The sequence below is a fragment of the Modicisalibacter sp. 'Wilcox' genome, assembly GCF_010993675.1.
In the GTDB taxonomy this organism is placed as follows: Bacteria; Pseudomonadota; Gammaproteobacteria; order Pseudomonadales; family Halomonadaceae; genus Modicisalibacter; species Modicisalibacter tunisiensis.
Window position 1 is genome coordinate 1 of record NZ_WNXF01000005.1, and the last position, 224,524, is coordinate 224,524.

The 224,524-nt window shown below is 67.2% G+C and carries 214 protein-coding genes, 2 tRNA genes and 1 pseudogene; 100 read left to right on the plus strand and 117 right to left on the minus strand.

Annotation, left to right across the window (positions count from 1 at the left end; genetic code table 11):
- Positions 1-103: 103 nt before the first annotated feature.
- The gene (locus G7A98_RS05935) at positions 104-1,468 is read right to left on the minus strand and encodes a nicotinate phosphoribosyltransferase (RefSeq protein WP_163648576.1); all 1,365 of its coding nucleotides are present in this window, start codon (positions 1,466-1,468) and stop codon (positions 104-106) included.
- Positions 1,469-1,475: 7 nt separating this feature from the next.
- A complete protein-coding gene (locus G7A98_RS05940) occupies positions 1,476-2,021 on the minus strand; it encodes an isochorismatase family protein (RefSeq protein ID WP_163648577.1) in 546 nt (181 codons plus the stop codon).
- 134 nt (positions 2,022-2,155) lie between these two features.
- On the opposite strand from G7A98_RS05940, the gene lhgO reads away from it, so the two are divergent.
- Complete coding sequence (gene lhgO, locus G7A98_RS05945) at positions 2,156-3,349, plus strand: L-2-hydroxyglutarate oxidase (RefSeq protein WP_163648578.1); 1,194 nt, start codon at positions 2,156-2,158, stop codon at positions 3,347-3,349.
- 16 nt (positions 3,350-3,365) lie between these two features.
- Here lhgO and G7A98_RS05950 read toward each other — a convergent pair whose 3' ends face one another.
- Positions 3,366-4,076, minus strand: a complete 711-nt coding sequence (locus tag G7A98_RS05950; RefSeq protein ID WP_163648579.1) for an anti-sigma factor — start codon at positions 4,074-4,076, stop codon at positions 3,366-3,368.
- Positions 4,055-4,609, minus strand: a complete 555-nt coding sequence (locus tag G7A98_RS05955) for a sigma-70 family RNA polymerase sigma factor (protein WP_163648580.1) — start codon at positions 4,607-4,609, stop codon at positions 4,055-4,057. The genes G7A98_RS05950 and G7A98_RS05955 overlap by 22 nt, the downstream gene beginning before the upstream one ends.
- 249 nt (positions 4,610-4,858) lie before the next feature.
- Between G7A98_RS05955 and G7A98_RS05960 the strand changes: the two genes are divergently transcribed.
- From G7A98_RS05960 to G7A98_RS05990, 7 genes are all read left to right on the plus strand, one after another.
- A complete protein-coding gene (locus G7A98_RS05960; protein WP_163648581.1) occupies positions 4,859-5,572 on the plus strand; it encodes a response regulator in 714 nt (237 codons plus the stop codon).
- Positions 5,569-7,032, plus strand: coding sequence for an ATP-binding protein (locus G7A98_RS05965; protein WP_318010286.1), 1,464 nt, complete (start codon positions 5,569-5,571; stop codon positions 7,030-7,032). Before G7A98_RS05960 ends, G7A98_RS05965 begins: the two co-directional genes overlap by 4 nt.
- Before the next feature lie 117 nt (positions 7,033-7,149).
- On the plus strand, positions 7,150-8,349 hold the full coding sequence (locus G7A98_RS05970; protein ID WP_163648582.1) for an AGE family epimerase/isomerase: 1,200 nt from the start codon (positions 7,150-7,152) through the stop codon (positions 8,347-8,349).
- A 37-nt stretch (positions 8,350-8,386) separates the two neighbouring features.
- Complete coding sequence (locus G7A98_RS05975) at positions 8,387-9,640, plus strand: ABC transporter substrate-binding protein (protein ID WP_163648583.1); 1,254 nt, start codon at positions 8,387-8,389, stop codon at positions 9,638-9,640.
- A gap of 72 nt (positions 9,641-9,712) precedes the next feature.
- Positions 9,713-10,645, plus strand: a complete 933-nt coding sequence (locus tag G7A98_RS05980) for a sugar ABC transporter permease (RefSeq protein WP_205596227.1) — start codon at positions 9,713-9,715, stop codon at positions 10,643-10,645.
- Positions 10,638-11,516 carry a carbohydrate ABC transporter permease gene (locus G7A98_RS05985; protein ID WP_163648584.1) on the plus strand — a complete coding sequence of 293 codons (879 nt, stop codon included), beginning with the start codon at positions 10,638-10,640 and terminating at the stop codon, positions 11,514-11,516. The genes G7A98_RS05980 and G7A98_RS05985 overlap by 8 nt, the downstream gene beginning before the upstream one ends.
- 14 nt (positions 11,517-11,530) lie before the next feature.
- Positions 11,531-12,655, plus strand: a complete 1,125-nt coding sequence (locus G7A98_RS05990; protein WP_163648585.1) for an ABC transporter ATP-binding protein — start codon at positions 11,531-11,533, stop codon at positions 12,653-12,655.
- 39 nt (positions 12,656-12,694) lie between these two features.
- Here G7A98_RS05990 and sulP read toward each other — a convergent pair whose 3' ends face one another.
- Positions 12,695-14,434 (minus strand): sulfate permease, encoded by a 1,740-nt coding sequence (sulP, locus tag G7A98_RS05995; RefSeq protein WP_163648586.1) that lies wholly within the window; start codon positions 14,432-14,434, stop codon positions 12,695-12,697.
- Positions 14,435-14,729: 295 nt separating this feature from the next.
- On the opposite strand from sulP, the gene G7A98_RS06000 reads away from it, so the two are divergent.
- The 3 genes from G7A98_RS06000 (at position 14,730) to G7A98_RS06010 (ending at position 18,935) form a co-directional block, all read left to right on the plus strand.
- A complete protein-coding gene (locus tag G7A98_RS06000; protein ID WP_163648865.1) occupies positions 14,730-16,040 on the plus strand; it encodes an aspartate aminotransferase family protein in 1,311 nt (436 codons plus the stop codon).
- A gap of 102 nt (positions 16,041-16,142) precedes the next feature.
- Positions 16,143-17,735 (plus strand): methyl-accepting chemotaxis protein, encoded by a 1,593-nt coding sequence (locus G7A98_RS06005; RefSeq protein ID WP_163648587.1) that lies wholly within the window; start codon positions 16,143-16,145, stop codon positions 17,733-17,735.
- Between the two features lie 183 nt (positions 17,736-17,918).
- Positions 17,919-18,935, plus strand: a complete 1,017-nt coding sequence (locus tag G7A98_RS06010) for a hypothetical protein (protein ID WP_163648588.1) — start codon at positions 17,919-17,921, stop codon at positions 18,933-18,935.
- Between the two features lie 57 nt (positions 18,936-18,992).
- Here G7A98_RS06010 and rarD read toward each other — a convergent pair whose 3' ends face one another.
- Entirely contained in the window at positions 18,993-19,901 is a 909-nt protein-coding gene (rarD, locus tag G7A98_RS06015; protein WP_163648589.1) for an EamA family transporter RarD, read from the minus strand.
- A gap of 139 nt (positions 19,902-20,040) precedes the next feature.
- Here rarD and G7A98_RS06020 point away from each other — a divergent pair, with 139 nt between their 5' ends.
- Both G7A98_RS06020 and G7A98_RS06025 read left to right on the plus strand, forming a co-directional pair.
- Entirely contained in the window at positions 20,041-20,844 is an 804-nt protein-coding gene (locus tag G7A98_RS06020) for an amidohydrolase (protein ID WP_163648590.1), read from the plus strand.
- A complete protein-coding gene (locus G7A98_RS06025) occupies positions 20,844-21,551 on the plus strand; it encodes a pseudouridine synthase (RefSeq protein WP_163648591.1) in 708 nt (235 codons plus the stop codon). The genes G7A98_RS06020 and G7A98_RS06025 overlap by 1 nt, the downstream gene beginning before the upstream one ends.
- A 35-nt stretch (positions 21,552-21,586) precedes the next feature.
- On the opposite strand, the gene G7A98_RS06030 is transcribed toward G7A98_RS06025, so the two are convergent.
- The 6 genes from G7A98_RS06030 to gloB all read right to left on the minus strand — a co-directional run bounded on the left by G7A98_RS06030 (position 21,587) and on the right by gloB (position 29,451).
- The gene (locus G7A98_RS06030; RefSeq protein ID WP_163648592.1) at positions 21,587-23,164 is read right to left on the minus strand and encodes a dipeptide ABC transporter ATP-binding protein; all 1,578 of its coding nucleotides are present in this window, start codon (positions 23,162-23,164) and stop codon (positions 21,587-21,589) included.
- The gene (locus tag G7A98_RS06035) at positions 23,154-24,284 is read right to left on the minus strand and encodes an ABC transporter permease (RefSeq protein WP_163648593.1); all 1,131 of its coding nucleotides are present in this window, start codon (positions 24,282-24,284) and stop codon (positions 23,154-23,156) included. Before G7A98_RS06035 ends, G7A98_RS06030 begins: the two co-directional genes overlap by 11 nt.
- A complete protein-coding gene (locus G7A98_RS06040) occupies positions 24,284-25,363 on the minus strand; it encodes a microcin C ABC transporter permease YejB (protein ID WP_163648594.1) in 1,080 nt (359 codons plus the stop codon). The genes G7A98_RS06035 and G7A98_RS06040 overlap by 1 nt, the downstream gene beginning before the upstream one ends.
- 6 nt (positions 25,364-25,369) lie before the next feature.
- Positions 25,370-27,202 carry an extracellular solute-binding protein gene (locus tag G7A98_RS06045; protein ID WP_163648595.1) on the minus strand — a complete coding sequence of 611 codons (1,833 nt, stop codon included), beginning with the start codon at positions 27,200-27,202 and terminating at the stop codon, positions 25,370-25,372.
- A gap of 133 nt (positions 27,203-27,335) precedes the next feature.
- Positions 27,336-28,637, minus strand: coding sequence for a LysM peptidoglycan-binding domain-containing protein (locus G7A98_RS06050; RefSeq protein ID WP_163648596.1), 1,302 nt, complete (start codon positions 28,635-28,637; stop codon positions 27,336-27,338).
- 46 nt (positions 28,638-28,683) lie between these two features.
- Entirely contained in the window at positions 28,684-29,451 is a 768-nt protein-coding gene (gloB, locus tag G7A98_RS06055; protein WP_163648597.1) for a hydroxyacylglutathione hydrolase, read from the minus strand.
- A gap of 135 nt (positions 29,452-29,586) precedes the next feature.
- Here gloB and G7A98_RS06060 point away from each other — a divergent pair, with 135 nt between their 5' ends.
- The 6 genes from G7A98_RS06060 to G7A98_RS06085 all read left to right on the plus strand — a co-directional run bounded on the left by G7A98_RS06060 (position 29,587) and on the right by G7A98_RS06085 (position 34,067).
- On the plus strand, positions 29,587-30,381 hold the full coding sequence (locus G7A98_RS06060; protein WP_224414890.1) for a methyltransferase domain-containing protein: 795 nt from the start codon (positions 29,587-29,589) through the stop codon (positions 30,379-30,381).
- A complete protein-coding gene (gene rnhA / locus G7A98_RS06065; RefSeq protein ID WP_205596229.1) occupies positions 30,374-30,835 on the plus strand; it encodes a ribonuclease HI in 462 nt (153 codons plus the stop codon). Before G7A98_RS06060 ends, rnhA begins: the two co-directional genes overlap by 8 nt.
- A 46-nt stretch (positions 30,836-30,881) precedes the next feature.
- Positions 30,882-31,622 (plus strand): DNA polymerase III subunit epsilon, encoded by a 741-nt coding sequence (gene dnaQ, locus G7A98_RS06070; protein WP_163648600.1) that lies wholly within the window; start codon positions 30,882-30,884, stop codon positions 31,620-31,622.
- On the plus strand, positions 31,592-32,398 hold the full coding sequence (gene nudC / locus G7A98_RS06075) for an NAD(+) diphosphatase (protein ID WP_240464684.1): 807 nt from the start codon (positions 31,592-31,594) through the stop codon (positions 32,396-32,398). The genes dnaQ and nudC overlap by 31 nt, the downstream gene beginning before the upstream one ends.
- A gap of 151 nt (positions 32,399-32,549) precedes the next feature.
- A complete protein-coding gene (locus G7A98_RS06080; RefSeq protein WP_163648601.1) occupies positions 32,550-33,215 on the plus strand; it encodes a 7-cyano-7-deazaguanine/7-aminomethyl-7-deazaguanine transporter in 666 nt (221 codons plus the stop codon).
- 63 nt (positions 33,216-33,278) lie between these two features.
- A complete protein-coding gene (locus G7A98_RS06085; protein WP_163648602.1) occupies positions 33,279-34,067 on the plus strand; it encodes an alpha/beta fold hydrolase in 789 nt (262 codons plus the stop codon).
- Positions 34,068-34,142: 75 nt separating this feature from the next.
- On the opposite strand, the gene G7A98_RS06090 is transcribed toward G7A98_RS06085, so the two are convergent.
- Positions 34,143-35,291 (minus strand): ABC transporter substrate-binding protein, encoded by a 1,149-nt coding sequence (locus G7A98_RS06090; RefSeq protein ID WP_163648603.1) that lies wholly within the window; start codon positions 35,289-35,291, stop codon positions 34,143-34,145.
- Between the two features lie 151 nt (positions 35,292-35,442).
- Here G7A98_RS06090 and G7A98_RS06095 point away from each other — a divergent pair, with 151 nt between their 5' ends.
- Positions 35,443-37,149, plus strand: a complete 1,707-nt coding sequence (locus G7A98_RS06095) for a potassium/proton antiporter (protein ID WP_163648604.1) — start codon at positions 35,443-35,445, stop codon at positions 37,147-37,149.
- Positions 37,150-37,167: 18 nt separating this feature from the next.
- Here G7A98_RS06095 and G7A98_RS06100 read toward each other — a convergent pair whose 3' ends face one another.
- Positions 37,168-37,377 (minus strand): hypothetical protein, encoded by a 210-nt coding sequence (locus G7A98_RS06100; RefSeq protein WP_163648605.1) that lies wholly within the window; start codon positions 37,375-37,377, stop codon positions 37,168-37,170.
- An 83-nt stretch (positions 37,378-37,460) separates the two neighbouring features.
- Positions 37,461-37,730 (minus strand): hypothetical protein, encoded by a 270-nt coding sequence (locus G7A98_RS06105; RefSeq protein WP_163648606.1) that lies wholly within the window; start codon positions 37,728-37,730, stop codon positions 37,461-37,463.
- A 150-nt stretch (positions 37,731-37,880) separates the two neighbouring features.
- Here G7A98_RS06105 and hrpB point away from each other — a divergent pair, with 150 nt between their 5' ends.
- On the plus strand, positions 37,881-40,322 hold the full coding sequence (gene hrpB, locus G7A98_RS06110) for an ATP-dependent helicase HrpB (protein ID WP_163648607.1): 2,442 nt from the start codon (positions 37,881-37,883) through the stop codon (positions 40,320-40,322).
- A gap of 116 nt (positions 40,323-40,438) precedes the next feature.
- On the opposite strand, the gene G7A98_RS06115 is transcribed toward hrpB, so the two are convergent.
- From G7A98_RS06115 to G7A98_RS06125, 3 genes are all read right to left on the minus strand, one after another.
- Positions 40,439-40,582 (minus strand): hypothetical protein, encoded by a 144-nt coding sequence (locus G7A98_RS06115; protein ID WP_163648575.1) that lies wholly within the window; start codon positions 40,580-40,582, stop codon positions 40,439-40,441.
- The gene (locus G7A98_RS06120; protein ID WP_163648608.1) at positions 40,575-40,898 is read right to left on the minus strand and encodes a hypothetical protein; all 324 of its coding nucleotides are present in this window, start codon (positions 40,896-40,898) and stop codon (positions 40,575-40,577) included. Before G7A98_RS06120 ends, G7A98_RS06115 begins: the two co-directional genes overlap by 8 nt.
- A gap of 170 nt (positions 40,899-41,068) precedes the next feature.
- Positions 41,069-41,158: transfer RNA gene (locus G7A98_RS06125), tRNA-Ser, on the minus strand.
- A gap of 214 nt (positions 41,159-41,372) precedes the next feature.
- Between G7A98_RS06125 and G7A98_RS06130 the strand changes: the two genes are divergently transcribed.
- From G7A98_RS06130 to G7A98_RS06170, 9 genes are all read left to right on the plus strand, one after another.
- On the plus strand, positions 41,373-41,570 hold the full coding sequence (locus G7A98_RS06130) for a CsbD family protein (RefSeq protein ID WP_163648609.1): 198 nt from the start codon (positions 41,373-41,375) through the stop codon (positions 41,568-41,570).
- 27 nt (positions 41,571-41,597) lie between these two features.
- Positions 41,598-41,855 (plus strand): hypothetical protein, encoded by a 258-nt coding sequence (locus G7A98_RS06135; protein WP_163648610.1) that lies wholly within the window; start codon positions 41,598-41,600, stop codon positions 41,853-41,855.
- Positions 41,856-41,905: 50 nt separating this feature from the next.
- A complete protein-coding gene (locus G7A98_RS06140; RefSeq protein ID WP_163648611.1) occupies positions 41,906-42,181 on the plus strand; it encodes a hypothetical protein in 276 nt (91 codons plus the stop codon).
- A gap of 162 nt (positions 42,182-42,343) precedes the next feature.
- The gene (locus G7A98_RS06145) at positions 42,344-43,012 is read left to right on the plus strand and encodes a Bax inhibitor-1/YccA family protein (RefSeq protein WP_163648612.1); all 669 of its coding nucleotides are present in this window, start codon (positions 42,344-42,346) and stop codon (positions 43,010-43,012) included.
- A gap of 110 nt (positions 43,013-43,122) precedes the next feature.
- Positions 43,123-43,515, plus strand: a complete 393-nt coding sequence (gene tusD / locus G7A98_RS06150) for a sulfurtransferase complex subunit TusD (RefSeq protein ID WP_163648869.1) — start codon at positions 43,123-43,125, stop codon at positions 43,513-43,515.
- Between the two features lie 9 nt (positions 43,516-43,524).
- The gene (locus tag G7A98_RS06155; protein WP_163648613.1) at positions 43,525-43,899 is read left to right on the plus strand and encodes a DsrE family protein; all 375 of its coding nucleotides are present in this window, start codon (positions 43,525-43,527) and stop codon (positions 43,897-43,899) included.
- A gap of 20 nt (positions 43,900-43,919) precedes the next feature.
- Entirely contained in the window at positions 43,920-44,210 is a 291-nt protein-coding gene (gene tusB / locus G7A98_RS06160) for a sulfurtransferase complex subunit TusB (protein WP_163648614.1), read from the plus strand.
- Entirely contained in the window at positions 44,210-44,563 is a 354-nt protein-coding gene (locus G7A98_RS06165) for a TusE/DsrC/DsvC family sulfur relay protein (protein WP_163648615.1), read from the plus strand. The genes tusB and G7A98_RS06165 overlap by 1 nt, the downstream gene beginning before the upstream one ends.
- 9 nt (positions 44,564-44,572) lie before the next feature.
- On the plus strand, positions 44,573-45,121 hold the full coding sequence (locus G7A98_RS06170) for an ACP phosphodiesterase (RefSeq protein ID WP_163648616.1): 549 nt from the start codon (positions 44,573-44,575) through the stop codon (positions 45,119-45,121).
- Positions 45,122-45,156: 35 nt separating this feature from the next.
- On the opposite strand, the gene G7A98_RS06175 is transcribed toward G7A98_RS06170, so the two are convergent.
- Together G7A98_RS06175 and G7A98_RS06180 are read right to left on the minus strand one after the other, a co-directional pair.
- Entirely contained in the window at positions 45,157-45,786 is a 630-nt protein-coding gene (locus G7A98_RS06175; protein ID WP_163648617.1) for an XRE family transcriptional regulator, read from the minus strand.
- Positions 45,787-45,924: 138 nt separating this feature from the next.
- The gene (locus G7A98_RS06180) at positions 45,925-46,863 is read right to left on the minus strand and encodes a histone deacetylase family protein (RefSeq protein WP_163648618.1); all 939 of its coding nucleotides are present in this window, start codon (positions 46,861-46,863) and stop codon (positions 45,925-45,927) included.
- Between the two features lie 106 nt (positions 46,864-46,969).
- On the opposite strand from G7A98_RS06180, the gene G7A98_RS06185 reads away from it, so the two are divergent.
- The 4 genes from G7A98_RS06185 (at position 46,970) to G7A98_RS06200 (ending at position 52,976) form a co-directional block, all read left to right on the plus strand.
- On the plus strand, positions 46,970-49,717 hold the full coding sequence (locus G7A98_RS06185; RefSeq protein ID WP_163648619.1) for a bifunctional acetate--CoA ligase family protein/GNAT family N-acetyltransferase: 2,748 nt from the start codon (positions 46,970-46,972) through the stop codon (positions 49,715-49,717).
- 222 nt (positions 49,718-49,939) lie between these two features.
- Positions 49,940-51,142: a glycine betaine/L-proline ABC transporter ATP-binding protein gene (locus G7A98_RS06190; RefSeq protein ID WP_163648620.1), complete on the plus strand. Its 1,203-nt coding sequence runs from the start codon at positions 49,940-49,942 to the stop codon at positions 51,140-51,142.
- Positions 51,142-51,984 (plus strand): proline/glycine betaine ABC transporter permease, encoded by an 843-nt coding sequence (locus G7A98_RS06195; protein WP_163648621.1) that lies wholly within the window; start codon positions 51,142-51,144, stop codon positions 51,982-51,984. The genes G7A98_RS06190 and G7A98_RS06195 overlap by 1 nt, the downstream gene beginning before the upstream one ends.
- 95 nt (positions 51,985-52,079) lie before the next feature.
- The gene (locus G7A98_RS06200; protein WP_163648622.1) at positions 52,080-52,976 is read left to right on the plus strand and encodes a glycine betaine ABC transporter substrate-binding protein; all 897 of its coding nucleotides are present in this window, start codon (positions 52,080-52,082) and stop codon (positions 52,974-52,976) included.
- 123 nt (positions 52,977-53,099) lie between these two features.
- Here the strand turns inward: G7A98_RS06200 and pdxH are convergent, their stop codons facing one another.
- From pdxH to G7A98_RS06215, 3 genes are all read right to left on the minus strand, one after another.
- Positions 53,100-53,741, minus strand: a complete 642-nt coding sequence (gene pdxH / locus G7A98_RS06205; protein WP_163648623.1) for a pyridoxamine 5'-phosphate oxidase — start codon at positions 53,739-53,741, stop codon at positions 53,100-53,102.
- 129 nt (positions 53,742-53,870) lie between these two features.
- Positions 53,871-54,215, minus strand: coding sequence for an AzlD domain-containing protein (locus G7A98_RS06210; RefSeq protein ID WP_163648624.1), 345 nt, complete (start codon positions 54,213-54,215; stop codon positions 53,871-53,873).
- Positions 54,212-54,922 (minus strand): AzlC family ABC transporter permease, encoded by a 711-nt coding sequence (locus G7A98_RS06215; protein WP_240464685.1) that lies wholly within the window; start codon positions 54,920-54,922, stop codon positions 54,212-54,214. Before G7A98_RS06215 ends, G7A98_RS06210 begins: the two co-directional genes overlap by 4 nt.
- Before the next feature lie 103 nt (positions 54,923-55,025).
- On the opposite strand from G7A98_RS06215, the gene G7A98_RS06220 reads away from it, so the two are divergent.
- On the plus strand, positions 55,026-55,697 hold the full coding sequence (locus G7A98_RS06220) for a cytochrome b/b6 domain-containing protein (RefSeq protein WP_163648625.1): 672 nt from the start codon (positions 55,026-55,028) through the stop codon (positions 55,695-55,697).
- Between the two features lie 10 nt (positions 55,698-55,707).
- On the opposite strand, the gene G7A98_RS06225 is transcribed toward G7A98_RS06220, so the two are convergent.
- The 6 genes from G7A98_RS06225 to G7A98_RS06250 all read right to left on the minus strand — a co-directional run bounded on the left by G7A98_RS06225 (position 55,708) and on the right by G7A98_RS06250 (position 59,387).
- Positions 55,708-56,154, minus strand: a complete 447-nt coding sequence (locus tag G7A98_RS06225) for a cytochrome c (RefSeq protein ID WP_163648626.1) — start codon at positions 56,152-56,154, stop codon at positions 55,708-55,710.
- A 78-nt stretch (positions 56,155-56,232) separates the two neighbouring features.
- Positions 56,233-57,510: a hypothetical protein gene (locus G7A98_RS06230; RefSeq protein ID WP_240464686.1), complete on the minus strand. Its 1,278-nt coding sequence runs from the start codon at positions 57,508-57,510 to the stop codon at positions 56,233-56,235.
- Positions 57,498-57,875 carry a DUF2069 domain-containing protein gene (locus G7A98_RS06235; protein ID WP_224414914.1) on the minus strand — a complete coding sequence of 126 codons (378 nt, stop codon included), beginning with the start codon at positions 57,873-57,875 and terminating at the stop codon, positions 57,498-57,500. The genes G7A98_RS06230 and G7A98_RS06235 overlap by 13 nt, the downstream gene beginning before the upstream one ends.
- Positions 57,868-58,488: an NAD(P)H:quinone oxidoreductase gene (gene wrbA, locus G7A98_RS06240; RefSeq protein WP_163648628.1), complete on the minus strand. Its 621-nt coding sequence runs from the start codon at positions 58,486-58,488 to the stop codon at positions 57,868-57,870. Before wrbA ends, G7A98_RS06235 begins: the two co-directional genes overlap by 8 nt.
- Before the next feature lie 39 nt (positions 58,489-58,527).
- Positions 58,528-58,881, minus strand: a complete 354-nt coding sequence (arsC, locus tag G7A98_RS06245; protein ID WP_163648629.1) for an arsenate reductase (glutaredoxin) — start codon at positions 58,879-58,881, stop codon at positions 58,528-58,530.
- A 77-nt stretch (positions 58,882-58,958) separates the two neighbouring features.
- Positions 58,959-59,387, minus strand: a complete 429-nt coding sequence (locus G7A98_RS06250) for a gamma-glutamylcyclotransferase family protein (protein ID WP_224414915.1) — start codon at positions 59,385-59,387, stop codon at positions 58,959-58,961.
- Between the two features lie 128 nt (positions 59,388-59,515).
- Here G7A98_RS06250 and smrA point away from each other — a divergent pair, with 128 nt between their 5' ends.
- Positions 59,516-60,109, plus strand: a complete 594-nt coding sequence (smrA, locus tag G7A98_RS06255) for a DNA endonuclease SmrA (RefSeq protein WP_163648630.1) — start codon at positions 59,516-59,518, stop codon at positions 60,107-60,109.
- Between the two features lie 41 nt (positions 60,110-60,150).
- On the opposite strand, the gene G7A98_RS06260 is transcribed toward smrA, so the two are convergent.
- From G7A98_RS06260 to metH, 4 genes are all read right to left on the minus strand, one after another.
- Positions 60,151-60,681 (minus strand): DUF934 domain-containing protein, encoded by a 531-nt coding sequence (locus G7A98_RS06260; RefSeq protein WP_163648631.1) that lies wholly within the window; start codon positions 60,679-60,681, stop codon positions 60,151-60,153.
- Positions 60,674-62,326 (minus strand): nitrite/sulfite reductase, encoded by a 1,653-nt coding sequence (locus G7A98_RS06265; protein ID WP_163648632.1) that lies wholly within the window; start codon positions 62,324-62,326, stop codon positions 60,674-60,676. Before G7A98_RS06265 ends, G7A98_RS06260 begins: the two co-directional genes overlap by 8 nt.
- Positions 62,327-62,491: 165 nt before the next feature.
- Positions 62,492-63,814 (minus strand): MATE family efflux transporter, encoded by a 1,323-nt coding sequence (locus G7A98_RS06270; protein WP_163648633.1) that lies wholly within the window; start codon positions 63,812-63,814, stop codon positions 62,492-62,494.
- Positions 63,811-67,545: a methionine synthase gene (metH, locus tag G7A98_RS06275; RefSeq protein WP_163648634.1), complete on the minus strand. Its 3,735-nt coding sequence runs from the start codon at positions 67,543-67,545 to the stop codon at positions 63,811-63,813. Before metH ends, G7A98_RS06270 begins: the two co-directional genes overlap by 4 nt.
- Positions 67,546-67,786: 241 nt before the next feature.
- On the opposite strand from metH, the gene nfuA reads away from it, so the two are divergent.
- The gene (gene nfuA, locus G7A98_RS06280; RefSeq protein WP_163648635.1) at positions 67,787-68,377 is read left to right on the plus strand and encodes a Fe-S biogenesis protein NfuA; all 591 of its coding nucleotides are present in this window, start codon (positions 67,787-67,789) and stop codon (positions 68,375-68,377) included.
- A gap of 79 nt (positions 68,378-68,456) precedes the next feature.
- Here nfuA and G7A98_RS06285 read toward each other — a convergent pair whose 3' ends face one another.
- On the minus strand, positions 68,457-69,422 hold the full coding sequence (locus G7A98_RS06285; protein ID WP_163648636.1) for a DNA-binding protein: 966 nt from the start codon (positions 69,420-69,422) through the stop codon (positions 68,457-68,459).
- A gap of 219 nt (positions 69,423-69,641) precedes the next feature.
- Between G7A98_RS06285 and G7A98_RS06290 the strand changes: the two genes are divergently transcribed.
- Positions 69,642-70,808, plus strand: coding sequence for a site-specific integrase (locus G7A98_RS06290; RefSeq protein WP_163648637.1), 1,167 nt, complete (start codon positions 69,642-69,644; stop codon positions 70,806-70,808).
- 61 nt (positions 70,809-70,869) lie between these two features.
- A complete protein-coding gene (locus G7A98_RS06295) occupies positions 70,870-71,283 on the plus strand; it encodes a SufE family protein (protein ID WP_163648638.1) in 414 nt (137 codons plus the stop codon).
- Positions 71,284-71,286: 3 nt separating this feature from the next.
- On the opposite strand, the gene yidD is transcribed toward G7A98_RS06295, so the two are convergent.
- From yidD to gorA, 16 genes are all read right to left on the minus strand, one after another.
- Positions 71,287-71,646, minus strand: a complete 360-nt coding sequence (gene yidD, locus G7A98_RS06300; RefSeq protein WP_163648639.1) for a membrane protein insertion efficiency factor YidD — start codon at positions 71,644-71,646, stop codon at positions 71,287-71,289.
- The gene (hisI, locus tag G7A98_RS06305; RefSeq protein WP_163648640.1) at positions 71,630-72,073 is read right to left on the minus strand and encodes a phosphoribosyl-AMP cyclohydrolase; all 444 of its coding nucleotides are present in this window, start codon (positions 72,071-72,073) and stop codon (positions 71,630-71,632) included. The genes yidD and hisI overlap by 17 nt, the downstream gene beginning before the upstream one ends.
- Before the next feature lie 36 nt (positions 72,074-72,109).
- A complete protein-coding gene (locus G7A98_RS06310) occupies positions 72,110-72,562 on the minus strand; it encodes a transcriptional repressor (protein WP_163648641.1) in 453 nt (150 codons plus the stop codon).
- Between the two features lie 33 nt (positions 72,563-72,595).
- The gene (locus G7A98_RS06315; RefSeq protein WP_163648642.1) at positions 72,596-73,588 is read right to left on the minus strand and encodes an alpha-L-glutamate ligase-like protein; all 993 of its coding nucleotides are present in this window, start codon (positions 73,586-73,588) and stop codon (positions 72,596-72,598) included.
- 4 nt (positions 73,589-73,592) lie between these two features.
- Positions 73,593-75,101 (minus strand): inactive transglutaminase family protein, encoded by a 1,509-nt coding sequence (locus G7A98_RS06320; protein WP_163648643.1) that lies wholly within the window; start codon positions 75,099-75,101, stop codon positions 73,593-73,595.
- Between the two features lie 9 nt (positions 75,102-75,110).
- Positions 75,111-75,959, minus strand: a complete 849-nt coding sequence (locus G7A98_RS06325; protein WP_163648644.1) for an ATP-dependent zinc protease — start codon at positions 75,957-75,959, stop codon at positions 75,111-75,113.
- A 124-nt stretch (positions 75,960-76,083) separates the two neighbouring features.
- Positions 76,084-77,352 (minus strand): acyltransferase, encoded by a 1,269-nt coding sequence (locus G7A98_RS06330; RefSeq protein ID WP_163648645.1) that lies wholly within the window; start codon positions 77,350-77,352, stop codon positions 76,084-76,086.
- Between the two features lie 77 nt (positions 77,353-77,429).
- A complete protein-coding gene (locus G7A98_RS06335; RefSeq protein ID WP_163648646.1) occupies positions 77,430-78,938 on the minus strand; it encodes a glucan biosynthesis protein G in 1,509 nt (502 codons plus the stop codon).
- 356 nt (positions 78,939-79,294) lie between these two features.
- A complete protein-coding gene (lpdA, locus tag G7A98_RS06340) occupies positions 79,295-80,722 on the minus strand; it encodes a dihydrolipoyl dehydrogenase (RefSeq protein ID WP_163648647.1) in 1,428 nt (475 codons plus the stop codon).
- Between the two features lie 28 nt (positions 80,723-80,750).
- Positions 80,751-82,160, minus strand: a complete 1,410-nt coding sequence (locus tag G7A98_RS06345) for a dihydrolipoamide acetyltransferase family protein (protein WP_163648648.1) — start codon at positions 82,158-82,160, stop codon at positions 80,751-80,753.
- A 13-nt stretch (positions 82,161-82,173) separates the two neighbouring features.
- Positions 82,174-83,154 (minus strand): alpha-ketoacid dehydrogenase subunit beta, encoded by a 981-nt coding sequence (locus tag G7A98_RS16590; RefSeq protein ID WP_205596230.1) that lies wholly within the window; start codon positions 83,152-83,154, stop codon positions 82,174-82,176.
- Between the two features lie 3 nt (positions 83,155-83,157).
- The gene (pdhA, locus tag G7A98_RS16595; RefSeq protein ID WP_205596231.1) at positions 83,158-84,246 is read right to left on the minus strand and encodes a pyruvate dehydrogenase (acetyl-transferring) E1 component subunit alpha; all 1,089 of its coding nucleotides are present in this window, start codon (positions 84,244-84,246) and stop codon (positions 83,158-83,160) included.
- A gap of 216 nt (positions 84,247-84,462) precedes the next feature.
- The gene (locus G7A98_RS06355) at positions 84,463-84,858 is read right to left on the minus strand and encodes an ectoine synthase (protein WP_163648649.1); all 396 of its coding nucleotides are present in this window, start codon (positions 84,856-84,858) and stop codon (positions 84,463-84,465) included.
- A gap of 80 nt (positions 84,859-84,938) precedes the next feature.
- Complete coding sequence (gene ectB, locus G7A98_RS06360; RefSeq protein ID WP_163648650.1) at positions 84,939-86,204, minus strand: diaminobutyrate--2-oxoglutarate transaminase; 1,266 nt, start codon at positions 86,202-86,204, stop codon at positions 84,939-84,941.
- Between the two features lie 89 nt (positions 86,205-86,293).
- A complete protein-coding gene (gene ectA, locus G7A98_RS06365; RefSeq protein ID WP_163648651.1) occupies positions 86,294-86,872 on the minus strand; it encodes a diaminobutyrate acetyltransferase in 579 nt (192 codons plus the stop codon).
- A 298-nt stretch (positions 86,873-87,170) separates the two neighbouring features.
- Positions 87,171-88,532, minus strand: a complete 1,362-nt coding sequence (gorA, locus tag G7A98_RS06370; RefSeq protein ID WP_163648652.1) for a glutathione-disulfide reductase — start codon at positions 88,530-88,532, stop codon at positions 87,171-87,173.
- A 140-nt stretch (positions 88,533-88,672) separates the two neighbouring features.
- Between gorA and can the strand changes: the two genes are divergently transcribed.
- The 9 genes from can (at position 88,673) to G7A98_RS06415 (ending at position 98,810) form a co-directional block, all read left to right on the plus strand.
- Positions 88,673-89,329 carry a carbonate dehydratase gene (gene can, locus G7A98_RS06375; protein WP_163648653.1) on the plus strand — a complete coding sequence of 219 codons (657 nt, stop codon included), beginning with the start codon at positions 88,673-88,675 and terminating at the stop codon, positions 89,327-89,329.
- A gap of 237 nt (positions 89,330-89,566) precedes the next feature.
- Positions 89,567-91,156 (plus strand): ABC transporter substrate-binding protein, encoded by a 1,590-nt coding sequence (locus tag G7A98_RS06380; protein WP_163648654.1) that lies wholly within the window; start codon positions 89,567-89,569, stop codon positions 91,154-91,156.
- Positions 91,157-91,284: 128 nt separating this feature from the next.
- Positions 91,285-92,331, plus strand: a complete 1,047-nt coding sequence (locus tag G7A98_RS06385; protein WP_163648655.1) for an ABC transporter permease — start codon at positions 91,285-91,287, stop codon at positions 92,329-92,331.
- Positions 92,328-93,275: an ABC transporter permease gene (locus G7A98_RS06390; RefSeq protein ID WP_163648656.1), complete on the plus strand. Its 948-nt coding sequence runs from the start codon at positions 92,328-92,330 to the stop codon at positions 93,273-93,275. Before G7A98_RS06385 ends, G7A98_RS06390 begins: the two co-directional genes overlap by 4 nt.
- A gap of 4 nt (positions 93,276-93,279) precedes the next feature.
- Positions 93,280-94,314 carry an ABC transporter ATP-binding protein gene (locus G7A98_RS06395; RefSeq protein WP_163648657.1) on the plus strand — a complete coding sequence of 345 codons (1,035 nt, stop codon included), beginning with the start codon at positions 93,280-93,282 and terminating at the stop codon, positions 94,312-94,314.
- A complete protein-coding gene (locus tag G7A98_RS06400) occupies positions 94,311-95,366 on the plus strand; it encodes an oligopeptide/dipeptide ABC transporter ATP-binding protein (RefSeq protein ID WP_163648658.1) in 1,056 nt (351 codons plus the stop codon). Before G7A98_RS06395 ends, G7A98_RS06400 begins: the two co-directional genes overlap by 4 nt.
- A 127-nt stretch (positions 95,367-95,493) precedes the next feature.
- A complete protein-coding gene (locus G7A98_RS06405; RefSeq protein WP_163648659.1) occupies positions 95,494-96,423 on the plus strand; it encodes a LysR family transcriptional regulator in 930 nt (309 codons plus the stop codon).
- The gene (gene pepQ / locus G7A98_RS06410) at positions 96,401-97,711 is read left to right on the plus strand and encodes a Xaa-Pro dipeptidase (RefSeq protein WP_163648660.1); all 1,311 of its coding nucleotides are present in this window, start codon (positions 96,401-96,403) and stop codon (positions 97,709-97,711) included. Before G7A98_RS06405 ends, pepQ begins: the two co-directional genes overlap by 23 nt.
- 67 nt (positions 97,712-97,778) lie before the next feature.
- Complete coding sequence (locus tag G7A98_RS06415) at positions 97,779-98,810, plus strand: hydrolase (protein ID WP_163648661.1); 1,032 nt, start codon at positions 97,779-97,781, stop codon at positions 98,808-98,810.
- On the opposite strand, the gene msrA is transcribed toward G7A98_RS06415, so the two are convergent.
- Entirely contained in the window at positions 98,791-99,426 is a 636-nt protein-coding gene (msrA, locus tag G7A98_RS06420; protein ID WP_163648662.1) for a peptide-methionine (S)-S-oxide reductase MsrA, read from the minus strand. The two genes, G7A98_RS06415 and msrA, sit on opposite strands and share 20 nt — an antisense overlap.
- A 131-nt stretch (positions 99,427-99,557) precedes the next feature.
- Here msrA and G7A98_RS06425 point away from each other — a divergent pair, with 131 nt between their 5' ends.
- Positions 99,558-99,920 carry a YchJ family metal-binding protein gene (locus G7A98_RS06425; protein ID WP_240464687.1) on the plus strand — a complete coding sequence of 121 codons (363 nt, stop codon included), beginning with the start codon at positions 99,558-99,560 and terminating at the stop codon, positions 99,918-99,920.
- On the opposite strand, the gene G7A98_RS06430 is transcribed toward G7A98_RS06425, so the two are convergent.
- From G7A98_RS06430 to G7A98_RS06440, 3 genes are read right to left on the minus strand one after another with little or no spacing between them, the layout of a single operon-like run.
- Entirely contained in the window at positions 99,889-103,956 is a 4,068-nt protein-coding gene (locus G7A98_RS06430; RefSeq protein WP_240464688.1) for a translocation/assembly module TamB domain-containing protein, read from the minus strand. The genes G7A98_RS06425 and G7A98_RS06430 overlap by 32 nt on opposite strands.
- Positions 103,920-105,776, minus strand: coding sequence for an autotransporter assembly complex family protein (locus G7A98_RS06435; RefSeq protein ID WP_163648664.1), 1,857 nt, complete (start codon positions 105,774-105,776; stop codon positions 103,920-103,922). The genes G7A98_RS06430 and G7A98_RS06435 overlap by 37 nt, the downstream gene beginning before the upstream one ends.
- 56 nt (positions 105,777-105,832) lie before the next feature.
- Positions 105,833-106,627 carry a hypothetical protein gene (locus G7A98_RS06440; protein ID WP_163648665.1) on the minus strand — a complete coding sequence of 265 codons (795 nt, stop codon included), beginning with the start codon at positions 106,625-106,627 and terminating at the stop codon, positions 105,833-105,835.
- A 196-nt stretch (positions 106,628-106,823) separates the two neighbouring features.
- Here G7A98_RS06440 and G7A98_RS06445 point away from each other — a divergent pair, with 196 nt between their 5' ends.
- Positions 106,824-107,402, plus strand: coding sequence for a Fe-Mn family superoxide dismutase (locus G7A98_RS06445; protein WP_163648666.1), 579 nt, complete (start codon positions 106,824-106,826; stop codon positions 107,400-107,402).
- Between the two features lie 105 nt (positions 107,403-107,507).
- Here the strand turns inward: G7A98_RS06445 and G7A98_RS06450 are convergent, their stop codons facing one another.
- Complete coding sequence (locus tag G7A98_RS06450) at positions 107,508-108,794, minus strand: nucleotide sugar dehydrogenase (RefSeq protein ID WP_163648667.1); 1,287 nt, start codon at positions 108,792-108,794, stop codon at positions 107,508-107,510.
- A 3-nt stretch (positions 108,795-108,797) separates the two neighbouring features.
- Positions 108,798-109,685 (minus strand): UTP--glucose-1-phosphate uridylyltransferase GalU, encoded by an 888-nt coding sequence (gene galU, locus G7A98_RS06455; RefSeq protein ID WP_163648668.1) that lies wholly within the window; start codon positions 109,683-109,685, stop codon positions 108,798-108,800.
- A gap of 370 nt (positions 109,686-110,055) precedes the next feature.
- On the opposite strand from galU, the gene ubiG reads away from it, so the two are divergent.
- Positions 110,056-110,787 carry a bifunctional 2-polyprenyl-6-hydroxyphenol methylase/3-demethylubiquinol 3-O-methyltransferase UbiG gene (ubiG, locus tag G7A98_RS06460; protein ID WP_163648669.1) on the plus strand — a complete coding sequence of 244 codons (732 nt, stop codon included), beginning with the start codon at positions 110,056-110,058 and terminating at the stop codon, positions 110,785-110,787.
- Positions 110,784-111,455, plus strand: coding sequence for an HAD-IA family hydrolase (locus G7A98_RS06465; protein ID WP_163648670.1), 672 nt, complete (start codon positions 110,784-110,786; stop codon positions 111,453-111,455). Before ubiG ends, G7A98_RS06465 begins: the two co-directional genes overlap by 4 nt.
- Positions 111,456-111,477: 22 nt before the next feature.
- On the opposite strand, the gene G7A98_RS06470 is transcribed toward G7A98_RS06465, so the two are convergent.
- The 14 genes from G7A98_RS06470 to G7A98_RS06535 all read right to left on the minus strand — a co-directional run bounded on the left by G7A98_RS06470 (position 111,478) and on the right by G7A98_RS06535 (position 122,948).
- On the minus strand, positions 111,478-112,239 hold the full coding sequence (locus tag G7A98_RS06470; RefSeq protein ID WP_163648671.1) for a YciK family oxidoreductase: 762 nt from the start codon (positions 112,237-112,239) through the stop codon (positions 111,478-111,480).
- 31 nt (positions 112,240-112,270) lie between these two features.
- Positions 112,271-113,074: a tol-pal system protein YbgF gene (ybgF, locus tag G7A98_RS06475; RefSeq protein WP_163648672.1), complete on the minus strand. Its 804-nt coding sequence runs from the start codon at positions 113,072-113,074 to the stop codon at positions 112,271-112,273.
- A 61-nt stretch (positions 113,075-113,135) separates the two neighbouring features.
- The gene (gene pal, locus G7A98_RS06480; RefSeq protein ID WP_163648673.1) at positions 113,136-113,684 is read right to left on the minus strand and encodes a peptidoglycan-associated lipoprotein Pal; all 549 of its coding nucleotides are present in this window, start codon (positions 113,682-113,684) and stop codon (positions 113,136-113,138) included.
- 58 nt (positions 113,685-113,742) lie between these two features.
- A complete protein-coding gene (gene tolB, locus G7A98_RS06485; RefSeq protein WP_163648674.1) occupies positions 113,743-115,029 on the minus strand; it encodes a Tol-Pal system beta propeller repeat protein TolB in 1,287 nt (428 codons plus the stop codon).
- A complete protein-coding gene (gene tolA, locus G7A98_RS06490; RefSeq protein ID WP_163648675.1) occupies positions 115,029-116,108 on the minus strand; it encodes a cell envelope integrity protein TolA in 1,080 nt (359 codons plus the stop codon). Before tolA ends, tolB begins: the two co-directional genes overlap by 1 nt.
- Positions 116,109-116,117: 9 nt before the next feature.
- Positions 116,118-116,558, minus strand: a complete 441-nt coding sequence (gene tolR, locus G7A98_RS06495) for a protein TolR (protein ID WP_163648878.1) — start codon at positions 116,556-116,558, stop codon at positions 116,118-116,120.
- Between the two features lie 13 nt (positions 116,559-116,571).
- On the minus strand, positions 116,572-117,261 hold the full coding sequence (tolQ, locus tag G7A98_RS06500; RefSeq protein WP_163648676.1) for a protein TolQ: 690 nt from the start codon (positions 117,259-117,261) through the stop codon (positions 116,572-116,574).
- Complete coding sequence (gene ybgC, locus G7A98_RS06505; protein WP_263479148.1) at positions 117,258-117,677, minus strand: tol-pal system-associated acyl-CoA thioesterase; 420 nt, start codon at positions 117,675-117,677, stop codon at positions 117,258-117,260. The genes tolQ and ybgC overlap by 4 nt, the downstream gene beginning before the upstream one ends.
- Positions 117,674-118,711, minus strand: a complete 1,038-nt coding sequence (gene ruvB / locus G7A98_RS06510) for a Holliday junction branch migration DNA helicase RuvB (RefSeq protein ID WP_163648678.1) — start codon at positions 118,709-118,711, stop codon at positions 117,674-117,676. Before ruvB ends, ybgC begins: the two co-directional genes overlap by 4 nt.
- Positions 118,712-118,717: 6 nt before the next feature.
- Positions 118,718-119,323: a Holliday junction branch migration protein RuvA gene (gene ruvA, locus G7A98_RS06515; protein ID WP_163648680.1), complete on the minus strand. Its 606-nt coding sequence runs from the start codon at positions 119,321-119,323 to the stop codon at positions 118,718-118,720.
- A 73-nt stretch (positions 119,324-119,396) separates the two neighbouring features.
- Positions 119,397-119,936, minus strand: coding sequence for a crossover junction endodeoxyribonuclease RuvC (ruvC, locus tag G7A98_RS06520; protein ID WP_163648682.1), 540 nt, complete (start codon positions 119,934-119,936; stop codon positions 119,397-119,399).
- Between the two features lie 42 nt (positions 119,937-119,978).
- Positions 119,979-120,728, minus strand: coding sequence for a YebC/PmpR family DNA-binding transcriptional regulator (locus G7A98_RS06525; protein ID WP_163648684.1), 750 nt, complete (start codon positions 120,726-120,728; stop codon positions 119,979-119,981).
- A gap of 101 nt (positions 120,729-120,829) precedes the next feature.
- Positions 120,830-122,611, minus strand: coding sequence for an aspartate--tRNA ligase (aspS, locus tag G7A98_RS06530; protein ID WP_163648686.1), 1,782 nt, complete (start codon positions 122,609-122,611; stop codon positions 120,830-120,832).
- Between the two features lie 64 nt (positions 122,612-122,675).
- Positions 122,676-122,948 carry a zinc ribbon domain-containing protein gene (locus G7A98_RS06535; RefSeq protein WP_163648688.1) on the minus strand — a complete coding sequence of 91 codons (273 nt, stop codon included), beginning with the start codon at positions 122,946-122,948 and terminating at the stop codon, positions 122,676-122,678.
- A gap of 192 nt (positions 122,949-123,140) precedes the next feature.
- On the opposite strand from G7A98_RS06535, the gene G7A98_RS06540 reads away from it, so the two are divergent.
- From G7A98_RS06540 to G7A98_RS06550, 3 genes are all read left to right on the plus strand, one after another.
- Positions 123,141-124,091, plus strand: a complete 951-nt coding sequence (locus G7A98_RS06540) for a D-2-hydroxyacid dehydrogenase (RefSeq protein ID WP_163648690.1) — start codon at positions 123,141-123,143, stop codon at positions 124,089-124,091.
- 101 nt (positions 124,092-124,192) lie between these two features.
- On the plus strand, positions 124,193-125,113 hold the full coding sequence (locus tag G7A98_RS06545) for a ribokinase (RefSeq protein ID WP_163648692.1): 921 nt from the start codon (positions 124,193-124,195) through the stop codon (positions 125,111-125,113).
- A gap of 35 nt (positions 125,114-125,148) precedes the next feature.
- Positions 125,149-126,093, plus strand: coding sequence for a nucleoside hydrolase (locus G7A98_RS06550; protein WP_163648694.1), 945 nt, complete (start codon positions 125,149-125,151; stop codon positions 126,091-126,093).
- An 8-nt stretch (positions 126,094-126,101) separates the two neighbouring features.
- Here the strand turns inward: G7A98_RS06550 and yccX are convergent, their stop codons facing one another.
- Positions 126,102-126,374: an acylphosphatase gene (gene yccX / locus G7A98_RS06555; RefSeq protein WP_163648696.1), complete on the minus strand. Its 273-nt coding sequence runs from the start codon at positions 126,372-126,374 to the stop codon at positions 126,102-126,104.
- Between the two features lie 48 nt (positions 126,375-126,422).
- Positions 126,423-127,328, minus strand: a complete 906-nt coding sequence (locus G7A98_RS06560) for a YihY/virulence factor BrkB family protein (protein WP_240464689.1) — start codon at positions 127,326-127,328, stop codon at positions 126,423-126,425.
- Between the two features lie 133 nt (positions 127,329-127,461).
- On the opposite strand from G7A98_RS06560, the gene G7A98_RS06565 reads away from it, so the two are divergent.
- Positions 127,462-128,559 (plus strand): bifunctional nicotinamide-nucleotide adenylyltransferase/Nudix hydroxylase, encoded by a 1,098-nt coding sequence (locus tag G7A98_RS06565; protein ID WP_163648700.1) that lies wholly within the window; start codon positions 127,462-127,464, stop codon positions 128,557-128,559.
- Positions 128,560-128,587: 28 nt separating this feature from the next.
- Here G7A98_RS06565 and G7A98_RS06570 read toward each other — a convergent pair whose 3' ends face one another.
- The 3 genes from G7A98_RS06570 to G7A98_RS06580 form a co-directional block, all read right to left on the minus strand.
- Positions 128,588-129,505, minus strand: coding sequence for a LysR substrate-binding domain-containing protein (locus tag G7A98_RS06570; RefSeq protein ID WP_163648702.1), 918 nt, complete (start codon positions 129,503-129,505; stop codon positions 128,588-128,590).
- A gap of 154 nt (positions 129,506-129,659) precedes the next feature.
- The gene (gene cls, locus G7A98_RS06575; protein ID WP_163648704.1) at positions 129,660-131,078 is read right to left on the minus strand and encodes a cardiolipin synthase; all 1,419 of its coding nucleotides are present in this window, start codon (positions 131,076-131,078) and stop codon (positions 129,660-129,662) included.
- Positions 131,079-131,295: 217 nt separating this feature from the next.
- Positions 131,296-132,801 carry a fumarate hydratase gene (locus G7A98_RS06580; protein WP_163648705.1) on the minus strand — a complete coding sequence of 502 codons (1,506 nt, stop codon included), beginning with the start codon at positions 132,799-132,801 and terminating at the stop codon, positions 131,296-131,298.
- 247 nt (positions 132,802-133,048) lie between these two features.
- On the opposite strand from G7A98_RS06580, the gene G7A98_RS06585 reads away from it, so the two are divergent.
- Both G7A98_RS06585 and G7A98_RS06590 read left to right on the plus strand, forming a co-directional pair.
- The gene (locus G7A98_RS06585; RefSeq protein WP_163648707.1) at positions 133,049-134,626 is read left to right on the plus strand and encodes an FMN-binding glutamate synthase family protein; all 1,578 of its coding nucleotides are present in this window, start codon (positions 133,049-133,051) and stop codon (positions 134,624-134,626) included.
- Positions 134,627-134,674: 48 nt separating this feature from the next.
- Positions 134,675-136,471 carry a thiamine pyrophosphate-requiring protein gene (locus G7A98_RS06590; RefSeq protein WP_163648709.1) on the plus strand — a complete coding sequence of 599 codons (1,797 nt, stop codon included), beginning with the start codon at positions 134,675-134,677 and terminating at the stop codon, positions 136,469-136,471.
- 50 nt (positions 136,472-136,521) lie between these two features.
- Here G7A98_RS06590 and uvrB read toward each other — a convergent pair whose 3' ends face one another.
- The 3 genes from uvrB to G7A98_RS06605 are packed head-to-tail and all read right to left on the minus strand — an operon-like array spanning position 136,522 to position 139,207.
- A complete protein-coding gene (gene uvrB, locus G7A98_RS06595; protein WP_163648711.1) occupies positions 136,522-138,552 on the minus strand; it encodes an excinuclease ABC subunit UvrB in 2,031 nt (676 codons plus the stop codon).
- A gap of 31 nt (positions 138,553-138,583) precedes the next feature.
- A complete protein-coding gene (locus G7A98_RS06600; protein ID WP_163648713.1) occupies positions 138,584-139,000 on the minus strand; it encodes an OsmC family protein in 417 nt (138 codons plus the stop codon).
- Positions 139,001-139,012: 12 nt separating this feature from the next.
- Positions 139,013-139,207 carry a hypothetical protein gene (locus G7A98_RS06605; RefSeq protein ID WP_163648714.1) on the minus strand — a complete coding sequence of 65 codons (195 nt, stop codon included), beginning with the start codon at positions 139,205-139,207 and terminating at the stop codon, positions 139,013-139,015.
- Positions 139,208-139,344: 137 nt separating this feature from the next.
- Here G7A98_RS06605 and G7A98_RS06610 point away from each other — a divergent pair, with 137 nt between their 5' ends.
- On the plus strand, positions 139,345-140,394 hold the full coding sequence (locus G7A98_RS06610; RefSeq protein ID WP_163648716.1) for a folate-binding protein YgfZ: 1,050 nt from the start codon (positions 139,345-139,347) through the stop codon (positions 140,392-140,394).
- Between the two features lie 26 nt (positions 140,395-140,420).
- On the opposite strand, the gene G7A98_RS06615 is transcribed toward G7A98_RS06610, so the two are convergent.
- The 3 genes from G7A98_RS06615 to G7A98_RS06625 all read right to left on the minus strand — a co-directional run bounded on the left by G7A98_RS06615 (position 140,421) and on the right by G7A98_RS06625 (position 143,385).
- Positions 140,421-141,197 carry a TatD family hydrolase gene (locus G7A98_RS06615; protein ID WP_163648718.1) on the minus strand — a complete coding sequence of 259 codons (777 nt, stop codon included), beginning with the start codon at positions 141,195-141,197 and terminating at the stop codon, positions 140,421-140,423.
- A 38-nt stretch (positions 141,198-141,235) separates the two neighbouring features.
- Entirely contained in the window at positions 141,236-141,712 is a 477-nt protein-coding gene (gene mscL / locus G7A98_RS06620; RefSeq protein WP_163648720.1) for a large conductance mechanosensitive channel protein MscL, read from the minus strand.
- Positions 141,713-141,795: 83 nt separating this feature from the next.
- Entirely contained in the window at positions 141,796-143,385 is a 1,590-nt protein-coding gene (locus G7A98_RS06625; RefSeq protein WP_163648722.1) for a peptide chain release factor 3, read from the minus strand.
- A gap of 193 nt (positions 143,386-143,578) precedes the next feature.
- On the opposite strand from G7A98_RS06625, the gene G7A98_RS06630 reads away from it, so the two are divergent.
- The 7 genes from G7A98_RS06630 to G7A98_RS06660 all read left to right on the plus strand — a co-directional run bounded on the left by G7A98_RS06630 (position 143,579) and on the right by G7A98_RS06660 (position 149,831).
- Positions 143,579-144,850 (plus strand): ATP-binding protein, encoded by a 1,272-nt coding sequence (locus G7A98_RS06630; RefSeq protein ID WP_163648724.1) that lies wholly within the window; start codon positions 143,579-143,581, stop codon positions 144,848-144,850.
- Between the two features lie 33 nt (positions 144,851-144,883).
- On the plus strand, positions 144,884-145,420 hold the full coding sequence (locus G7A98_RS06635) for a response regulator transcription factor (protein WP_163648725.1): 537 nt from the start codon (positions 144,884-144,886) through the stop codon (positions 145,418-145,420).
- Between the two features lie 41 nt (positions 145,421-145,461).
- Positions 145,462-146,289 (plus strand): inositol monophosphatase family protein, encoded by an 828-nt coding sequence (locus G7A98_RS06640; RefSeq protein WP_163648726.1) that lies wholly within the window; start codon positions 145,462-145,464, stop codon positions 146,287-146,289.
- Positions 146,290-146,421: 132 nt separating this feature from the next.
- A complete protein-coding gene (locus tag G7A98_RS06645) occupies positions 146,422-146,697 on the plus strand; it encodes a GrxA family glutaredoxin (RefSeq protein ID WP_163648727.1) in 276 nt (91 codons plus the stop codon).
- A gap of 167 nt (positions 146,698-146,864) precedes the next feature.
- Positions 146,865-147,815 (plus strand): bifunctional enoyl-CoA hydratase/phosphate acetyltransferase, encoded by a 951-nt coding sequence (locus G7A98_RS06650; protein WP_163648728.1) that lies wholly within the window; start codon positions 146,865-146,867, stop codon positions 147,813-147,815.
- A complete protein-coding gene (locus G7A98_RS06655) occupies positions 147,812-148,990 on the plus strand; it encodes an acetate/propionate family kinase (RefSeq protein WP_163648729.1) in 1,179 nt (392 codons plus the stop codon). Before G7A98_RS06650 ends, G7A98_RS06655 begins: the two co-directional genes overlap by 4 nt.
- 73 nt (positions 148,991-149,063) lie before the next feature.
- Positions 149,064-149,831 (plus strand): DUF1338 family protein, encoded by a 768-nt coding sequence (locus G7A98_RS06660; protein ID WP_163648730.1) that lies wholly within the window; start codon positions 149,064-149,066, stop codon positions 149,829-149,831.
- A gap of 22 nt (positions 149,832-149,853) precedes the next feature.
- Here G7A98_RS06660 and G7A98_RS06665 read toward each other — a convergent pair whose 3' ends face one another.
- Positions 149,854-151,392, minus strand: coding sequence for an MFS transporter (locus tag G7A98_RS06665; protein ID WP_240464690.1), 1,539 nt, complete (start codon positions 151,390-151,392; stop codon positions 149,854-149,856).
- A 496-nt stretch (positions 151,393-151,888) separates the two neighbouring features.
- Between G7A98_RS06665 and G7A98_RS06670 the strand changes: the two genes are divergently transcribed.
- The 4 genes from G7A98_RS06670 to G7A98_RS06685 all read left to right on the plus strand — a co-directional run bounded on the left by G7A98_RS06670 (position 151,889) and on the right by G7A98_RS06685 (position 156,307).
- Complete coding sequence (locus G7A98_RS06670; RefSeq protein ID WP_163648731.1) at positions 151,889-153,838, plus strand: acetoacetate--CoA ligase; 1,950 nt, start codon at positions 151,889-151,891, stop codon at positions 153,836-153,838.
- A 96-nt stretch (positions 153,839-153,934) separates the two neighbouring features.
- Positions 153,935-154,834 carry an acyltransferase gene (locus tag G7A98_RS06675; RefSeq protein ID WP_163648733.1) on the plus strand — a complete coding sequence of 300 codons (900 nt, stop codon included), beginning with the start codon at positions 153,935-153,937 and terminating at the stop codon, positions 154,832-154,834.
- 41 nt (positions 154,835-154,875) lie between these two features.
- Positions 154,876-155,682, plus strand: a complete 807-nt coding sequence (locus tag G7A98_RS06680; protein WP_240464691.1) for a LysM peptidoglycan-binding domain-containing protein — start codon at positions 154,876-154,878, stop codon at positions 155,680-155,682.
- A 4-nt stretch (positions 155,683-155,686) separates the two neighbouring features.
- A complete protein-coding gene (locus G7A98_RS06685; RefSeq protein WP_163648737.1) occupies positions 155,687-156,307 on the plus strand; it encodes an alpha-ketoglutarate-dependent dioxygenase AlkB in 621 nt (206 codons plus the stop codon).
- A gap of 76 nt (positions 156,308-156,383) precedes the next feature.
- Here the strand turns inward: G7A98_RS06685 and gcvT are convergent, their stop codons facing one another.
- A complete protein-coding gene (gene gcvT, locus G7A98_RS06690; protein ID WP_163648738.1) occupies positions 156,384-157,496 on the minus strand; it encodes a glycine cleavage system aminomethyltransferase GcvT in 1,113 nt (370 codons plus the stop codon).
- Between the two features lie 37 nt (positions 157,497-157,533).
- Positions 157,534-158,913, minus strand: coding sequence for a sodium:alanine symporter family protein (locus tag G7A98_RS06695; RefSeq protein ID WP_163648740.1), 1,380 nt, complete (start codon positions 158,911-158,913; stop codon positions 157,534-157,536).
- A 559-nt stretch (positions 158,914-159,472) separates the two neighbouring features.
- Between G7A98_RS06695 and gcvH the strand changes: the two genes are divergently transcribed.
- Together gcvH and gcvP are read left to right on the plus strand one after the other, a co-directional pair.
- Complete coding sequence (gene gcvH / locus G7A98_RS06700; protein WP_163648742.1) at positions 159,473-159,865, plus strand: glycine cleavage system protein GcvH; 393 nt, start codon at positions 159,473-159,475, stop codon at positions 159,863-159,865.
- Positions 159,866-159,955: 90 nt separating this feature from the next.
- The gene (gene gcvP / locus G7A98_RS06705; RefSeq protein ID WP_163648744.1) at positions 159,956-162,850 is read left to right on the plus strand and encodes an aminomethyl-transferring glycine dehydrogenase; all 2,895 of its coding nucleotides are present in this window, start codon (positions 159,956-159,958) and stop codon (positions 162,848-162,850) included.
- Positions 162,851-162,965: 115 nt separating this feature from the next.
- On the opposite strand, the gene G7A98_RS06710 is transcribed toward gcvP, so the two are convergent.
- Positions 162,966-163,883 (minus strand): LysR family transcriptional regulator, encoded by a 918-nt coding sequence (locus tag G7A98_RS06710; protein WP_163648745.1) that lies wholly within the window; start codon positions 163,881-163,883, stop codon positions 162,966-162,968.
- A 311-nt stretch (positions 163,884-164,194) separates the two neighbouring features.
- On the opposite strand from G7A98_RS06710, the gene ppnN reads away from it, so the two are divergent.
- Positions 164,195-165,559 (plus strand): nucleotide 5'-monophosphate nucleosidase PpnN, encoded by a 1,365-nt coding sequence (gene ppnN, locus G7A98_RS06715; protein ID WP_263478954.1) that lies wholly within the window; start codon positions 164,195-164,197, stop codon positions 165,557-165,559.
- A gap of 80 nt (positions 165,560-165,639) precedes the next feature.
- Here the strand turns inward: ppnN and G7A98_RS06720 are convergent, their stop codons facing one another.
- Positions 165,640-166,014, minus strand: coding sequence for a hypothetical protein (locus tag G7A98_RS06720; RefSeq protein WP_224414991.1), 375 nt, complete (start codon positions 166,012-166,014; stop codon positions 165,640-165,642).
- A 10-nt stretch (positions 166,015-166,024) separates the two neighbouring features.
- Positions 166,025-166,489 carry a flavodoxin gene (locus G7A98_RS06725; RefSeq protein WP_163648747.1) on the minus strand — a complete coding sequence of 155 codons (465 nt, stop codon included), beginning with the start codon at positions 166,487-166,489 and terminating at the stop codon, positions 166,025-166,027.
- 121 nt (positions 166,490-166,610) lie between these two features.
- On the opposite strand from G7A98_RS06725, the gene G7A98_RS06730 reads away from it, so the two are divergent.
- Positions 166,611-166,817: a DUF2788 domain-containing protein gene (locus G7A98_RS06730; protein ID WP_163648748.1), complete on the plus strand. Its 207-nt coding sequence runs from the start codon at positions 166,611-166,613 to the stop codon at positions 166,815-166,817.
- A gap of 39 nt (positions 166,818-166,856) precedes the next feature.
- Here the strand turns inward: G7A98_RS06730 and G7A98_RS06735 are convergent, their stop codons facing one another.
- Entirely contained in the window at positions 166,857-168,830 is a 1,974-nt protein-coding gene (locus G7A98_RS06735; protein WP_276207481.1) for a propionyl-CoA synthetase, read from the minus strand.
- A gap of 389 nt (positions 168,831-169,219) precedes the next feature.
- Here G7A98_RS06735 and G7A98_RS06740 point away from each other — a divergent pair, with 389 nt between their 5' ends.
- Positions 169,220-169,540: a metalloregulator ArsR/SmtB family transcription factor gene (locus G7A98_RS06740; protein ID WP_163648752.1), complete on the plus strand. Its 321-nt coding sequence runs from the start codon at positions 169,220-169,222 to the stop codon at positions 169,538-169,540.
- A gap of 9 nt (positions 169,541-169,549) precedes the next feature.
- On the opposite strand, the gene sohB is transcribed toward G7A98_RS06740, so the two are convergent.
- Complete coding sequence (sohB, locus tag G7A98_RS06745; protein ID WP_163648754.1) at positions 169,550-170,581, minus strand: protease SohB; 1,032 nt, start codon at positions 170,579-170,581, stop codon at positions 169,550-169,552.
- A gap of 120 nt (positions 170,582-170,701) precedes the next feature.
- On the opposite strand from sohB, the gene G7A98_RS06750 reads away from it, so the two are divergent.
- Complete coding sequence (locus G7A98_RS06750; protein WP_163648756.1) at positions 170,702-171,013, plus strand: SCP2 sterol-binding domain-containing protein; 312 nt, start codon at positions 170,702-170,704, stop codon at positions 171,011-171,013.
- Positions 171,014-171,110: 97 nt separating this feature from the next.
- On the opposite strand, the gene ihfA is transcribed toward G7A98_RS06750, so the two are convergent.
- The 10 genes from ihfA to G7A98_RS06800 form a co-directional block, all read right to left on the minus strand.
- Positions 171,111-171,413, minus strand: coding sequence for an integration host factor subunit alpha (ihfA, locus tag G7A98_RS06755; RefSeq protein WP_163648758.1), 303 nt, complete (start codon positions 171,411-171,413; stop codon positions 171,111-171,113).
- Positions 171,414-171,441: 28 nt separating this feature from the next.
- On the minus strand, positions 171,442-173,826 hold the full coding sequence (gene pheT, locus G7A98_RS06760) for a phenylalanine--tRNA ligase subunit beta (RefSeq protein WP_163648760.1): 2,385 nt from the start codon (positions 173,824-173,826) through the stop codon (positions 171,442-171,444).
- Between the two features lie 26 nt (positions 173,827-173,852).
- On the minus strand, positions 173,853-174,872 hold the full coding sequence (pheS, locus tag G7A98_RS06765; RefSeq protein ID WP_163648762.1) for a phenylalanine--tRNA ligase subunit alpha: 1,020 nt from the start codon (positions 174,870-174,872) through the stop codon (positions 173,853-173,855).
- Between the two features lie 133 nt (positions 174,873-175,005).
- Positions 175,006-175,359, minus strand: a complete 354-nt coding sequence (gene rplT / locus G7A98_RS06770; RefSeq protein ID WP_129138398.1) for a 50S ribosomal protein L20 — start codon at positions 175,357-175,359, stop codon at positions 175,006-175,008.
- 36 nt (positions 175,360-175,395) lie between these two features.
- On the minus strand, positions 175,396-175,590 hold the full coding sequence (gene rpmI / locus G7A98_RS06775; RefSeq protein WP_163648764.1) for a 50S ribosomal protein L35: 195 nt from the start codon (positions 175,588-175,590) through the stop codon (positions 175,396-175,398).
- Between the two features lie 87 nt (positions 175,591-175,677).
- Positions 175,678-176,217, minus strand: a complete 540-nt coding sequence (infC, locus tag G7A98_RS06780) for a translation initiation factor IF-3 (protein WP_318010298.1) — start codon at positions 176,215-176,217, stop codon at positions 175,678-175,680.
- 31 nt (positions 176,218-176,248) lie between these two features.
- Positions 176,249-178,147: a threonine--tRNA ligase gene (gene thrS / locus G7A98_RS06785; RefSeq protein WP_163648768.1), complete on the minus strand. Its 1,899-nt coding sequence runs from the start codon at positions 178,145-178,147 to the stop codon at positions 176,249-176,251.
- Between the two features lie 308 nt (positions 178,148-178,455).
- On the minus strand, positions 178,456-179,343 hold the full coding sequence (locus tag G7A98_RS06790) for an OmpA family protein (RefSeq protein ID WP_163648770.1): 888 nt from the start codon (positions 179,341-179,343) through the stop codon (positions 178,456-178,458).
- 253 nt (positions 179,344-179,596) lie between these two features.
- Positions 179,597-180,742, minus strand: coding sequence for an amidohydrolase (locus tag G7A98_RS06795; RefSeq protein ID WP_163648772.1), 1,146 nt, complete (start codon positions 180,740-180,742; stop codon positions 179,597-179,599).
- Between the two features lie 26 nt (positions 180,743-180,768).
- Complete coding sequence (locus G7A98_RS06800) at positions 180,769-181,236, minus strand: DUF2489 domain-containing protein (RefSeq protein WP_163648774.1); 468 nt, start codon at positions 181,234-181,236, stop codon at positions 180,769-180,771.
- 236 nt (positions 181,237-181,472) lie between these two features.
- Here G7A98_RS06800 and G7A98_RS06805 point away from each other — a divergent pair, with 236 nt between their 5' ends.
- The gene (locus G7A98_RS06805; protein WP_163648776.1) at positions 181,473-181,835 is read left to right on the plus strand and encodes a hypothetical protein; all 363 of its coding nucleotides are present in this window, start codon (positions 181,473-181,475) and stop codon (positions 181,833-181,835) included.
- Positions 181,836-181,849: 14 nt separating this feature from the next.
- On the opposite strand, the gene G7A98_RS06810 is transcribed toward G7A98_RS06805, so the two are convergent.
- Complete coding sequence (locus tag G7A98_RS06810; RefSeq protein ID WP_163648778.1) at positions 181,850-182,578, minus strand: LrgB family protein; 729 nt, start codon at positions 182,576-182,578, stop codon at positions 181,850-181,852.
- Entirely contained in the window at positions 182,575-182,937 is a 363-nt protein-coding gene (locus G7A98_RS06815) for a CidA/LrgA family protein (RefSeq protein WP_163648780.1), read from the minus strand. Before G7A98_RS06815 ends, G7A98_RS06810 begins: the two co-directional genes overlap by 4 nt.
- A gap of 210 nt (positions 182,938-183,147) precedes the next feature.
- Here G7A98_RS06815 and G7A98_RS06820 point away from each other — a divergent pair.
- The 15 genes from G7A98_RS06820 to G7A98_RS06890 all read left to right on the plus strand — a co-directional run bounded on the left by G7A98_RS06820 (position 183,148) and on the right by G7A98_RS06890 (position 194,624).
- Positions 183,148-183,224, plus strand: a tRNA-Pro gene (locus tag G7A98_RS06820).
- A gap of 400 nt (positions 183,225-183,624) precedes the next feature.
- Positions 183,625-184,749 (plus strand): 4Fe-4S dicluster domain-containing protein, encoded by a 1,125-nt coding sequence (locus G7A98_RS06825; protein ID WP_163648781.1) that lies wholly within the window; start codon positions 183,625-183,627, stop codon positions 184,747-184,749.
- The gene (locus G7A98_RS06830) at positions 184,746-185,213 is read left to right on the plus strand and encodes a cyclic nucleotide-binding domain-containing protein (RefSeq protein WP_163648782.1); all 468 of its coding nucleotides are present in this window, start codon (positions 184,746-184,748) and stop codon (positions 185,211-185,213) included. The genes G7A98_RS06825 and G7A98_RS06830 overlap by 4 nt, the downstream gene beginning before the upstream one ends.
- On the plus strand, positions 185,197-186,042 hold the full coding sequence (locus G7A98_RS06835; RefSeq protein WP_163648784.1) for an FAD/NAD(P)-binding protein: 846 nt from the start codon (positions 185,197-185,199) through the stop codon (positions 186,040-186,042). The genes G7A98_RS06830 and G7A98_RS06835 overlap by 17 nt, the downstream gene beginning before the upstream one ends.
- 3 nt (positions 186,043-186,045) lie before the next feature.
- Positions 186,046-186,828 carry an oxidoreductase gene (locus G7A98_RS06840; RefSeq protein WP_163648786.1) on the plus strand — a complete coding sequence of 261 codons (783 nt, stop codon included), beginning with the start codon at positions 186,046-186,048 and terminating at the stop codon, positions 186,826-186,828.
- A complete protein-coding gene (locus G7A98_RS06845) occupies positions 186,818-188,110 on the plus strand; it encodes a Ni/Fe hydrogenase subunit alpha (protein WP_163648788.1) in 1,293 nt (430 codons plus the stop codon). The genes G7A98_RS06840 and G7A98_RS06845 overlap by 11 nt, the downstream gene beginning before the upstream one ends.
- A gap of 3 nt (positions 188,111-188,113) precedes the next feature.
- On the plus strand, positions 188,114-188,593 hold the full coding sequence (locus tag G7A98_RS06850) for a hydrogenase maturation protease (RefSeq protein ID WP_163648790.1): 480 nt from the start codon (positions 188,114-188,116) through the stop codon (positions 188,591-188,593).
- Entirely contained in the window at positions 188,586-188,849 is a 264-nt protein-coding gene (locus tag G7A98_RS06855; protein ID WP_163648791.1) for a hydrogenase maturation nickel metallochaperone HypA, read from the plus strand. The genes G7A98_RS06850 and G7A98_RS06855 overlap by 8 nt, the downstream gene beginning before the upstream one ends.
- A gap of 6 nt (positions 188,850-188,855) precedes the next feature.
- The gene (hypF, locus tag G7A98_RS06860) at positions 188,856-191,183 is read left to right on the plus strand and encodes a carbamoyltransferase HypF (protein WP_205596232.1); all 2,328 of its coding nucleotides are present in this window, start codon (positions 188,856-188,858) and stop codon (positions 191,181-191,183) included.
- The gene (locus tag G7A98_RS06865; protein ID WP_163648793.1) at positions 191,174-191,434 is read left to right on the plus strand and encodes a HypC/HybG/HupF family hydrogenase formation chaperone; all 261 of its coding nucleotides are present in this window, start codon (positions 191,174-191,176) and stop codon (positions 191,432-191,434) included. The genes hypF and G7A98_RS06865 overlap by 10 nt, the downstream gene beginning before the upstream one ends.
- The gene (gene hypD / locus G7A98_RS06870; protein WP_163648795.1) at positions 191,421-192,521 is read left to right on the plus strand and encodes a hydrogenase formation protein HypD; all 1,101 of its coding nucleotides are present in this window, start codon (positions 191,421-191,423) and stop codon (positions 192,519-192,521) included. Before G7A98_RS06865 ends, hypD begins: the two co-directional genes overlap by 14 nt.
- A complete protein-coding gene (gene hypE / locus G7A98_RS06875) occupies positions 192,518-193,570 on the plus strand; it encodes a hydrogenase expression/formation protein HypE (RefSeq protein WP_163648797.1) in 1,053 nt (350 codons plus the stop codon). Before hypD ends, hypE begins: the two co-directional genes overlap by 4 nt.
- Positions 193,571-193,648: 78 nt before the next feature.
- Complete coding sequence (locus tag G7A98_RS06880; protein ID WP_163648799.1) at positions 193,649-193,891, plus strand: hypothetical protein; 243 nt, start codon at positions 193,649-193,651, stop codon at positions 193,889-193,891.
- Between the two features lie 155 nt (positions 193,892-194,046).
- Positions 194,047-194,274 carry a hypothetical protein gene (locus G7A98_RS06885; protein WP_163648801.1) on the plus strand — a complete coding sequence of 76 codons (228 nt, stop codon included), beginning with the start codon at positions 194,047-194,049 and terminating at the stop codon, positions 194,272-194,274.
- A 113-nt stretch (positions 194,275-194,387) separates the two neighbouring features.
- The gene (locus G7A98_RS06890) at positions 194,388-194,624 is read left to right on the plus strand and encodes a hypothetical protein (RefSeq protein WP_163648803.1); all 237 of its coding nucleotides are present in this window, start codon (positions 194,388-194,390) and stop codon (positions 194,622-194,624) included.
- Between the two features lie 162 nt (positions 194,625-194,786).
- Here the strand turns inward: G7A98_RS06890 and G7A98_RS06895 are convergent, their stop codons facing one another.
- Positions 194,787-195,509, minus strand: a complete 723-nt coding sequence (locus tag G7A98_RS06895; RefSeq protein ID WP_163648805.1) for a GntR family transcriptional regulator — start codon at positions 195,507-195,509, stop codon at positions 194,787-194,789.
- Between the two features lie 346 nt (positions 195,510-195,855).
- On the opposite strand from G7A98_RS06895, the gene G7A98_RS06900 reads away from it, so the two are divergent.
- Entirely contained in the window at positions 195,856-196,602 is a 747-nt protein-coding gene (locus G7A98_RS06900) for an outer membrane protein OmpK (protein ID WP_163648807.1), read from the plus strand.
- Positions 196,603-196,621: 19 nt separating this feature from the next.
- Here G7A98_RS06900 and G7A98_RS06905 read toward each other — a convergent pair whose 3' ends face one another.
- Complete coding sequence (locus tag G7A98_RS06905) at positions 196,622-197,266, minus strand: TetR/AcrR family transcriptional regulator (RefSeq protein ID WP_163648809.1); 645 nt, start codon at positions 197,264-197,266, stop codon at positions 196,622-196,624.
- A gap of 179 nt (positions 197,267-197,445) precedes the next feature.
- On the opposite strand from G7A98_RS06905, the pseudogene xdhA reads away from it, so the two are divergent.
- From xdhA to guaD, 4 genes and pseudogenes are all read left to right on the plus strand, one after another.
- A pseudogene (xdhA, locus tag G7A98_RS06910) lies at positions 197,446-198,923 on the plus strand (xanthine dehydrogenase small subunit).
- Positions 198,907-201,387 (plus strand): xanthine dehydrogenase molybdopterin binding subunit, encoded by a 2,481-nt coding sequence (gene xdhB / locus G7A98_RS06915; RefSeq protein ID WP_163648811.1) that lies wholly within the window; start codon positions 198,907-198,909, stop codon positions 201,385-201,387. Before xdhA ends, xdhB begins: the two are co-directional and overlap by 17 nt.
- The gene (gene xdhC / locus G7A98_RS06920; RefSeq protein ID WP_163648813.1) at positions 201,374-202,249 is read left to right on the plus strand and encodes a xanthine dehydrogenase accessory protein XdhC; all 876 of its coding nucleotides are present in this window, start codon (positions 201,374-201,376) and stop codon (positions 202,247-202,249) included. Before xdhB ends, xdhC begins: the two co-directional genes overlap by 14 nt.
- Positions 202,246-203,601: a guanine deaminase gene (guaD, locus tag G7A98_RS06925; protein ID WP_163648814.1), complete on the plus strand. Its 1,356-nt coding sequence runs from the start codon at positions 202,246-202,248 to the stop codon at positions 203,599-203,601. The genes xdhC and guaD overlap by 4 nt, the downstream gene beginning before the upstream one ends.
- Positions 203,602-203,709: 108 nt before the next feature.
- On the opposite strand, the gene G7A98_RS06930 is transcribed toward guaD, so the two are convergent.
- The 6 genes from G7A98_RS06930 to G7A98_RS06955 all read right to left on the minus strand — a co-directional run bounded on the left by G7A98_RS06930 (position 203,710) and on the right by G7A98_RS06955 (position 211,874).
- The gene (locus G7A98_RS06930) at positions 203,710-204,702 is read right to left on the minus strand and encodes an adenosine deaminase (protein WP_163648887.1); all 993 of its coding nucleotides are present in this window, start codon (positions 204,700-204,702) and stop codon (positions 203,710-203,712) included.
- A gap of 62 nt (positions 204,703-204,764) precedes the next feature.
- Positions 204,765-206,486, minus strand: a complete 1,722-nt coding sequence (gene cydC / locus G7A98_RS06935; RefSeq protein ID WP_163648816.1) for a thiol reductant ABC exporter subunit CydC — start codon at positions 206,484-206,486, stop codon at positions 204,765-204,767.
- Positions 206,479-208,179: a thiol reductant ABC exporter subunit CydD gene (cydD, locus tag G7A98_RS06940; RefSeq protein ID WP_163648818.1), complete on the minus strand. Its 1,701-nt coding sequence runs from the start codon at positions 208,177-208,179 to the stop codon at positions 206,479-206,481. The genes cydC and cydD overlap by 8 nt, the downstream gene beginning before the upstream one ends.
- A 6-nt stretch (positions 208,180-208,185) precedes the next feature.
- The gene (gene cydB, locus G7A98_RS06945; RefSeq protein ID WP_163648820.1) at positions 208,186-209,187 is read right to left on the minus strand and encodes a cytochrome d ubiquinol oxidase subunit II; all 1,002 of its coding nucleotides are present in this window, start codon (positions 209,185-209,187) and stop codon (positions 208,186-208,188) included.
- Between the two features lie 3 nt (positions 209,188-209,190).
- Complete coding sequence (locus tag G7A98_RS06950) at positions 209,191-210,603, minus strand: cytochrome ubiquinol oxidase subunit I (RefSeq protein WP_163648822.1); 1,413 nt, start codon at positions 210,601-210,603, stop codon at positions 209,191-209,193.
- Between the two features lie 296 nt (positions 210,604-210,899).
- Entirely contained in the window at positions 210,900-211,874 is a 975-nt protein-coding gene (locus G7A98_RS06955; RefSeq protein ID WP_163648823.1) for a calcium/sodium antiporter, read from the minus strand.
- A gap of 171 nt (positions 211,875-212,045) precedes the next feature.
- Between G7A98_RS06955 and G7A98_RS06960 the strand changes: the two genes are divergently transcribed.
- From G7A98_RS06960 to G7A98_RS06970, 3 genes are read left to right on the plus strand one after another with little or no spacing between them, the layout of a single operon-like run.
- On the plus strand, positions 212,046-213,362 hold the full coding sequence (locus tag G7A98_RS06960) for a paraquat-inducible protein A (RefSeq protein WP_240464694.1): 1,317 nt from the start codon (positions 212,046-212,048) through the stop codon (positions 213,360-213,362).
- Positions 213,355-215,001, plus strand: coding sequence for an intermembrane transport protein PqiB (pqiB, locus tag G7A98_RS06965; RefSeq protein ID WP_163648827.1), 1,647 nt, complete (start codon positions 213,355-213,357; stop codon positions 214,999-215,001). The genes G7A98_RS06960 and pqiB overlap by 8 nt, the downstream gene beginning before the upstream one ends.
- Positions 215,002-215,022: 21 nt before the next feature.
- Positions 215,023-215,673, plus strand: a complete 651-nt coding sequence (locus G7A98_RS06970; protein ID WP_163648829.1) for an ABC-type transport auxiliary lipoprotein family protein — start codon at positions 215,023-215,025, stop codon at positions 215,671-215,673.
- Between the two features lie 48 nt (positions 215,674-215,721).
- On the opposite strand, the gene G7A98_RS06975 is transcribed toward G7A98_RS06970, so the two are convergent.
- From G7A98_RS06975 to cheY, 8 genes are all read right to left on the minus strand, one after another.
- Positions 215,722-216,438: an RNA polymerase sigma factor FliA gene (locus G7A98_RS06975; RefSeq protein WP_163648831.1), complete on the minus strand. Its 717-nt coding sequence runs from the start codon at positions 216,436-216,438 to the stop codon at positions 215,722-215,724.
- 109 nt (positions 216,439-216,547) lie between these two features.
- Positions 216,548-216,976: a flagellar protein FlhE gene (locus G7A98_RS06980; protein WP_205596233.1), complete on the minus strand. Its 429-nt coding sequence runs from the start codon at positions 216,974-216,976 to the stop codon at positions 216,548-216,550.
- Complete coding sequence (locus tag G7A98_RS06985) at positions 216,973-217,599, minus strand: hypothetical protein (protein WP_163648832.1); 627 nt, start codon at positions 217,597-217,599, stop codon at positions 216,973-216,975. The genes G7A98_RS06980 and G7A98_RS06985 overlap by 4 nt, the downstream gene beginning before the upstream one ends.
- The gene (flhF, locus tag G7A98_RS06990) at positions 217,596-219,980 is read right to left on the minus strand and encodes a flagellar biosynthesis protein FlhF (protein ID WP_163648834.1); all 2,385 of its coding nucleotides are present in this window, start codon (positions 219,978-219,980) and stop codon (positions 217,596-217,598) included. Before flhF ends, G7A98_RS06985 begins: the two co-directional genes overlap by 4 nt.
- On the minus strand, positions 219,980-222,061 hold the full coding sequence (flhA, locus tag G7A98_RS06995) for a flagellar biosynthesis protein FlhA (protein ID WP_163648835.1): 2,082 nt from the start codon (positions 222,059-222,061) through the stop codon (positions 219,980-219,982). Before flhA ends, flhF begins: the two co-directional genes overlap by 1 nt.
- Positions 222,058-223,218 (minus strand): flagellar biosynthesis protein FlhB, encoded by a 1,161-nt coding sequence (flhB, locus tag G7A98_RS07000; protein WP_163648837.1) that lies wholly within the window; start codon positions 223,216-223,218, stop codon positions 222,058-222,060. Before flhB ends, flhA begins: the two co-directional genes overlap by 4 nt.
- 161 nt (positions 223,219-223,379) lie before the next feature.
- Entirely contained in the window at positions 223,380-224,042 is a 663-nt protein-coding gene (gene cheZ / locus G7A98_RS07005) for a protein phosphatase CheZ (RefSeq protein WP_163648840.1), read from the minus strand.
- Between the two features lie 25 nt (positions 224,043-224,067).
- Entirely contained in the window at positions 224,068-224,457 is a 390-nt protein-coding gene (gene cheY / locus G7A98_RS07010; protein WP_163648842.1) for a chemotaxis response regulator CheY, read from the minus strand.
- Positions 224,458-224,524 lie beyond the last annotated feature (67 nt).

Consider the following 224,524-nt stretch of genomic DNA (forward strand, 5'->3'; position numbering starts at 1 on the left):
CGATCACGGCGATGAAGGAGTGGCAGGCCAAGCGACCTGAGTTATTTACCAAACGGGTGGTTAATCACACGGGACCCAACACATAAACAAGAGCATCGCCAGGTCACCCATCCGATGGCAGCCCCAGCCTGGCCTCGGCCTGACGACGATAGTCATGAATGCGCTCGCTGATATCAACCCGATAGGCGGCCCCCTGGTCGAGACGATGAAGCCCCTCGGGCAACCGGGCGACGGCATCCAGGCTGGCCTCACGGGCGGTATCGGGATCGGCCATCCGCTCGGCCTGAAACTCACCATCGATGATGATGGGTTGCAGCAGTGGCATGCCGGGGGCGGTTTCGTCACGAAGTGTCAGGGTGTCACGCCGGTAGAACCCCTCGGCATCGGATTCACGATAGACCTGCTTGCGTCCGGGCAGGGAATGCTTGCCGGGCGAGTGCTTGAGGCGTGGCTCGCCGGCATATTCGGTCAGCTTGTAGGCCAGTTCCAGGCAGGGCGCATCGCTGGCCGCGCCGAGGGCCGTACCCACGCCGAAACTGTCGATGGGCGCGTCATCGGCCAGCAGGTCCTGAATGCGATACTCATTGAGTCCGCCGCTGGCGGTGATCTTGATTTCCGGGTAGCCGCCGTGGTCCAGCAGGTGGCGGCAGGTCTTCGCCAACTCGCCGAGATCGCCGGAATCGAGGCGGATAGCGCTGATGTGCAGGTCGGGATTGGCATCCAGCCAGCCGATCAGGCGCTTGACGGCCTCCACGGTGTCGTAGGTGTCGACCAGCAGGGCCGTACCCGGAAACTCCCGGGCGAACGCCTGCAGGGCGACGTCTTCGCTGTCATGCGCCTGGATGAAGCTGTGCGCCATGGTGCCGCGGGCCGGGAGATCATGGCGGCTGGCGCCGAGCACGTTGCTGGTGGCGGAGATGCCGGCCATGCGATAGGCGCGCACCCCACGGACGGCGGCATCGATGCCGTGCATGCGCCGCATGCCGAAATCGACGACCGGGCGACCCTGGGCGGCATTGACGATGCGCGAGGCCTTGGAGGCGAGGACGGTCTCGAGATGGACGTAGTTCATGACCAGGCTCTCGAGAAACTGCGCCTCGCCGATCGGAGCCTCGACTTCCAGCAGGGGTTCGTGCGGGAAGACCGGTGTGCCCTCGGGCAGGGCATGCAGGGTACCGGTAAAACGAAAGTCGGCCAGCCAGTCAAGAAAGGCCGGCTTGAAGAGATCCAGGCGACGCAGGGCCGCGATCTGCTCCTCCCCGAAGCGCAACTGGGAGATGAGTCGGGCGACGTGCTGCTGGCCGCAGGCCAGCATGTAGTTGCGGTGCGGCGGTAGCTTGCGGAAGAACAGGCTGAAGGTCGCGGTCTCCTGCATGCCTTCGGCCCAGTAGGCCTGCAGCATGGTCAGTTCGTAGAGGTCGACCAGCAGGCTGAGATCCTCGTCGCGGGGCAGTTCCTGGGTGGGCATTCCTGAATCACTCCTTGATGGTGGCACCGGCCCGACGCAGGGCATCGAGGCAGTCGGCGGCATGTGTCGGATCGACGGCCCGGGTGGCCTCGGCGAGCAACTCGACCTCGAACCCCTGGCCGAGCGCCTCCTCGGCGGTGGCCTTGACGCAGACATCTAGGGCCAGTCCGGCCACAAGCAGGCGCTGAACGCCGTGCCGGCGCAAGTAGACGGCCAGCCCCGTGCCATCGAAGGCTGAATAGTTGTCGCGGTCGAAGGCACAGCCCTTGCTGACGCGTACCGCTTTGTCAGGTAGCTGCAGGCTGGTGGGGAAGGCGGCCCCCTGTGTGTCCTGGACGCAGTGAGCGGGCCAGGGGCCGCCTTGTCCAGTGAAGCTGCAGTGTTCCTGCGGATGCCAGTCGCGGCTGGCCACGATCGGCCAGCCCTGGCGCTGTGCCGCATCGATCCAGCGGTTGACGACGGGCAGAATCCGCTCGGCCTCGGGTACGGCCAGGGTACCGCCGGGGCAGAAGTCGTTCTGGATGTCGACCAGCAGCAGGGCGTGGGTAGCCATGGCGCTTGCTCCGTTGGGGAACCTGTTTCAGGTGTGGCTGCCTTTGCCCGGCTTTTCAAGGGCCATCCCCGGGTGGCGGATGAATCGGGTAGACTCGAGTGCTGGCATTGATCCCGGGACGACAAGAGGTAGACGTGTACGATTTCATCATCATCGGTGGCGGCATTCTCGGCCTGTCCACGGCCATGCAGCTTCAGGAGGCCTATCCGGACAAGCGCATGCTGGTCGTGGAAAAGGAGGCAGGGCCGGCCCGGCACCAGACCGGGCACAACAGTGGCGTGATTCATGCCGGCGTCTATTACACGCCCGGCAGTCACAAGGCACGCTTCTGTCTTGCCGGCAATCGCGCCACCAAGGCCTTCTGTGACGAACATGCGATTCCCTACGAGGTGTGCGGCAAGCTGCTGGTCGCCACCAATGCGCTCGAGATGCAACGCATGGAGGCCCTGTGGGAACGCACGGCGGCCAACGGCCTTGAGCGTGAATGGCTGTCGGCCGAGGCGTTGCATGAACGCGAACCCAACATCACGGGGCAGGGCGGGATCTTCGTGCCGTCCAGCGGCATCGTCGACTACGCCAGAGTGGCGGAGGCCATGGGCGAGGTGTTTCGTCGCCAAGGCGGCGAGATTCGTTACGACACCGAAGTGACGGGGCTCAGCGAGCGGCGTGAGGAGGTCGTGGTGGAGACCGGTCAGGGCAGCTTTACCTCGCGCTATCTCGTCTCTTGCGCCGGGCTGATGGCGGACCGGGTGGTCAGCATGCTGGGTGTGAAGCCGGGCTTCACCATCTGTCCGTTCCGGGGCGAGTACTACCGGCTGCCCGAACGCCATAACGGCATCGTCAACCACCTGATCTACCCGATTCCGGACCCCTCGATGCCGTTTCTCGGTGTGCACCTGACCCGCATGATCGATGGCAGTGTGACCGTCGGCCCCAATGCGGTGCTGGCCTTCAAGCGTGAGGGGTATCGCAAGCGCGACGTGTCCTTGACCGACAGTGCCGCGATGCTGACCAACCCGGGCATTCTCAAGGTGCTCAAGGCCAATCTGCGGCCGGGCCTGATTGAGATGAAGAATTCCCTGTTCAAGAAGGGGTATCTCGAGGAGGTGCGCAAGTACTGCCCGGAGCTGGCGCTCGAGGATCTGCAGCCCTATCCGGCCGGCGTGAGGGCCCAGGCGGTTTCCAGCGACGGCAAGCTGATCGATGACTTTCGCTTCGTCAATACCACGCGCACCGTCAATGTCTGCAATGCGCCGTCGCCGGCCGCCACGTCGGCGATTCCGATCGGCGCGCACATCGTCGAGAAGGTGCAGGCGCTGGTCGGATGACGGTATCTCCGGGGTCTCACAGCGACCAGTTATCGCCGCGCATCGGTACCAGCTTGCCCTGGTCGATGACGCGACCGGTGGGACGGCCCTGTGGCGCACCGCTGGCCGGCTCGATGCTGACCGCGAAGTCGGCATGGTGCATCATCGGCCGCAGAGACGCCGGCATGCGCATGCGCGCCTCGCCGCGGCCGGGCAGCATGCCCAGCGACACTGGCTGACCGTCCTTCATCATCCACAGTTCGCCGGCCATACCGTCGGGCATGTCAGTGGGCTGAACCGCCTGGGCCATCAGCTCGCCATCACTTTCCGCATAGATGATCCAGCCCGGCACCCGGTTGTCGTCGAGCACGACATAGACGGCGTCTCCTGGCATGCCGGACGGCGCCGGGCGAACGAGAAGCAGGGTGCCGAGGATCAGCGTGCTCAGGGCCAGGCCGGCGCTCAGGGAACGCCATACACTCAGGCGGCGCCACCAGGGGCGGGGTGTCAGGCCCAGCGTCCGAACGATGCGTGGCCACAGCGCGTCCGGCGGCGCCACCGGTTCGAGGGGGGTGTTGAAGACCTGCAGGTGTTCGCGCCAGTCAGCGACCTGGCGCTGGAGCTCCGGGCTGACCGCGAGCAGGGCTTCGAAATGCGCCTGCTGCCGGCTGTCCAGGGTACCCAGCACGTATTCGCCGGCCGCCAGGTCACGCTCGTCCGGGTCGCTCAAATCCCACGGGTCATGCATGTTCTCAACCTCTCGAGTCCACGCCGTATCCAGCTCTTGACGGTACCCAGCGGCTGGCTCAGGACTTCGGCCAGCTCACCATGGGTCAGCCCTTCGAAATAGGCCGTCTCCAGCGCCCGTCGCTGATCGGCCGACAGGGTCTCGAGGCAGGCGTGCAGTCGCGCGGTATGCTGGGCGAGCTCGCTGGTGGCTGTCAGGTCGGTGTCATCGGCCAATGTCTCGAGCGCCGCGTCGCCATCCTCGCTTCTCCGGCGGCTGCGCCTCAGCCAGTCGATGCCCACGTTACGGGTGATGGTGGACAGCCAGGTCATGGGGCGCGACAGGTTGGCGTCATAGCGCCCGGCTGTCTGCCAGACGCGCAGGTAGACCTGCTGCAGGCAATCCTGGGCGGCGCTTTCTTCCCTGACGATACGCAGCAGTTGCGCGTATAGATGCGCGCTGGTGGCGTGGTAGAGCCGTTCGAAGGCTCGAGCCTCGCCATTGGCGCAACCAGCCAGGATGTCGATGAGGGGATCCTGTTCGTACCGGGTCATGCCGCTCTCTGCCACGCTGGGTATCCGGTCATCATAGCGAGCCCGGCTGGGTTGCGATACGCAGGTCGTCAATGACATGCGCCACGCCGCTCTCCGCCATCCATCGCCACCCGGCAAGTCGAGCCTGCCACTTTGGTCGCCCGTGGCGGGGCGCGGCTTGATGGCTATGGCGGGAGGCCGCATCATCCGCACTGGTCCCATCAACACCGCCGTCTCGCCAGCCGGGATGGAACAGGAATCTTGCCGGTTATGACGATGCAGCCTTCGACAGTGGCCGTGGTCGATGACGATGCCGAAATTCGTGAACTGCTGAAGACCTATCTGGAGCGGCAGGGCTTCGCGGTCGCTCTCGCCGAGGATGGCGAGGCGCTCCGGGCCCTGATGCAGGAAGCCGTGCCGGATCTGGTGGTGCTCGACATCATGATGCCCGGTGAGGATGGCCTGTCGTTGTGTCGCGATCTGCGGCGCCATCATCAGGTCCCGATCATCATGCTGACCGCCAGTGCGGATGAAACCGACCGGATTCTGGGGCTGGAACTGGGCGCTGATGATTACCTGGCCAAGCCGTTCAATCCGCGCGAACTGCTGGCGCGCATCAAGGCGGTGCTGCGACGTGCGCGCCCGGTGAGTCCCGAGGCCGCCCGGGTGGTTCGCTTCGGCCACTGGCGACTGGATCGCATCACCCGCGAGCTGATCGACGCCGAGGGGCAGCGCAGTGCATTGTCAGGGGCCGACTATTTACTGCTCGGCGTGTTTCTCGAGCATCCCGAGCAGGTCCTCTCGCGTGAGCGGCTCTATGATCTCAGCCGCGGGCGCCGGGCGCCCCCGCTGGATCGTTCCATCGATGTGCATATGTGCCGACTGCGTCAACGCCTCGGCGAGGATGCCCAGCACTCGCAGTTGATACGCACGGTACGGGGCGCCGGCTATGTGCTGGCCACGACCGTGGACGCGGAGGTGTGAAAACCGCCTTGCGCCCGCGGACCTTGCGCGGCCGCTTCGTGCTGTTGATGCTGCTGGGGGTGCTGAGCGCCCAGGTGGCCAGCTATGGCTTGTGGAGCTGGCAGGAGAACCGCGAACGTTTCGCCCAACTCGATACCCTCTCGCGCAACCTGGCCGACAGCCTGGCCGCCACGGTGCGTTACTTTCGCTCGCTGCCTTACGAGTACCGGCATATCGTGCTCGAGCAGCTGCGTGACATGGGAGGGACGCGCTTTTTCGTCAGCGTCAACGACCACCGTATCCACCTGACGGGGTCGACTCCGGACCGGGCTCGGCAATTGGTGGCGCGCAACCTGCGCGAGGGGCTGCATCGTCAGCTGGGCAAGGTGGCGCTGACCATCGACTTCTCCCGCCCCGAGCATCTTCGGGTCTTCAACAACGAGGTGGCGCTGGATGCACTGCCGGCCCACTGGGCGCATCGCAGCCTGGCGATGGCGCCGCTGTCGACGCCGATCCTGGTGGTGCAGATGCCACTGGATGCGCACCAATGGCTGTTCGTGGCCACCAGCCTGCCGGTCGCGGGGTTGCTGGATGGGCCGAGCTGGCTGGCCGGCGACCGGCTGTTCGCGTTGCTGGCGGTGCTGGTCACGGTGATTGTGCTGTCGCTGATGGGGATTCGCTGGCTGACCCGGCCGCTATCGGTGATGGCGCGGGCGGCACGACGCCTGGGGGACGACCTGGAAACGCCGCCACTGGCCGAGCGGGGCCCGCGGGAACTGCGTGACACGGCGGTGGCGTTCAATCGCATGAGCGAGCGGATCCGTCAGCAGGTCGAGGAGCGCGAACGGCTGTTCTCGGCGATCTCGCATGATCTCAAGACCCCCATTACCCGGTTGCGGCTGCGTGCCGAACTGCTGGAGGAGGATGACCAGCGCCAGGCCTTCATCCGTACCCTCGATGAGATGGACCAGCTGGTGAAGGGGGCGCTGGCGTCGGTCAAGGGACTGGATCTGCACGAGCAGCTCCAGCCGGTGGCACTCGATGGCCTGCTGGTCGAGTTGCGTGATGAATTGGCCGTGCATGGCAAGCCGCTGCACCTCAGTGGTGAAGCCGGGTCGGTGATGGCCAAGCCGCTGGCGCTCAAGCGTTGCCTGACCAACCTGATCGAGAATGCCATCTTCTACGGCAGGCGCGTGGATGTGGCGGCCCGCCGTGAGGTCGACCGGGTGGACGTCTGGGTTCGCGACGACGGCCCGGGCATCCCCGAGGCGCAGCGTGAGCGTGTCTTCCAGCCCTTCGTGCGTCTCGAGCCCTCGCGCAGCCGCCACACCGGCGGCAGCGGGCTGGGGCTGGCCATCGCCCGGCATATTGCGCGGGCGCATGGGGGCGATATCCATCTGGGGCGAGCCAGTGCCGGCGGCCTCGAGGTAAGGCTGCAACTGCCGCTCGGCAGCGACACGTCGAGTGTTACCAACCTGTAATAATTCGGCAAGACTTTGCAGAATTCGGTAATCCCTACCTGCAACAACCTGCGCTATCGTGTCCCTGATGCCCTGGTCGGCACGCCCTATAACGACAATGATTGCAGGACCACGCCCATGCCTCTCGACGACCCACGCCAGCTTCGGTCGCATCTTGCGCGCACCATGGCCTTCTATCATCCGCGCTGCATCGATGCCGGCGGCGGCTTTCACCATTATCTCAAGGATGACGGCGAGGTTTACGACGCCCGCCATCGCCATCTGGTGTCGAGTGCCCGCTATGTCTTCACCTATGCCCGCCATGCAGCGTTCACCGGGCGTGAGGAATATCGCCATTGGGCGCGTCACGGACTCCGCTATCTCGAGCAGGCGCATTTTCAGACCCGCTACCAGGGCTATGCCTGGACACTGATCGACCATCAACCCGAGGACACCACCAATCATTGCTATGGCCTGGCCTTCGTGCTGCTGGCCTATGCCACGGCGCTGCGTTGCGGCATCGAGGAAGCCCGTGAAGGGCTCGAACGGGTGCATGCGCTGCAGACTCGGCGCTTCTGGGAGCCCGAGTGGCAGCTGTACGCCGACGAAGCGGATACCCGCTGGCGGGTAAGCGACTACCGCGGCCAGAACGCCAACATGCACAGCTGCGAGGCTCTGATCGCCGCCTTCGAGGCGACGCAGGACCCGGCCTATCTCGAACGCGCGCTCGCCGTCGCACGGGCGATCTGGCAGCGTCAGGCCCGGCAGACCGATGGCTGGATCTGGGAGCATTTCGATCGTCGCTGGCGCGTGGATCTGGAGTACAACCGCGATGATCCGCATCATCTGTTCCGCCCCTGGGGCTTCCAGATCGGCCATCAGACCGAGTGGGCAAAGCTTCTGACGATCCTTTCGCGCCACTGCCCCGACGAGGCCTGGCTGCTGCCGACGGCCGCACGACTGTTCATCGAGGCGGTCGAGGCGGGCTGGGATGCCGATCATGGCGGGCTGGTCTACGGGGTCGATCTCGAGCGGCACCACTGCGACGGCGACAAGTATTTCTGGGTCCAGGCGGAAAGCCTGGCGGCGGCGGCGATGCTGGCCGACGCCACCGGCGAGCTCCGCTTCTGGCGCTGGTACCGGCGCCTGGCGGATTTCAGCTGGCAATGGATGATCGATCATCGTCATGGAGGCTGGTACCGCATCCTGACGCCGGACAATCGCCGCTATTCCGACGAAAAGAGTCCGGCCGGCAAAGTGGACTACCACACCATGGGCGCCTGCCATGACATCCTGCCGATTCTCGAACGTCGCGAGGCGCACCTGCCTCGCGTCTGACCCTGCGTCACCACAATAACCAGAAGGGAGACACGTCATGAAACCGCTCTATACCCTGGCTGCCGGCGCCGCACTGGCGGCTGCCGTGACTCAGGCCAACGCCGCCGAGATCGAGGTGCTGCACTGGTGGACCTCCGGCGGTGAGGCCAAGGCCGCCAACCTGCTCAAGCAGAAGCTCGAGGCCAAGGGGCATACCTGGAAGGACTTCGCCGTGGCCGGTGGTGGCGGCGACAGCGCCATGACGGTGCTGAAGTCCCGTGCCATTTCGGGCAACCCTCCGGCGGTCGCCCAGATCAAGGGGCCGCTCATCCAGGAATGGGGAGAGATGGGCTTCCTCGGCAACATCGACAAGGTCGCCAGGGAAGAAAACTGGGACTCCTTCCTGCCGCCGGAGCTGTCGGCCTATGACAAGGTCGACGGCCACTATGCCGCGGTCCCCGTGAATATCCACCGTATCAACTGGCTGTGGGCCAACCCGGAGGTGCTCGAGAAATCCGGCATCGATTCGCTGCCCAAGACCTGGGACGAGTTCTTTGCGGACGCCAAGAAGATTCGCGACGCCGGCTTCGTTCCGCTGGCGCATGGCGGCCAGCCCTGGCAGGACGCCACCGTCTTCGAGGTGGTGCTGATGGGCGTCGGTGGAGCCGACTTCTACCGCAAGGCCTTTGTCGATCTCGATCCCGAGGCGCTGACCAGCGACACCATGGTCAAGGCACTCAAGACCTTCAAGAAGCTGCGCGGCGCCATGGACCCCGATATTGCCGGGCGTGACTGGAACATCGCCACCTCGATGGTCATCAGCGGCAAGGCCGCGATGCAGATCATGGGCGACTGGGCCAAGGGCGAGTTCACCGCCGCCGGCATGACGCCGAGTGAGGATTACCTGTGCGAAGCGGCGCCCATGACCGAGCACATGTTTTCCTACAACGTCGACAGCTTCGCCATGTTCAAGGTCGATGACAAGGGCAAGCAGCAGGCCCAGATGGACCTGGCGGGGCTGATCCTGTCCAAGGATTTCCAGACCACCTTCAACAAGGCCAAGGGATCGATTCCGGTGCGCATGGACGTACCGCTGGATGACTTCGATGCCTGCGCCAAGTCCTCGCGCGAGGCTTTCGATGCCGCACAGGCGCAGGGCGGTCTGGTGCCCAGCTTGGCCCACGGCATGGCGGTGTCGGCAAGCGTGCAGGGGGCCGTCTTCGACGTCATCACCAACTTCTTCAATGATCCCGACATGCCTGCCGAGAAGGCGGCCGAGCGTCTGGCCAGTGCGGTACGTGCCGCCGGCTGAATGATGCCATCGCCCCGGGGCCGGTAATGGCCGGCCCCGGTTTTCCCGACCATCCCGTCAGGTTCATGTTCCATGACTCCAACCGACTCCCTGTCGCGCGCTTCGTCGCGGCGGGCCGGCCGTCGCTCGCTGGCCGGTACCCTGGAACGGGTACTGCCGCGCCTGGTGGTGGCGCCGTCGCTCGCCGTGGCCCTGTTCTTCGTCTACGGCTACATGCTGTGGACGTTCATCCTGTCATTGACCGGTTCGCGCATGCTGCCGCAGTACAACTTCGTCGGCTTAGAGCAGTATGCGCGTCTGTTCGCCAACGAGCGCTGGCACGTGGCAGCCACCAATCTGGTGGTGTTCGGCGGCCTGTTCATCGCCATCTGCCTGGTGCTGGGGCTGGCGCTGGCCATCTTCCTCGACCAGCGTATCCGCCAGGAAGGGGCGCTGCGCACCATCTATCTCTACCCCATGGCCCTGTCGTTGATCGTGACGGGTGTGGTATGGCGCTGGCTGCTCAACCCTAGTCTGGGGATCGAGGCACTGGTGCAGAGCTGGGGCTTCGAGAACTTTCGCTTCGACTGGCTGGTGGATCCCGACATGGCGATCTATACCCTGGTGATCGCGGCCGTCTGGCAGGCCTCGGGCTTTGTGATGGCGCTGTTTCTGGCCGGTCTGCGTGGCATCGACGACAGCCTGTTCAAGGCGGCGGCGCTCGATGGAGCCAGTCTGCCGCGTGTCTACTGGCGCATCGTGCTGCCGTGCCTGCGTCCGGTGGTGTTCAGTGCGGTGATGATTCTCGCGCACATCGCCATCAAGAGCTTCGATCTGGTGATGGCGCTAACCGGCGGCGGCCCGGGCTACGCCACGGATCTGCCGGCCACCTTCATGTATGCCCACACCTTCACGCGGGGGCAGATCGGCCTGGGCTCGGCCAGTGCCATCATGATGCTCTGCGGGGTGCTGGCCATCCTGATCCCCTACCTGTATTCCGAACTGCGGGAGCGCAAGCATGGATAACGTGATACGTCGCCGGACGCCACGTGCCCGGCTGCTGCGGGCCGGCCTTTATGCATTGCTGATCGCGGCCGCGCTGGTCTATCTACTGCCGCTGGTGGTGATGGTGCTGACCTCGGTCAAGCCGATCGAGGAGATCCGCGCCGGAGCGCTGCTGTCGCTGCCGAGTCATTTCACCCTGGACCCCTGGATCAAGGCTTGGAGCAGTGCCTGTACCGGCATGCGCTGTGATGGCTTGTCGGGGTATTTCGTCAACTCGATCAAGATCGTGGTGCCGGCGGTGGCGATCTCGACGCTAGTCGGGGCAATCAATGGTTATGCGCTGACCAAATGGCGATTCCGGGGATCGGAGCTGGTCTTCGCGATGCTGCTGTTCGGGTGTTTCGTGCCGTTTCAGGTGGTGCTGATGCCGATGGCGCGGACCCTGGGCTGGCTGGGGCTGGCCAGTTCGGTCAGTGGCCTGGTGCTGGTGCACGTGGTCTATGGCATTGCCTTCACCACGCTGTTCTTCCGCAACTACTACGTGGCCGTCCCGGACGAGATGATCAATGCCGCCAAGCTGGATGGCGCCGGCTTCTTCCGCATCTTCTGGCGGATTCTGCTGCCGGTGTCGGGGCCGATCATCACCGTGTCGGTGATCTGGCAGTTCACGCAGATCTGGAACGACTTCCTGTTCGGCGTGGCCTTTGCCGGATTCGATTCGCAGCCGGTGACGGTGGCTCTGAACAACATGGTCAATACCTCGACCGGCGTGAAGGAGTACAACGTCGACATGGCGGCGGCGATGATCGCGGCGCTACCCACGCTGGTGGTCTATGTACTGGCCGGCAAGTATTTCGTCCGCGGGTTGACCGCGGGGTCCGTCAAGGGCTAGGGAGAACTGATTTCATGTCCGCATTGGAAATTCGCAACGTACGCAAGACCTTCGGTGACACTGAGGTGCTCAAGGAGATCTCGCTGGCCATCGACTCCGGGGAGTTCCTGATCCTGGTGGGCCCCTCGGGCTGTGGCAAGTCGACGCTGATGAACGCCATCGCCGGTCTCGAACCGGTCACGGCCGGCGAGATTCACATCGGGGGCGAGGACGTCACCTGGCGGACGCCCGCCGAGCGGGACATCGCCATGGTCTTCCAGTCCTATGCCCTGTATCCGAGCATGACGGTGCGCCAGAACATCGCTTTTGGTCTCGAGATGCGCAAGGTGCCGAAGGCTGAGCGCGACCAGGCGGTGGAGCGGGTCGCCGACCTGCTGCAGATATCCCAGCTGCTGGATCGCAAGCCGTCGCAGCTCTCCGGCGGCCAGCGCCAGCGCGTCGCCATGGGCCGGGCGCTGGCGCGGGAACCGCAGATCTACCTGTTCGACGAACCGCTGTCCAACCTGGACGCCAAGCTGCGCGTCGAGATGCGCACCGAGATCAAGAAGCTGCACCAGCGTCTCGGCACCACCATCGTCTACGTGACCCATGACCAGATCGAGGCGATGACGCTGGCCGACCGCATCGCGATCATGCGCGATGGGCACATCCTCCAGCTGGGGACGCCCGACGAGGTCTACAACGATCCAGCCGACATGTTCGTCGCCGGCTTCATGGGATCGCCGGCGATGAACTTTCTCTCGGCGTCCCTCGAGGGTGGGCCCGGCGAGTATCGGGTACGGGTGGAGACCGAGGGCGCGCAGGCACCGCTGGTGCTTCCCTGGCCCGTGGAGCGCGAGACGGAGGCCCTGGCGTCGCAGGTCGGCCGCCCGGTGACCCTGGGGCTGCGTCCCGAGCACTTCAGCGAGGAGGACGAACGGCTCGGGGATCAGGCGGAAGGCACGCGCTTCGAGGCCACCACCACGGTGGTCGAGCCCACCGGAGCGGACACGCTGCTGCAGGTCCGCCTGAGCGGTGTCGAGGCAACCGTGCGCCTGGGGCCCAAGAGCCGCATCAAGGCAGGGGATCGCATTGCGCTGCGTGTCGACATGAGCCGCGCGGTCCTGTTTTCGACCGAGGACGAGTCGCGCCTGGCTTGATGCTCATCGGCTCGCGCCTTCATGCGCGGGCCGGACGCTCTACTCAAGTGGCTGTATCGACGCCCGCGCCGCATGGCGCGGGCGTAGTTCGCTCCAGGCACCGTAGGTACTCAGGAACACCCGGCCGGTCAGGGTATCGAGGAAGTCGCTGTGCTTGAGCCGGTCCATGACCGGCCCCTTGACCTCGGCCAGATGGAGTGTGACGCCGGAGTCCCTGAGACGCGCGTTGATGGCTTCGAGGCTCTCCAGCGCGGAGGCGTCGATCAGGTTGACCGCCGAGCAGATCAGCACCACGTCGGTCAGCTCGGGCCGCTCGGCGACCAGCGCATAGAGCGTGTCTTCCAGGTAGCGGGCATTGGCGAAGTAGAGGCTTTCGTCGATGCGCAGCAGGGCTATCTGGGCATGGCTCTCGACATCGTGGCGAGCCACGTTGCGAAAGTGCTCGGTGCCCGGGACGCGTCCCACCAGGGCGCTGTGAGGGCGGCTGGTGCGATACAGGAACAGGCCGATCGACAGTGCCACCCCGGCAATGATGCCGGCCTCCACGCCTTCGAGCAGGGTCAGCAGCAGCGTCGCCAGCAGGGCCGCGAAGTCGCTGCGCGAGTAGCGCCAGGTACGCCGCATGGCGGGGATGTCCACCAGGGTCAGGATGGAGACCGTGATGGTTGCCGCCAGGGTGGCGATGGGCAGGAAGTGGATCAACGGCGTGAAGAACAGCGTCACCACACCGATGCCCAGTGCCGCGATCAGGCCGGCGGCCGGCGTTCGGGCGCCGGCATCGAAGTTGATCACCGTGCGCGACAGTCCGCCGGTGACCGGCATGCCACCGGTAAAGGCGGATGCCAGGTTGGCCGTGCCGAGCCCCAGCAGTTCCTGGTCCGGCAGGATGCGCTCGCGGCGCTTGGCGGCGAGCATCTGGCCCATGGACACCGACTCGACGAAGCCGACGATGCTGATCAGCAGGGCCGGCACCCAGAGCTGGCCCCACAGGGTTGGATCGAGGCCGGGCAGGGTCAAGGGCGGCAGACCGCCGGGGACATCGCCGACCACCGCCACGCCCGCACTTTCCCAATCGAACAGCCAGGTGGCCGCCGTGGTGAGCACCACGGCAAAGACGGGGCCGGCCTTGGCGATCAGGTCGGCGAGTTTGGCGGGCATGCCGATCCGTTTCAGGCTGCTGCGGCCATGGCGTCGCATCAGCAGCAGGAAGGCCAGGGTGAACACGCTGATGCCCAGGGTCAGCGGATGCAACTCGCTGAGGTGGGTGAACAGACCGCTCAGCAGGGTCGGCAGGGTATAGCCGGAGACGCCGATCCCCAGCAGGTGGGAGGCCTGACTGGTCGCGATCAGCAACCCCGAGGCGGACAGAAAGCCGGAGATGACCGGGTGGCTGAGGAAGTTGGCGAAAAAGCCCAGGCGCAGAAAGCCCATGATCGTCAGCATCAGTCCCGACAGCAGCGACAGCATCAGTGCGGCCTGCACATAGTCGGTGGAGCCGGGGGCAGCGATCGCCGACAGTGACGAGGCCGTCATCAGGGCGATGATCGCCACCGGGCCGACGGCCAGGGTGCGGCTGGAGCCGAAGACCATGTAGACGATGGCCGGCAGGATGCTGGCGTACAGGCCCATGACCGCCGGTAGACCGGCCAGCAGGGCGTAGGCCAGCGATTGAGGAATCACCATCACCGTGACGATCAGGCCGGCGATCAGGTCATGGCTGAATGTCTCGCGGCGGTAGTGGGGCAGCCAGCTGAGAATGGGCAGATAGCGCTTGAGCATGGGGCAGACATCGAGAAGGTAGCGGTAATGGGAGGCGCCCGGGACGAACCCCGTTCCATCCGGCGCTCTGCAACCGGTTCGGCGTCGTTTGGCCGAAATGATGAAGAGTTGCGCAGGGGGGTGCAAGCCGCCTGGCAGGTTGATGATGTTCGCGTGTTGCCCGACGGCCCTGTCTCCGGCCAAAGTGAGCAGAGCGAACTCGGCGTCCACTGAGTCCGTGAACAAGCAATAATCAGAAAAGGAGCGTGGCATGTCGCCATTCGAGGAGCGTGTCGGCCGGAGCGATTCGAGGCAGATGGCGGAGCGGCCGAGTCAGGCGTACTGGATGCCGTTTACCGCGAACCGGGACTTTCGCGATCACCCGCGCATGGTCACGGGAGCCGACGGGCGTTACCTGATCGACACGGCGGGACGCCGGGTGTTCGACTCCCTGTCCGGACTGTGGTGTTGCGGGGCGGGGCACAACCGGGAGGCGATTCGCCAGGCGGTGAATCGTCAGCTGGGGCGGCTGGACTATGCCCCGGGCTTCCAGATGGGACATCCGCTGGCCTTCGAGCTGGCCGAGCGTATCGCCGCGATCACCCCGGCGGGGCTGGATCATGTCTTCTTTACCAATTCCGGGTCGGAAAGCGCCGATACCGCGCTCAAGATGGCGCGCGCCTACTGGCGGCTCAAGGGCCGGCCCGAGAAGACCCGCTTGATCGGGCGTGCCAAGGGCTATCACGGCGTCAATGTCGGCGGTACCAGTGCCGGCGGGATCGTCGCCAACCGGCGGCATTACGGGCAGCTGCTCGACATGGGGCACCTGCCGCACACGCTGCAGGCCGGCCAGGCATTCACCCGGGGCCAGGCGAAAAGCGGCGCCGAGCTGGCCGACGCCCTGCTCGAACACATCGCACTCGACGATGCCGCGAACATCGCCGCGGTGATCGTCGAGCCGATGTCGGGATCCGCCGGCGTGATCGTGCCGCCCGAAGGCTACCTGCAGCGACTGCGCGCGATCTGCGATCGGCACGACATCCTGCTCATCTTCGATGAAGTGATTACCGCCTTCGGGCGTTGTGGCGCGGCGACCGGCGCCGAGGCCTTCGGGGTGACGCCGGACATCATGACCGTGGCCAAGCAGGTGACCAACGGTGTCGTGCCGATGGGGGCGGTGATCGCGTCGCAGGCGATCTTCGAGGCCTTCATGCAGGGCGGTGGGCCGCGACATGGCATCGAGTTCCCCCATGGTTATACCTACAGCGCGCATCCTGTAGCCTGTGCCGCCGGGCTGGCGGCTCTCGACCTGTTCGAGGCGGAGGACTTTCCGGCTCAGGTTCGTGCGATTGCCCCGGCCTTCGAGACCCGGCTGCATGCCCTCAAGGGCTCCCCGCATATCGTCGACATCCGCAACTACGGTCTGGCCGGGGCGATCCAGCTGGCGCCGCGTGACGGTGACCCCACGATCCGGCCGCGAGACGCGGCGCTTGCCCTGTGGGAAGCGGGATTCTATGTGCGTTATGGCGGGGATACGCTGCAGTTCGGCCCGCCGTTCGCGACCACGGAAGCCGAACTGGAATATCTCTTCGATGCCGTGGCCACAGCGCTGGCTGTGTTGACGTGAGTCATGTGTGACTGCCTTCATGCGAAAGTACCATGGGAGCTCACTTCACTTGGCTCGGGGTTTGGCGGTTAATGGGCATGAATTCTCCATGAGGAAAATGTCATGCAGCTTGCCCGTCGTTTGCTTTGCCTGGGGCTCGTGGTCCTCGCTTGTGGCTTGGCGCTGTGGTCCGGTGCAGGGTGGGGGGCGCCGCTTGCCACCCTGGGGCTCGGCATGCTTGCCGGCGGGCTTTACCCCAGGATGGAGCGCATCTATCGGGCCGATCCCGAGGCCCTGTCGACATTCTCCGCGCGAGGCATGAGCCGGGCAGCGCGCGACTACCTGTCACTCAGGCAGATGGGACAGCGTCTGGTCGGGCGGGCTTCCAGCACGGCCATCGCGTCCGCGGAAGTCTCTCATCATGCAGACCGGCTCGATCAACGCCTGGGCGAGCAGGAAACCATCGTCAAGGATGCGGTAACGCGCATGGCGGCGATTACCGATGCCATTCAGCGAGTGTCCGCCAGTGCAACCCAGGTGGCCGGGCAGGCGGCCAGCTCCCAGGAAGCCAATAGGCACAATCGCGAGTCTTTGGGCGGCGTCCTCGAGGAAATGTCGGCGCTTGCCGAGCGCTCGGGGCAGGCACTGACCTTGCTCGAGTCGCTGGCCGACAAGAGTCAGAGCGTGCGCAACGTGACCGACATGATCGAGGATATCGCCGAGCAGACCAACCTGCTGTCGCTCAATGCCTCCATCGAGGCGGCTAGAGCCGGGGAGCACGGCCGGGGATTCGCGGTTGTGGCCGGCGAAGTTCGTGAGCTGGCCCGGCGTACCCGGGATGCCACCCGGCAGGTCGAGTCCCTGATCGACGAGATCGGCGAGAGCAGTGAGCAGGTGGTCGAGACCATCGGCCATCTGATGCGTCATGTGGGTGATCGGGCCAAGGAGGTGGAGTCCGTCGGAGGCCACCTGGCGACCCTGTCGCGGGATTTCGATACTGTCGAGAGCGAGATCACCGATATCGCCGACGCCATGCGTCAGACGCGCGATCATGGCGAGCGGGTGGCCGAGGTGCTTGGCACGCTCGAGCATCATGTCGATGAGGGGCATCGGGACATGCATGATCTGGCCAAGCAGGCGCGTGACCTGATGGAAGCCGCGGAAGCCGTGGACGGTGAACTGGCCCAGCAGCGCCTCGGCGGGCGCCATCAGCAGGTCTATCGGCTGGCCCGGCAGACGGCGGATCGTATCGGCCTTCTATTCGAGAAGGCCATTCAGCGGGGGGAGTTGGCGGAAGCAACGCTCTTCAATTCTGATTATACCGTTATCTCAAAGACCCAACCAACCAAATATTCAACGGACTACGATCAGTTCACGGATAAAAACCTTCCAGATATTCAGGAGCCTTTGCTGAAATCATTGGGAGCCGCTTATGCGATTGCCTGTGACCAGAGAGGGTATGTGCCGACTCACAATACACATGTCAGCCGGCCGCCCACGGGAGACCCTGACGTCGATCTCAAGTTCAGTCGCAGCAAACGCATCTTTGACGACCCCACCGGACGGCGCTGCGGCGCTCATACATCACCGTTGCTGGTGCAGACCTACAAGCGGGATACCGGCGAAGTCATGCACGATCTTTCCGTGCCGGTGTTCGTGAAAGGGCGCCACTGGGGCGGGTTCCGAATCGGCTATCAGCCTGAAGCGGTGGCCTGAACCGACACCGCAAATGCAAGCAGGAACTCGACCGCAAGTAATGCCCTCATACCCTAAAGAAAATGAGCGATCTGCCGTTAATCATGACAAGAGCGCCTGAAATCAGCGCAAAAAAAGAAGCTGGCCTCAAGAGACCAGCCGGTACGCAGGAGTTCAATTATGTCAGAGGGCCTTCCCAGCCCCATGAGTCTGCTGCAGGAGTCGTTGCTAGGCACTGCAGCAGGCGATGTCCTGTCGGTGGATGCCTTGACGGAGGAACTGTCGACGGCCTGCCATGACCTGGCCGGACCATTGCGACGACTCTGTCTGGGCCACGAAACGGAGTCCATGGACGGACCGCACGCGCTGTCCGCCAGTGCGCTGGCCGTGCGCATGAGCGAAACGTTATGCGAACTGCAAGCCTGGGCGCTGGCCCAGCCGGAGGAAGAGGCTTCGGGGCTTGAGGCTGAGCGGCTCAGCGACTTGTGGCATCTCGTGGCCATGGCACATAGCCTGGGCAGCGTGGCCGGGCGCGGGCACCCTGCTCGATTGCTTCACATGATGGGGCTCGTGGCGTTGCGTCTACGCCTGGAAAAGCATGCGGGAATAACCAGTACACTACCGTTCTCGCTGCAGGAGACCGAGGAACGCGGGCTCAGCATCACCGAGATTGCCGCGCTTTGCGGGCTCAAGCTCTCCACGGTCCGTAATGCCCTGTCTCGCCGCGAAATGCCCTATGACCGCCGGGTTGGTGTGGCGCTCGATGATGCGCTCGACTGGATGGTTCAGCGTAGCGGCTTTCTCTATCCCCATATCAATGCGTCGACCGTCGATCGCCGCATCAACGGTCGCCTGGCCGCCAACTGGCTAGCCGACCGCGAGAATGTGGTCTTCGAGCGCTCGATCAGCCGCTTGCGCCTGTCGGTCTGGCGGTTGACTGACAGTGGCCGGCGTTTTGCACTCAATACGGAAGGGGTGCGCAGCTGTGTCCTGCTGCTGCCGCACATGCTGATCGATGAAATCATCGACCTGCCGCTGGACGAGTGGGAAGAGCGCGGCCAGGATCCTTCCGCGGCCATGCATCGCGAAGCGCTGGGTCTGGAGACGGGCGTGTCGCTGTTGCAATGCCAGGTCCCGACGTTGAGCTGCCTGGAGGCGGTCATTCTGCGACTGGGGCCGGCCGGCCGGCCGTGCCACTCTGCCCGAGCTGGCGCACGATGAAGCCATGTAGCCCCTGATGACGGCGCCCCGTTGCCCGGAGAAGCGGGACGCCAGCATTCAAGCGCCTCGCGACTGCGGGCGCCCCTGCCAGGCTGAGCAGGAGTAGACGGCCAGACCAATCCAGATCAACACAAATGTGGCAAGCTGGATCGGCGACAGGGGCTCATGGAAGACCAGCAGGGCAATGAAGAACTGCATGGTCGGGTTCAGATACATGAGAAAACCGAGCGTCGCCAGCCGCAGGCGGCGCGCGGCACCCGCGAAGGCCATCAACGGCAGGGCGGTGAAGACGCCGCTGGCGATCAGCAGCAGCGTGGTCCGAGGGTCGCCCTGCAGGAAATGCGAGGCGCCTTCGGCGCTCAGCCAGCCCAGTGCCAGCAGGGCAAGCGGAAGCAGCAGCAGGGTTTCGACGAACAAGCCCGAGAGTCCGTCCAGAGGCACCTGCTTGCGCAGCAGGCCATAGGTGCCGAAGGACAACGCCAGTGCCAGTGTGATCCAGGGCAGCTTGCCCAGCACAATCAGTTGAACGGCGATGGCTATTGCCGCCAGTCCCACCGCCAGTGCCTGCCAGCGTGACATGCGTTCCTTCAGTACCAGCATGCCCAATGCCACGTTGACCAGGGGGGTCAGGAAGTAGCCCAGGCTGGCCTGGAGAACGTGATGGGTTTCCACCGCGTAGATGTAAATTCCCCAGTTGAGTCCGATCAACAGAGCGCAGGCCAGTACGCGCCCCAGCCGTTGCGGGCGCGCCAGTGCCTCGATGACCGGTTGCCAGCGGCGTAGCAGAATGACGAGCCCCGCGAGAAAGACACAGGACCAGAGCACGCGGTGGATCAGGATTTCCCAGGCCGGCGTGTCCTTGAACAGCGCAAAGAACAGGGGAAAGCAGCCCCACATCAGATAGGCGCCAAGTCCAAAGAGAACGCCGTGGGTCGCATCCTTGTCGGAGGGCATGGCCGGTGTCATGGTGATCCTTGTCCTGTCGAGCGTGAAGTCAATGACTCGCCGGACGAATCCTCACGTCGGCGAGCGCTAATGTTAGCATGGCCGGATGCTTCGCGACGCGTTCACGGGCTTGACCCCCTGTTCTCAACAAGAGGTTTCCATGAGCAACCTTCGAACGACGCTGGTCCAGGCTGACCTCCGCTGGGAGGATCCAGAGGCGAATTGCCGCCTGCTCGATGAGCAACTCGGCAGTCTGGACGCCACGACGACCGATCTGATCGTGCTGCCGGAGATGTTTGCCACCGGGTTCACCATGAACTCGCGGGAGATGGCCGAACCCATGGCCAGCAGCCGGAGCGTTGCCTGGATGCGGGAACAGGCCCGGCGGCGTGGCTGCGTGGTGACCGGCAGTGTGGCCGTCACCGAAGCCGGCGACTACTACAATCGCCTGATCTGGGCGACGCCGGACGGCGAGGTGGTGCACTACGACAAACGTCATCTGTTCCGCATGGCCGGCGAGCACGAGCGATACGGCATGGGCCTGAATCGTGCGGTCGTCGAGCTCAAGGGCTTTCGTATCCTGCTGACGGTCTGCTATGACCTGCGATTTCCGGTGTGGTTGCGTCAACAGCCTGCGCAGGACGAGCACTTCGAGTATGATGCGCTGCTTTGTGTGGCCAACTGGCCCGCTCCCCGGCGCGGCCCCTGGCGGACCCTGCTGCAGGCTCGAGCGATCGAGAATCTGTGCTATGTCATCGGGGTCAATCGCGTCGGTGAAGATGCCAAGGGGCTGGCCTACGCCGGCGACTCGATGCTGGTCGACTTCAAGGGCGACCCGCTGATCGACGAAGCGCGCGACCAGCCCTTCATTCGTACCGGCTCCCTGGAGCGGGAAGCGCTGTCACAGTTCCGTGACAAGTTTCCCGCCTGGATGGATGCCGATCGTTTTCAACTGGAGAGGTAATGCGTCTCGACAAGTTCCTGTGTGATACCACGGACCTCACGCGAAGTCTGGCCAAGAAAGCGCTGCACCGTGGCGAGGTGACGGTTGATGGGGTGGTGATCAAGAACCCGGCCACTCAGGTAGGGGAGGGGCACGACGTTCGCTGGCTGGACGAGTCGCTGGTCCTGAGTGGCAATCGTTACCTCATGCTCTACAAGCCGCTGGGGGTGGAGTGCACGACGCGCCCGGACCAGTATCCGACCGTGCTGGAGCTGATCGATCTGCCCAATGTCGGGCGCCTTCACCCAGTCGGCCGACTGGACGTCGACACGACCGGGATCCTGCTGCTGACCGACGATGGCAAGTGGTCTCACCGGGTGACATCTCCCCGCAAGGCCTGTCCGAAAGTCTATGAAGTGACGCTGGCTTCGCCCCTGCAAGCCAAGGACGCGGATGCCGCCCGGCGTCGCTTTGCCGAGGGCATCCAGCTGGATGGCGAGGAACGGCCGACCCAGCCGGCCGAGTTCGACTGGCTGTCGCCCATGCAGGCCAGGGTGACGCTGACCGAGGGACGGTATCACCAGGTCCGGCGCATGGTGGCCGCACTGGGCAATCGCGTGGCGGCCTTGCATCGGGAATCCATCGGGCCGCTGGTCCTGGATCCGGATCTGGCGCCGGGAGAGTGTCGCCACCTGAGCCCTGATGAAATCGCCATCTTTGCCGAGTAAGTCTTATACCGTTATCTTGGCTTGAAATCAAGAAGTTAAAGAAATGATGCCTTAAGCAAGGATTGTGTATAGGAAGCGGTTGGTGAGCGCAGTACTTTCTCACATTCTCCCTGTTCCATGATGATGCCATCCTTCATCACAATGATGCGGTGAGCCATGGCACGTACCACCGCCAGGTCATGGCTGATGAACAGATAGCTCAAGCCTCGTCGTTCCTGCAAGCCACGCAACAGACGAATCAACTGCTTCTGAACGGTACGATCGAGTGCCGACGTAGGCTCGTCAAGTACCAGCAGCTCGGGCTCCAGAATGATCGCCCGGGCCACGGCAATTCGCTGGCGTTGCCCGCCGGAGAACTCATGCGGGTAACGGGCAGCGACTTCCCGGGGAAGACCAACTTCACGCAGCGTCGACAGGACGCGTTCTCTCACTGTCTCCTTGTCCACCTCGGGATGGTGATAACGCAGTCCTTCGCTGATGATGTCGGCGACCGGCATGCGGGGGGACAACGCCCCGTAGGGGTCCTGAAAGACGATCTGGGCACGGCGCCGCTGACGACGCAGGTCCCCGCCGGTCAGCCGATCCAGCCGTGTCTCGCCGAGGGTGATGTGACCTTCACTCTCGACCAGCCGCAGCAGGGCCATCGCCAGAGTGGTCTTGCCGGAGCCGGACTCCCCGACGATGCCCAGGGTTTCGCCTCGGGCGAGCGACAGATCCAGCGGCTTGACGGCCGCGAAGCCCGGTGGGCGCCGGGCAAACAACCGCTTGGGCCGGCGGAAGGTGACCGAGAGTCGCTGTGCCTCGAGCAGGACTTCCGATGTCGGACGGGACACCGGCCGGCCCTCGGGTTCCGCGGCCAGCAGGGTTCGTGTATAGGCACTGCGGGGCGCGTCGAAGACCCGGGCGACGCTGCCGGTTTCCTGTTCGCGGCCTTGGTAGAGAACACAGACACGATCCGCATGACGTCGCACCAGGTTGAGATCGTGGGTGATGAACAGCATAGCCATGCCGTGCCGGGACTGTAATTCACCCAGCAACTGCAGGATTTCCTGCTGGACGGTCACGTCGAGTGCAGTGGTGGGTTCGTCGGCGATCAGCAGACGAGGCCGGTTGGCGATGGCCATGGCGATCATCACCCGCTGGCGTTGCCCGCCGGACAGTTGATGCGGCCAGGCATCGAGCAATTCCTCGACGCGCGGCAGGTGTACCTGGGCCAGCAACTCCCGCGCCCTGGCCCGGGCCTCTCGCCCCCGCAGTCCCTGGTGAAGCCGCAGTGTCTCGCCAATCTGCTTGCCGATGGTATGCAGCGGGTTGAGGGACGTCATCGGCTCCTGAAAGATGAAGCCGACCTGATTGCCCCTGAGACGCTGCCAATCGCGCGGGGTCAGGGATGCCAGCTCACGTCCCTCGAGCCGGCAATGCCCCTCGATCCGAGCATTGGCCGGCAGCAGGCCCATGGCGCCCAGGGCACTCACGGACTTTCCCGAGCCGGACTCGCCGACCAGTGCAAGGGTCTCGCCGGCGCCGACCTGCAGAGAGAGGCGATCGACCACGGTGGTCCTGTCGAAGGCGATGGAGACCTCGTCGAGCTGCAGTACCGGTTCAGCGTTCATCGGTGGGCTCCTGTGGCAGGGGTAGGGCGTCCGATTCGGCGGCTGGCTGAAGCGTGCCGGCAGGTTTGCCTGCCGGCTTCTGGATATGCCGGGGGTCGAAGGCATCGCGCAACCCCTCGCCGATGAAGACAAGCAACGACAGCATGAGACTGAGACTGACGAAGGCGGTGATGCCCAGCCAGGGCGCCTGCAGGTTGTTCTTGCCCTGGGCGACCAGCTCGCCCAGCGACGGCGATCCCGGCGGCAGGCCGAAGCCGAGAAAATCCAGTGCCGTGAGGGTCGTGATGGCCCCCGTGAACAGGAAGGGGATAAAGGTCAGGGTCGCGACCATGGCATTGGGCAGCACATGCCGCCACATGATCAGGTGAGCAGGCAGTCCCATGGCCCGGGCCGCGCGCACGTACTCCAGGTTGCGCGCACGCAGGAACTCGGCACGCACGATATCCACCAGGCCCAGCCAGGAAAAGAGCAGCATGATGCCCAGCAGCCACCAGATGTTGGGCTCGACCAGGCTGGCCAGGATGATCAGCAGGAACAGCACCGGCAGGCCGGACCAGATTTCCGACAGCCGCTGACCGATCAGGTCGACCTTGCCACCGAAATACCCCTGAATCCCGCCGAAGACCACTCCCAGCACCAGCGAGCCGATCGTCAGGGCCAGCGCGAACAGGACCGACAGACGGAAACCGTAGATCACCCGGGCCAGCACATCGCGCCCTTGGTCGTCGGTACCCAGCCAGTGGCGAGCGTCGGGCGGCGAGGGAGCGGGATGGTCAAGCGCCTGATCCAGGGTGTCGTAGCTGAAGGGAACGGGCGGCCAGAGCATCCAGCCGTGGGTCTCGATCTCCTCCTTCACGAAGGGATCACGATACTCCGCCGTGGTGGGCAGGAAGCCACCAAAGTCGGTTTCCGGGTAGTCGACCAGCAGCGGCACGTACCATTCGCCCTGGTAGCGCATGACGATCGGCTTGTCGTTGGCGATCAGCTCGGCGCCGAGGCTGAACACGAACAGAAACAGGAACAGCCAGAAGGACCACCAGGCACGACGATTGTCTCGAAAGGCCTGCAGGCGACGGCGTGTGATGGGCGAGAGCCGGGACGTGGAACCGTGCTGGGTCATCAGGCCTCCCGTGTCTCGAAATCGATACGCGGATCGACCCACATGTAGGTCAGGTCCGACACCAGCTTGAGAATCAGGCCGATCAGGGTATAGAGGTACAGCGTGCCGAAGATCACCGGGTAGTCGCGCTGCATGACGGCCTCGAAGCCGAGCAGCCCCAGGCCGTTGAGCGAGAAGATGACCTCGATCAGCAGCGATCCGGTAAAGAAGATGCCCACCAGGGCCGAGGGCAGGCCGGCAATGATCAGCAGCATGGCATTGCGGAAGACGTGCCCGTACAGGACCCGCCGCTCGCTGGCTCCCTTGGCCCGGGCCGTCAGCACGTACTGCTTGTGGATCTCGTCGAGGAAGCTGTTCTTGGTGAGCATGGTGAGCGTGGCGAAGCTGCCGATCGAGGCGGCGAGTACCGGCAGGGTGATGTGCCAGAGGTAATCGGTGACCTTGCCCCACAGCGACAGCTGATCGAAGTCCGGTGAGGTCAGCCCGCGCAGGGGGAAGAGGTCGTAGTAGCTGCCCCCGGCGAACAGCACGATCAGCAGGATGGCGAACAGGAAACCGGGGATGGCGTACCCGAGGATCACCAGCCCCGAGGACCACACGTCGAAGCGCGAGCCGTGGTGCAGCGCCTTGCGAATACCCAGCGGGATCGAGATGAAGTAGACCAGCAGCGTCGTCCACAGTCCCAGCGAGATCGAGACCGGCAGTCGCTCGAGCATCAGATCGAGCACCGGCCGGTCGCGAAAGAAGCTGTCGCCCAGGTCGAAGGTCGCGTAGTCCACGATCATGTCGAAGAAGCGCTGGTAGGCGGGTTCGTCGAAGCCGAACTGCTGCTCGAGCTGAGCGATGAAGCGCGGGTCCACGCCACGAGCGCCTCGCGAGGCGGCATCGCCGCCGGCCGAGGGATCACCGCCGCCGGCGTCCAGGCGGGTACTGGCGTTGCTGTCCATGCCCTGATAGCGGGCAATGATCTGGTCGATCGGTCCGCCCGGTGCTGCCTGGACGATCACGAAGTTGAGCAGCATGATCCCCAGCAGGGTGGGAATCATCAACAGCAGGCGCCTGACGATGTATGCAGCCACCGATGCCTACCCTCCGTGCTGACGGGCTTCGATACGCGGGCCTTCGTCGGGGTCGACCCACCAGGCATCGAAATCAAGGCCGTATTCAGGAGATGGCTGCGGGTGGCCGAACTTGTCCCACAGCGCGATGCGTGTCGCGCCGAGGTGGAACTGCGGAATCACGTAGAAGCCCCAGCGCAGCACACGATCCAGGGCCCTGGCGGCGGTATCCAGGGCCTGACGGGAGTCGGCCCGGATCAGGTCATCGACCAGAGCATCGATGGCGGGGTTCTTCAAGCCGATGAGGTTGCGGCTCTGGGGCTGGTCGGCATAGGCCGAGGTCCAGTACTCGCGCTGTTCGTTGCCGGGATTGATCGACTGCGGGAAGGTGGCGATGACCATGTCGTAGTCGAAGCTGCGCAACCGGTTCAGGTACTGGTTGACGTCGACGGTGCGAATCTTGCCCTGAATGCCGATGCGCTTGAGATTCTTGAGCAAAGGCTGGACGATGCGCTCGAACTGAGTGTCATACAGCAGGACTTCCAGCGTGAAGGGCTTGCCGGTCTCGCGATTCACCATCTGGCCGTTCTGTATCTCGTAGCCGGCATCGCGCATCAGGCCCAGCGCCTTGCGCAGCCGAGGGCGCAGGTCTTCCGGCTCCGCGATGGGCAGCGGCTTGTCGAAGACGGCATCGGGCAACTGATCGCGATAGGGCTCGAGCAGCGCCAGCTCACCCGGGCCGGGCTTGCCGCCGGCCGCCATCGGCGAGTTCTCGAAGTAACTGCGCGTGCGCTTGTAGGCCCCGTAGAAGAGGTTGTCGTTGAGCCAGGGGAAGTAGAACGCCAGGTTCAGGGCCTCCCGGACTCGCGGGTCCTGGAACTTCTCGCGCCGCAGGTTCATCACGTAGGCCTGCATGCCCGCCGGTTGCCCATCCGGCACCAGCAGCTTCTTGACGAAGCCCTGCTCGGCGGCCGGGAAGTCATAGGCCGTCGCCCAGTTGCTGGCACTGGATTCGATGCGCAGGTCGAGGTTGCCTGCCTTGAAGGCCTCGAGGGCCACGGTCTGATCCCGGTAATAGTCGAAGACCAGGCGGGCGATGTTGTGCCGCCCCCGGTTGACCGGCAGATCGCGTCCCCAGTAGTCGTCGACCCGGTCGTAGACGATACGCTGGCCGGGCTTGATGGCGGCGATGCGGTAGGGGCCGGAGCCCAGCGGCTTGTCGAGGGTGGGGCGGGTGAAGTCCCGGTTCGCCCAGTAGTGCTTGGGCAGGACGGGCAGCTGGCCGAGAATCAGTGGAAGCTCACGCGAGTTGGCCTTGGCGAAGTCGAAGCGCACGGTGTCGTCATCCAGCGCCTGTGCCGAGGTCACATCGGCATAATAGGCCGCGTAGAAGGGCTGGCCCTCGTCCCGCAGCAGGCGAAAGCTGAATACCACGTCCTCGGCGGTGACCGGCGTGCCGTCGTGAAAGCGTGCCCCGGGATTGATGTCGAACTCCATCCAGCGCCGGTCGGGATCGAGTCGTACCCCCGACGCCAGCAGGCCGTACATCGAGAAGGGCTCGTCGGGGTTGCTGGCCAGCAGGGTGTCATAGACCGCCATCAAGCCACTGGCCGGGGTTCCCTTGACGATGAAGGGATTGGTGGAGTCGAAGCTGCCGACCGACGCGCGTACCAGTTCGCCGCCCTGCGGTGCCTCGGGATTGACGTAGGGGAAATGGGTGAAGCCGGGTTTCAGGGCCGGCTGATCATACAGCGACAGCCCCGTCACCGTGGGTACCTCGGCAGCAGAGGCCGCAAACGAGAAGGAAGCAGGAGTCAACAGCGAAACGGCAAGCAACGCCGCCAGGGCGCTTCGTAGCATGGATGGTTTCCTTCTGGTCACGCGTTCACCCGCGATGCCCTCGCCACGCCGGACATCGACGTGCCGGGGCGTCTTCTCGACCCCGCCGGGAGATAGAGGTTCCCGGCGGCTCTCCGAGGCCGGTCCCGAGCGGTCAGTGCGAATACAGTGTCAGCCGCTGGCCGGGATGTAAATATGCCGCCGTGTCCAGGCCGTTCCAGCGGGCAATCTCCGCAGCGGTGACATCGTGTCGGGCGGCGATGCGGCTCAGGCTGTCGCCGGGGCGCACCTTGACCACGAGCCGTTCGTCCGGATCGGCCTGGGCCGTCATGCGACCGGCAGGCACTCTCAGGATCTGACCGATGCGAATCATGTTGCCTCGCAGGTCGTTCTCCCGCCGCAGCACGCCGATGGGCACGCCCTGGCGTGCGGCAATCGCGGAAAGCGTGTCGCCACGGCGCACTCGATAGCGTTGCCAGCGAGCCAGGGCGGCGTCGGGCTGGCGATCCAGCGCGGCCACGAAGGTGTCGCGCGCCGTCGCCGGGACCAGCAGGGCCGGCGACCGGGACGGCAGGGTCATGTTCTGCAGCAGCCCGGGGTTCAGGCGACGCAGCCGAACGGGGGCGATGCCGGCCAGCTTCGCGGCTCGTGACAGGTCGATCTGACCGGGAATCTCGACCCTGGCGAAGGCCGGGCGGTCGGGGATCGAGGGCAGCTGGACCCCGTACTGTTGGGGGGAGGCAATGATCCGCGACAGGGCCAGCAGCTTGGGCACATAGTTCATGGTCTGCCGCGGCAGATGCAGGCTCCAGTAGTCGCCGCTTCCGCCGCGTGCCTGCGCCTGGCGAATCGCCCGATTCACGGTGCCGGCGCCGGCATTGTAGGCGGCCAGGGCCAGTTCGAAGTCGCCGTCATACCACTGGTCGGCCTGTTGCTGCAGGTAATCGAGCGCCGCCTTGGTCGAGCGGATCACGTCGACACGGCCGTCATACCACCAGTCCCGCCGGACCCCCAGGGCATCGCTGGTACCCGGCATCAGCTGCCACAGGCCGGTGGCGCCGCCCGGATGCTTGGCGGTGGGCTTGTAGGCACTCTCGATGAACGGCAGCAGCGCGATCTCGGCGGGCATGTCGCGCTGTTCGACTTCCTGGGTGATCCAGTAGAGCCAGGGGCGCGCGCGCTCGGCGATTTCCGCCACCCCGCGGGGGTGACGCCGGTAGTAGTCGATCCAGTGCTTTACCCGAGGTTCGCGGGCATCGAAGGACCACGCAAAGCCCTGGCGGAGCTGCTCCCAGACATCCCGGGGCTGGGCATGTACCATCAGCGCATCCCAGAACGACCCGGATGACTCGGGTGGCATTGCCGCGGCATGCACGCCACCGGCCAGTGAGGTCAGTGTCAGAAGCAGACCGCCCGCCAGGTGTCGGCCTCGGCGGGACAAGGGTCGGTTGGTCATGTCGTTGAAGCCTCGTGGGCGCAGGAGTGAGCGTCCATGGGACGGATTAGAAGTGGTCTTTCCAGGCACGCAGGGTGGCGAAGGTCGCCAGCGACGAGCCGGCATCGCCCTGGGCGGAAGCGGCCTGACGCACCCCCGGTTCCGCAGCACGCAGAAACGGGTTGATCTGGCGCTCCCTGCCGATCGTGCTGGGCAGGGTGGGGCGATCGAGCGAACGCGCCTGCTGGCATTCCGCGAGGAAACGGTCGCGCAGCGCGTTGTCCGGCTCCGCGGCTTGGGCGAAGCGCAGGTTGGCCAGGGTGTACTCGTGGGCGGCAAAGACCAGAGTGTCTTCCGGCAGGGCCGCCAGGCGGGCCAGGGAATCGAACATCTGTTCGGGCGAGCCCTCGAAGAGCCGCCCGCAGCCGCCGGAAAACAGCGTGTCACCGCAGAAGAGCAGCGGCGGCGTGCCGGACGCGAAGAAGGCAATGTGATCCAGGGTGTGGCCCGGCACCGTGAGCACCTCGAAGCGCCGCCCGAGAATGCGGCAGGCATCGCCATCGCTCAACGGCTCGTCGATGCCGTCGATGCGGGAGCCGGCAGGGCCGACGACCCGGCAGCCATAGCGCTTGACCAGCTCGGCGACGCCCCCGGTATGGTCGGGGTGGTGATGCGTGACCAGGATGGTGTCGAGCGCCAGAGACTCGCGCTCGAGCGCTTCGATGACCGGGCTCGCATCGCCCGGGTCGACGACCGCGACGTCGGGAGTGGCGTCCTGGCGCAATAGCCAGATATAGTTATCCGAGAAGGCCGGAATCGGTGTCACGCTCATCATGGGGTATTTCACCTCAGCAAGGTTGTCGGCAGCCGGCGGCGTGTGGCATCGATGCCGGGGATGTCGTCACCCACAGGGGACCCCGCAGATGCTGGCTGCGTGAAATGGCATAAACCTTGGGGGGATCGAGCCGCCGTGTCAAATTCGGAGCCGTCGATTCAGCTGGCCCGGCTGGTGCGAGAAGGCCGACGCTACTGGTCGACACCCGCCGGGCAGTCGCACTGGCAGGCCGAGCGAGCCTGCCTGGGGCCGGTCTGCGAGCGGCTGTTCGGCCAGCACAGCCTGCAGGTCGGCATGGCTCCGCGCCTGACCGACATGTGCCCGATCCGCCACGCACTCAGCTGGGCCCCCACGCGGGAACTGGCCGAGGATGATCGGCATGTGGTCTGTCTGCCCGACCATTTCCCGCTGCCCGACGAAAGCCTGTCGCTGGTCGTCGTTCATCATCTGCTGGAAGTCATCCCGGAGCCACACCGGCTCCTGCAGGAACTCACGCGCCTGGTCGCCGACGATGGCCGGTTGATCCTCTTCGGCTGGTCGCCGATGGGCATCGAGGGGTGGCGCCGCCCCTGGCCGGGGCGACGCGAGTGGCTGCCGTGGCGAGGACACTGGCGTTCCCCCGGCCGTCTGCGCGACTGGCTGGCGTTTGTCGACTTCGAAATCCAGCGAGTAGACTACTGTGCCTTCCGGCTGCCCGGCGGTCAGCCCGGCAGCCCGGGGCTGGAGACCTTCGGGCGGCGCTACAACCTGCCACTGGGGGACAGCTACATGATCCAGGCCTGTCGTCGGGTACAGCGCGTGCAGGTGGTCAGGCCACGGCTGCCTGCCAGCGTTCCCGGCGGCCACCTGATCGGCCACGCGACGCGGGTCGCCCGTACGCCGGAGGAGCACGACGAATGCCAACACGAGAGGATTGCCGAGCTTGACTGATCACCCGTTACCCACCGTCACGATCCATACCGACGGGGCCTGTCGCGGCAATCCCGGGCCCGGAGGCTGGGGGGCACTGCTGGAATCGGGCCCCCACGAGAAGACGCTCAACGGCTTCGAGGCGGAAACCACCAACAACCGCATGGAACTCAAGGCGGCGCTGATGGCGCTGCGGGAACTCAAGCGCCCCTGTCGCGTCGCGCTCTACACCGACTCCGAATATCTGCGCAAGGGCATCACCGAGTGGATCCACGGCTGGCAGAAGCGCGGCTGGAAGACCGCCTCGCGGCAGCCGGTCAAGAATGCGCAGCTCTGGCGGGAACTGCTCGACGAGACCCGCCGCCATCAGATCGAGTGGCACTGGGTGAAGGGACACAGCGGCCATCCGGGCAACGAGCGCGCCGATGCCCTGGCCAACGAGGCCATCGACGCCGCCGTGGCCGCCACGGGCTGATCCACCCCTGTCACACTTTTCCTTGCTTTGCAGTCAGCGAGACACCATGCGCCAGATCATACTCGACACCGAAACCACCGGCATCGATCCCCGTGAGGGCCACCGCCTCATCGAGATCGGCGCCGTGGAAATGGTCAACCGCCGGTTGACCGGCCGTACCTACCACCAGTACATCAATCCCGAACGCACGATCGATGCCGAGGCCATTGAGGTGCACGGCATCACCAACGAGCAGGTCGCCGACGAACCGGTCTTCGCCGAGATCGCGGATGCCTTCTGGGACTTCATCCGGGGCGGCGAGCTGGTCATTCACAACGCTGCGTTCGACGTCGGCTTCATCGATCACGAGTTCTCGCGGCTCAACGCCCACCGGGGCGAGCCGAAGCTCGGCCCGGTCGCCGAGCATTGCGGCATCCTGGATACCCTGCAGCTGGCCCGCGACAAGCACCCCGGCCAGCGCAACAACCTCGACGCCCTCTGCAAGCGCTACGCGATCGACAACGGTCACCGCGTGCTGCACGGGGCGCTGCTGGATGCCGAGATTCTCGCCGATGTGTATCTGGCGATGACCGGCGGACAGACCGCCCTGTTGCTCGATGCCGACGGCAGCGAAGACGGAGGCGTCGCCAGCCCGGGCACTGCCCGTGTCCGGCGGCTGAGCGCGGACCGGCCGTCGCTCGCCGTGGTGCGTCCCAGCGAACAGGAGTGGGCCGCCCATGACGCCAAGCTGGCCGCCATTCGCGACAAGGCGGGGCAATGCCTCTGGGACGGCATGCCATCCTCATGACGTTTCGCCGCGAGCTCCCCGATGCCGAGACCTGCACCGGCGGCCTGTTGATCCGGGTGGACAGCGCCAACGGGATCGCCGCCGGACAGGATGACCAGCCCTTCACCAAGGTGGCCACCTGGCCGGCCGCGGCGCAGCCCCTGGGGTTCTGGGAAGAGCAGGCCATCGCCGTGCTCGCCGAGCCCGAGCCTCGGGACTGGCCCTCGGCGCGCCAGTGGCTGAACGGCTGGGACGAGTCGCGCTTCGCACTGCTGTCGACGGCCCTGCAGGTCGTCGCCTGGCAGCGCAACCACCGCTTCTGCGGGCGCTGCGGGCATTCCCCCCGGCGCATCAGCGGCGAATTCGCCATGCACTGCGACCACTGCGGGCATCGCAACTACCCCCGCATCTCGCCCTGCATCATTACCCTGGTGACCCATGGCGATGACCTGCTGCTGGCCCGCAGCCCGCGCTTTCCTCCGGGCCGCTACTCGACGCTGGCGGGCTTCATCGAGCCCGGTGAGGCGGCCGAGGAGGCCGTGCATCGCGAGGTGTTCGAGGAAGTGGGCGTGACGATCGGCCGACTGCGCTACTTCGGCAGCCAGTCGTGGCCATTTCCGCATTCCCTGATGCTGGGCTTCTTCGCCGAGGCCACCAGCCGGCGCATTCGCATCGATGGCGTGGAAATCGCCGACGCCGCCTGGTTCACGCCGCGCCGACTGCCGCCGCTGCCGCCGAGCTATTCGATCTCGCGTGCGCTGATCGATCGCTTTCTGGCCGACAGGCGCCCCCGCTGACGCTTGTCGGCCCCGGTTCGACAGGCACATGCCACGACGTCACGATCGATTTCGCGTATAATTCGCGCCCCTGAACTGCCGCGGGCCGGCAGGTCCGCACCCGAGGGTTCCCTCACCCCTCGTGCCATCACCCAAAAAGGATGCCTGTCGCATGCTGTCACTGAGTCCCGGCCAGTACCGTCGCTGTCTGACCGCTCTGGCCGCCTTTCACATCCTGGTCATCACCGCCAGCAATTACCTGGTGCAACTGCCGTTCACCATGGGCGGCCTGCACACCACCTGGGGCGCCTTCAGCTTCCCGTTCATCTTCCTGGCCACCGACCTGACCGTGCGTCTGTTCGGCAAGACCTCGGCACGCCGCATCATCGCGCGGGTCATGCTGCCGGCGCTGGTGATCTCCTATCTGCTCTCGGTACTGTTCGAGAAGGGGGAGTTCCGCAGCCTGGCCGCCCTGGGCACCTTCAACCTGTTCGTGGCGCGGATCGCCCTGGCCAGCTTCATGGCCTACGTGATCGGGCAGTTGCTGGACATCCAGGTCTTCGATCGCCTGCGGCGCAGTGCGCGCTGGTGGGTGGCTCCGGCGGTCTCGACGCTGTTCGGCAACCTGGCGGACACCTTCGCCTTCTTCGCGATTGCCTTCCATCATGGCCCGGACGCCTTCATGGCCAGTCACTGGGTCGAGATCGCCTGGGTGGACTACGCCGTCAAGCTGACCATCTCGCTGTTGCTGTTCCTGCCCATGTACGGCCTGCTGCTGGGTGTCCTGACTCGCCGGCTGCTGTCCTGGGGCGCACAGCCTGCACGAGAGGGCATCTGACTTGTCGTCGCCTCGCATCCGCGGGGCGGCCCATCATCCCGCGACCGCAAGGGGAGGACCTCCATGAGTGACACCGTCGAGCTTCATTATCAGGCGGATGGCCCGGAAGACACGCGCCCGCTGGTGATCCTGCACGGCCTGTTCGGCAGCGCCGACAACTGGCGCTCTCATGCCAAGCAGTGGCAGCGCCGGCGCCGGGTCGTGGCCGTCGACCTGCGCAACCACGGCCGTTCGCCTCACGTGGCGGGCATGAGCTATGCCGCCATGGCCGATGACGTGATCGCGCTGCTGGACCGGCTGCAGATCACGGACTGCGACCTGCTGGGACACTCGATGGGCGGCAAGGTCGCCATGAGCGTGGCACGCCTGGCGCCACGACGCGTCGCCTCGCTGATCGTGGCCGACATCGCGCCGATCGCCTATGAACATGGCCATGACAGCATCTTCGCCGCCATGCGCCGCGTCGAGCGTAGCCGACCCGCATCGCGCCAGGAGGCCGATGCCCTGATGGCCGAGGAGATCGACAGCTCGGCCACCCGGCTGTTCCTGGCCACCAATCTGGTGCGGGAGGACGGCGTCATGCGCTGGCGGGTCGGCCTCGACGAGATCGCCGCCGACTATGACGCCATCATCGACGTGCCCGCCGGCGACAGCCCCTACGAAGGACCGGCGCTGGAGATCCGCGGCGCCCAATCGCCCTATGTACCGGACAGCACCCTGCCGGCCCTGCGTGCCATCCTGCCGAATGTCGAGATCGTCACTCTCGAGGCCGGCCATTGGGTCCATGCCGAGGTGCCCAAGCCGTTCCGCGAGGCGGTGGATGCCTTCCTGGAGGCGGGCGAGTCACACTGATCCCCCGTCGGCTGGCGAGACACCGTCCGTGAGGGGCTTGTCACGGGCGGCGTGTCGGACGCCAGGTGGTCGAGTTCACGGCGTGTCCAGTTCGACCGCGAGATTCGACAACGGCGTGACCTCGTCCCGCAGCCCCCGCTTGTTCAGATAGCGCTCGAAGCCACGGTAGCGCTCCGGCTGGAGCAGGGCCGGACGCAGCGCGAAGTAGCGCACCACGTTCGGCCAGGCATCGGCATTGGCCGTCGTGTCCAGTGCCGGCTCGGCCTTGCGGATCAGGTTCCAGGCCGCGTCGGGGTGCTGGATGATCCACACGGTGGCCTGCTCCAGGGCCTTCAGGAAATGCGAGATATCGCGGCGGTGCTGAGCGAGCGTGTCGCGATTGGCCACGATGATCAGCGCATCGTACAGCGGCAGCCCGCTGTCCTCGGTGGTCAGTTCATGGGTCGCCACGCCCTGTCTGGCCAGGCCGTCACGCTCGGTCGGCCGCAGGGGGGCGATGATCGCGTCGACGTCCCCATCGGCCAGCGCCCGGCCCAGGGCGAAGTCGAGCGGCTTGAGCGTCACGTCATTGGCGGTCAGCGGCTGCTGCTCGAGCAGGGCATCGAGATAGACCTGGGCCACGCTCTCGGTGGCGTAGCCGATCGTCTTGCCCTTGAGCCGGGCCAGCGAGTCGATGCCGGCATCATCGCGCACCAGCAGACCGCTCAGGGGCAGCGGGATCAGGGTGGCGACCCTGACCAGCGGCATGCCCCTGGCCACCAGGTGATGCAGGGTCGGCTGCGATGTCAGCGCCAGCTCCGCCCGGTCGGCGGCTACCAGCTTGGCCGGCACGCTGGGGTCGGCCGGAGCCGTGAGGGTCACGTCGAGTCCCTCGCGGTCGAAGAGCCCGCGTTCCCGGGCCACGATCAGCGGCGCGTGATAGGGATTGATGTACCAGTCCAGCATCACGCGCAGGGTATGCGTCGGCGGCGGCGTGATCGGTTCCGGCTCGCTGCGGGTGAAATACGGCTCGTCCGGGGCGGCGAGAAAGGCCGCTTCGGTGCCCTCGGCCAGCTGCCGGAGCAGGGGGTTGTCATGAAGACGCACCGCCGGTGCCACGTCGCCGGCAGCGATCTGTCGTGCCGAGGAGGCGGCGCCGGCGTCGACCGTGGTCGCCGCCAGTACCGAGGGGCTGATCACCAGCCAGACACTCATCAGGAGTGTCGAAAGGCGTCGCTCCAGCATGAAGGATTCCTTGTAGATCGCGATGAGACGCCCGCCGAACGGGCGGCGAACCAGTCTATCCTTGCCGCTCGGGAGTGGCCAGAAGGCCAGTCATCTGCTCACGCTTCTACGACCATGGCATAATGGCGTTCTGTCTGGGCAAGGATCGGCCATGGATAGCGTCAATACCCTGTTTCTCTTCGGCGGCTCCCTGCTGGCCCTGAGCATTCTGGCCAGCCGACTCTCGTCCCTGTTCGGCGTGCCGCTGCTGCTGATCTTCCTCGCCCTGGGCATGCTGGTCGGCGAGGATGGCCTGCTGGGCATCGCGTTCGACAACTACCCGCTGGCCTTTCTGATCGGCAACCTGGCCCTGGCGCTGATCCTGCTCGACGGTGGCCTGCGCACCCGCCTCAAGACCTTCCGTGTGGGGTTCAAGCCGGCGCTGTCGCTGGCCACCCTCGGGGTCTTCCTGACCAGTGGCATCGTCGGCCTGTTTGCCATGTGGCTGCTGGACCTGTCTCTGGCGGAGGGGCTGCTGGTCGGCGCCATCGTCGGCTCGACCGATGCCGCGGCGGTGTTCTCGATGCTGAGTGGGCAGGGGGTCAACCTCAACGAGCGCGTGGGCGCGACCCTGGAGATCGAATCGGGCACCAACGATCCCATGGCGATCTTCCTGACACTGACCCTGGTTGCGCTGCTGACCGGCGAGATCGGCGGTCCGCTCGACACCCTGGGGATGTTCGTCAATCAGTTCGGGCTGGGGCTGGCGGTCGGCGTGGGGGCCGGCTGGCTGATCGCCCGGCTGCTGAGCTGGCTGGATCTGGCCCCCGGCCTCTATTCGCTGCTGACCCTGGGCCTGGGGCTGTGCGTGTTCGGCGTGACCAGCGCCTTCGGCGGCAGCGGCTTTCTGGCCATCTACCTGACCGGCCTGATGATCGGCAACCGCCCCGGTCGCCATCTCAACTTCATCCTGCCCGTGCATGACGGTTTCGCCTGGCTCAGCCAGATCGGCCTGTTCCTGGTGCTGGGGCTGCTGGTCAGCCCGCGGGAAATGCTCTCCTACGCGCTGCCCGGCGCGGCATTGTCATTCGTGCTGATCTTCCTGGCCCGTCCCCTGGCCGTGGTGCTGGCCATCAAGCCGTTCTTCCGCTTCCGGTGGCGCGAGGTGATCTTCATCGCCTGGGTCGGCCTGCGCGGCGCGGTGCCGATCGTGCTGGCGATCTTTCCGGTCATCGGCGGGGTCGAGAACGCGGCGGTCTACTTCAACATCGCCTTCTTCGCCGTGCTGATGTCACTGCTGGTCCAGGGCGGCACCCTGTCGCTGGTGGCGCGCTGGACCCGGGTCCAGATCCCGCCGCGGGTCACCCCCAACCGGCGCGGCCCCCTGGGGGTGCTGCCGGAAAACGACTACGAAATGTTCGTCTACCAGGTGGAAAACGACGCCCTCGAGGACGTGCCCATCCGCCTGCTGCGCTTCCCCTCCGGCGCCCTGATCTCGGCACTGTTTCGCCAGCGCACCATGCTCCATCCCAAGGGCAGCACTCGATTGCGCCTGGGCGACGTGCTCTGCGTGATCGGCCGCAGCGCCGATCTCCCGGCCCTCAACCGGCTGTTCAACGGCGACGCTCGGCTCAAGCAGGAACGCGCCTTCTTCGGCACCTTCACCCTCGATGGCCAGGCGCTGATGCGTGATGTCGCGGATGCCTACGGGTTGACGCTCAGCCCGGGGGAACAGGAAATGACGCTGGGCGAGTTCATGTCGCTGCGAGTCGGGGGGCATCCCGTGATCGGCGACGATGTCGACTGGCACGGGATTCACTGGGTGGTCAGCGAGATGCAGGGCAATCGGGTGACCCGGGTGGGGCTGCGCCTCTACTGAGGCGCCGCCGGGAGCGACTCAGCCGGTACCGGGATCCTCGTGACCGTCGGACGGGGCGAGCGTGGCACGGTTCGAGGCCTTCAGGCGAGCCATCTCGTCCTGAGCCGCGGCCTGGCTGGGGAAGGTACCCAGCGGCGTGCCGGTGTCGCTGTCATAGAGTTCGTAACGCGTGGCGGTGTCTTCCGACGAGCCGCGGAGCTCGCGGACGGACAGGGCTTGCTGCAACATGGGGCCTCCTGGCTGCATGCGGGAATGGCATTTCCAGGGTGGCACCATAGGCGCCACCCCCGGCGAGCGGTCCATAACCTGCGTCAACGTGCGCGTCTTTCCTCGGCATTCAGCCAGGCGCCGCAGCGCGTGCCGGCCCCCGCCCAGTCCTCGTCGACGCGCATCACGAAGACGGCATCCTCCTGATGGACCTGGCCCTTGAGCCGGTCGCGCAGGGCGCCGGCGTCACCCTCGGTCTCGAGCAGCCAGAAGCCATCCATGACACTAACGTGTGGCACGGACTCGAGGATATCGTAGAAGCCATCGTAGGCGTCGGGGCGCTGAAGATCATAGTTCACTGCGTACACGGGCATATCATCACCTGCAGGGCATTATGGAATGCGTTATTCGTGGGTGAACCGCCGACGATACAAAGCGTGACACACCGGGCGCAACCGCCACCGAGGGCGGCCAGTGTGTACCATGGTCGCACCCCGGCAGCATGACGACAGAGCGACGAGACCATGACAGTGCCGCAAGACCTTCCCATCGAGTCCCGCCTCGACGCCATTCAGCACGCGCTGGAAACGCATACCCGCGCGATCCTGATCGCCGAGCCCGGGGCCGGCAAGACCACGCGAGTCCCCCTGGCGTTGCTCCAGGCCGAGTGGTGCCGTGGCGGCAAGCTATTGCTGCTGGAGCCCCGGCGCGTCGCCGCCCGACTGGCCGCCCGCCACATGGCAGCGCAACTCGGTGAACCGGTAGGGCAGACGGTCGGCTACCGCATGCGCGGCGAAACCCGCACCAGCGAGGCAACGCGCCTGGAGGTAGTCACCCAGGGCGTGCTGACGCGCCTGCTCCAGGAGGACCCGCTGCTCGAGGGCATCGCCGGGCTGGTGTTCGATGAGTTTCACGAGCGCAGCCTGGAGACGGACCTGGGGCTGGCCCTGGCGCTGGATGCCCAGACCGGGCTGCGCGACGACCTGCGGCTGCTGGTCATGTCGGCCACTCTCGATGTTCAGGCCCTGCAGGCGGTGCTGGGCGAGGCGGCGCTCATCGAGTGTCCCGGGCGCCACTTCCCGGTGACGACGCATTATCGACCTCTCGACGCCCGTGACGTCGCGGCGCGGCAGCAGGCTCGAGTCGTGGGCGAGGCACTCGACCGGGAAACGGGGGACCTGCTGGTCATCCTGCCCGGTGTCGGCGAGATTCGGCGTCTGGCCCGGGAGCTCGAGCCGCTGCCCGAGGGCGTGGTGGTGCGCGAACTGCACGGGCTGCTGCCGATCGACACCCAGCAGCAGGCGATCGCTCGTGACCCCGAAGGGCGGCGGCGCATCGTCCTGGCCACGGCGATCGCCGAATCCAGCGTCACGGTGGAGGGCGTGCACACCGTCATCGACAGCGGCTTCGAACGCGTGCCGGTCTTCCAGGCGCGCCACGGCCTGACCCGCCTGGCCACACGCCGTGTCAACCAGGCCAGTGCCGACCAGCGCCGGGGCCGGGCCGGGCGACAGGGGCCCGGGGCCTGCTACCGGCTCTGGGCCAGGGAACAGCCGTTGCCGGCCCACGGCGAGCCCGAGATCCAGCAGGCGGACCTGGCACCGCTGGCCTTCGAGCTGGCCCGCTGGGGGATCGATGATGCCGGACAGCTCAGCTGGGTGACGCCACCGCCGGTCGCCGTGCTGGCGGCGGGTCAGACCCTGCTGCAGCGTCTCGGCGTGCTGGACGAGCGTCGCCACCTGACCTCGCTCGGGCGGGCCTGCGCGCGGCATCCGACGCATCCCCGGCTGGCCGTGATGCTCGAACGCGCCGGCTCGCTGGGCGCCCGGCCGCTGGCCTGCTGGCTGGCGGCATTGCTCGAGGGGCGCGGGGCGTCGGAGGACGAGCCCGATCTGGCGGCCATCGTGGCACGGCGCCCCGAGCGTCAGGCACAGGATCCGACCGGGTCCTGGTACCGTGAGGCACGGCGACTGGCCGACCGGTTGGGATGCGGGTTGCGCGTGGCCACGCTGGACCCGCTGGGCGAGCTGCTGGCCATGGCCTACCCGGAGCGCGTGGCGCTTCGCCAGGCGCCGGGGCGCTTCAAGCTGGCCGCGGGCAATCAGGCCTGGCTCGATGAGCGCCATCCGCTGGCCCATGCCGAGGCGCTGGTCGCGGTGGAACTCGACGGCCAGGCGCAGGGCGCCCGGATCTTCCGCGCGGCCCGGATCGACAGCGAGCGGCTCACCACGCTGTTCCCCGAGGCGCGCGACTACCGACCCCGCCTGACATGGAACGAGACCGAGGCGCGTGTGGTGGGCGAGGAGGTCAGGTCGCTGGGCGAGCTGATCCTGGACCGGCGCCCCCTGCAGGAGCTGCCCGAGGAGGCCGCTCACCAGGCCCTGCTGGGAGCGGTCCGGCGTCGGGGACACCTGGCGCTGGATGCCACGGCGCGGCAATTGTGTGCGCGGGTGGCCCTGCTGCGACGCGAGTTCGGCGACGGCTGGCCCGACTGGTCCATGCCGGCACTGCTGGCCACCCTGGAAAGCTGGCTGCCCCCTTATCTTGCCGGGATACGACGTCTCGACCGGCTGGACGCGCTGCCGTTCACGCGGATTCTGCACGACCGGCTCGACTGGACCCGGCGGCAGGCACTGGATGACCTGGCGCCGACCCAGCTTCGCGTGCCCAGCGGCTCACGCGTGCGGCTCGATTACACCGGTGACGAACCGGTACTGGCGGTCAAGCTTCAGGAGCTGTTCGGGCTGGCGGAAACGCCCCGGCTGGCCGGCGGGCGCGTGCCGGTGCTGCTGCACCTGCTCTCGCCGGCGGGGCGCCCCCTGCAGGTCACCCGCGACCTGGGCAGCTTCTGGGCCCAGGGCTATTTCGAGGTACGCAAGGACATGCGGGGCCGCTATCCCAAGCATCCCTGGCCCGACGATCCGGCCACGGCCACGCCCACGGCGAGGACCAAACGGCATTTGTAGTGGGTGAGGTGTGAGGGGCCATGGGCAAAAAGGAGCGGCAAACAAGAAGGGCTGCCATTGGCAGCCCTTCGTTATCTTGTTCCCGCGTGTTGTCTTGTCACAGCGTGCCGTCAGCGTCAGGCGACATGTCTGGCAATCCAGTCGAGCACGCTGTCGGGAAGGGAAAGCTTGCCGTGTCGCTCACGGTTCTGGCTCCAGACCATGAGGCATGAGACGACGCCCAGCGTCATAAGCAGGCTCGCCAGCATCCATTCACTCATGAGGGTTACCTCGCTCGTCGGAGGCCTTGTCGCGTTCCACGTAACCATAGCCGAACGCGCCGATGAAGATCAACACGAGCCCCATGAGCACGCCCCAACCGACGCCATCCGTGTTGACGCTCGGGTTGGTGATGACCCAGCCGGCGGTGAAGCAGGTGGCCACCACAATGACGCCCACGTTTCGCGTGGCTTCCAGGAACTGCTGCCGGGTGGCGTGCGTTCCCGCCTTGCGGTACGGCGACGGATTGGTCCGCTTGGCCTGCTCGCGGATGATGAGCTGCCGCAGTCGCCTGCGAATGCGTCCTGGTTGTGGCATGGCCGGCTCGATGGCGTCAGGGGTAAGAAGGGCAGGGGCGCTGGTCTGACCGTGTCCCGCGTGCAGGACCAGATCCAAGCCCTTGACTGTAACAGCCCAATGGAACAGCCCGAAACGAAAACGCCCCGAGACCAGTAAGTTACTGAAATCTCGGGGCGTTATGTTCGAAGTGGCGGAGGGACAGGGATTCGAACCCTGGGAAGGCGTTAACCTTCGCCGGTTTTCAAGACCGGTGCATTCAACCGCTCTGCCATCCCTCCGGCTCACGGCGCTGTATATTACCACCTTTTCTTTTGCCGTCAACTCCTTCGGCGACTTGCGCTGCTCCGCTTCCGTGCATCGGCGGCGAAGAGACAATATCGAGACAGTCGTGCATCACGGGGTAGGCGTAGTGTCGACAGGACTGCTACGTTGAGACCGTGCAGCCGGGATGGCTGCTCGCAACCGACGAACATCCTCGACAAGGAGACGATCATGAACCGTGATCAGGTCAAAGGTAACTGGAATCAGGTGAAGGGCGAAGTCAAGCGCCGCTGGGGCAAGCTCAGCGATGACGATCTCGACGTGATCGGCGGCGAATACGACAAGCTGGTCGGCAAGGTGCAGGAGCGCCACGGCCTGGAACGGGAACAGGCCAAGAAGGAAGTCGATGCGCTCTACGACACGCTGTGACCTGTAGACATCGCCAAGGAGAAGGCCATGCCCACCGAAACCCCGCATAACGACACGCTGTTCATCGAGAAGGGCTCCGGCGAGCGCCTGGGGCCCCTGCACGGGACCGTCGAGTCCGATCGCGTCATCCTCGAGGCGATTCACGAGATTGCCGCGGGTGACGTCTTGATTCATCGGCGCACCGACCAGGCCGATGCCCGCCTGACCGTGACCGAACCGGGCTTCCAGCCCGAGATCGGCGATGTTCCCGCACACTATGAAGCACGCGTCACCAGGGCGGAGTGACGCAGTTCCGGCGTGCTCGGCACGCCATGAATCGGCACAAGGAGACCGCCATGGAAGTGACATTGCAGAACGCCGGCGAGATCGACAGCACCTTTCATGAAATGGTTGCCGGCGATGCCGGCACGGCGCTGCGCAAGACCGGCAGGGACTTCATCGGCTCCCGCAACCTCTCCGAGAATCAACTGCGGGCCATGCAGCGTGATGATCCCGAGGCCTTCGAGCGTCTGGAGGCGGAAATGACCCGGCATGCCCTCGAGGTCAACAACGTGGCCCTGGACGCCGGCATCGCCCTGAAGCTCAACCTGGAGGGCGACAAGGCGCCCTGACGACGCGCTGGCGATTGTCACCGGCTCGGCACACATCCGGCGTGCCGAGCCCCGGGTGCCGTGAGGCCTCTCGGGCCGGGGAGAGAGGCTTGCGCGGGGAACCGCGAGTGGGCATGCTGGGTCCAATCATTGCCGTTATCGAAACGACAGGAGCCGTACCCCATGGCCTATCCCTCCTCGCATGCGACAGACCGCACTCAGTCGGTACTGGCGACCAACAAGACACTGCGCAACACCTACCTGCTGCTGGCGATGACCCTGCTGTTCTCGGCAGTGACCGCCGCCGGTGCCATGGCGCTGGGTATGGGTCAGATGAACATCCTGATCTTCTTCCTGGGCGCCTACGGCCTGATGTTCCTGGTGCACAAGACCGCGAACTCGAGCGCCGGACTGCTGGCCATCTTCGCCTTCACCGGCTTCATGGGCTTCACGCTCGGGCCGATCCTGAACCTCTATCTGTCGATCCCCAACGGCGCCCAGCTGGTGATGACCGCACTGGCCATGACCGGTGCCACCTTCATCGGCCTGTCCGCCGTGGCGCTGGTGACCCGCAAGGACTTCAGCTTCCTGGGCAACTTCCTGATGGCCGGCGCCATCGTGCTGGTCATCGCGATGGTCGTGGCGATGCTCTTCAACATCGGTGCCCTGGCGCTGGCCGTGTCCGCCGGCTTCGTGCTGTTCTCCTCGGCGGTGATCCTCTATCAGACCAGCGAGATCGTGCACCGTGCCGGCGAGACCAACTACATCCTCGCCACGGTGACGCTGTATGTCTCCATCTACAACCTGTTCCTCAGCCTGCTGTCGCTGCTGGGCGTGATGAGCGACGACTGACACGGCCCGAGTGTGTCGAGCAATGTGTCGAGTTCGGCCCCGCCTTCGTCGGCGGGGCCGTTGCATGAAAGGAAGGCAGGAGGGCAGGAGTGGCAAGCGAACAAGGCAAGCTGCGCTATGCGCTGGTCGTGCTGGGCGGCCCCTACAGCCAGGCGGCCACCCATTCCGCGCTGCGCTTCGGCGAGGCGCTGATCGCGCAGGGGCACCGACTGGAGACCGTGTTCTTCTATCACGATGGCGTCTACAATGCGTCACGCCTGGCGGCGCCGCCTCAGGACGAGCTCCATCTGGTCGACGCCTGGGTACGCCTGGCGAATGAGCAGGGAACGGAACTGCTGGTCTGCGTGGCCGCCGCCCTGCGCCGCGGCCTGCTTGATGAACGCGAGGCACAGCGCCACGGCAAGCCCGCCTTCTCGGTCGAGCCCCCCTTCGTGCTGGCCGGGATCGGCCAGCTGGTCGAGGCGGGCATCACCCACGACCGTCTGGTGACCTTCGCCCCCTGAGGAGCCCGCATGAGCGACGACACCGCTGACATGCCACTGCTGGTGATTCTGCGTCATGCGCCGCATGACGGCAGCTGGCTGCGTGAAGGGCTGGACGTGGCCCTGGTGGCCGCCGCCTTCGGCCGTGCGGTCACGCTGCTGTTCATGGGGGATGGCGTCGAGGCGCTGCGCCCGGGGCAGACGGCGGGGCCGCTGGGGCAGAAGGGCACACACCCCACGCTCGACATGCTCGCCATGTACGACATCGAGGACCTGCGCGTCGACGCGACTTCGCTGGCCGAACGCGGGCTGTCCACGGCGGAGCTGCCATGGCCGGCTCGGTCCGTGGCCGCCGAGGAGTTGCCCGCGGTGATCACGGCGGCTTCCCCCGTCTTCAACTTCTGACTCCGGGCTTGCAACGCGCCATGCTACTGCACCTACTCAACCGCTCCCCGGCCAGCAGCCGCCTGATCCAGGATGTGCTGCGCGCCATGGGCCCCGAGGACCGCCTGCTGCTCATCGAGTCGGGCGTCTACGGGGCCGCTCCCCCCCAGTCGGCCTGCTTCGAGACCCTGAAGGGGCGCTGTTACGCGCTGCAGGAGGACCTGACATCACGCGGCCTGGCCGAACGGCAGGCCGACTGGATCATTCCCGTGGACATGGCCGGCTTCGTGGCCCTGACCGCGGAAACCCAACGCACCGTGAGCTGGTACTGATGGCCACCACAAGCATCGCCCGCCACCTGACCGTCGAGGGTCGCGACGTGGCACTCGACCCCGAGGGCTATCTGGTTCACCTGGAGGACTGGACGCCCGCCGTCGCCGAGGCCCTGGCCGCCGAGGAGGCGCGCACGCTGACTGCCGAGCACTGGGAGATCCTCGATATCCTGCGGGATTTCTACCGGCGCTACGAGATGGCCCCGGCCATGCGCCCGCTGGTCAAGGCGGTCGGGCAACGGCTCGGGCCGGAGAAGGGCCGCTCGCTGCACCTGATGCGACTGTTTCCGGATAGCCCCGCCAAGGTAGCGTCCCGGCTCGCCGGGCTGCCCAAGCCCACCAACTGCCTCTAGGCTGACGTCATGAACTTCCTGGCGCACGGCTGGCTGGCCCGCGGCGGTTCGGATGACTTCCTCTACGGCAACCTGATCGCCGACGGCGTCAAGGGGCGCGATCTGCAGGCCTGGAGCGCGGCCACCGCCGAGGGCATTCGCCATCATCGTCGCGTGGATGCCGGCGTCGACCGGCATCCGGTGGTGTGCCGGGCCCGGGCCCGGGCGCCACGTGACGGGCGCCGCTATGCCGGCATCGCGCTCGACATGGTCTGGGACCACTTCCTGGCACGGGACATCACCGACCCGGCCCTGATCGCCCGCTGCTATCGGGTGCTGGGCCAGCGGCCCGCGCCGGATCGGCTCGCCGGCATGGTGCCCGCCCTGATCACCGAGGACTGGCTGTCGCGGTATGCCGACCTGGAGTTCACCTGCCGTGCCCTGCGGGGCATCGGTCGTCGCCTGCGGGGGCCCGACCGGATGGGCGAGCTGGCCCGCTGGATCGAGGACGATTACGCCCGGCTCGAGCGTGATTTCGCCGAGCTGTGGCCGTCACTGACCCGGACGCTCGCCATCTGACATCGGAAGCCCCCCCGGCCAGGCAGGTTGGCGGCTCAGGTGCCGTCGGCCCGGGTGCAGACCGAGAGCACCGTGGCATCCTGTTCGCTCAGCGAGACCAGGGCGTGGCCCATGTCGCTGTCGAAGTAGATGCTGTCCCCCTGGTCGAGGCGCACGGGCTCGTAGAACTCGGTGTAGAGCATGATGCTGCCGTCGAGCACGATCAGGAATTCCTCGCCGTCGTGACGGACCCACTCGCTGAACGCCTCGAAGTCGCGGGCCCGGACGATGGTCTTGAAGGGGATCATGCGCTTCTGCGCCAGCTGATGGGACAGCAGCTCGTGCTCGTAGGTGGGGGTCGGGTGACGCTGCCCGTCGCCGCCGCGCGTCAGGTCCCGACGCCCCATGGTGCGGGTCTGGGCGCGGGGCGCGCTGAGCAGCTGCGGCAGGTCGATATCCAGGCCGCGAATCATCTTCTGCACAGCGGTGAAGGTCGGCGAGATCTGGTGGTTCTCGATTTTCGACAGCGTCGAGCGTGCCAGCCCGGTACGCTGGCTGACCTCCTCCAGCGTCCATTGATTGGCCAGGCGAATCTCCTTGAGCCGCTCGCCCAGCTGCAGGGGTTCGACGAAGGGCTTGCGCCCGGAAGCGATGCGCAGTGCGGCATCCTGATCGGTGTTTGACATGGTGGTGGTTCACGATAGGAAACTTAGTTTCCTCGATGCTACCACAGCATGGTGAACGTTCGCTGCCAAATCCCGCTATTGGCATGACCATGAGCGACCATGGCGCCTCGGCGTTTCCCGATGCCGGGAAACTTCGACTCATTTCTGCGCGAAAGGCTGGCCGAGCAGGGCGCGGACATGCGACGTGGCGCTGCGGCCCAGCGCCTCGAGCGAATACCCGCCCTCGAGCACCGAGACGAGGCGGTTATTCGCGTGGACACGGGCGACATCCATGATCAGCGTGGTGATCCAGTGGTAGTCGACATCGTCCAGGCAGATGTCCGCCAGGGGATCGTCGCGATGGGCGTCGAAGCCGGCCGAGACGAGAATCAGCTCGGGGCGATGGGCCTGCAGGGCGGGCAGCCAGTCGCGCTCCACCAGCCGCCGGAATGCCGGGCCATCGCATCCGGGGTCGAGCGGCGTGTCGACGACGTTGTCGAAACTGGCGCGCAGGTAGCGCCAGGGATAGAAGGGGTACTGATAGCTGGTACAGACCAGGGTATCGGGGTCGCCGCCGAAGATGTCGATCGTGCCGTTACATTGGTGGACGTCGAAATCGATGATGGCCACCCGGCGGATACCGTAGCGCGCCCGGGCGTGGGCGGCGGCCACGGCGACGTTGTTGAAGAAGCAGAAGCCCATCGCCTCGCTGACCTCGGCATGGTGGCCCGGCGGGCGCACGGCGCAGAAGACGTTGTCGGCCTGGTGGCGCATCACCCGATCGACCCCGGTGATGGCCGCGCCGGCGGCGACCCGGGCCGCCTCGAGGCTGTCGGGATTCATGAAGGTGTCGTTGTCGAGGTTGATCAGCCCCTGCTCGGGGACGCAACGCTTGAGGGCCTGCAGGTGGCGCGCCGGATGGATGCGCGTGATCTGTTCGTCGGTGGCGGGGCGGGCCTCGGACTGCATGGTCTGCTGGAGCACGCCGGCCAGCGCCATGTGGGCGCGAATGCTTTCCAGGCGCTTGGGACTTTCGGGATGTTCCGGCCCCATGTGATGCAGATCACAGTGCGGATGCGTGATGAAGGCAGTGATCATGGGGGTCTCCGGCTGAAGGCCATAACACGGTAATGGTCGGCGAGGCTTGCACGACACTGTCAATAAGTCGTACACAGGGAACAACCTCGGGGCAAGGGAGACTCTCGTGAGCACGCGTTTCTTGCGGTATTTCTTCGAACCGCGCTCCATCGCGGTCATCGGTGCATCGGAAAAGACCCACTCGATGGGGGGGCTGGTGATCGGCAATCTGACCGAGAGCGAGTTCCCCGGCACGATCTGGGCGGTCAATCCCAAGGGCTATGCGTCCGTGCATGGACGCGCCTGCGTCAGGCATGTCGCCGACCTGCCCGAGGTGCCCGACCTGGCGGTGATCTGCTCGCCGGTCGACACCGTGCCGCATCTGATCGGCCAGCTGGGCCGCTTCGGGGTCAGGGCGGCCATGGTGCTCTCGGGCGGCGCCTATCTGGACGACGCCGGACGTGACGGCGGCTCGATCCGCGAACGCATGCTGGCCGCCGCGCGGCGCTCGGGCATCCGCGTGCTGGGCCCGGAGTGCATGGGCATGATCGTTCCGGGACGCCGGCTCAACGCCAGCTATGCCAGTCAGCCGATCAAGCGCGGGCGCGTGGCCTACCTCGGCCAGTCCGGGATGCTCGGCAACGCCATGATCGACTGGGCGGCGGGGCGGGGCATCGGCTTTTCGCACCTGGTGACGCTCGGCGACAGTGTCGACGTGATGCTCCCCGACCTGATCGACTACATCAATCAGTACTCGCCCTGCCAGGCCATGCTGCTGCACCTCGAGCGCATCCACGATGCCCAGCATTTCATGACCGCGCTGCGCGACACGTCGCGCAACCGCCTGGTGCTGGCGATCAAGAGCGGCCGCACGCCGCAGTCCGATCTCGCCGCGGTCGCGCCGACGCCGGGCGTGGCCAACCGCGATGTGATCATCGATGCCGCCCTGTCGCGGGCCGGGGTGGTCCGGGTGGACGATTCCGACGCGCTGTTCGACGCTCTCGAGACGCTGACCCGGATGAAGCCGCTGCGCGGCGACCGTCTGGCCATCGTCGCCAACGGGCTGGGGCCGGCCCTGCTGGCCATCGACAAGCTGGTCAGTGCCGGCGGGCGCCTGGCCGATTTCACGGCGGAAACACGCAAGGCGCTCACCGCCGGAGAGTTCGACCTCAGCCTGCCGGGGCGCAACCCGGTGGACCTGGGCGGGCATGCGACCCCCGAGCGCTTCGTCGAGGCGCTGGAAATCGTCGCCGCCGACGCCAATACCGATGCCGTGCTGGTGGTCCATGCCCCCACGCGACTGGCCCCGTCGCGCACCACCGCCCAGGCCCTGGTCGCCAATCGCCGGCGCTTCAAGCGCAATCTGCTGACCAGCTGGATGGGCCTCGAGGAAGCGCTGAGCGCCCGCCACGAATGCAACCTGGCGGGGATCCCGACGTACATTTCGCCCGAGAAGGCCATCAAGGCCTTCATGCACATGGTCGACTACCAGCGTGTGCAGGCGCTGCTGCAGGAAACACCGCCGAGCCTGCCGTTCACGACCACACCGGACATCCGAACCCGCTGCCATCGCCTGATCGAGGAAGCCAAGGCCGGCAACCGCGATCGCCTGACCCATCGGGAGACCGCGGAGGTGCTGGCGGCCTACGGCATCCCCGCGGCGCCGAGCCGCTACATCGCAACCCCCGAGGAGGGGGCCGAAGCCGCGGCCCAGCTGGACGGCCGCATGGCCCTGAAGGTGGTACACGACCACAACTGCGTGCCGTTTCGCTATCGCAGTCATCCCCACAAGCTCTCCGCCGGCCTGCTGCAGGACCTGGAGAGCCCGGAGCAGGTGGCCGACGGCATCCGCCGTCTCGGCGACAAGGTTCGCGAGAAGTTTCCGGAAAGCCGTATCCACGAGTATTGCCTGCAGAGCATGCAGCGCGGCAAGCACTCCATGCAGCTCTGCGCGGGCATCACCCGGGACGCGACCTTCGGTCCGGTCATCGTGTTCGGGATCGGCGGCTACAAGGTCAACGTGCTCGCCGACCGCCATGTCGCGCTGCCGCCACTGAACATGACCCTGGCCGACGAGCTCATCCAGCGCACCCACGCCGCACGCCTGATCCATGAGCATTCCCGCGACCCCGAGCGCGATATCGACCGGCTCTGCCAGCTGCTGGTCAAGCTCTCGCAGATGGCCTCCGACCTGCCGGAACTGCGTGGTCTCGAGCTCAACCCGCTGCTGCTCAACCGCGATGGCCTGGTGGCCGTCGACTTCGCCATGGACCTCGGCAGGCCGGCGCGCCATGCCATCATGCCCTATCCCGAGGAACTGCGAGAGTGGGTCACCCTCAACGACGGCATGCCCGTCGAGATCCGCCCGATCCGCGGCGAGGATGCTCCCCTGATCACCAGCTTCCATGCCCAGCTCTCCGAGGAGAGCATTCGCTATCGCTATTTCCACAACAAGGCCGACCTGACCCAGCGCGACCTGTCACGCCTGGCCCAGATCAACTACGACCGCCAGATGGCCTTCATCGCCGAGCATCAGCGCGATGACGGCAGCAAGGAGATGCTGGGGGTCGTCCGGGTCTGGAACGACCCGGACAACATTCGCACCGAGTTCTCGATCATCATCCGCGACGACCTGCACGGCCACGGGCTGGGGCGGCTGCTGATGGAGAAGATGATCCGCTACTGCCGGGGGCTCGGCACCCTGGAAATGATCGGCAAGATCATGATCGACAACGGCCCGATGCGCGCCCTGATGAAGCAACTCGGCTTCACCTGCCGCTACAACATGGAGGAGCAGGTGGTCGACGCTGCCCTGCGACTCAACGAACCCACCAGCGACTGGCAACGCCACCGTCTGGAAAACCCAAGGGTCTGAGGACCTCGCTCGTCGCACAGGCGCATGGTTGAGCCAGTGTTTTTTTGAACCGTTGATCAATCATCAGCTATTCTGATTTGAAGCCCTTTCAATAAGAATGTATGATGCGCCGTAAATTATAAGTAATCGTTATGAGAGCAGGGATAAGCGATTGCAATGCAGAATCCATTGCCATCGCCTATCCCGCGACGAGACAGGTCACGACGAAAACAGGCGAAGTCGATGAGCGAATCCCAAACGACCAAGATCCAGGTACGCGGCCTGAGCAAGGTCTTCGGCAGCCAGCCGAAGAAGGCACTCGAGTTGCGCGACCAGGGCCTGAAGCGGCCCGAGATCCTCGAGAAGACCGGCCAGACCCTGGGCCTTTCCAACATCAGCTTCGACGTCAAGGAGGGCGAGCTGCTGGTGATCATGGGGCTGTCGGGCTCCGGCAAGTCCACCCTGATCCGCTGTCTCAACCGGCTGATCGAGCCCACCGAAGGCGACATCATCATCGATGGGGAAAACATCCCCAAGCTCAACGAGAAGGAGCTGCTGCAGTGTCGCCGCAGGCACTTCTCCATGGTCTTCCAGAATTTCGCGCTGTTTCCGCATCGCACGGTGCAGAACAACGCCGAGTACGGCCTGGAGATCCGCGGGGTCGACAAGGCCGAACGTACCCAGAAGGCCCGTGACGCCCTGAAGCAGGTGGGGCTGGATGGCTGGGAAGACGCCATGCCGAGCCAGCTGTCCGGCGGCATGCAGCAGCGCGTCGGTCTGGCCCGCGCGCTGGCCAACGATTCCAGCGTGCTGCTGATGGACGAGGCCTTCTCGGCCCTCGACCCGCTGATCCGCAAGGACATGCAGCAGGAGCTGCTGGAGCTGCAGCACAGGATGAAGAAGACCACCATCTTCATCACCCACGATCTCGACGAGGCCCTGAACATCGGCGACCGCATCATCCTGCTCAAGGATGGCGAGATCGTGCAGATCGGCACGCCCGAGGATATCCTCACCAACCCGGCCGACGAGTACGTGGCTCGCTTCATCGAGGGGGTCGACATGTCGCGCATTCTGACCGCGCGGCATGCCATGCGCCCGGTCCGTGCCACGGCGCGCGAGGACGACGGCCCGCGCACGGTGCTGCGCAAGCTCAGCGAAAACGGGCTCGACTCCATCTATGTCACGACACGCGAGCGCAAGCTGCTCGGCCTCGTGGACGCGGATGCCGCCGACCAGGCCGCCAAGGACGGGGAGCAGTCCATCAAGGCGATCCTGCACGACGACTTTCCGCGTGTCGGCCCCGATGAACCGTTGAACAACCTGTTCGCGATGTTCAATGAAAAGAGCCGCCCCATCGCCGTGGTCGACGAGAACCAGCGCCTGCTGGGCGTGGTGGTGAAGGGCGCCGTGCTGGCGGAACTGGCTGAATCTGGAGAACGCTGATGGCTATCGATATCCCCCGTCTTCCGCTCGGCGACTGGATCGAGGGCGGACTGGACTACCTGACGACCCAATTCTCCGCGGTGACACGCGGCATCTCCCATGTCACGCAGGGCGGCATCAACTCGCTCAACGATGCGCTGATGTGGATGCCGGCCTGGTCGCTGATCGCGCTGATCGCGCTGCTGTGCTGGCGAATGTCCGGCGTTCGCCTGGCCGTCGGCTCGGCACTCGGCCTGGCGCTGATCTGGAATCTGGGGCTCTGGGACCCGATGATCGAGTCGCTGACGCTGGTGGTCATCGCCACCCTGGTGGCCGTGGTCATCGCGCTCCCGCTGGGCATTCTGGCGGCGATTTCCAACCGCTTCTACGCCATCATCATGCCGGTGCTGGACTTCATGCAGACCATGCCGGCCTTCGTCTACCTGATCCCGGCGATCCCGTTCTTCGGCATCGGCTCGGTGTCGGCCATCTTTGCCACGGTGATCTTCTCCATGCCGCCGGCGATCCGCTTCACCACGCTGGGGATTCGCCAGGTGCCCAAGGAGCTGATCGAGGCCGCCGACGCCTTCGGCTCGACCCGTAGCCAAAAGCTCGTCAAGGTTCAGCTGCCACTGTCGCTGCCGACCATCATGGCCGGCATCAACCAGACCATCATGCTGGCCCTGTCGATGGTGGTCATCGCCGCCATGATCGGCGCCGACGGCCTGGGCAACGAGGTCTGGAAGGCGATCCAGCGCCTGCGTCCGGGCGACGGCTTCGAGGCGGGCATCGCCGTGGTCATCCTGGCCATGGTTCTGGACCGGCTGACCCAATCTTTCCGCAAGACCAAGAAGGCGCAGTAAGACGCCATGTTCGTGGCCGATCCTCCGATCGGCCACGAGGCGGCTCCGCCGGCCGGGGTCGTCGTCATTCTCAAGACCACAAGAAGGGGAAAGTGATGAAGACCGTCAATACCATGTCCCGTGCCGTTCGTTTCGGTTCGCTCATGATGATCGCCGGCCTCGGCGTGAGCGGGCTGGCCCAGGCACAGGAAGGCAGCAAGGGTGATGTCACCCTGGCCTATGTCGAATGGGCATCCGAAGTCGCCTCCACCAATGTGGTGCGCGCCGTGCTCGAGGACATGGGCTACAACGTCAAGCTGTCGTCATTGTCGGCCGCCGCCATGTGGCAGGCCGTCGCCTACGGCGACGCCGACGGCATGGTCGCCGCCTGGCTGCCGACGACCCACGAGAACTATTACAAGCAGACCAAGGACAAGCTGGTCGATCTCGGCGCCAACCTCGAGGGCACCAGGCTGGGTCTGGTCGTGCCGGCCTACACCGACATCGACTCCATCGACCAGCTGGCCAAGCCCGAGAAGGCGGACATGGTCGATGACGAGATCGTGGGCATCGATCCGGGTGCCGGCCTGATGGGGCTGACCGAGGATGCCATCGACGCCTACGGCCTCGACGACACCATGGACCTGCAGAGCGGCAGCGGCGCGACCATGACCGCCGCCCTGCAGGCTGCCATCAAGAACAAGCAGGATATCGTGGTGACCGGCTGGACGCCGCACTGGATGTTCGCACGCTGGGACCTCAAGTATCTGGACGATCCCAAGAACGTCTATGGCGACGCCGAGGAGATCCACAGCATCGCGCGCAAGGGCCTGAAGGAAGACATGCCGGCAGTCTACCAGCTGCTCGACAACTTCCACTGGACCCCGGAGCAGATGGGTCAGGTCATGCTGATGAACCAGAAGGAAGATTCCGACCCCTACGAGAACGCCCAGAAGTGGGTCGACGAGCACCCGGACGTGGTCAAGCAGTGGACGCAGGGCATCGACAGCTGATTGTCGCCTGCAACACCTGCTTTCACGCAAAACGCCCGACCGAATGGCCGGGCGTTTTTCATGGAGCGAGAACCGTCGAACCGGGCAAGGGAAGGCGCCCCGCCCGATGGACGGGGCCAGGATTCACGGTGCCAGGCGAACCTTGATCCAGTCGTTGTCATGGCGACGATAGCGCAGCCGGTCATGCAGCCGATCGGACTGTCCCTGCCAGAATTCGAACACCTCCGGCACGACCCGGTAGCCTCCCCAATGAGGCGGACGGTCGATCGACTGATCGGTATAGAGCTGCTCGAAGCGATGGCGCCGTTCTTCCAGCCATTCGCGATCGGGGATCTCCACGCCCTGCTGGGAGATCCAGGCACTCAGCTGGCTGGCCCGGGGGCGGCTCTGGAAGTAGCGATCCGACTCGCCGTCCTCGACCTGGACGACGCGCCCCTCGATGCGAACCTGGCGCTGCAGTACCGGCCACCAGAAGACCAGGGCGGCATGCGGCACATTGGCCAGCTCCGCGCCCTTGTGACTCTGGTAGCTGGTATAGAAGACCAGCCCGTGTTCATCGACTCCCTTGAGCAGCACGATGCGGGCATGCGGCATGCCCAGGCTGTCGACGGTGGCCAGCGTCATGGCATTGGCGTCGTCGTTTTCCTGCTCCAACGCCTGGGCAAGCCAGTCCTCGAACAGCGTGACCGGCGAGTCGGGGCTGTTGCGGATATCGAGGTGATCCCCGCTGTAGTTGCGACGCACGTCGGCAATGTCGGTAGTCATGGTGCTCTCCTGAAGTTTCCCTTCATCATCGCCCGTGATGCTGGCGGGCTCAACCCGAAAAACGGCTCATCGACACTGTTGTGGCCCGACCGTGACCTGGCTCAGGATGCGTGCACGACAACCGCCGTTTCAGGGCCAGACCAGCTGGATCAGCACCATGTACAGGCCGGTTCCCCCGACGATCGACAACAGCGCATTGCGACGCCACAGGTGCAGGAAAACGACGGCCAGTGAGGCCAGGATCAGCGGTACGCCCTGCGGTGATACATTCAGCTGTCCCGCGCTCCAGGGCGCCAGGTGACGCAGAGCGTAGATCACCAGGATCGCCATGACCGCCGGCGGCAGGTAGCGCCCCAGGTGCAGTATCAACGGATGATCGGCCTGGCGTGACAGCGCCACGAAGGGCAGCACGCGGGTCAGGAAGGTCGCCAGGGTGCAGACACCGATGAAGGCCAGTAACTCGAGGTCGCTCATGTCCGTGCCTCCTGTGGCTGACGGTGCAGCCGGTAGTGCACCAGCAGCAGCAGGCTGGCGGCACCGATCGCGCCCAGCAGCAGGTGTCGTTCCGGCAGCAGCAGGATGGCACCCAGGCCGGTGGTCAGCGCAATCAGGAAGGGCAGGGCCTGGCGCAGGCGCGCGGCCTGTTCCAGCGTGAGCACGATGAACAGGGCCGTCAGCGCGAAGTCGAGCCCCCGTCCGTCGATGTTCAAGGTGGCGCCGGCCAGGGTGCCAAGCAGCGTGCCCAGCACCCACCACAGCTGGTTGAGCGCCCCGATGCGGGCCGCCAGTCGATGCGTCGTCACGCCGAGATCCTGCTGGCGGGCCTGGCTGGTCAGCAGCGAATAGGTCTCGTCGGTCAGCGAGAAGATCATGTAGGGCTTGCGCCAGCCGGCCCCGCGAAACCGCTTGAGCAGCGACAGGCCGTAGAACAGGTGCCGCGAGTTGAGCATGAACGACGCGACCGCGACTTCGACCAGACCGGCATGATTGGCCAGCAGGGTCACGGCCAGGAACTGGCCGGCACCGGCGTAGATGAACAGCGACATCAGCGGCGCCCCCCACCAGGGCAGGCCGAGCTGCATGTACAGCACCCCGAACGCGGCCCCCAGGGGCAGGTAGCCGAACATCACCGGAAGGGTCTGGATCGCGGCATGCCGCCAGGAATGCAACGCAGGTGACACGCCTATACTCCATTCAGTCCATGGGTCATCATCGGCGCCGCATGGGCGCGCTGCATTGTATTTTGCTGATTAAAGCGCCATCTGGCTACAGGAAGGAGCCCCCATGAAGGTATACAAGGCCTGGGACCTGCCCGTCCGCCTGTTTCACTGGTCGCTGGTGGCCGCGATCCTGGTGTCCTGGTACACCATCAAGACCAGTGGCCAGCCGCTGGCCTTTCCGGTCGAATGGCACGCGCGGGCCGGTTACACCATCCTGGCGCTGCTGGTCTTTCGCTGGCTGTGGAGCCTCGTCGGCAGCCGTCATGCCCGGCTGCGGGAGCTCTGTCGATCGCCGCGGACGGTCTGGCGCTATACCGCGAGCTGGTTCCGGCGCCGGCCCGACCTTTACGTCGGTCACAATCCACTCGGTGGCTGGATGACCCTGCTGCTGCTGGTATCACTGACCTTACAGGCGACGTCCGGCCTGTTCATGAGCGACGGCATCCTGTTTTCCGCGCCGCTGGCCAGGCGTTTCGAGGCCGACGCCATCGCCTGGCTGGTGACCCTGCACCATGTCAACGGCAATTTGCTGTTTGTGCTGGTGGGCATTCATCTGCTGGCGATCCTGCTGCATCGCCTGCGCGGCGAGGCCCTGGTCGGCGCCATGTTCAGCGGCCGCAAGCGCCTGGCCCGGCCTGTGCGGGATGGCGATGACCAGCCGGTATCGGGCTGGCGAGCCTGGGCCAGCGCGTCAATCGCCGTGCTGGTCCTGACCGCCATCCTGGAGTGGCTGTGAGCCCGCCTTGCTATTCGCGATAGGCGTCGTGGCAGGCCTTGCAGGAGCGGGCCACGTCCACCAGGGCCGCCCTGGCCGCATCGAAGCTGCCGTCACCGGCGGCCTGCGTCAGCGCCCGGACGGCTTGCTCGAAGGCCTCGGCCTTGCCGCGAAAATCCTCCGGCTGCGCCGCAATCGTCGCGGAGGCCGCCGTGCCCTCGCGTGAATAGGAGCCCTCGATGAAACCTTCCCAGGGCAGGGGAGCCAGCGCCTCGAGATGCCGGGCGCGCTCGGCGAAGGTCTCGGCATCATAGGGGGTCTCGCCCCTGGCCATGTCGGCCATCGGCTGCAGCTGCCAGGCCATGACCTCCATGGCGGACTGCCGGTAGATGATGGCATCATCGATGGGGTCGGCGCCGGCCGTGGCGGGCAGCCCGACCAGGACCAGCACGGGCCACAGGATTCGCAGTCCTTTCATGCTCGCCTCCGAGTCGCTTGCCGATCACCCGCATCGGCGGGCTTCGCTCTTACCATAGGCGAGTCGGGATAAGGCTGCTCAGCCGAGCCAGGCCCGGAGTGCCAGAATCCCCCCGCAGGCCAGCCAGCCGACGACCGCATAGGGCAGGTTCCAGCGCAGCATCTCGCGAGGCGCCACGCCGTAGCGCGAGCACAGCACCAGGTTGCTTCCCGACAGCGGGCTGCTGCCGGTGCCCAGCGCCCAGCCCATCAGGAACACCATGCCCAGCAGCGTCGGCTCGGGGTGCAGGGAAGCCAGCAGGGGCGCCAGCGTGGTCACACCCACCAGCGGGTGGATGCCGACGAAGGCCAGCGACACGATGACCCCCAGCGTCAGCCAGGCCTGCAGGTGACCGAAATGCGCAAAGGGCAGCACCGGTCCGTCCGGCCAGCTGGCCAGCAGCGCGCTCAGACCACTGGAGAGCACGCCCGCCGCCAGAAACAGCGCGAACTGCGGCATCAGGCGGGCCAGGCCGTGATCGAGCTGCTGTCGCAGGCGGACCTGGCGCTCGCCCCGGGGCGCCAGCAGCAGGGCAGCGACAGGTGCCACCACGCTGATGATCAGCGGGATGCCCATCTCCGGTCGCCAGCTGTGCCAGAGCAGCACGGCCAGCGCCAGCACGCCCGGCAGCAGCAGGGTCCCCGGCGACAGCGGGTAGCCCTGGAACGGCCCCTCGACGCGCAGGACATCCAGGGCGGTCAGGGTCAGCAGCACGCCCGCGCAGGCCAGCCCCCAGGGCAGCAGCGCGGTGAACTCCAGCCCCGGCGCATAGGTCAGTGCCACCCCCATGGCCACGAAGAAGGGCGACCAGGCCGCCGCGGCAGGAAAGGCACGACCCAGCACCATGGCCTGGCGTCGGGAAAGCCCCCGTTCGAACTGCATGCGATCGGCGAACAGGAACAGCGCCGACAGGTTGATCACGGCCCCGAACAGGTGAACGCCCACCAGCGTGCCCAGCAGGCTGCCGTCGTGCCGGGCACCGTCGTGCCGGGCGTCGGCAGCCTGCGGCCGTGGTGCCGCCATCGACAGGAAGCTCACGCCGGCAAACATCATCAGCAGCGTCTGGTTGATGGCCAGAGCCTGCAGCAGGGAGGCAGGCGTGCCGCGCCACAGGGCCACCACCCAGAAGCCCACGCCGGCGCCCCCCAGCCACAGTGCCTGGCGCCGCGAGGCACTGGGCAGCTGGCGGGCCAGGCGCAACGTGGCCAGCCAGCTGAGGATGGCGGCCGGCCATAGCGGCCAGTGAAGCAGGCTGGCGACGATGCTCAGCCCGAGCATCGCCAGGATCAGCGCGCTGGAAGGCCTCAGGCGGCGCACTGACGCCGCCGCCAGCGCGCGTAGGCCAGGCTGGAGATGCCCAGCGCCGCGGCCGCCAGGCACTCCAGCACACCCCACCAGAACCGATCGGGCAGGTTGGCGATGGTGATGCCCTGGGCGACATACAGCACGCTGACGAAGGCCAGCCAGAGGTGGCCGCGCGGGCGGCGTGTCAGGACGCTGGGCAGGAACAGGATCAGGGGCAGCATCCGCACTAGGATCGGGGCCCAGCCGACCGACTCGCTGGCCCGGAGCTGCCAGCCACCGAGCCCCACCAGGCAGAACAGGACGACGAGGCTGATGATCACTCCCAGGCGCGCCTGTCGGGTGCGTCGGTCGATGACGCCACGCTCTGCTTCAGGCATGGCTCGTCTCCGCATGCAGCGCCCTGGCCAGCCGAGCGATGCGCCGCCCCTGCGCCTTGGCCAGATGGCGTTCGGTCTCGTCGACATCGCGCTCGTTGCGACCGCCCGCAACATGACTCGTGCCATAGGGCGTGCCGCCGCTGGTGGTGGCGAGCAGCGCCGTCTCGCTGTAGGGCACGCCGGCATAGACCATGCCGTGGTGCAGCAGCGGAATCAGCATGCTCAGCAGGGTGGCTTCCTGCCCGCCATGCAGGCTGGCCGTGGAGGTGAAGGCCGTGGCCGGCTTGTCGATCAATGCCCCGTTGAGCCACAGCTCGCTGCTGGTATCCAGGAAATACTTCAACGGCGACGCCATGTTGCCAAAGCGCGTCGGGCTGCCCAGCGCCAGCCCGGCACAGTGGCGCAGGTCATCGAGCGTGGCATAGACGGCGCCGGACTCGGGGATCTCGGGATCGACGGCCTCGCAGGTCGGCGATACGGGCGGCACCGTGCGCAGCCGGGCATCGATGTCGCCCAGGCTCTCGACCCCCGCGGCGACCTGCTCGGCCAGGGTGCGGGTCGCGCCGTGGCGCGAATAGTAGAGGACCAGCACGTAGGGACGTGTTGCACTCATGGGCGTTCCTTGTCAGCAGGCAATGGGGAAAGCGGCGGTCTAGCGAGTCTCGAGCAGGGCCAGGATCGCTTCCGGCGGGCGGCCGATCACGGCCTTGTCGCCGCGGTCGAGAATCGGGCGCTGCAGCAGGCGCGGATGCTCGGCAATCGCCTCGAGCATCTGCGCCTCGGAGGGCGCCTCGAGGCCGAGCGCCTTCCATTCCGCCTCGTTGCGGCGCAGCAGGGTCTCGGTCGGGGCGTCGAGGCGGGCGGCCAGTGCCTGCAGTTCCTCGCGATCGAGCGGGTCATCGAGGTAGCGCCGTACCGTGACATCGACGCCGCGTGACTCGAGCAGGGCGAGCGCCTCACGGGACTTGGAGCAGCGCGGGTTGTGCAGGAGAGTCAGGGTCGTCACTCGTAAGTCCTTGTCTGCCGTGGTGGATGGAATCCTCATTCTACCCCATGCGCCGAGAACCGGGAGAGTCGACGGCATTACTCCTCGGGGTCGAGGCGGTCGTAGACCCAGGCCTGTCGGCCATCGGCCAGGGTGACGCGCACCCGCCGGTAGCGCACACCCAGCCGCTCGTAGCGATCCAGCCGCGCCAGTTCACCGGCATCGACCCTGAGCAGCGCCCCCGGTACGCGCCCGCCGGGCTGCGGCACGATATCCAGTTCATCGCGAACGTACCCCGGCAGGGTCGCCGAGGCGGGATCGCCCCAGTCGCCGTAGACCAGCCAGCGCACCACGCCATGACGCAGGGTGCCATAGACGAAGACCCGATGCTCGCCCGGCGCGATCGCTGCCATCCCGGCCGGGCGCGCATAGCCCCAGGGGCTGGCGAAGGTGTACCAGGCATAGCCCGCCGTCATGGCGCCGAGAGCGAGCAGCCCCGCCAGCGCCAGGATCAGCCATCGTTTCACGCGCGCCTCCTTGTCGATTGCTCTCCGGACCCTGCCACAGCTGTCTCCACTTTCCCAAGCCGGGAAGCTTAGGCTGGCCTCGTTCCTTTGCTAACATCGAGATTCGGACCAAGAGGGAGGGTGTCGCCATGCAGCAGCATCACCAGGATGCGGACTTCACGGCCCTGATGGGCGGCAAGGTGCGCCCGTTGACCAAGGGGCGCGACAGGGCGGATGTGTCGACGCCCGCACCGGAACCCGACGAGGCCCAGCTGGCACGGCGCGCCAGCGCCCAGGCCGAGGAGGAGGCCGCCAACTTTCTCAGCGACGAGTTCGTCGACCTGCTGCCGAAGGACGATCCCGTCGAGTATCGCCGGCCCGGCGTGCAGACCGGCGTCGCCGACCGGCTGCGCCAGGGCGAGTATGCCCCGGAAGCCCGGCTGCACCTGATCGGCCGGCCGGTGCGCGAATGCCGCCAGGCGCTGTTCCGTTTCATTCAGGAGGGGGGCGAGCACGACCTGCGCTGCCTGCTGGTGGTGCACGGTCGCGGCAAGGCGGTGGACAGCCATGCCAACGTGGTGCGCTCCTACGTGGCCAAGTGGCTCGCCCAGTTCGAGACGGTGCAGGCCTATGTCTCCGCCCAGCCGTTCCACGGCGGGCTGGGGGCCACCTATGTCATGCTGCGCAAGTCCGAGCGAGCGCGAGCCGCCAACCGCGAACGCCAGCAGAAGCGCCGCGGCTAGCCCGCAACGAGAGAGCGGCCCGTCAGGGCCGCTCGGGTGATTCAGGCGAGCGCAGCTTCCGCGTGCCGGGTGCGTTCACGCAACCGGCGCCGGAACAGCGGTTCGCCGATATCGGTGCCCGGCTGATAGCTGAGGCTGAAGGTGTTGAGCGCCGCCAGGGCATCCTCGACGATCTGGTCGGGACGCAGCGAGAAGGCATTGAACCCGCAGCGACTCATGTAGAACAGCTGGTCGATCAGCACGTCGCCCACGGCACGAATCTCGCCCAGATAGCCGAACCGTTCCCGCAGCAGCCGGGCGATGCTGTAGCCCCGGCCGTCGGTGAACTTCGGGAAGTCGATGGCCACCAGCGGCGCCATGCGCAGGCTCTCGGCGAGTGCCGGTGTCACCTCGGTATCGCTCGGCAGCCAGGGCGCCAGCTCGGCGCGCTCGTCGGCGGCCAGCCACTCCTCCAGCGGCACGATCGCCGGACGACCGGCAGGGCGCTCGGCCAGGCTCTCGCACAGGGTCCAGGCATCCGTGGCGATGCGGCGATCGAGAATCAGCGGACGATCGGTCTGTGACTCAGGCATAGACACGCTCCTTGAAGGGTTTGATACCGATGCGGCGATAGGTGTCGAGGAAGGTTTCCTCGGGCGTGCGTTCGCCGACATAGACCTGCAGCAGCTTGTCGATGACGGCCGGCACATCCTCGCGATAGAAGGACGGGCCGAGAATCTTGCCCAGCGAGGAGGCGTTGCCCTGGCTGCCGCCCAGCGACACCTGATAGTACTCCTCGCCCTTCTTGTCGACGCCCAGGATGCCGATGTGGCCGACATGGTGATGGCCGCAGGCATTCATGCAGCCGGAGATGTTGAGCTCCAGCGGCCCCAGGTCGTAGAGGAAGTCCAGGTCCTCGAAGCGTTCCTGGATGGCCTGGGCGACGGGAATCGACTTGGCGTTGGCCAGCGAGCAGTAGTCGCCGCCGGGGCAGCAGATCAGATCCGCGAGCGTTCCGACGGTGGGGTTGGCCATGCCCAGCGCATCGAGGCGTTGCCAGAGGTCTTCCAGCCGGTCCACCGGGACATCGGTGAACACCAGGTTCTGCTCGTGGGTGACGCGCAGCTCGCCGTACCCGAACTCGTCGGCCAGGTCGGCGATGGCGGCCATCTGCTCGGAGGTGACGTCCCCCGGCGAATGGGCACGCCGCTTCAGTGACAGCGTCACGGCCTTGTAGCCCGGCACCTTGTGGTCGGTGACGTTGTTGCTGACGAAACGCGCGAAGGCCCGATTGTCACGGCGCAGCTGCTCGAAGTCGGCGATGGCGTCATCGGAGATTGCGCGGCGCTCGGGGTCGACGAAGTGCGCGGCGACGGCGGCGACCGCCTCGTCGGTCAGCGTCTGGGGCCCCTCCTTGAGGTGCGCCCATTCGGCCTCGACCCGCCGGCGAAACTCCTCGATGCCCAGTGCCTTGACCAGGATCTTGATGCGCGCCTTGAACTTGTTGTCGCGGCGGCCGAACTGGTTGTAGACCCGCAGGATGGCCTCGAGATAGGTCAGCAGGTGCTGCCAGGGCAGGTCCTCGCGCACCACGTCGCCGATCATCGGCGTGCGGCCCAGGCCGCCACCGGCCAGCACGCGCACGCGGACCTCGCCGTTGTCGTCGCGCCACAGGCGCAGGCCCACGTCGTGAACCTGGATGGCGGCACGATCCTCGGCGGCGCCGGTCACGGCAATCTTGAACTTGCGCGGCAGATAGGCGAATTCCGGGTGGAAGGTGGACCACTGGCGGATCAGCTCGCACCACGGCCGCGGGTCGACCTCTTCATCGGCGGCGATGCCCGAGAACTGGTCGGTGGTGGTGTTGCGGATGTCGTTGCCGCTGGTCTGGATGGCGTGCATCTGCACGCTGGCCAGCTCCGCCAGAATATCCGGCACGTCTTCCATCTTCGGCCAGTTCAACTGCAGGTTGGTACGCGTGGTGAAGTGGCCGTAGCCGCGGTCGTAACGCGCCGCGATTTCCCCCAGCTTGCGCAGCTGGTAGGACGCCAGCATGCCGTAGGGGATGGCGATGCGCAGCATCGGCGCATGACGCTGGACGTAGAGGCCATTCTGCACGCGCAGCGGCAGAAATTCCTCGTCGCTGATCTTGCCTTCGAGATAGCGACGCATCTGATCGCGGAACTGGGCGACGCGCTCGTCGACAAGTGTCTGGTCGTAAGAGTCGTACCGATACATACCGGAGTTGTCCTGCTAGTCAGGGCGAAATGGGATCCATGCCATGCCCTGACCATACTCCGCCGGGTTTATTCTATGAAAGAATAAATAATCATACTTTCTGATTTTATGGTTATTAAAAGGTGCCTGGCGCCGGTAAGGGGCCGAACCGTTCTTGCGCTGCCGCTACACGACTACCTGCTGCCAGCGACGACGCTGCCAGACCATCGCGAACGACAGCGAGTTGAGCCCCCGGTAGCCGAGCTGCGCCCACCAGACACCGAGCAGCCCGGCTCCCTGGTGGACGCCGACCCACCAGGCCAGGGGCAGGAACACCAGCCACTGCAGGGCCAGGGTCAGCGCCATGACCGTGCGGTTGGCACCGGCCCCCAGCAGGGCCTGGCCGAGCACGATGGCGGCGGCGTCGAGCACGATCATCAGCGCCGTCAGTCGCAGCGGCAGGCGGCCGAGCGGGACCAGATCCGCGGGGAGGAAGACGCCCAGCACCGTGTCGGGGAAGATCAGCATCGGCAGGGCCAGCACCGACAGGCAGACCCAGGCCACGCGCACCACGTCCCAGCCCCAGCGGTGGGCATCATGCGGGGTGTCGCGGCCCAGCGCCTGGCCCACCAGGCTCATCGCCGCCAGTCCCAGGCCGACCCCGGGCAGGATCAGCAGCAGTGACAGGTTGACCAGCACATGTCCCACGGCAACACTGGCGGTGCCGATCTGGCCGAGAATCCAGAACAGGGCCGCGTAACCGCCGGCGAACCACATCTGCTGGAAGGAGTGGGGGGTGGCCAGTGCCAGCGTGCGGCGTATGACGGCGAGGCGAGGCCATCGCCAGCGTTCGCGGGTGCGCTGCGTGTGGCGCCAGCTGCTGATTCCCCACAGCAGCAGGGCCACCATCAGGGCCACGGTGGTCCCGGCCCCGGCGCCGGCGGCGCCCAGATCGGGCAAGCCCGCCAGGCCGAAGATCAGCCCGGCACTGACCGCCACGTTGAGGGCATGGGTGACCAGCATGATGCCCAGATAGATGCGGGTCTGCTGGATGCCGTTCCAGTAGCCGCGAAAGCAGAAGATCAGGGCGATCGGCACCAGCCCCACCAGGCGCCAGCGCAGATAGGCCACGGCGACCGCCGCGACGTCCGGCTGACCGGTCAGCAGCCCGATCAGCCGCGGCGCCTGCCAGAGGCAGAGCGCGGTCAGCGGCAGGGCGAGCGCCAGGGCGATCAGCAGCCCGGCCTCGAGGGGCTGGGCGCGGCGCGCATAGGCAGCCTCGCCATGGCGGCGGGCGGTCTGGGACTGCACCCCCGAGGACAGCCCGAACACCACCGCCGTGATCAGGAACATGGCATAGCCGCCCAGCCCCACGCCGGCCAGCGGCACCTCGCCCAGCGTGCCGACGAAGGCGGCATCCACCAGGTTAAGCAGGCTCTGCGAGAGCATGCCGCCGATGATCGGCAGCGCCAGGCGAAGAATCACCTGGCTGCGGGCGGCGTCGATCATTCCGCGGGGTCGTACCCCAGCACCGGCGACAGCCAGCGCTCCAGCTCACCGAGCGTCATGCCCTTGCGCTCGGCCAGCGCCTCGACCTGATCCCGGGTGATCTTGCCGGTGGAGAAGTATTTCGACTCCGGGTGCGCGAAGTACCAGCCCGAGACCGCGGCCGCCGGCCACATGGCGAAACTGTCGGTCAGTTCCAGGCCGGAATTGGCCTCGGCATCGAGCAGGCGGAACAGCGTGGCCTTCTCGGTGTGATCCGGACAGGCCGGGTAGCCCGGGGCCGGCCGGATGCCCTGGTATTTCTCGGCAATCAGTGCATCGTTGTCGAGTGTTTCGTCGGGCACATAGCCCCAGAACTCCTTGCGTACCCGCTCGTGCATGCGCTCGGCGAAGGCCTCCGCCAGCCGATCGGCCAGGGCCTTGACCATGATCGCGTTGTAGTCATCACCCGCGGCTTCGTACTCGGCGGCGAGGGCGTCGGCGCCGTGGCCGGTGGTCACCGCAAAGCCGCCGATCCAGTCGGACCGGCCGCTGTCCCTGGGCGCGATGAAGTCGGCCAGGCTGTAGCAGACGCCGTCGCGGTTGCGGGTGGTCTGCTGGCGAATATGGTGCAGCCGCTCGATCACCGTCTCGCGAGCGTCATCGGCGTAGACCTCGATGACGTCATCGTCGACGACGTTGGCCGGCCAGAAGCCGATCACGCCGCGGGCGGTCAGGCGCTTCTCGTCGATCAGCTTGCGCAGCATCGCCCGGGCGTCGGCGAACAGGTTGCGCGCTGCCTCGCCGACCACCTCGTCATCGAGGATCTTTGGGTACTTGCCGCTGAGCTGCCAGCTCATGAAGAAGGGCGTCCAGTCGATGCGCTCGACCAGCTCCTCGAGGTCGTAGTCATCGAACGCCTTGAGGCCGGTGAAGGTCGGCGCGGGCGGCGTGTAGGCGGACCAGTCCGGCTGGAAGCGCCGCTCGCGGGCCTCGGCGTAGCTGATGTCGGCGGCCTTGGGGCGGCGCCTGGCGTTGCGCTCGCGGACCGTCTCGTACTCCGCGCGGATCTCGTCGACATAGGCCGCCTTGAGGCCGGGCGAGAGCAGCCGGCCGGCCACGCCGACGGCGCGGGAGGCGTCGGTGACATAGATCACCGGATGTTCGTAGCCCGGATCGATCTTCACCGCGGTGTGCGCCTTGGAGGTGGTCGCGCCACCGATCAGCAGCGGAATGTCGAAGCCCTGACGCTGCATCTCCTTGGCGACATGCACCATCTCGTCCAGCGAGGGGGTAATCAGCCCCGAAAGTCCGATGATGTCGGCGTTTTCCTCGCGGGCGGTCTGCAGGATCTTCTCCACCGGCACCATCACGCCGAGGTCGATGACCTCGTAGTTGTTGCACTGCAGGACGACGCCGACGATGTTCTTGCCGATGTCATGCACGTCGCCCTTGACCGTGGCCATGACGATCTTGCCCTTGGCCTGGGAATCCTCGCTCTTCTCGGCCTCGATGTAGGGAATCAGGTAGGCCACCGCCTGCTTCATCACGCGCGCCGACTTGACCACCTGGGGCAGGAACATCTTGCCGGCACCGAACAGGTCGCCGACCACGTTCATGCCGTCCATCAGCGGCCCCTCGATCACCTCGATGGGGCGCTCGGCACGCTGACGGGCCAGCTCGGTGTCTTCCTCGATGTAGGCGGTGATGCCCTTGACCAGCGCATGCTCGATGCGCTTCTCGACCTGCCAGCCGCGCCACTCGAGATCTTCCTTCCTGGCCCCGCCGGAACCGTCACCCTTGTAGCGCTCGGCGAGGTCGAGCAGCCGCTCGGTGCCGTCGCTGCGACGGTTGAGCACCACGTCCTCGACCGCCTCGCGCAGCTCCTCGGGCAGGTCATCGTAGACCGCCAGCTGACCGGCGTTGACGATGCCCATGGTCAGCCCGGCCTGGATGGCGTGGTAGAGGAACACCGAGTGGATCGCCTCGCGCACGGTATTGTTGCCGCGGAACGAGAACGACACGTTGGACACCCCGCCGGACACCATGGCATGGGGCAGGTGGGTGGTGATCCAGCGGGTCGCCTCGATGAAGTCGACGGCGTAGTTGTCGTGCTCCTCGATGCCGGTGGCGATGGCGAAGATGTTGGGATCGAAGATGATGTCCTCGGCCGGGAAGCCGATCTCGTCGACCAGCAGGCGATAGGCGCGCTCGCTGATCTCGGTCTTGCGCTCGAAGGTGTCGGCCTGGCCCTGCTCGTCGAAGGCCATCACCACGATGGCGGCGCCGAAACGACGGCAGACGGTGGCCTGCTCGCGGAAGGCGTCCTCGCCCTCCTTGAGCGAGATCGAGTTGACCACCGCCTTGCCCTGGATGCACTTGAGGCCGGCCTCGAGGATCGACCACTTGGAGGAATCGATCATGATCGGCACCCGGGCGATGTCCGGCTCGGAAGCGACGAGGTTGAGGAAGTGGACCATCGCCTCCTGGGAGTCGAGCATCCCCTCGTCCATGTTGATGTCGATCACCTGGGCGCCGTTCTCGACCTGCTCCAGCGCCACTTCCAGCGCCGTGGTGAAATCCTCTTCCTTGATCAGCCGCTTGAAACGCGCCGAGCCGGTGACGTTGGTGCGCTCGCCGACGTTGACGAACAGCGAGTCGGCCTCGATGTTGAACGGCTCGAGGCCGGACAGCCGGCAGGCCTTTGGACGCTCGGGCAGGCGCCGGGGCGCGACGCCGTCGACCGCCTCGCGGATCGCCGCGATGTGTTCGGGCGTGGTGCCGCAGCAGCCGCCGATGACGTTGACCAGCCCGCTTTCGGCGAACTCGCGGATGATCGCCGCCATCTCCTCGGGCGTCTGGTCGTACTCGCCGAATTCGTTGGGCAACCCGGCATTGGGGTGGGCCGAGACCAGGGTGTCGGCCTTGGCGGACAGCTCCTCGAGGTAGGGGCGCAGCTCGGCCGCGCCCAGCGCGCAGTTCAGGCCCACCGAGAGCGGCGAGGCATGACGGATCGAGTTCCAGAACGCCTCGGTGGTCTGGCCCGAGAGGGTGCGCCCCGAGGCATCGGTGATGGTGCCCGAGATCATCACCGGCAACCGCGCGCCGCGTGCGGCGAACAGCTCCTCGAGGGCATAGATCGCCGCCTTGGCGTTCAGGGTGTCGAAGATGGTCTCGATGAGGATGACATCGACGCCGCCGTCGATCAGCGCCTCGGCGGCCTCGTAGTAGTTCTCGCGCAGGGCGTCGAAGGTCACGTTGCGCTTGGCGGGGTCGTTGACGTCCGGCGACAGCGAGGCGGTGCGGCTGGTCGGCCCCAGCACCCCGGCGACATAGCGCGGCACACCGGTTTCCTCGCCCACCGCATCGCACACCGAGCGCGCCAGGCGGGCGGCCTCTCGGTTGAGCTCGACGACCAGCGCTTCCATGCCGTAATCGGCCTGGGACAGCCGCGTGCTGTTGAAGGTGTTGGTCTCGACGATGTCGGCGCCGGCCTCGAGGTAGTCGCGGTGAATCCGGCACACCAGCTCGGGCTGGGTCAGCGCCAGCAGGTCGTTGTTGCCCTGCAGCTGGCTCGGCCAGTCGCCGAAACGCTCGCCGCGGAACTCGGCTTCGCTCAGCCGGGCGTTCTGCAGCATTGTCCCCATGCCGCCGTCGAGCAGCAGGATGCGCTGTTCGAGCGTCCGGGCGAGCGTTTCGGGCAGGCACGCGGCCACCCTGGGCGAAAGCATCGAAGTGAGCGTAGCGGCAGCCATGGTCGGCATGTGTCTCCAGCAGCGTCGTTTTTCGGTATGTCCTGTCGCGAGGGGCGGCAAGGCCACCTTGCGGTCAGGGCTCGCGCCCCGCGGGCCGGCCCTGTCGGGTGCCACATCCTACCAGACTCGTAACGGCGGCGGGACTCGCCGCCTAAAACCCAGTATTTCAGTCAGGATTGTGCCTGCCGGGGTTTTTTCTTACCATGTCAGGAAAATCTTCAACCCTGACGGGACCCGACTGATGAGCGAGAGCATCCAGATTACCGACAGCGCCCAGGACTACCTTGCCGAACTGCTGGCCAAGCAGAACGTCGAGGGAATCGCGGTGCGCATCTTCATCACCCAGCCGGGCACGCCTTATGCCGAGACCTGCCTGGCCTACTGCCGCCCCGGTGAGGAAGAGCCGAGCGACGAGAAGATGACGCTGGACAAGATCACCGTCTTCGTCGACACCCACAGCGTGCCGTTCCTCGAGGAGGCGGTGGTCGATTTCAACGCCGACCGCATGGGCGGCCAGCTGACCATCAAGGCGCCCAACGCCAAGATGCCCAAGGTCAATGCCGACAGCCCGCTGGAGGATCGCATCAACTACATCCTCTACAGCGAGATCAATCCCGGCCTGGCGGCCCACGGCGGCGAGATCCGCCTGATCCAGCTCACCGACGAGAACTACGCCGTGCTGCAGTTCGGCGGGGGCTGCCAGGGCTGCGCGGCCGTCGACCTGACCCTCAAGGAGGGCGTCGAGAAGACCCTGCTGGAGCGCATTCCCGAACTGTCCGGCATCCGTGACGTGACCGACCACACCGACAACACCAACGCCTACTACCGCTGAAGCGCCGCGACGCCGGCCGCCTGACAGCGCAAGGCCCCGGCACCGCACGGTGCCGGGACCCGTTGCCTCCATCGGCACTTCAGTAGACGAAGGGTGGCAGCGGCAATCGAGCCAGCCGCGCCTCCGTCTCGCGCAGCTTCTCGCGTGCCTCGTCACGTTCCTGCCGATAGCCCTGGGCATCCGCCTCGCGGGCCTCTTCCCGGCGCCGGGCCTCCTGCAGCGCGGCGTCGGCCTGCTGCAGTGACCACTGGGCCTCGCGCTGTGCGGCCTGGGCTTCCGCCTGTTCCCGCCGCGCCTCGCGCAATGCCTCATCCGCCTCCCGTAGCCGCGTTTCCAGCGACGACAGGCGCTGCTGAAGCTGCCTTTCATTGCGCTGGCGTTCCTGGCGCGCCTCGTCGAGCAGGGTCATGAGCCGGCCCTCGGCCGTCTCGTTGCGCGTTTCCTCCTGATCCAGCCGCTTGCGCCACTCGGCCTGCTGTTCTTCCAGGGCAGCCTGGTGCGTCTCGGCAAGACGCTCCCGGCGCACCTGTTCATCGGCCAGCTCGGCCTGCTGCTGCGCGCAGCGCTCGGCGAGCTGTTCGCCGTGTCGTTCCGCGGCCTCGCGGGCCGCCTGCTGCCTTGCCAGCTCCGCACTCTGCGCCTGCAACTGCTGCTGTGCCTGGGTCAGGTGCTCGTTGAGGGCCTTCTCCCGTTCGCGGGCATCTTCCGCCTCGCGGCGCGCCTGTGCCGACTCTTCCCGTGCCGCCGCAACCGCCTTGTCGGCCGCCTCGCGGTAGTGCGCCAGCTCGTCGGCGGCCGCCGCCTGTGCCTGCTCCCAGAGTGTCTGCATCAGCGCGGTGATGGACTCGGGCAGCTCGCTGGTCGCCGGCTCGTCACGATTCTCCTCGCAGCGGGTGCGCCATTCCCGCAGGTGCTCGCTGATGGTGGTGAAACTGCCCGTGCCCAGCACCTCGCGGATCTTCTGGACCCCCGGCGTCTCGCCGCGCTTGAGCAGCACCTCGATGGCCTGCCGTACATCCGCGTACTGCACTCCGCTGCGTGCCATGCCTTTCCTCCCGAGCGATTCGCGATCCTGCTTGTGCAACGCAGTTTACTGCAAGCGCGATAGACCTGTCGCCATTTTACGTATTATGTAATTACGAATTCTACGCATATTGTTCGGAAGAAATTCAAGATTACGCGGCTTATCTTGATGTCAGAGCCTGTATTGGCGACACTGGGCATCCTGGAAAGCCACGAGACAGGGGAGGCGGCGGAAAAGGACATGGCAGACAGCGAGACAGGGCCACACGCCATCACGGCCCGGGACGAAGCGCCGCTGGCCGCGCAGCAGGGCGAGGTAGCGGCGCGGGTCTCTCGTATCGCGGCGACCACGGATGCCGAGGCCGTGGGGCGCTGGCTCGAGGAGTACCGGGCGACGCCGCAGACCTTCCGCGCCTATCGCAAGGAGAGCGAGCGGCTGCTGCTGTGGCTCGCCGAGCGCGGGATGCGACTGGTCGATATCGACCGCCAGGCCCTGCAGGCCTTCGAGGCCTTCCTGGCCGACCCGCGGCCGGCGTCACGCTGGATCGGCCCGCCGCGTGGGCGCACGCATCCTCAGTGGCGGCCGTTTCGCGGGCCGCTGTCCGCCGCCAGCCGGAGGCAGAGCCTGACCATCCTGCAGGGGCTGTGCAGCTGGCTGGTGGAGGCGGGGTGGATCGAACATAACCCGTTTCGTCTGATGCGCGACAAGCGCCGCCGCCTCGACAACCGCCAGCCCGGCATCGAACGCTATCTCGAGCGCCCGCTCTGGCACTGGTTCTGGGGCTGGCTGAACCGCCCCCCTCGCGAGGGTGCCACGCCTCGCGAGTGGCGGCTGTGGCAGCGTCAACGGCTGGTCTTCGGCTTCGGTTATCTGCTGGCCCCGCGCATCCGCGAGATGGCCGACGCCCGCATGGCGGATTTCCAGCACCGCGAAGGGCAGTGGTGGTGGCAGGTGGTGGGGAAGGGCGGCAAGCTTGCGCGCATCCCGGTGCCCGCGGACATGATGGCGCTGCTGGGCACCTGGCGGGAGCATCTGGGCCTGCCCGCAAGACCCGACGCCGGGGAGGACGCGCCGGTGATCCGCGCGCTGGACGGCGAGCGCGGCGTCGGCGACAACCAGCTCTACCGGCTGATCAAGGGGACCTTCGCCCGGGCGGCCGAGGCCCTGGCGGCGGACCCGGCGGCGCCCGAGCCCGTCTCCCGTCTGGCCGGCCGGCTGGCCGAGGCCACGCCACACTGGCTGCGCCACACGGCGATCACCCATCAGGCCCAGGCCGGCGTGGAGCTGCGCTACCTGGCCCGGACCGCACGCCATGCCCGGCTCGACACCACCGCCCGTTACCTGCATGCCGAAGCCGAGGAATGGCAACGCCAGATCGACGCGCACCGGCTGAGCGACACGCCCTGAGGCGGACGACGCTGCGCCGGCGAGCCGTTATAATGCCGCCGACGAGTCAGGAGGAGAGAACATGAGTGCCCAGCAAGCCCAGGCGGAACTGGTCGAGGAATTCGGTTTCTTCGACAACTGGATGGACCGCTACCAGTACATCATCGACATGGGCAAGCAATTGCCGGCCTTTCCCGAGGCGCTGAAAACGCCGGAGAACAAGATCCAGGGCTGTCAGTCGAACGTCTGGATCCATCATGAGCGCCAGGGGGACATGCTGCACTTCCAGGCGACTTCTGATGCCGCCATCGTCTCCGGGCTGATCGCCGTGCTGATGCGCATCTACAACGATCGCCCGCCCGCGGAGATCGTCGCGACACCACCGGCCTTCCTCGAGGAACTCGGCCTCGACAAGCACCTGTCGCCGACCCGTTCCAACGGGCTGCACGCGATGCTCAAGCGCATCTATGCCGTCGCCGAGCACGAGGCGGCCTGAACCCTAGACCTCGTCGTGCGGGGCCTCCCGTCGCGCGGCCGAGTCCCCGGCGGCATCCCGGGGGCGGAACGCCGCATCGAGCTCGGGGTCGTCACGACACAGGCGCTCGCTGGGCCCGCCCGGCACCGGGTCGATGCCGCCCGACGAGCCGGGATGACAGCGCAGGATGCGTCGCACGGCGAGGGCGCCGCCCCGGAACGCGCCGTGGGTGCGCAGGGCCTCGATGGCGTAGCGGGAACAGCTCGGCCAGAAACGGCAGCGCGGGCCGAGCAGGGGGCTGATCAGCCACTGATAGCCCTTGATCAGGGCGATCAGCGGCCAGGCCAGCCAGCGGCCGGCCCGGGTTTCAGTGCGAAGCGCCATACAGGGTGGCGGGATCGATCAACGGCTCGCTGACGACTTCGCCTTGCATCTCGTCCAGGGCCACGTAGAAGCAGCTGCGCCGCCCCGAGTGGCAGGCCGGCCCCGCCTGATCGACCGCCAGCAGCAGGGTGTCGCCGTCGCAGTCCAGGTAGGCGCGCTTGAGCTGCTGCACCTGACCGGACGACTCGCCCTTGCGCCACAGCTTGCCGCGCGACCGGGACCAGTAGCAGACCCGGCCGGTCTTCAGGGTTTCCTCCAGGGCCTGGCGGTTCATCCAGGCCATCATCAGCACCTCGCCGCTGTCGTGCTGCTGGGCGATCGCCGGCACCAGCCCGTCGGCGTTCCAGCGCATGGCGGCCAGCAGGGCCTCGGCAGGGCGGGTATCGCCGCGCTCGGCGGTTTCCAGGGTCTTGAAGAGGTCAGTCATGGGATTGGCCTGTGTCGTCGCGGGTCGAGGGAATGATCAGCCGTCGGCCGCCGTGGCCCGGCAGGCATCGCAGGCGCCAAGCAGCTCGATGGTCTGGCGGTCCACCGCAAATCCCAGGGCCGCCGCCCGGGCGCCGAGCTGGGCGTTGACGTCATCCAGGTGCAGCTCCTCGACACGCCCGCAGTGACGGCAGATGAGCAGCTGGAAGCCGTGATGATGCTCGGGGCAGGGACAGGCCACGTAGGCGTTGAGCGACTCGATGCGATGCACCAGCCCCTGCTCGATCAGGAAGTCGAGGGCCCGATAGACCGTCGGCGGCCGCGCGGCGCCATGCTCGACGGCCAGGCGGTCGAGCAGGTCATAGGCCTTGAGCCCGCCGGGCGAATCGGCGATCAGTTCCAGCACCCGGCGGCGAATCGGCGTGAAGCGCACGCCGCGCTGCTGGCACTGGCGCTCGGCCTGTCGGGTCAATGTCTGGATATCGGGCATGTCGGCATGTGTCGGCTGCGAGGGACACTCATTCTACGCGCCCGCCCCCTCGCGAACCAGACGGCCGCCGGCATCCTGCAGCTCGCCGTACCGCGCGAAATGCCGTCGGGCGAACGCCACCCGCTGCGCGACACCCAGCCCCTCCGCCTGGCGCTCGACGGCGTCCAGGCGCCGCCGCAACCCCTCGCCGTTGGCCATCTGGATCGCCAGTCCGGGACGGGCGTTGAGCTCGAGCAGCATGGGGCCGTGATCGCGATCGAGCACCATGTCGGTGCCCAGATAGCCCAGCGCCGTCATCTCGTAGCAGCTGGCGGCCAGGTGCAGCAGGGTGTCCCAGTGGCCCACCCGCAGGCCGGCCAGGGGGTGGCCGGTATCGGGGTGGTCGTGACGCGGGCGATCATGCTGCACCCCGCGCAGGGCGTGGCCCGAGGCCATGTCGAGCCCCACGCCGACCGCCCCCTGATGCAGGTTGGCCTTGCCGTCCGAGGCGGCGGTGGACAGGCGCATCATGGCCATGACCGGATAGCCCCGGAAGACGATCACGCGGATGTCCGGCACGCCCTCGTAGGTATAGCGGGCCAGCGTCTCGTCGAAGGCGATCAGCGACTCGATGACCGCCACATCCGGCGATCCGCCCAGGGAGTACAGCCCGGAGAGGATGTTCGACACGTGGCGCTCCAGGTCCTCGCGCCGCAGGCGATGCCCGCTGGGCTTGACGTAGCCGTCGCCGTCCTGATGCTCGATGACCAGGATGCCCTTGCCGCCACTGCCCTTGGCGGGCTTGATGACGAAGCCGGCCTGCGCCGCCACCAGGGCGGCGACCTGCTTGACCTCGAACTGCGTCGTCACGGTGCCGATCAGCGCCGGCGTGGTGATGCCGTGCTGCTGGGCCAGCAGCTTGGTCTTGAGCTTGTCGTCGACCAGCGGGTAATGCCGGCGATCGTTGTAGCGGCCGATGTAGCGGATGTTGCGCCGGTTCATGCCGATGACGCCACTGGCGCGCAGCCGGGAAGGCGGTGCCCACATGCGCTCAATCCTCCGCGAGTGGCTTGAAGCGGCGCAGCTCGAGCAGGCGATAGCCGGTGTAGTTGCCGAGCATCAGGATCAGCGCCATCAGGATCAGCTGCAGGCCGATGAAGTTGAAGGTGAGATGGCGCACCCAGGGGTTGTTCATGGCCAGGAAGGCCAGCACCGCCGTCAGCAGGCTGCCGCCGCCCTGTATCAGGACTTCCCGGGGGCCTTCCTCTTCCCAGAGGATCGACATCCGCTCGATGGTCCAGCTCAGGATGATCATCGGGAAAAAGGTGATCGTCAGCCCGGCATTGAGCCCCATCCGGTAGGCGAGCACCGAGAACAGCGAGATGATGGCGATGACCGTGATGATCACCGCCGAGACTCGCGCCACCAGCAGCAGGTTGAGGTACGACAGGTAGCTGCGGATCACCAGCCCCACCGCCACCACCAGCAGGAACCCCACCACGCCGGTCGGCAGCGACGTCTGGATGAAGGCCAGGGCGATCAGCACCGGCATGAAGGTTCCCGAGGTCTTGATGCCGATCAGCACCCGCAGGATGACCACCACCAGCGCCCCGATGGGAATCAGCAGGATCGTCTTGAACAGCGACTGCTCCTCCAGGGGCAGGCTGTGTATCGAGAAGTTGAGCAGGGTATCGTCGGCCTGCTGATTGCGCACCGCCACCGCGGCGGGCTCGTTGTGGCGAATCATCGAGAAGCTCACCTGCGAGCGGCTGCCGCCCTGAACCTCGAGCACGGCGGGGCTGCCGGCGCCCCACAGCAGCAGGTTGTCGGGGCGCCCCCGCTGGCCTGTGACCGGGTCGACCAGGATGCGCTCGCGACCATCGAACACCGCGAGCCAGGGCGTCAGGTGCTGTCGACGGCGGCCATCCTCCAGGCTCAGCCCGCTGACCTGGCGGGCGGCCACGCCGGCCTGGTTGAGCAGGCGCACCAGCAGCGTGGCCCGGTCGTACTGCGTCAGCAGCAGGCGGGCGTTCTCGCCCGGCGTGTCGGTGAAACGCTCGACCAGCCGGTGCGCGAAGGTGAAGGGGTCGGCCGAGTGGCGCCACGCCTGATCGATGATCTCGCGGGCCGCCGTATCATAGGGCGGCTCCCAGGCCACCGGGGACTCGCGGACCGGAGGTGGAGGCGGGGGTGGTGTCGCGCGGGCACCGGGATCGACCAGAACCTGGACCGAGTAGTACAGGCGCTGGGCTCCGGCCGCCTTGCGGATCGCCCATTGTGCGTGCCGGGCGCCCTGGTCCCGGAGGAAGCTGAGCCCGTAGCCGGAAGAGGCGGTGTTCTCGGTCAGCACGCGATAGCCCTGCTGGTCCGCGGGCAGGGCCAGTTCGACCTTGGCCGGCCCGCCGTCGGCGATGAAGTTGACCTGGGCCTCGACCTCCCAGACCTGACGCTGCTCGCCGGGCGACCAGGGCACATCGAAAGCCAGGTGGCGATAGAGGGTCAGGGCGATGCCGGCCAGCAGCAGCAGGCCGACCAGCCCGTAGAATGAAATGCGGGACATGCGGATTCCTCAGGGGGCGTCTGCGTCGCCGGCGTTCGCCGCCTCGTTCCGGGCGGCATCGGCGGCAGACGGGTCACTCGGGTACTCGGGACGCTCGTGCAGGTATTCGCGGGCCACATCCACGACCGCGATATCCATCAGGAAGCGACGCCCCAGCAGTATCGGGTAGGTCAGCTGGGTACGGTCGTTGAGCGTGAAGTCGACGTTCTGCTCGATGGGCCCCAGCGCCAGCGGCAGGCTGATCACCGGGCGGCTCTCCTCGCCGGCAGCCTGGATGATCCGCACCCGGCGGGTGATGCGGGCCTCGATCCAGGTGTCGCGGGCCGCGTCCACCACGGCAGCCTCGTCATCGAGGGCGAGCTTGAAACGCACCCAGTCCTCGCCGTCCCGCTCGAACTCGGTGATCTCGCGTGCGGACAGCGAGCCGGTGTTCGCCCCGGTGTCGATCCGCGCCTTGAGGTAGGTGCCGACGGTCGGCAGGCCGATCCATTCGCTGCGCCCCAGCACCTCCTTGCCGGCCAGTTCGGGGGAGCGGGGCGCCGGGCACTCCGGCACCTCGACGACGGTATCGCGGGTCAGCCGTGTGACGCCCTCGTTCAGGCGGTGTACCCGACGCCCCACGCCCTGGACATCCTGGCGCAATCCGGCGAGCGCCTGCCGCTGATCCGCCTGCGCACCGTCCAGCGCCTGGCAGCGGGCGGTCAGGTCGGTTTCCAGGCGGTCCAGCCGGGCCTCGAAGCGCGAGGTGGTCACCAGCGAGTCGAGGCGCGCCGCCGTATCGCTGTTCTGCCAGGCGCAGCCGCCGGTCAGCAATGCCAGGCTGAAGACCCCTGCCCAGCGGAGCGTGTGAATTGACATGATCTCGACTTCCTTGTGCAACGCGTCGATGCCGCCGGCGGAAGGGCGGCAGGACGGAATCAAAAGCTGCTGATGATAAGGAGGGCCCCGGCGGCTGTCCACGCCGCCGGGGCGAACGGTCGCACTAGCGGGAGTCGGCTCGCACCAGCGGCAGCAGCCGGCGTTGCAGCCAGTGACGCACCCGTACCACGACCCGCTCCTGGAACAGCATGCAGAAGACGACGGTCACGGCCAGGAAGAGGGGATACGCCCACAGCGAGGCCGAGCCGGCCGCATCCATGCAGCGGGACAGGCTCGTCAGGCACAGCGAGGGCTCGCCCGCCAGGACGCGCTCGGCCCGGGTGAAGATCACGAACAGCGGCACGTGCAGGGCGAACATCGGCAGCGACGCACCGCCGAGCCGGATTGCCAGGCGCTTGACCCGGGCGCTGTCCGGCGAGGGCCAGTGTGCCACCACGTAGATCAGCGCCAGCTGCGCCGGCAGGAAGAGGCCGTTGTGCAGCAGGTAATACCAGGCATGCTCGGCATGCTGCAGCAGCCAGGAGCCGGCGACCACCGCCACGGCCACGCCGCCGAGCAGCAGGGCCTGAGCCCCGGGGCCGAGCAGCCGATCCTGCCGGCTGCGCTGCCGGTACAGCGCATACAGCAGGATGCCGGCAACGAATTCCGGCAACCGAATGATCGGGTTGCGGTGCAGCAGGCCGGTTTCCGGGGCGCCGAAGTCGGTCAGGGCGATCACCAGCAGCGGCGGTATCAGATAGACGAGATTGGTGAGCGCCAGGGCCCGGCGCAGCGCGGTGATCTTCAGCAGGCGCGGGGCGATCCAGGGGAATACCAGGTAGAAGAAGAACAGCGTGGAGATCGACCAGGTGACCGGGTTGAAGGTCAGGTAGAAGGGGTTCCAGGCATGCAGCAACGTGAGATTGAGCAGGATGTTGATCACCAGCTCCGGGTTGCTCATGTAGTGGGTGATGCTGGCCATGCTGGAGCCGTCGTTGACGTCATAGAGCACGAAGCGGATCGAGGCGCCGGCGTCCTGGTCGGTGATCGCCAGGTAGCCCACCAGCGTGGAAATCGCCATGGCCAGCAGTACCGAGCCGATATGCAGCGGATAGAGGTTGGCGAAGCGCTTGACCCAGAAGCTGCGGGCCGGCTCGCGCATGGCGCCCGTGGCGCCGAAATAGACATGCGTCAGCAGGAAGCCGGAGAGCACGAAGAAGGCGCTGGTGGAAAAGAACCCGACATTCGTCACGTAGCCGGACCAGTCGCTGATCGACGGGTAGGTATGCAGGGTATGAAATATGACGATATACAGCCCCAGCAGGAAGCGCAGCCATTCCAGTCCGTAGAAGCGCTGCGTGCGTGAGGCCGCGGAGGAACGTGAATCATCCATGATATGAATCACCATGAAAGCCGTGACAGGGGAAAGGGGGCGGCCCGTCGCCAGTCCCTGACGACGGGCCGGGGCGATCAGCCGTCGGCCGGCAGGCGGTAGAACCAGGTCTCGGACAGCGGCTTGCCATCCTTGCCCTGGAGCCGGGCACGCAGCTCCAGCGGGCGTGTCTCGTCGTGCCGCTTGACCCGCAGCTTCAGCCGCCAGCCACCCTCGGCGGTGTTCGGCATGAGCCGGCTCTCGACCAGCTCGCCATTGGCACCCGCTTCGATCCAGGGCTGCGGCGGGGGCGCGCCTGCCGCATCGCCCCCGGTGAAGTCGACGACGAAGCCGATCGAGCCGTCCGGTTCACGGACCAGGTCATCCCGGCGCACCTCGCCGGGATAGCGCCGCGTCTGGTCCACCCAGGCCAGCTGCGGATCGAGCAGCTTCGGCTCCTGGCGGGTCCAGTGCATCCGGTAATCGAATTCCATCGGCTCGCCGGGGCTCGCCACATCGTCCGGCCGCCAGAAGGCGACGATGTTGTCGTAGGTCTCGTTGGGCGTGTGCAGCTCCAGCAGCTCGACGGAGCCGGGCCCCCAGTCGTTGGTCGGCTGTACCCAGGCGCTGGGCCGGCGATCGTACCGGTCGACCAGGTCCTGATAATCGTCGAAGTCGTGCGAGCGCTGGAGCAGCCCGAAGCCCTCGAGCGACTGGATGGCATGGTCGTTGACCTCGACGCCGGGCGGATTGACCAGCGGCCGCCAGGTCCAGCCGGAGTCGGCACCATGCATCAGCAGGCCATTCGAGTCGTGAATGGCCGGGCGATAGTTGACCTTCCCGGCCGGCTGGGAGGGCCCGTAGAGAAACATGCTGGTCAACGGGGCGATGCCCAGCTTGGCGACCGGCTTGCGCAGATAGACGCGGGACTTCACGTCCACCACGGAATCCTCGCCCGGCGTGAGCACGAAGCGGTAGGCCCCGGTGGCGCTGGGGGAATCGAGCAGGGCATGGATCGTCAGTGAATCCGCGTCCGGCGCCGGCTTCTCGATCCAGAATTCGCGGAAGTCCGGGAACTCCTCGCCGGACGGCGTTTCGGTATCGATGGCCAGCCCGCGCCCCGACAGCCCGTAGATCTGGTCACGCCCGATCACGCGGAAATAGCTGGCCCCCTGAAACACCATGATCTCGTCATCGATGTTGTCGGGGTCATTGATGGGAAAGTGAATCTTGAGCCCGGCGAAGCCGAGCTGGTCGAGATCCGCCTTGTCCAGCTTGAGGTCCCCATAGTGGAAGTCGTCGGGATTGAACGCGATGCGATGCACCTGGTCGCCGTCGACGATGTTCATCTGCACGCTGCTGGTATAGTGCATGCCTTCATGGAAGAAGCTGAGGTTGAACGGCAGGCCTTCATCGCGCCAGACGGCATGGTCCATGCGGTACTGGATCTGCGCGTACTGTTCGTATTCCAGGTTGCGCAGCCGCGGCGTGGTGTTGCTTTCCGGCGGTTGATAGGGCTTGTCGGCCAGGGCCTTCGCGCGCTTGGCGACATCCTCGAAGCCGAAGCCGAAACAGGCCGATGCGGCAAGGGCCAGGGCAAGTCCCATCAGGATCGACGCCACGAGGCGAGGGCGACAGGCATATTGGGGGGCAGGGCACGAGGCCACGGCGGTCTTCCGGTTCACGGGTCATTCCTTTGCAGCCATTTCCGGTCCACGAGAGCCTACCGTCCTCGGTGCCATGACAGAAGTATGAATTTCCTCGAGACACAAACACTGACCCAATTTAACATAATATATATTATGCGAAATACAAGATGCCAATCCGTTTACCGACTCCTGATGGCGTCTTGCCACGTCTTGCATGCCCGGTGGTCGGTACGGTCACCTGAATGGGCGACGCCGGGCAACCTCGGCACCCTGCCCAATACAGGTGGCCTTTCTTTTCTTTCTGCTTCTGCACGTCAACCGTAATGCGTCGAGCCGCCGAGGAACTGCTCCCCGGCCTCGCCGAGGGTTTCGGTCAGCGTCGGATGCGGATGCACGGTCAACGCCAGGTCCTCGGCAACGGCGCCCATCTCGATGGCCAGCACGGCTTCGCCGATCAGCGACTCCGCCTGGGGGCCGACGATCCCGGCGCCCAGCAGCCGGCCGCTGTCCGGCTCGACGATCAGCTTGGTCAGGCCGTCATCGGCCTGCAGCGACAAGGCGCGTCCGGCGGCCTGCCAGGGAAACCTGAGCACCTGGATCTCGCGGTCCTCGTCGCGGGCCCGGGCTTCGGTCAGCCCGCACCAGGCGATCTGCGGCACGGTGTAGACCACGGCGGGCACCGCGCGCGCATCGAACGCCGCCGACTGGCCGGCCGCCGCGCGTGCCGCCACCTTGCCCTGATGCATGGCCTCATGGGCCAGCAGCATGCCGCCGGCGACGTCGCCGATCGCATGGATGTGCGGCACGCTGGTGCGGCATTGCGCATCGATCTCGATGAAGCCGGCATCATCACGGCTCACGCCGGCCTTGTCGAGATCCAGCCTGTCGCTGTTGGGACGCCGACCCACCGCGACCAGCACGCGGCTGAAGCGGTGATCGCGCGAGCCGTCGGCGTCTTCCAGGGTGACCGTCACCTGGCGCGGTGTTTCGTGCAGTCCGGAGACCTGCGTCTTGAGGTGCACCGCCTTGAAGCGCGACTCCAGCATCCTGGCGAGCGGCTTGACCAGATCCTCGTCGGCATTGGGCATCAGGCGCTCGGCCATTTCCACCACGGTCACCTGACTGCCCAGCGACTGGTAGACCATGCCCATTTCCAGGCCAACGTAGCCGCCGCCGATGACCAGCAGCGACTCGGGAACCTCCTCGAGCTCGAGCGCATCGGTGGAATCCATGATCCGGCGGCTCTCGGCGAAATCCACGTCCGGCAACGCGGCCGGTCGCGACCCGCTGGCGATGATCGCCTGCTCGAAGCGCAGCGTGCCCGAGACGTCGTCGCCCTCGACCGTCAGGTTCTGCTCGTCGGCGAAGCGCGCACAGGCCCTGACCAGACGCACGCCACGCTGACGGCACAGCCCTTCCAGGCCATCGGTAAGCGTCTTCACCACCTTCTGCTTCCACTGACGCAGCGCCTCGACATCGATCTCGGGCCTGGCGAAGCGCAGGCCCATGGTCGCTGCCGATTCGCTGGCGTGGATCAGCTCGGTGACCTCGAGCAGGGTCTTCGAGGGAATGCAGCCACGCAGCAGGCACACGCCGCCGACCGGCGTCTCGTCGTTGATCAGCGTCACGTCCAGCCCCTGCTTGACCGCCTCGAAGGCCGCGGCGTAACCGCCCGGCCCGCCACCGATCACGGCCAGCTGCGTGCTGTCGGGCAACTGGGATGATTCGTGCTTTCTTGCCATGGTCGTCCATTACCTCCGGCAGCGTGAGTCAGATCTTGAGCAGCAGCGAATGCGGATCCTCGAGGGCGCCGATCAGGGTCGTCACGAAACCGGCGGCATCCGCGCCATCGTTGGCCCGATGGTCGAACCCGAGCGACAGCGGCAGCATCAGCCGCGGCTTGACCTCGTAGTCATCGAGATCGCCATGAACCACGGGCTCGAGCCGGGCCTGGCCCATGCCCAGGATGGCGACCTCCGGCGGGTTGATCAGCGGCGACAACGAGGTACCGCCCATCGGTCCGGGGTTGGTCAGGGTAATGCAGCCGCCCTCCATGTCGTCGCGCCCCAGCTCGCCCGCCTTGGCCTTGTCGATGGTTTCCTTCAGCTCGGCGGTCAGGTCGATCAGGTTCTTGCGATCGACGTCACGGAGCACCGGAACCAGCAGGCCCTGATCGGTGGCGACGGCCACGCCGATGTGGAAATAGCGCTTGAGCACGATTTCCTCGTTGTCGGCATCCAGGCTGGCATTGAAGCGCGGATACTGCTTCAAGGCGTAGACCATCGCCTTGAGCATCAGCACGGTCATGGTGAACTTGCCACCGTTGGACTCGGCGCTGGGCTCATAGTCGCGCCGGAACCGCTCGAGTGCGGTGATGTCGGCCACGTCCTGATGGTAGACGTGCGGGATCTCCTGCCAGGACTGGCTCATCCGCCGGGCGGTGGCGCGACGAATCGAGCGCATCGCTTCGCGCTCGGTCTCGCCCCAGCGCGAGAAGTCCGGCAGTTCAACGGATCCCTGCCGCGACTCCTGCCCGGTGGATGCCGCCTTCCGGGAGGCGTCGCCTGGCTCTGCCTTCGCCGCGGCCTCGACATCTTCCGCCGTGACCCGGCCCTGCGGGCCGCTGGGCTCGACCTCGTGCAGGTCGACACCCTTCTCGCGGGCGATTCGCCGGGTGCTGGGCGCCGCCGGCACCGGCTGACGCCGATCGCCCTGTCTGTCGGCGCTGCGGGTCTCGTCCCCCTTTCGAGCGTCCTGATCCTGCCGGGCGCTTTCCTCGGCATCCGTCTGCGGTGCTTCGCCATCAGCCCCCGGCGTCTCGTCGTCGCTCTCGCCAGACGACGTACTCGCGTCCCGGTCGGGCGAGGCGCCTTCGCGGCTTTCTTCGTCCCGAGACTCTTCCGCCGAGGTCCCCTTCTCTTCCTCGCCGCCGTCTGACTCGTCATCGGGCCGATAGGTGATCAGCAGATCGTCGACCCGGACACGATCACCGGTGCTGGGGTGAACGGTCTCGACGGTACCGGTAAACGGCGCGGGAATATCGGTGGCCGCCTTGTCGGTCTCCACGGTAAGCACGGTGTCGCCGTCGTTGACGTGGTCGCCCTCACTGACATGAATCTCGAGGACTTCCGCTTCCTCGAGCCCCTCGCCGGGGTCGGAAAATCTGAACGCTTCGCTCATGGTTCCTTGTCCCTCAATCGTTCAACACGCCCCGGGCGGCCGTCAGGATGCGTTCCTGATCCGGCAGATGGTCCTGCTCCCGGGCGAACAGCGGCACGATGGTGTCGAAGCCGGTAACGCGACGCACGGGCGCTTCGAGGTAATAGAAAGAATCTTCGATCAGCCGGGCCATGATCTCGCCTGCCGGACCGAAGCTGCGATGCGCCTCGTGGACGATCACCACCCGGCCGGTGCGCCGCGCCGATTCGGCGAAGCGTGCATGATCGAGCGGTGAGAGGCTCAGCAGGTCGATCACCTCGGCCTCGACGCCATCTTCCTCGGCCAGGGTTTCGGCGGCTTCCAGGGTCCGATGCAGCATCGCGCCATAGCTGATCATCGTCAGGTCATCACCTTCCCGGGCGATGCGTGACTCGCCGAGCGGCAGGGTCTCCTCCTCGTCGGGCACCTCCTCGCGGAAGGCGCGGTAGACGGCCTTGGGCTCGAAGAACACCACCGGGTCCGGGTCGCGGATGGCGCTGACCAGCAGCGCGCGGGCATTGCGCGGTGTCGAGGGGATGACCATCTTCAGCCCCGGTGTGTGAGCGTAGAAGACTTCCTTGCTCTCGGAGTGGTGCTCCAGGGCATGCACCCCGGCCCCATAGGGCATGCGCAGGACCATGGGTACGGTATGCCCGCCGCGGGTCCGCCAGCGCATGCGTGCGGCGTGGGCTTCCATCTGGTGAAACCCCTGGTAGCTGAAGCCCGAGAACTGCATTTCGCAGACCGGCTTGAGGCCATTGATCGCCAGTCCCACCGATACACCTGCCAGGGCGGTCTCGGCCACCGGTGAGTCGATGACCCGCCGTTCGCCGTAGCGCTCCAGCAGACCATCGGTGACACGGAAGACCCCGCCGTCGACCCCGACGTCCTCACCGAGCACGACCACGGATTCATCCTTTTCCATTTCCTGGGTCAGCGCCAGGTTGAGCGCGTCCGCCATGTTCAGTTCGGCCATCGGTCACTCTCCTTCCTTGAGTCGATCGGCGAACGACTGCCGTTGCGATTCGAGATACGCGGGCAAGTCTGCATAGACATGATCGAAGATCATCTGCGGATCACCCAGCGACTCGATACGTTCGTGGGTCTTCTCCCACGCCTCGTCGAGGCGCTCCTCGATCTCCTTCTCCAGCTTGTCGATCTGCTTGTCGCTGAGCCAGTGCTTCTTCTTGAGGTAGGTCTGCAGGCGGGTGATCGGGTCACGCGCCTGCCACTTCTCGACCTCTTCCTCGTCGCGATACTTGCCGGGATCATCCGCGGTGGTATGCACCGAGAGCCGGTAGGTGACACACTCGATGAGCGTCGGCCCCTCGCCTTCACGGGCGCGTTGGGCGGCCTCCTGGACGGCGGCATAGACGGCCAGCACATCGTTGCCGTCGACCTGAAGCGAGGGGATCGCGTAGGCCAGCCCCTTCTGGGCGAGAGTCCTGGACTCGCTCTGACGCCCGCGCGGCATCGAGATCGCCCAGTGGTTGTTCTGGCACAGGAAGATCACCGGCGTCTTGAGCACACTGGCGAAGTTCAGCGCCTCGTGGAAATCGCCCTCCGAGGTCGCACCATCGCCGAAGAAGGTAATAGTGACCTCGTCGCGCTCGCGCAGCCCGGAAGCGTAGCCGATACCCACGGCATGCGGGATCTGAGAAGCCACGGGGATGGAGATGGGCAGGTCGTGGGCGCCCTCCCCGATGGCGCCGCCTTCGCTGTAGCCGGCGTTGTAGAGCAGCAGGTTTTCCGGCGGGAACCCGCGCCACAGCATGGCCGCGGTTTCCCGGAAGGCCGGCACGAACCAGTCGTCATCGCCGAGGGCCGCCATGGCGGCAACCTGCGAGGCTTCCTGCCCCTTGGCCGGGGCGAAGGTGCCGATCCGTCCCTGGCGCTGCAGGGTGAGCATGCGTTCATCGAGACGTCGGCTGAACAGCATCGTTCGGTGAATGTCGAGCAGGGTCTCCTTGCCGATCTTCGGCTCGAGCTTCTCGTCGACGCGTCCCTTTTCGTCGAGTATCGAGAGATACTCGACGGCATGTTCCAGCCTGACTCGTTTCCTCGGCATGACGTCCCTCCGCGGATTCAGTGAATTCCGGGTGTCGGCCGTACTCCATATGGCCTTGAACGTCTAGTGACTGTAGAAACCCTGTCGAGGCATTGCCAATCAGTATCGGGCTATCAACCACGCTGTGGTCATGGCGGTCCGTACGGGCCGCAGCAACGAAAACGCCCCCGCGGGTAAGCGGGGGCGTCGTGACAGCGGTCTTGCCGGGGCGTCGGCTCAGAGCTCTTCCGACGGTGCGTAGGAGCCGTCCTCGCGGTGATCTTCCTTGCCGGTCAGGCCCGGCGTGAAGACACAGGCCAGCACCAGGGTTTCCGAGGCGCGCAGCAGATGATCGTCATGCTGGTCGAGAATGTAGATATCACCCGGCCCGATCGGCCAGATCTTGCCGTCGGCCAGGGTTTCCACCTCACCCTTGCCCTCGATGCAGTAGACCGCCTCGAAGTGATGCTTGTAGTGGATATGGGTCTCGGTGTTGGCAAAGATCCGCGTGATGTGGAACGAGCACTTGCCGCCGTCGTCGGCCAGGCTCAGGCGCGTGCTGTCCCAGTTGCCGTTGGCCGCGGTGACCAGGCGATCCGTCTTGCGGGCTTCTTCGAGATTGCGAACGATCATGATGGTGTCCCTTGTGACAAGCGATTGACAGGACGGCCCGGCGAGGGCCGCCCGGGATTCCCGGCCGTCAGGCCCAGGGTTCAGCCGATGGCCTGCTTGGCGCTGGCCTCGAGGATATCCAGCCCCTCGATCAGATCCTCGTCGGAAATCGTCAGCGGACACAGGCACTTGACCACTTCGCCGTCCTGACCGCTGGTCTCGATGACCAGGCCGTTCTCGAAGGCCTTGGCGGTGATCTTGTCGGCGATGTCGCCGGTACCGACATCGATGCCGCGCATCAGGCCGCGACCCCGCTCGGAGGCCGGCACGCCCTGTTCGGTCAGCCAGGCGGCGATCTTCTGGAAACGGTCCTCGACCACCCGACCCTTGCGCTGCACGTCACGCTCGAACTTGTCGTCGCTCCAGTACTGGCGCATCGCCGCGGCAGCCGTGGTGAAGGCCAGGTTGAAGCCGCGGAAGGTGCCGTTGTACTGGCCCGGCTTCCACTTGTCGAGCTCGGGGCGCATCAGCACATGGGCGAACGGCAGCCCGTAGGCGGACAGCGACTTCGAGTTGGTGATGATATCCGGCGTGATGCCGGCATGCTCGAAGCTGAAGAACTTGCCGGTGCGCCCGCAGCCCGCCTGGATGTCGTCGATGATCAGCAGGATGTCATGATCGCGGCAGATCTGCTCGAGACGCTTGAGCCAGTCGAGGCCGGCCACGTTGATGCCGCCTTCGCCCTGCACGGTCTCGACGATCACCGCCGCCGGGCGATCCAGGCCGCTGGAATTGTCGCCGAGCAGCTTCTCGAAGTAGCTCAGGGTGTCGTTGCCTTCACCCATGTAGCCATCGTACGGCATGAAGGCCGCGCCCTGGGTGGGAATGCCGCCGGTCGCCTCGCGGAACTTGCGGTTGCCGGTGGTGGCCAGAGCCCCCATGGTGACGCCGTGGAAGCCGTTGGTGAAGGTGACGATGTTGTGCCGCCCCTTGGCCACACGCGCCAGGCGGATCGCCGCCTCGACCGCGTTGGTGCCGGTCGGCCCCGGCAGGTGCACCTTGTAGTCGAGACCGCGCGGCTTGAGGATCACGTTCTCGAGGGTTTCCAGATAATCGCGCTTGGCGGCGGTCCAGAAGTCCAGGCCGTGGACGATGCCATCGCTGGACAGATAGTCGAGCAGCGCCTGCTTGATGTGCGGGTTGTTGTGCCCGTAGTTCAGCGTGCCGGCACCGGCCAGAAAGTCGATGTACTCGCGACCGTCTTCATCGGTCAGGCGAGCGTTCTGTGCCTTGGTGAAAACGACGGGAAAGGAACGCGAATAGGTCCGGACCTCGGATTCCATGCGTTCAAGAATCTGCGTCTGCATTGACGACCTCCAGGTCGGTAACAAGAAAACGTGAATAACGACATACGGCGACGCAATATGACGGCAGGAAACAGGCGTCGCCGCCTGGCTCAGATACGCTCGGGGTCGAAGGGACCGATGCGCACCAGGTTCTCGGGATCGTGCTCGCCACCCAGTTGATCGGTGGAGAAATATTCCCGGCTGTTGAGGGGCGCCTGCCAGCGATCGGCCAGGCGCTTGAAGAGCCCCCAGGATGCCTGGTTGTCGGGCGTGATGGTGGTTTCCAGGTGGCGTACGTGGGCCATTTCCGGGCGACGCATCACGGCTTCCACCAGGCGCCGCGCCAGGCCGGTGCCACGCGCCTTCTCACCGACGGCCACCTGCCAGAGAAAGTAGGTTTCCGGCGAGTTGCGCTTGGGATAGCCGGAGACGAAGCCGACGATCTCGCCCTCCTCGTCCGTGGCCACGGCACAGCTGTCACGAAACTGCGTGGCCAGCAGCAGATAGGCATAGGCGGAGTTGACATCCAGCGGCGGGCAGGACTTGACCAGTTCGTAGATGCCCCAGCCATCATCGGTCGTCGGCTTGCGGATGAAGAGCGGCGTCTGCTGACTGCCGACCACGGCATCCGCGACACTGGGCTTGGCCAGGTCCGCCGAAGGCGTGAAGGATTGCGTTGTCATGGTCATGGAACGGTTCGCCGTTGCGAATTTGTTTTCAACCTTAACAGGCGTTTATGAATAAATCAAAGAAACGGTTATTGCTTTACGCATAGTCCATAAAGACTGGTTATGTGCGCTTGCAGCGAAACAGCCGCCGAACGCGACGCTACTGTCTTTCCAACTGATGGCCGGCTTCCGACAATCGACCACTCTCGTCTCGTCATTGAGTTTAGGCGGCGACGCGAAGCCGTGCTAACTCGGGATGCAGAAAACGACGAAGCCGCCTCGGGGGCGGCTTCATGTAGCGGGAAACGGCGGGTTGCGATCAGCGCCGGCTCGGCGTGCGCATGGTGACGAACTCCTCGGCCCCGGTAGGGTGGATCCCCACGGTGGCGTCGAAATCGGTCTTGCTCAACCCGGCGCGCACGGCGATGGCGATGCCCTGGATCACTTCGCCGGCTTCCTCGCCGACCATGTGCGCCCCGACCACGCGGTCGCTGGCATCATCCACCACCAGCTTCATCAGGCAACGCTCCTCGCTGCCCGACAGCGTGTGCTTCATGGGACGGAAGTCGGCGGTATAGACGCGAATCTCGCCGCACTCGGCGCGCGCGGCTTCCTCGCTGAGTCCCACGGTGCCGATGTTGGGATGACAGAACACCGCCGTGGCGATGTTGCGGTAATCGAGCGGCCCCGGCGGCTCGGCCGTGAAGTGGTGCTGCACCATGTGCATCGCCTCGGCGAGCGCCACCGGCGTCAGCTCCGGGCCGCCGGTGACGTCCCCCAGGGCGAGAATCGAGGGAACGGAGGTCTCGTAGCGCTCGTTGACCTTGATGGTGCCATCCGGGTTGAGCGCGATATCGAAGGCATCCAGGCCCAGCCCGGCCAGGTGCGGCCGGCGCCCGGTCGCCGACAGCACGGCATCGACGACCAGCGTCTCGCCGTTGGTCAGGGTCACGGCCAGCCCGTCGGCCTGCTTCTCGATCGCCTCGATGGTGGTCTCGAAATGCAGATCGACGCCCTTCTTGGCCATCTCGTCGCGGGTGAACTCGCGGACCTCGTGGTCGAAGCCGCGCAGGAACAGCTCGCCGCGATAGACCAGGTGGGTGTCGCTGCCCAGGCCATTGAAGATACTGGCGAACTCGACGGCGATGTAACCGCCGCCCAGCACCAGAAAACGCCTGGGGAATTCCTCGAGATCGAAGACACGGTTGGAATCGAGGACATGCTCGTTGCCGGGGAAATCGGGGATCCACGGCCAGCCGCCCACGGCCACCAGGATCTTCTCGGCGGTATGGGTCTCGCCGTTGACCTCGACGGCGTGCTCGCCGACCACTTGGGCGCGACCATTGATCAGTCGCACCCCGGCGTTGTCGAGCAGGCGAGCGTAGATGCCGTTGAGCCGCTTGATCTCGGCGATCTTGTTGTCACGCAGGGTCGCCCATTCGAAACGCGGCGCCTCAGACAGCTGCCAGCCGAAACCGGCGCTTTCCTCGAAGGCATCGTGATAATGCGCCGCGTAGGAATACAGCTTCTTGGGTACGCACCCGACATTCACGCAGGTCCCGCCCAGATAGCGGTCCTCGGCGATGGCGACGCGAGCCCCGGTGGCCGCGGCCGTGCGCGCTGCACGCACCCCGCCGGACCCGGCCCCGATGACGAACAGGTCGTAATCGAATTCAGCCACGTTGATGTCTCTCCTGTCTGCAATGGGGCGATGATAACAGCCGTGCCGGCCGCTCGGGAGACCCGCTCCATTGACCCTTTCTATGCCATTGATAAAGAATGCTATCCGCCGTGCGGTCTGACCATTAAGGAGTCCTCGACATGAAAAACGAAATGAAACGCCTGCTGGAACGCAACCGTGACTGGGCCGAGACGGTCAGTCGGCAGGATCCGGACTTCTTCACCCGCCTGTCACAACAGCAGAACCCGGACTATCTGTGGATCGGCTGCTCCGACAGTCGCGTGCCCGCCAACCAGATCATCGATCTGCCGCCCGGCGAGGTCTTCGTCCACCGCAATGTCGGCAATGTCCTCAATCACAGCGACATGAATGCCCTGTCGGTGGTGCAGTTCGCCGTCGACGTGCTCAAGGTCAAGCACATCCTGATCGTCGGCCACTACGGCTGCGGTGGGGTCAAGGCCTCGATCACCGGGGGCGAGTTCGGCATCGTCGACTACTGGCTGCACCCGATCCGGGCCCTCTACAGCCAGCATCGCGAGGCCCTGCAGGACCTGCCGCTCGAGGAGCAGGTCGACCGCATGTGTGAGCTGAACGTCAAGGCCCAGGTCGCCAATCTCTGCCAGACCAAGATCATCCAGCGTGCCTGGCTGCGCAAGCAGCCGCTGGCTGTCCACGGCTGGGTCTATGGCCTGAACGATGGCCGCGTCACCGACCTCGACTGCACCGTCGAGGGGCTCGATCAGGTCTCGCAACTCTACCGGGTCGATCGCGTCGATCCCCTGCCCTCCGACGACTGAGCCTTCCCGGCCGTCTGACGCCACCATCCTGGCTGTCGTGCCTGCCGCGACGGCCCGTTCTCGTGCCAGCCCTGCCCCGGTTTTTCCGCCTCTTTCCTGCGCCGAGACGACCGCGCATATACGCCGGGCGCATGAGACCTGTCAGTTTTTCGATTGTGCCCCGCTCCCGGTCTCCCTATGTTGGATGATGGACCCAAGGGTCAAACAACGAACAATCAGCCATGCATGGGTTAACACATGACATTCAAGAAAACGCTGCTTGCCACCCTGGTCGGTGCCTCGCTGACGCTGCCGATGGCCGCCCTCGCCCAGGACGTCAACGGAGACGGTAAGGACGTCACCCTGCGTGTCGCCTACGACGCCGATCCGGTGTCCCTGGACATCCACGAGCAGTTGTCCGGCGGCATCCTGCAACTTTCCCACCTGGTCTTCGATCCGCTGGTCCGCTGGACCCAGGACTTCACCTTTGAACCGCGCCTGGCCACGGACTGGGAGCAGGTCGACGACACCACCATGCGCCTGCATCTTCGCCAGGGCGTCAAGTTCCACAGCGGCAACCCCTTCACCGCCAAGGATGTCGTCTGGACGGTGGAGCGCCTCAAGCGCAGCCCCGACTTCAAGGCCATCTTCGAGCCCATCGAAAGCGCCGAGGCCGTCGACGACCACACCGTCGACATTCATACCAAGCGCCCCTACCCGCTGCTGCTCAACCTCGCGACCTACATCTTCCCGATGGACAGCGAGTTCTACTCCGGCACCACGGAAGCCGGCAAGGACAAGGGCGAGATCGTCAAGAACGGCAACTCCTTCGCCTCGCGGCACGAGTCCGGCACGGGGCCGTACCGGGTCACCGCCCGTCAGCAGGGGGTGAAGGTCGAGTTCGAGCGTTTCGATGACTACTGGGACAAGGACTCCCCGGGCAACGTCGACCATATCGTCATGACGCCGATCAGCGAGAATGCCACCCGCGTGGCCGCCCTGCTCTCCGGTGACGTCGACTTCATCGCCCCGGTGCCGCCCAACGACCTGGAGCGCGTGCGCGCCGACAAGAACGTCAAGCTGGTCACCATGTCCGGCACGCGGATCATCACCCTGCAGATGAACGAGAAGCGTGTCGAGGCCTTCAAGGACGCACGGGTCAGGCAGGCCATCGCCTACGCCGTCAACCAGGAGGCGATCGCCGACCGCCTGATGAAGGGCTTCGCCACCCCGGCCGCCCAGCTCTCGCCCAAGGGCTACTCGGGCCACAACCCGAATCTCGAGCCGCGCTACGACCTCGAGAAGGCCAAGCAGCTGATGAAGGACGCCGGCTACGAAGACGGCTTCAGCATCACCATGATGGCGCCCAACAACCGCTACGTGAACGATGCCCAGATCGCCCAGGCGGTGGCGGCCATGCTGGCGCGGATCAACATCAAGGTCGATCTCAAGACCCTGCCCAAGGCCCAGTACTGGGGCGAGTTCGACGATCGCGCCGCGGATATCATGATGATCGGCTGGCACGCCGACACCGAGGACTCGGCCAACTTCTACCAGTACCTGACCGAGTGCCCCGACCCGGATACCGGAGCCGGCCAGTACAACAGCGGCAACTACTGCAACCCGGAACTCGACAAGCTGGTCGAGAAGGCCAACCTCGAGACCGATCGCGACAAGCGCGCCAAGATGCTGCAGGCCGTGGAAAAGGGGCTCTACGACGATGCCGCCTTCATTCCGCTGCACTGGCAGGATCTGGCCTGGGCCGCCAAGAACGAGGTGCAGATCAAGCCGGTGCTCAATGTCATGAACTTCCCCTACCTGGGTGACGTGGTCGTCGAGCAGGACTGACGCACCACAGTGGCGGCGGCGTGATGTGAGCGCCGTCGCCGGTCACCCGTTTCCAAGCCATGAAAAGCGTCTCGACACCCTCGTGAGGGTGTCGACGGGGGCTTTCGTATCCAACAGGGCCGCAATCCATGATTGCCTTTCTGATCAAGCGACTCTTTCACGCCCTGCTGGTGATGTTCGTCATCAGCGTGGTCAGCTTTGCCATCCAGGACAACCTGGGCGATCCCATCCAGCAGATGGTGGGGCAGTCGGTGCCCGAGAGCGAGCGCGCCGAGCTGCGCGAGGAGCTGGGTCTCAACGACCCCTTCCTGGTGCAGTACCTGCGCTTCGCCGAACACGCCCTGCACTTCGACTTCGGCTATTCGTACTTCTACAACGAGCCGACCACCGACGTGATCATGCGCCACCTGCCCGCCACGCTGGAGCTGGTCTTCGCGACCACCCTGCTGATCATCCTGCTGTCGGTGCCGATCGGGGTCTACAGCGCCATCCGACCCCGGGCCTGGCTGTCGCGACTGTTCATGGGGGTGTCGATCGTCGGCATTTCCATCCCGGTCTTCCTCACCGCCATCGTGCTGATCCAGATCTTCGCCATCGGCATTCATGTCTCGCTGTTTCCCGCCGATACCGCCTGGGGCGCCTGGCTCAACGGCCTGCTGTCCACCAGCGGGGGCATGCCCGCCTACGGCCGGGGCGACGTGACGCATGTCTTCGGCACCTGGGACACCAACTTCGCCTCGCTCGACGGGCTCACCTACCTGGTGCTGCCGGCGATCTCGCTGGCCTCGATCATGCTGCCGCTGTTCATCCGCCTGATCCGCGCCGAGATGATGGAGGTCCTGCAGTCCGAATACATCAAGTTCGCCAAGGCCAAGGGCATCAGCATGCGCCGCATCTACTTCCTGCATGCCCTGAAGAACACCATGCTGCCGGTGATCACCGTCGGCGGCGTGCAGATCGGCACCCTGGTCGCTTACACCATCCTCACCGAGACGGTCTTCCAGTGGCCGGGCGTGGGACTGATGTTCCTCGACGCCATCCAGCGCTCCGACATTCCGCTGATCGTCACCTATCTGATGGTGGTCGGCCTGATTTTCGTCATCACCAACACGGTCGTCGACCTGATCTACGGTCTCGTCAACCCCACCGTGAAGCTCACAGGTAAACCCGCATGACGACCACGACTCAAGCTTCCCCGGTCCCCTCGCGCTGGGCCCGCTTCCGCGACTCCTACCTGGTCTACAGCTTCAAGCGCGATCTGGTGGCCCAGGTCTGCCTGGCAACCTTCGTGGCCATGGTGCTGGCCGCCGTGCTGGCACCCTGGCTGGCGCCCATGAACCCCTATGACCTGGCCCAGATCGACATCATGGCGTCCGAGTTGCCGCCCTTCTGGATCGACGGCAGCGACCCCACCTACGTGCTGGGGACCGACGCCCAGGGCCGCGACCTGCTGTCGACGATCCTGTATGGCGCCCGCGTGTCGCTGATCATCGGCTTCGGCGCGGTCATCCTCCAGGCCATGCTGGGTGTCACCTTCGGGTTGCTCGCCGGCTACCTCGGCGGCCGGGTGGATGCCTTCCTGATGCGCCTGGCCGACATCCAGCTGTCGTTCTCCACGCTGATGGTGGCGATCATCGTCGGTGCGGTGATCAAGGCCTCCTTCGGCGGGGCCATCTACAGCGAGTATGCGGTGATCATTCTGGTGCTGATCATCGGCCTCGCCGAATGGCCGCAGTACGCCCGTACCGTGCGCGCCTCGGTGCTCGCCGAGCGCAGCAAGGAGTACGTCGATGCCGCCCGGGTGATGGGCTTTCGCGCCAAGCGGATCATGTTCCGCCACATCCTGCCCAACACCCTGTCGCCGATCTTCGTGATCTCCACCGTGCAGATCGCCAACGCCATCATCTCCGAGGCCGCGTTGTCGTTCCTCGGCCTGGGCATGCCCGAGACCCAGCCCTCGCTGGGCTCGCTGATCAAGTCGGGCTTCGACTACCTGCAGTCGGGCTCCTGGTGGATCACCCTGATCCCCGGCGCCGTGCTGGTGGTGCTGGTGCTGGTCATCAACCTGCTCGGCGACTGGCTGCGCGACGTGATGAATCCGCGACTCTACAAGGGCTGACGTCATGGCATTACTCGAAGTCTCCAATCTGGACGTGCGCTTCGCCCTGCGTCAGGGCGAGGTCAAGGCGCTGCGCGACGTCAGCTTCACGCTGGATCGCGGCGAGCGCCTGGGCATCGTCGGCGAGTCCGGCGCCGGCAAGTCGGTGGCCGCCTTCACCATCCTCAACCTGATCGCCAGGCCGGGCTACATCGCCGGCGGCAGCATCCGCTTCGACGATCGCGAGCTGACCACCATGAAGCCGCGCCAGTTGCAGCAGATCCGCGGCAACAAGATCTCGATGATCTTCCAGGACCCGATGATGACGCTCAATCCGGTGCTCACCATCGGCGAGCAGATGGTCGAGTGTCTCAAGGCGCACCGGCGCATCCGCACCCGGGCCGCCCGCGAGATCGCGCTGAACAAGTTGCGCCAGGTGCATATTCCCTCGCCGGAAAAGCGCCTCGACCAGTACCCGCACGAACTCTCCGGCGGCATGCGTCAGCGCATCATCATCGCCATCGCGCTGCTGCTCGACCCGGACATCATCGTCGCCGACGAGCCGACCACCGCGCTGGACGTGACCATCCAGGCGGAGATCATGTCGCTGCTGCTCGAGCTGTGCGAAAAGCACAACGTGGCGCTGGTGCTGATCACCCACGACCTGGGGGTGGTCAGCCAGGTGACCCAGCGCACCCTGGTGATGTACGCCGGCCGGGTGATCGAGCAGGGGCCGACCCGCGAGATCATCAACGACGCCCAGCATCCCTACACCCAGGGCTTGATCAATGCCCTGCCGCAGATGGCCACGCCGGGCAGCCGGCTCAACCAGATCCCCGGGGCGATGCCCACGCTGGCGAAGATCCCGCCCGGTTGCGCCTTCCACCCGCGCTGCAGCTTCGCGTTCAACGACGACGGTTCGCCGCGGCGCGACTGCCGGGAAGTGATCCCGGGCTTCGTTCGTTCGGGCAACTGCGACGTCGCCTGCCACATGGTCCGCGATCTGGTCGAGAACGACTCGGATGCCCGTGACCCCGTCGAAATCCAGGAGGCCCCATGACTCAGGTGAAGGCCAGGAGCGCGCCGCAGGCCGCCTCGGCCCAGGCGGGCGATACGCTCGTCGAGATCCGCAACCTCGAGAAGCACTTTCCGCTGTCCGGCGACTTCCTCGAGCAACTGCGCTTCAAGGGCGGCAGGCTGGTTCGCCGTCAGGAGTTCGTGCACGCCATCAACGGCGTCGACATCGACGTCAGGCGTGGCGAATCGCTGTGCGTGGTGGGGGAATCCGGCTGCGGCAAGTCGACGGTGGCGCGCATGGTGATGGGACTGCTGCGTCCCAGCGGCGGCGAGATCCGCTACGACGGCGAGCGCATCGACCACCTCTCGCCGCGCCAGTTGCTGCCCTATCGACGGCGCATGCAGATGATCTTCCAGAACCCCTATGCGTCACTGAACCCGCGCATGACCATCCAGCAGACACTCGAGGAGCCGCTGCGCTTCCACCATCCGGACTGGAAGACGCCGCAGGTTCGCGACAAGGTCGCCGAGGTCATGGACTCGGTGGGCATCGATCCCGAATGGGGCAAGCGCTTCGGCCACGAGTTCTCCGGCGGCCAGCGTCAGCGGATCGCCATCGCCCGCGCCCTGGCCGTCGATCCCGAGTTCATCGTCGCCGACGAACCGATCTCGGCGCTCGACGTGTCGATCCAGGCTCAGGTGCTCAACCTGCTGATGGACGCCCAGGAAACCCATCATCTCACCTACTTGTTCATCACCCACGACCTGGCGGTGGTCGAGCATTTCGGCACGCGGGTGGTGGTGATGTACCTGGGGCGGGTCTGCGAGGTTGCCGAGACGCACACCCTGTTCTCGACGCCCCGCCACCCCTATACCCAGGCCCTGCTGTCGGCGATTCCGCGTCTCGAGGACGATCGTCCGGACTACATCCGCCTCGAGGGTGAAGTCCCCACGCCGGTCAATCTCCCTTCAGGCTGTGTCTTCCACGGCCGCTGTCCGCATGCCAACGACCGTTGCCGTCGCGAGGTCCCCGAACTCATCGCGGCCGAAGGCACCCGGGTCGCCTGTCACGGTGTCGAGGAGGGGCGCCTCTGACGCCACGGTGATGGCACGACGCACCGCGCATGCCACAATGCCGATGCCACCCCGATACCCGGGGATGGCGTCGGCCCGGTCGACGACGCCGCCGAGGCCCGAAGCCCACCGGTAGACGAGGTACTGGATGGAGATTCGCTGGTTGGAGGACTTCATCGCGCTGGCGCATACCCGTCACTTTTCGCGGGCCGCCGAAACGCAGAACGTCACTCAGCCGACCTTCTCGCGCCGGATCAAGCTGCTCGAGGAAGAGATGGGCACCACTCTGGTCAATCGCCAGACGCTGCCGCTGTCGCTGACGCCGGCCGGCGAGGAGTTCCTGCGCCTGTGCGAACAGGTCACCGAACGGGTGCGCCTGTCGCGCGAGCGCATCCAGCAGATCGCCGACGACCAGGCGCGCCGCATCGTCGTGGCCGCGCCCCAGAGCCTGCTTTCCTACGTGCTGCCCGAATGGCTGGCGCGTCATGACCTGACCCGACGCGTGGAGCCCTACCTGCGGGCCACCAGCTGGCTGCTGGCCGACTACTTCCAGGCCCTGGAGCGCGACGAGTGCGACCTGGCGCTCTGCTACTGGCCCCGCGAGCGGGTGGCGCTGGACATCGATCTCACGAACCACGAGTCCCTGGAAATCGGCACGGAAACCCTGGTGCCCGTCTGTGCGCCCGACGAGACCGGCCGGCCCCGCTTCGCCCTGCCGGGCCAGCGTCGCCACCCGCTGCCGTGCATCGCCTATCACCCGCGGGGGCTGATCCAGCGAGTGATCGAAGCTCGTCTGACCCGGCTTTCCCAGGCCGCTCACCTGGTCACGCTCAACGAAAACGTGCAAACCGCCAACATCAAGGAACTGGTCACCCTGGGCTACGGTCTCGGCTGGCTTCCCTGGCGCGCCGCCCGCCGCTCGCTGGAAAGCGGCGAGCTGGTCCGCGCCGGCGACGAGCGCTGGGACGTGGCGCTGACCATTCGCCTCTTCCGCAGCCGCCAGAACCTGCACCCCGGCCTCGATGCCCTCTGGCACCAGTTACAGGAGACCCGACATGACCCGAGCCTCAGTTCGTAACACCCGGCACGCGGTCCATCTCGACGCCCTCGAGCACGCCTACGCCGACATCCTGGCCAGCCACGGCTATGACGCCGTGCTGCTGTACAGCGGCCAGGCGCACACCTTCTTCGCCGACGACCAGCAGGCCAGCTTCGCGCCCTTCGGCCACTTCCTGCACTGGGTGCCGCTGCCCGGCATCCAGCACAGCTGGCTGCGGATACGCCCCGGTGACGCGCCTCTCCTGCGCTTTCATGCGCCAAAGGACTTCTGGCATCTCGCCCCCGAGCCGCCCACGGCGGCCTGGACACACCGCTTTGCCATCGAACCGACGCCCGAGACGGGGCCGCCGGCCACCGGCGGCGGACGGGTCGCCCTGCTCGGCGAGGTGGAGCCCTCGCTGGCCCGCGAACTCGGCGCCGAACTCAATCCGCCCGCCCTGCTCGCCGCCCTCGATGAACTGCGTCTGCGCAAGAGTGCCTACGAGATCGACCGCCTGCGCGATGCCAACCGGCTGGCGCTGGCCGGACACCGGGCGGCCCGGGATGCCTTCGAGGCGGGCGGTGCCGAACTGGATATCCAGCTCGCCTATCTGGCCGCCAGTCGCCAGCGCGAGTCCGACGTGCCCTATCAGAACATCGTCGGCCTCAACGCGCACGGTGGCGTCCTCCATTACCAGCATTACGATCTCGAGCCGCCGGCGCGACAGCTCAGCCTGCTGGTGGATGCCGGGCGACGCGACGCCGGTTACTGCGCCGATATCACCCGCACCTGGGCCGGCCGTGATGCCGACCCGCGCTTCGCGGCGCTGATCGAGGCGGTCACGCAGTTGCAGCAATCCCTGATCGACGCGATCGCCCCCGGGGTCGCCTTTCCGGACCTGCATCGGCGCATGCACCAGCAGCTCGGCGAGCTGCTCGTCGACCAGGGACTGGTATGCTGCAGTGCTGCTGCCGCCGTCGAGCGCGGCATGACCCGCGCCTTCTGCCCTCACGGGCTGGGGCACTCCCTGGGGTTGCAGGTGCACGATGTCGGCGGACGCCGTGATGCGAAGGGACGCTATCTGCCGCCGCCCCGCCAGGACCCGGCCCTGCGGCTGACCCGAACACTGGAGACCGGAATGGTGGTGACCGTGGAACCCGGCCTGTATGGCATCCCGATGCTGCTGGAGCCATTGCGCGATACATCCGCCGGGTGCGACATCGCCTGGGACGCGGTCGCCAGCCTCTACGAGCATGGCGGCATCCGCATCGAGGACAACGTGGCCGTGACCGAGACGGGCGCCGACAACCTGACGCGCGAGACGTGAACGGCCAGCGCTTGCCAGCCTGCACTGGCAGGATATGCTGGAAAGGAAGCCGTCTGTCGAGAGCCTCATGCCACGCAATATCGTACTGGCCGACTTCGTGGCCGCCCCGGGGCTGCGCAACCGCCACGTGCAGACCCTGCTGCCCCGCTTGCGGCCCCTGACCCGCGTCGAGCGGGAGACCGAAATCGTCGACCTGCCCGATGGCGATTTCGTGGAACTGGCCTGGGTGCAACCGGCACCGGCCCGACCGGACGCTCCGCTATTCCTGCTGTTCCACGGCCTCGAGGGATCCTTCGACTCGCCCTATGCCCGCGACCTACTTGCCACCGCCAGCCGGCTCGGCTACCGCGCGGTGTTGATGCACTTTCGCGGCTGCGGCCAGGCGCCCAATCGCCTGGCCAGGGCCTACCACAGCGGCGACACGGCGGATGCCTACTGGGTGATCGGCCAGCTGGCCAGGCGCTACCCGCAGGCCATCAAGATCGCGGCCGGTGTCTCCCTGGGCGGCAACATGCTGGTCAAGCTGGTGGCCGAGCAAGGCGGCGATGGCCTCGATCTCGCCGGCGCCATCGCCATCAGTGCCCCGCTCGACCTGGCCGCCAGTGCCGATGCCCTCAACCGCGGCTTTTCACGGATCTACCAGCGCCACCTGCTGGGTGCGCTGAAACGCAAGGTCATGCTCAAGATGGCCGCCGGCCTGCTGCCGGGCATGACGGCAGGTCGGCTGCGTCAGCTGGATACCTTCTGGGCCTACGACAACGAGGTTACCGCCCCGCTGCATGGCTTCAGCTCGGCCAGCGATTACTATCGCCGGGCGTCGGCCGGGACGTTGCTGGGCGAGGTCGAACTGCCGCTGCTGGTGCTGCACGCCGCCGATGACCCCTTCATGCCATCGGACCTGTTCGAACGCCTGCCGGCCCCCAGTGACGCCGTACGTGTCGAGATTGCCCGGCATGGCGGGCATGTGGGCTTTCTCGAGACTCGCCAGCACCGCCTGGCCGGCTGGCTGTCACGTCGGGTGGCGCGTCAGCTGACCGTCTGGACCGGGGTGTCGCAGTCGACGGCTGACGTGCTGCGCATCAGCCAATCGGACAGCTGACTCCCGTCCCCTTGAGCCCACAATAGCCCCCCGGGTTCTTGGCCAGATATTGCTGGTGGTATTCCTCGGCGTAATAAAAACGGCTCAACGGTGCAATTTCTGTCGTAATTGGAGCCATACGTGCTTCTTCCAATGCGGCTTGATACCGCTTGTAGCTATCTTGAACGATGTTTTTTTGAGAAGAGATAACGGTATAAATAGCTGAGCGATACTGGCTGCCCACGTCATTGCCCTGGCGCATCCCCTGGGTCGGGTCGTGGGCTTCCCAGAATACCTGCAGCAGCTCGGGCAGGCCGATCTCGGTGGGATCGAAGACCACGCGCACCACTTCCGCATGCCCGGTCCGGCCCGTACAGGTTTCCTCGTAGGTCGGGTTGGGCGTATAGCCACCGGCGTAACCCGCCGCCGTAACATGCACACCGGGCAGTTCCCAGAACAGGCGTTCCGCTCCCCAGAAACACCCCAGGCCCAGCACGATCTCCTCGAGCCCTTCCGGAAAAGGCGGTAGCATCGAGCGGCCATTGACGTAATGCACGCCGCTGATCGAGAGCGGCTCGTCGCGTCCGGGCAGCGCCTCATCGGGCGCCGGCATGCGCTGTTTGTCACTGATCCACATGGAGTCTGTCTCTCTTGCTATCGAATGTTGCTCGTTCTTCGGCCTGCCCCTGCGGAAGCCGGCACCCGTTCGGCGACTGCTGCGCCCCGGTACTCGACGATGCACGCCGGGCCGGCCATCCGGAAGCCCTGATGCGTGCCCGCTTCTGCGGCTTCGTCACGGGCGACGCCGATTTCCTGCATGCGACATGGGACCCCGTCCACCGGCCGGCGCTGGAAACACTGCGCGAGCCCGGCCCCCGCTGGTGCCGCCTCGACGTGGCGCGCAGCCATGCCGAGGGCGACCGGGGCGAGGTCCGCTTCACCGCCACCGGTCGGGAGTCGGGGCACTTCTTCACCCTGAGCGAAACCAGCCGCTTTCGTTTCGACGCCTCCCTGGCGCACTGGCTCTACGTGGACGGCGACGCAACCTGGCAGCGGCTCGACACCGGCCGCAATGCCCCCTGCCCCTGCGGCAGCGGCCTCAAGGCGAAGCGCTGCTGCGCCCGAGACTGAAGGAGTAGATCAGGTCGACCGCCTGAGCCGCGCCGGAAACCGCCTCCACATACAGGTTCTGCCACAGCTGGTAGCGCAGGGTCAGCTCGGCGATCGGCGAAAAGATGCCCACACCATAACTGACCTGCAGACCGTCGAACAGATAGCCGCTGACCACCACCTGGCTGTCGGCACCGCTGCCGGAGGTATCGACACTCAGGTCCTGCACGCCGAACGCCTGCCCCAGCTGCCCGATGGCACCACCGGTACGCGACAGCGACAGGCCGATCAGCGCCGAGGTCAGCGCCCCGTCGCCGCCGCCGGTATCCTCGGGCGCCCGCCCCCGCAGCAGGTAGGATAGCGCCCGGCTCTCCGCCATCGCCGGCTCCGAGAACACCCGCAGATCGGGCTGGGCGGCCGGGCCGGTGACCCGCAGCCCGGCGATGACGCCGTCCTGGGTGGTGTCAGGGTTGCGGATCGCCTCGAACTGCAGGCGCGGCTCCGAGGCCGGACCGCTGAACAGCACCTTGCCCTGGCGTATCACCAGGTCCTGGCCGAAGGCACTGTAGCGCCCGTCGAGCAGGTTGACGTCACCGAACAGCTGTACCGGCCCGTTGCCCTGGCGGACCTGCAGGTCGCCGCGCAGCGAGGCCGTGAGCCCGTAGGCCTCGAGCTTCACATCCGGGCCGATGTGCAGATTCACGCTGACATCCAGCTGCATGCCGACCCGGGACAGCGCCTGGGCGGTCGCCTCGCTGGCGGCATCGGTTGCCTGCCGCGCGGCCTGGCGCGCCTGCTCCCGGGCCCGCGCCTCGTCCTCACGGGTGATGATCACCTCGTCGCTGCTCGGCGATACCGCCGAGGGCGGAATCTTTCCGACCTCCAGGCGCGCCCAGGGGACGGTGACATCGCCTCGCACCTGCAGGCGCTGCGGGGTCGCCTGGATCCGCAGGTCCGGCGCGACATCCAGCCGCCCGAACTCCGGCATCGCCAGCCGCAGCGGTGCCTTCACGGCGCTCAGCGCGACATCGGCACGCCACTGATCCAGGCTCGGCCAGCCCAGCTGACCGGTCAGCGTCAGGCGTCCCCGATCGCCCGCCACGAAGCCGTTCAGGTCGGCCGAGTGGCCGGCGACGCTGACAGTGACCCGCCCGTCCGTCACGCTCAGCGGCAGGTCACGCCCGCCGGCCTTCAGGTCCGCGAGGGTCAGCTGCCCGTCCAGCGAGGGGTTGGCCAGCGCTCCCGACAGTGCCAGATTCCCGTCGAGACGCCCCTCGAGCGTCTGCAGGCTGGTGACCAGCGGCTGGTAGGGCGACAGCCGCCAGCCGTCCAGCGCCAGCTGTCCGGAAAGCGTGGCCTCGCCGGCCGGATCGGTGATGCGGGTCTGCAGATCGAGCCGCCCGGCCTCCCCCACGTTGGCCTCGAGGGTCACATCGGCGGCCGCCGGCGTCGCCGACAGCGACAGGGCCAGGTTCGTGGCGGGCAGGGACCAGGGCTGGCCATAGGCGTTCTGCCCGTCCAGGCTCACTCGCCCCTTCAGGTCCGCATCGGCCTTCCACTGCTGCCCGCCCTGTGACCAGTCGAGTCCCAGCGTGCCATCCAGCTGGCCGCCGGTCGCCCAGCCATCCGGCAGGGCCGCATTGGCGAGATCCAGCGGCAGGGCCTGCAGGGACAGCGCCACTCGCCCGTCACTGGCGCCGGCCTCCACGGGGCGTGTGGCACACAGCCGGCCGCCTTCCCGGCGCTCCAGACAGAACGGCTGCAGTTGCACCTTCGGAGCCTTCAGGTCGATGTTCAGCGGCGTCGCCTCGGCGAGCTGCAGACTCGCCTGGTCGGTATCGAGGTTCAAGGCCGCCAGCTGGCCACGATAGGCATCGCGGGCGGCATTCAGTCCACCGGTGAGCGCCAGACGCAGGCGGGACATCGGCATGCCCGGGGCGGCATCCACGCTCACCGTCAGGCGGTGATCGGACAACCGCCCCTTCAGACCGGCCTCTACCCGGGTCAGGCGCTGACCGGCCGCCCGAATCTCGGCGGCCTGAAGCGTCACGTCCATGTCGGGATCCTCGACCCCGCTCACCCGAGCGTCCAGCGTCAGGTCGGCGACCCGGTTGTCGGCGAAGCGCAGGCTGTTGCCGGTCAGCGTCACGTCGACCCGGGGCTTCTTCAGCGTGCCGGCCAGCGACAGCTTCCCCTGGGCCTGCCCGCCCAGGGTCGGCAGGAGCGTATCCAGCGCCGGCGCCTCCAGCCGGCCGCGCAGGTTCAGGGTATCGCCGACGGTGCCCTCGGCAGTCAGGCGATTCCGGCCCTGGCGCAGATCCAGGGTGTCGATGCGCCAGTGCATCCCGCTGTCGCCCTGCAGTACGGCCTGGAGCGACAAGGGACGCTGCTGCAGGCTGCCGTCCACGGCCAGCTTCGGCACCGTCAGGGACCACCCCCCGTCCGCCATGGCGAAGTGTGCCTGCGCCTGGCCGTTCAGGGAGCCCTCGACCGCCGGAGTCAGCAGCCCCGGGTTGAAGCGACTCAGATCGAGCCGGGCCGTCACATCCAGCGCCGGCGACCAGCGCACCTCGCCCCGACTGACCAGCGAGCCGCCGTTGGCGGCCAGCGACAGCGGCAGCCAGTTGAACCGCTCGCTGTCGCCATGGCCGGTCAAGCCGACCTGGACGGTGTCCGGCAGGTCGCGGCCGGACACCTGGCCCTGGAGTGCCACCCGGTAGTCACTGAGCTGCCCCGCGGCCTTGAGGGTCAGATCACGCACTCGATACTGCGGCGGCGGGTTCTTGTCCGCGGCGGCATCCGGCAGTGGCCAGGCCAGCGACGCCGCCGTCAGGGTGGCATCGAAGGGCAGCTCGGGCGCCAGCACGTTGGCGGCGGCCTCGAGACGGGCCGAGACCGGGCCGTCGGCGGTCAGTGTCGCCTTCAGGGCGCTCAGCGAGCCCCGTGCCTGAAGGTCGATGCGCTGCCCGGCCAGCGGCGCCTGATGCAGCATGCCCGTCAGGTGCGCGCTCAGCGGATAGTCGCCCTGCAGCCGGACCTGAGCCGTCAACTCGGCGTCGGCCGGCGGGGCCTTCACCGTCAGGTGCTTGAGGGTCACCCGATGCGCCTGGCCTTCCAGGCTGAGTGACAGGCGATCGATGCGCCGCGGCTCGGCCCCTTCCAGGCGAAAATCCCGAACGACCAATTCCGGAATGCGGATCGGCAACGGCAGCCGGATATCCGGCAGTTTGCGCGGCTGGGGTTGCTCGGCGCTGGCGGGCGAGCCGCTGGCAACAGCATCGGACGTGTCGTTGGCAGCCTCATTGCCGGTGTCGCCGGACACCGCCGCCACCGGCGTCTCGATCGCCTTGTCGCCTGACGCGGACGGTGACGCCTCGGCCCGGGATGCCTGCAGCGCCCGACTCGTCTCGACGGCCACCGGGGACAATGCCCCACCGCCTTGTGTGCCGGCCGGCGTCACCGTGGTGTCGGCCGCGTTGGGCAGGCGCAGGCGCGCCCCGGCCAGCTCGGTGGGTTGCAGGGTCAGGGCCTGCCGGTCGAGGCGTGCCCCGGTACGAAGATGCTGCCAGCTCAGGCGTGTCCCGTCGGCCAGTTGCAGGGCGACGTCATCCAGCGCCAGCTCGCGCACCTCGACGGGAAACGGCACCACGACCGGCGGCAGGCCGCCCGACCCGGACGATGAAGCCGCCGGCGGGGCATCGCCGGGCTTGAGCCGGATGTCGGCGCCCTCGACCTGCAGGCTGTCGAGACACAGCTGCCCTTTCAGCAGGCAGTCATCGGCCCAGGCCAGGTGCAGGCGCTCGATGGCGATGTCCGCCGGGCCGGCCGCCAGGTGCAGGCCACGCAGGGTGAAGTCGTCCAGCGGCGCGCCGGCGACGGCATCGTAGCTCAGCCAGTGGCGCTGCTGCCCCTGCTCGAGCAGCCATGCCGTGCCCCAGGGCGACAGCACCAGGCCCAGCAGCAGGAAGAGCAGCCCCAGCAACCACATCGGCAACCAGACCAGCAGACGCAGCAGGCCCGTCAGAACTCGGGCCCGATGGCGAAGTGCAGACGCCACGAAGACTCCTTGTCATCGAAGGGGTGAGCGATATCCAGGCGAATCGGCCCGACCGGGGACACCCAGCGGATCCCCAGCCCCGCCCCGGTGGCGAGATCCTGCGGCCACCAGGTGTCGAAGGCATTGCCGGTATCGACGAAGGCGGCGCCCCACCAGTTGCCGGTCAAGCGACGCTGCGCCTCGACGCTGGCCACGAACAGCTGCTGCCCCCCCACCAGCTCGCCGTCGGCGTTGGTCGGCGCCAGGCTCTCGTAGGCATAGCCCCGCACGCTGCGGTCACCGCCGGTGAAGAAGCGCAGCGACGGCGGAATCTTGTCGAAGTCCGGGGTGGTCATGGCGCCCAGGCTGGTGCGTCCGATGAAGCGATAGTCGCTGCCCAGCGAGCGGATCCACTGCGAATCCAGGGTCGCGCGCAGGAAGCTGGCATCCGACCCCCAGGCGGTGTCGGATGCCGCCAGCGACAACCGCTGCCGGTCGCCCCAGGTGGGGAAGCGCGGGTTGCGGGTCCGCGTGCGGCTCCAGCTCACCCCGGGGTAGTAGAGCAGCACCTGGTCCTTCTGGTTGGCCTGGCGGAAGTCCTCGTAGGTGGCATGCACGAAGACCCGCTGGGTCCAGTCGTTGTCGAAGGTCCAGCGCCGCGCCAGCTCCACGGACGCCTCCAGGCTGCGGGTGTCCTCGTTGTCCTGGTTCTTCAGGCCGTACTGCAGCTCGTAGCTGTCACGCCGCGGATCCTCCAGCGGCATGGTGTAGGTGCCGCTGAAGGTCTGCTCGGGAGCCGACAGGTAAAGCGAGTGATCGAGGCTGTCGCCGTCGGCGTTGATCCAGGGCTGCTTCCAGGAGAACTGCGTGCGAGGCCCGACGTCAGTCGCGTAGCCGATCCCGATCTCGAACTGATGGCGATCGGCCGGAATCACGTTGACATCGACCGGCACCCGCGGTGGCCCCTCGGTGCCCACGCCACGCGCCGCGACGATGGCGTCGGCCGCCAGCAGCGGCGTCCTGCCGGACGCCGCGGCCTCGCCGTCGGCCGACCGGTGGTCCACGGCCTCCCACCAGCCGCGATGGGCCAGCGCCACGGGCTGGGTCCGCTCGATCTGCGGGCGCACGCCGATGCTGCGAAACCACCCCGTCTGCCCCAGGCGCTGATTGTATTCGGCCAGGCTGTCCGCCAGGTACGGCTCGCCGGTGGCAAAGGGCAGCAGGTTGATCAGCCGTTCCTGGTCGATCTGGCTGCCGCTGAAGCGGATGTCGCCGAAACGGTAGCGAGGCCCGCTGTCGAAGGTCAGGTAGATGCGGGCACTGTGCTGCCAGGGCCGCACCTCGATGCGATGGCGCGTGAAGGTGGCATCGAAATAGCCCCGCTGCAGCGCCAGCGTCGATAATTGGCTGCGCAATCCCTCGTAGGGAGCATGGCGCAACGGACCGCCTTCGTGCAGCGGAAATGCCTCGAGCGCCTGGGTGAAGGCCTTGTCGTCTCTGGCCTCCCCCGCGATCGACACCTCGAGATGCTGGATGATCACCGGCTTGCCCGGGGAAACCTCGATGCGGGCGCGCTCCACGTCGGGCTTGCCTTCCAGGGTCACCTGAAAGGACGGTGAATAGTAGCCATAGGCCTTGAGCGCCTTGGCGGCACGCTGCTGGATGTCGTGGGTCAGGCGATCCCGGCTGTAGTCGCCGGCAGTCATGGACGCCAGGTAGTGGCGAATGTTGTCGGCCGGCTTCCCGTCGATGCCCGTCACCCTGGCATCCAGCGCCAGGGCCGACGTGCTCCAGACAAGCGCCACGGCCGCCCCGTACAGGGCCAGTCGCGGATAGCGCATGAGATCAGGCCTCCCTTGCCGGCGGCCGGTCATCCTGCCCCGGGACGAACGACGCATCAACCACCACGCAACGCCTCGAGCGAGGCACTCAGGGCCACCTGATTCTGCCGCAGCTCGGTCAGGGAAGCCCCCAGGTCATCCACCCGCGAGGCCAGCTTGTCGAGCTGGGACTGTCGGGCCTGTGCCGACTGGGCCAGCGAATCCATGCGCCCGGCCAGGGTATCGAGCCGGCCCGTGGCGCTGTCCTGGGAGCGCTTCAGGGTGTCCAGACGTTCGGCCACGGTCTGACGTGCCGTCTCCAGGCTGGACAGCCGTGTGGCCAGGGCCTGGCGCGCGGTGCCGCTCTGCTGTTCCAGCGCGGTCATCGAGCGCTGCACGGCATTCAGGGTATCGGCCAGCGTCGAGCGCTGCTGGTCGGCGTCGTCGAGACGCCGGTTCACGGCGTCCAGAGAAGCGCGGTCCGGCGTACGTTCATCTAGACTCTTCAGGGTCGACGTCATTTCATCCAGCCGGTCACGCAACCTGGCGCGCCCATCGTCGACCGACGCCATGCGCTTCTCGAAGGTGGCGGTGGACACGCCCTGGCTGTCATCGAGACTGTCGAGGCGCGCATGCAGATTGGACACCTGGCCGCTCAGTTCACGCTGGCTCGCCTGCCAGGCCTGACGATCCAGCCAGTAGCGGCCGGCCAGGGCCGCCAGCCCGGCCAGCAGCAGCAGGCACAGCAGCCACAATGGCCAGGTTCGGGCCCGGCGGCCGCTGACGACAGCGCGATGACGGGGGCTGAGCTCATCTTCCGGACCCGGCACGATGGGGGCGGTCAGACGGGGTTCTTGATCATGATCCGCCATGCGGTCTCCTCGTCGGTTGGGGGCGCGCCACCATGGCCGGCGCCGGTGTCCGTCAATCCCGAGTTGCGTTATCGGAATTGGCGAGCATACCCCAGGCTGCTAATATGATGCGACAACACTTAACGCAGATGCTTGGTATTGTAAGATTTTTTATCAAGGTCTGTATTCCACGGTGATTCAAGACAAGGAGTTGACCATGGCATTCGAACTTCCCGCCCTGCCCTACGAGAAGAACGCGCTGGAACCGCACATCTCCGCGGAAACCCTCGAGTACCACTACGGCAAGCACCATCAGGCCTATGTCACCAAGCTCAACGACATGACCAAGGGCACCGACGACGAGAACAAGTCGCTCGAGGAGATCGTCAAGTCCGCCTCCGGCGGCCTGTTCAACCAGGCGGCCCAGGTGTGGAACCACACCTTCTACTGGCACTGCCTGTCGCCGAATGGCGGTGGCGAGCCGAGCGGTGCCCTGGCCGAGGCCATCAACGCCAAGTTCGGCTCCTTCGACAAGTTCAAGGAAGCGTTCAACACCAAGGCTGCCGGCAACTTCGGCTCCGGCTGGACCTGGCTGATCAAGACCGACGACGGCGGTGTCGACATCGTCAACACCGACGACGCCGACACCCCGATCGCCCACGGCCAGACGCCGCTGCTGACCATCGATGTCTGGGAGCACGCCTACTACATCGACTACCGCAACGCGCGTCCGAAGTACCTCGACGCCGTGTGGAACATCCTCAACTGGGACTTCGTCGCCCAGAACTTCGGCTGATCACGACGCATCGGCCCCGCCCGGCCATCGCGGCCGGGCCCCGAAACCAGCAGCGCCCCGCAATGCGGGGCGCTGTTCGTTGGGGCGTTCGGTGGCCGGCTCGCTTCACGGATCGGCACGTCGGCCGATTCCCCGATAGACGAGGCCGCGTGCGGCCACATAGACCGGGTCATAGATGTTGCGCCCATCGAGCACCAGCTTTGCCGATAGCGTCTCGCCGAGCCGCCGCCAGTCCGGATTCCAGTAGCACTTCCACTCCGTGACCAGCATCAGCGCGTCGGCGCCCTCACAGGCCTCGTAGGGGTCCTGATCGAGCAGGGTCAGCAGCGGATGATCGCCGACCACCTGACGCAATGCCGGCAGAGCCGCCGGGTCATGCAGACGCACGTGCACGCCCTGGGCCCACAATGCCCGCAGCAGGGTCAGTACCGGTGCGTGATCGATACGGGTGGTGCCCGGCTTGAACGCCGCCCCCCAGATCGCCACGGTGCGACCCTGCAACTGGCCGTGAAAGTGGGTCCACAGCTTGCGGAACAGCGTCTCCTTCTTGTGCTCGTTGATATCGAGCACCTGCTCGAGCAGCTGGGATTCACGTCCCGTCTCGTGCTGCACGTCCGCCAGACGCATCAGGTCGCGCGAGAAGTTGGGCCCGCCGAAGCCGCAGCCCGGATAAAGATACTCGTAGCCGATGCGCGTGTCCGCCCCCATGCCCTGACGAACATGTTCCACGTCCACGCCCAGCGAATCGGCCAGACCGGCAACCTCGTTCATGTAACTGATGCGCGTCGCCAGCATGCCGTTGATCGCCAACTTGGTCAGTTCGGCGGCGCGGCGCGGCATGCGCTGGAACACCTCGGCACGGCGATTGAAGGCCCGCAGCAGCTCGCGGACCTGGTCGCCCGCCCAGTCGTCCTCACAGCCGAGCAACCAGCGCGTGGGACGCGTGAAGACCTGCCAGGCCCGCCCTTCCTCGAGCATGTCGGGCAGCACCACCGCCACCTGCGAGGCATGACGCAACAGCCCCTCGAGCGACTCGGTCTGGCCGACCGGGAAGGTGGAGTTGTTGATCACCACCAGCGGCGCAGGCTGCTGGCCGGCCACGGTATCGACGAAGCGTTCGGCCGCCTCGCGCTGATCCGGGGCCAGGGCCAGCCAGACGATATCCACCTCTTCCTCGGCCGGCAGCATCTCGACCACGCGCAGCGCTCCCGATCGGCGGCTGATCTCCAGCTGCTCGCCCACCTGGGGCTCGCGGGCCAGCCAGTCGGCCTCGGCCAGTTGCTGCCAGGGCGCATCCGGATGGGGCAGCCAGGTGACCTGATGGCCCACCGAGGACAGGGCCGCGGCGGCGGTGGCCGCGGCGAGTTCGCTTCCGTGAAGAAGGATTCGCATGGCTTACTCCTCGCCGGCGTAGCGCGCGAGCAGCGCCTGGAACCCTTCACCGAACTTGGGGTGGCGCTTGGCGTACACCAGCGTCGCCTCGAGATACCCGAGCTGGTGACCGCAGTCGTAGGTGGCGCCCTGCATGCGATAGGCGGCCACCGGCTGCGTCTCGCGCAGGCGATCGATGGCGTCGGTCAGCTGGATCTCGTTGCCGGCGCCGGGCGGCGTCTCGGCCAGCAGCGCAAAGATCTCGCCGGGCAGCAGATAGCGGCCGATGACCGCCAGCGTGGAGGGCGCCTCCTCGACACTGGGCTTTTCCACCATGCCGGTGATCGGCGCGCTGCCACCCGGGGCCGGCGTGTCGCCGTCGAGCGCGACGATGCCGTACTTGTGGGTCATCTCGCGGGGCACGTTCTCGACCATGATCTGTGCGGCACCGCTGCTCTCGTAGGCCTCGATCATGCCGGCCAGGTCGTTGCGGGCCATGCCCTCGTCGTCCACCAGCACGTCGGGCAGCAGGACCGCAAACGGCTCGTCGCCGACCACCGGGCGGGCACACAGCACGGCGTGGCCCAGCCCCAGCGCCTCGGGCTGACGCACCGCGATGATGCTCACGTCGTCCGGCACGATGGCACGCACCTCGGCCAGGAGCTCGTCCTTGCCCTTGGCCTCGAGCATCGACTCCAGCTCGAAGTGCTTGTCGAAGTGGTTCTCGATCGCCCCCTTGCTGGAGTGCGTCACCAGGACGATCTCCTTGATGCCGGCCTTGACGGCTTCCTCGACGACGTACTGGATCACCGGCTTGTCGACGATGGTGATCATTTCCTTGGGGATGGCCTTGGAGGCCGGGAGACAACGGGTGCCGAGACCGGCGACGGGGAGAACTGCCTTGCGGATCATGGGTCCCTCCTCATGGATCAATGAATCGATTATGCCAGAGCGGCATGCGGCTCGCTGCGTCCTGCAAGAGCCGCCATCAAGGATGCAGATGCCAGTCCACACCCTGTGGTTCACGAACGATAACATCGTTACGGCCGAATGGGGATGGGCCGAGACTGGATGACCGCCTCCGACATCCCGGGGCGATTCGTCACCCGGCATCCCCAAAGTCGACCGATAACGAGTAGAATGCGGGCACGCGACGCAGGCGACCCACATGGCAGACGATACCCGCCTGCGCATCGCATTCTGCATGGCGCTCCGGGATCCGGCAACTCGCCCCCGGCCCGCCAGGCATTCAGGCCGTCACCAGCCAACCGGGAGAGGCGCAATGACCCAGGGGCAGACCGACCCGCACCGCCACAATGTCGATCATCAGGAAATCGCCAAGTTCGAGGCACTGGCCAGCCGCTGGTGGGATCCCGACAGCGAGTTCAAGCCACTCCACGAGATCAACCCCCTGCGTCTGGACTTCATCGACGCGCGCGCCGGACTGGCCGGCAAGACGGTGATCGATGTCGGCTGCGGCGGCGGCATCCTCAGCGAGGCCATGGCCCACCGCGGCGCCACCGTGACCGGCATCGACCTCGGCGAGGCCCCGCTGGCGGTAGCCCGCCTGCATCAGCAGGAAAGCGGTGTCGAGGTCGACTACCGTCACGCCAGCGCCGAGGAGATGGCACAGGCCCACCCCGGGGCGTTCGACATCGTCACCTGCCTGGAGATGCTCGAGCACGTGCCGGACCCGGCCGCCGTGGTGCGCGCCTGCGCGACCCTGGTGCGCCCCGGCGGCCACGTCTTCTTCTCCACCATCAACCGCAATCCCAAGGCCTATGCCTTCGCCATCCTGGGTGCCGAGTACGTGCTGGGCCTGCTGCCCAAGGGCACGCACGAGTACCGCAAGTTCATCCGCCCCTCCGAACTGTCGAACTGGTGCCGTGCCACCGGGCTGCGGATCCGCGAGCAGAGCGGGCTGACCTACAATCCGGTGACGCGCCGCTACCGGCTCGCCCCGCGGGATGTCTCGGTCAACTACCTGATGCACTGCACGCTGGACACGCCATGAACGGCTCGCGTCGCCCCGGCAGCCCCGCGGGGCTGCTGTTCGACCTGGACGGCACCCTGATCGACACGGCCCCCGACCTGGCGCGGGCCACCAACGCCCTGCGCGCCCACCACGGCTTGCCCGAACTGCCCTATGCGGTGATTCGCGCCCAAGTCTCCAACGGCGGCAGCGCGCTGGTGCAGCTGGCGCTGGGGCTCGAGGCGGCCCACCCGCAACATGCCGAGGCGCGCCAGTTCCTGCTCGACCGCTATGCCGAGGCCGTCGCCGTGGACAGCCGCGTCTTTCTCGGGCTGGAGGCCGTGCTGGACGCCTGGTCGCGGCCGTCGCCGGCCTGGGGCATCGTCACCAACAAGCCCCGCGCCTATGCGGCACCCTTGATCGATGCCCTGGGGCTGACCCCCGGCGTGCTGCTGTGTGCCGACGACCTGCCGGTCAAGAAGCCCGATCCGGCCCCGCTGCATGCCGCCGCGCACCGGCTGGGGCTGGCCGCCGAGGCCTGCTGGTACATCGGCGATCATGCCCGCGACATGCAGGCCGCCCGTGCCGCCGGCATGACCGCCGTGGCCGTGGGTTACGGCTATCTCGATGAAAGCGAGGATCGCGAGAGCTGGCAGGCCGACCACTGGTTCGAGACCCCGGCGGCCCTGGCGTCGGCGCTGCTGGGCTGACAGCGCCCGACGCCCCGGCGCCTCACCGGGCGGGGGGCTGGGCGTCGAAGCGCTCGCCGGTGTGGCCGCGGCTGTCCGGCCCCATCAGCCACAAATAGGTGGGCATGATCGCCTCCGGCGTGCGCAGCGTCGCGGGATCCTCATCCGGCGCCGCCGCGGCGCGCATGGCGGTCCGTGTGCGTCCCGGGTTGAGACTGTTGACGCGGATGGACGTCTCGGCTTCGAGCTCGGCGGCCAGCACCTGCACGAACCCCTCGGTCGCGAACTTGGACACCGAATAGGCGCCCCAGAGCGCGCGCCCCGTGCGCCCCACGCCGGATGAGGTGAAGATCACCGACGCATCCGGCGAGGCCTCGAGCAGCGGCAACAGGGCCCGGGTCATCCAGATCGGGCCGTTGAAGTTGACCTGCATGACGCGCTCCCACAGCTCGGGGTCGTAGTCGACGAAGCGTCTCAGCCCGCCAAGCAAGCCGGCGTTGTGCAACACGCCGTCCAGCCGGCCGAATTCGCTGCCGATCCGGTCGGCGAGCTCCTGGTAATCCTTGTGAGTCGCACCCTCGAAGTTGAGGGGGAAGATCGCCGGCTGCGGACCGCCCAGCGCCTCGATCTCGTCATAGACGGTCTCGAGCTTGCCCAGAGTACGCCCGAGCAGCACCACGGTCGCCCCATGGGCCGCATAGCTCAGGGCGGCGGCCCGACCGATGCCGTCGCCGGCCCCGGTAACCAGGATCACCCGACCCGCCAGCAGCCCGTCGGGAGCCTGATAGTCGATCTTGCAGGACATGACGCCTTGCCCTCCGCTCGATGGATGATCACTACAACCCGGACTGATTGAGGAAATCCTGAGCCATGCCGGCCGCGTTGCTGTCGGGATAATCCTGAATCACCCGGGTCAGCAGCTCCTTGCCGGCATCCGGTTGCCCCTGGCGTGCCTTGAGCAAGCCCAGCTTGTAGAGCGCATCCGGCACCTTGCTGCTCTGCGGGTAGGACTCGATCACCGTATTGAACGCCTTGGCCGCCGAATCCAGCTCGGAGCGCGCCGAGTAGAGCTCGCCCAGCCAGTAGTAGCCGTTGGGGCGCAGCGGGGAATCCGGATAATCGGCGACAAATGCCTCGAAGGCCTGAATGGCCGCCTTGAAATCCCGCGCCTGAACCTTGGCAAAGGCCGCCTGATAGGCCTGCCGACCCGCCGGGCTGGATTTGCTCGCGGCACCACCGGAAGCCGTATTTTCCGGCTGCGCCGATGCGCCGTTTGCGCCATTCCCGGCATCGGGGGATTGGGCGCCACCCTCGCCGGATGTTCCACCGGCGTTGCCGCTGCCACTCAGGGCATCGAGACGCTTCTCGAGATCCAGATAGCGCTCCTGCGACAGGCTCTTCTGCTGTTCGAGCTGATAGCGCAGTTCCTCGAGCTGACCACGCAGCTCCCGGATCGTGCGCTGATTTTCCTTGAGCTGGTTGAACAGTACCAGATTGCCGCCGGGCTCCTCGCGGGCCTGGGTCTGCTGATAGAAGTTGCCCTTCCCGGCCGAAAGGTCCTCGACGACCGGCGCGGCCGATGCCATCAGCGGAAGCAGCAGGATACCGACACCGCCTAGTCCCTGCAGGGTGCGTTTCATGTTCGTCTCCGCTCGGGTACCGGCCCGGGGCGCCTACCGCTCCGGGCCCGGCATACCGTGATCAGTAAGCCACTACCACGCGACGGTTCTTGGCATAGCTCTGCTCGGAATGCCCCTCGACCGCCGGACGTTCCTCACCATAGCTCACCACGTCGATCTGCGACGGCGACACGCCCTGCACGCTCAGGAACTGCTCGACCGCCTGGGCACGACGCTCGCCCAGCCCCAGGTTGTATTCCCGCGTGCCCCGCTCGTCGGCATGGCCCTGCAGCACCACGTGAGCATCGGGATGATTGCGCAGATACTGAGCATGGGCATTCAGCACCGACTCGAATTCGGGACGAATGGTGTCCTGGTCGAAGCCGAAATAGATGGTGCGCACATCGGGGATACCGGCCTGCTGCTGCGAGCCCTCGCCACCCAGCTGGCTGCCGCTGACCTGACCGCTGCTCACCCCCTGGCCGTTGGTGCCACCCATACCGGCACCGCCGGCGGCACCGCTGCCGGTGTCGAAGCTGCCATCCTGGGTGCCGCCGGTACTGGAGCAACCCGCCATGACGGCAAGCGACAGGGCCACGGCCAGGCTCTTGGCATACGGAACGAACTTCATTGTCATCTCCTTGCTCGGGATACGAAAGATACACCCTCGGGCATGAAACAGGGTTCCATCAGTTCAGAAACGGCGACCAGGCGGGCTCGCGGACATCGCCCTGGGCTGAAGGCAGGCGGTAGGACGCCTTGCCGTCCGCCGAGACGACCCCCAGGATCCCCTGATTTCCCCGCTGGGTAGCGAAGATTACCATGGCCCCATTGGGCGCAACACTCGGCGACTCGTCCCACTGGGTGTCGGTGAGTACCGTCAGGCGGCCGGTGTCCAGATTCTGTCTGGCGACATGAAACCCGCGGCTGTCACGGTGGACCAGGAACAGGCTCTTGCCGTCCGGTGCGAAACGCCCCCGCGAGTTGTAGTCCCCGGTATAGGTCACGCGCTGGGTGCGGTCGCTGTTCAGGTCGCGACGATACAGCTGCGGTCCGCCGCTGCGGTCCGAGGTGAAGATCAGGCTGCGGCCGTCCGGCGCCCAGGCGGGCTCGGTGTCGATGGCGCCGTTGCGCGTGATGCGGGTAAGCTTGCGCGTGGCGATATCCATGATGTAGATCTCCGGCTGGCCGTCCTTGGACAGCGACATGGCCAGGCGCCGGCCGTCAGGCGACCATACCGGAGCGCCGTTGATGCCCTTGAAGTCGGTCAGCTGAACACGCTGACCGGTCGCCAGGTTCTGTACATAGATGGCCGAGTTGCCGGTTTCGAAGGACACATAGGCCAGCTTGCCGCCATCCGGCGACCAGGACGGTGACATGATGGGATCGTCCGAGCTCAGGATCTGGTGGCCGTTGTGGCCGTCGGCATCCGCGACGTGCAGCGCAAACTGCCGCTTGTCACCGGCTCCCTGCGCCGTGACGTAAGCGATGCGGGTCGAGAAGGCCCCGCGCGTTCCGGTAATCGCCTCGTAGACCTTGTCACTGATGTAGTGAGCCCCGGCACGCAGCTGGTCGGCCGAGACCGTCAGCGCCTCGCCAAGCATGCGCTTCTCGCCGTAGACGTCCATCAGCTCGAAGCGGATGCGATACTGATCCCCCTGCGGCGAGACCCGACCGACGAGCACATAATTGCTGTCCACCGAGCGCCAGTCACGAAAGTAGACCTCGTCCGCGCTGTGGGGCGTGGCGACCAGCGTATCCCGGGGCAACGGCGCAAACTGGCCGCTGCGCGACAGGTCGCTCTCGACGATACCCGACAGGTCCTCGGGAAGCTGGGCACCGTCGGTCGCGAACGGCACGATGGCGATGGGAATCGCCTGATCGCTGCCCTTGGTAATCTGGATGGTCAGGTCGGCGCTGGCCAGGCTGCTGAACAACAGCAGCCAGCCGAACAGGAGGGGAGTCAGTCGTTTCATCAGCGCACATCCTCAGGGTTGAAGTCGAGATTGAACTCGCGGAACTGGCGTTGGGCGGACGTCGGCAGCGACTGCATCTCGCGGAATGGCGCCGCCCGCTCCACGGCCTGCAGCACCGACCGGTCGAAGGCCGCGTTTCCGCTGCTCTCGCGAATGCTGGCATCGACCAGCTCGCCGGTGGGTAACAGGGTAATACGAACCACGGCACGCTGCTGATTGCCGGCGGACGAGGGAATGATCCAGGCCTGCTCGACGGCTCGCTTGACCAGATTCTTGAAGCCATTGGCGGCCTCGCTCGCCTGGCGGGCATTGGCGATCGCCTGCTCCTCGCCGGCAATGGACTGGGCCAGTGCCTGTTCGGAAGCCTGTCGCGCCGCTTCAGCGGCCCGTTTGGCCTGCGCCTCGGCTTCGGCCTTCTTGCGGGCGGCCTCCTCTGCCTGGCGCTGTTTTTCGGCTTCGGCCTTCTTGCGAGCCGCTTCCTCCGCCTGACGTTGTTTCTCGGCTTCGGCCTTCTTGCGGGCGGCTTCCTCCGCCTGGCGCTGTTTCTCGGCTTCGGCCTTCTTGCGAGCCGCCTCCTCCGCCTGGCGCTGTTTCTCGGCTTCGGCCTTCTTGCGGGCCGCTTCCTCCGCCTGACGCTGTTTCTCGGCTTCCGCCTTCTGGCGTGCGGCGCGTGCGGCTTCTTCGGCACGCCGACGAGCGGCTTCCTTCGCCTGCTCACGAGCCTGCTTCAAGGCCTGCAGCTCGGCTTCACGCTGCTTGTCGGCCTCGGCCTTCTTGCGAGCTACCGCCTCCGCCTGTTGCTGCTTCTCGGCTTCCGCCTTTCTGGCCGCCTGTTCGGCCTGGTCGGCCTTCTGTTGCTTTTTGGCTTCGGCCGCACTCGCCTGGGCTTCCTGAGCCCGCTGGGCCTTGTCGGTCGCCGTCTCGGTACGCACCAGGGTCGCCTTGACGATCGCCGATGAGGTCGGCTCGGGGTCGCTGGTCGGCCAGCGCAACAGGGTGATCGCCAGCACCCCGACATGCAGGACGATCGCCAGGATCACGGGCAGGCCGTACCCCACCCGGTTCTTCGGTCTAGCCATGGCGGTGCCTCACTGCTCGGCCGGAGGAGGATCGGAGATCAGCCCCACATTGGGGACCCCGGCCGTCTGCAGTGCACTCATCAAGGTCACTACCTGACCGTAGGCCACGTTCTGGTCGCCCTTGACCATGACCGGGGTCTGCGGCTTGCGCTTGAGAACGGCCACCACCTTGGTGCTGAGCTCGTCGAGGGTCAGCGCCGTCTCGCCATCGCCCAGCGACAGGAAGTATTCGCCGTCACGGTTGACCGACACCACCAGGGGCTCGCTGTTCTCGTCCGTCTCGATCGGCTTGGAGGCCACCTTGGGCAGCTCCACCTGAACGCCCTGCGTCATCATCGGTGCGGTGATCATGAAGATCACCAGCAGCACCAGCATCACGTCGATGAACGGGACGACGTTGATCTCACCCATGGGCTTGCGGCGCGGGCCGCGGTTGAAAGGTCCATGCATCATGACGGGCTCCTCAGGCGGCGTCGCGCTCGTCACGTCCCTGCAGATTGCGATGCAGGATGGAGTGAAACTCCTCGGCGAAGTCCTCGTACTGGCCCAGCAGGCGGCTGGCCTGAGCGGACAGGCGATTGTAGAAGATTACCGCCGGGATCGCCGCGAACAGCCCCATCGCCGTGGCGATGAGCGCCTCGGCGATCCACGGCGCCACCGTGGAGAGCGTGGCCTGCTGCGCCATCGACAGCCCCATGAAGGAGCCCATGATGCCCCACACGGTGCCGAACAGGCCGATGTAGGGGCTGGCGGAAGCCACCGTGGCCAGGAAGGTCAGGTGCAGATTGAGGCGCTCCTCCTCCCGCGACCAGGCCACGCGCATCGCACGCTGTACGCCGTCGAGGATCGCCTGGCTGCTGCGCGTCTTGGGCAGCAGCCGGTTGAATTCGCGAAAGCCGGCGCGAAAGAGATGCTCGGCGCCGTGCACCTCCTGCTCGGCGGGGATCTCGCGATAGAGTTCATTGAGATCGACCCCGGACCAGAAACGGTCCTCGAAGGTGCGATGGGCCTTGCGGGCCCGGCGCAGGACGAAGCCGCGCTGGAAGATCACCGCCCAGGAGGCGATGGACCCCACGATCAGCAGCAGCATCACCAGCTGGACCACCAGGCTGGCGTTGAGTATCAGGTGAGGGATGGAGAGAGAGTCGTTCACGGCGTCCTCGTCGGTGATTGCGGTTGTTCATTCAGGGCCGCGGCCAGGGCCGCCGGCCAGCGCGTGGGGCGAAGTCGCGTCGCGTCGACACACGCAATATCGACGTCGGCGTCGCACAGGGGTTCCCCGCCCGCCAGTACCTGCTGATGAAAGCGCACGCGACATGACGTGGCCTCGACGACCGCCGCCGTGACCTGCAGCCGGTCGTCGAGCCGGGCGGGCTTGGCATAGCGACAGGTCAGCCGGTGCACTACCAGCTGGACGCCGTCGTCGAACAGTTCGCGCTGGGTCAGTCCCGCCGCGCGCAGCCATTCGCTGCGTGCCCGCTCCATGTACTTGAGATAGTTGACGTAATAGACGATACCGCCGGCGTCGGTATCCTCGATATAGACCGTGACCGGGATCGCAAAGCTCATGCGCGCGCCTCGCTGCCGCCGTCGGGCGTGCTGCCCAGGGCTTCCAGGCCGAAGTGGCGATAGGCCTGGCCGGTGACCATCCGCCCGCGGGCGGTGCGCAGCATGAAGCCCTGCTGGATCAGATAGGGCTCGATGACGTCCTCGATGGTGTCCCGCTCCTCGCTGATCGCCGCAGCAAGACTGTCGACACCCACCGGCCCTCCGTCGAACTTCTCGATCATCGCCAGCAGCAAACGACGGTCCATGTGATCGAGACCGTGACTGTCGACATGCAGCATGTTCAACGCCTGATCCGCAATGTCGGCGGTCAGCCGCCCGTCGCCGCGGATCTCGGCGAAGTCGCGGACCCGGCGCAGTAGGCGGTTGGCGATGCGCGGCGTGCCGCGGGCACGGCGTGCCACCTCGGCCGCGCCATCACCTTCCGCCTCGATGCCCAGCAGGCGCGCCGACCGCGCCACGATCTCGGTCAGTTCATCGATGCCGTAGAACTCGAGACGCTGGACGATGCCGAAGCGGTCGCGCAGTGGCGACGTCAGCAGTCCGGCACGCGTCGTCGCGCCCACCAGGGTGAAGCGCGGCAGGTCCAGCTTGATGGAACGTGCCGCCGGCCCCTCGCCGATCATGATATCGAGCTGGAAGTCCTCCATCGCCGGATAGAGCACCTCCTCGACGGCCGCCGGCAGCCGATGGATCTCGTCGATGAACAGCACGTCGCCAGGCTGAAGGTTGGTGAGCATTGCCGCCAGGTCACCCGCCCGCTCCAGCACCGGACCGGAGGTGGACTTGATGTCGACCTCCATTTCCGAGGCGATGATGTTGGCCAGGGTCGTCTTGCCCAGGCCCGGCGGGCCGAACACCAGAGTGTGGTCGAGGCTGTCGCCCCGGCGTCGGGCCGCACTGATGAAGATATCGAGCTGTTCACGCACCCGCGGCTGGCCGATATAGTCGGCCAGCTGACGCGGTCGAATGGCGTAATCGTGGCGCACTTCACCGGCCTGTGGCGCGGCGGCTATCAGGCGATCACTTTCGATCATGATGCGTCATCCCGTGAACTGGCGCGACAGGGCCGCCTTGATCAGCGCCTCGGTGGAGAGGTCTTCCTCCAGCCCGGAGAGCAGGCGGGCCGCTTCGGTGGGCTTGTAGCCCAGCGATACCAGCGCCGCCTCCGCATCGGCGCGTGGGTCGCTCGCCGGTACCGGAGACGGCGCCTCGCCGAGTGGCAATGCCTCGTCACCGCCGGTCCAGTGCGGAAAGCGATCCTGCATCTCGACGATCAGCCGCTCGGCCGTCTTCTTGCCGACGCCCGGCAGCCGGGTCAGCGCCTTGACGTCGTTGTCCATGACGCAACGAATGAACTGATCCTGTTCCATGCCGGACAGGATCGCCAGCGCCAGCCTGGGGCCGACCCCGTTGACCTTTATCAGAGCGCGAAACAGGGCCCGCTCGGGCTCATTGATGAAGCCGTAAAGCAGGTGCGCATCGTCACGAATGCTGAGGTGGGTATGGAGCTGAACGGTCTCGCCGATCCCGGGCAAGGCCAGCAGCGTGTTCATCGAGGCTTCCAGTTCGTAACCGACGCCCTGGACATCGATGACCAGCCAGGGGGGCTGTTTTTCCAGCACGGTGCCTCGCAGGCGTCCAATCATGCACTTGCGTCCCTTGGTATGACTGGGGAATCACTATACTGATCGCCCCCGCGGCTGGCCAGCAGCGTCCGGATCAGGTATCGGGCGTGAACTCGCGCCACGCCTGTCGACCGCCGCGCCGACGTCCACGGCGTGCTTCCGGCAACAGCCCGCGGCTGGCATAGGCGTGTGTCAGGGCGATGGCCAGGGCATCGGCGGCGTCCTCCGGGGGCGTAGCATTGAGCGACAGCAGTGCCATCACCATGTGCTGGACCTGCGCCTTGTCCGCCGCGCCGGTGCCGGTCACCGCCTGTTTCACCTGGCGGGCGGCGTACTCGTGGACCGGCAGACCGTGGTTGGCGGCACACACGATCGCCGTGCCCCGGGCCTGCCCCAGCTTGAGCGCCGAGTCCGGGTTGCGCGCGAGAAAGACCTGCTCGATGGCGAATACCGCGGGGGCATGCCACGCGATCAGCTCGGCGACCCCGGCGTAGACCTGGGCCAGCTTCTGAGCCAGCTCGCCGGGCTGGATGCGAATGCAGCCACTGGCCACATAGGCCGGGCGTGCGCCCGAGACATCCAGCACGCCGTAGCCGGTAATTCGCGAGCCCGGGTCGATCCCCAGCACGATCATCGCCCCCTCCCCGGTCCGGCGGCCGGCGAACCGGGATCCGGGTCACTCCAGCTCGGCGAGCACGTCATCGGTAAAGTCCGCATTGGAATAGACGTTCTGCACGTCGTCGAGATCCTCGAGACGCTCGAACAGCTTGATGACCTGGCGTGCCACCTCGCCATCGGCAATGGTCGAGTAGCTCTCGGGGAACATTCCCACCTCGCTGCGCTCGGGATCCAGCCCTGCGGTCGCGAGCGCATCCTTCACCACGCCGAAAGCCTTCGGCGTGGTGATGACCCCGATGGCCCCGTCATCGTGAGTAGTCACGTCCTCGGCGCCGCCTTCCAGCGCCGCCTCCATGATCGCCTCCTCGTCGCTGCCGGCGGGAAAGCTCAAGCGCCCCTGCTTGCTGAACAGAAACGCCACCGACCCGGTCGTGCCCAGGTTGCCACCGTGCTTGTTGAAGGCGTGGCGCACGTCGGACACCGTGCGATTGCGGTTGTCGGTCAGGCACTCGACGTAAATGGCCACCCCGTCCGGCCCGTAACCTTCGTAGACGGCCTCCTCCATGGTGTCGTCGTCGCCGGTGCCGGCGCCCCGATCGACCGCACGCTGGATGGTGTCCTTGGTCATGTTGTTGGCCAGCGCCTTGTCGATGGCCGCCCGCAGCCGCGGGTTGTCCGCAGGCTCGCCGCCGCCTTCGCGCGCCGCCACGGTCAGCTCCCGGATCAGCTTGGTGAAGACCTTGCCCTTCCTGGCATCCTGAGCGGCCTTGCGGTGCTTGATGTTTGCCCATTTGCTGTGGCCAGCCATGAAAAAAGCCTCCTGATCAACAAGACCGGCGCCGCTGGGATCAGGGGCGCCGGTGTGAATGGGAGAAAATCGGCGTCGTCGCCGACGCTAGCCCCTCGGGCTCACGAGGCGTCGTCGCCGACCTTCGGCTTGTGACGCAGCCGGATGTTGAGCTCCTTGAGCTGCTCGGCGCTGACCTCGCCCGGGGCGTCGGTCATCAGGCACGCGGCACTCTGGGTCTTCGGGAAGGCGATCACCTCGCGGATGGTCCGCGCGCCGGTCATCAGCATCACCAGCCGATCGAGGCCGAACGCCAGGCCGCCGTGGGGCGGTGCACCGAACTTCAGGGCGTCGAGCAGGAAGCCGAACTTCTCGTTGGCTTCTTCCTCGCCGATGCCCAGCACGTCGAGAACCGCACGCTGCATGGCCTGGTCGTGAATACGGATCGAGCCGCCGCCCAGTTCGGTGCCGTTGAGCACCATGTCATAGGCCCGCGACAGCGCCTCGACGGGATTGGCCTTGAGCGCCTCGACGTCGCAGGACGGCGCCGTGAACGGATGGTGCAGCGCCTGCAGGCGCGCACTGCCGTCATCCTCGAACATCGGGAAGTCGACCACCCACAGCGGTGCCCACTCCCGGGTATAGAGCTCGAGATCCTCGCCCAGCTTGACGCGCAGCGCGCCGATCGCCTCGCTGACGACGCGCGCCGTGTCGGCGCCGAAGAAGATGATGTCGCCATCCTCGGCACCCACGCGATCGAGCAGCGTCTCGATGATGCCGTCCATGAACTTGACGATCGGCGACTGCAGGCCCTCGAGGCCCTTGGCGCGCTCGTTGACCTTGATCCAGGCCAGCCCCTTGGCGCCGTAGATGCCGACGAACTTGGTGTACTCGTCGATCTCCTTGCGGGTCAGGCGGGCACCGCCCGGCACCCGGAGCGCCGCCACACGGCCGTCGTCGGCCCGGGCCGGGCCGGAGAATACCTTGAAGTCGACATCCTTCATCAGGTCGTCGACATCCACCAGCTCCAGAGGAATGCGCAGGTCCGGCTTGTCGGAACCGTAGCGACGCATGGCCTCGGCGTAGGGCATGCGCGGGAACTCGGGCAGCTCGACGTCGAGCACGTCCTTGAACAGCTGACGAATCATGCGCTCGGTGATGCCCATGATCGCATCCTCGTCGACGAACGAGGCCTCGAGGTCGATCTGGGTGAATTCCGGCTGACGGTCGGCGCGCAGGTCCTCGTCGCGGAAGCACTTGGCGATCTGGTAGTAGCGATCCAGCCCGGACACCATCAGCAGCTGCTTGAACAGCTGCGGCGATTGCGGCAGGGCGAAGAACTGCCCTTCGTGGGTACGGCTGGGCACCAGGTAGTCACGGGCGCCCTCCGGGGTGGCGCGGGTGAGAATCGGCGTCTCGATGTCGAGGAAGCCCTCGCCCTCGAGGTAGGCGCGCACGCTGTGGGTGATCCGCGAGCGCAGCCGCAGCTTGTCGATCATCTCCGGGCGACGCAGGTCGATGTAGCGGTGCTTGAGACGCACCTCCTCGCCGACCTTGCCGTGCTCGTCGAGCTGGAACGGCGGCGTCGCGGCGGTGTTGAGCACCTCGACATCCTTGGCCAGCACCTCGATCAGGCCGGTGGGCATGCCCGGGTTCTGGGTCCCCTCCGGGCGCATACGCACGCGCCCGCGAATGCGCAGCACGAATTCGCTGCGGGCACGGTCAGCGCTGGCGAAGGCCTCGGGGGTGTCGGGATCGACCACGACCTGAGCGATGCCGTCGCGATCGCGCATGTCGAGGAAGATGACCCCGCCGTGGTCACGGCGGCGGTGGACCCACCCGCAGAGCGTGACCTCCTGATCCACCAGAGTCTCGTTCAACTGGCCGCAATAATGGCTGCGCATGTCAAATCCTGTTCCGTTGCTATGTAGGGTGTGCCACCGCCGGCCGCCGCCGGCGGGGTTGTTGTCAGGCCGAGGCCTTGCCGTTCGTCGCGGCCCCCGACGACGTGGCATCGCCGCTCTTGCCGGAATCGCCGGCCAGGTTGCGCTTGGTGCCGCCCGCCTTGAAGTCGGTCTCGTACCAGCCGCCGCCCGCCAGCCGGAAGCCGGCCGCGGACACCAGACGCGACAGCTCGCTGGCCTCGCAGGCCGGACAGTCCGTCAGCGCCGGCGCGCTGATCTTCTGCAGCTTTTCCAGACGATGGCCACAGGCCTTGCACTCATATTCGTAGATGGGCATCGTTCTAATCACTCTGTGACGGAATCTTGACCGCAGGCCCTGACACGGGCCCGGCGATTCCCGATATGTGGCCGCTCGCCGTGCTTTCCAAGCCTGCCGCGAAAGCCGCATATTATAGCGTGCTGCGGCCCCCGGCGGGCAAGTTATGCCCGCCCTGGCCGCCAATGACGATCTGCCGAACAAGGGAACCGCATGAAAGCCGTACTGCTGGACGCCGCCACGCTGGGTGACGACATCGACCTCGAGCCGATCCGCCGCCATGTCGACAGCCTCGACGTGCATGACCTCACCCGCCCCGACCAGTGCCGCGAACGCCTGGCCGGGGCTGAGGTGGCCCTGGTCAACAAGGTGGTGCTCGACGAGGCCCTGCTCGCCGAGCTGCCCGATCTGCGGCTGATCTGTGTCCTGGCCACGGGCACCAACAACATCGACATGGCCGCCGCCGAGCGTCACGGCATCAGCGTGCGCAACGTCACCGCCTACGGCACGGCCAGCGTCGCCCAGCACACCCTGATGCTGATGCTCAGCCTCGCCAACCGGCTGCCCCGCTACCAGCACGACCTGCGCAACGGTGCCTGGCAGCGCGCCCCGATCTTCTGTCTGCTCGACCATCGCACCCTGCAGCTCGACGGCAAGCGCCTGGTCATCGTCGGCAGCGGCGAGCTCGGCCGCGCCGTGGCGCGGCTCGCCGAGGCCTTCGGCATGGACGTGCGCTTCGCCGCCCGCCCCGGCAACGAGGCGCACGACACCCGCCCGTCGCTGGCCGACCTGGCCCCCGAGGCCGACATCATCAGCCTGCACTGCCCGTTGACCGAGGCCACCCGGCACCTGATCGACGACGCCCTGCTCGCGCGCCTCAAGCCCGACGCCCTGCTCGTCAACTGCGCGCGCGGCGGCATCATCGACGAGGAAGCCGCCCTCTGTGCCCTGCGTGAAGACCGCCTGGGCGGCCTGGGCGTCGATGTCCTGCCCGACGAGCCGCCTCGCGACGGCCATCCACTGCTGGAGGCACTGGTCGAGCCGCTCAACCTGATCGTCACGCCGCACAATGCCTGGATCAGCCCCGAGGCCCGGGCGAATGTCGTTGCCCTTACGGTGGAAAACCTCAAGGCCTATCGGGCAACAAAAGATAAAGGGAAGTAGGAACTTGAGATAACGGTATAAAAAGACCCCGGCTTGCCCACCCCTCGTGACGCTCGCTACGCTGTGGCGCGTGGCGAGGCCAAGCTGCCCGCGGAGGCCCCATGCTCTTCAACTATGGTTCGGTCAACATCGATCACGTCTACCGGGTCCCGCACCTGGTCAGGCCCGGCGAAACCCTGACCAGTCACGGCTATCGCCAGGTACTCGGCGGCAAGGGCGCCAACCAGTCGCTGGCGGTGGCCCGAGCCGGCGGCCAGGTCACCCACTGGGGGCGGCTCGGCCAGCACGATCGCTGGGCGCTAGAAACACTCGCCAGTGCCGGCGTCAATACCGTGCATATCGAGCTGACCGCCGAGCCCAGCGGCCATGCCCTGATTCAGGTCGACGATCACGGCGAGAACGCCATCATCCTCCATCCCGGTGCCAACCACGGCTTCACCGATGCCCGCCTCGATGCCCTGATGACCTCCGTGCAGCCGGGCGACTGGCTGCTGCTGCAGAACGAGTGCAACGCCCTCGAGCGCCTGATCAATCGCGCCGTCGCCCGGGAGCTCAATATCGCCTTCAATCCGGCCCCGATGGGGGCCAGCATCCTGCGCCTGCCGCTCGAGCAGTGCCGACTGCTGTTCCTGAATCGCGGCGAAGCCGCCACCCTCGTCGGCCGCGAGGACGAGGACGATCTCGACGGCCTGCTAACAGCACTGCGCCAACGCCTGCCCGGCTGCGAGGTGGTACTGACCCTGGGCGGCGACGGCGTCTGCTACCAGGATGACGCGCGGCGGCTGCACCTGCCGGCCCATCCGGTCGAGGCGGTCGATACCACGGCCGCCGGCGACACTTTCATCGGCTATTTCATGGCGGCGCGCCAGCAGGGACAGGCCATCGTCCCGGCCCTGCGCCTGGCGAGTGCCGCGGCCGCACTGTGCGTCCAGCGCGAAGGGGCGGCCCCCAGCATCCCGGTCGTCAGCGAAGTGACCGAGGTCACTCGCGACTGGGATGCGCTGCCGCTCGACGAAAGCTGAAGGTTCTTCCATCGCCTCAACGCAAGGAGTCCTGCATGGCGACACCCATCATCTTCGATACCGACCCCGGCGTGGATGACGCCCAGGCGATTGCCATCGCCCTCGCCCACCCCGACATCGAGCTGCTGGGGCTGACCACCACCTTCGGCAACGTCGAGGTCGAGACGGCGACTCACAATGCCCTGCTGCTCAGCGAGCTGGTCGGCCAGTCGATCCCCGTCGCCCAGGGGGCCGCGGCACCACTGGTCAAGCCCAAGGCGCCGGCACCCGCGCACATCCATGGCGCCGACGGCCTGGGCAACATCGACCTGCCGGCCGTGACCGGCAAGCCGCAACCGGTGAGCGCCGCCCAGTTCATCGTCGACACGGTGAACGCGCGCCCCGGCGAGGTCACCCTGGTCGCCGTGGGGCCGCTGGGCAATCTGGCGGCCGCCCTGCAGCTCGACCCCGGCATCGTCGACCGGGTCAGGCGGGTGGTGATCATGGGCGGATCGATCCGCGAGGGCGGCAACGTGACGCCGGTCGCGGAAGCCAACCTGTACAACGACCCGCACGCCGGGGCCCGGGTCCTGACCGCCGGCTGGCCATTGACCCTGGTGGGGCTCGACGCCACCCACCGCTGCGTGCTCGACCCCGAGGCCATGGAGCGCATCGCCGCAGCCCAGGGCGAGCTGGGCCGCGTGCTCGCCGAGAGCTATACCTTCTACAAGGATTTCTACCGGCAGGCCCTGGGCATCAATGGCTGCTGCCCGCACGACAGCTGCTCGCTGGCCTGGCTGATGAAGCCGGAGCTGTTCACGACCCAGCGTGGCCACCTGAATGTGGTGACCGAAGGCCCCGCCATGGGGCAAACCGTTTTCGCGCCCGAAGGGCGTCCGTTCATCACCGAACAGTGGTCCACCACCCCATTGGCCGAGGTCTGCCTGAATGCCGACGGCCCGGCCGTGATCGACTGGATCGTCGAAACCCTGGGCGGCTGAGCTGCTGCCTAGTGTGTCGTGAAGTCGTCGTGGGGCTGCCAGTCGATATCGACCGCTTCGACATGGGCCACCTGCGCCGCCGGTGGCCCCTGCCACAGCCAGTCCACGACGCTGTCCACGGCCTCGCGATGGCCACACAGGACCACCTCGACGCTGCCATCCTCACAGTTCACCGCGTAGCCCGTCACCCCGGCTTCCCGGGCCTGAGACTGGGTGGCAGCCCGAAACCACACGCCCTGGACCTTGCCGGTCACACGTGCCTGTACACAACGCTGGCTCATTCGTCACCTCCTGCTAATCCTGCCGCCGATCGCCAGTGCAGCGCGGCATCATCCATCCAGCAGCTCGCGTCGCACGCGCACGGCAACGCCACGAGGCTGTATCACCCGGCCCCGGGATTCGTAGTGCGCCCGGGTCAGGGCCACGCCGAACAAAACGATAAGGGAACTGTAGTAAACCCATAACAGCAGCAACACCAGTGACGCCGCGGCGCCGTAGGTCGATGCGGTGGCGGTATAAGCCAGATAGACCGCAATCGCGTAGCGCCCCAGGGAAAAGAGCACGGCCGTGATCACCGCTCCGGGCAGTACATCCCGCCAGCCGAGCACCACGTCGGGCAGCACCCTGAACAGGGCCGCGAAGAACAGCGCCGCGACGAGCAGCGAAACCGCCAGCTCCCCGCCACTCAGCAGCCGCTCGCTCCAGGGCAGCCAGTCGCCCAGAAAATGGAAGGTGCTGCGCAGCGCCACCCCCAGCACCAGCGAGACCAGCAGCACGAAACCGATCGACAGCACCACCGCCAGCGACAGCAGGCGCTGCTTGATCCAGATCAGCAGGCTGCTGCGCTGCGGGTTGGCGGTGACGCCCCACAGCACGTTGAACGAATACTGCAGCTGGGCGAAGACCGTGGTCGCGCCGATCAGCAGCACTCCTACACCCACCAGCGCCGGCAGCCGGGCCGACATCGCGGGCCGCGCCGCCGCCACGGCACGACGGACCGCGTCCGCCGCCTCGGGGCCGACCAGCGTCTGCAGATGGGCGACGATCTGCCCCTGGGCGGCCGGTTCGCCGAGCACCACCCCCAGCACCGCGACCGCGATGATCACCGTGGGTGCCAGCGAGAACAGCGTGTAGAAGGCCAGCGATCCTGCAAAGCTGAACGCATTGCTGGTCAGCCACAGGGTGATGGCGGCGCGCACGATGGTCGCGGCACGACGAAGCCGTTCGACAGGCACGAGAGACTCCCGACACGAGAAGAACTCCCAGCATAATCGACATGACGCCGGCCACAAGCCCATGCCCTGCGGCCAGCTTGCAGCCTCCCGGGACGGCCACCATAATGGCCGCGCCCTTTCGACCGGAGACCCTATGGTGCCCACCCCCGCCCAGACGCCGACACCGCATCCCGACTTCGACTGCCTGGTGTTCATCGGCCGTTTTCAGCCGCCGCATCTGGGGCATCTGGCGGTGATCCGGGAGGCATTGAAGCGGGCAAGGCAGGTCATCGTGCTGATCGGGTCGGCCTGGCAGGCCCGTTCCCTGCGCAATCCCTGGCGCTTCGAGGAACGCCGCGACATGCTGCGCAGCGCCTTCGACGCCACCGACAACGACCGCCTGGAGATCGAGCCGCTGCTCGATGCGCTCTACAACGACGATGTCTGGGTCCGCGACGTCCAGCGCAAGGTCCGCGACGTGGCCCGCCCCTGCCACGGCAAGCTGCCACGCATCGGCCTGATCGGCGCCAGCCGTGGCCAGTCAAGCTATTACCTGAGCCTGTTCCCGCAATGGGAATCGGTCAGCGTGCCGCTGGTGGAAGGCATTTCCGCCAGCCACATCCGCGAACGGCTCTTCCACTCCCGGGCCTCCGGCGACGCCTACCTGGCCGACGACGCGGAGCACGACCTGCCGCGTCCGGTGCATCAGGCACTGAACGCCTTCATGGCCACGGCGTCCTGCTCCCAGCTGCTGGAGGAACAGCACCTGCTGGAACAGTACCGCCACGCCTGGGCACAGGCGCCCTACCCGCCGATCTTCGTCACCGTCAATGCGGTGGTGGTGCAGTCGGGGCACGTGCTGCTGGTACGGCGCAACGCGGCGCCCGGCAAGGGGCTCCTCGCGCTGCCCGGCGGGTTCATCCACCCCCAGGAGCGCCTGCTCGACGCCTGCCTGCGCGAACTACGCGAGCGCGTGCGCCTGAAGGTGCCCGAACCGGTGCTCAAGGGCTCGCTGCGCGATCAACGCCTGTTCGACGACCCGCACCGCAGCTGGCGCGGGCGCACCCTGGCCGAGGCCTTCTACTTCGCCCTGCGCCCGGAGCAGCAGCTGCCCCGGCTCAAGCCCGCCCGCGGCGGCGATCAGGCACGCTGGGTGGCGCTGGCCGATCTCGAACCGGAGACCCTGTTCGAGGACCACTTCTTCATCATCCAGAACTTCCTCGGCCTGCCCGCCGGCTGGGCCAGCCCCTGAACACCCGGCCCCCGGCCGCGATCAGAGATCAGGCCCGCAGGAAATCGCTCGGCAGCCGGGTCATCTGGCGCCAGAGCCGCTCCACGCCCGGCTTGTGGACCAGCGAGCAGCGGTAGAGACGGACTTCCAGCGGAATGTCCCAGACCGTATTCCCCGCACGCACCAGGCGTCCGTCGGCCAGCTCGTCGCGGATGCAGAAGTCGGGGATCCAGGCCATGCCCACGCCCTGCAGGGCCATGCCCTTGAGCCCTTCGGCCATGGCGGTTTCGTAGACGGTCTTGAGGCGCAGGCGTGTCGGGTCGTTCTTGAGCAGCATGCGCACGCTGCGGCCCAGAAAGGCGCCCTGAGTATAGGCGAGGAAGGGAATGGCCGCCTCGCCCTCCAGAGGGAAGCGCGGACGTCCCGCCTCGTCGGCAACGCAGACCGGTATCATCATCGCCTTGCCGATGGAAAACGAGGGAAAGACCTCGGCATCGAGCTGCATGGTGGCATAGGGGTCGTGATAGCCGAGCATCAGGTCGCAGTTGCCCTCGCGCAGCACGTGGATGGCATCCCCCACGTTCATGGCCACCAGGCGTGTCGGCAGCTCGCCGACCCCCTGCTGCAGGCGCGAGATCCAGCGCGGATAGAACGCCAGCGCCAGCGAATGAGCGGCGACGATGTCCAGCGCCTCGTTGGCCATGGCCAGGCCGCGCAGGTGGCCCAGGCACTCGCTGAGCTGCTCGACCAGGTTGCGCGCGGTGACCAGGAACAGCTGCCCCTCCGGCGTCAGCCCCACCGGCGTGGTCGAGCGATCCACCAGGGTCGCGCCCACCGCCTGCTCCAGGGAACGGATCCGCCGGCTGAAGGCCGGCTGGGTGACATGGCGCTGACGGGCCGACGCCGAGAAGCTGCGCGTGTTGGCCAGGGCCACGAAATCTTCCAGCCACTTGGTTTCGAGGTTCACCGCGACTCCACTTGCCGATGAAAAGAACAAACGCGATCACTTGGACAGGTCGCCAAGTTTACTCAAGCGCGCTCCGGGGCTCCACGCTCCCTGTCGAGGTTCTGCAACAACCCGTCCCGCCAGGGGCAACCTTCCGGCCGCCCCACACCGGTACCTACTGGATGGGTGCCATCAGATAGGCGGCCCGGGAGACCAGCTTGCGCCAGAGCGGACGCTGCTGCAGCTCCTCGAGCGTCACCTCGCGGCAACGCGCGAAGTCACGCTCCAGCATCTGTCGTACGTCACCGGCGAAGGTGTCGTCGGGAATGAATGCCATGATCTCGAAGTTGAGCCGGAACGAGCGATTGTCGAGGTTGACGGTGCCGACGGCGGCACTGTGGTCGTCGACGAGCATCACCTTCTGATGCAGGAAACCGGGTTGATAACGGTATATTCTAACCCCGGCCCGGATCATGTCGGGCAGGAAGGAAAACGCCGAGAGAAAGACCAGCAGGTGGTCGGGCCGCTCGGGCATCATCACCCGCACGTCGACGCCGCGCATCGCCGCCAGGCGCAGCGCATCCTGCACGCCCTGGTCGGGCACGAAATAGGGACTGGTGACCCACAGCCGGTGCTGGGCGCTGTTGATGTTGTGCTGCATGAACAGGCTGGCGGTCTCCTGCGCGTCGGCCGGTCCGGAGGGCACCACCACCACGTTCTGACACTCCTCGCAGGTCACCTGCGGGGTCCAGGTCAGGTCGATCACCCGCCCGGTGGCCCAGTGCCAGTCCTCCCAGAACGCCTCCTGAAGCCCCAGCACGCTGGGGCCGGTCAGCCGCAGATGGGTATCCCGCCAGGGGCCGTGACGCGGGTTCTCGCCCAGATACTCGACGCCCACGTTGAGTCCGCCGGTCCAGCCCTGGGCCCCGTCGACGACCACCACCTTGCGATGGTTGCGGAAATTCAGCTGGAAGCGATGGCGCAGCCCGCGGGAAGAATTGAAGGCGCTGACCTCGACCCCGGCGCGGCGCAGATCCTCGAGATAGCCGTCGTCGAGCGCGTGGCTGCCGATCTCGTCGTACAGCAGGTAGACGCGCACGCCCTGTTGCGCCTTGTGCTCGAGTCGCTCCTTGAACATCAGACCCAGCCGATCGCGGCGGATGATGAAGAACTGCACCAGCACGTAATGGCGCGCCGAGTCGATGCCGGCGAACACGCTGTCGAAGGTGGCCTGGCCGTCGACGAGCAACTCGGCACGGTTGCCGCTGGTCAGGGGCATCATCGCCAGTTTCTCGACGGCCCGCACGTTGCCCTGCCGGGCATCGGCGAGATATGGCTCGATCAGCGGCCGGTAGCGCAGCAGCACCCGGCGCAGCACCGTGTCGCGCTCGCCGCGGGCGGAGACATACCCGTAGAAGCGCGGGCGCCCGAAGACCCAGTAGGCCGGCAGGGCCAGGTAGGGAAAGGTCACCAGCGAAATGATCCAGGCCACGGCCCCCTGGGAGGTGCGGCTGGACATCAGCGCCACGACGGCGGACGCCATGCCCACGGCATGGAACAGGAACAGGATGAGTCCCAGCAGCCAGGACGTCATGCTCGACCTTCCCGACGACGCTGGAAGCGGCCGCCGCAGTGGTAGCCGCCACTGCGGCAGCCACCACTGTGGTCATGATTGCGGGCGAACACCAGACGGATCATCACGGGCCTCGCTGTCACGATGAGCGCCCACGGTAGCGGATGGCGGGACAAAGGAACAGCGAGCGCCGCCCGGCCGTGCCGGACGGCGCTCGGTCACGCAGGAGCCAGGAGGCTCAGGCGCGTTCGGCGATGATCGCCTTCCACTTGGCCGGACCGGTCTGGTGGACCGAGGTGCCTTCGCTGTCCACGGCCACGGTGACCGGCATGTCCTCGACCTCGAACTCGTAGATCGCTTCCATGCCCAGATCCTCGAAGCCCACCACGCGGGCCTTCTTGATCGCCTGAGCCACCAGGTAGGCGGCACCGCCCACGGCCATCAGGTAAACGGCCTTGTTGTCGCGGATCGCCTCGATCGCCATCGGGCCGCGCTCGGCCTTGCCGACCATGCCCTGCAGGCCGGTCTGCTCGAGCATGGTGCGGGTGAACTTGTCCATGCGTGTCGCGGTGGTGGGGCCGGCCGGGCCCACCACCTCGTCGCGCACCGGATCCACCGGGCCGACGTAGTAGATGAAGCGGCCCTTGAGGTCGACGGGCAGCTCTTCGCCCTTCGCCAGCATGTCGACCATGCGCTTGTGGGCGGCGTCGCGACCGGTCAGCAGCTTGCCGTTGAGCAGCAGGGTGTCGCCGGGCTGCCAGCTCTGCACCGCTTCCGGGGTGACCTCGTCGAGGTTGACGCGCTTGACGTCGCCGCCGGCCTCGCGGGTGATCTCCGGCCAGTCCTCGAGCTTCGGCGCCGGGAGTTCGGCGGCACCGCTGCCGTCGAGGGTGAAATGCACGTGACGGGTGGCCGCGCAGTTGGGGATGATCGCCACCGGCTTGTTGGCGGCGTGGGTCGGGTAATCCTTGACCTTGATGTCGAGCACCGTGGTCAGCCCGCCCAGCCCCTGGGCGCCGATGCCGGTCTGGTTGACCTTGTCGTAGAGTTCGAGGCGCAGCTCCTCGGCCCGATTGGCGGCACCGCGCGCCTGGAGTTCCTGGATATCGATCGGATCGAGCAGCGATTCCTTGGCGAGCTCCATGGCCTTCTCGGCGGTCCCGCCGATACCGATGCCCAGCATGCCCGGCGGGCACCAGCCGGCGCCCATCTTCGGCAGCTGCTCGAGCACCCAGTCGACCACGCTGTCGGAGGGATTGAGCATGGCGAACTTGGACTTGGCTTCGCTGCCGCCGCCCTTGGCGGCGACATGCACCTCGACGCTGTCGCCGGGTACCAGCTTGTGATGGATCACCGCCGGGGTGTTGTCGCGGGTGTTCTGGCGCTTGCCGTCCGGATCGGCCAGCACCGAGGCCCGCAGCACGTTGTCGGGCAGCGTGTAGGCGCGGCGCACCCCCTCGTTGATCATGTCGTCGAGGCTCATGTCGGCCTCGAAACGCACGTTCATGCCCACATGCACGAAGACGGTGACGATGCCGGTGTCCTGACAGATCGGCCGATGGCCGGTCGCACACATGCGCGAGTTGATGAGGATCTGCGCGATGGCGTCCCGGGCCGCCGGGTTTTCCTCGCGCTCGTAGGCCGCATGCATGGCCTCGATGAAATCCCTGGGATGGTAGTAGGAAATGTACTGCAGGGCGTCGGCAACGCTCTGGATCAGATCGTCCTGGCGAATCACGGTCATGAAGCAGGAACTCCTTGCGGGTGACAAGCGGCTCGCCGCCCGCAGCGGGGCGCGCGGCGACAAGCCTCCGGGGAACCGCAGTATACCGCATCCGGCCCGGGGCGGCAGCGCCCCGCGGCCGGGAGGCCGCCTCCCGGGGGGAGGGACTTTGCAAGTCGCCGGGATTGTTACCAGACTTACCAGGGTATCCTCGGCCCCGGCACCGCCGCCCGAACGATGCCCGAACCCCCAACGCGCAAGGACGCCCATGTACCGTCGACACTTCGCCACGGCACTGTTCGCCGCGCTCGTCGTCATCCTGCTCTGGTGGCCGTTCTGGCCCCCGGCAGGCTATCTGCTCATCGCCTGGGCGGTCTTTGCCGCCCTCGGCCTTTACGACCTGCGCTCGCGGCACAACGTGCTCAACAACTATCCCGTCATCGGCCATCTGCGCTATATGCTGGAGTTCGTTCGCCCCGAACTGCGCCAGTACTTCTTCGAATCCGAGCAGAGCGGCCGGCCCTTCAGCCGTGCCCAGCGCACCCTGATCAACGCCCGGGCGGATGGCAGCTCGGACGCCTCGCCGTTCGGCACCCTGCGGGACTTCGAAGCCGCCGGGTACGAGTTTGCCGAGCACTCGCTGGTCCCCAGGGACGTGCCGAAGGATGTCACCTGCCTGAGCGTCGGCGGCCCGCAGTGCACCCAGCCCTACCGGGCCTCACGCCTGAACATCTCGGCCATGAGCTTCGGCTCGCTGTCGTCGACGGCCATTCTCGCCATGAACTTGGGCGCCAAGCGCGGCGGCTTCGCCCACAACACCGGTGAAGGCGCCATCAGCCCCTATCACCAGCGCCACGGCGGCGACCTGATCTGGGAGCTGGGCACCGCCTACTTCGGCTGCCGGACCCGCGAGGGCCGTTTCGACGCCGAGACCTTTCGCGAAAAGGCCCGCGAGGACCAGGTCAAGATGATCGAGCTCAAGCTGTCCCAGGGCGCCAAGCCCTCGCACGGCGGCCTGCTCCCCGCCGCCAAGGTCAACCGCGAGATCGCCGAGACGCGTCAGATCGCGGAGGGCGAGGATTGCCAGTCGCCGGCTGCGCACCCGGAATTCGACACACCGATCGGCCTTCTGGAATTCATCGATCGGTTGCGCGAGCTCTCGGGCGGCAAGCCGGTGGGCATGAAGATGTGCCTGGGCAAGCGCAGCGAGTTCCTGAGCATCTGCAAGGCCATGCTCGAGACCGGCATCCGCCCCGACTTCATCACCATCGACGGCGCCGAAGGCGGCACCGGCGCCGCTCCTCAGGAGTTCTCCGACCGGCTGGGCAACTACATCAACGAGGCCCTGCCCTTCGTCCACCAGTGCCTGGTCGGCACCGGGCTGCGCGACGACATGAAGCTGATCGCCAGCGGCAAGGTGGCCCTGGGCTTCGACATGGTGGTGAAGATGGCGCTGGGCGCCGACATGTGCAACGCCGCGCGTCCCTTCATGTTCTCGGTGGGCTGCATCCAGGCACGGCGCTGTCACACCAACAAGTGCCCCACCGGGGTCACCACCCAGGATCCCCGGCGCAGCCGCGCCATCAACGTCGACGAGAAGGCCTGGCGGGTCGCCAACTACCACCACGGCACCCTCAAGGCGTTTCGCGAACTCGCCGGGGCCCTGGGGGTCGATCATCCCGACCAGCTCACGCCGGACATGATCTACCACCGCAACGACTACACACCGGCACACCCCTACCGGACCAGCATCGTTCCGCTCAGGCCGGGCCAGCTGCTCGAGGGCGGTGAGGTACCCGAGGCCTATGCCCCGTACTGGGAGGCCGCCCGGGCCGAACGTTTCTGATCCGGCCCGAGGCCGAGTGGCTTCACGCCAATCCATAGGAGGGAAAGCATGTCAGACACGGTCAGCGATTTCATCGTCTCGCGTCTCAAGGAGTGGGGCGTCGAGCGCCTTTACGGTTATTCCGGCGACGGCATCAACGGCTTCATGGCCGCCCTGCGCCGTGCCGAGGACGGGCCGCGCCTGATCCAGCCGCGCCACGAGGAAGTCGCCGCCTTCATGGCCAGCGGCCATGCCAAGTTCAGCGACGACGTGGGGGTGTGCGTGGCGACCTCGGGCCCGGGGGCGGTACATCTTCTCAACGGCCTGTACGACGCTCGCAAGGACCACATGCCGGCGGTGGCGATCGTCGGTCAGCAGGCTCGCATGAGTCTGGGTACCGACTACCAGCAGGAGCTCGACCTGATCGCGCTCTACAAGGACGTCGCCGGCGATTATGTGCAGATGGTCACCGACCCCGCCCAGGCCCGGCACGTCATCGACCAGGCGCTGCGCATCGCCATCGCCGAGCGCACCGTGACCTGCGTGATCCTGCCCAACGACGTGCAGGACCTGCCCATGGCCGACCCGCCCGCCACTCATGGCGCGGTCTTCTCGGGGGTCGGCTACCGCCGCCCGCAGCGGCTGCCCGAGCCGGCGGACCTCGACGCCGCGGCCGCGCTGCTCGACCAGGGCGAGAAGGTGGCGATTCTCGCCGGCGCCGGCGTCAAGCATGCCGTCGACGACCTGCTGGCCCTCGCCGATCGCCTCGGCGCCGGCATCGCCAAGGCGATCCTGGCCAAGGCCATGATCCCCGACGACGCGCCCGGGGTGACCGGCACCATCGGCCTGCTGGGTACCGAGGCCAGCGAGAAGATGATGGAGGAATGCGACACCCTGCTGCTGGTCGGCACCCGCTTTCCCTATGCCGAGTTCCTGCCCAAGTCGGGCCAGGCGCGAGCCGTGCAGATCGACGTCGCCCCCGCGGCCCTGGGGCTGCGCTACCCCACCGAGATCAACCTGCATGGCGATGCCCGCGCCACCCTGGCCGCCCTGACCGAGCGGGTGGCCTACAAGGACGATCGGGCGTGGCACGGGCGCGTCCAGGGCTGGATCGACGACTGGTGGCGAATCACCGACGAGCGTGCCGCCACCGATGCCAGCCCCATCAACCCGCAGCGCCTGTTCCAGGCCCTCTCGCCACACCTGCCGGATGACGTGATGCTCGCCTGCGACGTGGGCAGCGCCACCAACTGGTATGCCCGCTACATCAAGGTCCGTCGCGGCATGCTCGGCTCGGTATCCGGTGGCCTGGCCTCGATGGGCAATGCCGTCCCTTACCTGCTGGCCGCCAAGTTCGCCCATCCGCAGCGCCCGGCGGTGGCCATGGTCGGCGACGGCGCCATGCAGATGCTCGGCAACCAGGCCCTGCTCACGCTGGCCAAGTACTGGCGCGAGTGGGAGGACCCGCGCTGCATCGTGCTGGTGCTCAACAACCGCGACCTCAGCCAGGTGACCTGGGAGCAACGCGTCATGGAGGGCGACCCGCGCTTCGCCACCTCGCAGGACCTGCCCGACTTCGCCTTCGATGAATACGCCCGGCTGCTGGGGCTGGAAGGGTTGCGCCTGGAACGCGCCGAGGAGATCGATCACGTCTGGGACCAGGCCTTCGCCGCCGACCGGCCGGTGGTGATCAACGCCTACACCGACGGTGACGTGGCACCGTTGCCGCCGCACATCAAGCTCGAGCAGGCCAGGAACTACCTGGCCTCGATGCTCAAGGGCGACGACTCGGCCACACATCATGCCCGGCTCTCCGCCAAGCAGCTGGGGCGCACCCTGCTGGGACGCCACAAGGACAGGGACTGACGGTCAGCCGCGCATCGGCGGTTTCACCAAGCCGCCGGCGCGCGGACGCGTCACTTCAGCTCGAGCAGACGGGCATTGAGCACCTGGGCCTGATCGCGCAGACGCGCCGCCTCCTCGAACTCGAGGTTCTGGGCCGCCTCGTGCATGGCGTCCTCGAGCCTGGCGATCTCGCGGGTCAGCTCGGGCACCGACAGGGTACGCAGGGTTTCCAGGCCATACTCGCCGGCCGGCTCGGCCACCTTGCGCTCGCCCTTGCGGCGCGCGCCCTTCTTCCCCGGCGTCTGGGCACCTTCCATGATGTCGGCGACCGACTTGGTGACGGTCTGCGGGACGATGCCGTGCTGCTCGTTGTGGGCGATCTGCTTGGCACGACGCCGCTCGGTCTCGTCGATCGCCCGGCGCATCGAGTCGGTGACCCGGTCACCGTAGAGGATCGCCTTGCCGTTGGCGTTGCGAGCGGCACGGCCGATGGTCTGGATCAACGAACGCTCGGCGCGCAGGAAGCCTTCCTTGTCGGCATCGAGAATCGCCACCAGCGACACCTCGGGAATGTCGAGCCCCTCGCGCAGCAGGTTGATCCCCACCAGCACGTCGAACTTGCCCAGTCGCAGGTCACGAATGATCTCCACCCGTTCGACAGTGTCGATATCCGAGTGCAGATAGCGCACCCGCACATCGTGCTCGTCGAGGTATTCGGTCAGGTCCTCGGCCATGCGCTTGGTCAGGGTGGTGACCAGCACCCGCTCGCCGACCTCGGTACGCAGGCGGATCTCGGAGAGCAGGTCATCGACCTGGGTGGAGGCCGGGCGTACCTCGACCTCGGGGTCGAGCAGCCCGGTGGGACGCACGACCTGCTCGACCACCTGGCCGGCATGCTCGGCCTCGTAGGGACCCGGCGTGGCCGAGACGAAGACCGTCTGCGGGCAGATCCGCTCCCACTCCTCGAAGGTCATCGGCCGGTTGTCCAGCGCCGACGGCAGGCGAAAGCCGTATTCGACCAGCGTCTCCTTGCGCGAGCGGTCGCCCTTGTACATGCCGCCCACCTGCGGAACGCTGACGTGGGACTCGTCGATGAACAGGATGGCATCGTCCGGCAGGTAGTCGAAGAAGGTCGGCGGCGGCTCGCCCGGCGCGCGCCCGGACAGATAGCGCGAGTAGTTCTCGATGCCGTTGCAGTAGCCCAGCTCGAGCATCATCTCGATATCGTAGAGGGTACGCTGCTCGAGACGCTGGGCCTCGACCAGCCGGTCGTTCCTGCGCAGCCACTCGAGGCGCTCGGCGAGCTCCGCCTTGATATGCTCGGTCGCCTCGAGGATCGTCTCGCGCGGCGTCACGTAGTGGCTCTTGGGGTAGATGGTCATGCGCGGCACCTTGTCGCGCAGCTCGCCGGTCAGCGGATCGAACAGCCGGATCGACTCGATCTCGTCGTCGAACAGTTCGACGCGCACCGCCTCCTCCTCGGCATCCGCGGGGAAGATGTCGATCACGTCGCCACGTACCCGGTAGGTGCCGCGTCGGAAGTCCATGTCGTTGCGGGTGTACTGCAGCTCGGCGAGCCGCCGCAGGAAGGAGCGCTGGTCGATCATCTCGCCACGATTGAAGTGCAGGCGCATCTTCAGGTACTGGTCCGGGTCCCCCAGGCCGTAGATCGCCGACACCGAGGCGACGATCAGCGCATCGCGACGCTCGAGCAGCGCCTTGGTGGCCGACAGCCGCATCTGCTCGATATGATCGTTGATCGAGGCGTCCTTCTCGATGAAGGTGTCCGACGACGGCACGTAGGCTTCCGGCTGATAGTAATCGTAGTAGGAGACGAAGTACTCCACGGCGTTGTCGGGGAGGAACGACTTGAACTCGCCGTAGAGCTGGGCGGCCAGGGTCTTGTTGGGCGCCAGCACGATGGTCGGGCGCTGCAGGCGCTCGACCACGTTGGCCATGGTGAAGGTCTTGCCCGAGCCGGTCACGCCCAGCAGCGTCTGGTAGGCCAGGCCGGCCTCGAGCCCCCGGACCAGGCCGTCGATGGCCGTCGGCTGGTCACCGGCCGGGCGGTACTGCGACTGGATGCGGAATGGTTTGCTCATGACGGTGAGATGCAGGCGCCCGGGGACAACTTCAAGCGTCCGCGGCCTCCTCCAGCGTCGTGCGAATGGCGACCGTGGCGTCGGTCATGAGGCGATGGATCGGACAGCGATCGGCGATCTCGGCGAGCCGCCGACGCTGGTCGGCATCCAGCGCTCCCGTGAAGCTGAGCGCCACGTCGAGGTAGTAGCGGCCGTGGCGCTCCTCGCGATCATTGCGGGCCACCTGCACCTCGATCGCCTCGAGCGGCCAGCCCTTGCGGCGCGCATACATGCGCACGGTGATCGCCTTGCAGGTGCCCAGCGCCAGGTCGAAATAGTCGTGAGGGTCCGGCGCCGTCTCGTCGCCGCCGACCACCACGGGCGCGTCGGCGAACAGTTCCTCGAAGGAATCGACCACGACACGCTGGCGCAGGCCCTGCGCATCGACACTGCTGACGGTAATGCTCATTGCGCTCTCCTCTCAGCGTGCCTCGACACCCAGTTCGCGCACGGCGCGCAGCAGCGCCTCGCGCGACGCCCGCCCCTCGACGTGCGCGCCGTGGCGGCCCACCTCGGCACTCTCGACCCCGTCGACCATCATCAGCGCCGTGGTCAGCCGGTTGACGGTGTCCGCATCATCGACATCGGTGAAGGTCAGTGAAATGTCCTGCGCCATGGGTTCTCTCCTCGTTGCTCGAGCCGCGCGTGGAACGCCCAGTCTAGCACGCCGCCCACGGCATCGAGCGTCTTGCATTTTCGCGCACTGCCCCCACATTGCAGTCAGTGAATCGACGGCCTGGCAAGGGAGAGAGAATGACCGACTGGAACGCTTACCTCGACGGTCTGGGGGCACGCCGCGTCGACGACCGCCATCGCGATTTCGGCGATCCACACCAGGTGCGCCAGGCACAGGAGACGACGGCCCTGATGCCGCTGGTCCACCTGGGAGTACTGGAAGTCGGCGGCAGCGACGCCAAGCGCTTCCTGCAGGGCCAGACCAGCGCCCAGCTCGACCTGGCCGACGGCGACCTCGCCGCGCCCACGGCCTTCTGCACGCCCAAGGGGCGCATGCTGGCCAACGCGCAGCTGCTGCATCCCGCGCCGGACACCTACTGGCTGGTGATGACGGCCGGACTGGTCGAGCCGCTGCGCGCCCACCTGGGCAAGTTCGCCCCCTTCTATCAGGTCACGCTTCGCGCCCGCGACGACCTGACACTGATCGGCCTGAGCGGCCGCGATGCCCCGGCGCTGCTCGAGACACGGCTGGACGTGCACCCGCCGGCCGTCTGGCGTCAGACGCGTCTCGGCGAGGGAGTGGTGCTGCGCCACCCCGGCAGCGTGGCACGCCTGCTGCTCTGCCTGCCCGCGACGGCGGCGATCGAGGCATGGGACACGCTGGCCCGCAACGCCACGCCGGTCGGCAACGCCGTCTGGCAGTGGCAGGACATTCAGGCCGGGCTGGCCTGGCTGGACGCCGGCCAGCAGGACGCCTACCTGCCGCAGATGTTCAACTGGGAGGCGCTCGGCGGGGTGAGCTTCAAGAAGGGCTGCTATACCGGCCAGGAGGTCGTCGCCCGCGCGCACTTCCGCGGTCAGGTCAAGAAACGTCTGGTTCGCGCCCAGCTCGGCGGCGCCACGCTGCCGACGATCGGCGACGAGGTGACCGATGCCGACGGCAAGCCCCGGGGCGAGGTGGTCGCCGCGGCGCTGGATGCCCACGACAGGGCGGAGGTGCTCGCCGTGCTGACCACCCGCGACGTGCCCGAACCGCTGAGCGTGGCGGGCCAGCCCCTGCAGCGACTCAGGCTGCCCTACCCGGTGGAGCGTCTCGACCCCGAGGCGATGGCGGCAGGCGACCACTGATCGGCCTTGCGGCCCCGCCCGGTATCTCAGCGCGAGCGCCCGTCGGTGAGGCCGAAGAGGCGCCGCGCGGTGGCCGTGCTCCGCTCGGCGATCTCCGCCACCGCCTGGTCGCGCAGGAGCGCGACACGCTCGGCGACCCGTGCGACCCGGGCCGGCTCGTTACGCCGCCCCTGGAACCCGCACAGCGGCATGTCGGGGCTGTCGGTCTCCAGCACATAGCCGTCATCCGGCAGTGCCGCGACCATGCGCGCCAGCCGTCGGGCGCGCGGGTAGGTCACCGCCCCGCCCAGCCCCACGACGAAGCCCAGATCGAGGAACGCCCGGGCCTGCTCGGGGCTGCCGGCAAAGGCATGGATCAGCCCGCCGGCCGGCGGTGCCAGCTGCCGCAGTCGCTTGGCGAGCGTGTCGTTGCACTGCACGCAGTGAATCACCAGCGGCAGGCCCCGATCCCTGGCCAGTCGCACCTGAGCGTCGAACAGCCGCCACTGGGCCTCCAGGCTGTCCGTGAAGCGCGCATCGATGCCGCATTCCCCCAGCGCCACCGCGTCGGGATGGGCGTCGAGCGCCTGCGCCAGCGCCTCCACATCCTCTTTGTCGTGACGGTCCATGAAGTAGGGGTGCAGGCCGAGGCAGACACTGACGTCCTCCCGCGCCCCCAGCGCCAGCACGCCGTCCCAGGCGGCACGCGTGGTCCCCGGCACCACGACGTGACCGACACCGGCCTCGCGGGCCCGCGTGAAGACGGCGTCGCGATCCTCGTCGAAGGCGGCGAAGTCGAGATGGCAGTGAGCGTCGATCAGCATGCACTCTCCTTGTCTGTCGGACTCCAGTGCCGCACAGCCTATGAAGCGGCGCTCTCCAGATGCGAGGTACAGGCGGGGCAGCGCGTCGCCTCGAGCGGGATCTTGGAGATGCAGTAGGGGCAGCTCTTGACGGTGGGCGCGGCCGGCTCCGGTTCGTGATGCAGGTTCTTGAGCCGATTGATGTTGCGGATCAGCACGAAGGTAGCGAAGGCCACGATCAGAAACGACAGCGTGGCATTGATGAACAGCCCGTAGTTGAGCGTCACCGCGCCGGCGGCCTGGGCCTGCTCGAGGGTGTTATAGGGCCCCTCGCCACTGCCCGCGCGCAACACCCAGAACTGATTGGTGAAGTTCACGCCGCCGGTGATCAGGCCGATCAACGGCGTGAAGATGTCCTTGACCAGGCTGTTGACGATGGCGGTGAAGGCCGCACCGATGATGATGCCCACCGCCATGTCGACCACGTTGCCCTTGACCGCGAACTCGCGGAACTCCTTGAGAAACCGAGCGGCCATGTTCGCCTCCCTCGATCATGGGGGCGACGAACATCGCCCCCTCGAAGGCAAGATGTGACATCGGCTCGCTTTCGGCAAGTCGCTCAGTGTTCGCGGGTGGCGTTGAAGCGCACCTCCGGCCAGCGCTCCTGAGTCATCTGCAGGTTGACCCGGGTCGGCGCCAGATAGGTCAGGTAGCCACCGCCGTCGAGCGCCAGGTTGGTGCTCGCCTTGCGCCGGAACTCGTCGAGCTTCTTGGCATCGTCGCAGTAGACCCAGCGTGCAGTCTGGACGTTGACGCCCTCGTAGATACAGTCAACCTTGTACTCCTCCTTGAGGCGATGGGCGACCACGTCGAACTGCAGCGCCCCGACCGCGCCGACGATCAGGTCGTTGTTGTCCAGCGGCATGAAGACCTGGGTCGCGCCCTCCTCCGAGAGCTGCTGGAGCCCCTTCTGCAGCGCCTTCATCTTCAGCGGGTCCCTGAGCCGGACACGCTTGAACAACTCCGGCGCGAAGTGTGGAATGCCAGTGAAGCGCATGTCCTCGCCGAGCGTGAAGGTGTCGCCGATCTGGATGGTGCCGTGGTTGTGCAAACCGATGATGTCGCCCGGCCACGCCTGCTCGACATGCTCGCGGTCCGAGGCCATGAAGGTCAGGGCATCGGCGATCTTGACGTCCTTGCCGATGCGCACATGGCGCATCTTCATGTTCTTCTCGTACTTGCCCGAACAGACGCGCAGGAAGGCCACCCGGTCGCGATGCTTGGGGTCCATGTTGGCCTGGATCTTGAAGACGAACCCGGTGAAACGCTCGTCGCCCGCCGCCACCTCGCGGGTGTCGGTCTCGCGGGGCTGCGGCATCGGTGCGTACTCGACGAAGCCGTCGAGCATCTCGCGCACCCCGAAGTTGCCCATGGCGGTGCCGAAGTAGACCGGGGTCAGCTCGCCACGCCGATAGGCCTCGAGGTCGAAGGCGTGGGAGGCGCCGCGCACCAGCTCGACCTCCATGCGCAGCTCCTCGGCCTGGTCGGCGCCCAGCACCTCGTCGACCTCGGGATTGTCGAGCCCCTCGATGCGCACGTCGTCGGGAATGCGATTGCCCTGGCCCTGCTTGTAGAGATGGATGACGTCATCGTAGAGGTGATAGACGCCCTTGAAGTGCCGCCCCATGCCGATCGGCCAGGTCATCGGCGCGCACTGGATGTTGAGCACCGTCTCGACCTCGTCCATCACCTCGACGGGATCGCGGATGTCGCGGTCCATCTTGTTGATGAAGGTGAGGATCGGCGTGGTGCGCAGCCGGCACACCTCCATCAGCTTGATGGTGCGGTCCTCGACACCCTTGGCGCCGTCGATCACCATCAGCGCCGAGTCCACCGCGGTCAGCGTGCGGTAGGTGTCCTCGGAGAAGTCCTCGTGCCCGGGGGTGTCGAGCAGGTTGACGATGCGCCCCTTGTAGGGAAACTGCATCACCGAGGTGGTTACCGAGATGCCGCGCTCCTGCTCCATCTTCATCCAGTCGGAAGTGGCATGGCGGTCGTTGCGCTTGCTCTTCACCGAGCCCGCGAGCTGGATGGCATTGCCGAACAGCAGCAGCTTCTCGGTGATGGTGGTCTTCCCCGCGTCGGGGTGCGAGATGATCGCGAAAGTCCTTCTGAGCTCGGCTTCACGCGCTATCTGGGTATCTGTCATGAATGAGGTATCGCTGATTGGTGCTCGGTCGGGTACGCCTTGATGGCGCACCCGCACGGCATGGCTTGCAGAATGGCCGCGATTGTAGCGCGACAGGCGCGGAATGTCGTCAGCACGCCCGGTCTCGTGCTCGGGGACTGAGCCCGATGCCGTCATCGGTTATCATGCGCATAGCCAGACAGCCGGAGTCACCATGCAACAGCCCACCCCTCTGCCCTTGTCGACCCCCAACCGCAATCTGGTGCGGCTGACCTTCGTGCGCGGCATCACCTGGACCGGCTTTCTGGCGGCGATCATCTTCGGCATCGAGGTGCTCGGCTTCCAGCTGCGCGTGGTGCCGGTCATCAGCGTGATCATCGCCATGGGCTTCATCAACATCGCCAGCTGGTGGCGGCTGGGGCGCCCCCGTGCGGTCACCGACCTCGAATACCTGCTGCACCTGATGGCGGACATCGCCGGGCTGAGCCTGCTGTTCTTCTACACCGGCGGGTCCACCAACCCCTTCATCACCTATTATCTGGTGCCGGTGACCATTGCCGCCGCCACCCTGCCCTGGCGCTACGCCTGGCTCGTCGCCAGCTCGGCGATGGCCGCCTACACCTTCCTGATGCTGTTCTACGACCCGGTGCCGCAGCTCAGCCATGGCATGATCGGCCCCGGCATCAGCCTGCACGTGCTGGGCATGTGGCTGAACTTCGGCCTCTCGGCGGGCCTGGTCACCTACTTCATCTTCAAGATGGCCCATGCCCTGCGCCGTCGCGACCTGGCCCTGTCGCGGACCCGCGAGGCGGCCCTGCGCAACGAGCAGGTGCTGGCGGTGGCCACCCAGGCGGCCGGCACCGCCCATGAACTGGGCACGCCACTGTCCACCATGGCGGTGCTGCTCAAGGAAATGCGCGAGGACGCCGCCGGACAGCCGACTCTCGAGGCCGACATCGACCTGCTGCGCCGCCAGGTCGATACCTGCAAGTCGCGGCTGCAGAACCTGGTCGCCAATGCCGACCGCCGCCGCCTGGCCCAGCCCGCCTCGCAGCCGGCCCAGGCCTGGCTGGAGGATGTCGTGCAGCGCTGGCTGGTACTGCGTCCGGACGTCACCCATCATATCGAGATCCTCGGCAAGCGCGGCACCCCCGTGCTGGCGGTCGACACCACCCTGGAGCAGGCCTTGATGAACCTGCTCAACAACGCCGCCGACGCCAATCCCGAGGACATCGTCATCAGCCTCGACTGGACCAAGGAGGAAGTGATCATCGACATTCGCGATCACGGCCCGGGCGTGGCGATGTCGATCGCCGACCAGCTCGGCGATACCTTCGTCTCCACCAAGAGCAAGGGGATGGGGATCGGCCTGTTCCTGACCCACGCCACCATCAACCGCTTCGGCGGCGGCGTGAGTCTTTACAATCACGAAGAGGGCGGCACCCTGACCGAGGTCAAGCTGCCCCGCCTGATTGCCGGCGAATGACGTCGGCATTGCCCTACGACACGGAACGCTGCTATGCAAACTGCCGAACGCCTGATGATCGTCGACGACGACGAGATGTTCTGCCATGTCATGGAACGTGCCTTCAGCCGGCGTGGCTTCGAGGTGCTGGTGGCCACGGATGAGGAGCAGGCGCTGGAGCTGGCCCGGCGCTCGCCGCCGCAGCTCGCCACCCTGGATCTCAAGCTCGAGCACGGTTCGGGGCTCAAGCTGCTGCCGGAGCTGCTGGCCGTGGCCCCCGAGTGCCGCGTGGTGGTGCTGACCGGCTACTCGAGCATCGCCACCGCCGTGGAAGCCATCAAGCTCGGCGCGGTGAACTACCTGTGCAAGCCCGTCGACGCCGACGAGGTGCTGGGTGCCTTCAACCGCGAGACCGGCGACCCCGACATCGACATCGCCGACAACCCGCCGTCGATCAACCGTGTCACCTGGGAGCACATCCAGAAGGTGCTGCAGGAGCACGACGGCAACATCTCCGCCACGGCGCGGGCGCTGGGCATGCATCGCCGCACCCTGCAGCGCAAGCTCCAGAAGCGTCCGGTGCGACGCTGACCGCCCCGCCTTCGCCATTCCGACCCGACCCAGGAGGTTACATGCAGCTCGCCGAGCGACTCGCCATCGCCACCGACATCGCCGAGGGCGCCGGCCGGAAGATCCTGGCCGCGCGAAACGACCAGCGCTTCTCGCAGCGCTACAAGCACGGCACGGAACTGGTCACCGACACCGACGTGGCGGTCGACGAGTGGATCAGCGACCGCCTGCAGCAGCACTTTCCCGACGAAGCCCGACTCAGCGAGGAGATCGCCCCCGACCGCCAGGCGCTGGGGCGCAAGGGGCCACTGTGGGTCGTCGACCCGATCGACGGCACGGTGAACTTCGCCCGGGGCTTTCCCCACGTCGCGGTGTCGATCGCCTGGGCGGTGGACGGTCGCGTGCAGATCGGCGTGGTGCACGCCCCCTTCCTGGACGAGACCTTCGTGGCCATCCGCGGCGAAGGAGCCTGGCGCAATCAGGCACGCATCCGCGCCAGCCTGGCCAACCGGCTCGACAGCAGCCTGATCGCCACCGGCTTCCCCTACCGCCGCGACGGCCGGCAGCCGCTGCTGCGCCGTTTCTCGGCGGTCATGCAGCACTGTCAGGACGTGCGGCGCTGCGGTTCCGCTGCGCTGGACCTGTGCAACGTGGCCTGCGGGCGGCTCGATGCCTACTACGAGAGCGTCTCGCCCTGGGATTTCGCCGCCGGGCTGCTGATCGCCCGGGAAGCCGGCGCCCGCACCGGCCACGTCTATCCGGCGCCCGAGAGTATCCCCGAGGAGCTCTACGGCGAGCATATCGTCGCCGCGGCGCCGGACATCTACGTCGCGCTGCGCGATCTGCTGCAGCGCACCGACGAAGGCCGCTCGGCGTCCGGCGAGGCATGAGCCCGGTACCATAAAGGCATGCAATAGTCGGCGTAGCGAGACTCTATTGGTCCTCGCGCGCCGAATGCGAAACAATGCCCCCAGTTCAACGCTCCATCACCCACGATTCTCGTCATCACGAAAGGAGACCCCATGCTGACAGTCATCTTCGGACGCGCCGGCTGCCCCTTCTGCGTACGCGCCAAGGACCTGGCCGAGGCGCTGAGCAATGCCCGCGACGATTTCAGCTATCGCTACATCGACATCCATGAAGAAGGCATCACCAAGGCCGACATGGAGAAGACCATCGGCAAGCCGGTCGAGACCGTGCCGCAGATCTTCGTCGACCAGACCCACATCGGCGGCTTCACCGAATTCGACCAGTACGTGCGCGACAATCAGCTGATGCCGGAAACCCCGGTCAACTGAACAGCCGCGCCCTCTCCCCGCGCCGGCCCCGGGCCGGCGTTTTCATTCCGGGGCGCCGACGGACGTGACGCAGATCAACCCGGCGACACCCTCGCTGGCCAGCCTGACGATTCCCGCCTAGAGTCGTGGCATTCCCGGGCGATGCCCGGCATGACGGAGACTTCAGCATGGCGGCTCAAGACACCCTGCCCCACGATCCCCCGGTCGGCGATCGCCACCGGCAACTGATCGACGCGACCCGCGGCTACCCGCCCATCCGCACCGCCGTGGTCCACCCGTGTGACGAGCTGTCCCTGGGCGGGGCGCTGGCCGCCTGGCGCCAGGGGTTGATCGAGCCGCTGCTGGTCGGCCCGAAGGCGCGTATTCTCGATACCGCGCACGCCCTCGGCGAATCGCTGTCGGACCTGACGATCATCGACACCCCGCACAGCCACGCCGCCGCCGAGACCGCCGTGTCGCTGGCCGCCCGCAATGAGGTGAACGCCCTGATGAAGGGGGCGCTGCACACCGACGAGCTGATGAGCGCCGTCCTCGTCGACGAGGCCGGCCTGCGCACCGAGCGCCAGATGAGCCACATCTACGCCCTCGACGTCGCCAGCTATCCACGGCCGCTGCTGATCACCGACGGCGCCCTGCATATCCAGCCCGACCTGACCGCCAAGCGGGACATCATCCAGAACGCCATCGATCTGGCCCATGCCCTGGCGCTCGACTGCCCGCGGGTGGCGATTCTCTCGGCCGTGGAAACCGTCAATCCGCGGATTCCCTCGACCCTCGACGCCGCCGCCCTGTGCAAGATGAGCCAGCGCGGCCAGATCACCGGCGGCGATCTCGACGGCCCGCTGGCCATCGACAATGCGGTCTCCGAGCAGGCCGCCCGCACCAAGGGCCTGACCTCGGCGGTCGCCGGCCATGCCGACATCCTGATGTGCCCCGACCTCGAATCCGCCAACATGATCGCCAAGCTGCTCATCCACCTGGCCGGTGCCCAGGCGGCGGGGCTGGTCATGGGTGCGCGGGTACCGATCATGCTGACCAGCCGCAGCGACACCACTGCCAGCCGGCTGGCCTCCGCCGCGCTGGCCTGCCTGGTGGTGCATCGGGGGCGCACACCATGACCTCGCGCGCCGTTCTCGCCCTCAACGCCGGCTCGTCGTCGCTGAAGGTCGCGCTCTTCCATGACGAACGCTGCCGGGTCCGCGGTACCATCGAGCGCATCAACGAGGCGCCGCATCTGGTGCTCGACGGCGCCACGACGCCCAGTGACGCCTTGCCCCGCCTGACGGGAACCGGGCACGCCGCCGTGATTGCGCCGCTGCTTGACTGGCTCGAGGCGCAGTTCGGCGACGTGCCGCTGAGCGCCGTGGGACATCGCGTCGTGCACGGCGGTCGCCACCACGCCGCGCCCTGCCTGCTGGAACCGGCCGTGGTCGACGAGCTGCGCGAACTGATCCCGCTGGCGCCCCTGCATCAGCCACCGGCGCTGGCGCTGATCGACGCCCTGCACGCTCACTGGCCCACCCTGCCGCAGGTGGCCTGCTTCGACACCGCCTTCCATCGCAGCCAGCCCTGGCTGAACCAGTGCTTCGCGCTGCCGCGCCGGCTGACCGAGGAGGGCATTCTGCGCTACGGTTTTCACGGACTGTCCTACGCCCACGCCGTGCGCCAGCTGCCCGAGCTGATCGGCGAGCGCCATCGGGGCCGCGTGATCATCGCCCACCTGGGTCACGGCTGCAGCCTGTGCGCCCTCGCGGATGGGCAAAGCCAGGCCACCACCATGGGCTTCACCGCGCTCGACGGGCTGATGATGGGGCGCCGGGCGGGCAACCTCGACCCCGGCGTGATTCTCTACCTGCTGCAGCAGAAGGGCTGGCGCGCCGACGAGATCGAGCACCTGCTCTACCATGACAGCGGGCTCTACGGGGTCTCGGGACTGTCCGATGACATGCGTGATCTGCTAGCCAGTGACGCCCCGGCCGCCGCGGAGGCGGTCGCGCTCTTCGTGCGTCGGGTGGTCCGGGAAATCGGCGGGCTGGTCGCCCTGCTCGGCGGCCTGGACGCCCTGGTCTTCACCGCCGGCATCGGCGAGCATGCCGCGCCGATCCGCCAGGCCGTGTGCCACGACCTCGCCTGGCTGGGCATCAAGCTCGACGACGCGGCCAATGCGCGTCATGCGCCGCGGCTGGACCGCGGCGACGGGCCGGCCATCGGCATCGTCGCGGCCGACGAGGAAGCGGAAATTCGACGTTCAACGCTGGCCTGCCTGCCGGCCTCTCCCGCCGCCCCCGCCTGACGAGGCGTGGCGTTGAATGGCCCCCGGGCGGCACTGCCTATACTTCGGAGGCATCACAGGGAGACCTCCGATCATGCAACGCGAAGAGTTTCTGCAGCAGCTGTGGCTGGACTACGTTCACCTGAACCCGGACCTGGCCGCCCTGGACCTCTGGTCACGGGTACCGAGCGCCGAATACCTGGCGATCGTGACACTCAACCACGGCCCCTTCAGTTCCGAGGCATTGCTGCCCACGCTCGCGCATTTCGGCTACCGGCGGGCCGGCCAGTACGCCATGGCCGATCGCGGCGTGCTGGTCTCCTGCCTGACGCCGGACGACGACGGCGCCTGGCTGCTGCTGGTGGAGCTGCAGCCCGGCGCCCTGACCCGGGAACCGCGCCGCCAGCTGGAAGCCCTGATCGGTGCCGCCCACCCCGCCGACTGCCGAGGCCAGAACCTGCTGTGCCGCGGCCGCCCCTGGCCGATGCCCGACTGGGCCACCTACCAGCAACTGCTCCGAGCCCATCCGCTGGCCGCCTGGATCGCGGCGCTCGGCCCACGCCTGCATCACGCCGGGCTCGACTGCGAACGGCTCGGCCAGCCGCTGGCGGGACTCGACCGGCAGCTGCGGCAGGCCGGCCTGCCGGGCAGCGACGACCGGCGCCACGGGCTCTTTCCGGTCTCGCCGCTGCTGGACTACCGCTACTATACCGCCGCCTCGCGACGCCTGGCCTTCGCCGAGGGGGATGAGCATCGCATCGTGCCGGGCGGTCTGGCGCTGGTGCAGCACAGTCTGCCGGGGCCCCAGGAAAGGGCCGCCGAACTGCTGCTGCCCGAGCACACCCGCTGCGAGATCGCCTGAACCAGACTCGGTGCGCCCCGGGTCATCCCGCGCGTGGCGCCGAGGGCTCGGCGGGTGCTGGCTCGGGCCGGGACTCGCCACGCTGCTGAATGGCCTCGTCGCCTTCCTCGTCCTCGTGGGCCGTGTCCGACGCCGATTCCCCTGCCGGCGCCGCGCTCCCTGTCTCGGCCTCCTCGCCGGTGCCAGCGGTCTCGTCATCCCCGGCATCCCCGGCCGGCGCTTCAGCGGCCGCCTCGCCCTCGTGCCGCTCGGCGTGCTCGTCTTCCGCCTCGTACTCGTAGAACTCGAAGTCGAACTCGAGCTGCTGGGGGTCGTAACGGGTGTCGAGCTCGCTGTGATAGTGCGGCGTTTCCATCATCGGCATGGGCGCATAGGGCTCCTGCTCGACCTCGGGCGCCTTGTCGGTCTGGGTGCCGTGCAGGCGCACCATGACGAACATCGCCAGCGCCAGCGCCGCCGAGCCGAGGAACAGCCACAGCCCTTCGGGACCCACGACCTGCATCACCAGCGACGCGCTGAACGGCCCGATGATCGAGCCGACCCCGTACCAGATCATCAGCTTGGAGTTCGCGGCGATGATCTCGGACGGCTCCAGCCAGTCGTTGGTATGCGCCAGGCTCAGCGAGTAGAGCGTATGCAGCATGGCGGTATGGAAGCAGGCCACCACCAGCAGGATGAGATAGCTGTATTCCGCCGCCGCCGAGATGAAGGCCCCCGTGAAGGCCATCACTCCCGCCATGCAGAGAATCACCTTGCGCCGGTCGAGCCGGTCGGAGACGCGCCCCAGGAACCACTGGGCGAACAGTGCCACAAGCGTGGTGGTGGCCATGAACTGGGCCGTCTGCGCCGTGGACAGGCCGATCTCCTGGCCGAAATAGGGCGTCATGGCGAAGAAGGCCTGGACCATCAGCCCCGCGGTGAAGGCGCCCACCAGCCCCACCGGCGCGCGCTTGTAGAGTTCCTTGAAGCGAATCTTGTGGGCGGTGTCATGGCTCGAGTGCGTCGGCCCGTGAATACGGTGGATCGACAGCGGCACCAGCGACAGCGCGAACAGCATCCCCGAGACCGAGAAGAGCACCATCGTCGCCGGGTCGGCCAGGTTGAGCATCCACTGCCCGCCGGCCAGCGACAGCGTGGAGATCACCAGATACCAGCCCAGCACCTTGCCGCGGTTGTCGTTGGTCGACTCCCCGGAGACCCACGACTCCATCACCATCAACAGTCCCGCCGTGGAGGCCCCGCCCGCCACGCGCCAGACCAGCCACGCCCAGGGGTTGACCCACAGCCCGTGCAGCATGGCGGTGACCGCCAGCATGGCGGCACAGGCGGCGAAGACCCGGATATGCCCCACCGAGCGAATGCGCTTCTCCAGGAAGTAGCTGCCCAGCACGAAGCCCAGCGAGAAGCTCGACATCAGCAGGCCGGCCATCTGCGACGGAAAGCCCTCCAGCGACATCCGCACCCCGAGCAGGGTCATGATCAGGCCATGGCCCAGCAGGAAGCTGATTTCGCACACGAAAAGTATCGGCAGGGTCGCCGGCAGACTCCGCAACGCCGTCACCTCCATGGATCGTCGGCAGGGCAAACAGGAAAACCGCCGGGCCGAATCGCGACAGTCGGCCAGGCGGTAGCGCATCGTTTCTCAGGTGTGGCTAGATTCTAGTCGCTGGACGGCCCGACGACCACCCGGGCCCACCCACGCCTGCATCAGGGGGAGTTATGCACAGAAACTGTGCATAACCCTGTGCGCGACACCGGGAAAGTCCCCGCCAGGGCCGGCGTTGCGGCTCTCGCCGAGACTGGTCACGTGTTGTTCAACATCCGGTCATGAAACGTTCCACGCCCGCGCCTCGCCCCTGCGCCTGCCACCCCGGCGGGCGGGAGCGTTCCGTCATCCCAAAGGCGCCTTGTTGCCGCCCCGAGCCGGCATGACAATTCCCGGTATCGGTTTTGAATGCTATTGTTCTGCGCTGCACAAGAACAGCCGAACGCGCCGGGCCCGCGCCCCGGCGAGGCGCGTCACCGTCATCATCCCGGACAAGAAAAAGGAGGGGAGCATGTCCACGCCACTCTGGCAGCCTTCTCGGGCGGCCATCGAAGCGACCCAGATGCATGCCCTGATGCAGCGCATCAACCACGAACACGACCAGGCGCTGGCCGACTATGCCGACCTGCATGCCTGGAGCGTCGACCACATCGAGGCCTTCTGGCCGATGGTCTGGGAGCTCGGCGAGGTCATCGCCGAGACGCGCGGCGACACCGTCCTGTCGCGCCCGGATGCCATGCCCGGCGCACGCTGGTTTCCCGAGGCCCGGCTCAACTTCGCCGAGAACCTGCTGCGCCGCCGCGACGACAAGCCGGCCCTGATCATGCGCGACGAGCGCGAACGCCGTCGTGAACTGAGCTATGCCGAGCTGCATGAGCAGGTGGCACGACTGGCCCATGCCCTGCGCGGCAGCGGCGTCACCCCCGGCGACCGGGTTGCCGGCTTCGTGCCCAACAGTGAACACGCGATCATCGGCATGCTCGCCGCGGCCAGCCTGGGGGCCGTGTGGTCCTCCTGCTCCCCCGACTTCGGCTTCAACGGCGTGCTCGACCGCTTCGGGCAGATCCAGCCCAAGGTGCTGATCGCCACCGACGGCTACACCTGGAACGGCAAGCGCATCGACACCCGCGAACGGGTCGGCGAGATCAGCCGAGCGATCGACTCCCTCAACCAGGTCGTCGTCTTCCCGTTTCTGAACGACACGCCGGATACCCGCGGCATCGACAAGGCCATGACCTGGGCGGACTATCTCGACAACGACGCCCGCCGCCTCGAGTTCGAGGCGCTGCCCTTCGATCACCCGCTCTACATATTGTTCTCCTCGGGCACCACCGGGGCGCCGAAGTGCATCGTCCACTCGGCCGGCGGCACCCTGCTCCAGCACATCAAGGAGCACCGGCTGCATACCGACCTGGCAAGCGACGACGTGCTCTTCTACTACACGACCTGCGGCTGGATGATGTGGAACTGGCTGGTGTCGGGACTGGCCTGCGAGGCCACCCTGGTGCTCTACGACGGCTCCCCCTTCGCCCCGGACTCGCGCTCGCTGTGGCGCATGGCCGCCGAGGAACGGGTCAGCGTGTTCGGCACCAGCGCCAAGTACATCGCCGCCTGCGAGAAGCACGATCTCGTTCCCGGCCGGGAGCACGACCTCGGCGCCCTGCGCGCGATTCTCTCCACGGGCTCGGCCCTGGCACATGAGTCGTTCGACTACGTCTACCGTGATATCAAGGACGATCTGCTGCTGGCCTCGATCTCGGGCGGCACCGATATCGTCTCCTGCTTCGCCCTGGGCTGCCCGATCCGCCCGGTCTATCGCGGCCAGCTGCAGTGCCGCGGCCTGGGCATGGCGGTCGACGTGTTCGATGACGACGGCCGCCCCGTGCGCGGCGAGAAGGGCGAGCTGGTCTGCACCCGGCCGTTCCCCTCGATGCCCATCGGCTTCTGGAACGACCCCGACGGCAAGCGCTATCACGACGCCTACTTCGCGACCTTCCCGGGTATCTGGGCCCACGGCGACTATGCCGAGATCACCCCGGAAGACGGCCTGATCATCCACGGCCGCTCGGATGCGGTGCTCAACCCGGGCGGCGTGCGCATCGGCACGGCGGAGATCTACCGCCAGGTGGAAAAGGTCGACGGCGTGCTGGAGTCGCTGTGCATCGGCCAGGAATGGCAGGACGACATCCGCGTGGTGCTGTTCGTGCGCCTGCGCGAGGGGCTGACGCTCGACGATGCCCTGCGCGAGACCATCAAGCGCACGATTCGCGCCAACACCACACCACGCCACGTGCCCGCGCGAATCATCCAGGTCAGCGACATTCCACGGACCCTGTCCGGCAAGATCGTCGAGCTGGCGGTGCGCAACGTGGTCCACGGCCGGCCGGTCAAGAATCAGGATGCCCTGGCCAACCCCGAGGCTCTCGAACTCTACGAGAACCTGCCCGAACTGCAGCACTGATGCTCGCCCGCCCGGTGTCGCTGCGTGAGTCACCGGCGCTGGGCAGACTTTCCCGGTTCCAGTAGCATGGTCGGCAAGTCATTGACGGAGAATGGCATGTCGACCCTCAAGGGACTCGTCAGCCTCCTGCTGCTCATCACCGGCACGGTCTTCTGGTCGGCGCCGCTCTATGCCCTGGCGCTGGTCAAGCTCGTCACCCCCTCGCGGCGCCTTCGGCGGCGCGTGCTGGCGGGATTGAACCGCATCGCCCTGGCCTGGATCGGCACCAACCTCTGGTGGATGCGCCGCTGGCTGCGCCCGACCCTGGAGATCCACCTGCCCGAGGGCCTGTCGCCCGACCAATGGTGGCTGGTCATCGCCAACCACCGCAGCTGGACGGATATCTTCCTGCTGCAGATGGCGCTGCACCGGCGCATCCCCATGCCGCGTTTCTTCCTCAAGCGCGAACTGATCTGGGTGCCGGTGATCGGTCTGGCCTGGTGGGCGCTCGAGTTTCCCTTCATGCGCCGCTATTCCCGTGATGCCATCGCCCGCAACCCGGCGCTGGCCCGCCGCGATCGCGAGGCGACACAGCGGCTGTGCGCGCAGGCCAGGCAGATGCCCATGGCGATCTACAACTTCGTCGAGGGCACCCGTTTCACGCCTCACAAGCAGCGCGCCCAGCAGAGCCCCTACGACCACCTGCTGCGCCCCAGGGCCGGTGGCTGCGCCCAGGTGGTCAACCTGCTGGGCAACCGGCTCAGCGGCATTCTCGACGTGACCCTCGCCTACGCTCGCGAGCGCCCGACCTTCTGGGACTTCCTGTGCGGCCGCGAGGGGCCGGTCAGCGTGGATGTCCGCCGCCACTCCCTGCCCGACTGGATGCGCCAGGGAGATTACCATCAGGACCCGGAGTACAAGGAACGCTTCCAACGATGGCTCAATGCACTGTGGCAGGAAAAGGATCGCCGGCTGGAGCAGCTGGCGCGGCCGGCCTGCGTCACCTCGGCCTCCTGATACTGCTCCTGCTGCTCGCCGGCTGCGCCGGATCGCCCTATGTGAGCGGCGGCAACACCAGGATACAGGCCGGCAACTGGGTCACCATCCGTCCCGGCGACACGCTGGGGGCCATCGCCCGCCAGGCCGGCGTCCCCCTGGTGCGACTCGAGCGCTTCAACCCGGGGGTTCAGGCGCGTCATCTGCGCATCGGCCAGCGCGTCCTGGTCCCCAGCCATCGCGAACGCGCCCCCCGCGGCGGTCCCTACCGCTACCAGATCCGCCCGGGCGATACCTATGCCGGTATCGCCCGCTATTTCGGCACCACGGCCGGGCGCATCGACGCCGCCAACCGCAGCCTGCAGGCCAGCGACCTGCGCATCGGCCGGCTCATCCAGGTCCCCCTGAAAGGAGAGGCGCCACGGCGAGCCCCCCGGGTGGCCCACCGCAAGGCCCCGCCCGCGCGGCCGCTGCCCGATCCGGGCCCGGTCAAGCAGCAGAAGGCCTGGCCCTGGCCGCTGGACGACTACCGCATCGTTCGCCATTTCGGCCGGGACAAGCGCGGCACCCTGCAGCCCATGCTGCTGACCGGACGCCGGGGCGAGGTCGCGCATGCGGTCGCCGACGGTGACGTGCGCTTCGCCAACAGCATGCGCCAGCTGGGCAAGGTCGTGATCGTCCACCATGCCGGCAACCTGCAGAGCGTCTATGCCCTGTGCGGCGAGCTGCGCGTCAGCAAGGGGCAGTCGGTCAAGCAGGGCGCCCCCATCTGCACCGTCAGCCACAGCGCGGTCACCGGCCGCTACGACCTGCTCTTCGACGTGCGCCACGGCGGCAAGCCCATCGATCCCGACAAGGTGCTGCGCTGACCTCATGTCCCATGCACCCCGTACCTGGCAGCGCCTGCTCGCCTCGCCACCGCTCTGGCGACTCGATGACGCCCTGGAGACGGGCCGGCGGGACGCCCTGCTCGACCGGCTCGACCGCGAGATCCCGTGGGAGACGCCCACGCTGACTCTGTACGGACGCCGTCACCCGATTCCCCGGGCCCAGTGCTGGATGGGCGACGCCGAGGCCCGGTACCGCTATTCCGGGACGAGCTTCTCCCCGACCCCCTGGCATCCGGCCGTGCTGGCCCTGTGCGACCAGGTGACGTCTCTGGTTGCCCGACAGCTGCCCGGCGCCACCTTCAACAGCGTGCTGCTCAACCGCTATCAGGATGGCCGACAGCGCATGGGCTGGCACGCCGACGACGAGCCGGAACTGGGCCCGGAGCCGGTGATCGCCGCCGTCAGCCTGGGTGCCGAACGCCCACTGCGGTTTCGCTGGCGCAGCCGTTCGCACGGCCCCTTCAATGTGGCCCAGCCCCACGGCAGCCTGCTGCTGATGGGTCCCGGCGTCCAGGCCCGGCTTCAGCATGCCCTGTTGCCACGCGCCATTCCCGGATTGCGCATCAGCCTGACCTTTCGTCACGTCCTGCCGTCCCCGGCATGACTTCCAACGAAAAGAGGCCGCTTCGTCTGAAGCGGCCTCTGCTGAGGTCAACTATTGTAGATAACGGTATAATACGTTATCCGCGATGGTAACCGGGCGTCACGAAAGGCATCTTGCTGACGGTCATCGGCAGGCGCTTGCCGCGCACCTCGGCATAGACCACGTTGCCAATCTCCGCCGCATCGATGGTGACATAGCCCATGGCCACCGGCTTGCCCACGGTAGGCCCGAAGCCCCCCGAGGTGACGTGGCCAAGCGAGTGACCGGCCTCGTCGAACAGCGCGGCACCCTCACGCACCGGTGCACGCCCCTCGCCCAGCAGGCCGACCCGCTTGCGACGATGGTCGCGCGCCTGCAGCTGATGCAGGATGATGTCGGCGCCGATGAAGCCGGCTTCGCGCTCCCCGCCGGAGCGGCGCGCCTTGCCGATCGCCCAGATCAGCCCGGCCTCGATGGGGGTCGTGGTCTGGTCGATGTCGTGACCGTAGAGACACAGCCCCGCCTCGAGACGCAGCGAGTCCCGGGCGCCGAGACCGATGGACTCGACCTCGGCTTCCGCCAGCAGCCGGCGCGCCAGGCGTTCGGCGTCCTCGGCGGCCACCGAGATCTCGAACCCGTCCTCGCCGGTGTAGCCGCTGCGGCTGATCCATACCGCCATGCCGTCGATCTCGAAGCGAGCATGCTGCATGAAGACCAGTTCGCAGGCTGCCGGGCACAGTCGCTCCATCACCGAGGCGGCCTTCGGCCCCTGCAGGGCCAGCAGGCCGCGATCGAGCTCCTCGACACTGTACTCGCCACCCAGCCCGGTACGCAGATGGGCGATGTCCTGCGCCTTGCAGGCCGCGTTGACCACCAGGTAGAGGTGATCGCCGGCGTTGACCACCATCAGGTCGTCGAGAATGCCGCCTTCGGTTCCGGTGAACAGGGCGTAGCGCTGTGCCCCGGCCTCGAGACCGACGATGTCGGCACAGACCAGGCTTTCCAGAGCGCGGGCCGGCTCCGGCCCGCGCACCACGACCTGCCCCATGTGCGAGACATCGAACAAGCCGCACTCGGCGCGGGTATGTTCATGCTCCTTCTTCACCCCGAGCGGGAACTGGACAGGCATGTGATAGCCGGCAAATTCGACCATCTTGCCACCCAGTTCGAGGTGCAGATCGTGCAAGGGGGTACGGTTGAGTTCGGTCATGGGGTTGCTCCACCCTGAGTCATCGGAATGAACGGAATCAGCGATTCAGATCCTCACCCGGCAGCACCGTCTTGCCATCGAAGTAGTCCTTGGTGAGCTTGAAGACCACCGGGGACAGCAAGGCCAGCGCGATCAGGTTGGGAATCGCCATCATGGCATTGAAGACACTGGCCATCAGCCAGACGAAGTTGAGCGGCGCCACGGCACCCGCCAGGATGGCGAGGATGTAGACGACGCGATACACCTTGATCGAGCGCACGCCGAAGAGGTACTCGAAGCACTTCTCGCCGTAGAACGCCCAGCCAAGGATGGTGGTGAAGGCGAACACCGCCAGGGCGAACGAGACCACGTACTGGCCCACGCCGGGCAGCGTGCTGTCGAAGGCCATGGAGGTCAGCGCCGCCCCGGTCTCACCGGAAGTCCAGTCGTTGGTGGTGAGAATCGCCAGCGCGGTGATCGAGCACACCACGATGGTATCCAGGAAGGTACCGAGCATCGCCACCAGGCCCTGACGCACCGGGTTCTTGGTCTGCGCGGCGGCATGCGCGATCGGCGCGCTGCCCAGGCCGGCCTCGTTGGAGAAGACCCCGCGCGCGACACCGAACTGGATGGCCTTGGCCACGGCCGCACCGGCGAAGCCGCCCGCCGCGGATGCCGGCGAGAAGGCATGGCCGAAGATCAGGCCGAGCGCCGAGCCGATCTGGTCGGCATTGATGATCAGCACCAGCACGCCGCAGGCGAAGTAGGCGATCGCCATGATCGGCACCAGCTTGCCCGCCACCTTGGCGATACGCTTGATGCCGCCGAGAATCACCGCGCCGGCCAGCACCATGATCACGATGCCGGTCAGCCAGTGCGGCATGTTGATCGATTCGCCCAGACCGTCGGCCACCGAATTGGATTGCACGGTGTTGCCGATGCCGAAGGCGGCCACGGCACCGAAGAAGGCGAACAGGCCGCCCAGCCAGGCCCACTTCTTGCCCAGGCCGTTGCGGATGTAGTACATCGGCCCGCCGACGTGGTCACCGGCCTCGTCGACTTCCCGGTAGCGCACCGCCAGCACGGCCTCGGAAAACTTGGTCGCCATCCCGACCAGGGCGGTGATCCACATCCAGAAGACCGCACCGGGGCCGCCCAGGAAGATCGCCGTGGCCACACCGGCGATGTTGCCCGTGCCGATGGTCGCCGACAGCGAGGTCATCAGGGCGTTGAACGGCGAGACCTCGCCTTCGCTCTCTTCGCCCTTCGCCGTGCTGCGCCCCTGCCAGAGCAGCTTGAAACCGGTTCCCAGCTTGCGAATCGGCATCACCTTGAGGCCGGCCTGGAGATAGAGCCCCACGCCAAGCAACAGCACCAGCATCAGGGGGCCCCAGACGACCCCCTCGATCGCGCTCAATAGATTGGTCAACGTTTCCACGTCTTGTCTCCCACTTGCGGATTGTTGTTATGCACCCAGGTGCATGGAGTCGCGCCACCCGACGCCCGAACCGGCTCAGCGTCGGATGGCGTTGAACCGCGTACCATAGCGGAACCCACCATGCGCGCTCCAGTAGACCTTAGGAAAAACTGCCCCCGAAGCGACTTGACCGAAGAAAGCCCATGAGGCGACGCCCTCGGTTCAGCAGGGCCTGCCTCCAGCCCCGGAAAACTTGTTTCCTTTAGGAAACTCGCGTCACAATACCCAGCCAGGCGGCTCAACTCAAGCGCAAAGGCCCTTCTGGCCTCCCAGAAGCAGGATAGCCCGGAAAATGCCCAAGGGCCCGCGCCCGTCCCGGAGCCCAGTGCGGCGGGATCGCATTCCGCGCTCCGGGAACTGGACGGCGCCGCCGTTTCTGGCCACCCTAGTGGCACGGTCAGGCTGCCGCGCGCCCCTGCCTCGGTCCGTCGATCCACCGGGATGACAAGATGATCGTCATTGAGGCAGAATCGCGCTACGATTTCCCCCGAGAGAAAACCTTTTTCGTATAGGAAAAATCATGAGCAACGTTCCCGCCAACCTGCGCTATACCAAGAGCCACGAATGGATCCTCGACAATGGCGACGGCACCGTCACCATCGGCATCACCGACCACGCCCAGGAAGCGCTGGGTGACGTGGTCTTCGTGGAACTGCCGGAAGTCGGCCGCGAGCTGGAAACTGACGAGGAGTTCGGCGTGATCGAGTCGGTCAAGGCCGCCTCGGACCTGTATGCCCCGCTCGCCGGTGAAGTCCTGGCCGTCAACGAGACCCTCGAGGACGCGCCGGAAACCGTCAACGAGTCCCCCTACGAGGACGGCTGGATCGCCAGGATCAAGCCCAGCGACGCCACGGTCCTCGACTCGCTGCTGGATGCCGACGCCTACGCGGCGATCGCCGACGCCGAGGACTGAGCCGAACCGGCCTGCCGGCGGCCCGCGGCCGCCGGCGCCATCGATCGATTTCACGCGGGCCTGACCGCCCCGTCACTTCTAGGGTGTTCCATGTCTACAGACAATCGTCGCCTGGCCGAACTGGCCGGCCATGATGCGTTCGTCCATCGTCACAACGGCCCCGGCACCGCCGACGTCGAGGCCATGCTGGCAACCCTCGGCGTCGAGAGCATGCCGGCGCTGATCGACAAGACCATTCCGGCCGGCATCCGCCTGGGGCGGGAACTCGACCTGGACCCGCCGCGCGGCGAGGCCGAGTCACTCACCTACCTGAAGCGCCTGGCGCGCCAGAACAAGGTCTTCAAGACCTACATCGGCCAGGGCTACTACAACACGCACACGCCGGCGGTCATCCTGCGCAACGTGCTCGAGAACCCGGGCTGGTACACCGCCTACACGCCCTACCAGCCCGAGATCGCCCAGGGACGCCTGGAGGGGCTGCTGAACTTCCAGCAGATGGTCATGGACCTCACCGGCATGGACCTGGCCAACGCCTCCCTGCTCGACGAGGCCACCGCCGCCGCGGAAGCCATGGCGCTGTGCCACCGGGCCAACAAGAAGGTCAAGAGCGACCGCTTCTTCGTCGCCGATGACGTCTTCCCGCAGACGCTCGACGTGCTGCGTACCCGCGCCGCCTACCTGGACATCGAGCTGGTGGTCGACGCCGCCGAGCGGGTCGCCGAGCACGAGGTCTTCGGCGCCCTGTTCCAGTACCCGGGCGACACCGGTCGCATCCACGATCTCGGCGCCCTGATCGCCCAGGCCAGCGAGCGGCGCGCCATGACCTGCGTGGCGGCGGACCTGATGAGCCTGGCCCTGCTCAAGGAGCCGGGCGCCCTGGGCGCCGACATCGTGCTCGGCAACTCCCAGCGCTTCGGGGTGCCGATGGGCTTCGGCGGACCGCACGCCGCCTTCTTCGCCGCCACCGACAAGCTCAAGCGCTCGATCCCTGGACGCATCATCGGCGTCTCCAAGGACAGCCGCGGCAACACGGCGCTGCGCATGGCGATGCAGACTCGCGAGCAGCACATCCGCCGCGAGAAGGCGACTTCCAACATCTGTACCGCCCAGGCCCTGCTGGCGAACATGGCCGGCTTCTACGCGGTCTACCACGGCGCCGAGGGCATCCGCACCATCGCCACGCGGATCCACCGCCTGACCACCATCCTGGCCGAGGGGCTGCGTCGCAAGGGCGTTACCCTGGAAAACGCCAGCTGGTTCGACACCCTGACCCTGACCGGCGTCGACACCGGCAAGATCCATGGTCGCGCCCTGACCCACGAGATCAACCTGCGCTTCCATGCGGACGAGCGCGTCAGCGTCAGCCTCGACGAGACCACCACGGCCGCCGACGTGGCCGAGCTGTTCGACGTGCTGCTCGGCGAGGAACACGACCTGTCCGTCAGCGCGCTGGACGACGCGGTCATCGCCGACCATCTCGGCGGCATTCCCGACGGCCAGCGCCGCGAGTCGGCCTACCTGACCCACCCCAACTTCACGCGCTATCGCAGCGAAACCGAGATGCTGCGCTATCTCAAGCGCCTGGAGAATCGCGACCTGTCGCTGACCCACGCGATGATCCCGCTGGGCTCGTGCACCATGAAGCTCAACGCGACCAGCGAGATGATTCCCATCACCTGGCCGGAGTTCGCGAACATCCACCCGTTCGCGCCACGCGATCAGGCCGTGGGCTACAAGCAGATGATCGACGAGCTCAGCGCCTTCCTGGTCGAGATCACCGGCTATGATCACATCTCGATGCAGCCCAACTCCGGGGCCCAGGGCGAATATGCCGGCCTGGTGGCCATCCGCCGCTATCAGGCCGCCCAGGGCCAGGGCCACCGCGACATCTGCCTGATCCCCAGCTCGGCCCACGGCACCAATCCCGCCTCGGCGGCCATGGCTCACATGAAGGTCGTGGTGGTGGAGTGCGACGAGCGCGGCAACATCGACATCGACGACCTGCGCGCCAAGGTCGAGCAGCACAGCGAGCGGCTGTCGGCGATCATGATCACCTATCCCTCGACCCACGGGGTCTTCGAGGAAACGGTGCGCGAGGTCTGCCGGCTGGTCCACGACCACGGCGGCCAGGTCTACATCGACGGCGCCAACATGAACGCCCAGGTGGGCATCACCCGCCCCGGCGACTTCGGCGGCGACGTCTCGCACCTCAACCTGCACAAGACCTTCTGCATCCCGCACGGCGGCGGCGGTCCGGGCATGGGCCCGATCGGGGTCAAGGCCCACCTGGCGCCCTTCGTCTCCAATCATGTGGTCACGCCGATCGCCGGCGTACGCGAGGACAGCGGTGCGGTCGCGGCGGCGGCCTTCGGCAGCGCCTCGATCCTGCCGATCTCCTGGGCCTACATCAAGATGATGGGCGCGCGCGGCCTGCGCGAGGCGACCGAGCTGGCGATTCTCAACGCCAACTACATCGCCCGGCGCCTGGAGGCGCACTACCCTGTGCTGTACCGCGGCGTCAACGGCACCGTGGCCCACGAGTGCATCATCGACATCCGCCCGCTCAAGGCCGACTCCGGCATCAGCGAGGAGGATATCGCCAAGCGCCTGATGGACTACGGCTTCCATGCGCCGACCATGTCCTTCCCGGTGCCGGGCACCCTGATGATCGAGCCCACGGAGTCGGAATCGCTCTTCGAGATCGATCGCTTCTGCGATGCCATGATCGCGATCCGCGAGGAAATCCGCCGCGTGGAAGCCGGCGAGTGGCCACAGGACAACAACCCGCTGGTCAATGCGCCGCACACCATGGCGGATCTGATGGATGCGGCCTGGGAGCGCCCCTACGACCGGGAGCTGGGCGCCTTCCCGTCGGAAGCGGTCAAGGCCGCCAAGGTCTGGCCGGCGGTCAACCGGGTGGACAACGTCTTCGGCGATCGCAACCTGATCTGCTCCTGCCCGAGCATCGACGCCTACCGCGACTGATCGGCGTTGCGGTTCACCCCGCCAACGACAACGGCCCCGCTCACCGCGGGGCCGTTTCGTTCCGGCGCCTGCCGGGATCCCTGCGGCCGGCGCGTTATCCCGACCCGCTTGTCACTCAGGTGTCGAAGCCCGGCTCCTCGACCAGCCCGTAGAGCGTATTGCGCCGCTCATCGCGGAAGTCGTCGAGCAGCTGCTGGTAGCGACGCGGCAGCTCGCTGCCCGCCTGGGTGACGATGTACAGCGACTCGTAGACCTGATTGGGCAGGGTCAGCGCCTTGACCTGACGCTGCCAGGGCGAGGTCTCGAGCACCAGTCGCGAGACCACGGTGAAGCCCAGGCCGCGCGCCACGGCATCCAGCACCATGGCCACCTCGTTGGTGAATCCCTGGCGTGGAAAATGGCTCATGGAACGGAACTCGCCGACAAAGTTGGCGCGCAGCAACTGCCCCGCATTGTTGAGGCCGTCCGAGTAGTTCATGAAGCCCAGCGCCATCAATTCCTGCAGGGTGGTACCGGTAAAGTCGGCCGGCACCACCAGGCAAAGCGGCTCCTGATGCCAGGGCTCGTAGTGCAGGTCCGGGTGCTTGACCACCTCGGTGACCACCCCCAGGTCGTGGCGTCCGGCCAGCACGTCCTGCACGATTTCGTGATTGAAGGCGAAGCTGTAGTTGATCGTCAGCCCCGGATACATCTGTTGATAGCCCAGCAGAAAGGGGTAGAACATCAGCCCGACACTGCCGGGCGAGGCGACCCGGCATTCGCCGGAATGCAGCGACTCGTTGTCCAGCGAATGGCGGAAATGCTCGTGCTCGGCGAACAGCCGAACCGCGTAGTCATAGGCCCGGCGACCGGCTTCGGTGAGCGTGAAGCGCCGCCCGTGACGGTTGAGCAGGGGCTTGCCGAGATACTTCTCCAGCTTGCGAATGTGCTGACTGACCCCCGGCTGGGTCATGTCGAGTCGACGCGCCGTGTGCGTGAAACTGCCGGTCTCCACCAGCGTGATGAACGTGCGAAAGTACTGGGCATTGAACATGGAACGGCAGTCCACTCCGAGGGGATTCAGGGGCCGGGGCGCGGCCTCGACGACGACGCCATTCGTCACCGCCGGATTCGACCGGGATGCCGTCGACCGGGATGCCGGAAAAGCTTATCAAAAATGCGCGCCGCCCGCAGCGCTGCGGGGAATCCGGCGGCGTGTTAGCATCGATGTCGGAGGCCTGCCCTTCAGGACACGCCCCCACGCCCGGCCCGCGGGGACACCAGCGCGAGCCCGCTGCGCGACTCGAGTCGCCGCTGGCGCCGGCAAGGCACGATGCTTGACGATGGCATGACAAGGACCCTTCAATGCCCGAAACAATCTCCACCACGATCTCCCCCGAAGGCAGTCTCGAGGTCCTCTCGCAGCAGGAGGTCAATCGGCTGCGCGACACGTCCGCCAACGGCCTGCACGATTTGCTGCGGCGCTGCGCCCTGGCGGTGCTCAACTGCGGCTCGATCACCGATGACGGGCTGGCGGTCATGGAGGCCTTCCACGACTTCGACATCGAGGTCCTGCAGCAGGATCGCGGCATTCGCCTGCGCCTGATCAACGCCCCGGCCGACGCCTTCGTCGACGGCCGCATGATTCGCGGCATCCGCGAGCATCTCTCGGCAGTCCTGCGCGACATCGTCTACGTCTACAACGAGATCCAGCAGCAGCCGCGCTTCGACCTGTCCACCGGCGAAGGCACCACCAACGCCGTCTTTCATATCCTGCGCAACGCCGGTGCCCTCAAGTCGTCGCGGGAACCCAGCCTGGTGGTCTGCTGGGGCGGGCACTCCATTTCCCGCGAAGAGTACGATTACACCAAGGACGTGGGCTACCATCTGGGCCTGCGGGATCTGGACATATGCACCGGCTGCGGCCCCGGCGCCATGAAGGGGCCGATGAAGGGCGCCAACGTGGCGCATGCCAAGCAGCGCCGCCGCCAGGGCCGCTACCTGGGTATCTCCGAGCCCGGCATCATCGCGGCCGAATCGCCCAACCCCATCGTCAACGAGCTGGTGGTGATGCCCGACATCGAGAAACGCCTCGAGGCCTTCGTGCGGGTCGGGCACGGCATCATCGTGTTCCCCGGCGGCGTGGGCACCGCCGAGGAGATCCTCTACCTGCTGGGCATCCTGCTGCATCCGGCCAACGCCGACACGCCCTTCCCGGTGATCCTGACCGGCCCCTCGAGCGCCGCCGACTACTTCAAGCGCATCGACGAGTTCCTGCGCTACACCCTGGGCGAGGCCGTCGGCCGGCGCTACCGGATCCTGATCGATGACCCGGTGGGCGTGGCCCGCGCCATGCGCGAGGGCATCGACGAAGTCACCGAGTTCCGCCGGGCCCATCACGACGCCTTCTACTTCAACTGGCGCCTGAACGTGCAGCCGGCCTTCCAGCAGCCCTTCGAGCCCACCCACGAGGCCATGGCGGCGCTCGCCCTGCACCGCCAGCAACCCGTCCACGAGCTGGCCGCCAACCTCCGCCGTGCCTTCTCGGGCATCGTCGCCGGCAACGTCAAGGAGCCCGGGATCCGGGCGATCGAGGCGCGCGGGCCGTTCCGGCTGCACGCCGAGGAGACCCTGATGCAGCGCCTGGATGCGCTGCTGGGCTCCTTCGTCGCCCAGGGCCGCATGAAGCTGCCGGGCAGCAACTATGTCCCCTGCTACACCCTCACCTGACCGCCGCGTGACGCGCCCCTGAAGACGACAGTGCCCCGGCCGACCGGCCGGGGCACTGCATGACGGCGTGGCGCTGCGTGTCAGGCGCGCGCGCGCCGGCGCCAGCCCACGAGGATGGCATAACCCAGCAGACCCAGCGTGGTGCCGTGCGACAGCCACAGCCAGCGCTGGAGGCCGCCCTGGCTCCACTGCAGCACGGCCACCGCGATCAGTCCCGCCGCCAGTGCGACGCCCAGCCGCCGAAACAGCCCCGGCAGACGCTGCCGAGAGGAGGCATCGAGCAGCCGCCACGACAGCAGGGCCACGAGGGCCACCACGCCCAGTGCCACGCCCAGCAGCATGGCACGTTCGGACTGCCCCGCCGCCGTCACGTAACGCGGCAGATTGGCCAGCATGGCGATCGCCACACCCACCAGTACACTGACACGCTCCGGCGTCATCACCCGTTGCTTCACGATGCCCTCCTCAGGCCTGGCGCAGTCCCTGCTCGTCGATCCAGCGCTCGGCCCAGGGCAGCGCCTCGTCATCGGCCATGAAGGTTTCCATGGCATCCACCTCCAGGCGCTCGCCGAGACGCCGGGCACCGTGTTCCTCGAGCAGCGCATCGAGCCGCCGACCGCCGCCGCAGTAGGTGTCACCGTAGGAGCTGTCGCCCAGCGCAATCAGGCCATAACGCAGCTCGGTCAGTGCCGGGTGACGCTCCTGCAACGCCCGGGCGAATGGCGTCAGGTTGCCGGGCAGATCGCCGCTGCCGGTGGTGGACACGCAGAACAGCGCCAGATCGGGCAGCGGCTCCACCAGATCCTCCAGCGTCGGCTGCTCCAGCACGGTGACACTGTAACCGGCATCCTCGAAAAGGGGCTTGACCTGTTCGGCAACATCCAGGGCACCGCCGTACACGGTCCCGACAAAGATCTTCAGCGTAGGCATGTCCGCGACTTGCTTGAGAAATTTGCTCGGATACTAGCATGAATCCGGCATCGACGGCAGGGCGGCCTGCGCGTCCGTCGACGGCTCGTTATACTGGCGATTTGCGCGCTGGAGGACAGGCATGACCCGCATCGTCGAAGCCTGGATCACGCCGGTGATGATCGGCGGCCTGATGCTGTTCATGGGGTTCATCATCTGGGATCTGGCCCGCCGTTCGCGGGCCGGCCGGCTGGGGACCGTGATGCTGTTCGTGGTCCTGGGAGCCGGCCTGGGCGCCTTTCTCGTCAAGACGGTGATCGCCGGGCTGATCGAGGGCGTCGGCCCGTAGCGGGCACGACCGCCCGGCGGCCAGCCCGCGCCATGCGACTCAATCCGCGGGACGCGCCTGGCTGGCCTGCCCCACCTCGCGGGCGACCATCGTCTCGTGCACGTCCTGCAGGCTCGCCGGATGATCGATGGTCGAGGGCACGCCATAGCGCTCGCCGTCGGCGATATTGCGCAGCAGCTTGCGCAGGATCTTGCCGGAGCGGGTCTTGGGCAGGCGCGACACCACCAGCACCTGACGCAGACTGGCGATGGCGCCGATGCGCTCGCGCACGCGTTCGCTCAGGGCCGCCTCCAGCGCCTCGTCGTCGCCGTCGTAGCCATCCTTGGGGATCACCAGCGCGATCGGCACCTGACCCTTTATCGGGTCCTGGATCCCGATGACTGCACACTCGGCCACCGCCGGATGCTCGCCGACCACCTCTTCCATCTCACCGGTGGACAGGCGATGCCCGGCGACATTGATGACATCGTCGGTGCGACCCATGATGAACAGATAGCCCTCCTCATCGAAGTAGCCACCGTCGCCGGTCAGGTAACAGCCCGCGAAGGTGGACAGGTAGGCACGCTGGAACCGTTGCGGATCCCGCCAGATGCCTGCCAGACAGCCGGGCGGCATCGGCTCGCGAATCACCACGCTGCCCTGCTCGTTGGGGGCCGCGGGCTCACCGTGGGGGTCCAGCACCGCCACGGCGTAGCCCGGCACCGGCATGGTCGCCGAGCCCGCCTTGGTCGGCATCGGCTCGAGTCCCTGCAGGTTGGCGGCGATCGGCCAGCCGGTCTCGGTCTGCCACCAGTGATCGATCACCGGCACATCGAGCAGCCCTTCCAGCCAGTAGAAGGTCGGCGGATCGAGCCGCTCGCCGGCCAGGAACAGCGTCCGCAGGCTGCTGATATCGTACTGCGGCAGATGCCGGCCGTCCGGATCCTCCTTCTTGATCGCCCGGAAGGCCGTCGGCGCCGTGAAGAAGACGTTGACCCGATAGGTCTCGATCAACCGCCAGAAGGCACCCGCGTCGGGGGTGCGTACCGGCTTGCCCTCGTAGACCAGGGTCGTGCAGCCATAGATCAGCGGCGCATAGACGATATAGGAGTGCCCCACGACCCAGCCCACGTCGGACGCGGAAAAGAACACCTCACCGGGCGTCATGCCGTAGACGCGTTCCATCGAGTAGTGCAGCGCCACGGCATGGCCGCCGTGATCGCGCACCACGCCCTTGGGCTTGCCCGTGGTCCCGGAGGTGTAGAGGATATAGAGCGGATCGGTGGCCGCCACGGGCACGCAGGGTGCCGGCTGCGCCCTTGCCGCCACATCCGCCCAGTCGTGATCGGTTGCCCCCAGCTCGGCGGGCAGCGACGGACGCTGAAGAATCACGCAGGCGTCCGGCCGGTGCGTACTCTGCGCCAGCGCGGCATCGAGAATCGGCTTGTAGGGCACGACCCGCTCGAACTCGATGCCGCAGGAAGCGGCCACGACCACCCGGGGCTGCGCGTCGTCGATGCGCACCGCCAGTTCGTGCGGCGCAAAGCCGCCGAAGACCACCGAGTGCACCGCACCCAGTCGGGCACAGGCGTACATGGCGACCAGCGCCTCCGGCACCATCGGCATGTAGATCACCACCCGGTCGCCCTTCTCGACCCCCAGGTCACGCAACGCCCCGGCAAACCGCGCGACCTCGTCACGCAGTTCGCGATAGGTCAGCGTCCGTCGCGACTGGCTGACCGGTGAATCCCAGTGGATCGCCGGCTGCTCGCCCCGCCCGTTCTCGACATGATGATCGATGGCCACATGGCAGGTATTGAGGATGCCATCCCCGTACCAGCGGGCATGCCCGTGCTCGTCGTGTTCGAGAACGCGTTCGGGAGGCGTGAACCACGGAATCCGCTGCGCCTGCTCCGCCCAGAAGGCTTCCGGTTGTTCGATCGATCGCTGGTATTCGGCCTGATACGCGCTCATGAAGTTCCTGCCGTGTCGAGAGAATTGGTGTGGCTCGACAGACCGGGAATGTCTGCCGATTGTTGACACTCTAGAACAGTCTCCAGCGTTTACCTTCATACCATCGACTAAAACCGGCCAGGATTGCCGGAAACTTCATCGCCGGGCCGATTGTCACGACAATCTTGTCGACAAGTTGTCAGGCCGATAGTGTCTCCTCAGTCTCCTCCGATGATTTTCCGTTAAATCAATGCCTGTCGGACATTTGCAGCGTGAATGACAATTCACTAAATCAGTAATGAAGGCAGATGCGCCGCTGCCGGGCACAAGCGCCTCGAGGGATCATCCCGCCGTCGAGCCTGCCGCGAAAGCACAATGCACCGCCCGAAGATGCCGCCGACAACAACAAGCGACAAACGTGGCCCGAACCACGCGCAGCACGCGTGACCCGTTATCCCAGGAGATCCCCAATGAGCACTCGTCAGTCAGCCGCCCGGCTGCTTGATCCCGACAGTACGGCGATCACCGACGCTACCAACCTGCTGAAGGCCATGGCCAACGAGAACCGGCTGCGTATCCTGTGCCTGCTCGATGACACCGAGCTGTCGGTCTCGGAACTCAACAAGCGCCTGGCATTGAGCCAATCGGCGCTGTCCCAGCACCTGGCCATCCTGCGTCGAGAGGGGCTGGTCAGCACACGACGTGCCTCCCAGACCATCTACTATTCGTTGCACGGCCATCACGCTCGTGCCCTGGTGGAGACCCTGGCCGGGTTGTTCCCCGGCCGCTGACGCCGCCGGTCAGCGTCGTTGCCAGCGGCTCGCCTCCAGCACTTCATAGAGCCGCTGGACCCCACGCTCGACGCCCTGCGAAACGCCCGCCCCCAACCGCTCGGCCAGACCGCGACGCTGCTCGAGGGCGACATGGAAGACCCGTGCCTCGCGCATGCGCTCGAGCAGGTAGGCCTCGCTGGTGATGACGGCGTCGATCAGTCCGTTCTCCACGGCCTGGCGCCCGTACCAGATTTCACCGGTGGCAATGGCCTCGATATCCAGCGCCGGGCGCCGCTCGGCCACGAAGGCCTTGAACAGTGCGTGCGTGTTCTCCAGGTCCTCGACGAACTTCTCGCGCCCTTCCTCGGTATTCTCGCCGAACACGGTCAGGGTGCGCTTGTAGCGCCCGGCGGTCAGCAGCTCGACATCGATATCGTGGCGCTTGAGCAGACGGTGCAGGTTGGGCAGCTGGGCCACCACACCGATCGAGCCCAGCACCGCGAACGGCGCCGCCTGCAGCCGGTCGGCGCAGCACGCCATCATGTAGCCGCCGCTCGCGGCCACCTTGTCGACACAGACGGTAGTGCGCAATCCGGCATCGCGCAGGCGGTCAAGCTCGGCGGCAGCCAGGCCGTAGGCATGCACCAGCCCGCCGCCGGACTCCAGGCGCACGACCACTTCATCGCCCTGCTCGGCGGCGTCCAGCAGCAGTGACACCTCTTCGGCCAGCCGCTGCGTCCCGGACGCCTTGATGTCGCCATGGAAGTCGATGACCCAGACGCGCTCGGCTGTGGCCCGGGGCGACGCCCTGTGACGCGACTTGTCCTCGCGCCTGAAGGCCTTGTGTGCCGCCCGGCGTGCCTTCCTGTCGAGGGTCGCCAGGTGCAACTGACGCCGCCGGGCGCGATAGCGCGCATTCCACTCCTCGACCCGCAGCCGTGTACGATCCGAGTCGCCGCCACGCCGGCGGAAGGTGACCGCCAGGACGGCCAGCACCAGCACCGCCAGCGTCGCCATCTTGGCCAGGAACAGGCCATAGTGTGCAATCCACTCCGTCACGCTCCACACCTCCTCTGGCAGGCATCCCGCTCCGGAATATCTCCCGCAACGGCACGCTTGATTCAAACATCTGTTTTAAATACGCTACGGGAACGTCATTGCCCAGATCAGGAAGTCTTCATGAGCAACGCCTCTCGCGTCATCGACATGCTACGGTCCCGCTTCGATCCCCAGGCCGCCCGGGGCATGGACGAAACCTTTCAATTCCACATCAGCGATGCCGACGATTATTATCTGACCGTTCAGGACGGCACGCTGGACATCCAGTCGGGAGAACACGACGACCCCTCCGTCACGCTGAGTACCGACAGCGCGACGCTCAAGGGGGTGATGAGCGGTGAGCTCAGCGGCATGCAGGCCTTCATGTCCGGGCGGCTCAAGGCCACGGGCAACATCATGCTGGCCACTCGACTGTCCCATCTGTTCCCCTGAGCGCATTACGGCGTTCGCTACGCAAAGGGCCCCACCGTCAAGGTGGGGCCCTTTGTTTGCGTCTCGTCAGACCGGCACTCGCTCAGTCACGGGAGCCTCAGTCATGGGGGCCATCGTAGCTCTCGACCCGCGCCTTGAGCTTCTGCCCCGGGCGGAAGGTGACCACACGACGTGCCGAAATGGGAATCTCCTCGCCCGTCTTGGGGTTGCGGCCGGGGCGCTCGCGCTTGTCGCGCAGATCGAAGTTGCCGAATCCCGACAGCTTGACCTGCTCGTTCTCGCGCAGGCAACCGCGGATCTCCTCGAAGAACGCTTCCACCATCGACTTGGCTTCACGCTTGGACACGCCCAGCTCGGCATGCAGATGTTCGGCCAACTCCGCCTTGGTCAACGCCCCCATGATCACTCCCTCGTGCAGGATGACGACATCAGCCGCGCAACTCGGCCCCGAAGCGATGCTTCGACTCGGCAACGATCGCCTCGACTAACTGATTGATTTCCTCGTCATTCAGCGTGCGCGAAGGATGCTGCCAGGTCAAGCCCAGGGCCAGACTCTTGTGGCCTTCGGCCACGCCCCTGCCGTGATAGACATCGAACAGGTGCAGGTCGGTCAGCCATTCGCCGGCCTGCTCGCGCAGCGTGTCGAGCAGCGCCTGAACCGGTACCGTCGCCTCCACCACCAGCGCCAAATCGCGGCGCACCTCGGGGAAGCGCGACAGCGGCGCGAAGATCGGCAGCCGCCCCTCGAGCAACGCCGCCTGCTCGACCTCGAACACGAAGACCTCGGCCCTGATGCCCAGCTCATGGCGAACCCCGGGATGCAGCGCACCCAGCCAGCCGACCGGGCGGCCGTCACGCAGGATGCGTGCCGTCTGCCCCGGATGCAGCGCCGGGTGGGTCGCCGGCTCGAAGCGCCAGTCGTCTGCACTGCCACTCAGGGCGAAGAGGCTTTCCAGATCGCCCTTGAGATCGAAGAAATCCACCGTGTCCCGGCCGCCTGCCCACCCCTCGGGGCTGCGCGGGCCGGCGACCAGCGCTCCCAGCATGGGTACCTGCTCGAGCGAATCGAGCTCGCCGCGGAAGACCAGCCCCGCCTCGAACAAGCGCACCCGGCTCTGCTGGCGATTGAGGTTGTGCATCAGCGCCTTGACCAGCCCCGGAAACAGGCTCGCCCGCATCACCGCCATGTCGCTGGAGATGGGGTTGGCCAGGCGCGGCGCCACGGCATCGGGGGCCAGCATGCCCTGCAGGTCGGGCGCTACGAAGCTGTAGGTGATGGCTTCCTGGAAGTCACGGGCCACCAGCTGACGCCGCAGGCGTGCCAGCGGCTGCCGTGCTTCGTTGTCGGCGCTCAGCCCCAACCGCACCGGCGGGCGCCGTGCCGGCAGGCGATTGTAGCCGTGAATGCGCGCCAGCTCCTCGATCAGGTCCTCCTCGATGCTCACGTCGAAGCGCCAGCTGGGCACGCTGACCTGCCAGGCGCCCAGTGCCTCGACCACCGCCGGCATGCCCAGCCGATCGAGGATCTCGACGACCTCCTCGCCGGGCAGCGCCAGGTTCAGGCACTGTTCGATCCGCTCGGCACGCAGGCGCACCCGACGCGCGGCGGGCAGGTGATCGGGGCTTGCCGTCTCGCTGACCGGGCCGGGGCGACCGCCGGCGATGCGGGTCAGCAGCTCGGTGGCGCGCTCGATCGCCTGCCAGGTCAGTGCCGGATCGACCCCCCGCTCGAAGCGGTGCGAGGAATCGGTGTGCAGCCCGTAGGAGCGCGCCTGACCGGCCACCGCCAGCGGCGTGAAGAAGGCCGACTCGAGGAAGACGTCGCGCGTCGCCTCGTTCACGCCGGAGTGCTCGCCGCCCATGATGCCGGCCATGGCCAGCGGCTTGTCGGCATCGGCGATCACCAGGGTATCGGGACGCAGCGCGATCTCCTGACCGTCGAGCAGTACCAGGGTCTCCCCGTCGCGGGCATGACGCACCTCGATTGTCCGGACCAGCTCGGCCAGATCGAAGGCGTGCATCGGCTGCCCCAGCTCGAGCATCACGTAGTTGGTGATGTCGACGATGACGTTGATCGAGCGCACCCCGCTGCGGCGCAGGCGCTCGACCATCCACAGCGGCGTTTCCGCGCCGACGTCGACCCCGCGCACCACCCGACCGACATAACGCGGACACGCCTCGGGGGCGCTGACCGCGACCGGGAAGGTATCCTCGCAGACGGCCGGCTGCTCGGCGATCGCCGGCGATTCGACGGCCATGCGGTTGAGCACGCCAACCTCCCGCGCCACGCCCTTGAGGCTCAGGCAGTCGCCACGGTTGGGCGTCAGGTCGATCTCGATGGTGTGGTCGTCGAGCGACAGCCAGGCCCGGAAATCGTCGCCGGCCGGCGCGGACGGCGGCAGCTCGAGAATCCCCGGGGAGGTTTCCTCTTCCAGTCCCAGCTCGGAGGCCGAGCAGATCATGCCGCGCGACTCGACGCCCCGCAGCTTGGCCTTCCGGATCTTGAAGTCGCCCGGCAGCACTGCGCCGACCCGGGCGAACGGCACCTTCTGGCCGGCGGCGACGTTGGGCGCGCCGCAGACCACCTGAACCGGTTCCCCGGAGCCATCGTCGACACGACAGACGTTCAGCTTGTCGGCATCAGGATGCGGCTCGCGGCTGATGACCTCGGCGATCACGACCCCGCTGAAGTCGCTCGCCACGGGCTCGACAGCATCCACCTCGAGCCCGGCCATGGTGATCTGGTCGGCCAGCGCCTGGGTCGACAGGGCCGGCGACACCCACTCACGCAGCCATTGTTCGGAAAATTTCATCTTGAGATCCCGTCTCCTTGTGTCGCTCAGGCGAACTGGCGCAGAAAGCGCAGATCATTCTCGAAGAACAGCCGCAGATCGTTCACGCCATAGCGCAGCATGGCCAGGCGCTCGGCGCCCATGCCGAAGGCGAAGCCCTTGTAGCGCTCGCTGTCGATGCCGGAGTGGCGGAACACTTCCGGGTGCACCATGCCGCAGCCCATGACCTCGAGCCAGCCGCTGTGCGAGCAGACCCGGCACCCTTCGCCACTGCACATCACGCACTGGATGTCCACTTCCGCGGAAGGCTCGGTGAACGGGAAGTACGACGGCCGGAAGCGCACCGACAGGTCGTCGCGCTCGAAGAAGGCGTGCAGGAAGCCCTCGATGGTGCCCTTGAGGTCCGCGAAGCTCACGTCCTCGTCGACCAGCAGCCCCTCGACCTGGTGGAACATCGGCGTGTGGGTCAGGTCGGAATCGCTGCGGTAGACCCGCCCGGGGCACACGATGCGGATCGGCGGCGCCTGGGTTTCCATGGTCCGCACCTGCACCGGCGAGGTGTGGGTGCGCAGCAGGCGGCCGGCATCGAAGTAGAAGGTATCGGCCATGCCGCGTGCGGGGTGATGCGCCGGAATGTTGAGCGCCTCGAAGTTGTGGTAGTCGTCCTCGATCTCGGGGCCGACGGCCACGTCGAAACCGATATGCGTGAACAGGCCCTCGATGCGCTCCAGCGTGCGCGTCACGGGGTGCAGGCCACCCGTCGCCGAGCCACGTCCCGGCAGCGTGACATCGACACGCTCCTCGGCCAGACGGGCCTCCAGCGCGGCCTGCTCGAGCGCCCGGCGACGTGTCTCGAGGTCGGCGTTGAGCGCCTGCTTAGCCTGGTTGATCTGTTCGCCGGCCTGGGGGCGTTCCTCGGCCGGCAACTTGCCCAGGCCCTTGAGCAAGGCGGTGATCTCGCCCTTCTTGCCCAGATAACGTACCCGGACCTCATCCAGCGCTGCGACTGTCTCGGCAGCCTGGATGGCCTGGCGAGCCTCGTTGACCAGAGTGGATAGATGCTCCATCCGTTACGCTCCGATTCTGAGTCAGGGATCCCGGAATGCGGGTCCAAAAAAACAGGGGAAGAGCGGCTGCTCTTCCCCTGTGACGTTCACGATGCACGACCGGCAACCCACAGGCTACCGGTGGTCATCTCGCTTACTGGGCAGCCTTGGCCTTCTCGACGATAGCGGCAAAGGCAGCCTTTTCGTGAACGGCGAGATCGGCCAGGACCTTGCGGTCGATCTCGATGCCGGACTTCTTCAGGCCGGCGATGAAGCGGCTGTAGGACAGGCCGTTCTGACGGGCCGCGGCGTTGATCCGCGAGATCCACAGCGCACGGAACTGGCGCTTGCGCTGACGACGGTCGCGGTAGGCGTACTGGCCTGCCTTGATGACCGCCTGCTTGGCGACGCGGAACACGCGAGACCGGGCACCGTAGTAGCCCTTGGCCTGCTTCATGATTTTCTTGTGACGGCGGCGTGCTACGACGCCACGCTTGACGCGAGTCATGGCAATCTCCTGACGTTAGTGAATTCGACCAAGGCGTTACAGGTTGGGCAGCATGCGGCGAACCAGTGCCTTGTCGGCGTCATGGATCTGCTTCATGCCGCGCAGCTGACGCTTACGCTTGGTGGACTTCTTGGTCAGGATGTGGCTGCGGAACGACTGCTTGTGCTTGAAGCCGTTGGCCGTCTTCTTGAAGCGCTTGGCCGCGCCACTGTTGCTCTTGATCTTCGGCATGGAGAAAGTCTCCGCTCGGGTTTCTTTAGAAAATCCGTGGCCGATGGCCGCGCTTGCCGCACGACCACCCGTTCAACTGCCCTCGGATCACTTCTTCTTGGGAGCCAGAATCATGACCATCTGGCGACCTTCCATCTTGGGGAAGGACTCCACACTGGCCAGTTCCTCGAGATCGGCAGCAATCCGTTCCATCAGCTTGCGGCCGATGTCCTGGTGTGCCATCTCGCGCCCCCGGAATCGCAGGGTGACCTTACCCTTGTCACCCCCTTCGAGAAAGCGAGTCAGGTTCTTGAGCTTGACCTGATAATCGCCCTCGTCGGTACCAGGCCGGAACTTGACTTCCTTGACCTGGATCTGCTTGGTCTTCTTCTTCTGAGCCGACTTCTGCTTCTTCTGCTCGAAGAGGAATTTACCGTAATCCATGATTTTACAGACGATGGGGTCGGCATTGGAAATCTGCACGAGATCCATGCCGGCCTCTTCGGCGCGCTCGAGCGCTTCGCGGGTCGGCACCACACCGACCTGCTCACCGTCGCTATCGATCAACCGCACTTCGTCTTCACGGATGCGGTCGTTCATGGGAGGGCGCTTGTCTTGTGGACGCCCGCGCTGATTGTTCCGCTTGATCGTTACGTCTCCGTTCAGGTTAACGTTGTCGTCAGCCCCGCTCTGCCTCGAGGCGGGCAATCAGGTCATCGACCCTGATGCTGCCCAGGTCCTCACCACTACGGGTACGAACGGCGACTGAATCCGATTCAATTTCCTTGTCCCCCACGACCAGCAGGTAGGGGATTTTCTGCAGCGTATGCTCACGGATTTTAAAGCCGATCTTCTCGTTCCTCAAGTCCGCCTTGACGCGCAGACCGATTTTCTGCAAGCGCTGCGCCACGGCAAGCGCGTAATCGCGCTGCGCGTCGGTGATGGTCAGCACGACGGCCTGCTGCGGTGCCAGCCACAACGGCATGGCGCCGGCGTAGTGCTCGATGAGGATTCCCAGGAAACGCTCGAAGGAACCGAGGATCGCACGGTGGAGCATCACCGGTGTCTTGCGCGAGCCGTCCTCGTCGACGTACTGGGCGCCCAGGCGGCCAGGCAGGTTGAAGTCGAGCTGCAGCGTGCCGCACTGCCAGACGCGGTTGAGGCAGTCGCGCAGGGAAAACTCGATCTTGGGTCCGTAGAAGGCCCCTTCTCCGGGCAGCAGCTCCCACTCGAGCCCGGAGGCATTGAGCGCCTCGGCAAGCCCCTTCTCGGCCCGTTCCCAGTCCTCGATCTCGCCGACGAAGGAGTCCGGACGCGTCGACAGCTTGAGTTCGACATCCTCGAAGCCCAGATCCCGGTAGACCTTGAGCGTCAGCGCGATGAACGCCTCCGCCTCGGCCTGGATCTGCGACTCGGTACAGAAGATATGGGCATCGTCCTGAGTGAAGCCTCGTACCCGCATCAGGCCGTGCAGGGAGCCCGACGGCTCGTTGCGGTGACAGCTGCCGAACTCCGCCAGGCGCAGCGGCAGGTCCCGGTAGCTTTTCAGCCCCTGGTTGAAGACCTGGACGTGGCACGGGCAGTTCATCGGCTTGACTGCATATTCGCGCTTCTCGGACTCGGTGGCGAACATCAGCTCCGAATAGTGCCCCCAGTGGCCGGACTTCTTCCACAGCGACAGGTCCACCACCTGCGGCGTTTTGATCTCCTGATAGCCGTTCTCGATCTGCACGCGACGCATGTACTGCTCGAGCGCCTGGTACATGGTCCAGCCGTTGGGGTGCCAGAAGACCATGCCCGGCGCCTCTTCCTGCAGGTGGAAGAGATCCATCTTCTTGGCGAGCTTGCGATGGTCACGCTTCTCGGCTTCCTCGAGGCGCTTGAGATAGGCCTTGAGCTGTTTCTTGTCGGGCCAGGCCGTGCCGTAGATACGCGTCAGCATCGGCTTGCTGGCATCGCCTCGCCAGTAGGCACCGGCCAGCTTGGTCAGCTTGAAGGCCTTGAGATGCCGCGTGTTGGGCACGTGCGGACCACGGCACATGTCCGTGTACTCTTCGTGATGATAGAGCCGGATCGTCTCGCCTTCCGGGATCCCGCGCACGATCTCCTGCTTGTAGGGCTCGTCGCGATGCAGGAAGGTCAACATGGCCCGATCACGATCGACATATTCACGGACCACGTCGTAGTCCCTGTCGATCAGCTGCTTCATGCGCTTCTCGATCGCCTCGAGATCCTCGGGCGTCGCCGAGCGGCCGAAGTCGATGTCGTAATAGAAGCCGTCATCGATCACCGGGCCGATCGCCATCTTGGCATCCGGATAAAGCTGCTTGACCGCATGACCGATCAGGTGGGCACAGGAGTGACGAATGACCTCCAGCCCCTCGGGGTCGCGGGCGGTCAGGATCGCCACCTCGGCATCATGGTCGATCAGGTCGGCGGCATCGACCGGCACGCCATCGATCTTGCCGGCCACGCAGGCCTTGGCCAGACCCGGGCCGATCGACTCGGCGAGCTGCATCACGGTGAGGGGGGCGTCGAACGAGCGTTGGCTGCCGTCCGGAAGAGTCACGATGGGCATCAGGCATCCTTGAGCGCAGTGGTGATCCATACCAGGGATCACATGTCGCGGAGTTGGTCAGTGTAGGTCGCGATACCCGGGTCGCCGCCTCCGGCCATCATGGCCGTGGCCTCCTGCTGGTGGCACGGCATGAGGACAGTGCCGGGGGCAGCACCCGGAAGGGCCACGACAGTAGCAGCCGCCATGCCGAGCGTCCACCCCGGCCGGGCACACCCGGGCTGCAGGCCGGATGCCAGACAGCAAAAAGGGGCGCCGAAGCGCCCCTCTGGCGTGTCACGCGCCGGCAACCGGCGCGATGACCCGGCCTCTTACTGCTGCTTCCACTCGCCCAGCTCGACGCGACGGTTCTTGGCGCGCCCTGCCGGGGTGTCGTTGGTGGCGATCGGCTGCGATTCACCGTAGCCGATGGCCTTCATGCGATCCGCCGCGATGCCCTGAGAGGTCAGGTAATCCTTGACGGAGTTCGCACGACGCTGAGACAGGTCCTTGTTGTAGGCCGCGCTGCCGATGGAATCGGTATAGCCCTCGAGACGCACCCGCACGCCGGGGTTGCTGGCCAGCTTCTCGGCCACGCCGTCCAGGATCGATTCGGCCTGAGAGGTAAGGCGCGCGGAGTCGAACTCGAAGTTGACATCCTTCAGGACCACATCGGCTTCGCAGCCCAGCGCGTTGACGTCGGCACCCGCCGGGGTGTCGGGGCACTGATCCATGTAGTCGGGCACACCGTCACCGTCGGAATCCAGCGGGCAGCCGGAGGCATTGACCTCGACACCGGCCGGGGTTCCCGGACACTCGTCCTTGTAATCCGGCACGCCGTCACCGTCGGTGTCCAGCGGGCAGCCGTCGGCATCCACGGCCACGCCGGCCGGCGTGTTGGGGCACTGGTCGCGCTCGTCGGGCACGCCATCACCGTCGCTGTCGGTTGCCTGGCTGCCGTAATCGGCACACAGGAGAGCGCCGGCAGTGGCACCTGCCACGCTACCGATGGCTGCACCATCTTCCTCGTCGGCATCGCTGCTGGACGCATAGCCGATGCCGCCGCCGATCAGCCCGCCGGCCAGGCCGCAGACGAACGGAGACTGATACCACGCATCCTTCTGGCTGTCGCCCATGGACTGGGAGCCGGAGCTGGCACAGCCCGACAAACCGATCACCAGGGCGGAACCAAGCAGCAAGCCAGTCGTTGATTTCTTCATGTAAGACTCCTTCTTAACACAGCGCTCAGCGTAACGTGTCGTTACTTGGCGGGTTCCAAACACCGCGAACCCAAGTCCGGGGATGCGCTGATCCAGTTGACGCATTCCCCTGAAAAGAAAGCACAGCACCAGAAAGTCGGCCAGTGCCCCCTCTTTTCCCTTGCCGCTATCAACGACAATTTCTCAACAAGAATAGCAGCCATCATCGTGACGCATGGTCATGGCCGATGCAAACACCGCCCGCTCGGGCCGCTCAATCCAGATGATGAGCGACAATCCCGGTGAAAAGAGTGACGGCCCGCTCAATCAGGACATCAGGAAAATCATACGCCGGATGGTGCAAGGGCGGGCACTGCTCGCCGCTGCCCAGCGTGAACATGGCCCCCTCGCCACTCGCCGCCAGCACGCCGAAATCCTCCGACCAGCGATGCGCCGTCTCCAGGCGGACCACCGACTCCCCCGCCTGCCGGGCCGCCATCTCGATCACCGACACGGCCGAGGGGGCATTGACGGTGGCCGCGAACACGTCACACCAGTCGATCTCGACACCCAGCTGATCCTCCTCCGCCTCGGCCTGCACCAGGGAGACCGCCGCCTCGGCCAGCGCCCGCATCATGTCGTCGCTGGCGGTCCTCAGGGTCGCCATGACCTCCGCCTGCCCCGGCGACGTGCCGAAGGCCACCTCGCCCAGACGCGCATGGATCAACGTGACCATGACCAGCCCGTGATCGTCGGGCAGCTGCAGCGGAAGGCGCTTGAGTCCCTGGAGGATGCGGCACATGGCCATCGCCGGGCTGCGCCCCAGTTCCGGATGAGCGGCATGCGAACACAGGCCGTTGAGCCGCACGACCAGCCCCCGGGAGGCGCAGCTGAACGCCCCGGGGCGCACCGAAACCTCGCCCAGCGGCCGACCGGGCAGATTGTGCATGGCATAGACATGGTTCGGCCGGATTGTCTCGAAGGCGGCCGAGTCGACGATGCGTCCGGCCCCGTCGCCGGTTTCTTCCGAGGGCTGGAACAGCAGCACCACCTCGCCTCTGGCCGGACGTCGCCGAGCCAGCTGCTGCGCGACCCCCAGCAGGGCACTCATGTGTCCATCATGACCGCAGCTGTGGGCCACGGCCTCGTGGCACGAGCGCCAGGAACGCTCTCCCTGCTCGCGAATCGGCAGCGCATCGAGCTCGGCACGCAGCATCACCCGCGGCCCCGGAGCCGCGCCCCGGAACACGCCGGCCACGCCGTGCCCGCCCAGGTGGCGCAGCACGCTATCCGCCCCGGCCTCTTCCAGCCAGAGGGCCACCTGCTCGGCGGTGCGCCTCTCGTCACCCGACAGCTCGGGGCGCGCATGCAGGGCGTGGCGAATCTCGCTCAGCGGCGTATCCAGCAATGACGGGGACATGGCAGGACTCCTGTTGAAGGGGGCAATCAATGCAGACTGGCCGGCCAGCGCTGCTTGAAATCCAGCACGGCCTGGGCCGCGGCGAGCACCTCCTGGCGCAGCTCCGACTCCACCGTCAGCCGCTCGCGATCCTCGCGCATGCGCTCGCGCGGTGCCAGCTCGCGTCGCGCCGAATGGGTACGCAGGTGCGACGTGCGCCGGTGGACTTCGCCGAAGGGCCGAAAGGCATCGCGCTCCAGCAGTTGTGGATCGATGATCTCCAGCAGCACCTTGCAGCGCCAGCTGCCCTCGGTCAGGTTCACCTGCTCGGCCAGCATGGCGCGGGCGATGGCATCGAGGCTCTCCAGGCAGTTGCGGTTGGCCCGCCGCACCTCGTCCTCGCGAAAGCGACGACGACGCCCCACCTCACGCCAGAGGAAAAACGCATAGCCTGCCAGCCCGGCAACCAGAACCAGGCCGGCCAGCAGCAACATCCAGGCCGTGGTGACACTCATGCAATCCTCGCTGACTCTTTGCCGCAAAATCCGCGCAGTATACGTCGCCCTGACGGCCGACCCAACCGTCGCCACATGCCAACAGGACACCAGCCGGCAGGCTCTTCAACGCCAGTGGCTTTCCCACTCATGACACCGGTCAGTATTCGGGCGTCGTCACGTCGCATGCCGTCTTCATCTCCCGCTTCAGCATCTATACTCAAGCCCAGTTTCAGCCACCCACAGGAGAGTTCTCCATGGCGGATTCAAAGACCCGCAAGCGTCCGGCGGCTGCGGCCCTCGAGGACAGCGCATCACTGACGACATGGTGGATGCAGCAGTGGCTGGAGACCTCGACTCCGCTTGCCCGGATGCAACTTGTCTGGCTGCAGGCGCTCGGCGAAGCCATGCAGCACGAAGCGGAATTCCTCAAGGTGGTGGCCAGCTCGGGCGAGAAGGTCTCGCGTTGCTTGTGCAACCAGGAAACGCCGACGCCCGCCGAGCTGTCCAGCTGCTATCAGGAAGCCGCCCTGAACGTCGCGGATGCGGCCATGCAGCGCTTCCACAAGGTCAGCGAGCTCTCGCACGACCTGCGTGAACGCATCTGGGACGAGATCTAGTCACGCCCGAGGCGTCACAGCCCGAAAAGCTGCACGATCAACGGCAGGATGAAGGCCGTGAGCATGCCGGTCAGCCCCATCGCCAGCCCGGCAAAGGCACCGGCCATTGCCCCCATCGAGGCGAAGCAGTGTGCCGTTCCGAACCCGTGGGCCGCCAGCCCCATGGTGAAGCCCTTGACGCTGGGGTCCTCGATGCGCAGCCGCCGCAGGATCCACGGCCCCAGGGCGCACCCCACGGAGCCGGTCAGCAGCACCAGCGCGGCAGCCAGCGAGGGAATGCCGCCGATCTGCTCGGCGATCCCCATGGCGATCGGCGACGTCACGGAGCGCGGCGCCAGCGACAGCAGCACCGGCTTCTGCGCCCCGAGCAGCAAGGCCAGACCCAGCGTCGAGCTCACCGCCGTGATGATGCCGGACAGGCAGGCGATCAACAGCGGCAGCAACAGGCGACGCACCCGCTCGCGATGATCGAAGAGCGGGATCGCCAGCGCCACCGTGGCCGGCCCCAGCAGGAAATGAATGAACTGCGCCCCCTCGAAATAGGTCGCGTAATCGATGCCGGTGAACAGAAGAAAGGCAATCAGCAGCGCGATGGCCACCAGCACCGGATGCGCGAAGGGCGAACGCCCCAGCAGACGGTTGACGTGCGTCGCCAGGTAGAAGGCGATCAGGGTCGCCAGCAGCGAGACCAGCGGATTGCCGGAAAGATAGACCCAGAGCTGATCGAGACTCGCCAGACTCATGCCTCCTCCCCGCCCGAACGCCGCCGGGCCAGGCTATCGAGCACCTTGGCCGTCACCACGATGGTCAGCGCGGTGGATACCACCAGCGTCACCAGCAGTACCCAGATATCCGCGCCGATCAGGCCGAAGTGCACCATGATGCCCACCCCCGCCGGCACGAACAGCAGCGTCAGATAGCGCAGCAGTCCCTCTCCCGCCAGCCGCAGGGCGCCGGGAACGCGGCCACGGATCATCAGACCGATCAGCAGTACCACCATGCCCATCACCGGGCCCGGCACCGGGACCGACAGGGCCCGCACCAGCAATTCCCCGATGAACTGGCAACCCAGCAAAACACTCATTCCCATGATCAGTGGCATGGCCTGTTCCCCTTGCATGTCGTTGTGTCACGACTCGCAACTATACTACGAAAGTCGCATTTATCGCGCTCATACCCGCCAGGCCTTTCGCAGACACCCAACCGACTGAATGCCAAGTGCAATTGGCACTTGCACCCCGCCGAAAAATCCGTAATATATGCCTCGTTCCGCCGGCAAGCCACACGGCTCCAGTCACCGGCGAAACAGGATCGGAGCGTGGCGCAGCTTGGTAGCGCGCTGCAATGGGGTTGCAGAGGTCGCTGGTTCGAATCCAGTCGCTCCGACCAAAAAGATTAATGAAAACCGCCACTTACGGGTCATGCCGGGTGGCGGTTTTTCATTTTCCTGCCGACTGAACATTTCCAGACTCCCCATGGCTCCAGCAGCCTGAAACACGGCATGGGCATGGGCATGGGCATGGGCCTGCCGTGTCCCGTCACGAATCTTCATGTCAGGTGAGAAAGCGGATCGCCGCGTGCCATCTCGGCTCAGCGCAACCCGTTGCTCGCTCACGGAATGTCCGCCGCCAGGCCGGGCAGAATCCAGGATAACCCTGCACGCCTCCCTTCGCTTGATGTTCATCAAGGCCGACCGGCCCATCGCCGACTAGGCTTTCCTGCATGTCACCGGCCCGGCATGTCGCCAGAGTGCCAATGGCCAACATGCCCATGGGGAGTGCGCCGCGGGATGCCAGACTGCCAACGCTTGACCACCGACGGGCTCCAGGCGCTGCTCGATGCCCTTCGGGCACGCGGCTACCGCGTCATCGGCCCGACGCTGCGCGATCAGGCCATCGTCTACGACGATATCCACACCCTGGACGACCTGCCGGCCGGCTGGACCGACGAGCAGGAGGCCGGCCACTACCGGCTGACCCGACGCCGCGATGACGCCCTGTTCGGCTATGCGGTGGGACCGCACTCCTGGAAGCGTTTCCTGCATCCGCCCGTGCAGCGCCTGTGGCGGGCCCGGCACGAGGACGACGAGATCATCGTGGTCGCCGAGCCGGCCGAAGCGACCCGCGTCGCCCTGCTCGGCGTGCGCGCCTGCGAGCTGCACGCCATCGCCATCCAGGATCGTGTCCTGCTCGGCGGCGACTATCGCGACGGGCATTACGAGGCCCGTCGGCGGGACAACTTCATCGTCGCCGTCAACTGTGCCGAGGCCGGCGGCACCTGCTTCTGTGTCTCCATGGACACCGGTCCGCAGGCGCAACACGGCTTCGATCTGGCGCTGACCGAGCTCGTCGGCGACGGCGAGCACCGCTTCCTGGTCGAGGCCGGCACGCCCGCGGGCCGCGAGGTGCTGGCCGAGCTGCCGGCCAGCCCGGCCAGCGACGCGGAGATCGCCGCCGCCGAGGCGACCCTCGCCGCCACCGCCGCCTCGATGGGCCGCGAGATGGCGGCTGGTGACGTCCGCGAGCTGCTGCTGGCCAACCTCGAACACCCGCGCTGGGACGACGTGGCCTCGCGCTGCCTGACCTGCGGCAACTGCACTCTGGTCTGCCCCACCTGCTTCTGCACCAGCGAGGCGGATTCCAGCGACCTGACGGGCACCGAGACGGCGCGCTCGCGGCGCTGGGATTCCTGCTTCACGATGGACTTTTCCTACCTTCACGGCGGCAGCGTGCGTGCCAGCGGCCGCGCCCGCTACCGCCAGTGGATGACCCACAAGCTGGCGACCTGGCACGACCAGTTCGGCACCTCCGGCTGCGTGGGTTGCGGACGCTGCATCACCTGGTGCCCAGTCGGCATCGACATCACCGAGGAGGTCCGCGCCATCCGCGAGACCCGTGACGGGGCGCCGACATGACCCGCGTCGGGCTGGAGCCCATCATCCGCGCGCATCCCCTCTTCGCCGGCCTCGACGAGGCGTTTTGCCAGCTGGTCTGCGGCTGCGCGACGAATGTCCGCTTCAGGGCGGGCGACTATCTCTTTCACGAGGGGGAGGCGGCCGACCGGCTCTTCCTGCTGCGCCAGGGCCGCGTCGCCCTGGAAACCCCGACACCGGGGCAAGGCGCGATCGTGTTCCGGACCCTCGATGCCGGCGAACTCGTCGGTCTCTCCTGGCTCGTCCCGCCCTACCGCTGGGCCTACGACGCCCGGGCGCTGGAACCCATCCGGGCGATCGCCATGGATGCCGTCTGCCTGCGCCGGAAATGCGAGCAGGACCATGACCTGGGCTTCGAGGTGATGAAGCGCGTCGTGCCGATCCTGATCGAACGCCTGCACGGCACCCAGCGGCAGATGCTCGATGTCTATGGCAGCCCGTCCTGACCGCGCGCCGCCGGGCGATCCGCTGACGCCACGCGTCGTGCGGGTCCTGAAGCGGCGCCGCGACGCCCCGCGGACGGTCACGCTCGACATCGCGGCGGACGACGCCACGGCCTTCCAGCCCGGCCAGTTCAACATGCTGACCGCCTTCGGCGTCGGCGAGGTGCCGATCAGCTTGAGCGGGGATCCCGCCGACACGAACCGGCGGGTCCACACGATCCGTGCCGTGGGGCCGGTCTCGAGCGCCCTGGCGCGCCTGGCGCCCGGCGACGCCCTCGGCCTGCGCGGCCCCTTCGGCAGCGGCTGGCCGATGGCGGCGGCCCACGGGCACGACGTGGTGCTGATCGCCGGCGGGCTCGGCCTGGCGCCGCTGCGACCGGCGCTCTATCGGCTGCTGGCCAAGCGCCAGCGTTACGGCACCATCGCCCTGCTCTACGGCACCCGCAGCCCTGACGAGATCCTGTTCCGTCGTGAACTGGCGGCCTGGCAACGACGCCACGATATCCGCATCGGGGTGACGGTCGATCATGCACCGTCGGACTGGACCGGCCATGTGGGGGTCGTGACCCGGCTGATCCCCGGCCTGGCGCTCGACCCCGCGAACACCCTGGCGTTCGTCTGCGGTCCCGAGGTCATGATGCGCTTCACCATCGCCGCGCTGAAGGAGGCGGGGCTCGGCGACGCGGCGATCCATCTTTCCCTGGAACGCAACATGAAATGCGCCGTGGGCCTGTGCGGTCATTGCCAGTTCGGCCCCGTCTTCGTCTGCCGCGACGGCCCGGTCTTGTGCCACGACCGGCTCGGCGGCCTGCTCGGCCTCAAGGAGCTGTGACCCATGGCCAACCGCCGCGCAACGCCGCGCCTCGCCGTCTGGAAGTTCGCCTCCTGCGATGGCTGCCAGCTCACCCTGCTCGATTGCGAGGACGAGTTCCTGGGCCTCGCGGGCGCCGTGGAGATCGCCTACTTCCCCGAGGCCACGCGCGGGCAGCTCCGCGGCCGCTATGACCTGTCGCTGGTTGAGGGCTCCATCACCACGCCGCACGATGCCGAGCGGATCCGCGAGGTGCGGCGACGCTCCGCTCATCTCGTCACCATCGGCGCCTGCGCCACGGCGGGCGGCATCCAGGGCCTGCGCAACTTCGCGGACGTCCGGGAGTACGCCGCCGTGGTCTACGCGCGGCCGGACTACATCGCGACCCTGGCGACCTCCACGCCGATCGCCGACCACGTGCCGGTCGACTTCGAGCTGCGCGGCTGTCCGATCGCCAAGCACCAGCTGCTCGAGGTGATCACCGCCTTCCTCGCCGGCCGCCGGCCGGTGACGCCGGCCCACAGCGTGTGCCTCGACTGCAAGCTCAGGGGCAACGTCTGCGTGATGGTGGCTCACGGCACGCCGTGCCTGGGTCCGGTGACCCATGCCGGCTGCGGGGCCCTCTGCCCGGCCTACCATCGCGGCTGCTACGGCTGCTACGGCCCCCAGGAGACCCCCAACGCCGTCTCGCTCGACACCCAACTCGAGGCGCTCGGCATAGACGCCCGGGACCGGCGGCGCGTCTACCGCACCTTCAACGCCGGGGCGCCGGCGTTTCGCGAGGAGAGCGACCGCCATGACCCGTAAGACCATCAAGGTCGGCTACCTGGCCCGCGTCGAGGGCGAGGGGTCATTCAGCGTGGTCGTGCGAGGTGGCAAGGTCCGCTCGGCCGAGCTGAGCATCTTCGAGCCGCCGCGCTTCTTCGAGGCGCTGCTGCGTGGCCGCGACTTTGCCGAGGCGCCGGACATCACCGCACGGATCTGCGGCATCTGCCCCGTCGCCTACCAGATGAGCGCCGTCCACGCGATGGAAAACGCCCTGGGCGTCACCGTCGACGGGCCGCTGCGCGAGCTGAGACGCCTGCTCTACTGCGGGGAATGGATCGAGAGTCACGCCCTGCACATCTACCTGCTGCACGCGCCGGACTTCCTCGGCTACGCCGGGGCGATCGACATGGCCCGCGATCACGGCGAGGCCGTCCGCCGCGGACTGGCCCTCAAGAAGGCCGGCAACGACATCATGACGCTGCTCGGCGGGCGCGAGATCCATCCGATCAATGTCCGCGTCGGCGGCTTCTATCGCGTGCCGCGCCGAGGCGAGCTGGCCGGGCTCGCGGAGACGCTGAAGCACGCGCGGGAGCTGGCCGCCGAGACGCTTGACTGGGTGGCCGGCTTCGACTTTCCCGACCGCGAGCGCGACTACACCTTCGTCGCGCTCGCCCATCCCGAGGAATACCCGTTCAACCGGGGCCGCATCGCCTCCAGCCGCGGCCTCGACATTCCCCCCGACGAGTACGACGCGCACTTCGCGGAGCATCAGGTGGCACGATCGACGGCGCTGCAGTCGCGCCTGATCGACGACGGCTCGAGCTATCTCGTCGGGCCGCTGGCGCGGTATGCGCTCAACTTCGCGCGCCTGCCCCCCGCCGTGCAGCAAGCCGCACGCGAGGCCGGGCTGGGGCCGGTCTGCCGCAATCCTTTCCAGAGCATCGTGGTGCGCGCGGTGGAGGTGCTGTTCGCCTGCGACGAGGCGCTGCGCCTCATCGACGCCTATGAGGAACCCGAGCGCCCGGCCATCGCCGTCACCCCATGCGCCGGCATCGGCCACGGCGCCACCGAGGCGCCACGTGGCCTGCTCTATCATCGCTACCGACTCGCGGCCGACGGCACGATCGCCGACGCCCGGATCGTTCCGCCCACCTCGCAGAACCAGGCCAGCATCGAGGAGGACCTCGCCGAGTACGTGGAGGGCTTCCTCGACCTGCCGGACGACGAGCTGCGCCATCACTGCGAACAGACGGTGCGCAACTACGACCCCTGCATCTCCTGCGCCACCCACTTCCTGCGACTCGATCTGGACCGGGGCTGACTCATGGACCGCACGCTCGTCATCGGTATCGGCAACCCGGAGCGCGGCGACGACGCCGCCGGGCTCGCGGTGGCTGCATGGCTCGCCGGCAGGCTGCCGGAGTCCGTGGCGATCCTCACCCACGACGGCGAGGCGACGTCGCTGCTCACGCTGCTCGGGCAGGCATCCGCGGTCTATCTGGTCGACGCCTGCGTCTCCGGGGTGCCGGCGGGCACGATCCGGCGCTTCGACGTGACCGCCGCGCCGCTGCCCCGGGAATCGTTTGCGGTCTCCACCCACGGCCTGGGCCTGGCGGACGCCATCGAGCTGGCACGCGCGCTGGATCAACTGCCCGCACCGAGCGTCGTCTATGCCATCGAGGGCCGGACGTTCGAGCCGGGGGCATCCCTCTCGCCGGCCGTCGGCGAGGCGATCGCCCGGGTGGGTGACCGGCTGCGAGCCGAACTCGATGGCCACGTAAAGGAGCCAGACACCGATGCATGAACTCTCGCTGATCCGCAACCTGATACATCGCATCGAGACGATCGCCGAAGCCGAGGGAGCGAGGCGGGTCGTCGGCGTGTCGGTGTGGCTCGGCGCCCTGAGCCACATGTCGGAAAGCCATTTCATCGAGCATTTCAACACGGCCGCGGCCGGCACCCTCGCCGAGGGCGCCCGGCTCGACATCGCGGTGTCCACCGATACTCGCCACGCGCACGCACAGGACCTGCGGCTCGAGGCCGTCGAGGTGGAGGTCTGAGCGGCCATGGGACGAGGCTCACTTCCGACCGGCGCGCCGGCGATGGCCGCCGCGCGCTGGCGCATCAGCGTCCGGGGCACCGTGCAGGGCGTCGGCTTTCGCCCCTTCGTCTACCGGGAGGCGACGACACGCGGGCTGGCCGGCTGGGTCCGCAACTCGCCGGCCGGCGTGGTCATCGAGGCGCAGGGCGACCCCGAGGCCCTGGCCGCCCTGCGCGACGCGATCCGGTGCGCACCGCCGGCCAACGCCCGGATCACCGCCATCGAGGTCCACGCGCTCGTCCTGCGTGACGAGACCGGCTTCCGGATCGCCACGAGCGAGGCCGGCGGGCCCCGCAGCCTGCAGCTGCTCCCGGACCTGGCGACCTGCGAGCGCTGCCTCGCCGAGCTGCTGGACCCGGATGATCGCCGCTACCGCTATCCCTTCATCAACTGCATCGACTGCGGGCCGCGCTACAGCATCATCGAGGACCTGCCCTACGACCGGTCGCGCACCGCCATGCGCCACTTCCCCCTTTGCGCGGCGTGCCGGGCCGAGTACCACGACCCGGCTAACCGCCGCTTCCACGCCGAGCCCAACGCCTGCCCCGCCTGCGGGCCGAGGCTGGCGCTGTGGGAGGCCGCCGGTGCCGTGCTGGCACGCGACGATGACGCCCTCGTCGGCGCCGCGCAGGCGATTCGCGAGGGGCGCATCGTCGCCGTGAAGGGACTCGGCGGCTTCCATCTCGTCGCCGACGCCCGCGACGCGGCGGCCGTCGCCCGGATGCGCGCCCGCAAGCGGCGCCCCGACAAGCCCTTCGCCGTGATGTTCCCGTCGCTGGCCGCCATCCAGGCGTGCTGTGACGTGTCGCCCGCCGCCGAGACCCTGCTGCTGTCGGCCGCCCGGCCGATCGTGCTGCTCCCGTACCGGGGCGGGCCGATAGCGCCCGCGGTGGCACCCGGCAATCCGCGGCTGGGCGCGCTGCTGCCCTACACGCCGCTTCATCACCTGCTGCTGCGCGAACTGGGCTTCCCGGTGGTGGCCACCAGCGGCAACCTCGGCGGCGAGCCCATCGTCACCGACGAGACCCTGGCGCTGCAGCGGCTGGCCGGCGTCGCCGACGCCTTCCTGGTCCACGACCGTCCCATCGTCCGCCCCCTCGACGACTCGCTGGCCCAGCTGGTTGGCGGCGCGCCGCAGCTCCTGCGCCATGCCCGCGGCCATGCGCCGACGTCCCTCCCGGTCGCGGGGATCCGGGCGGGGCTGCTGGCCGGCGGCGGTCACCTCAAGACGAGCGTGGCGCTGACGCGCGAGACGGACGTCGTGCTCGGCGCGCATCTCGGCGACCTGGAGAGCGCCGCCGCGTGCCGGGCCCATGCCGCCGCGCTCGCCGACCTCGGCCGGCTCCTGGATGCGACACCGCGGCTGGCCGTGGGCGATGATCACCCCGGCTATGCGTCGCGACGTACGCTCGAGCGCACCGGCCTGCCGCTGGTCACCGTCCCGCACCACCTGGCCCATGTCGCCGCCTGTCTGGCCGAGCACGGCCGGGCGCCGCCGGCGCTCGGCGCCGCCTGGGACGGTACCGGCCTGGGGCCCGACGGCACGATCTGGGGCGGCGAGTTCCTGCGGGTGTCCGGGAGCGGCTGGCGGCGTATCGCCCGCCTTCGCCCCTTCCCGCTGCCCGGCGGCGAGGCGGCCGTTCGCGAGCCGCGCCGTGCCGCCCTGGGCCTGCTGTACGCCGCCTACGGCGAACGCGCCCTCGGCATGACCGACCTGACGCCGCTCGCGGCCTTCGCCCCGGGCGAGCGGACGATCCTCGGGACGCTGCTCGCGCGCGGCGTGAACGCCCCGCCGACCTCCAGCATGGGCCGGCTGTTCGATGCCTGCGCCGCCCTGCTCGGCCTCTGCCAGCGCTCGAGCTTCGAGGGCCAGGCGGCCATGCGCCTGGAGTGGGCGGCAGGCCCGGGCACGTCCGGGGCGGCCTACGCCTTCCCGCTGCGGGAGGCGGCGGAGGGCGCCGTGGCGGAACTCGACTGGCGGCCGGCGCTCGACGCCCTGCTCGCCGACATCCGCGCCGGCGTCGATATCGGCGTCATCGCGGACGCCTGGCACCGCGGCCTCGCCGCGGCCATCGTGGCCGCCGCCGAGCACGCCGGCGAACGCACCGTCGTGCTCTCCGGCGGCTGCTTCCAGAATACGTTTCTGACCGAGGTCGCCGTCTCCGCCCTGCGCGCCGGCGGCTTCGAGCCCCTCTGGCATCGCCGCATCCCGCCCAACGACGGCGGCCTCGCCCTGGGCCAGGCCGTCTGGGCCGGCTGGATGGAACACGCGGGAGAATCACCATGTGCCTAGCGATACCCGGACGCCTGCTGAGCATGGCGGGGGACGATCCGCTGATGCGGGTCGGCCGCGTCGATTTCGGCGGCGTCGTCAAGCAGGTCAGTCTCGCCTATGTCCCCGAGGCGGTGATCGGCGACCACGTGCTGGTCCACGTCGGCTTCGCGATCGGCATCCTCGATGCGGCGGAGGCGGGGCGCATCTTCGACCACCTGCGCGAGATCGACGCGCTCGACGACCGGGAGGGGCGCCGTGAGATTCCGTGACGAGTACCGCGACGGCCGGGCGGCACGCACCCTGGCCGACGCCATCGCGCGCACCGTGACCCGCCCCTGGACGCTGATGGAGGTCTGCGGCGGCCAGACCCACGCCATCGTGCGCTTCGGCATCGACCGGCTGCTGCCCCCGGACGTCAGCCTCGTGCACGGGCCGGGCTGCCCGGTCTGCGTGACGCCGGTCGAATACGTCGACAAGGCGATCGCGATCGCCGGCCGCGCGGGGGTCATCCTGTGTTCGTACGGCGACATGCTGCGCGTGCCCGGCAGCGGCGGCGACCTGCTGGCCGCCCGGTCGCGCGGCGCCGACGTGCGGGCGGTCTATTCCCCGCTGGACGCGCTGGAGGTGGCCCGCCGCAACCCCCGCCGCGAGGTGGTGTTCTTCGCCGTCGGCTTCGAGACCACCGCCCCGGCCAACGCCATGGCGGCCTACCGGGCCCGGCAGGAGGGCCTCGGCAACCTCTCGCTGCTGGTCTCGCACGTGCTGGTGCCGCCAGCCATGCGCGCGATCCTCGACGCGCCGGACAACCGCATCCAGGGCTTCCTGGCCGCCGGCCATGTCTGCACCGTGATGGGCTACGAGGAGTACCTGCCGCTCGCCGCCCACTACCGGGTGCCGATCGTGGTGACCGGCTTCGAGCCGCTCGACATCCTCGAGGGCGTGTATCGCTGCGTGCGCCAGCTCGAGGCCGGCCGGGCCGAGGTCGAGAACCCGTACAGCCGCGTCGTCCGCCGGGCCGGCAACCGGACGGCGCTGGCGGTCATGGGCGAGGTCTTCCGGGTCATCCCGCGGCGCTGGCGCGGCATCGGCGACATCGCCGACAGCGGCCTCGGCCTCGCCCACGCCTACGCGGCGTTCGACGCCGAGAACCGCTTCGGCCCGGTGGCCCTCGACCGGGAGGCCACCGGCGAATGCATCAGCGGCCGCGTGCTCAAGGGGGAGTGCAAGCCGACCGACTGCCCCGCCTTCGGCACCCGCTGCACGCCAGAGCACCCGCTCGGCGTGACCATGGTCTCCGCCGAGGGGGCCTGCGCCGCCTACTACCGCTATCGCAGCATCCCTGCGAGGAGCTCATGAGCCGCGACGACGACTTCCGGCTGGCCTGCCCGCTGCCCGCCGGTGCGGGCGATACGGTGCAGCTCGCCCATGGCGGCGGCGGACGCGCCATGGCGCGGCTGATCGATGCGCTCATCCGCCCGGCCTTCGCCGATGCGGAGCTCGACCGCCGACACGACGGCGCGCTGCTGGCGCTCGACGGTCCCGCCGCCTTCACCACCGACTCCTACGTCGTCCGGCCGCTGGTCTTCCCCGGCGGCGACATCGGCACGCTGGCCGTCCATGGCACCGTCAACGACCTCGCCATGTGTGGCGCCCGCCCGCGCTACCTGAGCGTCGGCCTGATCCTCGAGGAGGGGCTGCCGCTCGCGGTGCTGCGGCGTGTCGTCGCCTCGATGGGCGCGGCGGCGACGGCCAGCGGCGTGCGCCTGGTGACCGGCGACACCAAGGTGGTCGAGCGCGGCAAGGCGGACGGCCTGTTCATCAATACCGCCGGGATCGGCCAGGTCGTGGCGCCGGCGCCGGTCGGCCCCGCCGGCGTCGAACCCGGCGATGCCGTGATCCTGAGCGGCGACATCGGCCGCCACGGCATGGCGATCATGGCGGCCCGCGAGGGCTTCGGCTTCGAGACCGTCATCGAGAGCGACTGCGCCCCGCTCGCCGAGGCCGTGCTGGCGCTGTTCGCGGCGGGCGTCACGGTGCACTGCCTGCGCGACCTGACGCGTGGCGGGCTGGCCAGCGCCCTGGTCGAGATCGCCGAGGCCGCCGGACGGGCCATCGGCATCGACGAAGCCGCGATCCCCGTTGCCGATCACGTGCTGGCGGCCTGCGAGCTGCTCGGCCTCGACCCGCTCCAGGTCGCCAACGAAGGGCGCTTCGTCGCCTTCGTGCCGGGCGCCGAGGCCGAGCGGGCGCTGGGCGCATTGAGGTGCCATGCGCCGGCCTCGGGCGCGGTCGTCATCGGCGCGGTGAAGGAGGGGCCGGCCGGCGAGGTCACCTGCCGGGGCGCGCTCGGCGTCGAGCGGATCATCGACATGCTCAGCGGCGAGCAGCTGCCGCGCATCTGCTGAGCCGTGACGGCAGCCACATGACAGCGACAGCCCTCAACTGCTAAATTCGTAACATTGAATTACAAAACGAGTTGTCCCATGTACAAACTTGCCGCCCTGGGAATCACGACAGGCATCCTCGCAGTCATCGCCATTCTGGGCTACCAGGCGCATCAAGCGTCGCAGGAATCGAGCGCCACGCTCCGCGAAAGGCAGCAATACTGCGAACAGATCGAGGAATGGCAAAAGCTGGGGGGCAGCGAAGGGCCGGATCCGGACCTGCTCGCCGCCGGGTCGGGCGATCCCGCCACCTATGCCAGCTGGTGCAAGAAGCACCAATAGTCGCGCCTGACATCCCCCGGCCGGCCGTGTCAGGCACCAACGCCTCGACTGATGATGCACGTCATGGTCGGGCGCATGCCGGCCCCCGGAAGACTTGAACCCTGCGGAAGACCTGCTAGATTTTTTAACGCATCTTTACGTAGGGAAACATAAAAATGCATAAAAGCATTGCCTTCGGCACCACCGGCATGGTGCTGGCCGCCATGGGCCTGGTCGCCCTGAAGCCCGCGGCCTCGCAACCCGCCTTCACCACCCCCAGCCAGCAGGAATACTGCGACACCGTCCACGAATGGCAGAACCGGGGAGGTCTCGATGGCATCGACCCCGACCTTCTCGCCGTTGGCTCGACAGACCCCGATGCCTACGAACGATGGTGCCAGTGATGATCCCGGCCCGGCCCGGACGGCAGCGAACGAGTCACGCCTCACGTGATGCAGACGTCACGCGACAAGCCCACGCCGTTCCACTCACCCCCGATGTGGCAAAGGAGAGCCCCATGCCCATGCCCCCGACACCGACACCGACACTCGACCTGCCCGCCTTGAGCCGGCCCGCTTCTCGCGAAAACCGTTCCTCCCCTGTCGGACGCAATCTCACCGTCGGTCTTGGTGACGCGGAAATGCCCACCATGACGGCGGCGCAGCGTGCCAACGCCCGACGCGTGGCGGAGTACGCGGCGCGTCGCAATGGGGCAAAGGCCGCCCTGTTGCAGCTCTGGAAGGAAACGCGTTGAGCCGCGCCTGAAGTCGCCGCTGCAAAATAAAACGGCCGGCCTCGTGCGAGGCCGGCCCAAAGGTGCTCAAACGGGACAGCAGGGAGCGTTGAACACGCCCTAAACATAGACCAGCCCCGCCTGTAGTACAAGTCTTGTACAGATAATTTTCGGGTCGCCCGTTCAGGCCACGCCGCCCAGAATCGCGGCCAGGTCGATGCGCGCCTCCTGGGCCCGTAGATCCAGCAGCGCTTCCAGCTCGCTCAGATGGTCGTGCATGCGGCGACGAGCCGCTTCAGCCGGGCCGCTCTCGAGCAAGGTCAGCAGATCGGCATGGTCGTGATCCAGGTAACAGGCCTCCATCCCCGGACGCTTGTACAAGGCAATGACAATCGAGGTGCGCAGGATCAGATCCGCCAACATGGCGCCCAGCACCCGGTTGGGCGACTGGTCGGCCAGGTAGCGGTGAACGGCCAGTGAACATTCCACGCGCGAGGCTTCATCCCCCCTTTCGTGGGCTTCCTGCTCGCGCTCGATCAGCGCGGCCAGCTCATGACGTTGCTCGGCGCTCAGGTTTCCGGCCAGCAGCGCCGCCACCTCGCCCTCGATCAGACGACGCGCGGCGAAGATCTCGCGGGTTTCCTCGACGCTCGGCGCCGCCACGCGCGCCACCTGATTGGGCTGCTGAACGATCACATGATCCGAGGCCAGTCGCGTCAGTGCCTTGCGCACCACCGAGCGGCTGACCCCGAAGATCTCGCCCAGCGTCACCTCGGGCAATCGGGTCCCCGGCGGCAGACGCTGGGTCAGCACCGCCTGACGGATCATCTCGACGATCTGCGGGTCACTGATCCGCCCGCGTCCCGACACATCGGCCAGCACCGTCTCCTGCCAGGATGTGGTCATTGCCCTTCTCCTCGTTACACCGCACTGCGACCACCATCGCACGTTATGCGGCTCAAGACCATGTATACCCGATCACGCTGTCCTGCCGCCGACCTCCCGGCGCAGGCCATCTCTCGGCAGAGTCCGGCGCCCCGCGGCAATCGGCGCAGAACGTGCGGCCATGACAATCCTCTGCAGACCGGCCTGGATGGCGACAAGAGGCACCGCGTTTTCTCTCGCAGTGCAGTGAATCCTTTCGAATTATTCACGAACACACCGGCACCCTCAAAAAGTGCACAAATGATGCTATTTTTGTATACCGTTGTGACACACAACAAAAACAAACATTGAATACAAAGAGGGAAGCATGATTCAGGCTTCAGCACCGCCCCGTCTCGTCTCCGCCTGCACCGCCGGCCTGCTTCTGGTCGGCGTCACCGGCACCGCCCACGCCTGGACCCAGGCATCGCTGTCATTGCTCAAGGGCTGGGACTACGCGCTCGGCGACCAGCAGCGCAGCATCGCCACCTACGAGGTGGCCAACGGCTGGGAGTATGGCGACAACTACTTCTTCTTCGACTACACCAACCTCGAAGGCGACCGTGACGGCAAGACCCTGCCCAACATCTACGGGGAATATGCCCCGCGCCTGAGCCTGGGCAAGATCACCGGCAGCGACCTGGGCGCCGGCCCCGTCAGCGACGTGCTGATCGCCGGCCAGCTCGAGATGGGCGAGAACATCAATCGACGCCTCTATGGGCTGGGCTTCGACCTCGATGTCCCGGGCATGGACTATTTCCAGCTCAACACCTACGTACGCGACGACACCGACCTGCCCGGCAACACCTGGCAGGTCACCCTGGTATGGGGGTCGCACTTCGATCTCGCCAGCACGAAGTGGCTGTTCAAGGGCCACTTCGACTATGCCGGATCGGAAGGCCATGTCGGGCACAACATCAACAGTGCCCCGCAGCTGCTGCTCGACGTGGGGGATTTCTGGGGAGCCAGCGATCGTCTCTATGCCGGCGTCGAGTACCAGTACTGGAAGAACAAGTACGGCATCGAGGGTGCCGACGAGCACAACCCGCAGGCCATGGTGACCTGGAAGTTCTGAGGTACGGCCGCGTGGCCCTCTACTGGGGGCCGCGTGGCGTCACGCCGCATCCCTTGAGAATGACCCGACAGAGAAAGTCGGTGACCGACCGGTAGTCCGCATCATCGAGCCGCTCCCGGTCGGTAATCCCCAGCACCTGGGCCTCGAAGTCGGCGTAGTGCTGCGTCGCCGACCAGATCAGGAAGATCAGCCATACCGGATCGACCGGGTCCATCAGGCCGCGCTCGCTCCACTGCTCGAAGACCCGGGCGCGCTGGCGAACCCAGTCGCGCAACTCGCCGCGCAGGTACTCCTGGAGGAAGGGGGCGCCCTGCAGAACCTCGGCGGCGAACAGCCGCGAGCCCTCCGGATGCGTTCGTGTCAGGGTCATCTTGCTGCGGATGAAGGCCTCGAGCACCTCGGCGGGGTCGTCCTCGACACTGATGTCATCGAGCATGGCGTTCCAACGGCTCATCATGCGCTCGAGCAGCGCCACGTAGAGCTTGCGCTTGCTACCGACGTAATACAGCACATTGGACTTGGGCAGCCCGGCCGCCTCGGCAATGGCCTGCACGCTGGCACCACGATAGCCGTGACGCGCGAAGACGTTCTCGGCCGCGTCGAGAATCCGCGGTTCGTTGCGCAGCCGGGTGCGCGTGGCATCGGGCGGTAGCGGGGTCGTCATCAGCTCATCCTGCCGCTCAAAGCCGCCAGCTTGCCCCAGCTGACCGGCAGACTCAACGCCGCGGCGAACTTCCCGCTGCACGGCTTGCATTCCCCCGGCGGATACGCCACGCTTCACGAACCTGACCATTTGGTCAAAATGACTTGATACTCGAACAGCAACAACAACGAGCCACCGTGATGATCGACTTCTATCTCAACGGGCAGCGCCAGCAGTGCCGCGACGTGCCGCCCGACACCAGCGTTCTCGAACTGTTGCGCGTGCATCTGGGGCGCACCGGCACCAAGGAAGGCTGCGCCTCGGGAGATTGCGGCGCCTGTACCGTGGCGATCGGCACTCCCGACCACAGCGGCGAACTCGCCTACCACACGGCCAATGCCTGCATCATGCCTGCCCACCAGATCGACGGCTGCCACCTGGTCACCGTCGAGGGACTCGCCCGCGGCGATGCGCTGCATCCCGTCCAGGCGTCGATGGTCGACTGTCACGGCAGCCAGTGCGGCTTCTGCACGCCGGGCATCGTGATGTCGCTGTTCACGCTGCACGAATCGCAGCGTCGCGCCCCCGCCCCGCTGACGCCGCAGCGCCTCGAGGCGGCCCTCGGCGGCAACCTGTGCCGCTGCACCGGCTACCGGCCGATCCGTGATGCGGCGCTGTGCATGAGCGACTACCCGGATACCCATCCGACCTGGGCCGACGACCCGCAGCTGCCGGCCGACGTCGCCGCCCTGGCCCACGACGCCACCCGGAAGAACTCGGCACCGAACGAGGCGACAGGTTTCTTCGCCCGCCCCGCGACCTCGCCGAACTGCGCGACCTGCGTCGGCGCCTGCCCAAGGCGCGCCTGGTCGCCGGCGCCACCGATCTGTGGCTGGAAAGCACCCAGCAGCTCAAGTCGCTCGACGCGCTGATCGACGTCACCCGGGTCGCCGAACTCCAGCGCATCGACGAGACCGGCGATGGCTGGTGGATCGGCGCCGGCGTCACCTATCGGCGCATCGAGCCGCTGCTCGAGGACGCCTATCCGGCCTTCTCGCACCTGATGCACCGCTTCGCCTCGCAGCAGATCCGCAACCGCGCCACCCTGGGCGGCAACGTCGCCAACGCCTCGCCGATCGGCGACACCCCACCGGTGCTGCTCGCCCTCGACGCGACCCTGCGCCTCGACGGCCCCGATGGCGAACGCGATCTGCCCATCGGGGAGTTCTTCCTCGACTACAAGAAGACGGCGCTGAAGGACGGCGAGTTCCTCAGCGCGATCTTCGTGCCCAGACCGGCCAAAGGCCGCCAGCTCAAGGTGTGGAAGATCTCCAAGCGCCGCGAGGACGACATCTCCGCGGTGCTCGCCGCCTTCGCCTGGCGCCTGGAAGACGGCGTGATGCGCGACGTGCATCTGGCCTTCGGTGGCATGGCCGGCATTCCCAGGCGCGCCGGCGCCACCGAAGCCGTGCTCGAAGACCAGGTACCCAGTCAGGCGATCTTCGCGACGGCCAGGGCCACCCTGCGCGGCGAATTCGATCCGCTCGACGATGTCCGCGGCTCCCGCGAGTATCGCCTGGTCACGGCGGTCAACCTGCTGGAGCGCCTGCGCCTGACCCTCGATACTGACAACAACAACCCGGCCATGGAGGTGTGTCTCGATGCGTACGCTCACTAAGCTTTCCCGAACGGCGCCCGACACCGCCCCCGCCTCGGGCCAGCCGGCCCAGATCGACGCCGCGTCGGCCCGCGCTCGCGAGACGCAGCAGGGCCGCAACAAGGGCGACGGTCCCCTGGCTCGTGAAACCGGGGCCGCCGGCGCGGGCACGGCCCAGGCCCACGAGAGCGCCATCAAGCACGTCACCGGGCGCGCCGCCTACATCGACGACATCCCGGCGCCCGCCGACGCCCTGCACGTGGCGCTGGGCTTCTCGCCGGTGGCCCACGGTCGCCTGACCCGGCTCGATCTCGAGGCGGTCAAGCGTGCCCCCGGCGTGGTCGACGTCGTCACCGTCGTCGACGTGCCGGGGCACACGGATATCGGCCCGGTATTCCCCGGCGACCCACTGTTCGTCGACGACGAGATCAGCTACCTCGGCCAGACGCTCTTCGCGGTCGCCGCCACCAGCTACAAGGCGGCGCGCCTGGCAGTCAGGGAAGTCGTCGTCGAGATCGACGAACAGCCGGCGAGCCTCGACCCGGTCGCCAGTGCCGAGCACGGCGACGTGGTTCGCCCCACCCACGTTCAGGAGCGCGGCGACTGGCAGGCGGCCCTGGCGGGCGCCGCGTTCACGCTCGAGGGTGAACAGTTCGTCGGTGGGCAGGAGCACTTCTACCTGGAAGGCCAGGCGTGCCTGGTCACCCCCACCGAGGACGAGGGCGTCGTCGTCTACACCTCCAACCAGCATCCCAGCGAGACCCAGAAGCTGGTCGCCGAGGTGCTCGACATCCCCTTCCATGCGGTGACCGTGGAGACCCGGCGCATGGGTGGCGGTTTCGGCGGCAAGGAGACCCAGGCCTCGCCCTGGGCGTGCATCGCCGCACTCGTCGCACGCCGTACGGGACGCGCCGCCCGGCTGCGCCTGCCGCGTGCCGAGGACATGCGCGCCACCGGCAAGCGCCATCCGTTCCACAACCGCTACCGGCTGGGCTTCGACGCCCGGGGCGTGCTCGCCGGTGGCGACATCACCGTGATCGGCGACTGCGGCTATTCGCCGGACCTCTCCGAGGCGGTGGTCGACCGCGCCATGTTCCACGCCGACAATGCCTATTCGCTGGGCGAGGCCCGGGTCACCGGCCATCGCGCCCGCACCCACACCGCCTCCAATACCGCCTTTCGCGGGTTCGGCGGTCCGCAGGGCATGATGATCATAGAGCAGGCAATGGACGATATCGCCCGCCACGTCGGCGAGGACCCGCTGACGGTGCGCAAGCGCAACCTCTACCGCGCCGAGCGCGACGTGACTCATTATGGCCAGACCGTCGACCAGCACCCGCTGATGAGCGAGCTCATCGAGCGCCTCGAGACGAGCAGCGACTATTGGCAGCGCCGCGAGGCGATCACCGCGTTCAACGCCACGAGCCCAATCATAAAAAAAGGTCTGGCACTGACGCCGGTGAAGTTCGGCATCTCGTTCACCGCCAAGCACCTCAACCAGGCCGGCGCGCTGCTGCACGTCTATACCGACGGCAGCGTGATAATCAACCACGGCGGCACCGAGATGGGCCAGGGCCTGCACACCAAGGTCTGTCAGGTGGTGGCCCGCGAGCTGGGCCTCGATACCCGGCGCGTGCGCATCACCGCCACGCGCACCGACAAGGTGCCCAACACCTCGCCCACCGCGGCTTCGAGCGGCGCCGACCTCAACGGCATGGCGGCCCGCGACGCCGCCGGCCAGCTGCGCGAGCGGCTGTTCGACTTCGCCGCCGAGCACTACCAGATAGACCGCGAAGGCATGCGCCTGGAAGGCGGCGAGCTCGTCGCCTTCAACCGCCGCATCCCCTGGGGCGAGCTCGTGCAGGCCGCCTACCTGGGCCGCGTGTCGCTGTCGGCCAAGGGCTTCTACTCGACGCCGCTGATCCACTACGACCGCGAGACCGGCAAGGGTCGCCCCTTCTACTACTACGCCCACGGCGCGGCGGTTTCCGAGGTCGAGGTCGACACCCTCTCCGGCGAGTATCGCCTCACCCGGGTCGACATCCTTCACGACGTCGGCGACTCGCTGAACCCGGCCATCGACATCGGCCAGGTGGAAGGCGGCTTCATCCAGGGAATGGGCTGGCTGACCAGCGAGGAACTCAAGTGGAACGCCAAGGGCCGGCTGATCTCCGACGGACCGGCGACCTACAAGATTCCCGCCTTCGGCGACCAGCCGCCGGTGTTCAACGTCGAGCTGCTCGAGGGTCACCCCAACTCGCAGGCCAGCATCTACCGCTCCAAGGCGGTGGGCGAGCCGCCCTTCATGCTCGGCATGTCGGTGTGGTCGGCGCTGCGCGACGCCCTGGCCAGCCTGGCGGACTATCGCGTCTGCCCGCGACTGGACACCCCGGCCACGCCCGAGCGCGTGCTGATGGCCGCCGAGGCCCTGCGCCGCGGCGGCGCGTCGACCACCGCGCAGGAGACGCAGCATGATCTGGCATGAGGCGCTGCATCGCCTGCAGGACGCCGCCGAACCCCACGTGCTGGCCAGCCTGGTGGGCACGGCGGGCTCCACCCCGCGCGAGCCGGGGGCCAAGATGGTGATCACCGCCGATGCCGTCCACGATACCCTGGGCGGCGGCAGCTTCGAGTTTCAGGTGATCGACGCCGCCCGGCGGACGCTGGCCGACGGCCGGCCGAGCACCCGGCTGGAAGCCTTTCCGCTGGGCGCGCGCTCCGGCCAGTGCTGCGGCGGCTATGTGCATGTCCTGCTGGAGGTCTTTCCCGGCGCGGCGATGACCGTGGCGCTGTTCGGCGCCGGTCATGTGGGCCAGGAGCTGGTCAGGCTGATGGCGCCGCTGCCCTGGCGCGTACTGTGGCACGACAGCCGCCGCTCCGCGTTTCCCGACTGGGCGGCCGATCGCCCCCGCCTCGCATGCCACACGGCACCCCGGGCCGAGGCGGCCGTCGCTGCCCTGCCCGCCGGCTGTCATGCCCTGGTGATGACCCATGACCACGCCGAGGATCGCGCACTGGTCGACGCCCTGCTCACGCGTGGTGATTGCGCCTCGATCGGCCTGATCGGCTCGGCCAGCAAGTGGGCCAGCTTCCGGCGCCGGCTGAGCGATGCCGGGCACACCGCCGACGCCCTGGTGCGCGTGCGCTGCCCGATCGGCGTGCCGGGCGCCCACGGCAAGCTGCCCTACGAGATCGCCGTGGCCGTGGTCGCCGAACTGCTCACCCTCAAGCCCCGCGAGGCGCGTCGCGACGAGCGTGGCGTTGACCCCGGGACGCTGCGTGCCGCCTTTGCGCCGCCGCCGTCGGCGCAACCGACACCTGCAACCGCTTCTGGAGACCCCACATGACCGATTCCCGCCTGCTGCGCGGCACGCTGGTCGGCTTTCTCAATGACCCCGGCGAGGGCGATACCCCGGAACCGGGCAGCGTCCTGCACATCGAGGACGGCGCGCTGTGGCTGGTGGACGGTCGCATCCACGCCGTCGGCGAGTACACCACGCTCGCCCCGCACCTGCCGGCGGGTCTCGAGATGGTCGACTACCGTGGCAAGCTGATCCTGCCGGGGTTCATCGATACCCATGTGCATTACGTGCAGCTCGACATCATGGCCTCCTACGGCCGTCAGCTGCTCGACTGGCTCAACGAGTACACCTTCCCCGAGGAGTGCCGCTTCGCCGAGCGCGCCCACGCCGAGACCGTCGCCGAGGCCTTCCTCGACGAGACGCTACGCGTCGGTACCACCACCGCACAGGTGTTCTGCACTTCGCATCCCGTGTCGGTGGATACTTTCTTCACCGCCGCCCGGAAGCGCGGGCTGCGGATGCTCGCCGGCAAGGTGCTGATGGATCGCAACGCGCCCGAGGCGCTGACCGACACCGCCACGGGCGGCATCGCCGACAGCGAGCGGCTGATCGCCGACTGGCACGGTCGCGACCGGCTCGGCTATACCCTGACGCCACGCTTCGCGCCCACCTCGAGCCGCGAGCAGCTCGATGCCGTCGGCGGCGTACTGCGCAACGCACCGGACCTGCACCTGCAGAGTCACCTCTCGGAAAATCGCGGCGAGATCGACTGGGTGGCCGAGCTATTTCCCGAGGCCCGCGACTATCTGGCGGTCTACGAGCGCTACGGCCTGGTGGGGCCGCGCAGCACCTTCGCCCACGGCATTCATCTGTCGGACGGCGAGCGCAAGCGGCTCGCCCAGGCCGGCGCCAACATCGCCTTCTGCCCGACCTCCAATTTGTACCTGGGCAGCGGCCTTTTCGATCGTCGGGCATGCCGCGAGGCGGGTCTCAACATCTCGCTGGCCAGTGACGTGGGCGGCGGCACCGACCTGTCCGGCTTCGGCACCCTCAAGGCGGCCTATCAGGTGGGCCAGCTGCTTGGCCAGCCGCTTACCGCCTGGCAGGGCTTCTACCGCCTGACCCTGGGCAACGCCCGTGCCCTGCACCTGGATGCACACATCGGCAGCCTCCGCGAAGGCGGCGAGGCCGACCTGGTGGTGCTCGATCCACGCGCCACACCACTGCTGGCACGCCGCACGGCGCACGCCCGGCGCCTCGACGAGCTGCTCTTCGCGCTGATGATTCTCGGTGACGATCGCACCGTTCAGGCCACCTGGGCCAACGGCCGCTGCGTGCACCAGCGCGACGCCGTACCGACGCACCGGGTGTCGCACGCCCCCGGCCAGCCGGCCTGACCCTCTTCGCTCGACTTGCGCTGTTGGGCGGTTCGCTCCTCCGGACGCCGCCCCTTTTTCGTGTTCCCCCGGTTTGCTGATTGCGCTACTACCCAGGTTCGGACGCGTTCATGCCGCGTCGATGCGCGCCAGCAGCATCTCGCGCCGCGCCGGCGTCATGAACGCCGCCTCCACCGCATTGCGGGCCAGTCGCCGGAAGGTTTCCCGATCCCAACCGAACGCCTGCCGACAGGCCAGGAAGTTCTCCAGCATGCCGCCGCCGAAATAGGCCGGATCGTCGGAATTGAGCGTCAGGTTCAGGCCGGCGTCGAGCATTGCCGGTAACGGATGCGCCTCCAGGGTGTCGACCACCTTCAGACGCAGGTTGGACAACGGGCAGACCGTCAGCGGTACTCGCGATTCGCGCAGTCGCTCGACCAGCGCCGGATCCTCGAGCGAGCGTACACCATGATCGATCCGGCAGACATCGAGCACATCGAGGGCCTGACGGACGTAATCCGCGGGCCCCTCCTCGCCGGCATGGGCGACCCGGGGCAGACCCAGGTCACGCGCCCGAGCGAACACCGCAGCGAACTTCTCCGGCGGATTGCCCCGCTCGGCGCTGTCCAGCCCGACCGCATCGACCACAGCCAGGTAGTCGCCGGCCTGATCGAGTACCGCCATCGCCTCCTCGGCCGGCCGGTCACGCAGAAAGCTCAGGATCAACGCCGTCGACAGCCCCAGTTCGCGTTCGGCCTGACGCATCGCCCGCTGCAGTCCCTCGAACGGCACCGCCAGGGCCACGCCGCGTGCCAGATGTGCCTGAGGGTCGAACATCAGCTCGACGTGGACCACGCCTTCCGCGTGGGCCCGGCGGAAGTAAGCCATCGCCAGGTCCCGGAAATCATCGGCGGTACGCAGTACCGCCATGCCCTGGTAGTAAAGATCGAGGAAGGACTGCAGGTCGCTGAAATCATAGGCCCGGCGCACCGCCTCGATCGAATCGTAGGGCAGCGTGATGCCGTTGCGCCCGGCCAGTTCGAACATCAGCTCCGGCTCCAGGGTCCCCTCGATATGCAGGTGCAGTTCCGCCTTGGGCAGGGTTTTCAGCCAGTCACGCATCATGGGCCTCCGCAGTCGATGGAACCTCCATCTTGCCTGACCTGACCAATTGGGCAAAGTCGCTACCGTAGATGCCCCTCGCTCAGCGTCAACGCTCGTGTCACGCCCGGCAGCCGTGAGGCGTCGTGAGCCAGATAAAGCACGCTGCACTCGGCCAGCCAGGTATCCAGGCGCGACGCCACCCGAGCTGCCGTGGCGTCATCAAGTCCCGTGAAGGGTTCGTCGAGAATCACCACGTCCGCCGGACGCAGCAGCACCCGGGCCAACGCCAGCCGCCGCGCCTGACCGCCGGAGACGCGCCGACCCGACTCGCCGACCCGGGTTTCCAGCCCCTCGGGCAGCGAACGCGCCCATTCGGCCAGATCCACCGCCTCGAGCACCCGCCACAGGGCGGCCTCGTCGGCCTCGGGGTCGGCCAGGCGCAGGTTGTCGGCCACCGAGGCCTGAAACAGCTCGCTGTGCTGGGTCAGGCAGGCGATGCGATCGCGCAGATCGTCAAGCGAGACCTGGCGCAGATCGGTGCCGTCGACGGTGACACGCCCGGTGCTCGGATCGATCTGGCGAGTCAGCAGCTGGCCGATCGATGACTTCCCGGCCCCCGACGCGCCGAGCAGCGCCAGCCGTTCACCGGGGTGCAGCGTCAGCGAGAGGTCGTCGAGCGCCGCGGTCAGGGCATCGGGGTAGCGCAGCGTGACGCCCTCGAGTGCCAGCGCCGGCATCGCCTCGCTCAACCGCCGCGCCTCCCGTGGCGGACGAATCCGCCCCGAGGTAGCGACCAGTGCATTGAGCCGGCGGGCCGCGGCGCGGGTACCGCCCAGGCGGGTAAAGGCCCCCGGCAGTGCACCGAACACCTCGCCGAGCGCCAGCACCGCCAGCGGCAACATGACCAGGGTCGCGGCACCGATATGCCCGGCGGCGTGGGCCCGGGCGCCCAGCCACAGCGCCAGTACCGCCGCCGCGCTCACGCCGCAGCCGACCAGCGCCTGGGCCACCCCCTGACGCGCCGCCAGCCGGCGCTGATCGGCATACAGCCGCCGGGATAGTGCCGCCAGCTCTTGGCGCCGTGGCGCCAGGGTGCCGTAGCCGCGCAGCTCCGCCAGCCCCTGCAGCAGCTCGATCATCCGGCTGCGCAGCCGGTCGCGGGTCACCACCTCGCGCTGCCCGGGCGCCATCCCCCAGGCGGGCTGACCGATCACCAGCCAGCCCCACAGCGCCATCAGCACCAGGCCGGCTCCCCAAGCCACCGGGGGCGCCATGAGCCCCAGCAGCCCCACCACCGCCAGCATCGCCAACAGGGCGACCACCGGCGGCGCCAGCAGGCGCAGGTACAGGCCGTCAAGGGTATCGATATCGGCGGTCAGGCGGTTGAGCCACTCCGCAGCCCGCAGCCGCGACAACGCCTGGCCGTCCAGCCGCACCAGCACGGCGAACAGATCGGCCCGCAGGTCCGCCAGCACCCGCAGCACCGTGTCGTGGTTGTAGAGACGCTCGGTGTAGCGCGCCACGGTGCGGGTCACGGCGAAGGCACGAATGCCGCCGCCCGGCACGTAGACCTCGAGCGTCGCCGCTACGCCCGCCGCGATCAGGGCACCGGTGACCGCGGTCGCGGTGATGAACCAGCCGGAGAGTGCCAGCAGACCGATCCCCGCGGCCGCCGTCAGCAGCATCAGCGCCCCGCCCAGCCACAGGCGGCGACGGCGACGCCCCAGCCGGCCGAGCCAGGGGCGGAAGTCCGCGACCAGCGAATCGCGGCCTGAAGTGGATACCTTCCAACGCTCAGACATCCGCGGCCTCCCGGCTTGCATCCATCGAGGTCAGCTCGAGCACCCAATCGGCGGCCGCGCACAGGGCGGGTTGATGGGTGGCGATCACCACCGTCGCCCCGCGCCGCATCAGCCGTTGCAGCGCCTCGATCACCGCCGCCTCGGTGTCCGCATCGAGCCCCGCGGTGGGCTCGTCGAGCAGCAGCAGCAGCGCCTCGGCGAGGAACACCCGCGCCAGCGCCAGGCGCTGCGCCTGGCCGCCGGACAGTCCGACTCCGCGCTCGCCCAGCGGTGTGTCCAGCCCCGCCGGCAGCCCGGCCACCAGTCCATCGAGGCGCACCTCGCGCAACGCCTGCCACAGCGCCGCCTCGTCGGCCATCGGCGCGGCGAGGCGCAGGTTGTCGGCCAGGCTGCCCTGCACCAGCCAGGGGCGCTGGTCCATCCACGCAGCCGGCCCACGCGGCGTGATCGTCGCCTCGCCGCCCTCCGGCGCCAGGAAGCCGCCCAGCAGTTGCAGCAGCGACGACTTGCCGCTGCCGGACGGCCCCACCAGTGCCACGCACTCGCCCGGCGCCACGCTCAGGTCAAAAGGGCCCAGGCAGGCGTCGCGCCCGCGATGGCGCAGCGTCACGCCCCTCAGCGTTATACGCGGTGCCTCCCGGGAGCCCGTCGCCGTCTGGAACGGTGCCTCCCGGGAGCCCGTCGCCGTCTGGAACGGTGCCTCTGCCGGCTCCTTGAGCAGCGCGACGAGCCCGTCGGCCGCGCCCAGTGCCGCGGCCCGGTCGTGGTAATGCTGGGAGAGCGTGCGCAGCGGCTGGAAGAACTCCGGCGCCAGCAGCAGGATCAGCAGGCCACTGAACAGCGTCAGCGAATCGGCGGGCCCGAAGGCGATGTAACCCAGCAGGCCGAAGCCGATATAGATTGCCACCACGGCGATCGCCACCGAGGCAAAGAACTCCAGCACCGCCGAGGACAGGAAGGCCAGGCGCAACGTGCGCAGGCTGCGACGCCGATAGTCGTCGGCGGCGATATACACTTCCCGGGTGCTTTCTTGGGCGCGGTTGAACAGCTGCAGAGTGGCGATGCCGCGCACCCGGTCGAGGAAGTGACCGGCCAGCCGGGTCACCGACTCGAACTGCTCGCGATTGAGGCGTTCGGCGCCCATGCCCACCAGCGCCATGAACAGCGGAATCAGCGGCGCCGAGGCCAGCAGCAGCAGCGCCGCCAGCCAGTCGAGCCAGGCCACCACGGCCAGGATCACCAGCGGCAGCGCCATCACCAGCCCCAGCTGCGGCAGGAAGCGGGCGAAATAGCCGTCCAGCGCCTCGACCTGCTCGACCCACTGCTGGCCCAGCCCCGCCGTGTGGCGATCGCCGAGCCCGACCGGCCCCAGCGCCACCAGGTGATCGAGCAGCTGCTCTCGCACCCGTTCACGCACGCGGCGGCCGGCCTCGAAGCCCGCCCGCTCCTGCGCCCACTGGGCGACGGCCCTCAGCGCCAGCACGCCCAGCAGCAGGCCGAAGGCAGGGCTCAGCTCGGCGGGGTCGCGCGACCGGGTCACCAGCTGGTCCACCAGCCAGGCCAGCAGTCCCATCTGCGCCACGGTGCACAGCCCCGCCAGCAGCCCGGCGGCGCCGGTCAGCCACAGCCAGCCACGCACCCGGCCGGCCAGCTCGGCCAGCCAGGCACGCGGTGTCGTGTTCTCGGCCAGCATGTCAGTTCAGTGATACCCCTCGCCGGGGCGCACCTTGCCGCGGAAGACCCAGTAGGCCCAGCCGGTGTAGCCGAGAATGATGGGGATGACGAACAGCATCCCGACCAGCAGGAACAGCTGGGAGCCGGGCGCCGAGGCGGCATCCCACAACGTGTAGTCGGGCGGGATCACGTAGGGCCAGCGGCTGACCAGCAGCCCCAGGTAGGTGAAGACGAACATGCCCATGGTCGCCAGAAACGGCAGCTTCTCGCCCCCGCGGGCGGCACCGCGCCAGACCAGCAGCGCACAGCCCAGCGCCAGTACCGGCAGGATCCAGATCACTTCCAGGTGGCCGAACCAGCGCGCCCAGACATTGGGATCGATGAACGGCGTCCACAGGCTCACCACGACGAAGACGGCCAGCACCGCCAGCAGCAGCGGGCGTACCAGTCCGCGCGCCCATTGCTGGATATGACCCTCGGTCTTCATGGCGATCCAGGCGGCGCCCAGCAGCGCGTAGCCGGCCATCATGCCCAGCCCGGTCAGCACCGAAAACGGCGTCAGCCAGTCGAGCGCGCCGCCGGTGAACACCCGGTCCGCGGTCTCGAAGCCCTGGATGTAGGTCCCCACCACGGCGCCCTGGGCGAAGCTGGCCACCGCAGAGCCGCCGGCGAAGGCCACGTTCCACCAGCGCCGCGAGCGCCGCGCCTTGAAGCGAAACTCGAAGGCGATGCCGCGGAAGATCAGCCCGGCCAGCATCAGGAACACCCCGATGTAGAGCGCCGGCAGCAGGATCGAGTAGACCAGCGGGAAGGCGCCCAGCAGCCCCGCGCCACCCAGCACCAGCCAGGTCTCGTTGCCGTCCCAGATCGGCGCCACGGAGTTCATCATCACGTCGCGCGACTCCTCATCCGGCGCGAAGGGAAACAGGATCCCCACGCCCAGGTCGAAGCCGTCCATCAGCACGTACATGATGACACTGAAGGCGATGATCACCGCCCAGATCAGAGACAAGTCGATAGTCGCCATGGGTCAGCTCCTGGTGGTGTAGCCGTCGCGGAAGTCGTCGTCATAGGGCACGTGGGACGCGGACAGCGGGCGCATGGCCCGCTCAACGTCCTCGACCTCGCCCTCCTCGGTCATGCCCTGGCGAATCACCCGGGTGAGGTAGTAGACGCCGGCATAGAACACCACGGCGTAGACGGCCACATAGCCGATCAGCGTGAACAGCGCCATGCCGCCGGTCAGCGACGGCGTGACCGCCTCAGCCTGGGTCATCATGCCGTAGACCAGCCAGGGGGCACGCCCCGTCTCGGTGACGAACCAGCCCGCCAGCACCGCGATGAACGGCGCCACGCTCATCAGGCGCAGGCCCTGCAGGAAGGGCCGGCTGGTGTACAGGCGCCCGCCGCGACGCAGCAACAGACCGGCCACGGCGAAGGCGATCATCAGCAGCCCCAGCCCGACCATGACGCGGAACGAGAAGAAGGTGATCCAGACCGGTGGCTGCTCGTCGGCCGGCGCCTCACGCAGCCCGGGGACCTCGCCGTTCCATTCGTGGGTGAGGATCAGGCTCGCCAGATGCGGAATACCGATCTCGAAGTCGTTGCTCTGGGTGCTCTTGTCGGGCAGCGCGAACAGCAGCAGCGGCACGCCGGACTCGCGCTCCCAGTTGGCTTCCATGGCCGCCACCTTGGTGGGCTGATGCTCCAGGGTGTTGAGCCCGTGCATGTCGCCCACCACGGCCTGCACCGGCGCGGCGATCAGCAGCAGCCACAGCGACATCGACAGCGCCTTGCGGTTGGCCTCGACATCGTGACCGCGCAGCAGGTACCAGGCACTTACCCCGGCCACCACGAAACCGCCGGTCAGGAAGGAGGCGATGACCATGTGGGCCAGGCGATACGGGAACGACGGGTTGAAGATCGCCTCCAGCCACGAGGTGACATGGAAGACGCCGTCCCGGTACTCGACGCCGGCCGGGGTCTGCATCCAGCTGTTGGTGGCCAGGATCCAGAACGCCGAGATCAGCGTGCCGATCGCCACCATGATCGCCGCGAACAGGTGGACCTTGGGCGACACCCGATGACGACCGAACAGCAGCACGCCGAGGAAACCGGCCTCGAGGAAGAACGCGGTGATCACCTCGTAGCTGAGCATCGGTCCCAGGAAGTTCGACGTGGCCTGGGCGAAGTTGCTCCAGTTGGTACCGAACTGAAACGACATGACGATGCCCGAGACCACCCCCATGCCGAAGACCACCGCGAACACCTTGGTCCAGAACTCGGCGAGGCGCTCCCAGGCAGGATTGCCGGTCTTGACGAACAGCCCGTAGAGCAGGGCCAGATAGGAGGCCAACCCGATGGTGAAGACCGGGAAGATGGCGTGGAAGGACACCACGAATGCGAATTGCAATCGCGACAGCAGGATCGGATCTAGTTCCATGACGATACCTCGATGAAGTCAGGGCCTGGATCATCGTCGCTGCGAAGCTGGTTGTCTCTCGGGCCGCTTGGCCGTCGCGCAGGCATTCACGATTCACCATTGCCTGTCAGCGTAGACGCTCCCGTCCCGCGAGCCAGGCAAGCTCGACCATCATCATACGCCCGCCGTGGCATGCCCTTAAGGCATGGAATGGGGCGCGTTGCCGCACCCGGATGGGGCATGTTGCCGCATGAGGCTCCCGGCCGGACCGGGAGCCATGGTGGGTATCGTGGGGAATGAGCGCTCCCCGCAAACGCTCAGATCGCGGTGACGAGGGTGTTGACCAGATAAGCGTTGTAGCCGAGGTAGGCCAGCAGCAGCGTGAGCGCCTCGAGCCGATTGATGCGCCCCTGCCCGCGCACGCCGATACCGAAGATCAGCAGGGCCAGCGTCAGCACCGCCATCACCGGCCAGTCGCGAACCAGCACCTCGGCATCGACGCCGATCGGCTTGATCACCGCCGCCAGGCCTACCACCGCCAGCAGGTTGAACAGGTTGGAGCCCACCACATTGCCCAGCACCAGGTCGTGCTCGTTCTTGCGCACGGCGGCGATCGACGAGGCCAGTTCCGGCAGCGAGGTGCCCAGCGCCACGATGGTGAGGCCGATGATCAGGTCGCTGACACCGAAGGCCTGGGCCACGTAGACCGCCCCCCACACCAGCAGCCGCGAACTGACGATCAACAGCAGCAGGCCAACCAGCGTCCAGACAATGCCGGCACGCAGCGACATGGGGTGTTCGGCCATGCTCTCCTGGGTGTTGGCGCCGAGCGCGTCCCGGCCCTGCCGGCGGGCACGAACCACGCTCAGTGTCATCACCCCGGCCAGCATGACCAGCAGCAGCACGCCATCCCACCGCGAAATCGTGCCGTTCAGCAGCAACGCACCGGCGATCAGGGTGGCCACGCCCAGCAGCGGCAATTCCTGGCGGATGACCTGGGAATGCACGGCCAGGGGGCTGACCAGGGCCACCACCCCCAGAATCAGGCCGATATTGGCAATGTTGGACCCGTAGGCGTTGCCCAGCGCCAGCCCGGGATTACCATCCAGCGCCGCCAGCGCCGAGACCATCATCTCCGGCGCCGAGGTGCCGAAACCGATGATCAGGATACCGATCAGCAACGAGGGCACGCCCAGGTGAGCGGCCGTGGCCGCCGCACCGTCGATGAAGCGATCGGCGCTCCAGACCAGCAGCACGAGACCGGCGAGAATGGCTGCGATTGCCAATAGCACGTGTAGACTCCCTTGATTCATGATCCATCGAAGCCGAAACGGCTTCGGCACGCCGCATGATGCCCAAGATCAACCGCGGCGGCCAGCCGCGGGGGCACGAAACGGTGTTCGACCCGTGACTTGAAAGGGTTACACTAGCCACATGTCCAATGCACCTCTTGCATGCCGGTGATGCCTCGGACGCCCTCGCCGGCCACCCCCCGCCTGCCGCTCGCGCCGCCACCGAGGACGCGGCGGCGCCTGCGCGTCTGCCACGAGTGCGACTGGCTGGTGGCGCTGCCGCCGCTGCGTCCGGGCGAGCGGGCCGACTGCCCGCGTTGTGGTCACACCCTGGTCACCCGCCACGCCCAGCCGGCCCAGCGCAGCCTGGCCCTGGCCATGGCCGCGCTGGTGGCGCTCGTCGTGGCAGTGGCCTTTCCCTTCATCAGCTTCGAGATCAGCGGCGTCGGCAACCGCATCGGGCTCTACGACACCGCCGCGAGCCTGGTGCACTTCCATCAGCCGCTGGTGGCGATCGCCGTCATGCTCACCATCGCCGTGCTGCCGGCGCTGTATCTGTGCAGCGTGATCTGGCTGCAGATCGGCCTGCTGCGCCGACACCCCCTGCCCCTGAGCCGCACCATCGCCCGCTCGCTGGTGCACATGCACCCGTGGATGATGGCTGACGTGTTCATCGTCGGCGCGCTGGTCAGCCTGATCAAGGTCGCCAGCCTTGCCGCGATCAGCCTGGGGGTCGCTTTCTGGGCCTTCTGCGCCTTCGCGCTGCTGTTGCTGCTGACCACCCTGTCACTGGACCGCGATTGGATGTGGTTCTCGCTGACCGGCGAGCCGCTGGCTCCGGCCCACAGCCGTACCGGGGCCACGGCCGCCGAGCAGGGTCTGGCGGGCTGCCCCACCTGCGGGCTGGTCAATCGCCTCGATGAACAGGGGCGCGGCCGCTGCCAGCGTTGCGGGGAGCGCCTGCATGCCCGGCTGCCTCACAGCCTGCAGCGCACCTGGGCGCTGATCATCGCTGCATCGTTCATGTACCTGCCGGCCAATCTCTACCCGATCATGATCACCACGCACCTGGGCGAGGCCCACCCCTCGACCATCATCGGCGGCGTCGTGCAGCTCTGGCAGATGGGATCGTACCCCGTGGCGCTGGTGATCTTCGTCGCCAGCGTGCTGGTCCCGGTGGGCAAGCTGCTGGCCCTGGGCTGGCTGTGCTACGCGCTGCGCCATCGCGCCGGGCGCTTTCGCATGACACGCACCCGGCTGTATCGTCTCACCGAGCTGATCGGTCGCTGGTCGATGGTCGACGTCTTCGTGGTGGCGATCCTCGTCGCCCTGATCCGCGCCGGCGCCCTGATGTCGATCACCCCCGGGCCCGCCGCCCTGGCCTTCGCCGCCGTGGTCGTGCTGACCATGCTGGCCGCCATCAGCTTCGATCCGCGCCTGCTGTGGCAGGCACCCCGGCCCCCTGAGAAGGAAGCCTCTCATGCCTGAAGCGCACCGCGCCCGTCGCCATGCCCAGTCACGCATCTCGCCGATCTGGATCGTGCCCCTGGTCGCGCTGGCGCTCGGCCTGTGGCTGGTGTACGACAATGTCAGCCGGCGTGGGCCGCAGATCACCCTGGAGATGCCCAACGCCGAGGGCATCGAGGCCGGCAAGACGCTGATCAAGACCCGCAACGTCGAGGTCGGCCGCGTCGAGAGCGTGCGCCTGTCGGACGACCTGAGCCACACGGTGGTCACCGCGCGGATGAGCGAGGATGCCGAGCGCATGCTCAACGCAGGCACCCAGTTCTGGGTGGTCAAGCCGCGCATCGGGCGCGAGGGCATCAGCGGCCTCAATACCGTGCTCTCGGGGGCCTACATCCAGCTGCAGCCCGGCCAGAGCGACGAATCCCGCTACCATTTCAAGGTCCTGGAGCAGCCGCCGGTCGCCCCGCCGGGCGCCGAGGGCATCCGCATCAACCTGATCAGCCAGCTGGGCAGCTCGCTGCGGGTCGGCGACCCGGTCACCTACCAGGGCTTCACGGTGGGCCGGGTGGAAGACGCCACCTTCGACCCCGAGGATCGCGAGATGCACCACCGGCTGTTCATCGAGTCCCCCTATGACGTGCTGATCACCGAGGCGACCCGCTTCTGGTCGGCCTCGGGCATCAACGTCAGCCTCGATTCCGAAGGGGTCAGCCTGAACGTGGAATCCCTCGAGGCGGTGGTCGGCGGCGGCGTGACCTTCGGCATCCCCGAGGATGTCGCTCCCGGCCCCAAGGCCAGGCCGGACAGCACCTATCAGCTCTTCCCCGACGAGGAGAGCGCCCTGCAGGGCACCTACAACCGCTATCTGGAATACGTGATGCTGGTCGACGACACCGTGCGCGGGCTCTCCAAGGGCTCGCCGGTGGAGTACCGCGGCGTGCGCGTCGGCACCGTGGTCAGTGTGCCCTGGCACTTCACCGCGCCGCAGCCCGACACCCGCCAGCGCTTCGCCATTCCCGTGCTGATCCGCATCGAGCCCCAGCGGCTGAATGCCGGCAGCGACGCACCGATCGACCTCGATGCCTGGCACGAGCGCTTCACGCGGATGTTCGACTACGGGCTGCGCGCCTCGCTCAAGGCCGGCAACCTGCTCACCGGCGCGCTGTTCGTGGACCTCAACTTCGACAAGGAACTGCGCGGCGACTACCAGGCGGAAACCTTCGAGGGCAAGACGGTCTTCCCCACCACCGCCGGCGGCTTCGCGCAGATCGAGCAGAAGGTCTCCAACCTGCTCGACAAGCTCAACGCCCTGCAGGTGGAACCGATACTCGACAAGCTCGATCAGACCCTGGCCACCTCGCAGGCCACCCTCGAGGAAGTCCAGCACAGCGCCGAGGCACTGCGCGCCATGCTGGATGACCCGGCGACCCGCCAGATCCCCGGCAATCTCAACCGCACGCTCGAGAACCTGCGCACCACCCTCGACGGCCTGTCGCCGGACTCCGCGGCCTATCGCCAGCTCAACGACACCCTGCAGGGCATCGAACGCCTGGTCCGGGACCTGCAGCCGCTGGCGAAGACCCTCGAGGAGCAGCCCAATGCGCTGATCTTCGATCGAAAGCCGTCGAGTGATCCGGTCCCGCGGGCCCCCGAGCGCTGACCTTGACAGGGAGATGAAGGGATGCAAGTCACCAAGCCGCTTTGCCTGATGCTGCTGGGCGCCCTGCTGGCCGGCTGCGCCAGCGGCGGCGGGCCGGCCACCGAACGCTACCTGCTGCCGGCCGGCGACACGACCACGTCCTCTGCCGTGCGGGGTCCGGCCGAGCACACCCTGGTCATCGATGACGTGCGCGTCGCCCGCTACCTGGATGATGCCGGCATCGTGCTGCAGACCGATCCCCTGCGCTTGCAGGCGGCCGGCCGGCACCAGTGGGCGGAACCGCTCGACCGGCAGCTGGCGCGGACGCTGCGTCAGCGGCTGAGCCGTGCCCTGCCCGGGACGCGCGTGCTCGGAGGCACCGGCCCCGACACGGCCTGGCACCTGTCCGTGGAGGTCGAGCAGTTCCAGGGCCGCTACGACGGCCGGGCCATCGCCGGCGGACTCTGGCAGCTGCGTGACGGGCAGGGCGAGCTTCGCCGACAGTCGTCCTTCCAGGCCAGCGAAGTGCTGGAGCAGGACGGCTACCCGGCGCTGGTCAAGGCCCTGGGGAAAAGCTGGAACAGCGTGGCCGAACAGATCGCGGAAGGGCTCCGGCGCCAGTGGCAGGCCCCCGAAGGCACGAAAGGGACGGAAGAGAAGGAAACGACGGGAGAAGCCGCCGAAACGGGCTGATCGCCTCGGCTCGACAGGCCATCAACAGAGGGAGGCACGAAAGCCGGCTCAGTCCTCGGCCTCCTCGGCGGCCCTGAGGCGGCTGCGCAGACGGGCCACCGCCTGACTGTGAAGCTGGCAGACCCGGGATTCGCTGACCCCGAGCACCGCCCCGATCTCCTTGAGGTTGAGCTCTTCCTGATAGTACAGGCCGAGCAGCAGCTTCTCGCGTTCGGGAAGCTGCTCGATCGCCGCGACCAGGCGCTCGCGCTGCTGCGAGCCGGCCAGCGCCTCGAAGGGTGACGGCGGTGCGCCATCACCGGCCTCGGGTTCACCGCCCTCGGCGATGATCTCGTCGAGCCCCATCAGGTGGCCGCCGTTGGTATCGGCCAGTCGCTGGCGATACTCGTCGACCTCCAGCGCCAGGGCGTCGGCGATCTCGCATTCCTCGGCCTGACGCCCCAGCTGCTGCTCGAGCCGGCGGATGGTCTCGTCGATCTCGCGGGCATGGCGGCGGACGCTGCGCGGCACCCAGTCGCGACTGCGCAGCTCGTCGATCATCGCCCCGCGAATCCGCTGGCTGGCATAGGTCGCCAGGCTCGCCCCCTGCTCGGCGCTGTAGCGCCCCAGGGCATCGAGCAGTCCGACCATGCCGGCCTGAATCAGGTCGTCCAGATCGACGCTGGCCGGCAGGCGAACCTGGAGCGCCAGCGCCTGGCGCCGGACGACGGGCAGGTACTGGTCCAGCAAGGCCCGTTGATCGATTTTACCCTGTGCCGTGTACATCTTCGGTTCCAAGCCTGCAGCCGGTGGCGGCGCCGAGCGGCGACCGATACCGGCATTATGTCGCTCTCGCCGGACACCCCAAGCGGCGAATACCTGACCGGGTCTCGGGCTATTTAGCGTTTTGCGTCTCGCGATAGTTGACGATCACCTGGAGTCCGGTGAAAGGTACCGCACCACGCCGGGTGCCGGGCGGCAGGCGAAAGCGCAGGGTCAGCGGCTCGCGGGCCGGCAGACCGCGCAGGGCCTCACTGCGCCCGCGCGCCGCCGGCAATTCCAGGCAACGGCGGGGATGGCACAGCCAGGCATCCAGCCCCGGCAGACCCGCCGGCACCCGGAACCGCCAGGACACGGTGGTGATGCGCCCGGGCCGCAGCCCCGGCGGTGGCGTGATGGGCTCGGCGGTTGCCACGCGCCCGGGCGTGCCCAGCGTCACGCCCGGCGCCCGCCCTACCCAGCTTCCCGCACCGCTGGCCGGCCCGGCCATCAGCAGCAGCCCGGCCACCAGCAGCCCGGCCGACAAGCGCCGCGCCCGGCTCATGCGTCGGGTCGCCGACGCCGGGGAACGGGCACGATCCACAGCTCGAAGCCGAAGAAGCTCGCCGCGGCCTGCTGCAGGTTGGCCAGCAGTCCGACCCGCGAGGCCAGCGGCGGATGCACCAGCAGCAGCCGGCGCGGACCACCCCGCTGCGCCAGTCGTTTCAGCAGGCGGTAGGTGCGCCGAAAGGCCTCGGCATCATTGCCCACCCACAGCGCCCAGCGCGACTGCTCGCCGACCAGGGTCGGCAGGTGCGGACTGTCCACCGACGTGGGCACGATGCGCCAGGCGTCCGCCTCGCCGACCCACTGCTGGCCCTGTGCCTGCCAGCGGGCCAGCGCCTCGCTGACCGGCCGGGTGTCCGCCTCATCACCGCCCGGCAGCCCCAGCACCAGCAGCAGCCGGCGCGGCGCGGGCGCCGTCTCGGCCACCACGGCGGGGGACGCTGCCAGCTCCAGTAACGCCTCGACAATCCAGGTCGGCGTCCCGGTTTCCTCCGCCGTGGCAGGCGTTTGCGTTTCCGGCGTCACCGCCTCTGCCCGCTCGCTGCTGTCGTCGGCCTCCGGCACCGGCGCCATCTCGGCGGCCCAGCGTCGCAGGCCGGCGGCCTGATCCCCGTCACTCATGAGGCGTCGTCACCTCCGCCCAGCAAGGGCCCGGCCGCCAGCACGAAGGCGTCGCGGGCGGCCAGCAGGTGCCACAGGGCCTCGAGCAGGACGGCGGCGCTGCGCTTGCGCGAGCCGCCCAGCAATGCCAGCAGATGACCGCGCACATCCATCGCCCAGTCGGCGGTTTCCTGATCGAGGCGCACCGCCAGGGCGGCGAGCGCGGAGGCCAGCCAGGCACGCAACTCGGTGTCGACACCCTCGCCGGCCTCCGGCGCCAGCCATTGCCAGGCGCGGCTGGCCAGCGAGCTCCATTCCTCGGCGACCAGGTGCGCGACCAGCAGCACCGGGCGCGAGGCCGCGGCCTTGTCCGCCGCGAGCCAGTAGCGCGTCAGGCGTCGGCGGCCGGTGTCCGGGTCGCGCAGTACCGCGAACCAGGCCTGGAGCGGGGTTCCATCGCTCAGCGACACCGGCAGCCAGCCCGTCGCCAGGCGGCCCTCCCGCCCCCGGTACCGACAGTTCAGCGTGTCATGCACGCCCGCCTGCTCGGCGAGCGCCTTCAGCGCCAGCCGCTCGCCTTCGAAGATCACCCGCGTATTGGCCTGGGCCAGTGCCAGCCAGTCGCTGCCGGCATCCAGCAGATGCCGGCGGGCCGCGGCCGAGGGACAGCGGGGCAGGAAATGACGATCGACACCCAGCCGCGTCTCGACGGCAGCCAGCCTCTCCGCCTCGCCCGCCGGCTGGCAGTGGCTCGGCCAGGGCGCCGCCAGCGGCAGCCCCCGGGCATTGAGACACAGCGCCGGCAGACGGCACTGGCTGCCCTTGATCGGCCCGTGGCGTGACCAGAGCATCACCGCCGCCGCCTCCTCGCCGATCGCGGGCAGGCCCCGCAACCGGTCGAGGTGCGCCTGTTGCCGCGCCAGCGGCAGCCCCTGCAGCGGCCAGGCGGCGTCGAGCGCGGCCACGCCGCCGACGCGGGCCCGCAGCTGCGCCATCACCACCGCCAGCGAGCGGCCCTGCCCCAGCAGGCTGCGGGACAGTCCTCGCCAGCGCCGCGCCGAGGGGGTCGCCTGCCAGGCCAGCGGCTCGCCGACGAAGGCCGAGTCGTCGACGGGGGTCAGCGACTGCCCGACCAGCCCATGCGGGTCGACCAGGCGCAGATCCTCCGGCACCTGCTGGCCCTGGGAGACATAGTGCAGCCGCAGGTCGTGGCGGATGGCGATGTCCAGTACCGCCCCCAGCCGCGGTGCCTCGTCGACCTTGGTGAGAATCGCGCCATACAGCGGCGCGCCGGCGGCCAACGAGGCCCGCTGGTAGGTCTCGACCACCTCCTCGAGGGTCTCGCCGTGACTCGCCGCATTGAGCAGCAACAGCCGCCGCACGGGTCGCGCCCCCTGCCCCAGCATGGCCACCTGATCGACCAGCCGGCGGTCGCGCTGGCTCATGCCCACGGTATCGATGATCACCAGGCGCTTGTCGGCCAGGCGCGCCAGCAGATCGTCCAGCGGCGCGTCGGCATCCAGCGCATGCACCTCGGCGCCCATCAGCCGGGCATAGATGCGCAGCTGCTCGTGGGCGCCGATGCGGTAGCTGTCGGTGGTCACCAGCGCGACCCCGCCCGCGCCGTGGCGCATCACGTAGCGGGCCGCCAGCTTGGCGGTGGTGGTGGTCTTGCCCACCCCGGTGGGCCCCAGCAGCGCGAAGACGCCGCCCTCGTCGAGCAGCCGGGACTCGTCGTCCAGCACGGCCAGCCGCGAGACCAGCTGCCGCTCCAGCCAGGCCAGGGCCGCCTCCGCCGTCGCATGGACGAGCTCCAGCGGCAGGGCGTCGAGCAGCTCCCGGGCCAGGGCATTGCCGTAGCCGGCGCCCTGCAGGCGGCGGTTGAGCATCACGCGATTGTCGTCCTCGGCCGTGCCCACCGGAGCGGCGGCCTCCTGACGGCCGACCAGCAGCGCGCGCAGGTCCTGCATCTCGCCGAGCAGCCGTTCGCTGAAGGCGGCGAACGGGTCGCCCGGATTCGGGTCGCCCGGACGCGGGTCGCCCGGACGCGGGTCGCCCGGACTCGGGGCCGCCGTGTCCGGGGGCGGCGTGTGCTCGGCAGGGGCCGAGGGTGCCGGACGGGAAACCGCCGGCGGCGCAGCCGCGGGCGACGAGCCGGCAGGACGGGAGGCCGGCCCGGCATGAGCGCCGCTCGGACGATCCGGCGCTTCGCCGGCGGGACGCGCCTCACCGACGGCCGACCCCGGCCCCGCCGGCGGCACCATCTCCTCGGCCAGCGCCAGGATCTCGACCCCCTCGGCGACCCGACGATTGGCCAGGATCAGGGCGTCATCGCCCAGTGCGGCCCGCACCCGGCGCATGGCCTCGCGACTGTTGGCACCGACGAAACGCTGAACACTCATTATTGACGGCCTCCGACCAGAGCGGTGACGCGGATGGTTCGATCATCGGGAATCTCGGCCTGCGACATCACCACCAGCTGACGCAGCCGGCGGCGCAGGAAGCGCGACAGCAGCGGCCGCAGGCTGTGCGGCACCACCAGCACCGTGGGCTCGCCCAGGGCCTCCTGGCGGGTCACCGCCGCTTCGGTCTGCTGCATCAGGGTGTCGGCCAGCCCCGGCTCGATGGCGCCTCCGCCGTTCATCGCCTGGCTGAGCACCTGCTCGAGGTTGGCGTCCAGGCCGATGACGTGCAGCTCGCCCTGGCCGGGGAACCACTGCTGGGTGATCGCGCGGCCCAGCGCCACGCGCACCACCGCGGTCAGGTCCTGGGTGTCGCTCTGCGGCGAGGCGTGCTCGGCCAGGGTATCGAGGATGGTCCGCAGGTCGCGAATCGACACCTCCTCCTCGAGCAGGTTCTGCAGCAGGCGCTGCAGGGTGGTCAGCGACACCAGCTTGGGCACCACATCCTCGACCAGCGACTTGCTCTCCTCGCCCAGCTTGTCGAGCAGCTGCTGGGTCTCCTGGCGGCCCAGCATGTCGCCGGCGTGGCGGTGCAGCAGGTGATTGAGATGCGTCGCCACCACCGTGCTGGCGTCGACCACCGTGTAGCCGTAGACCTGGGCGTGCTCGCGCTGGCCGGCGTCGATCCACACGGCGGGCAGGCCGAAGGCCGGGTCCTGGGTCGGCGTGCCCTCCAGCTGGCCCGAGACCTGGCCGGGATCGATGGCCAGCCACTTGCCGGGATGCGCCTCGGCGCGACCGATCTCCACGCCCTTCAGGGTCAGCACGTAGGTGTTGGGACCCAGTTCGAGATTGTCGCGGATATGCACCACGGGGGGCAGGAAGCCGACCTCCTGGGCGAACTTCTTGCGCACGCTCTTGATGCGCCCCAGCAGCTCGCCGTCCTGACGGTGATCGACCAGCGGAATCAGGCGATGGCCGACTTCCAGCCCCAGGGTGTCCACCAGCTGGACGTCGTCCCAGCTGGCCTCGGGCACCTCGGGCGACGGCGGCGGCGCCTCCTGGGTGGCCTGCTCGGCCAGCTTGTCGTCGCGCTGGCGGATCATCCACCAGGCCAGCGACCCCAGCAGGGTACTGAACAGCAGGAAGACCAGGTTGGGCATGCCCGGCACCAGCCCCAGCAGCCCCATCACGCAGGCGGCCAGCACCAGCACCTGCGGATTGGCGAACAGCTGCGAGATCATCTGCTGGCCGACATCCTGCTCGGTGTTGACCCGCGAGACGGTGACACCGGCGGCGGTGGAAATCACCAGCGCCGGAATCTGCGCCACCAGGCCGTCGCCGATGGTCAGCAGCGCATAGGTGCGCGCGGCGTCGGCCACCGCCATGTCGTGCTGGATCACGCCGATCAGCAGCCCGCCGATCAGGTTGACCACCATGATGATCAGGCCCGCCACGGCGTCGCCGCGCACGAACTTGCTGGCCCCGTCCATCGACCCGTAGAAGTCGGCTTCCTGGGCGACCTCGGCGCGACGCTGCTTGGCGTCCTCCTCACCGATCAGGCCGGCGTTGAGGTCGGCGTCGATGGCCATCTGCTTGCCGGGCATGGAGTCCAGGGTGAAGCGCGCGCCCACCTCGGCGATGCGCCCCGCCCCCTTGGTGATGACCATGAAGTTGATGATCACCAGGATCAGGAATACCACCAGGCCGACGGCGAAGTTGCCGCCGATCAGGAATTCGCCGAACGCCTCGATCACCTTGCCGGCCGCGTCGCCGCCCGCGTCGCCGTTCATCAGCACCACGCGGGTCGAGGCCACGTTGAGCGAGAGCCGCAGCAAGGTGGTGAACAGCAGCACCGCGGGAAACGCCGCGAAGTCCAGCGGCTTCTGGGTGAACATGCTGACCAGCAGCACCATCACCGACATGGCGATGTTGAAGGTGAAGAACATGTCGAGCGCGAACGGCGGCAGCGGCAGGATCATCATCGACAGGATCATGATGATCAGCAGAGGCCCGGCCAGCAGCTTCATTCGGGCATCGCCGAGCCAGTTCTGGCGGCCCAGCGTATCCATCAGATTCATGGCGTCTCCTCGCGGGACGATGCGGCATCGTCATCCAGGGCGGCCGGTATCGGCAGGTTGCCGGGCGGCTCGGGTACCTCGCCGCCATCGCGACGTACCTGATGCAGGCGGAAGGCCCAGGCCATGACCTCGGCGACCGCCGTGTAGAGGTCGACCGGGATCTCCTGATCCAGGTCGACGTGACGATACAGGGCCCGCGCCAGCGGCGGCGCCTCGAGCCGGGGCACCTGGTGCTCGTCGCCGATCTCGCGAATCCGTGCCGCCACGGCGTCCGCCCCCTTGGCGATCACCCGCGGTGCGCCCATCTCGCCATCGCGGTAACTCAGCGCCACGGCGTAATGGGTCGGGTTGGTGACGATCACGTCGGCCTCGGGCACCTTGCTCATCATGCGCCCGCGCGCCATGGCCTGCTGCTGCTGGCGGATCCGCCCCTTGATCTGCGGATCGCCCTCCGACTCCTTGTGTTCCTTCTTGATCTCGTCCTTGGTCATGCGCAGCTTCTTGTTGTGACTCCACAGCTGATAGGGCACGTCGATGAGGATCACCACCACCAGCGAGAGCACGATCAGCGCGCAGCACACCGCCGCCAGCCGCATGGCATGGGCCAGGGCCTGCTCGAGCGGCTGACTCATCAGTCCCAGCAGCTCGTCGCGCTTGAACCACACGAAGACCCCGGCCACGCTGCCGGTGAGCAGCGACTTGGCGATCGCCTTGGCCAGTTCGGCGACGATCTGCGACGAGACCAGGCGCTTGATGCCCTTGAGCGGGTTGAGCTTGGAGGGCTGCGGCTTGAGCGACTTGCCCGACAGCACCCAGCCGCCCAGCAGGGCCGGAGCCACGGCAGCCACCACGGTAAGCAGCAGGAACAGCGGCAGCACGGCCACCAGGCTGTGTTCGCCCAGCGTCCACAGCTTGGCCAGCATGCGCGTGGTGTCGAAGGCGATGCCGCGATCGAAGAGAAAGGCCTGCTCCATCATCAGGCCGAGCTGGTCGTAGAGCTGCGCGCCCAGGCTCCACAGACCGCCCACCCCGGCCATCAGCATCAGGAAGGTGGTCAGCTCCCGCGAACGAGCGATCTGCCCTTCTTCACGCGCCTTCTCGAGGCGGCGTGGCGTCGGGTCTTCTGTCTTGTCCTCGTCGCTGCTGTCCTCGGCCATCGCCTCTGTGCCACATCCTGGCCCTTGCGGAATCGTGGCTTATTCTGCGTGGCCGACCCGGCGGACGAACACGCAAAAAGCGCGACGAATCGAGCGCTAATCCTCGATTGCCGCGCTGGCGGGAGTGTCGTGCAGACGGCGCCGCAAGGCGCCTGTCGCGCTCAGAAGCCCAGCGAATCCAGCAGATCGTCGACCTGGTCCTGGCTGCTGACCACGTCCTCGCCCTCCGGCTTGACCTGCGGACCGTTGAGCAGCGACGCCTCGCGCTCGTTCTCCATCGAGCGGCGCAGCTCCTGGCGATCCTGGCTGTCGGGAACGTTGTCCAGCAGCACCTGCACCAGCTGGTTCTCGATCTCGCGGATCATGTCCATCATCCGCTTGATCACCTGGCCGGTCAGGTCCTGAAAGTCCTGGGCCATCATGATCTCGAACAGCTCGGCGTTGGTGGCCTTGGTCTGCGTCGGCACGTCGCCCAGGTAGGCCCGGGTGTCCTGTACCAGCGCCTTGGCCTCGTCGAGCTCCTTGGGCTCGGCAAACCAGTCGGCCCAGCGGGCATCGAGTGATCGCGCCCGCTCCTCCAGCGACTCCTGCAGGGGCTGGGCGCGGTCGATGGCATTGAGCGCCCGCTCGGCGGCCTGCTCGGTCATCGAGGCGACGTAACTGAGCCGGTCCCGGGCATCCGGGATCGCCTCCGCGGCCTTCTCGATCTCCTTGTCCAGGCCCAGCTCCCGCATGCTGTCACGCAGCATGCGGGTCAACTGGCCAATGCGCTGGATCAGGTCGTCGCTGGCCTGTGTTCCGGTGTGCTGCGCTTCAGCACTCATGGCTAACCCTCCCTCGCTACGGCACTCACTTGCCGAGTTTTTCGAAGATCTTGTTGAGCTTCTCTTCCAGGGTCGCGGCCGTGAAGGGCTTGACGACATAGCCGTTGGCACCGGCCTGGGCCGCGGCAATGATGTTTTCCTTCTTGGCCTCGGCGGTCACCATCAGCACCGGCAGGGATTTCAGGGCGTCATCGGCGCGGATCTGCTTGAGCATTTCCAGGCCATCGAGATTCGGCATGTTCCAGTCGGACACGACGAACTCGAAGCCGCCGCCACGCAGCTTGCCCAGCGCATCCTGACCGTCCTCGGCTTCCTCGACGTTGTTGTAGCCCAGTTCCTTGAGCAAGCTGCGCACGATGCGGCGCATGGTGGGAAAGTCATCGACCACCAGGATGCTCATGTTCTTGTCGGCCATCGTCGTTCCTCGTTATCAATCGATGTGTTCAGGGGATTCAACAGACTCGCCGGCCGCGTGCGGCCGG

What these genes read in the sequence shown, in the direction of transcription:
- G7A98_RS05935 (WP_163648576.1), bottom strand. Translation starts at nt 1,468, where the DNA reads ATGCCCACCCAGGAACTGCCCCGCGACGAGGATCTCAGCCTGCTGGTC.
- G7A98_RS05940 (WP_163648577.1), bottom strand. Translation starts at nt 2,021, where the DNA reads ATGGCTACCCACGCCCTGCTGCTGGTCGACATCCAGAACGACTTCTGC.
- G7A98_RS05950 (WP_163648579.1), bottom strand. Translation starts at nt 4,076, where the DNA reads ATGCATGACCCGTGGGATTTGAGCGACCCGGACGAGCGTGACCTGGCG.
- G7A98_RS05955 (WP_163648580.1), bottom strand. Translation starts at nt 4,609, where the DNA reads ATGACCCGGTACGAACAGGATCCCCTCATCGACATCCTGGCTGGTTGC.
- G7A98_RS05960 (WP_163648581.1), top strand. Translation starts at nt 4,859, where the DNA reads ATGACGATGCAGCCTTCGACAGTGGCCGTGGTCGATGACGATGCCGAA.
- G7A98_RS05970 (WP_163648582.1), top strand. Translation starts at nt 7,150, where the DNA reads ATGCCTCTCGACGACCCACGCCAGCTTCGGTCGCATCTTGCGCGCACC.
- G7A98_RS05975 (WP_163648583.1), top strand. Translation starts at nt 8,387, where the DNA reads ATGAAACCGCTCTATACCCTGGCTGCCGGCGCCGCACTGGCGGCTGCC.
- G7A98_RS05980 (WP_205596227.1), top strand. Translation starts at nt 9,713, where the DNA reads ATGACTCCAACCGACTCCCTGTCGCGCGCTTCGTCGCGGCGGGCCGGC.
- G7A98_RS05985 (WP_163648584.1), top strand. Translation starts at nt 10,638, where the DNA reads ATGGATAACGTGATACGTCGCCGGACGCCACGTGCCCGGCTGCTGCGG.
- G7A98_RS05990 (WP_163648585.1), top strand. Translation starts at nt 11,531, where the DNA reads ATGTCCGCATTGGAAATTCGCAACGTACGCAAGACCTTCGGTGACACT.
- sulP (WP_163648586.1), bottom strand. Translation starts at nt 14,434, where the DNA reads ATGCTCAAGCGCTATCTGCCCATTCTCAGCTGGCTGCCCCACTACCGC.
- G7A98_RS06000 (WP_163648865.1), top strand. Translation starts at nt 14,730, where the DNA reads ATGGCGGAGCGGCCGAGTCAGGCGTACTGGATGCCGTTTACCGCGAAC.
- G7A98_RS06005 (WP_163648587.1), top strand. Translation starts at nt 16,143, where the DNA reads ATGCAGCTTGCCCGTCGTTTGCTTTGCCTGGGGCTCGTGGTCCTCGCT.
- G7A98_RS06010 (WP_163648588.1), top strand. Translation starts at nt 17,919, where the DNA reads ATGAGTCTGCTGCAGGAGTCGTTGCTAGGCACTGCAGCAGGCGATGTC.
- rarD (WP_163648589.1), bottom strand. Translation starts at nt 19,901, where the DNA reads ATGACACCGGCCATGCCCTCCGACAAGGATGCGACCCACGGCGTTCTC.
- G7A98_RS06020 (WP_163648590.1), top strand. Translation starts at nt 20,041, where the DNA reads ATGAGCAACCTTCGAACGACGCTGGTCCAGGCTGACCTCCGCTGGGAG.
- G7A98_RS06025 (WP_163648591.1), top strand. Translation starts at nt 20,844, where the DNA reads ATGCGTCTCGACAAGTTCCTGTGTGATACCACGGACCTCACGCGAAGT.
- G7A98_RS06030 (WP_163648592.1), bottom strand. Translation starts at nt 23,164, where the DNA reads ATGAACGCTGAACCGGTACTGCAGCTCGACGAGGTCTCCATCGCCTTC.
- G7A98_RS06035 (WP_163648593.1), bottom strand. Translation starts at nt 24,284, where the DNA reads ATGACCCAGCACGGTTCCACGTCCCGGCTCTCGCCCATCACACGCCGT.
- G7A98_RS06045 (WP_163648595.1), bottom strand. Translation starts at nt 27,202, where the DNA reads ATGCTACGAAGCGCCCTGGCGGCGTTGCTTGCCGTTTCGCTGTTGACT.
- G7A98_RS06050 (WP_163648596.1), bottom strand. Translation starts at nt 28,637, where the DNA reads ATGACCAACCGACCCTTGTCCCGCCGAGGCCGACACCTGGCGGGCGGT.
- gloB (WP_163648597.1), bottom strand. Translation starts at nt 29,451, where the DNA reads ATGATGAGCGTGACACCGATTCCGGCCTTCTCGGATAACTATATCTGG.
- dnaQ (WP_163648600.1), top strand. Translation starts at nt 30,882, where the DNA reads ATGCGCCAGATCATACTCGACACCGAAACCACCGGCATCGATCCCCGT.
- nudC (WP_240464684.1), top strand. Translation starts at nt 31,592, where the DNA reads ATGCCTCTGGGACGGCATGCCATCCTCATGACGTTTCGCCGCGAGCTC.
- G7A98_RS06080 (WP_163648601.1), top strand. Translation starts at nt 32,550, where the DNA reads ATGCTGTCACTGAGTCCCGGCCAGTACCGTCGCTGTCTGACCGCTCTG.
- G7A98_RS06085 (WP_163648602.1), top strand. Translation starts at nt 33,279, where the DNA reads ATGAGTGACACCGTCGAGCTTCATTATCAGGCGGATGGCCCGGAAGAC.
- G7A98_RS06090 (WP_163648603.1), bottom strand. Translation starts at nt 35,291, where the DNA reads ATGCTGGAGCGACGCCTTTCGACACTCCTGATGAGTGTCTGGCTGGTG.
- G7A98_RS06095 (WP_163648604.1), top strand. Translation starts at nt 35,443, where the DNA reads ATGGATAGCGTCAATACCCTGTTTCTCTTCGGCGGCTCCCTGCTGGCC.
- G7A98_RS06100 (WP_163648605.1), bottom strand. Translation starts at nt 37,377, where the DNA reads ATGTTGCAGCAAGCCCTGTCCGTCCGCGAGCTCCGCGGCTCGTCGGAA.
- G7A98_RS06105 (WP_163648606.1), bottom strand. Translation starts at nt 37,730, where the DNA reads ATGCCCGTGTACGCAGTGAACTATGATCTTCAGCGCCCCGACGCCTAC.
- hrpB (WP_163648607.1), top strand. Translation starts at nt 37,881, where the DNA reads ATGACAGTGCCGCAAGACCTTCCCATCGAGTCCCGCCTCGACGCCATT.
- G7A98_RS06115 (WP_163648575.1), bottom strand. Translation starts at nt 40,582, where the DNA reads ATGAGTGAATGGATGCTGGCGAGCCTGCTTATGACGCTGGGCGTCGTC.
- G7A98_RS06120 (WP_163648608.1), bottom strand. Translation starts at nt 40,898, where the DNA reads ATGCCACAACCAGGACGCATTCGCAGGCGACTGCGGCAGCTCATCATC.
- G7A98_RS06130 (WP_163648609.1), top strand. Translation starts at nt 41,373, where the DNA reads ATGAACCGTGATCAGGTCAAAGGTAACTGGAATCAGGTGAAGGGCGAA.
- G7A98_RS06135 (WP_163648610.1), top strand. Translation starts at nt 41,598, where the DNA reads ATGCCCACCGAAACCCCGCATAACGACACGCTGTTCATCGAGAAGGGC.
- G7A98_RS06140 (WP_163648611.1), top strand. Translation starts at nt 41,906, where the DNA reads ATGGAAGTGACATTGCAGAACGCCGGCGAGATCGACAGCACCTTTCAT.
- G7A98_RS06145 (WP_163648612.1), top strand. Translation starts at nt 42,344, where the DNA reads ATGGCCTATCCCTCCTCGCATGCGACAGACCGCACTCAGTCGGTACTG.
- G7A98_RS06155 (WP_163648613.1), top strand. Translation starts at nt 43,525, where the DNA reads ATGAGCGACGACACCGCTGACATGCCACTGCTGGTGATTCTGCGTCAT.
- tusB (WP_163648614.1), top strand. Translation starts at nt 43,920, where the DNA reads ATGCTACTGCACCTACTCAACCGCTCCCCGGCCAGCAGCCGCCTGATC.
- G7A98_RS06165 (WP_163648615.1), top strand. Translation starts at nt 44,210, where the DNA reads ATGGCCACCACAAGCATCGCCCGCCACCTGACCGTCGAGGGTCGCGAC.
- G7A98_RS06170 (WP_163648616.1), top strand. Translation starts at nt 44,573, where the DNA reads ATGAACTTCCTGGCGCACGGCTGGCTGGCCCGCGGCGGTTCGGATGAC.
- G7A98_RS06175 (WP_163648617.1), bottom strand. Translation starts at nt 45,786, where the DNA reads ATGTCAAACACCGATCAGGATGCCGCACTGCGCATCGCTTCCGGGCGC.
- G7A98_RS06180 (WP_163648618.1), bottom strand. Translation starts at nt 46,863, where the DNA reads ATGATCACTGCCTTCATCACGCATCCGCACTGTGATCTGCATCACATG.
- G7A98_RS06190 (WP_163648620.1), top strand. Translation starts at nt 49,940, where the DNA reads ATGAGCGAATCCCAAACGACCAAGATCCAGGTACGCGGCCTGAGCAAG.
- G7A98_RS06195 (WP_163648621.1), top strand. Translation starts at nt 51,142, where the DNA reads ATGGCTATCGATATCCCCCGTCTTCCGCTCGGCGACTGGATCGAGGGC.
- G7A98_RS06200 (WP_163648622.1), top strand. Translation starts at nt 52,080, where the DNA reads ATGAAGACCGTCAATACCATGTCCCGTGCCGTTCGTTTCGGTTCGCTC.
- pdxH (WP_163648623.1), bottom strand. Translation starts at nt 53,741, where the DNA reads ATGACTACCGACATTGCCGACGTGCGTCGCAACTACAGCGGGGATCAC.
- G7A98_RS06210 (WP_163648624.1), bottom strand. Translation starts at nt 54,215, where the DNA reads ATGAGCGACCTCGAGTTACTGGCCTTCATCGGTGTCTGCACCCTGGCG.
- G7A98_RS06220 (WP_163648625.1), top strand. Translation starts at nt 55,026, where the DNA reads ATGAAGGTATACAAGGCCTGGGACCTGCCCGTCCGCCTGTTTCACTGG.
- G7A98_RS06225 (WP_163648626.1), bottom strand. Translation starts at nt 56,154, where the DNA reads ATGAAAGGACTGCGAATCCTGTGGCCCGTGCTGGTCCTGGTCGGGCTG.
- G7A98_RS06235 (WP_224414914.1), bottom strand. Translation starts at nt 57,875, where the DNA reads ATGCCTGAAGCAGAGCGTGGCGTCATCGACCGACGCACCCGACAGGCG.
- wrbA (WP_163648628.1), bottom strand. Translation starts at nt 58,488, where the DNA reads ATGAGTGCAACACGTCCCTACGTGCTGGTCCTCTACTATTCGCGCCAC.
- smrA (WP_163648630.1), top strand. Translation starts at nt 59,516, where the DNA reads ATGCAGCAGCATCACCAGGATGCGGACTTCACGGCCCTGATGGGCGGC.
- G7A98_RS06260 (WP_163648631.1), bottom strand. Translation starts at nt 60,681, where the DNA reads ATGCCTGAGTCACAGACCGATCGTCCGCTGATTCTCGATCGCCGCATC.
- G7A98_RS06265 (WP_163648632.1), bottom strand. Translation starts at nt 62,326, where the DNA reads ATGTATCGGTACGACTCTTACGACCAGACACTTGTCGACGAGCGCGTC.
- G7A98_RS06270 (WP_163648633.1), bottom strand. Translation starts at nt 63,814, where the DNA reads ATGATCGACGCCGCCCGCAGCCAGGTGATTCTTCGCCTGGCGCTGCCG.
- metH (WP_163648634.1), bottom strand. Translation starts at nt 67,545, where the DNA reads ATGGCTGCCGCTACGCTCACTTCGATGCTTTCGCCCAGGGTGGCCGCG.
- nfuA (WP_163648635.1), top strand. Translation starts at nt 67,787, where the DNA reads ATGAGCGAGAGCATCCAGATTACCGACAGCGCCCAGGACTACCTTGCC.
- G7A98_RS06285 (WP_163648636.1), bottom strand. Translation starts at nt 69,422, where the DNA reads ATGGCACGCAGCGGAGTGCAGTACGCGGATGTACGGCAGGCCATCGAG.
- G7A98_RS06290 (WP_163648637.1), top strand. Translation starts at nt 69,642, where the DNA reads ATGGCAGACAGCGAGACAGGGCCACACGCCATCACGGCCCGGGACGAA.
- G7A98_RS06295 (WP_163648638.1), top strand. Translation starts at nt 70,870, where the DNA reads ATGAGTGCCCAGCAAGCCCAGGCGGAACTGGTCGAGGAATTCGGTTTC.
- yidD (WP_163648639.1), bottom strand. Translation starts at nt 71,646, where the DNA reads ATGGCGCTTCGCACTGAAACCCGGGCCGGCCGCTGGCTGGCCTGGCCG.
- hisI (WP_163648640.1), bottom strand. Translation starts at nt 72,073, where the DNA reads ATGACTGACCTCTTCAAGACCCTGGAAACCGCCGAGCGCGGCGATACC.
- G7A98_RS06310 (WP_163648641.1), bottom strand. Translation starts at nt 72,562, where the DNA reads ATGCCCGATATCCAGACATTGACCCGACAGGCCGAGCGCCAGTGCCAG.
- G7A98_RS06315 (WP_163648642.1), bottom strand. Translation starts at nt 73,588, where the DNA reads ATGTGGGCACCGCCTTCCCGGCTGCGCGCCAGTGGCGTCATCGGCATG.
- G7A98_RS06320 (WP_163648643.1), bottom strand. Translation starts at nt 75,101, where the DNA reads ATGTCCCGCATTTCATTCTACGGGCTGGTCGGCCTGCTGCTGCTGGCC.
- G7A98_RS06325 (WP_163648644.1), bottom strand. Translation starts at nt 75,959, where the DNA reads ATGTCAATTCACACGCTCCGCTGGGCAGGGGTCTTCAGCCTGGCATTG.
- G7A98_RS06330 (WP_163648645.1), bottom strand. Translation starts at nt 77,352, where the DNA reads ATGGATGATTCACGTTCCTCCGCGGCCTCACGCACGCAGCGCTTCTAC.
- G7A98_RS06335 (WP_163648646.1), bottom strand. Translation starts at nt 78,938, where the DNA reads ATGGGACTTGCCCTGGCCCTTGCCGCATCGGCCTGTTTCGGCTTCGGC.
- lpdA (WP_163648647.1), bottom strand. Translation starts at nt 80,722, where the DNA reads ATGGCAAGAAAGCACGAATCATCCCAGTTGCCCGACAGCACGCAGCTG.
- G7A98_RS06345 (WP_163648648.1), bottom strand. Translation starts at nt 82,160, where the DNA reads ATGAGCGAAGCGTTCAGATTTTCCGACCCCGGCGAGGGGCTCGAGGAA.
- G7A98_RS16590 (WP_205596230.1), bottom strand. Translation starts at nt 83,154, where the DNA reads ATGGCCGAACTGAACATGGCGGACGCGCTCAACCTGGCGCTGACCCAG.
- pdhA (WP_205596231.1), bottom strand. Translation starts at nt 84,246, where the DNA reads ATGCCGAGGAAACGAGTCAGGCTGGAACATGCCGTCGAGTATCTCTCG.
- G7A98_RS06355 (WP_163648649.1), bottom strand. Translation starts at nt 84,858, where the DNA reads ATGATCGTTCGCAATCTCGAAGAAGCCCGCAAGACGGATCGCCTGGTC.
- ectB (WP_163648650.1), bottom strand. Translation starts at nt 86,204, where the DNA reads ATGCAGACGCAGATTCTTGAACGCATGGAATCCGAGGTCCGGACCTAT.
- ectA (WP_163648651.1), bottom strand. Translation starts at nt 86,872, where the DNA reads ATGACCATGACAACGCAATCCTTCACGCCTTCGGCGGACCTGGCCAAG.
- can (WP_163648653.1), top strand. Translation starts at nt 88,673, where the DNA reads ATGAAAAACGAAATGAAACGCCTGCTGGAACGCAACCGTGACTGGGCC.
- G7A98_RS06380 (WP_163648654.1), top strand. Translation starts at nt 89,567, where the DNA reads ATGACATTCAAGAAAACGCTGCTTGCCACCCTGGTCGGTGCCTCGCTG.
- G7A98_RS06385 (WP_163648655.1), top strand. Translation starts at nt 91,285, where the DNA reads ATGATTGCCTTTCTGATCAAGCGACTCTTTCACGCCCTGCTGGTGATG.
- G7A98_RS06390 (WP_163648656.1), top strand. Translation starts at nt 92,328, where the DNA reads ATGACGACCACGACTCAAGCTTCCCCGGTCCCCTCGCGCTGGGCCCGC.
- G7A98_RS06395 (WP_163648657.1), top strand. Translation starts at nt 93,280, where the DNA reads ATGGCATTACTCGAAGTCTCCAATCTGGACGTGCGCTTCGCCCTGCGT.
- G7A98_RS06400 (WP_163648658.1), top strand. Translation starts at nt 94,311, where the DNA reads ATGACTCAGGTGAAGGCCAGGAGCGCGCCGCAGGCCGCCTCGGCCCAG.
- G7A98_RS06405 (WP_163648659.1), top strand. Translation starts at nt 95,494, where the DNA reads ATGGAGATTCGCTGGTTGGAGGACTTCATCGCGCTGGCGCATACCCGT.
- pepQ (WP_163648660.1), top strand. Translation starts at nt 96,401, where the DNA reads ATGACCCGAGCCTCAGTTCGTAACACCCGGCACGCGGTCCATCTCGAC.
- G7A98_RS06415 (WP_163648661.1), top strand. Translation starts at nt 97,779, where the DNA reads ATGCCACGCAATATCGTACTGGCCGACTTCGTGGCCGCCCCGGGGCTG.
- msrA (WP_163648662.1), bottom strand. Translation starts at nt 99,426, where the DNA reads ATGTGGATCAGTGACAAACAGCGCATGCCGGCGCCCGATGAGGCGCTG.
- G7A98_RS06425 (WP_240464687.1), top strand. Translation starts at nt 99,558, where the DNA reads ATGCGTGCCCGCTTCTGCGGCTTCGTCACGGGCGACGCCGATTTCCTG.
- G7A98_RS06435 (WP_163648664.1), bottom strand. Translation starts at nt 105,776, where the DNA reads ATGCGCTATCCGCGACTGGCCCTGTACGGGGCGGCCGTGGCGCTTGTC.
- G7A98_RS06440 (WP_163648665.1), bottom strand. Translation starts at nt 106,627, where the DNA reads ATGGCGGATCATGATCAAGAACCCCGTCTGACCGCCCCCATCGTGCCG.
- G7A98_RS06445 (WP_163648666.1), top strand. Translation starts at nt 106,824, where the DNA reads ATGGCATTCGAACTTCCCGCCCTGCCCTACGAGAAGAACGCGCTGGAA.
- G7A98_RS06450 (WP_163648667.1), bottom strand. Translation starts at nt 108,794, where the DNA reads ATGCGAATCCTTCTTCACGGAAGCGAACTCGCCGCGGCCACCGCCGCC.
- galU (WP_163648668.1), bottom strand. Translation starts at nt 109,685, where the DNA reads ATGATCCGCAAGGCAGTTCTCCCCGTCGCCGGTCTCGGCACCCGTTGT.
- ubiG (WP_163648669.1), top strand. Translation starts at nt 110,056, where the DNA reads ATGACCCAGGGGCAGACCGACCCGCACCGCCACAATGTCGATCATCAG.
- G7A98_RS06465 (WP_163648670.1), top strand. Translation starts at nt 110,784, where the DNA reads ATGAACGGCTCGCGTCGCCCCGGCAGCCCCGCGGGGCTGCTGTTCGAC.
- G7A98_RS06470 (WP_163648671.1), bottom strand. Translation starts at nt 112,239, where the DNA reads ATGTCCTGCAAGATCGACTATCAGGCTCCCGACGGGCTGCTGGCGGGT.
- ybgF (WP_163648672.1), bottom strand. Translation starts at nt 113,074, where the DNA reads ATGAAACGCACCCTGCAGGGACTAGGCGGTGTCGGTATCCTGCTGCTT.
- pal (WP_163648673.1), bottom strand. Translation starts at nt 113,684, where the DNA reads ATGAAGTTCGTTCCGTATGCCAAGAGCCTGGCCGTGGCCCTGTCGCTT.
- tolB (WP_163648674.1), bottom strand. Translation starts at nt 115,029, where the DNA reads ATGAAACGACTGACTCCCCTCCTGTTCGGCTGGCTGCTGTTGTTCAGC.
- tolA (WP_163648675.1), bottom strand. Translation starts at nt 116,108, where the DNA reads ATGGCTAGACCGAAGAACCGGGTGGGGTACGGCCTGCCCGTGATCCTG.
- tolR (WP_163648878.1), bottom strand. Translation starts at nt 116,558, where the DNA reads ATGCATGGACCTTTCAACCGCGGCCCGCGCCGCAAGCCCATGGGTGAG.
- ybgC (WP_263479148.1), bottom strand. Translation starts at nt 117,677, where the DNA reads ATGAGCTTTGCGATCCCGGTCACGGTCTATATCGAGGATACCGACGCC.
- ruvB (WP_163648678.1), bottom strand. Translation starts at nt 118,711, where the DNA reads ATGATCGAAAGTGATCGCCTGATAGCCGCCGCGCCACAGGCCGGTGAA.
- ruvA (WP_163648680.1), bottom strand. Translation starts at nt 119,323, where the DNA reads ATGATTGGACGCCTGCGAGGCACCGTGCTGGAAAAACAGCCCCCCTGG.
- ruvC (WP_163648682.1), bottom strand. Translation starts at nt 119,936, where the DNA reads ATGATCGTGCTGGGGATCGACCCGGGCTCGCGAATTACCGGCTACGGC.
- G7A98_RS06525 (WP_163648684.1), bottom strand. Translation starts at nt 120,728, where the DNA reads ATGGCTGGCCACAGCAAATGGGCAAACATCAAGCACCGCAAGGCCGCT.
- aspS (WP_163648686.1), bottom strand. Translation starts at nt 122,611, where the DNA reads ATGCGCAGCCATTATTGCGGCCAGTTGAACGAGACTCTGGTGGATCAG.
- G7A98_RS06535 (WP_163648688.1), bottom strand. Translation starts at nt 122,948, where the DNA reads ATGCCCATCTACGAATATGAGTGCAAGGCCTGTGGCCATCGTCTGGAA.
- G7A98_RS06540 (WP_163648690.1), top strand. Translation starts at nt 123,141, where the DNA reads ATGAAAGCCGTACTGCTGGACGCCGCCACGCTGGGTGACGACATCGAC.
- G7A98_RS06545 (WP_163648692.1), top strand. Translation starts at nt 124,193, where the DNA reads ATGCTCTTCAACTATGGTTCGGTCAACATCGATCACGTCTACCGGGTC.
- G7A98_RS06550 (WP_163648694.1), top strand. Translation starts at nt 125,149, where the DNA reads ATGGCGACACCCATCATCTTCGATACCGACCCCGGCGTGGATGACGCC.
- yccX (WP_163648696.1), bottom strand. Translation starts at nt 126,374, where the DNA reads ATGAGCCAGCGTTGTGTACAGGCACGTGTGACCGGCAAGGTCCAGGGC.
- G7A98_RS06565 (WP_163648700.1), top strand. Translation starts at nt 127,462, where the DNA reads ATGGTGCCCACCCCCGCCCAGACGCCGACACCGCATCCCGACTTCGAC.
- cls (WP_163648704.1), bottom strand. Translation starts at nt 131,078, where the DNA reads ATGACGTCCTGGCTGCTGGGACTCATCCTGTTCCTGTTCCATGCCGTG.
- G7A98_RS06580 (WP_163648705.1), bottom strand. Translation starts at nt 132,801, where the DNA reads ATGACCGTGATTCGCCAGGACGATCTGATCCAGAGCGTTGCCGACGCC.
- G7A98_RS06585 (WP_163648707.1), top strand. Translation starts at nt 133,049, where the DNA reads ATGTACCGTCGACACTTCGCCACGGCACTGTTCGCCGCGCTCGTCGTC.
- G7A98_RS06590 (WP_163648709.1), top strand. Translation starts at nt 134,675, where the DNA reads ATGTCAGACACGGTCAGCGATTTCATCGTCTCGCGTCTCAAGGAGTGG.
- uvrB (WP_163648711.1), bottom strand. Translation starts at nt 138,552, where the DNA reads ATGAGCAAACCATTCCGCATCCAGTCGCAGTACCGCCCGGCCGGTGAC.
- G7A98_RS06600 (WP_163648713.1), bottom strand. Translation starts at nt 139,000, where the DNA reads ATGAGCATTACCGTCAGCAGTGTCGATGCGCAGGGCCTGCGCCAGCGT.
- G7A98_RS06605 (WP_163648714.1), bottom strand. Translation starts at nt 139,207, where the DNA reads ATGGCGCAGGACATTTCACTGACCTTCACCGATGTCGATGATGCGGAC.
- G7A98_RS06610 (WP_163648716.1), top strand. Translation starts at nt 139,345, where the DNA reads ATGACCGACTGGAACGCTTACCTCGACGGTCTGGGGGCACGCCGCGTC.
- G7A98_RS06615 (WP_163648718.1), bottom strand. Translation starts at nt 141,197, where the DNA reads ATGCTGATCGACGCTCACTGCCATCTCGACTTCGCCGCCTTCGACGAG.
- mscL (WP_163648720.1), bottom strand. Translation starts at nt 141,712, where the DNA reads ATGGCCGCTCGGTTTCTCAAGGAGTTCCGCGAGTTCGCGGTCAAGGGC.
- G7A98_RS06625 (WP_163648722.1), bottom strand. Translation starts at nt 143,385, where the DNA reads ATGACAGATACCCAGATAGCGCGTGAAGCCGAGCTCAGAAGGACTTTC.
- G7A98_RS06630 (WP_163648724.1), top strand. Translation starts at nt 143,579, where the DNA reads ATGCAACAGCCCACCCCTCTGCCCTTGTCGACCCCCAACCGCAATCTG.
- G7A98_RS06635 (WP_163648725.1), top strand. Translation starts at nt 144,884, where the DNA reads ATGCAAACTGCCGAACGCCTGATGATCGTCGACGACGACGAGATGTTC.
- G7A98_RS06640 (WP_163648726.1), top strand. Translation starts at nt 145,462, where the DNA reads ATGCAGCTCGCCGAGCGACTCGCCATCGCCACCGACATCGCCGAGGGC.
- G7A98_RS06645 (WP_163648727.1), top strand. Translation starts at nt 146,422, where the DNA reads ATGCTGACAGTCATCTTCGGACGCGCCGGCTGCCCCTTCTGCGTACGC.
- G7A98_RS06650 (WP_163648728.1), top strand. Translation starts at nt 146,865, where the DNA reads ATGGCGGCTCAAGACACCCTGCCCCACGATCCCCCGGTCGGCGATCGC.
- G7A98_RS06655 (WP_163648729.1), top strand. Translation starts at nt 147,812, where the DNA reads ATGACCTCGCGCGCCGTTCTCGCCCTCAACGCCGGCTCGTCGTCGCTG.
- G7A98_RS06660 (WP_163648730.1), top strand. Translation starts at nt 149,064, where the DNA reads ATGCAACGCGAAGAGTTTCTGCAGCAGCTGTGGCTGGACTACGTTCAC.
- G7A98_RS06670 (WP_163648731.1), top strand. Translation starts at nt 151,889, where the DNA reads ATGTCCACGCCACTCTGGCAGCCTTCTCGGGCGGCCATCGAAGCGACC.
- G7A98_RS06675 (WP_163648733.1), top strand. Translation starts at nt 153,935, where the DNA reads ATGTCGACCCTCAAGGGACTCGTCAGCCTCCTGCTGCTCATCACCGGC.
- G7A98_RS06685 (WP_163648737.1), top strand. Translation starts at nt 155,687, where the DNA reads ATGTCCCATGCACCCCGTACCTGGCAGCGCCTGCTCGCCTCGCCACCG.
- gcvT (WP_163648738.1), bottom strand. Translation starts at nt 157,496, where the DNA reads ATGACCGAACTCAACCGTACCCCCTTGCACGATCTGCACCTCGAACTG.
- gcvH (WP_163648742.1), top strand. Translation starts at nt 159,473, where the DNA reads ATGAGCAACGTTCCCGCCAACCTGCGCTATACCAAGAGCCACGAATGG.
- gcvP (WP_163648744.1), top strand. Translation starts at nt 159,956, where the DNA reads ATGTCTACAGACAATCGTCGCCTGGCCGAACTGGCCGGCCATGATGCG.
- G7A98_RS06710 (WP_163648745.1), bottom strand. Translation starts at nt 163,883, where the DNA reads ATGTTCAATGCCCAGTACTTTCGCACGTTCATCACGCTGGTGGAGACC.
- ppnN (WP_263478954.1), top strand. Translation starts at nt 164,195, where the DNA reads ATGCCCGAAACAATCTCCACCACGATCTCCCCCGAAGGCAGTCTCGAG.
- G7A98_RS06725 (WP_163648747.1), bottom strand. Translation starts at nt 166,489, where the DNA reads ATGCCTACGCTGAAGATCTTTGTCGGGACCGTGTACGGCGGTGCCCTG.
- G7A98_RS06730 (WP_163648748.1), top strand. Translation starts at nt 166,611, where the DNA reads ATGACCCGCATCGTCGAAGCCTGGATCACGCCGGTGATGATCGGCGGC.
- G7A98_RS06740 (WP_163648752.1), top strand. Translation starts at nt 169,220, where the DNA reads ATGAGCACTCGTCAGTCAGCCGCCCGGCTGCTTGATCCCGACAGTACG.
- G7A98_RS06750 (WP_163648756.1), top strand. Translation starts at nt 170,702, where the DNA reads ATGAGCAACGCCTCTCGCGTCATCGACATGCTACGGTCCCGCTTCGAT.
- ihfA (WP_163648758.1), bottom strand. Translation starts at nt 171,413, where the DNA reads ATGGGGGCGTTGACCAAGGCGGAGTTGGCCGAACATCTGCATGCCGAG.
- pheT (WP_163648760.1), bottom strand. Translation starts at nt 173,826, where the DNA reads ATGAAATTTTCCGAACAATGGCTGCGTGAGTGGGTGTCGCCGGCCCTG.
- pheS (WP_163648762.1), bottom strand. Translation starts at nt 174,872, where the DNA reads ATGGAGCATCTATCCACTCTGGTCAACGAGGCTCGCCAGGCCATCCAG.
- rplT (WP_129138398.1), bottom strand. Translation starts at nt 175,359, where the DNA reads ATGACTCGCGTCAAGCGTGGCGTCGTAGCACGCCGCCGTCACAAGAAA.
- rpmI (WP_163648764.1), bottom strand. Translation starts at nt 175,590, where the DNA reads ATGCCGAAGATCAAGAGCAACAGTGGCGCGGCCAAGCGCTTCAAGAAG.
- thrS (WP_163648768.1), bottom strand. Translation starts at nt 178,147, where the DNA reads ATGCCCATCGTGACTCTTCCGGACGGCAGCCAACGCTCGTTCGACGCC.
- G7A98_RS06790 (WP_163648770.1), bottom strand. Translation starts at nt 179,343, where the DNA reads ATGAAGAAATCAACGACTGGCTTGCTGCTTGGTTCCGCCCTGGTGATC.
- G7A98_RS06795 (WP_163648772.1), bottom strand. Translation starts at nt 180,742, where the DNA reads ATGTCCCCGTCATTGCTGGATACGCCGCTGAGCGAGATTCGCCACGCC.
- G7A98_RS06800 (WP_163648774.1), bottom strand. Translation starts at nt 181,236, where the DNA reads ATGAGTGTCACCACGGCCTGGATGTTGCTGCTGGCCGGCCTGGTTCTG.
- G7A98_RS06805 (WP_163648776.1), top strand. Translation starts at nt 181,473, where the DNA reads ATGGCGGATTCAAAGACCCGCAAGCGTCCGGCGGCTGCGGCCCTCGAG.
- G7A98_RS06810 (WP_163648778.1), bottom strand. Translation starts at nt 182,578, where the DNA reads ATGAGTCTGGCGAGTCTCGATCAGCTCTGGGTCTATCTTTCCGGCAAT.
- G7A98_RS06815 (WP_163648780.1), bottom strand. Translation starts at nt 182,937, where the DNA reads ATGCCACTGATCATGGGAATGAGTGTTTTGCTGGGTTGCCAGTTCATC.
- G7A98_RS06825 (WP_163648781.1), top strand. Translation starts at nt 183,625, where the DNA reads ATGCCAGACTGCCAACGCTTGACCACCGACGGGCTCCAGGCGCTGCTC.
- G7A98_RS06830 (WP_163648782.1), top strand. Translation starts at nt 184,746, where the DNA reads ATGACCCGCGTCGGGCTGGAGCCCATCATCCGCGCGCATCCCCTCTTC.
- G7A98_RS06835 (WP_163648784.1), top strand. Translation starts at nt 185,197, where the DNA reads ATGGCAGCCCGTCCTGACCGCGCGCCGCCGGGCGATCCGCTGACGCCA.
- G7A98_RS06840 (WP_163648786.1), top strand. Translation starts at nt 186,046, where the DNA reads ATGGCCAACCGCCGCGCAACGCCGCGCCTCGCCGTCTGGAAGTTCGCC.
- G7A98_RS06845 (WP_163648788.1), top strand. Translation starts at nt 186,818, where the DNA reads ATGACCCGTAAGACCATCAAGGTCGGCTACCTGGCCCGCGTCGAGGGC.
- G7A98_RS06850 (WP_163648790.1), top strand. Translation starts at nt 188,114, where the DNA reads ATGGACCGCACGCTCGTCATCGGTATCGGCAACCCGGAGCGCGGCGAC.
- G7A98_RS06855 (WP_163648791.1), top strand. Translation starts at nt 188,586, where the DNA reads ATGCATGAACTCTCGCTGATCCGCAACCTGATACATCGCATCGAGACG.
- hypF (WP_205596232.1), top strand. Translation starts at nt 188,856, where the DNA reads ATGGGACGAGGCTCACTTCCGACCGGCGCGCCGGCGATGGCCGCCGCG.
- G7A98_RS06865 (WP_163648793.1), top strand. Translation starts at nt 191,174, where the DNA reads ATGTGCCTAGCGATACCCGGACGCCTGCTGAGCATGGCGGGGGACGAT.
- hypE (WP_163648797.1), top strand. Translation starts at nt 192,518, where the DNA reads ATGAGCCGCGACGACGACTTCCGGCTGGCCTGCCCGCTGCCCGCCGGT.
- G7A98_RS06880 (WP_163648799.1), top strand. Translation starts at nt 193,649, where the DNA reads ATGTACAAACTTGCCGCCCTGGGAATCACGACAGGCATCCTCGCAGTC.
- G7A98_RS06885 (WP_163648801.1), top strand. Translation starts at nt 194,047, where the DNA reads ATGCATAAAAGCATTGCCTTCGGCACCACCGGCATGGTGCTGGCCGCC.
- G7A98_RS06890 (WP_163648803.1), top strand. Translation starts at nt 194,388, where the DNA reads ATGCCCATGCCCCCGACACCGACACCGACACTCGACCTGCCCGCCTTG.
- G7A98_RS06895 (WP_163648805.1), bottom strand. Translation starts at nt 195,509, where the DNA reads ATGACCACATCCTGGCAGGAGACGGTGCTGGCCGATGTGTCGGGACGC.
- G7A98_RS06900 (WP_163648807.1), top strand. Translation starts at nt 195,856, where the DNA reads ATGATTCAGGCTTCAGCACCGCCCCGTCTCGTCTCCGCCTGCACCGCC.
- G7A98_RS06905 (WP_163648809.1), bottom strand. Translation starts at nt 197,266, where the DNA reads ATGACGACCCCGCTACCGCCCGATGCCACGCGCACCCGGCTGCGCAAC.
- xdhB (WP_163648811.1), top strand. Translation starts at nt 198,907, where the DNA reads ATGCGTACGCTCACTAAGCTTTCCCGAACGGCGCCCGACACCGCCCCC.
- xdhC (WP_163648813.1), top strand. Translation starts at nt 201,374, where the DNA reads ATGATCTGGCATGAGGCGCTGCATCGCCTGCAGGACGCCGCCGAACCC.
- guaD (WP_163648814.1), top strand. Translation starts at nt 202,246, where the DNA reads ATGACCGATTCCCGCCTGCTGCGCGGCACGCTGGTCGGCTTTCTCAAT.
- G7A98_RS06930 (WP_163648887.1), bottom strand. Translation starts at nt 204,702, where the DNA reads ATGCGTGACTGGCTGAAAACCCTGCCCAAGGCGGAACTGCACCTGCAT.
- cydC (WP_163648816.1), bottom strand. Translation starts at nt 206,486, where the DNA reads ATGTCTGAGCGTTGGAAGGTATCCACTTCAGGCCGCGATTCGCTGGTC.
- cydD (WP_163648818.1), bottom strand. Translation starts at nt 208,179, where the DNA reads ATGCTGGCCGAGAACACGACACCGCGTGCCTGGCTGGCCGAGCTGGCC.
- cydB (WP_163648820.1), bottom strand. Translation starts at nt 209,187, where the DNA reads ATGGCGACTATCGACTTGTCTCTGATCTGGGCGGTGATCATCGCCTTC.
- G7A98_RS06950 (WP_163648822.1), bottom strand. Translation starts at nt 210,603, where the DNA reads ATGGAACTAGATCCGATCCTGCTGTCGCGATTGCAATTCGCATTCGTG.
- G7A98_RS06960 (WP_240464694.1), top strand. Translation starts at nt 212,046, where the DNA reads ATGCCTCGGACGCCCTCGCCGGCCACCCCCCGCCTGCCGCTCGCGCCG.
- pqiB (WP_163648827.1), top strand. Translation starts at nt 213,355, where the DNA reads ATGCCTGAAGCGCACCGCGCCCGTCGCCATGCCCAGTCACGCATCTCG.
- G7A98_RS06970 (WP_163648829.1), top strand. Translation starts at nt 215,023, where the DNA reads ATGCAAGTCACCAAGCCGCTTTGCCTGATGCTGCTGGGCGCCCTGCTG.
- G7A98_RS06975 (WP_163648831.1), bottom strand. Translation starts at nt 216,438, where the DNA reads ATGTACACGGCACAGGGTAAAATCGATCAACGGGCCTTGCTGGACCAG.
- G7A98_RS06980 (WP_205596233.1), bottom strand. Translation starts at nt 216,976, where the DNA reads ATGAGCCGGGCGCGGCGCTTGTCGGCCGGGCTGCTGGTGGCCGGGCTG.
- G7A98_RS06985 (WP_163648832.1), bottom strand. Translation starts at nt 217,599, where the DNA reads ATGAGTGACGGGGATCAGGCCGCCGGCCTGCGACGCTGGGCCGCCGAG.
- flhF (WP_163648834.1), bottom strand. Translation starts at nt 219,980, where the DNA reads ATGAGTGTTCAGCGTTTCGTCGGTGCCAACAGTCGCGAGGCCATGCGC.
- flhA (WP_163648835.1), bottom strand. Translation starts at nt 222,061, where the DNA reads ATGAATCTGATGGATACGCTGGGCCGCCAGAACTGGCTCGGCGATGCC.
- flhB (WP_163648837.1), bottom strand. Translation starts at nt 223,218, where the DNA reads ATGGCCGAGGACAGCAGCGACGAGGACAAGACAGAAGACCCGACGCCA.
- cheZ (WP_163648840.1), bottom strand. Translation starts at nt 224,042, where the DNA reads ATGAGTGCTGAAGCGCAGCACACCGGAACACAGGCCAGCGACGACCTG.
- cheY (WP_163648842.1), bottom strand. Translation starts at nt 224,457, where the DNA reads ATGGCCGACAAGAACATGAGCATCCTGGTGGTCGATGACTTTCCCACC.